Source organism: Cryobacterium sp. M15 (assembly GCF_002929675.1).
In the GTDB taxonomy this organism is placed as follows: domain Bacteria; phylum Actinomycetota; class Actinomycetes; order Actinomycetales; family Microbacteriaceae; genus Cryobacterium; species Cryobacterium lyxosi.
In genome coordinates this window covers 229,335-457,166 of sequence record NZ_PJJW01000041.1, presented here as the reverse complement: position 1 = coordinate 457,166, position 227,832 = coordinate 229,335, and the positions used below count along the sequence as shown (strand labels likewise).

Genomic DNA, 227,832 nt, shown 5'->3' with positions numbered 1-227,832 from the left:
TTGCGGTCCCCAGAGCGACTGACGCAAATTCCCCCACTGCCGATCTTCGTCTCAGGCGTCGCGGCCTATCTCGGCTACTGCATCTCCGGGGGAGTCGTCTACAGCCTCGGCGCCGGCGAACTTTTTCGCTCGGTCACCTTCATCGGCGCAGAGATGACGAGCCCGTTCGCCATCGCCATCGCCGTGAGCGGATGGCTCATCGCCTTTCTGTTCTTTCTCGTACTCCTCGCCAAGCCTGCAGGGTCCGGCGCCCCCGAGTGGCCCTGGGAGAAAAACGACAATAACTAGCCCGCGACGACGGTGCAATGTTGGCATCTCGCGCATGAAGCGTTACGGGTACCCTATTCAGTATGGATAGGTCCATCGAGTCGCGTGTCAACCACGAGGTTGAGAACTGGCTACGTTGGATCACCCAGTGGCGCCCCGCGACACACCGCGGCCGGGCGCGACTGTGCCGTCAGTGCTTCGGATCGCCGATCATCGCTTCCGCCGGACTCGCGGTCGACGTACCCCACGTCGTGCAGCACGCCCTGTCGATGCGGATGAAGATCGTGATCGACGCTTCCGTCGACGAATACACCGAACTCAACCTGCCCCGGCTCGCGCACGAGCTCAACCTGAGTGAGCGCCGCGAATCGGCCCAGGCATACCGGCCCGCCGAGGGCCTGGACCCGGAATTTCGCGGCCTGGACCTCGACCCGCAACCGGCAGCGGATGCCCCCTATCTCTTCACCTTCAGCGAGCTCGCCGACCAGCAGCTCCCTGCCGGGCAAACACCGCCCCCACCTGTCGCCGAATCCGACAGCGCCGAATCCGACAGCGCCGAATCCGACAGCGCCGAATCCGACAGCGCCGAGCACGAGCACGAGCACGAGCACGAGCACAGTGCCCCCGCGCCGTCCGACCCCCTCCCGCCGCTCAGCCCCGCAGAAAAACAAGCACTCAAAGCGGAGATGCAGCTTGCCGACGAGTTCGCGACCCGGGTAGGCCTGCGGGTCTGCGCCCAACTCACCCAGCAGAGGCCCCGTCTGCTCACCGCGATCGCGCAATTCGTCGAACCCCAGGTGCAGGCTCTGCTCGTCGACCTCGGGAGCACGCTTGATTCCCCGCTTTGGCCGCGCAATCCCTAGCCGAGCTGTGGCATCCGCTTCCTCAACGACCGGGCCCACCTTATGAACACGGGCCCAGTTTATAAACTGGGCCCGTGGACGGGGCCCGGGCCCCGTCCACATAAGCGATACGAAAATGGGCGCCAGGCGGGATCGAGACGGGGCGCAACCCATTTGACCGGCGTGGCTGCGTCGGGCTAGAATTGTAGGGTGTGCGCTTGTCGTGCGCCTGAATTATGCCCTCGCGATGTTCGCATCGAGGAAGCACCAGGTCGGGGCAAGATTCCACACATGCAGGGTTCGCTCTTCGAGCAAGCCCCCACGGCATACCCACCAAAACACGCGCGAGCAATCGTGTGGGTTCAAGCGGGTCCAGATGAACTCGACCAATTCGAAAGAAGAGGTCGAATGCTAACCATCACAAAGCTGTCACCGTGCAGCAATAACAAGGAGTAATTAGTGCCCACCATTCAGCAGTTGGTCAGGAAGGGCCGTAGCCCCAAGGTCACCAAGACCAAGGCTCCCGCCCTGAAATCCAACCCGCAGCAGCGCGGCGTTTGCACGCGCGTGTACACGACCACCCCGAAGAAGCCGAACTCGGCTCTGCGCAAGGTCGCCCGTGTCAAGCTTTCCAACGGCACCGAGGTCACCGCCTACATTCCCGGCGAGGGCCACAACCTGCAGGAGCACTCCATGGTGCTCGTGCGCGGAGGCCGTGTTAAGGACCTCCCCGGTGTGCGTTACAAAATCATTCGCGGCGCACTGGACACCCAGGCCGTCAAGAACCGTAAGCAGGCTCGCAGCCGTTACGGCGCAAAGATGGAGAAGAAGTAATGCCCCGTAAAGGACCCGCTCCCAAGCGCCCTGTCATTGCCGACCCGGTTTACGGTGCACCCATCGTCAGCCAGCTCGTCAACAAGATCCTTCTCGATGGCAAAAAGGGCCTCGCCGAGCGCATCGTCTACGATGCCCTCGCCGGTGTCTCCGCCAAGAACGAGCTGGATGCCGTTGTCACGCTGAAGAAGGCACTCGACAACGTTCGTCCGACCCTCGAGGTGCGTTCGCGCCGCGTCGGTGGTTCCACGTACCAGGTTCCGGTTGAGGTCAAGCCGCACCGCGCCAACACACTGGCCCTTCGCTGGTTGACCAGCTACGCCAAGGCGCGTCGCGAGAAGACCATGACCGAGCGCCTCACCAACGAGATCCTCGACGCGAGCAACGGCCTCGGTGCCGCTGTCAAGCGTCGTGAAGACACTCACAAAATGGCTGAAGCGAACAAGGCTTTCGCTCACTACCGCTGGTAGTTCGGCTCTCGAGCATTCCTGATCATCGGTTCAGGCGCGTTCCGGCTTGCGTCGGCACGCGCCTGACCGCTGAAAAAGCGGATGCTCACGGCCTCGTTCCGCATTCCCACCCCTACCCGCTGGAGGACCCCCGTGGCACTTGACGTGCTCACCGACCTGAGTAAGGTCCGCAACATCGGCATCATGGCTCACATTGATGCTGGCAAGACCACCACAACTGAGCGCATCCTGTTCTACACGGGTGTCAACCACAAGATCGGCGAGACCCACGACGGTGCCTCGACGATGGACTGGATGGCGCAGGAGCAGGAACGTGGCATCACGATCACCTCCGCTGCGACGACGTGTTTCTGGGACAACAACCAGATCAACATCATCGACACCCCCGGACACGTGGACTTCACCGTGGAGGTGGAGCGTTCGCTCCGCGTTCTCGACGGTGCCGTTGCCGTGTTCGACGGCAAGGAGGGCGTTGAGCCCCAGTCCGAAACCGTATGGCGTCAGGCCGACAAGTACGACGTGCCGCGCATTTGCTTCGTCAACAAGATGGACAAGCTCGGCGCCGACTTCTACTTCACGGTCGACACCATCATCAAGCGCCTCGGCGCGAAGCCGCTGGTCATCCAGCTGCCGATCGGTGCAGAGTCTGAGTTCGAGGGTGTCGTTGACCTCGTTCAGATGCGTGCGCTGACCTGGCGTGGCGACTCCAAGGGTGACGTGGAGATGGGCTCGAAGTACGCCATCGAAGAGATCCCCGCCGACCTCGTGGAGAAGGCCGCCGAGTACCGCAAGCTCCTGCTCGAGACCGTCGCCGAAACCGACGACGACCTCATGGAGCGTTACTTCGCCGGCGAAGAGCTGACGGTTGCCGAGATCAAGGGCGCCATCCGTAAGCTCACCATCAACAGTGAGATCTACCCGGTTCTCTGCGGTTCTGCGTTCAAGAACCGCGGCGTTCAGCCGATGCTCGACGCTGTCGTTGACTACCTCCCCACCCCGCTCGACGTGGCCGCCATTGAGGCGCACGACGTTCGCGACGAGGAGAAGGTCATCATGCGTCACCCGGATGCCGAGGAGCCGTTCACGGCTCTCGCGTTCAAGGTTGCGGTGCACCCGTTCTTCGGTCGCCTCACCTACGTGCGCGTGTACTCGGGCCGTCTCGACTCCGGAGCCCAGGTCATCAACTCGACCAAGGGCAAGAAGGAGCGCATCGGCAAGATCTTCCAGATGCACGCCAACAAGGAGAACCCGGTCGGTTTCGTTACCGCCGGTCACATCTACGCGGTCATCGGCCTCAAGGACACCACCACGGGCGATACCCTGTGCGACCCGAACCAGCAGGTCGTACTCGAGTCCATGACCTTCCCTGACCCGGTCATCGAGGTCGCTATCGAGCCCAAGACCAAGCAGGACCAGGAAAAGCTGGGCCTTGCTATTCAGAAGCTCGCTGAAGAAGACCCCACCTTCCGTACCGAACAGAACCAGGAAACTGGCCAGACGGTAATCAAGGGAATGGGTGAACTTCACCTGGATATCCTCGTCGACCGCATGAAGCGTGAATTCAACGTTGAAGCGAACGTCGGCAAGCCCCAGGTGGCGTACCGCGAGACGATCCGCAAGTCCGTTGAGCGTCACGACTACACGCACAAGAAGCAGACCGGTGGATCCGGCCAGTTCGCGAAGATTCAGATCGCGATCGAGCCGATGGAAATCACTGCTGAGAAGTCGTACGAGTTCCTCAACAAGGTCACTGGTGGCCGCATCCCGCGTGAGTACATCCCTTCGGTGGATGCTGGAATCCAGGATGCGCTCCGCGTAGGCATCCTGGCCGGCTACCCCATGGTGGGCGTTCGAGCCAGCCTGCTTGACGGCGCTGCGCACGACGTCGACTCCTCGGAGATGGCCTTCAAGATCGCCGGCTCGATGGGCTTCAAGGAAGCCGTTCGTAAGGCGAACCCCGTTCTGCTCGAGCCGCTGATGGCCGTCGAAGTTCGTACCCCTGAGGAATACATGGGTGACGTAATCGGAGACCTCAACTCGCGTCGTGGGCAGATCCAGACCATGGAGGATGCGCAGGGCGTGAAGGTAATTCGCGCTCACGTTCCACTGTCGGAGATGTTCGGATACATCGGTGACCTGCGGTCGAAGACCTCAGGCCGTGCGGTGTACTCGATGACGTTCGAGAGCTATGCGGAGGTCCCGAAGGCAGTTGCCGACGAGATCATCAACAAGAACAAGGGCGAATAGCCCTAAGGTGGCCTTCGGGCCTGAATCGCTTAGGCCACCTGGCCCGAGTAATATAAATAGACACATCCAGCGCATACCGGCCGCTCATAACGGCGGCCGTGAATTTGCACGCGAGTCCTGAGGAGGACCCACAGTGGCCAAGGCCAAGTTCGAGCGGACAAAGCCGCACGTAAACATCGGAACGATCGGTCACGTTGACCACGGAAAGACCACGCTGACTGCAGCGATCTCCAAGGTTCTTGCCGATAAGTTCCCGTCCAAGATCAACGTTCAGCGCGACTTCGCGTCGATTGACTCGGCTCCGGAAGAACGCCAGCGCGGCATCACGATCAACATCTCACATGTTGAGTACGAGACCGACAAGCGTCACTATGCGCACGTCGATGCTCCGGGCCACGCTGACTACATCAAGAACATGATCACCGGTGCTGCTCAGATGGACGGCGCAATCCTCGTGGTTGCCGCTACTGACGGCCCGATGGCTCAGACCCGTGAGCACGTTCTTCTCGCCAAGCAGGTCGGCGTTCCGACCCTGCTCGTCGCGCTGAACAAGGCCGACATGGTTGACGACGAAGAGATCATGGAGCTCGTCGAGCTCGAAGTTCGTGAGCTGCTTTCGAGCCAGGGCTTCGATGGCGACAACGCCCCCGTCGTTCCGGTTTCTGCACTCAAGGCGCTCGAGGGCGACGAGAAGTGGACCGCCAACATCCTGACTCTCATGCAGGCCGTTGACGACTTCATTCCCGACCCGATCCGCGACAAGGACAAGCCGTTCTTGATGCCGATCGAGGACGTCTTCACGATCACCGGTCGTGGCACCGTTGTTACGGGCCGCGCCGAGCGTGGAACCCTCAAGATCAACTCCGAGATCGAGATCGTCGGCATCCGCCCGACGCAGAAGACCACGGTTACCGGTATTGAGATGTTCCACAAGCAGCTCGACGAGGCTTGGGCCGGCGAGAACTGTGGACTTCTTCTTCGTGGCACCAAGCGCGAAGACGTTGAGCGCGGCCAGGTCGTCGTCAAGCCGGGTTCGGTTACGCCGCACACCGACTTCGAGGGCACCGCGTATATCCTCAGCAAGAACGAGGGTGGGCGTCACAACCCGTTCTACGCGAACTACCGCCCGCAGTTCTACTTCCGCACCACGGACGTCACCGGCGTCATCACGCTGCCCGAGGGCACCGAGATGGTCATGCCTGGCGACACCACCGACCTGACTGTCGCGCTGATTCAGCCGATCGCCATGGAAGAGGGCCTCGGCTTCGCTATCCGTGAAGGTGGCCGCACCGTCGGCGCCGGCACGGTGACCAAGATCATCAAGTAGTCACTCTCTACTGATCTACTGATCTACTGATCTCCTGAACAGGGGTCGGGCCTTCGGGCCCGGCCCCTTTTTTGGTACCCGGCGTCCCTACTCTCTTGCTGCAACCGCCATTGATTCCAGAGCATGTCTTCAGATGTGGTCGGCCGCGGCGAGAATGGCTTTATCCGGTTATGGTTTCCGCATGCAGATATCGAAACTGGAAATGCGCATCCTGATGGGGATTGCCGTTGTCGTGATCGCCATTCTGGCCGTGGTGATCGTGCCGCGCCTGGTCGGGTCTGCTCCCGTCACCGAATCCACGATCGCCCAGGTGACTCCGACTCCCAGTCCGTCACCTATCGACACGCCCACCCCGACGCCCACGCCTACCGCTCAGTCTGAACAGCAGATTCTCGACAGCATCGTGGCCAGTACCGTCAGTGTGTACAGCGTGTTGGTCTGCGACAGCCTCACGCAGTACGCCTCCCAGTCGATTCCCGAGATCATCAGCAAGGTGCTTGCCGAGTACCCAACGACCGGCTTATCTGAGAAATCCCGACAGATCATGGCCCAGCGCGTTTTGACCGACTCCACCGCGAAGAGCTGCCCCGACCAGAGCTCGCGCGTCGCCTCCGGCATCGCCACCGGGTAGTCGCTGGAGTTGCGGCCAAGTCGATGCCCACGGTCGGCTGCACGCGGGTATTCGTCGGCATAGCGGCCGTCACGCACGGGCCGCCGAGAAGCGTGCGACACGCCCGGGTTGCATGAAGTGGCAATTGTGTGGCAGACTCTTCTAGTTCAACACTTTCGGTGTGCGCTACGCGTCGCCGGAATCACTGCCAGGCAGTGCATAGTCGCGTCACGCTCTTTCGAAAAACACATCGTCGGATGAGCGCAGATTGCAGGCTAGGCCGCAGGGAGCAGAGCGCAGCACAAATCAACGATCTGGTCGGCGTGGGCAAAACCGTGCCGTCCCCCAGCTTCTGCTTCTGGGAGTCGAGGTTGACGATGAGCGTCGTTTATTCGTACGCGATTCGAAATTGACATATGAACAGTGGTGCTAATGGCAGCAGTGCTACTACGGCGTCCAATGCAACCTCGGCAAATCGTGCCGTTGTCTGTAAGACGCCTCGACAGAGAGAGAGAGTTCGACATGGCGGGACAGAAGATCCGCATTCGACTTAAGTCGTATGACCACGAGGTCATCGACATTTCGGCGCGCAAGATCGTCGACACAGTGACCCGTGCGGGCGCTACAGTCGTCGGCCCGGTGCCGCTTCCGACCGAGAAGAACGTGGTGTGTGTCATCCGTTCACCTCACAAGTACAAGGACAGCCGGGAGCACTTTGAAATGCGCACCCACAAGCGCCTGATCGACATCATTGACCCGACCCCGAAGGCTGTTGACTCGCTCATGCGCCTCGACCTTCCGGCCGACGTCAACATCGAGATCAAGCTCTAGGGCCCGCGATGTCTTACTCCGATACCAAGACCACCAAGGGTCTCCTCGGCAAGAAGCTCGGCATGACCCAGGTGTGGGACGAGAACAACAAGCTTGTTCCCGTTACCGTCATCGAGATCGCGCCGAACGTTGTCACGCAGATTCGCACCAAGGCAGTGGACGGCTATAACGGCGTTCAGATCGCCGCTGGCCCGATCGACCCGCGTAAGGTCAACAAACCTCTCGCCGGTCACTTCGACAAGGCTGGCGTCACGCCGCGTCGCCACATCACCGAGCTCCGCACCGCGGACGCCGCTGACTACAACCTGGGCCAGGAACTCACCGTTGACGGTGTCTTCGCTGCCGGCACCAAGGTTGACGTCATGGGCACCAGCAAGGGTAAGGGTTTCGCCGGTGTTATGAAGCGTCACAACTTCAAGGGTGTCTCCTCCTCTCACGGTTCGCACCGTAACCACCGCAAGCCCGGTTCCATCGGCGCTTCCTCGACCCCGAGCCGTGTCTTCAAGGGCATGCGCATGGCCGGTCGTATGGGTGGTGAGCGCGTAACCGTGCTGAACCTCAAGGTGCACGCTATCGACGCCGACAAGGGCCTCATGCTCGTCAAGGGTGCCGTTCCCGGTGCTCGTGGCCGCCTCGTATTCGTTCGCAACGCAGTGAAGGGAGCCTAGTCACCATGGCTACAGCACTCGACATCATTGACGCCAAGGGCAAGAAGGCAGGCTCTGCTGAGCTTCCCGACGAGCTCTTCGACGTTCCAGCCAACATTCCGCTTATCCACCAGGTCGTTGTCGCGCAGCTTGCTGCCGCACGCCAGGGGACGAGCAAGGTCAAGCGCCGTGGAGAAGTTTCCGGTGCCGGCCGCAAGCCGTTCAAGCAGAAAGGAACCGGTCGCGCTCGTCAGGGCTCGATCCGTGCTCCTCAGATGACCGGTGGTGGAATCGTCCACGGACCGACCCCGCGCAGCTACGACCAGCGCACCCCGAAAAAGATGATCGCCGCAGCCCTCAAGGGTGCACTGAGCGACCGCGCCCGCGGTGGCCGCCTGCACATCGTCGAGGCACTGTTCACGGCTGAGACCCCCAATACCAAGGTTGCCCTGGAGCTGCTCACGCAGATCGCCACGAGCAAGCACGTATTGGTTGTCCTCGAGCGTACCGACGAGACCACGTTGCGAAGCATTCGCAACATCCCGACGGTGCACATCCTTTCGTGGGATCAGCTCAACGCCTATGACGTGCTCGTCAGCGACGACATCGTCTTCACCACTGGCGCGTTCAACGCGTTCGTGGAGAGCAAGACCAAGAAGGAAGAGGTGGCCGCATAATGACTATCGCGACCAACAAGGACCCCCGCGACATCATCATCTCTCCGGTTGTCTCTGAGAAGAGCTACGGCCTGATTGACGAGGGTAAGTACACCTTCATCGTTGACCCCCGTTCGAACAAGACGGAGATCAAGCTCGCGATCGAAAAGATCTTCAAGGTGCAGGTCGCTTCGATCAACACCCTGAACCGCGTGGGCAAGACTCGCCGTACCAAGTTCGGCATGGGCAAGCGCAAGGACACCAAGCGTGCCATTGTCACGCTCAAGTCTGGCTCCATCGACATCTTCACGGCCGTCGGCTAAGCGACAGGCAGAGGGATAACTAATGGCTATTCGTAAGTACAAGCCCACGACCCCGGGTCGACGCGGTTCATCCGTTGCCGACTTCGCGGAAATCACGCGTTCCACCCCGGAGAAGTCGCTTCTGCGTCCGCTCTCCAAGACCGGTGGACGTAACAACCAGGGCCGCATCACGACCCGTCACATCGGTGGTGGCCACAAGCGCCAGTACCGCGTGATCGACTTCAAGCGCAACGACAAGGACGGCGTCAACGCCCGCGTCGCTGAAATTGAATACGACCCGAACCGCACGGCGCGCATCGCGCTCCTGCACTTCATCGACGGCACGAAGCGTTACATCATCGCGCCGAACAAGCTCAGCCAGGGCGACATCATCGAGTCGGGAGCCGGGGCTGACATCAAGCCCGGCAACAACCTGCCCTTGAAGAACATCCCCACCGGTACCATCATCCACGCGATCGAGCTGCGTCCGGGTGGTGGCGCCAAGATGGCCCGTTCCGCCGGTTCGTCGGTTCGTCTCGTCGCGAAGGAGGGCGTCTACGCCCAGCTTCGTCTGCCGTCTGGTGAAATCCGCAATGTGGATGCTCGCTGCCGCGCGACGATCGGCGAGGTCGGCAACGCCGAGCAGTCGAACATCAACTGGGGCAAGGCCGGACGTATGCGCTGGAAAGGCGTTCGCCCGACCGTTCGTGGTGTTGCCATGAACCCGGTCGATCACCCGCACGGTGGTGGTGAGGGTAAGACGTCCGGTGGACGTCACCCCGTCAGCCCCTGGGGCCAGAAGGAAGGGCGCACCCGCCACCCGAATAAGGAAAGCGACAAGCTCATTGTTCGTCGCCGTACCGTCGGCAAGAAGCGTAAGTAGGAGTAGACGATGCCAAGAAGTCTTAAGAAAGGCCCCTTCGTTGACGACCACCTGCTTCGCAAGGTGTTCACGGCGAACGAAGCCAAGAGCAAGAACGTAATCAAGACCTGGTCGCGCCGCTCGATGATCATCCCCGACATGCTCGGACACACCATCGCAGTGCACGACGGACGCAAGCACATCCCGGTGTTCGTCACCGAGAGCATGGTCGGTCACAAGCTCGGTGAGTTTGCACCTACCCGCACCTTCCGTGGACACGTGAAGGACGACAAGAAGGGCCGTCGCCGCTAACGCGGTGACGTGAAGGAGGAGAAGAAATGGTGGAGTCGATCGCACGCGTGCGTCACATCCGCGTTACCCCCCAGAAGGCTCGTCGCGTTGTCAACATGATCCGCGGCAAGCAGGCGCACGAAGCGCTGGGAATTCTGAAGTTCGCGCCCCAGGGCGCGAGCGATCCGGTGTACAAGCTGGTGGCCTCGGCCATCGCCAACGCCCGGGTCAAGGCAGATGCAGCCAACACGTATCTGGACGAGCAGGACCTGTTCATCAGCCGGGCATTCGTTGACGAGGGTACGACCCTCAAGCGTTTCCAGGCTCGTGCTCAGGGTCGCGCATTCGAAATCAAGAAGCGCACCAGCCACATCACGGTTGTGCTCACCACTCCTGAGGAGGGTACGAAGTAATGGGTCAGAAAGTAAACCCCTATGGCTTCCGTCTGGGAATCACCACCGATCACGTATCGCGTTGGTTCTCTGACTCGACCAAGCCGGGTCAGCGTTACGCTGACTTTGTCGCAGAAGACGTCAAGATCCGTCGCCTGCTGAGCACCAGCCTTGACCGTGCCGGCGTCAGCCGCATCGAGATCGAGCGCACTCGTGACCGTGTTCGCGTTGACATTCACACTGCCCGTCCGGGCATTGTGATCGGTCGCCGCGGCGCGGAGGCCGAGCGCATCCGCTCAGACCTTGAGAAGCTCACCGCCAAGCAGATCCAGCTGAACATCCTCGAGGTCAAGAACCCCGAGCAGGATGCCCAGCTCGTCGCGCAGGGTATTGCCGAGCAGCTTTCCGCACGTGTGGCCTTCCGCCGCGCGATGCGTAAGGGCCTGCAGGGTGCACAGCGCGCCGGCGCCAAGGGTGTTCGCATCCAGGTGTCTGGCCGTCTGGGTGGCGCCGAGATGAGCCGCAGCGAGTTCTACCGCGAAGGTCGTGTGCCCCTGCACACCCTGCGCGCGAACATCGACTACGGCTTCTACGAAGCCAAGACCACCTTCGGCCGTATCGGCGTGAAGGTCTGGATCTACAAGGGCGACATCACCAACAAGGAACTCGCTCGCGAGCAGGCCAACGCTAAGTCGTCCCGCCCCGAGCGTCGTGACGATCGACCGCGTCGTGCACCTCGTGCAGATGCGCCGGCAGCGGCTCCCGTCGCAGCGGTCGCGGAGGCTAAATAATGTTGATTCCACGTAGAGTCAAGCACCGTAAGCAGCACCACCCGGGTCGCACCGGCCACGCTACCGGTGGCACCACGGTGTCCTTCGGTGAGTACGGCATCCAGGCGCTCACCCCCGCTTATGTGACCAACCGTCAGATCGAGTCCGCTCGTATCGCCATGACGCGTCACATCAAGCGTGGCGGGAAGGTGTGGATCAACATCTACCCCGACCGTCCGCTGACCAAGAAGCCGGCCGAAACCCGCATGGGTTCCGGTAAGGGTTCGGTCGAGTGGTGGGTTGCCAACGTCAAGCCGGGTCGCGTTCTGTTCGAGCTCAGCGGTGTCACTGACGCCGTTGCGAAAGAGGCGCTGACCCGCGCAATTCACAAGCTGCCCCTCAAGGCACGCATCATCAAGCGCGAGGAGGGCGACGCATAATGGCGATCGGCACCAAGGAGCTCGCCCCAGTCGAGCTCGATACTTTTGACAATGAAAAGCTGTTCGAAGAGCTGAAGAAGGCCAAGGAAGAGCTGTTCAACCTGCGCTTCCAGTCGGCTACCGGTCAGCTTGAGAGCCACGGCCGCCTCCGCGCGGTCAAGCGCGACATTGCTCGCATCTACACGGTTCTCCGTGAGCGCGAGCTGGGCATTCGTGCCACGCCCATCGCAGCCCCGGCTCCGGCCAAGGCTGAGAAGGCTGAAAAGAAGACCAAGAAGGCCAAGGCAGCAGTGGAGTCCACCGATGACGCTGCAGTCGAGGCCGCCGAGACGAAGGAGGCCTAGTCATGGCGAAGACTGACGAAACGGTCGTCGCGGGCGAAGCCACCGAGCTCGTACGCGGTTACCGCAAGACGCTGCGTGGTTACGTGACCAGCGACAAGATGAACAAAACCATCATTGTCGTGGTCGAAGACCGCGTGAAGCACCCGTTGTACGGCAAGGTCATCCGCCGTACATCCAAGCTGAAGGCGCACGACGAGGCGAACTCCGCCGGCATCGGCGACCTGGTCCTGATCAGTGAGACCCGTCCGCTGAGCGCTTCCAAGCGCTGGCGCCTGGTCGAGATTCTTGAGAAGGCCAAGTAAGCCTCGCGCTTACTTGACGTAAAGGAGTTATAAAGTGCTTCAGCAAGAATCACGAGTCAAGGTTGCCGACAACACCGGTGCCAAGGAACTCTTGACCATCCGCGTTCTCGGTGGCTCCGGCCGTCGTTACGCCGGCTTGGGCGACGTCATCGTCGCCACGGTCAAGGATGCAATCCCGGGCGGCAACGTCAAGAAGGGTGACATCGTCAAAGCTGTCATCGTTCGCACCAAGAAGGAGACTCGTCGTCCAGACGGCTCCTACATCAAGTTCGATGAGAACGCTGCAGTGATCTTGAAGGCAGACGGTGACCCCCGCGGCACCCGAATCTTCGGACCGGTCGGTCGCGAGCTTCGCGACAAGAAGTTCATGAAGATCATCTCGCTGGCACCGGAGGTTATTTAATCATGGCCAGAATCAAAAAGGGTGACCTCGTTCAGGTCATCAGCGGCCGCAGCCAGGCTCGCGGCGGAGACCGTGGCAAGCAGGGCAAGATCATCTCCGTCGACGCCACGAAGAACCGAGTCCTCGTTGAGGGCATCAACTTCGTGACCAAGCACGTTCGCGTCGGCCAGACCCAGCGCGGCACCAAGACGGGCGGCATCGAGACCTTCGAAGCCCCCATCCACGTGTCCAACGTTGCCATCGTCGACCCGGAGACCAAGAAGCCGACCCGCGTCGGGTTCCGCCAGGAAGATGTAACGAAGGACGGCGTCACCAAGACGGTCCGCATCCGTTACGCCAAGAAGTCAGGGAAGGACCTCTAATGACTGACACCATTACGGGCGCCGCGCCCGTCAAGGCCCTGCCGCGTCTGAAGCAGAAGTACCGCGATGAGATCAGTGCCAAGCTCTCCGAGGAACTCGGCTTCACCAACGTGCACCGTATCCCCACCCTGACGAAGATTGTCGTCAACATGGGTGTCGGAGAAGCAGCACGCGACGGCAAGGTGATGGACGGTGCGGTTTCTGACCTCACCAAGATCACCGGCCAGAAGCCGCAGGTCACCAAGGCTCGCAAGTCCATCGCGCAGTTCAAACTGCGTGAGGGACAGCCCATCGGCGCCCACGTCACTCTTCGTGGCGACCGCATGTGGGAGTTCCTGGACCGGCTGCTCAGCCTGGCCCTTCCTCGTATCCGTGACTTCCGTGGTCTGTCCGACAAGCAGTTCGACGGTGCGGGCAACTACACCTTCGGTCTGACCGAGCAGGTCATGTTCCACGAGATCGACCAGGACCGCATCGACCGCGTTCGCGGTATGGACATCACGGTCGTCACAACCGCGAAGTCCAACGACGAGGGTCGCGCGCTGCTCAAGGCGCTCGGCTTCCCGTTCAAGTCGGACGACGCACAGAAGTAGTCCAACTACACCGGAACAAATTCAACTAGAGTTGGGAGCTTGCGCTTAGCAGGCTCCCAACCCAGGTTGGTCCCGCCCGCATCCAGTGCATAAACACAGGGTAAGCCGGGCGCACACAGATTTTCACCCCGGAAGCCGATCAACCGATCGGTTTCCCCACCACCACAGGTCGTCATTCGTGTAACGGATGGGCGAAACCAGGCGAGAAAGGCACCACAAAATGACAATGACAGATCCGGTCGCAGACATGCTGACCAGACTGCGCAACGCGAACTCGGCGTATCACGACACCGTGTCCATGCCGCATAGCAAATTGAAAGCGCACATCGCTGACATCCTCAAGGCTCAGGGTTACATCTCCGCCTGGACCGTCAAGGATGCAACAGTAGGCAAGACCCTCACGCTGGACCTCAAATTCGGTCCGAACCGCGAGCGTTCCATCGTAGGCATCAAGCGGGTTTCCAAGCCCGGCCTGCGCGTGTACGCGAAGTCAACCGAGATCCCCACGGTTCTCGGTGGCCTCGGCGTTGCCATCCTGTCCACCTCCAGCGGTCTGCTCACCGACCGCCAGGCTGAGAAGAAGGGCGTAGGCGGAGAAGTTCTCGCCTACGTGTGGTAACTGAGAATGTCACGTATTGGAAGACTCCCCATCCCGATCCCCGCTGGGGTAACGGTTGTGGCTGACGGCCAGGCCGTCTCCGTCAAGGGCCCGAAGGGCGAGCTCGCTCTCGTCGTTTCCAACCCCATCTCGGTGTCGATCGAGGACGGTCACGTTCTCGTCACGCGTCCGAACGACGAGCGCCAGTCGCGTTCGCTGCACGGTCTGACCCGCACCTTGATCAACAACCAGATCATCGGCGTAACCGTTGGTTACTCCAAGGGTCTTGAAATCGTCGGTACCGGTTACCGCGCAGCGCAGAAGGGCACCTCTGTTGAGTTCGCCCTCGGCTTCTCGCACCCGGTCGTCGTCGAGCCGCCTGTCGGAATCGTTTTGACCGTCGAGAGCGTCAACAAGCTCACGGTCAGCGGAATCGACAAGCAGGCCGTCGGCGAGGTTGCCGCCAACATCCGTAAGATTCGCAAGCCAGAGCCCTACAAGGGCAAGGGTGTGCGTTACGCCGGCGAGATTGTTCGCCGCAAGGCCGGAAAGAGCGGTAAGTAACCATGGGACTCGGAACTAGAGGCAAGAGCAAGGCCGCAGCCCGCGGACGTCGACACACCCGTCTTCGCAAGAAGATCGAGGGAACGGCGCTTCGCCCGCGCCTTGTCGTCACACGCTCGGCTCGCCACGTATTCGTGCAGGTCGTCGACGACAGCAAGGGTTTCACCCTTGCGTCGGCGTCCACGCTCGAAACGGACTTGCGCACCTTCGATGGTGACAAGACCGCCAAGGCCCGCAAGGTCGGTGAGCTTGTTGCTGAGCGTGCGAAAGCCGCCGGCATCGAAGCCGTTGTATTTGACCGTGGTGGCAGCAAGTACGCAGGACGCGTCGCAGCCATCGCTGAAGGAGCTCGAGAGGGTGGATTGAACCTGTGAGCACTGAAAAGATCGAAACCACAGCACCTGTTGCTGCCGTTGCCGAGGCGCCGGTTGAAACCGCTGCCTCCACTACCCCGCCGCAGAACGAGCCTCGCGAGGCTCGTCGTGGTGGACGTGAGCGCAACCCGAACAAGGACCGCGGAAGCCGCGATGCCGACAAGAGCCAGTTCCTGGAGCGCGTCGTCACCATCAACCGCGTATCGAAGGTCGTCAAGGGTGGTCGTCGCTTCAGCTTCACCGCGCTCGTCGTCGTCGGTGACGGTAACGGCCTGGTTGGCGTTGGATACGGTAAGGCCCGCGAGGTCCCGACCGCTATCTCCAAGGGCGTTGAAGAGGCGAAGAAGAACTTCTTCCGCGTTCCTCGCGTTGGCCTGACCATCCCGCACCCCGTGCAGGGTGAGGCCGCAGCCGGCGTCGTTCTGCTTCGTCCGGCAGCAGCAGGTACCGGCGTTATCGCCGGTGGCCCGGTGCGGGCCGTACTCGAATGCGCTGGCATCCACGACGTACTGAGCAAGTCGCTCGGTTCGTCTAACACCATCAATATCGTGCACGCCACGGTTGAGGCACTGCACCAGCTCGAAGAGCCGCGTGCGGTTGCGGCTCGCCGCGGCCTCGCCTACGAAGACGTGGCTCCGGCCCGTTTTCTTCGTGCCGACGCTGCTGCAGCTGCAGCGGCTGCAACCGCGAAGGCAGGTGCCTGATGGCCCAGCTGAAGATCACACAGATCAAGTCCAAAATTAGTGAGAAGCAGAACCAGCGCGACACTCTTCGCAGCCTGGGTCTGCGACGTATTGGCGCCGTCACAATCCGCGAGGACAACTCGCAGAACCGTGGCTACGTCAACACCGTCGCTCACCTCGTAAAGGTCGAGGAGATTGACTAATGGCTGACGAGAAGGAAGCTACCAAAGTAGCCGACAAGCCTGCCACGAAAAAGGCCGCTACATCCAAGAAGGCCGCTGTTGCAGCGCAGCCGACTGAGCCCCGCGAGCACGTGCTGAAGGTACACCACCTTCGCCCGGCGCCCGGAGCGAAGAAGGCCCGCCAGCGCGTTGGCCGTGGTGAAGGATCCAAGGGTAAGACCGCGGGTCGAGGCACCAAAGGCACGAAGGCACGCTACAGCGTGCGCGTTGGCTTCGAGGGTGGGCAGATGCCTCTGCACATGCGCACCCCGAAACTGCGTGGATTCAAGAACCCGTTCCGCGTCGAGTACCAGGTTGTCAACCTGGAAAAGCTCGAAGTGCTCTACCCGGACGGCGGCGATGTCACCATCGCCAGCCTGATCGCCAAGGGTGCAGTTCGTGACAATGAAAAAGTCAAGGTTCTGGGAACCGGTGAAATTACCGTTAAGCTGAACGTGACGGTCGACAAGGTCTCTGCTTCAGCTGAGCAGAAAATTGTTGCCGCGGGTGGATCTGTAAAGTAAGTCCGTAGACGCTTAGTCGAGCTTGTCGAATCCGTCAATCGAGTCAATCGTTTGGTGTGATTCGACAAGCTCGATCGTTTTAAGTCGAGTGCCGCTCTATATCGATCTGCATTGTCGATCTGCGTAAAAATCTGGAGGCCTTCTTGTTCAGCGCCATTGCGCGGATTTTCCGCACACCCGACCTTCGTAAGAAGATCGGCTTCACCCTGGGCATCATTGCTCTGTTCCGTTTGGGCTCGTTCGTTCCGACCCCATTCGTGGACTTCGCCAACGTGCAGTTGTGTCTCGCTGCCAACCAGGGCACGAGCGGTCTCTACGAGCTCGTCAACCTCTTCAGCGGTGGCGCACTGCTCCAGTTGAGTGTCTTCGCACTCGGAATCATGCCGTACATCACGGCCTCGATCATCGTGCAGTTGCTGCGCGTGGTCATCCCCCACTTTGACACCCTGTACAAAGAAGGTGCATCGGGCCAGAGCACCTTGACCCAGTACACCCGTTACTTGACCATCGCCCTGGGCATTCTGCAGTCGACCACCTTGATCACCGTGGCCCGCAGCGGCGCCCTGTTCGGCACATCCGCCAGCACCGAATGCACGCAACTGATCACCAACGACGCCTGGTATGCCATCATGCTCATGGTCATCACAATGACCGCCGGCACCGGCGTCATCATGTGGATGGGTGAGCTCGTCACCGAGCGCGGCGTTGGTAACGGCATGTCGCTCATGATTTTCATCTCGATCGCGGCATTGTTTCCCGGCTCGCTGAGCGCCATCGGCAACCAGCAGGGACCAAATACCCTCATCATTGTGCTGATCGTGGGCATTCTGGTGGTCGCCGGCGTCGTCTTCGTGGAGCAATCGCAACGAAGAATTCCCGTGCAGTACGCCAAACGCATGGTCGGGCGTCGCACCTACGGCGGCAACAACACCTACATTCCGATCAAGGTCAACATGGCCGGCGTGATTCCAGTGATCTTCGCCTCCTCGCTGCTGTACCTGCCGGCCCTGCTCGCGCAGTTCAACCAACCGGCAGCAGGCGCTGAAGCCCCGGCCTGGGTGGTGTGGATCTCGCAGAACCTCACCGGTGGTGACCAGCCGCTGTACATGGCAATGTATTTCTTGCTCATCATCGGCTTCACCTACTTCTATGTCGCCATCACGTTCAACCCCGAAGAAGTCGCCGACAACATGAAGAAGTACGGCGGGTTCATTCCCGGAATTCGGGCTGGCCGCCCGACCGCCGAGTACCTCGACTTCGTGCTGACGCGCATCACTCTTCCCGGCTCGATCTACCTGGGCCTGATCGCCCTGATTCCGCTGATCGCATTCTCGGTTGTCGGCGCCGACCAGAACTTCCCGTTCGGCGGCGCGAGCATTTTGATTATCGTCGGCGTAGGGCTCGAGACGGTCAAGCAGATCGACTCGCAACTACAGCAGCGACACTATGAGGGGCTTCTTAAATGACGCGTTTACTGTTGATCGGCCCACCCGGCGCGGGCAAGGGTACGCAGGCCGAGCGCCTGGCACTGGCCTGCGAAGTTCCCGCCATCTCCACCGGCGACATCTTTCGCTATAACGTGACCAACAAAACCGAGCTCGGGCTCGAGGTCAAGTCGTTCATCGATGCTGGTGCCTACGTGCCAGATACCCTCACCAACGCGATCGTTGCAGACCGACTGAAAGAAGCGGATGCTGCCGGCGGTTTTCTCCTCGACGGTTATCCGCGTACGACCGATCAGGTCGCTGAACTCGACCGTCTGCTCATTGCTGAGGGCACCCAGTTGGATGTCGTCGTGCTGATCACGGCCGACACCGACGAAGTTGTCGCGCGGCTGCTCAAGCGTGCTGTCGAGCAAGGCCGCGCGGACGACACGGCCGACGTCATCCGTCACCGTCTTGACGTCTACGCCGAACAGACCGCTCCGTTGATCGACGTGTACAGCGCCCGCGGCCTTGTGGTCACCATCGACGGCCTTGGCGCCGTGGAAGAGGTCACCGAACGCATTCTTGCTGCGCTGACCGAACGAGGCCTGTGCGCCAGCGCCGCCACGACCTGAACTAGGTTTTTTGAGCCGGTTTAGTCGTTTCGGGCCGGGCCTCACGGCCCGGCCCATCATCATGTGAACAGCCAGTTACATAAAATATCGCTCCCGTCTTCGGAGCTAGTTTGTAGGAAATCAGTGAGTCTTCGTCGTTCCATCTACAAGAATCCAGCGCAACTGCGCCTCATGCTCGCGCCCGGTCTGGCCACCGCGGCATCGCTCCGCGCTGCCCGCGCTGCCCTGGTCGTCGGCGCTACCACTCTCGACATCGACGCTGCGGCCGAGGCCGCGATCGTGGCGCTGGGCGGCAAGCCCAATTTCAAGCTCGAAGAGGGCTACCACCACACCGTGTGTGCGTCGGTGAACGATGACGTGGTGCACGGCATCCCGTCCGCACGCCGACTCGGCGCCGGCGACATCGTCTCGATCGACAGCGGCGCCATCATCGAGGGCTGGAACGGCGACGCTGCGTTCACCGTCGTGCTTCCCGATCCATCACGGCCCGAAGTCGTGGCCGAACGCCAGAAGCTGTCCGACGTGACCGAGCAGTCGCTCTGGCACGGTATTGCCCGACTGCACACCGCCCGGCACCTGAACGAGGTGGGTGATGCCATCGAAGACTATGTGGAATCGCAGGGCACCTACGGGATCCTCACCGACTACGTCGGTCACGGCATCGGCCGTTCCATGCACGAGGCCCCGCCGGTGTTCAACTACCGCGTGCGCCAGAAGGGCCCCGACGTGAAGCCGGGCCTGGTCGTCGCCATCGAGCCGATGGTCGTGCTCGGTTCGATCGATACCTACACCCGCGAAGACGACTGGACCGTCGCCACGAGCGACGGCTTGGCCGCCGCGCACTGGGAACACAGCATCGCCGTACACAAGGACGGCATCTGGGTACTGACCGCTGAAGACGGCGGAGCCGCCGGTCTCGCCCCGTTCGGCATCGTTCCCGTTCCGATCCTCTAGAGTCTATTGGTCGATGAGGTGCACGAGCTCGTCGATGAACGACGGGAAGTCCACCGAGCGCTTGATGAGACGCTGCACATCGGCGCGCTCGGTGAAGACCTCGACGAACTGGTCGAAGACGGACTGGAACGACGCCCGCCCGGCAGCGCTGAAGGCGATCAGGGCCACGACGTTGACACGGCTGTCGCCCCAGGGCATGGGGGAGTCGTTGACGGCAATGGCAATGGACGTCTGCTGCGCGGTCATGGCCATGGCATGGGGAACGGCGAGGTGGTCGGTGAATGCGGTCGACGACATGCGCTCGCGCTCGATAGCACCGTCGACGTAGCTGAGGTCGATGAGTCCGCGCGCGACCATGCGGCCGCCAAGCTCACGGATCATCGCCTCCTCGTCGGGGGCGGTGAAGTTACGCAGGTAAAGGGACTCGTCGAAAAACTGCAACAGGTCATTCTTGATGTGCGAGCGCCGACGAACCCGGCGCACACGGATGGCCGCCTCACGGATTCGATGCACGTCGCGTTCCGTGAGGAACGGCTGGATGACGATCACGCCGTCGGCCGGAACAGGCGGCTCGATTGTGGTGAGCACGAGGTCGGCGCGAAGGTCTGCCCACGGCACGTCACTGCGCGTGATCTGGTCAACGATGGTCAAGTCATCACCGAGAACCCGTTCGATGCGCTGACGTAACTGCACGTGCATCGTGTAGTAGTTGGGGCAGACGATCACGCAGGAGACGAGTTGCTCGGATTGCGAATGCTGTTCCAGGTATGACCCGACGTGCATCGCGATGTAGGCGATCTCGTCATCGTTGATGTGGATCTGCTCCTGACGCTGCAGTTCGCTCGCGATGAACACAGCGAGTTCGTAGATCATCGGATAAGCGGTCTTGATCGACCGGGTGAGCGGGTTCCGTGAGTAATCCCGCACCTGGGCGCGGTCGATGAGGTTGCGCACGTGCAGCGTGAGTCGGGTGATGAAATCCTCGTCGGCCAGGTCGACAAGGTATTCCTCGCTGGCCTGGGCCACGATGCGTCGCACAACCTCGAGGTCCCCGGCACAGGCAACGGTTGCGCTGATCGCGTCGGTGGCCTCGTCATGTCCGGGCGTCACCACCCGGGTCTGGAGAAGGAGCACGAGATAGGCGAGGTCGGTGACATCCAGCACGACGCCGAAATGAGTGTCGATGAGACTGGCCAACGCGACCGTGAGGTGTGCGCCGACGGCTGGTGCCTCGTCGGCCCGGGCGGCGGCGCGCTTGCTCACCCTGTCCACGGCGATGGCCACGTGCAGCAGAACATTGTTGGTGCCGTACTCATTCACGAAATAACCCTGGGCGTCGAGCATGGCGATCAGGTCGGTCTTGAACGCACCGAGGCTGTCGGACGCGAATTCCTTCTGGATCGCCGCGAGTTCGAGAAAACCGCGGGCGAACTCCTCACGGAACATCCGGCTGATCAGGCGGCGCCGGTCGGTTTCGGATCCGAGAAGGGTCACCCTGCTGCCGTGGCGAGCCAGGGAGAGTCCCGTGCCTGGCAGCAGTGCGCGCACTCGGGACAGATCGGCCTCGACGGTGGAGTCACTGACGAAAGTGTCGGCCGCGAGCTCATAGACATCAAGGCCTTCTGCCGAGTCGATGACGCGACGAACCAGCTGGTACAGACGGCGCTGCGGCGTGTCGTTCTCTGGGTGCCGCCCCGGCGGTACTGCACGGAACGCCGTGTAGGCCTCATGGTTGACGCGGTAGCCGGCCGGCCCCGACTCGATCACCTCGAGCGGATCCGCCGCCGTCTTCACGCTCGTGACGTAGCTGCGTACTGTGCGCGCAGTCACGCCGAGGTGTTCGCCCAGTTCACCCGCTGTGACCCAGTCCGGGGAGCGGAAGAGATAGTCGAGCATCCTCGATTGCTTATCGCTCATTGTGCCTTGTTCTGTGCCGTGTTCTGTGTCGTGCGCGGTCCCATCACGTTGATCTTATCCGCCCAACCCGAGCTTTTCCGGGGGTGCGGAAATGCGTCTGGTGGCCCCCGGACGAGGTGCCCGGCAGACTTTACTGAGCGTGTTGTGCGTCGACGACGAAAGGGTGAATCGATGAGGATTCATATTGTGTGTGGCGCCGGTGCGTCCAGCACGTTCGTGGCGCTGCGGCTGCGCACGAGCGCGGCGGCCCGGGGCATTGCGGCTCAGGTGACCGCCGGAAGCGAATCAGATCTGGCGAGCATGCTGCCGGTCATCGATGTGCTTCTCGTGGGTCCGCATCTGGAAGCGCTGTTCGCCCGGATCCAGCAGCAGGCCGCAGCGGCCGGCGTACAGGCCAGCCTGATGTCCACGACGGTCTTCACCGCCCGCGATGGCGAAGAGGCCCTCGACCTGGTCCTCGTGATGGCCGGCACCCGTTCATGACTCGGGGAAACCCACCCGTGCTGCACAACTCAGACGCAACGAAAGGCACCGCAATGCTCGAACGAACGGTTCTCATCGGATCCACCCACGGATTGCACGCCCGCCCGGCGAAACTTTTCAGCCAGGCCGCTGCGGCCGCGGGTATTCCCGTCACGCTCACCAAGACCGGCGGCAAGACCGTGAACGCCGCGAGCATCCTCGGCGTCATCTCCCTCGGCATCGGCCACGGCGACGAGGTCACCCTTGCGGCCGATGGTGACACGGCCGAGACTCTCCTCGACGAGCTGGCCCGGCTGCTGCTCATCGACCACGACGCTTAGGGGATCAGCATGGAACTGCAGGGAATCGGAATCGGCCAGGGTGTCGTTGTGGGCCGCGTCGTGCGCATGCCCGACCCGCTGCCCGACCCCGTCGCCGCGCCCAGCGCGCTGACCCCGGCGGAAGAGGGCGACCGGGTCGCCGCAGCGCTCGGCGCCGTTGCCGCCGACCTCCTCGCCCGCGCAGCGCGGGCCGGCGGAGTGGCCGGCGAGGTACTCGGCGCCCAGTCCATGATGGCCGAAGACCCGAGCCTCGTTGACGACGTCACGCTGCGGCTCGCCGCCGGGGCGACTGCCGAGCGAGCGGTCTTCGAAGCCTTCGCGGCCTTTCGCGACATGCTGACCGGGCTCGGCGGCTACCTGGCCGAGCGAGCGGGCGACCTCGACGACGTCTCCCAGCGAGTCGTCGCGCATCTCCTCGGAGTCTCAGCGCCCGGGGTACCCGACCGGGGACATCCGTTCATTCTTGTGGCTCGCGACCTGGCTCCGGCCGATACCGCCACCCTCGACCTGAGCCAGGTGCTCGGTCTCATCACCCTCGACGGGGGTCCCACCTCGCACACCGCGATTTTGGCCCGCGAGAAGTCCATCGTGGCTATCGTGCGCGCGATCGGTGCGGCGGGCCTCACCGATGGCGACGAGGTCATTCTCGACGCCGCGAACAACCTGGTGATCACCTCGCCCAGTGCCGAGCAGCTCTTTGAGGCGCACGCACGTGTGGCTGCTCGGGCTGCCCGCGCGCTCGCGCCGCTGTCACCGGGCCGCCTCGCAGACGGCACCCCCATTCCGCTGCTGTCGAACCTCGGGTCGGCCGACGGAGCGGCTTCGGCCGTCGCCCTCGGCGCGGAAGGCGTTGGCCTGTTCCGCACCGAATTCCTATTCCTCGACGCCGTCACCGCGCCGACCGTGGCCGAACAGCGCACCGAATACGAGCGGATGCTGCGCGCCTTCCCCGGCAAGAAGGTCGTCGTGCGGGCGTTGGATGCCGGGGCGGACAAGCCGCTGGCCTTCCTCAACGACGCCCGCGAAGAAAACCCGGCCCTCGGCCTGCGGGGGCTGCGCGCGCTGCGCGCATCCGAACAGATCCTGCGCGACCAACTGGAAGCGCTCGCCCAGGCGGACGCCGCCACCGACGCTGACCTGTGGGTGATGGCTCCGATGGTCGCCACCGTCGAGGAGACCCGCTACTTCGTGGCACTCGCGCGCGAGCTCGGACTCAGGACCGCCGGGGTGATGATCGAGATCCCCGCTGCCGCCCTTCTCGCCGATCGTATTCTGCAGCATGCCGACTTCGCCTCGATCGGCACGAACGACCTCACCCAGTACACGCTCGCGGCCGACCGTCTACTCGGCTCCGTGGCCGCTTTTCAAGACCCCTGGAACCCTGCTGTATTGCGCCTGGTGGCCGAGGTCGGTGCCGCCGGTGCCGCGCTCGGCAAGCCCGTCGGCGTGTGCGGTGAGGCCGCCGCGGATCCGCTGCTCGCCGTGGTGCTCGTCGGCCTGGGCGCAACGAGCCTCTCGATGTCAGCCTCGGCCCTCGCCGACGTGCGAGCGGTCCTGGCGGACTTCACCAGTGCGCAGGCCCGGCTGTTGGCCGAGCTTGCCCTCGCAGCCGAGGACGCGGCATCCGCCCGCGAAGTGGTCACGATCCAGGCTGCCAAATTTCTTGATTCATCTTCTCGTGTGAACCCTCCCCTACAGCACACCCTAGAAAGGTACTGAAATGACGACGACGTCAGCCGACACCAAGCGAACGGGCACTCGAGTGCACGTGCAGCGCTTTGGCACATTCCTCAGCGGAATGGTCATGCCCAACATTCCCGCCTTCATCGCGTGGGGACTGATCACCGCGCTGTTCATCCCCACCGGATGGACCCCGAACGAGACGTTCGCAACCCTCGTCGACCCGATGATCATCTACATGCTGCCGCTGCTGATCGCCAACACGGGTGGCCGCATGATCTATGACACCCGCGGTGGCGTGATCGCCACGATCGCCACGATGGGTGTGATTGTCGGCAGCAGCATACCGATGTTCATCGGAGCCATGATCGTCGGTCCGCTCGCCGCTTACCTCCTCAAGAAGGTCGACAGCATCTGGGAGGGCAAGATCAAGGCCGGCTTCGAGATGCTGGTGAACAACTTCACGGCGGGAATCCTCGGTGCCATCCTCGCCCTCGGCGCGTTCGTCGGCATCGCCCCGCTCGTGACCGGGCTGAGCAAACTGCTCGAAACCGGTGTCGACTTTCTGATCGCCAACGGATTGCTGCCCCTCGCGAGCATCCTGATCGAACCGGGCAAGGTACTCTTCCTCAATAACGCCATCAACCATGGCGTGCTCACCCCGCTCGGCGTGCAGCAGGTATCCGACACCGGCAAATCGATCCTGTTCCTGCTCGAGGCCAACCCCGGCCCCGGACTGGGAATCCTGCTCGCGTTCACAATCTTCGGAACCGGCATCGCCCGGGCCAGCGCGCCCGGCGCGATCATCATCCAGTTCCTCGGCGGCATCCACGAGATCTACTTCCCCTACGTGCTCATGAAGCCGATTCTCATCCTGGCCGCCATTGGCGGCGGTATGACCGGTGTGGCTATCAACGTGGCATTCGCCACCGGTCTGCGCGCTCCCGCCTCGCCCGGCAGCATCTTCGCCGTGCTTTTCCAGACGTCGCCGGACAGCTACATCGGTGTCATCCTGTCGGTCATCGGTGCGGCAGCGGTCTCCTTCCTGATCGCCGCCGTCATCCTGCGCGCCAGTCGTCGCCGTGACCTCGCTGATGGTGCCGGTCTCGACCTGACCGCCGCCGTGGCGAAGACCGAGGCCAACAAGGGCAAATCCAGTTCGGTGCTCGGTAGCCTCGTCGGCTCCACCGAAACGGATGCCGCAGACGGCGGCAACGCCCCCACTCGCGACTTCCGCAACATCGTGTTCGCGTGCGACGCCGGAATGGGCTCGAGTGCGATGGGCGCCTCCGTGCTGCGCAACAAGATCAAGAAGGCCGGCATCGTGGGAATCACGGTGACCAACCAGGCCATCGCCAACCTCGACGGCAGCGCCGACCTCGTGATCACGCACCAGGACCTGACCGACCGTGCGCGGGCCAAGTCACCGGGCTCCGTGCATGTCTCGGTCGACAACTTCATGAACAGCCCGAAGTACGACGAAGTCGTGGGCATGCTCGAGCACCAGACCAACGAAGGAGTCATCTCATGAGCCAGATCCTCGAACCCCGTAACCTGATTGCCCGCGGTACGGCCCGTACGCGCGACGAGGCGATTCGCGAGGCCGGCGGCCTTCTCGTGGCGTCCGGCGCTGTGACCGACGACTACGTGGCGTCCATGTTCGAGCGCGAAGCATCCGTTTCGACGTACATGGGCAACTTCCTCGCCATCCCGCACGGCACGAACGACGCGAAGGAGTCCATCCTGCGCTCCGCCCTGTCGCTCGTGCGCTATGCCGAACCGATCGATTGGAACGGCCAGCCGGTGCGCTTCGCCGTGGGCATCGCGGGGCTCAACAACGAGCACCTCGAGATCCTCTCCAAGATCGCCATCGTGTTCTCCGACGAAGACGAGGTGGCCAAACTCATCGACGCCGGCTCGGCCGAAGAAATTTACGCCCTTCTCGAGGAGGTCAACGCAGAATGAAGGCTATTCACTTCGGCGCGGGCAACATCGGACGCGGCTTTGTCGGACTCTTGCTGCACGAAGCCGGGTACGAGGTGGTCTTCGCCGACGTGAATTCGACCCTCATCGACGCGCTGCACGCCGCACCCAGCTATGAGGTGCACGAGAAGGGGGAGGGGGCCCGCCAGCACACGGTGACGGGGTTTCGCGCCATCAACAGCGCCACCGACAGCGACGCGCTGATCGACGAGATCGCCACGGCCGACATCGTGACGACGGCCGTCGGACCGAACATCCTCAAGTTCGTTGCCCCGCTCATCGCGGCGGGGCTGGCTCGCCGGGCAGTGTCGCTGCCGCCGCTGGCCGTGATGGCGTGCGAGAACGCCATCAACGCCACCGACCTTCTCGCCGAGCACGTGCACAGCCACGTGACCGGTGCCGACTGGCCGGCCGTCTCGGCACGCGCCGCCTTCGCGAATACGGCCGTGGACCGCATCGTGCCCAACCAGGCGGCGGATGCCGGCCTGACGGTGACGGTGGAGGCCTTCTACGAATGGGTCATCGAACGCGGCGCATTCGGCGACGCGGTTCCGGTCATTCCGGGAGCCACGTTCGTGGATAACCTTTTGCCCTATATCGAACGCAAGCTTTTCACGGTGAACACCGGGCACGCCACCATCGCCTACCTCGGCAGCCGGGCCGGCGTCAGTACGATCGCAGAGGCGCTGGACGTGCCGGCTGTCGTGCTCGCCGCCCGCGCCGTGCTCGAAGAGACGTCGGCGTTGCTCGTCGCCAAACACGGGCTCGACGAAGCCGCCCAGCGCGCCTACCGTGAGAAGATCCTCGTTCGGTTCAGCAACCCGGCCCTGCTCGACACCGTCGAACGAGTGGGCCGCCAGCCGCTGCGCAAGCTCAGCCGCAACGAACGGTTCATCGGCCCGGCCGCGGAATTGATCGAATCGGGCATCATGCCCGAGGCGCTTGTGGGCGCCATCGGTGCGGTGCTGCGCTTTGACGTTGCGGCCGACGAGCAGAGCGTCGAGCTGCAGCGGATGCTCAAGACCGAAAGCGCGGAGCAGGTGGTTCTGCAGGTCTGCGGGCTCGATGCGGCGCATCCACTCTTCGCGTCTGTCGTGCGTGAAGTACGACGCGCGCAGGGATTATAGGACTGAATTGCCAAAAGGCAATCTCATACCATAAGATTGACCCTTGGTGTCTGGTATAGCCCTTTCGGGCGTGTCCGGCATCAATCCCGCATGACCAGCAATCAATACAGAGCGACAGTGAGGGTATGGCCAAAAAAGACGGTGTCATCGAAATCGAGGGCGCAGTAGTCGAAGCTCTGCCCAACGCGATGTTTCGCGTTGAGCTGTCAAACGGCCACCGAGTTCTTGCCCACATCTCGGGCAAGATGCGTCAGCACTACATCCGCATCCTCCCGGAGGACCGCGTGATCGTTGAGTTGAGTCCTTACGATCTGACCCGTGGCCGGATCGTCTACCGCTACAAGTAACGGCTGCTGTAAGTAACGGCCCGCGGCATCCCGAGGGTACGAAGACAGCGAAAAACAAGGAATCACCATGAAGGTCAAGCCCAGCGTCAAAAAGATCTGTGACAAGTGCAAGGTCATCCGCCGTAACGGCAACGTGATGGTCATCTGCGAGAACCCGCGTCACAAGCAGCGCCAGGGTTAAATCCGTCGCGACTTGTCGCTTCGAGATCTACCTGAGTACACGCACTAAATAAGCACATCTAGATAGCAGTTCCGGGAGCCCTTCGGGGTGACACCATCGGCTGGAGGCCGGTGTACAGGGGCTGTTACAGACCTCCATCACTAACAGGAGACACAATGGCACGTCTAGCCGGCGTCGACATCCCGCGCGATAAGCGCGTGGAAGTTGCATTGACTTACATTTACGGTGTTGGCCGTACGAGGGCCCTCAAGACCCTCGCCGACACTGGAATCGACGGAAACATCCGCGTCAAGGATTTGAGCGACGACCAGCTCGTCCTTCTCCGCGACTACGTCGAGGGTACCTTCAAGGTTGAGGGTGACCTCCGCCGTGAGGTTGCCGCTGACATCCGCCGCAAGGTTGAAATTGGCAGCTACGAGGGCATTCGCCACCGCAAGGGCCTGCCCGTTCGCGGTCAGCGCACCAAGACCAACGCTCGCACCCGCAAGGGCCCGAAGCGCACCGTAGCCGGCAAGAAGAAGGCGCGCTAGGCCCTCGGTCTAGCCCGCTAACGCCTTTAGGATTCAGGAGAAATTCATGGCACAACCCAAGTCGGCCGTACGGAAGCCGCGTAAGAAAGAAAAGAAGAACATTGCTGTGGGCCAGGCCCACATCAAGAGCACTTTCAACAACACGATCGTGTCGATCACCGACACGACCGGAGCCGTCATCAGCTGGGCCTCGTCCGGCCAGGTTGGCTTCAAGGGTTCGCGCAAGTCGACCCCTTTCGCTGCCCAGCTTGCGGCCGAATCCGCCGCCCGCCAGGCGCAGGAACACGGCATGAAGAAGGTTGACGTCTTCGTCAAGGGACCCGGTTCGGGCCGCGAGACCGCGATCCGTTCGCTTCAGGCCGCTGGCCTCGAGGTCGGTTCGATCAACGACGTCACGCCCCAGGCTCACAACGGATGCCGTCCGCCGAAGCGCCGCCGCGTCTAAAGCACACGCTGTCATCTCGACGGGCTCGGTACTTGTTACCGAGCCCCGTCGAGACTCTTTTCTTTCACTTTTCACTCTCTCGTCATTGCAAGTGTCATATAGCGGACACTTAGCCGAAAGGAATCAACAGTGCTTATTGCACAGCGTCCAACGCTCACCGAAGAGAACATCTCGGAGTTCCGTTCACGGTTCATCATTGAGCCGCTCGAACCCGGCTTCGGCTATACCCTCGGCAACTCGCTTCGCCGTACCCTGCTCTCCTCGATCCCGGGCGCTGCTGTAACCAGCATCCGTATCGATGGCGTGCTGCACGAGTTCAGCACCGTTCCCGGTGTGAAGGAAGATGTCACTGAGATCATCCTGAACATCAAGGGCCTCGTCGTTTCGAGCGAGCATGACGAGCCCATCACCGCGTACCTGCGCAAGCAGGGTGCCGGCCAGGTTACCGCCGCTGACATTTCGGCTCCGGCCGGCGTCGAGGTGCACAACCCGGAACTGGTGATCGCAACCCTCAACGACAAGGCGAAGTTCGAACTCGAACTGACCATTGAGCGTGGCCGTGGTTACGTCTCCAGCACCCAGAACCGCAACGAGTTCTCCGAAGCCGGCCAGATTCCCGTCGACTCGATCTACTCGCCAGTGCTCAAGGTGACTTACCGGGTCGAGGCGACTCGTGCCGGTGAGCGCACCGACTTCGATCGCCTCGTCGTTGACGTGGAGACCAAGTCGGCTATTTCGCCGCGCGACGCCATCGCATCCTCCGGCCGCACCCTGACCGAACTGTTCGGTCTGGCCCGCGAGCTCAACACCGCTGCCGAGGGCATCGAGATCGGCCCCGCGCCGGTTGACGCTGTGCTCTCGACCGAGCTTTCGATTCCGATCGAAGACCTCGACCTGTCGGTGCGTTCGTACAACTGCCTGAAGCGCGAAGGCATCAACAACGTCAGTGAACTGGTCGCCCTGTCGGAGACCCAGCTGATGAACATCCGCAACTTCGGGCAGAAGTCGGTTGACGAAGTGAAGGACAAGCTCGTTGAGCTCGGCCTGTCCCTGAAGGATTCGGTTCCCGGATTCGACGGCGCACACTTCTACAGCGGCTACGAAGAAGAGACCATTTAAGGCTCGCGCTTCAACGCTGCCTTTCGATTTTTTGATACTGGAGATTACCAATGCCTAAGCCCACAAAGGGCCCCCGTCTCGGTGGCGGCCCGGCGCACGAGCGCCTCATGCTTGCGAACCTGGCCGCGGCCCTGTTCACCCACAAGTCGATCAAGACGACCGAGACCCGGGCCAAGCGCCTGCGTCCGCTCGCCGAGCGCATGGTGCAGTTCGCCAAGCGCGGCGACCTGCACGCGCGTCGTCGCGTCCTCGCGACGATCACCGACAAGACCGTCGTGCACGAGCTGTTCACGGTCATCGCCCCGCAGGTCAACGAGCGTCAGGGCGGCTACACCCGCATCACGAAGCTCGGTTTCCGCAAGGGTGACAACGCTTCGATGGTGCAGATGGAGCTCGTTCTCGAGCCCCTGACCCCCAAGGTCAAGCGTTCCAAGACCGCGACCGTTGCTGCGACCCCCGTCGGAAGCGACAACGTCGCTACCGACGACGTTGTAGCCGACGACGTTGTCGTCGACGAGACCGTCGTAGCTGACGACGTTGTAGCTGAAGACGTTGTTGCCGAAGACGCAGCAGCCGATGACGCCGTTGCCGATGAGGCCGACAAGAAGTAGCACCACCACCAAGGGAGGGCCAACAGCTGTTGGCCCTCCCTTTTTGTGTATCCGTCCGTCTCGGCTGCCGAAGATAGGGTTGAGAAATGGATCAACGCGAGACTCCGCTGGGTGAGCGCATCGGTATCGTTCCGGCGCCGGTGCTTCCGGTGCACCGGGACGTCCCGACCTGGCGCGCAGCGACCAGCGACGACATCGACGGTATCTGGCAGCTGCGCCGCGCCATGGGCGAAGTCGACCACCCCAACTACCTCACGGCGCGCGGCGCGATCGCCGCAGACTTCGGTTACTCTCATTTTCACCCGGAGCTCGACTCGCTGGTCGGCGTCGACCAGGCTGGCCGCATCGTCGCGGTCGGCATGGTCATGTTCCCGCCTCGTCAGGTGACTCTGGTGCGGTCGATGCCGATCGGCGGGGTGCACCCGTCACTGCGCGGCCGCGGCATCGGCCGCCAACTCCTGGCCTGGCAGCTGGGCCGGGCCAAGCAGCAGCTCGCGTCGTCGACCCAGGCGCTGCCCGGTTGGATCCTCACCTATGCCGACGAACGCTCACCGCAGAACGCGGCCTTGTTCGAGCGGGGTGGCCTGACCCTCGAGCGCTACTTTCTCACTCTCGAGCGACCACTGGATGCCCCGGTGCGCGTCGTCGACGCGGCCGACGGCATCCGCATCGCCGTCTATGCCCCCGCTGCCGCGACCGAAGTGCACGCCGCCCGCGACGACGCGTTCATGGATCACTGGGGCAGCCAGCCGATGAGTGACGAGAACTGGAACGCCTTCGTCGGCGGACAGTGGTTTCGCCCCGACCTCTCGTTTGTGGCCTACGGCACCGATTCGACCGGAACCGAACGGGTTGTCGGCTTCGTCCTGTCGACCGCGAACGAGAACGTCTGGGCCACCCAGGGTTTCACCGGCAGCTACATCGACCTGGTCGGTGTTGTGAGCGGATGGCGCGGCCGCCACATCGCGCAATCGTTGCTGGCTGCCCAACTCGCGGCCGGGCAGGCTCTCGGGCATGAGCGGGTGACGCTCGCGGTCGATTCGGCCAGCCCCACCGGCGCCCTCGGCCTCTACACCGGCATGGGTTTTGTGCCCACGCATCGCAAGCTGGCCTACACGCTCGAGTTCTAAGGCTGGCCGCGTTCGGGGTTGCGTGGATAGGGTGAGGCATGACCGTTCCCACGACTCCGCTCTCTGCGCGCGTGACTGCGCTCTCGTCGCTGCCTGTTCCCGACCATGCCGATGTCGCCCTGTGGCGGCCGGCGACGGCCGCCGATACCGACGCCATCTGGCAGCTCGAATTAGCGATCGGCCGCGTCGACCACCCCAACTACGTTCGTGAGCGCGATGACGTGAGCGAGGCATTCACCTTCTCCTTCATTGACGTCGACGCCGACACCCTCGTCGCTTTCGACGCTGACGGGCGCCTCGTCGCCCACGGTCTCGTGCTGCTCCAGCCGGGGCAGGAGACGCTGGTGAAATCCAACCTCGGTGGCGGGGTACTGCCCGAAATGCGCGGCCGCGGCATCGGTCGCCAACTGCTGAACTGGCAGGTAGCCCGCGGTAAACAGCAACTGGCGACGTCCGACAAGCTGCTGCCTGGCTGGATCTCCACGTCCTGTGACGAGCGTGCCCCACAGAACGTCAGTCTCTACGAACGATTCGATCTAGCGTGCACTCGAAACTTCCTTTCGCTCGACCGCATGCTCGTCGACCCGATTCGTGAATTCGTGCTGGCCGCGGGCATCCGTTTGGCTGGTTATACGCCGGAGCTCTCGAACGCCGTGCACGCCGCACGCGACGCGGCATTCATGGACCACTGGTCCAGCCAGCCGATCCCCGACGAAAGCTGGAACTCCTACGTGACCGGCCCCTCTTTCGTCGACGAGCTGTCGTTCGTTGCGTTCGGAACAGAACCCGACGGCAGTGAGCACGTCGTCGGTTTCATCATGTCGAGCGTCAACGAACAGGACTGGGCGGCGGCCGGCTACCGCAGCAGCTATATCGGGCTCGTCGGCGTGCTGAGCGGATGGCGCGGCCGGCACATCGCGCAGGCCCTGTTAGCGGCGCAGCTGGCCGCCAGCCGCGCCGCCGGGCACGAGCGCGCCACCCTCGATGTGGACTCGGCGAGCCCGACCGGTGCGCTCGACCTCTACACGGGCATGGGCTTTTTCGCCACCAACCGGGAGCTCGCCTACGTGCTCGAGTTCTAATTCTCAGCGGTACGGCGGCGAACTGGGCGCGTCGGGGTCGCGCATCAGCCAGCTGTTGTCTGGCAGCGGCGGCACCGCCGCGAGACGCTCCAGCGCGGCATGCACCTCGTCGGCGTAGACCTGGCCGCCGGTTGGCCCCGGATGCACGTGATCGCCGGCCAGCAGGTCGAGTCGCCCCGCGATCGCGTCGTGCCAGTTCGCGAGCTCGACCCGGCGATTGCCGGCGGCGAATTCAGCAAGCCGAGCGTTGACTGCGGCGGTCCAGTCGCGTTCGGCGTAGGCGTTCACGAGCACGAGCCGCCGGTCGGGGCCGAGAATGCGCAGAATCTCGGTGAGTTCATCGGTCGTGATCGGCCCGTTGGTGCCGAGACCGATCACCACAACCGGCTGTAACTGGCCCGCCGCCGCGAGGGCCACCAATATGTCGTCTGCGGAATACATCCCGCGGGAGACCGACGCGTCAACGGTCATCCCCGCAAAGGTGGCCTGCAACTCCGGCGCCGAGGCCAGCATGACCGAGTCGCCGATGGCGGTGATCGGGCTCTCGGCCAGGGCGGGGGCCACTGCGGCTTGGCGGGCCGCCTCGGTGGCCGCAGCCTGCGCGGCGACCCGCGCCGCAGCATCCATTGCCCGCTGACCCCGTTCAATGCGCAGTTGCGCCGAGGTCTGCGCCGGCGCTGCTATGACGGCGGCCGTGGTGCCGCCGACCAGCAGCAGCGATAAGGCGGCCGTCGCCGCAACCAAGCGGCGGCGACGGGTAGGCCCGGTCCACAGCGCACCGATTCGACGGATGCTGCCGCGCACGCCGATCCGCCGGATCGGCACTTCCAGCCAGCGGTAGGACACGCCCGCCAGCACCACGGTGATGACCGAGGCGAGCAGACCGATCGGCAGCAGGCTGCCGGCCGGGGACGACGCCGGCCAGAGCAGCTGGACCAGCACGAGCACCGGCCAGTGCCACAGGTAGATGCCGTAGGAGCGCTCACCGAGGTAGCGGAGCGGCGCTGCATCGAGCAGTCGCCCGAACCGGCCACCGCGTACTCCCGCCCAGATGGCGACGGCGGTGGCCAGGGACACGGCGACGAGGCCGCCGCGGTAGGTTACGGTGCCGTTTTCCGGCAGCCAGAGGGCGAAGGCGATGATCGCCAGAATCGCGCCGCCGCCGAGCCATGGACGTATCCGGGGCAGTTCGTTGCGCTGCCCGCTCGGGCGGCGGAGCAGCAGGGCGAGGGCGGCGCCCGCGAATAAGCCGAAACTGTGTGTGTCCGAGCCGTAGTACACCCGCGTGGGGTCGGTGCCGGGCTGGTAGAGCACACCCATCCACAGGGCCGAGGCGACGAACAGTGTGGTGACGATGGCGAGTCGCACGCGGGGACGGCGAACCAGCAAGACGGCCATCAGGAGCAGCGGCCAGACCAGGTAGAACTGCTCTTCCACGGCAAGGGACCAGAGATTGCGCAGCAGTTCGGGTTCGTTGAGGCTGAAATAGCTGGCGTCGGTTGCGATCGACACCCAGTTGTAGCCGAAAGTGCTGGCCCCGAGCAGTTGCCCGCCGAGACCCACGAGCACGTCGCCGCCAATGAGAAACGCGATGGTGCAGCAGATCAGGACGACCGGAATGAGTGGGGGTATCAGTCGACGGGCGCGCCGTTGCCAGAACCGACGCAGGGAGATATGCCCGGTGTGAGTGTGTTCGGAAACAAGCAGACCGGTGATCAGAAAACCGCTGATGACGAAGAAAACGTCGACGCCGATGAAGCCGCCCGGCAGCATCGCCGGAAAGAAATGATAGAGCGCGACGGCGATGACGGCGAGGGCGCGCAGGCCGTCGAGGCCGGCCAGTCGACCCCTGCTCGGGGCGTTTTTCGGCCCCAGGACCGGTGTGTTCGCGGGGCCGATTGCGGACAATGCTGACCGAGTCCTCCCGGTGAACGGGAACAACAGCGGGGAACGAGTCATGGGCAACACAGCGTTTCTTGGCACTCTTTATGGGGGTAGACCATAGGCCGGAGTCAACGATAACCCGAGCGCGCCACCTAGGCTTACCCTCGTGAATCTTTTCGTGCCCCGCGCCGCGAACGCAGCGCTCGGCTCCACGCGCATCCGCCTCGACCTCGCCTACGATGGCACCGATTTCACCGGTTGGGCCCGGCAGCCTGGCTTTCGCACCGTTCAGGCCGACATCGAAAATGGGCTCGCGGGCATTCTGCAAAGCTTTCCTCCGCATCCCACCCTCATTGTCGCCGGCCGCACGGATGCCGGGGTGCACGCCCGCGGGCAGGTTGCCCACTTCGACCTCACTGCTGAGCAAGCCCACTCCCTCGTGCGCATCCAGCGGGGCACCGGTAACCGCCCGCCGGTCGACCTCGGCACCGCCGTGCTGCGCCGCCTCGGCGGCATCCTCGTCACTAAGCCCGACATCGTGCTGCGCCGCGCCACGGTCGTGCCCGGCGGCTTCGACGCCCGGTTCTCGGCCATGTGGCGTCGCTACGAATATCGCATCGCGGACCCCCTGGCCCTGCACGACCCGCAGCAGCGCCTGCGCACAACGTGGCACCCGTTCAAATTGGACCTCGCCGCGATGGACGCCGCAGCGGCGACATTGGTGGGCCTGCACGACTTCGCCGCATACTGCAAGCCGCGCCCGGGAGCTACGACCATTCGAACCGTGCAGGACTTTCGCTGGTACCGCGACGACGATGGACTGATCATCGCCAGTATCAAAGCGGATGCCTTCTGCCACAGTATGGTGCGCGCCATGGTCGGTGCCTGCGTGGCAGTGGGGGAGGGGCGCCTCGACGGTAGTACCCTCGCCCACCTGCACTTCGACAAACACCGCATCAGCGAGTTCAAGGTGATGCAGGCGCACGGCCTCACGCTCATTGATGTCGGTTACCCCGATGACGCTTCCCTCGCGCAGCGTGCCATCGACACGCGCAACCGTCGGTCACTGCCGACCAGTGCCCAAGTTGCGCCCACGGTCGGGGCCGACTATCGTTGACCCTTGGTGTCTGTGCGTTGCAGCGCGGCACCCGAACGTGAGCCCTCCATCGACAGTGTTCTCCTCACGAGAACACACCCGGAGCGGGATTCACGAACACCTCCGTTCGAAAAAGAAGAAAGCAGCACAACAGTGACGCGCACTTACACCCCCAAGGCAAGCGAACTCCAGCACGACTGGGTCGTCATCGATGCCACCGATATCGTTCTCGGACGTCTGGCCAGCCACGCGGCAATCCTGCTGCGCGGCAAGCACAAGGCCACCTTCTCCCCGCACATGGACGGTGGCGACTTCGTCATCATCGTCAACGCTGAGAAGGTCGCCCTCACCGGCAAGAAGCTCGACCTGAAGATCGCGTACCGCCACTCCGGTTACCCGGGCGGCCTCACGGCGACCAACTACTCCGAGATGCTCGAGAAGCACCCGACCCGCGCGGTTGAAAAAGCGATTCGCGGCATGCTGCCGAAGAACTCGCTCGGTCGCGCCCAGCTCACCAAGCTGAAGGTATACGCCGGCCCTGAGCACCCGCACTCCGCTCAGCAGCCCACGCCGTACACCCTCAGCCAGGTCGCGCAGTAGCGCCGGCAACCAGACCTCTCGACTCTTAGATAAAAAGGATTCCCATCATCGTGGCGAAGATCGCAGACCAGATTGACCAGGCTCCGGAGAGCTACTCCACCGAGACCCCGGCCGAAACCGTAACCAAGGTGCCCCGCGCCGTCCTCAACGTTCCCGGCGCAGCCGTTGGCCGTCGCAAGCAGGCTATCGCCCGCGTGCGCATCGTCCCCGGCTCCGGAACGATCGTTGTGAACGGCCGCGAGTTCGCCGACTACTTCCCGAACAAGCTGCACCAGCAGCTCGTCAACGACCCGTTCAAGGTGCTTGACCTGCTCGGCTCGTACGATGTCATCGCCCGCATCACCGGTGGTGGCCCGTCCGGCCAGGCCGGCGCACTTCGCCTCGGCATCGCACGTTGCTTGAACCTGATCGACGAAGAAAACAACCGCGCCATCCTCAAGAAGAACGGCTTCCTCAGCCGCGACGCGCGAGTCAAGGAGCGTAAGAAGGCTGGACTCAAGAAGGCCCGTAAGGCACCTCAGTTCAGCAAGCGCTAACCCGAAAGCCGACGACGATATGACTCGTCTGTTCGGCACGGACGGCGTTCGGGGCCTGGCCAACCGTGATCTCACGGCTGGCCTGGCCCTGAGCCTTGCCCAAGCCAGCGCCGCAGTGCTGACCAAGGGTCGTCGTGCCCAAGCACGCCTCGAAGCGGGCCGCCGTCCCGTGGCAGTGGTCGCTCGTGACCCGCGAATTTCCGGTGAATTTCTCAACGCTGCTGTCGCGGCCGGTTTGGCTTCCAGCGGCGTCGACGTCCTTGACGCCGGGGTCATCCCAACACCCGCCGCAGCTTTTCTGATCAACGACATCGGTGCCGATTTCGGTGTGATGATTTCTGCCTCCCATAACGCGGCGCCCGATAACGGCATCAAGATCTTCGCCTATGGCGGAACCAAACTCCCCGACGACGTCGAGGACCGCATCGAGTCCTATATCGGTCGCGACACGCTGATGCCGATCGCCGGCGACGTGGGGCGCATCCGTCGTTTTGCTGACGCTGAAGACCGCTACGTGGTGCACCTGCTCACGACTCTGCCGCACCGCCTCGATGGCATCCACGTCGTGCTGGACTGCGCCCACGGCGCAGCCGCCGGCGTGTCGCCGCAGGTGTTCACGGATGCGGGTGCTCGCCTCACCGTGATCGGCGCCGACCCTGACGGTCTCAACATCAACGACGGCGTGGGCTCGACCCACCTCGACAACCTCGCCCGAGCCGTGCTCGAACACGGTGCCGACGTCGGTATTGCGCACGACGGCGACGCCGACCGGTGCCTCGCGGTGGACCGCGACGGCAACATTGTCGACGGCGACCAGATCATGGCGATCCTCGCGGTGTCGATGGCCGAACGCGGAGTGCTGAAAGACCGCACACTCGTGGCGACCGTCATGAGCAACCTCGGCTTGCGGAAGGCCATGGCGGCCAACGACATCACCGTGGTGCAGACCAAGGTCGGCGACCGCTACGTGCTCGAAGAACTCAACGCCCACGGGTATTCCCTCGGCGGCGAACAGTCCGGTCACGTCATCATGACCAAGTACGCCACGACGGGCGACGGTATTCTCACCGGGCTTCACCTCGTCGCCGAAATGGCGCGCACCGGTAAGACGCTGGCCGAACTGGCATCCGTTATGACGGTATACCCGCAGATTCTGGTGAACGTGCGTGGTGTCAACCACACGGGTCTCGGCGCCGATGATGTCATCGCCGAGGCCGTACTCGCGGCCGAAGCCGAACTCGGCGACACCGGTCGTGTGCTCCTGCGCCCCTCCGGCACCGAGCCGATGGTGCGGGTCATGGTGGAAGCCGCCGACCAGCCCACGGCGGACCGCCTGGCGCACTCCCTCGCCGACGTGGTGCGGGAGCGCCTGCCCCTCTAGCCCTACCGGCTAGCACTACCGGACGGGGCCTGGGCCCCGTCCCCGGGCCCAGCCTATAAACTGGGCCCGCGTTCGGGGCCCAGGCCCCGTCCGCTTCCGGTTACTTCCCACGCTTCTTCTGGTCGTTCACGAGCACCGCCACAGTACGGGCAGGCACGGTGACCGTGCCGGACACCCGGTCCCAGGTGGTGGTCTTGACCACGGCATCCGTGCCATTGGCCTGGATGCTACTGAGCCTGTAGGTCATGCCGGCCAGGTCCGCCAGGGTGATGGTCTGCGAGTCGGGGCTCGCGTTGAAGATAGTGATCAGCCCGTCCAGCCTGCGATCGACATCCGTGCCGACGGTGTCGTCGATGCGCATCACGATGACACCGGGGATGGCCGTGGGTCCGCTGGCTGGAAAACTCAGCTTCTGCGTGATGAGCGTGGCGTCACCGAGCCGGAAAAGCTCGGTCGACTGCTTGAGCCGGAGCAGGTCCTTGGCCTGGTTCGACGCCGCGGCGATGTCGGCCGGTGTCGGCACGAGCGCCGGGTTCTCCAGCAACGGACGCTGGATGTCCCACTTGTCCTCGTTGGAGCCCGCCGACGGCAGCCCCACCCCGAAGTTGTTCGTTTGGCCGGTCCAATCGATGCGGTTGAACCAGTCGCCGGCGTTGTAGCTGTCCCGGTCGAGGGACTTCGAGCGCAGCAGGTCGGTTCCGGCATGCCAGAGCGACGGAGCCTGGGACAGGGTCGCGGTGGACAGGGACAGGGTGTTCATCCGCACCCGGTCGGTCATCGAAGAATCGGAGGGCATCTTGAGGGCGAGAAGATCGAAGAGCGTCTCGTTGTCGTGCGCGTCGACGTAGTTGATCACTTCGGCTGGCTGGTCGGCATAGCCGGCCGGCGACCCGTTGTAGTCCAGTTCGTCACCGCGCTTGACGGTTCCGTCGGCGGTCACGAAGCTGAAATCCCTCAGGTTCGCGGCCAGCCCGAGTCGCACCAGGTCGCTGGCCTGCGTCAGCTTCTCCAGCGCCTGCTCTGGCGTGCCGTTGATGGCCGCGCCGTTCGGGTCGGTGCCGAGACCGGTGCCGAAACCCTGCTGCTGCACGGTGCCGCCATCGACGGGGCTGCCGCCGTGCACGGCGTCACGCAGCCTGTCGTTGAAGGTACCGATGCCGGTGCCGCCGAGCTGACCCTGCTTCGCCTGCTCGAACAGGGCGTTGTCGGCTACCTCGCCGAAGTTCCAGCCCTCGCCGTAGAGGTAGATTGCCTTGCCGTCGACGCCGTCCTTCTTCTCGGTGAGCTGGTTGAGGGCCGCCCGCACCGCGAGCAGGTTGGCCGTGGAGTGGTGCCCCATGAGGTCGAACCGAAATCCGTCGACCTTGTATTCCCGGGCCCAGAGCACGGTCGAGTCGACCATCAGCCGTTCGGCCATCTGGTGTTCGGTGGCCACGTTCTGGCAGCAGGTGGACGTTTCGACCGCGCCGAGCGGGTTCAGCCGATGATAGTAACCCGGTACGACGCGATCGAGCACCGATGTGGCGGCCTGGCCGCTGGCGTTCGTGTGGTTGAAGACTTTGTCGAGCACGACCTGCAGGCCGTCCTCGTGTAATGCCCCGACCATGCCGCGGAACTCGGCCACTCGGGCCCCGCCGCGCGGGTTCACCGCGTACGAGCCCTCTGCTGCCTGGAAATGCAGCGGGTCGTACCCCCAGTTGAACCCATCGGTGTCGGCAGTGGCTTGAATGCAGGCCTGCTGCTCGGGCGAGGCCGGACCGAACGATTCGAGGTCGCACGCAGGCGTGGCCTGCGCAGCGCGGTCTTCCTCGATGGTCGCGATGTCGAACGTCGGCAGCAGGTGCACGGTGTTCAGTCCGGCATCCGCCAGCTCGGCCAGGTGCCTGGTACCGGCACTGTCCACATCGAACGCGCCATAGGTGCCGCGCAGAGCTTCGGGCACGGTCTCGTCGGAAATTGAGAAGTCCCGAACGTGCAGCTCGTAGATCGACCGGTCGACGGGGTTGTCGATCGTGGGCGACTCGGCCTTCTCCCACTTCTTCGGCCGGTAATCCTTGTTCGCCAGGTCGACGAAGACCGAACGCGTGGAGTTGGTCGTCAGCGCCACCGAGTACGGGTCGGTGACCTGGTTCACTTCGATGGTGCCCGTACTGGGTGCGAACACCGTCACCTCGAACACGAAGGATGCATCGGCCCAGTCCTTGGCGCCGCTCGCCGACCAGGTGCCGTCCTTCTGGCGCTTGAGGGTGACCCGCTCGGGTTCGGCGGCATCGCCGGCGGTCCAGACGAGCAGGTCCACCTTCTGAGCCGTCGGCGCCCAAACTGCGACGGTCGGCCGTTTCTTCGACCAGGTGACACCGAGCGTCGTGGAGGCCGCGGCATCCGCGTAGAGGTCGTCGAGCACCCCGGGCAGTTGCACCCCGGTGAGTGCGGTGAGCACCCCGTCGGACCCGGCCTGGCTGACCTGCAGCTGGGTGGTGAGCAGCCGCTCGACGGCGGCGCGGTTCGTGTCGACTGGTCGCAGCACGGCGGAGTTTCCCAGCGCTGGGAACAACGTCTTCTGTGCGTCGGTCAGGCCGGCCGTGTCGTAGACGAGTTCCACGGTATCGCCGCCGGTCACTGCACCGTCTGCGAGCGTGAGCGTGGCGTCGGACGAGGAGTGCAGGGCATAAACCAGGTCGGCGGGGTCGGCGTTGACCGGCAGCAGGTCGCGCGGCCAAGCCAGCGTCTTGTCGTCGATCCAGTGGGCCCGCTGGGCGCCGGTACCGGCCAGTGGTTGGCTTGCGGTCTCAATGGTGAGTACGTGGCTGGCCAGATCGTAGCTGAAGGCGGTCGCTTCTCCGGTTGTCACGCTGAAGCCGATGTTGGCCCCGTTCGGCGCGCCGTCCGCGCCGTAGTTCTCGTTCCAGCTGAGATTGTGCGCCACCTTGCCTTCGTAACTGCCGGTCGGCAGGGTGCTGGTGTTCCAGGTGAGGATGCCGTCGCCGTCGACGTCCTGCAGCCACGTGGCGAGGCAGTCGGGTGTCCAATCCGCGGGGCATCCGGCTTCCTCCTGGAAGGAACCGGCGGCTACGACGATCGGGCCCTGCGCGGTGTTCTGGAAGAAGTTGTTGCGGGGGTCGAAGTAGAAGTTGACCGGTCCGCCGGGCGCGGTGAAGGAGACGTTCGAGCCGTTCGGCACGCCACCGGCCCCGTAGTTGACGTCCCAGGAGCCGTTGATCGCGATCTTGTATTCGTAGGTACCGGCCGGCAGATCGAAGGTGCCGGCGTAAATGCCGTCGGCGCGCTGGGTGAGCCTGGCTGCCTCGCAGCCGGGCTGCCAGTCGCCCGCACAGCCGATCTCCGAGTCCAGGTCACCGGCCACGGTGACGAGGTCGATGGCGGGCGCCGGGGTGCCCGTTTCGGCCAGGGTAACCGTGTTGCCCACGGATGCGAAGGTGGAGGCGGCCGCGCGCTGGCCCGCGGCATCCGTGGCCACCGCACGGTACTCGACCAGGGTGCCATCGGCCAGACCGGCCGTGTCGTGGAAGACGCGGGGCGTGGTGTCCTCGGCGGTGCCGAGGGAGGTCCAGTCGGGCGAGCCGACAACGCGCCACGCGAAACCGGTCTCGGCCCAGGTTGAGTCGTCGACCATGGCGCCGACGGGTGACACTCCGGATACGCCGGCGCCGGCCATCGGGGCAGCGACCGTGATCGCGGTGGCGGCGGTGGGCGCCGTGACCGTGCGGTCGGCGACGAGCACGACCGACCCCAGCGCGGGTACGGTCACCTCGAGTTCGCCGGTGGCGGTGGCGGTCGCAGCGGCTCCGGCTCCGTACAGCACTGAGAAGGCTGCACTGTCGGTGAGGGTGGGGACGGTGACGGTCTTGACTGCGGCGGAGTTGTTGACGGCGACGAGGTGTTCGATCTTCTCGGTGCGATCGACCCGGCTGAAGGCGTAGACGCCGGCCCCAGTGTCGGCGTAGCGCTCGATCTGGGCGCCGGTGGCCAGGGCCGCGTGCGCTGTGCGGAGCGCGGAGAGCGCACTGATGTGGGTGTACAACGGAGCATCCGTGTCGAACCTGTCGACCGAACCCGCCGTTTCTCCCGTGATCAACGGCTGGTCGGTGTAGTCGCTGACCTGGCTGGCGAACAGGGACTGGCGGGAGTCCTTGTCGCCGCCGGTGCCGGCGAAGCCCTGCTCGTCGCCGTAGTACACGACGGGCTGGCCGCGAGTGAGGTACATCAGTTCATGGGCGAGCTTGTCGCGTTGCACCGGCGAATCGGAGCTCTTCAGGAACGAGCCGATGCGACCCATGTCGTGGTTGCCGAGGAAGGTCGGCAGGGCGTAGGCGTTGGAATCGGGGGTGGTGTAGCGGTCGTCGCTGGCGTACAGCTGGCTGAGGCCCTTGGCCGAGTTGCCGGCTGCGAAGCTCGTGGCCTGTGACTGGAATCCGAAGTCGAGCACCGAGCTGAGGTCGGTGTCGCGCACGTAGGGGGAGGTCGTAGCGGCATTCGCGTCGTAGACCTCGCCGAACATGAAGAAGTCAGGCTTGCCCTGGGCGTGCGCGTAGTCCCGCACCGCAGTCGACCAGGTCTGCCAGAACTCGAGGTTGACGTGCTTGACGGTGTCGATACGAAAGCCGTCGATGCCGAAGTCGACCCAGGTCTTGTAGATGTCGATGAAGCCGTCCACGACGGCCGGGTTTTCCGTCATCAGGTCGTCGAGGCCGGAGAAGTCGCCGTCGAGGGCGCTTTCTCCCTCGAAGGTCGAGTCACCACGATTGTGATAGAGCGTGGGGTCGTTCAGCCAAGCCGGCACCTTGCGGTCGGCGTTGGCCGGGGTCACGGTCGGTGTGTACGGGAAGGACGTATCGTCCAGCTCGGGAAAATTGTCGGTGCCCGCATAGTCGGCAGGGTCGAAGGCGTCGCCCGCTGCGGTCGAGTACGGGGACGTGGCCTTGTCGATGTAGGCGTACGCCTTCTCCGCGTTGTCGATCAGGTCGGCGGTGTGGTTGGTGATGATGTCGAAATAGACTTTGATACCGCGAGCGTGCGCGTCGGCGATGAGCGCCTCGAGTTCGGCATTGGTGCCCAGGTGCGGATCGATCCGGGTGAAGTCGGTGATCCAGTAGCCGTGGTAACCGGCCGAGGCGTTGGCCCCCTCACCCTGCACCGGGTTGTTCATGAACGATGGGGTGAGCCAGAGGGCGGTGGTGCCGAGCCCTTGAATGTAGTCGAGGGAGGAGCGGAGGCCCGCGAGGTCGCCGCCGTTGTAGAAGCCCTTGTCGGTCGGGTCGAAGCCGGAGACCATCGGGTCGGAGCCGAGACCAGCGGTGTTGTTGCTCGGGTCGCCGTCCTGGAACCGGTCGGTCATCACGAAATAGAACTGCTCGTCGCTGCCGGGCTGGCGAATGGGCTCCGTCGCTAGCGACGCATCAGCTTCTGAGTACGGTCCGGCCAGGGACAGCGCTTGCAGCCCAACCCGTTTCTTGGCGACGTCGAAGCTGAACCGCAGGGTGCTCTCGCCCGCGATGGTCAGCGGGATGTTGTCGGCGCCGCCATCCAGGCCGTAGGTGACGTCCCAGCTGTCGTCGAGGGCTACCTTGTAGTCGTAGCTGCCAGCGGGGAGGGTGAAGTCCGCCGCCCAGATTCCCTCGGTGCCGGTCGGGACCAGTTCGGTGGCCGCGCAGGCTGGCACCCAGTCTTCGCTGCAACCGAGCTCGTTCTGCAGGCTGCCGACGAGGGCCACGGTCGGCGTGGCCGCTGCCGCTGCACCGGGTGCGAAGACGAGACCGGAGGCGAGAATCGCTCCTGAACCGACCATGGCCAGGAATCGGCGTGCGGTGATCTGGCTAGTCAGCATTGACTTCCCTCGTTCGGCGCCGGAAAGCGCAAAGGACAACGGATCAGACGCTACCCCTCATGGGGAACAGACTGCAAGCGTTTGCACGGATTGCTCGGTGGATCGCCCTGTCGTAAAAATCTCGGCTGATCGGCCTGCCACGGAACGGGGTCTCGACAGGCTCGATAGACGGTTACCGGTCAGACCTTGCGCAGCAGCACCTTGGAGACGGCGTGCGTGGGGTCCTTGCGCAGTACCAGGGTCGCGCGCGACCGGGTAGGGCGTATGTTCTGCAGCAGGTTGGGCTGGTTGATGCTGGTCCAGATGCTGCGTGCCTTGCCGCGCGCTTCGTCTTCGGTGAGCGCCGCGTAGCGGTGGAAGAACGAGTTGGGGTTGGCAAATGCCCCGCGCTGCAGCTTGAGAAATCGTTCCTCGTACCAGCGGGCAATGTCCTGGGTGCGAGCATCCACATAGATGGTGAAGTCGAACAGGTCGCTGACCGAGAGACCATGCCCAGGGGTGGGAGGCTGCAGCACGTTGAGGCCCTCGACGATGAGAATGTCGGGTTGTCGCACCACGATCTGTGCGTCGGGAACGATGTCGTAGCTCAGGTGCGAGTAGAACGGTGACCGCGCCTCCGGGGCGCCGCTCTTGACCGCGCTAACGAACCGTAGTAACGCACGCCGGTCGTAGGACTCCGGAAACCCTTTGCGTTCCATCAGGCCGCGGCGATTGAGTTCGGCATTGGGAAACAGAAAGCCGTCGGTAGTGACCAGTTCCACCCGGGGGGTGTCGTCCCAACGGGCGAGCATCTCGCGCAGCAGTCGGGCGGTCGTCGACTTGCCCACCGCAACCGAGCCGGCCACGCCGATCACAAACGGGGTAGGACGAGCGCGTTGCCCGAGGAATCCGCTGGTTGCGCGGTGCAGGGTGCGGGCATTCGCCGCGTAGAGGTTGAGCAGGCGACTGAGCGGAAGGTAGACATCCGTCACCTCGTTGATATCGAGCGGCTCGCCGATGCCGCGCAACTGCACGATCTCGGTCTCTTTGAGCGGCCGCAGAGTGGTCGGCGCGAGGGCAGCCCAGTCCGCTCGGTCGAGCTCTACAAAAGGGGTACCGTGACCATTCGCTACAGGGGCCAGCACCAGATCGGACATTCCCCCAAGCTTAGTCCGACTAAAATCGATCTCTATGTGCGGAATCGTAGGTTATGTCGGAAGCAATAAGACCGTTGACGTTCTCATGGGAGGACTCGGACGGCTGGAATATCGTGGGTACGATTCCGCGGGTATCGCCGTGATCGACGAATTCGGGGTGCTCAACACGGCTAAGAAGGCCGGCAAGCTGTCGGCCCTGACCAAGGAGCTCAAAGCCCACCCGATCAACGACGGCAACACCGGAATCGGTCACACCCGCTGGGCCACCCACGGCGGTCCCAACGACGAAAACGCGCACCCGCATCTCGGCGACAACAACAAGCTCGCCCTCATCCACAACGGCATCATCGAAAACTTCGCCGAGCTGCGGGGCGAACTGCTCGCCGAAGGCTTCACCTTTCTGAGTGAGACCGACACTGAGGTCGCCGCGGTGCTCCTCGGCCGTGAATACCAGCGCGTCGGCGATCTGGCCGAGGCCTTCCGCACCATCGTGGCACGCCTCGACGGAGCGTTCACGCTGCTCGCCGTGCACCAGGACCAGCCCGGCATCGTCGTCGGAGCCCGCCGCAACTCGCCGCTCGTCATCGGTCTCGGCGAGGGCGAGAACTTTCTCGGCTCCGACGTTGCGGCGTTCGTCGAATACACCCGTCGCGCCGTCGCCATCGGGCAAGATCAGATCGTCACCATCACAGCGGATGCCGTCACCGTCACCGACTTCGACGGTCACCCCGTCGAGACCGAAGAGTTCGACATTGCCTGGGATGCCTCCGCCAGTGAAAAAGGAGGCTGGACCAGCTTCATGGCGAAGGAAGTCTCCGAGCAGCCTGATGCCGTCGCCAACACCCTTCGCGGGCGCATCACCGCCGAACAGGTGGTCGTTCCCGAACTGACCGAATTCGGAGACGACGTGCTCGCTGGCGTCCGTCGTATCGTGATCATCGCCTGCGGAACTGCGGCCTACGCTGCCCAGACAGCCAAGTACGCCATTGAAAAGTGGGCGCAGGTACCGGTGGACGTCGAACTCAGCCACGAGTTCCGCTATCGCGACCCGGTACTCAGCGAAGACACCCTGGTGATCTCGATCAGTCAGTCCGGCGAGACCATGGACACGCTCATGGCCGTCAAATACGCCATGTCGCTCGGCGCCAAGGCCATCTCCATCTGCAACACGCAGGGCGCGACCATCCCACGTGAAAGTGACGCGGTGATTTACACCCACGCCGGGCCCGAGGTTGCCGTGGCGTCGACCAAGGCCTTCGTGGCCCAGATCACCGCCCTCTACCTGTTCGCCCTGCACCTCGCCCGGGTGCGCGGGAGCCTGAGTGCTGCCGAGCAGGCCGCACAGGTTGCCGAACTGCAGGCCATGCCGGAGAAGATCCAGACCGTTCTCGGCGTTGAAGACGAGGTGCGCCAGCTGGCGCGCTGGATGAGCGATACCCGCGCGGTACTGTTCCTCGGCCGCCACGTCGGCTTTCCGATCGCGCTCGAGGGGGCGCTCAAGCTCAAGGAGCTCGCCTACATCCACGCCGAAGGCTTCGCCGCCGGTGAACTCAAGCACGGCCCGATCGCCCTGATCGAGCCCGGCCAGCCGGTTTTCGTCGTCGTGCCGAGCCCGCGCGGCTCAGCCCATTTGCATCCGAAGGTCGTCTCCAACATTCAGGAGATCCGGGCCCGCGGCGCTCGCATCATCGTCATCGCCGAGGTCGGAGACGCCGCGGTACTGCCGTTTGCCGACACCGTCATTCACATTCCCCTCGCGGCGCCGCTGTTCGAGCCGCTACTGGCTGTGGTGCCGCTGCAGATGTTCGCCATGGAGCTAGCTATAGCCAAGGGTCTCGACGTCGACCAGCCGCGCAACCTCGCAAAGTCCGTCACGGTCGAGTAGTGCCAGTCGAGGTGGCACGATGATCAAGGGCATCGGGGTTGACGTGGTCGACCTGGCGCGGTTCGCACGTCAGGTCGCGCGCACGCCGCGCCTGGTGCCGCGGTTGTTCACGGAAAACGAACGCGGTCTGCCGGTGCACTCTTTAGCAGCGCGTTTCGCCGCCAAGGAAGCCCTGATCAAGGCCCTCGGTGACAGTGGGGGCGCTACCTGGCACGAGATGGAAATTGTGAATGACCCGCACGGCAATCCGGAATTCCAACTCAGCGGGGCGGCCCAGGCGGCGCTCACCGAGCGTGGCATCACGCGGGTGCACGTCACCATGACGCACGACGCGGGCGTGGCTTGCGCCTTCGTCGTCGCCGAGGGGGAGCAGTGACCGGTTTTCGCGAGGCCGTGGTCGACCTCGCCGCCATTCGCCACAACATGGCCCACCTGCGCGCTGTCGCCGGCACCGCGCACGTTATGGCGGTCGTCAAAGCCAACGCCTACGGGCATGGTGCTGTGCCGGTGGCGCGTGCTGCCCTCGCGGGCGGGGCCGACTGGCTCGGCGTCGCCGACATCGACGAGGCACTGGTCCTGCGTGACGCCGGAATCGATGCACCGATTCTCGCCTGGCTGCACGACCCCGACGCCGATTTCAGCGCCGCGGTCGACGACGACGTCACGCTCGGTCTCTCGTCAGCGCAACAGGTGCAACAGGTAGCGGATGCCGCGGCGGAACTCGGCCAGAGCGCATCCGTTCATCTGAAACTGGAAACCGGCCTCAACCGGAACGGCGTGCACGAGAACGACTGGGCCGAGGTCTTCGCGCTCGCCGCTGCGCTCGAAAGGGTCGGGCTGCTGCGCGTCGACGGTGTCATGAGCCACCTTGCCAATGCGTCGGCGTTCGATGACCAGCAGGCGCTCGAATGCTTCGAACGCGGTGTCGCTGCCGCCCGCGCGGCCGGGCTGACCCCCACGCTCGTGCACCTTGCATCGTCCGCAGCGGCACTGCGGCTGCCGGCTGCTCGCTTCACCATGGTGCGATTCGGTATCACTATCTACGGGCTGTCGCCCTTTGACGATGCAACCTCGGCCGATCTCGGCTTGATTCCGGCCATGACCCTGCGCGGACGGGTAGCCCTGGTGCGCCGGGTCAGTGCCGGCGCCGGAGTCTCGTACGACTATCTGTGGCGCGCACCGCAGGATTCCACGCTCGTGCTCGTGCCGCTCGGCTATGCCGACGGCATTCCCCGGCAGGCCTCGGGGGCGGCGCTCGTGCACATTCACAGCGCGAACTACCCGCTGGTCGGACGGGTGGCGATGGACCAGTTTGTCGTGAACCTCGGCTCCGAAAACCCGGGCGTGGCTGTCGGCGACGAGGTTGTACTGTTCGGCGACCCGGCAACGGGCGCGCCGAGTGCCACCGACTGGGCCGACGCCGCCGGCACGATCAACTATGAGATCGTCACGCGAATCGGGCCCCGGGTGACGCGGCGACACATCAATGGCTGAGCTGCACCGCACGATTGCGAATGCGGCGGCGATGCACCGGTTCGGGGTGGATCTCGCCGCTACCCTGCTGGCCGGTGACCTCATCGTACTCACCGGACCGCTTGGGGCGGGCAAGACCACGCTGACGCGCGGCCTCGGCGAGGGGCTGCAGGTGCGTGGAGCCGTGACCAGCCCTACTTTCGTGCTCGCTCGCACACACCCCAGTCTCGTGGGCGGGCCGCCGTTCGTACACGTCGACGCGTACCGCCTCGGCAGCGCCATGGAACTCGACGACCTCGATATCGACTTCGCCCGCTCGATCGTCGTGGTCGAGTGGGGCCGCGGCCTGCTCGATGGCATCACCGAATCCTGGCTGGACATCGAGATCGAGCGGCCGCAGGGCCGCGCGCTCGTGACGTCGGAAACGGATGCTGCCGCATCCGTTCTCGACCTGGATCACGACCTGGATGAGCCGCGTACCGTGACCCTGGCCGGTCACGGCCCCCGCTGGGACCGTCTGGCGTTGGTCTAGCGTGTCTGCTGGTGCCCGCTGTCGGCGACGTCGCCGTTGAACACTCAAACACAGGGAACTCTTACTCAATGACTCTTCTTGAAGGCGCGATCATTCTGGTCGCCGGGATTGCCGCTGGCATCATCAACGTGGTCGCCGGCGCGGGGACTTTGATCACTTTTCCTACGCTGCTAGCCCTGGGCGTGCCGCCGATCACCGCGAACGTGTCGAACACCGTTGGCCTGGTTCCCGGGTCGGTCGCGGGTGCCTACGGTTACCGGCGGGAACTCAAGTCACAGTGGCGACCGGTGGCCTGGATGGCCGTGTTTTCGGCTGTCGGTGGGGTGACCGGCGGTTTGCTGCTGCTGATCCTGCCGGAGGAGGCCTTCTCGGTGGTCGTTCCGTACCTCCTGCTGTTGGCCGCCATGCTTTCGGCGGTGCAGCCCAAAGTGGCACGGTACGTTCGGCGCAAAGCGCCCGAAGGCGCCACCACCGACACCCGCCCGATCACCTTCGGTTTGGTACTCGGTATTCTCGGTACGGGTGTGTACGGTGGATACTTCGGAGCGGCCCAGGGCGTGGTGCTCCTTGCCCTGTTGGGAATCCTCTGGTCCACCGATATACACCGGGCAAACGGAGCCAAGAACGTTCTGGCCGGCATGGCCAACCTCGTGTCGGCGATCATTTTCATCTCGAGCGGAACCGTGGACTGGGTGATCGCTCTGTTGATCGGCGTGGGGTCAGCCTTCGGCGGCTGGATCGGCGCCCGCATCGGTCGGCGCCTCTCGGCCCCGGTGTTGCGCACGATCCTCGTCGTCGTTGCACTAACGGCCGCCACCGTGCTTTTTCTGACCTGATCACACCAGCGCCCGGAGCGCAAAACGCTCGCCCCATCAAAGCTAGGCTGAACGAGTGCTACTCGCCATTGATACCTCTGCTGGCACGAGCGTTGCCGTCGTCGACCTCAGCCGGGGTGTGATCGCCGAACGCGGCGAGGCCGACACGATGCGCCACGCCGAAATCGTCGGCCCGTTCATTCTCGAGTGTCTGCGGGAAGCGGATATCGCGCCCGCTGCACTCTCCGGCGTGGTCGGCGGTATGGGCCCCGGACCCTTCACCGGTCTGCGCGTCGGCATCGCCTCGGCCCGTGTCTTCGCCCTCGGAGCCGGCAAACCGCTCGTGCCGGTCATCAGCCACGATGCCATCGCCTACGGCCACTACCGCCGTGGACACAGTGGACCGCTCGTCGTCGTGACCGACGCCCGCCGCCGCGAAATCTACTGGAGCGCCTATTCCCAAGCGGATGCCGTGGGTCTGCCGGTGCGCGTCGGTGTGCCCGGCCTAGCCAAACCGGCCGAACTCGACGACCCGACCTGGTTGCACGCGCTGTGGCCCCGAATCGACGCCGCCACGGTGGCGGCTGGAGACCTCGGACTGGTGGCCGAGCTGAGCTTCGCCCACCACCGCCCTTTCGCGGCCAATGCGCCGCTGTACTTGCGCTCACCCGATGTCACGTTGTCGAACGGCCCCAAGCGGGTCAGCCGATGACTTGGCAGCTGCGCCGCGCGCACGAAGCCGACCTGGTTGCCATCATGCACCTCGAGACGACCATTTTTGAAAACGATGCCTGGTCGGCGCCCATGATGCTGCGCGATCTCGGAGACCCGGCCTGCTACTACCTCGTGGCTTTCCCGCCGGATTCCCCGGGCACGATCGAAGCCTACGCCGGACTGCTCGCTCCCCAAGGTGCCACAGAAGGCGACATCCAGACCATCGCCGTCGCCGACTCGGCCCGCGGTCACGGACTCGGCCGTGCACTCATGGAGGCGCTCATCAGCGAAGCTCGCAAACGCGGCGCCCGGCTGATCTTTCTCGAGGTTCGCGCCGATAATCCGGGTGCCCAGCGCCTGTACGCGCGCCTCGGATTCCTTGACGTGGGGGTGCGCCGCGGTTATTACCAGCCAGACAACGTCGACGCCATCGTTATGCGCCTGAATATACCCGAATTGGAATCAATGCTAGTAGCCGTGGAGATCCCGTGACGATTATGAACCGCACCGATCCCCTCGTGCTCGGCATCGAAACCTCCTGCGACGAAACCGGCATCGGCATCGTGCGCGGAACCACCCTGCTGTCCAATACCATCGCGAGCTCGATGGACGAGCACGCCCGCTATGGCGGCGTCGTGCCGGAGATCGCGGCCCGCGCGCACCTCGATGAACTGGTGCCGGCCATCAACGCGGCCATCGCTGAGGCCGGCATCCGCCTGCACGATCTTGATGCCATCGCCGTCACCTGCGGGCCCGGACTCTCCGGCGCCCTGATGGTCGGTGTCGGCGCTGCGAAGGCGCTCGCCGTTGCGCTCGACAAGCCGATCTACGCGGTCAACCACCTGGTCGGCCACGTCGGGGCCGACCTGCTGCATCGTTCCATTCACACCAGCATGACCGACACCAGCGACGCAGTCCCGCTCGAGTACCCGACGATCGCGCTGCTGGTCTCCGGCGGGCATACCTCGCTGCTGCTGGTGCGCGACCTGGTCAGCGACGTCGAACTGCTCGGCGAGACCATTGACGATGCCGCTGGCGAAGCCTTCGACAAGGTGGCCCGGCTGCTCTCGCTGCCCTACCCCGGCGGACCGCAGATCGACCGAGTCGCCGCTGACGGTAACCCGAAGGCCATTCGCTTTCCGCGCGGTCTCAGCCAGCCCAAGGACATGGCCGCGCACCGCTACGATTTCTCCTTTTCGGGGCTGAAAACCTCGGTCGCCCGCTTCGTGGAACAGCGTCAGGATGCCGGCGAACCGGTGCCAGCAGCCGATGTTGCGGCGAGTTTTCGCGAGGCGGTCGTCGACATTCTGCTCACCAAGGCTCTCGCTGCCTGCGCCGACTACGGCGTGCCGCGGCTGCTGCTCGGCGGCGGTGTCATCGCTAACCAGCGGCTGCGCCAAGTAGCCACCGAAAGAACGGATGCCGCCGGCATCGCCTTGCGCATCCCGCCCCTCTCTCTATGCACCGACAACGGCGCCATGATTGCAGCCCTGGGCGCGCAGCTCATCATGGCTGGAAGCGAACCTTCAACGCTGGAATTCGGCGCCGACTCGACCCTGCCGGTCGACCAGATTCAGGTCTGATCTGCCCCGGAAGTCACCGACTCGCAGGCTCACGCGATATTCTGGTCGAGCGACCCTGAATTTTTAGCACAGAGGAGACCGCAGATGTCTGATCCCACCCAGCCCCCCGCCAATCCGACGAGCAACGACCCGACGAACAACGACCCGACGCGCTCCAGGCCGACCGATCCCAGCGCACCCCCCGCTTACGAAACTCCGGCCGCTCCGGCCTATCCGGCGGCGCCAAGCTACCCGGCAACGGAAGGTCAGGAAGCGCCGGGATATGGCCAGGCTCCGGTTTACGGTCAGCCGCCGGCCTACGGCCAGAATCCGTACGGCCAGCAGAACCCGCAGGACAAGTACAACGTTCTGTCGATCATCTCGCTCGTTACCTCGATCCTCCTCGTCTCGGTCGTCGGTATCGTCACCGGCCACATCGCCCTGAGCCAGATCAAGAAAACCGGCGAAAAGGGACGCGGGCTTGCTCTCTGGGGAACCATCCTCGGCTACGTCGGACTGCTCGGCGGCACCATTTTCACCATCATCACGATCGCTTTCGTGATTGCCGCAGCCTCCACGGGCGCGGGTTATTACAGATAGCGACGCAGCAGTGGCCCCGTGCGGGGCCGCTCGGCACGTTTCGACCGACCACGGGTTGATCCCAGCGTTCCGTTGCTCGCGGTTCGCGGCCAGAGGACACCCATGACGACACACCACCAGCACGATGACGCCTCGGCGCAGCTGGGCTACACGCGTGCTCCCGCGCCGCCTGGCAGCCAGCTCGACTGGGCGTCCACCGTGACCGCTCCCACCGAGTTCGTGCCGTACATCTACACCGAGGCGGAGGTAGAGCGCATCACCGGCCGCCGCCGGCTCTCGATCGCCGCCGTGGGTTGTGGCGTGGCCGGGCTCGGCTTGGGAGTGATCGGTGTGTTCGGCCTGCCGCCAGCGCTCATCGCGATCACCCTCGCGCTGATCGCGCGCACCACCGAGAACCGGGCGCGTACTCTCTGGCTCAGCGGTCTCGTCAGCGGTCTCGTTGGCGTTCTACTCGCGGCCGGCTGGATCGTCTTTATCAGTCGCACCGTGCTGCCCCTGCTCTAGGGCGGTCCGTACCGAGCTTGAAAATTCGCTCGACAACGCGTACCCGCCGAGAATTTTCGCAGTTGGGCAGCAAGCTCGCCAGCTAGCGCACACGCTCCACGAGCAGCGCAACGCGCTGCCCGGCTGCCCGCGTCAGAATCAAGGTCGCTGACTCGGGCCCCTTGAGCTTGAGTCGGGTGCGCAACGTCGCCGGATCCACGTCGACGCCGCGTTTTTTGATCTCGAGGGTACCGATCCGTCGCTGAAACAGCGCCAACCGCAGCTTCTTTTCGTCGAAGGGCAGAGTCTCGAGCACCCGGAACGCGCTCGCGAACGGTGTTGGAGTGAGCCTGTCGTTGGTCAGGTAGGCGATGCCCTCGCTCAACATATGCGCGTCCAGCGAGCGGGCTAGATCACCGATCAGCCGCGCCCGAATCACCGCGCCATCGGGTTCATATACGTAATTTCCCAGGCTGCCCGCTTCGACGTCTGCACTGTCTTCGGGGGCAGTCAGTTCGTGCGTGCCGTCGGGAGTCAAGAGCAGAGCCGATCGACGGATGCCGGTGCGTGCGAGCGCGCCAAACCACAGCCCCATTTCCACCAGCTGGCCATCCACCGACACCCACTGGGCCTCGGCGTCGACAGGAATCCGGTCGCGGTCGTGACCGGGGCCGAGCTTCATCCCGAGCGGCAAGCGGGTGGCCAGCAGGTACGCGAAGTCGAGTGAGGGGGAGTAGTCCTCGGAGCGAGTCAGCCGCGTCGTGTTGCTGTGTCCACTCGTGCGGCGGGCTGGGTCGAGCCAGACCGCGTCGAAGTCGCCCAGGTCGAACGTCTCCGCGTCGGCCTGCAGGGCAGAAGCGTTGGGAAACGGTGCAAGGTTGAAGCTCGCGACGGTCGCCGTGACCTCGTCGGCGTCGATGGCGACGACCGAAACGTCCAGGGCCGCGAGTGCCATAGCGTCGCCGCCGATGCCGCAGCCGAGGTCGGCGACCCGCGGTGGGCGGCCCAGGGCTGTGCTGAGCCCGGCGAACCGACCGGCGTGCAGCGCGGCGACTCGCAATCGTGTCGCTTGCTCCAGGCCAGCCTCCGTGAACAGCATCCGCTCGGCGAATTCACCGAACTTGACGGTGGCCTTCGCCCGAAGCCGGGACTGGTTGAGCACGGCCGACACGACGTCGGATGGGTGTCCGGCCTTGCGCAGATCGCTCACAAGCTTCAGCACGTCGCCATGGCTGTCATACGGCGGCAGGGAGTCCAGCAGCCGCAAACTCGCGGGGGAAAGCAGCTCAACGAGTTCGGTTCGATCCATGCTGCAACGTTAGCAAAATGACCCCCCATCTGGCACTCACGTTGCGTGAGTGCCAGAACCCCCCTAAACTTCACTTGGCACTCTCGCTGGGAGTCTGCTAACCCAAATCTTAGAAAGAGGTCAACCGTGTCGGTCTCCATCAAGCCGCTCGAGGATCGCATCGTCATCAAGCAGGTCGACGCCGAGCAGACCACCGCATCAGGTCTGGTCATTCCTGACACCGCGAAGGAAAAGCCCCAGGAGGGCGAAGTTGTTGCAGTCGGCCCCGGCCGCATTGACGACAACGGCAACCGCGTCCCCCTCGACATCGCCGTCGGCGACAAGGTGATCTACTCCAAGTACGGCGGAACCGAGGTCAAGTTCGGTGGCGATGACCTGCTGGTTCTCTCCGCTCGCGACGTGCTCGCCGTCGTCGTACGCTAAGTAGTTCTCTTCGCTCCTAGTCTCTAGACTGAAACTCCCGAATAGCATTGCTGTTCGGGAGTTTTTTGTTTGTGCACTTTTGTTCCGCAGGAGAAGACCATGACGGATGCTGCCGCATCGCACCGCACGACAGCCCATTCCACGTACCGTACCGGCCTTGTCTTCGGTGGTCTCTCCTATGCCCTCTGGGGTGCGCTGCCGCTCTATTTTCTGCTACTCGCGCCCTCCGGCGCGTTTGAAATCGTGGCCTGGCGGGTGCTGTTCTCGCTCGTCTTCTGCGCTCTGATCATCACGGTCACCCGCACCTGGACGGTGCTCGGGCGGGCCCTGCGGCAGCGGCGCCTGGTGTGGACCATGGGCCTGGCCGGGGTGTTCATTTTCATCAACTGGCAGACCTACGTGATCGCCGCGACCACCGGACACGTCGTCGAAGCGGCCTTGGGCTACTTCATCAATCCGATCGTGACCGTGTTGCTCGGCGTTTTCGTGCTGCGGGAAAATTTGCGCCGGCTGCAGTGGGTGGCCATTGTGGTCAGCGGTGTCGCCGTCGTCGTTCTCGCCGTCGGATACGGTTCCCTGCCGTGGATCTCGCTCATTCTCGCATTTTCCTTCGGGCTGTACGGTCTGATCAAAAAGCGCGTCGGTCCGAGTGTGGATGCCGTCACCGGTCTCACCCTGGAGACCGCGTGGCTGGCCCCGGTCGCCGTCGTGCAACTCGTTGTCGTCTCGGGACTCTCCGGAATCACCTTCGGCACGGTGTCGCCCTGGCACACGGCGAGCCTGCTCGCGGCCGGGATCATCACCGCGGTGCCGCTGCTGCTGTTCGCCGCGGCCGCTCGGCGGCTGCCGTTGACCGTGCTCGGGCTCATTCAATTCGTGGCGCCGGTGCTCCAGTTCCTCGTGGGCGTGGTCATTCTGAACGAGGCAATGCCCTTCGAACGCTGGGTCGGCTTCGGACTGGTCTGGGTGGCCCTGATCATTTTGATGGTTGACATGGTGGCGTCCGGTCGCAGTCCTCGGCGCAGCATCCGTGAAGTCGCCTAGCTCCAAAGAACGGGCCGGCCAGCCGATACGTTGAACCGTCAGCTCGCACGCGTCAGTTCAGTTCAATTCATTTCATTTCATTTCAGTACTTGAGGATTCACATGCCCCATCGCCCCACGATCGCCGTAGTTTTTCTGCTCGCCCTGGCCCTGACTGGCTGTACTGGCGCGCCGGCGGCCACGTCGACCGCGATTCCAATTCCGGTCGTCAGCACCAGCCCGACCGGCGACGGCACGCTGAGCATCGGCACGCTGTTTCCCATGACCGGTGATAATGCTGCGAGCGGCGCGGCCCAGGTAGCCGGCACCGAAATCGCCGTGCGCGATATCCTCGCCGACCAGACCACTCCCACCCACCCCGTGCAGCTCATTCACCGCGACTCCTATGGCGACCTCGCCGCCGCCTACGCGGACCTTGCGGCGCGCGGCGTCGACCTGGTGCTGTGGGACGCAACGACAGCGCTGCCAGCGGATGTTGACAGTTTTGCTGGCAACACGACCATCGTGGCCCTCATCGACTTTGCCAACGGGGGAACCCCCCTTGCCGCTGACGAGGAGTTCACTGCCCGGCTGAAGACCGCCGACCCAGGGCTGACGGCCACGGCTGGCGGCGCGGAAGCCTATGACGGGGTCATCACGGCAGCCCTGGCCGCGGTCATCACCGCAGACGATGGTGGCGCCTCGCTCGAAGCGGGCTGGCCCCGGGTGGTTTCGGGAACCGCCGTGTGCGCATCCTGGGGAGAGTGTGTTTTTGCCCTGACGGAGAACCAGATCATTGATTATCAAGGGATGACCGGCCGCCGTTCGTAACGATTTGGTCGCTTTACCAAGTTCTCCTATGAAGGGGTAGGTTTCCGGGCCATTGATTGCCTACTCTGACACCACGGCAGTCAATCGGCTGACCAGTCTTACCCCTTTTATCAATCAAGGAGCAACATGAGCGTTTTCGCGAAGGCCTCGGCCTCCCGCTCAGTTCATACCCTCGTTACCGGTGTCGCCCTCATCGGCGTGAGCGCCCTCTTGCTCACCGGCTGCAGCAATGGTGCTGCTACGGCGCCCGCAGAATCAGCAGCTCCCACTGCGGATTCTGCTGCAGACTTCCAGCCGGTCCAGGCTGGTGATCGTGATCTTTCCCTGAAGATCGGCACTATCCTCCCGCAGAGTGGTGGACTGGCCTTCCTCGGCCCGCCCGAAGAAGCGGGCGTTCAGCTGGCTATCAACGACATCAACGAGGCTGGCCTCGGCATCAACATCGATGCGATCTTCCGCGACTCGGGCGACACCACGACCGACACCGCCACCGTCTCCGTGACCGACCTGTTGTCGCAGGACGTCTCGGCCATCGTTGGTGCAGCCTCGTCGGGTGTGTCCAAGACCGTGATCGACCAGATCACCGGTGCCGGCGTCGTGCAGTTCTCCCCGGCCAACACCTCGGACGCGTTCACCACGTACGCCGATAACGGTCTGTACTGGCGTACGGCGCCCTCCGATGTGCTGCAGGGTGAAGTGCTGGGCAACCTGATTGCTGAAGACGGAAACGCCACCCTTGGCCTCATCGTACTGAACGATGCCTACGGAACCGGTCTGGCCAAGTACGTCAGTGACGCATTCACCGCCGGCGGCGGCGAGGTCGTCGCGACGGCCTTGTTCAACGAGGGCGACCCGAACTTCACCGCTCAGATCGCCGAGGTCACGGCTCAGGATCCCGACGCGATTGCCCTGATCACGTTCGACCAGGCCAAGGTCATCGTTCCCGACCTGGTCGCCACGGGCTTCGCGGGCGACAAGCTGTACCTCGTCGACGGAAACGTATCCGACTACAGCGCCGACTTCGCGGCCGGCCTCATCGAAGGTGCCCAGGGCACGTTGCCGGGCCTCGATACCGCATCGCTCGGTGACTTCACCAAGCGCCTGCTCGAAATCGACCCGAAGCTAACCGACTTCAGCTACGCCGCCGAGTCGTATGACGCCGTCGTTCTGATCGCCCTGGCCGCCTACGCGGGTCAGGACGTGTCGGGCAAGTCGATTGCGAGCTATCTGCGTCAGGTCTCCGGTGGAACCGGCGATGGCACCAAGGTCACCGACTTCAAGACCGCTGCTGCAGCGCTCCAGGCCGGTGAGCAGGTCGACTATGACGGCTTCTCCGGTCCGATCACGTTTGATGAGAACGGCGACCCCACCGGTGCAACCATCGGCATCTACAAGTTCGATGCAGAAAACAAGTACTCCCGCACCAACTAGCTCGACTGCCTGACCTGAAGGGCCCCGGGTTCTGCCGGGGCCCTTCTCCATGCGGCCGGGCGTCACCATGCCAGTAGGAGACATGTGCCGGAATCTCTGCCAAAAACCCCCGCCAGGCTATAAGCAACAGGCCCTAGACCGGTTCCCCCGACGTGCGGGCGGCGGTGACGCTTGCTCCGGTCGCTTCCTCTTCGCGCTGCTCGTGATGCGGCGCCGTTCCGGAGAGCCGCAGCGTCGCCAGGAAGCCGAGCACGAGAAACCCGGCCGCGGCGAAGGCCGAGTACCGGGTACCGTCGCTGAAGGCCTCCCGCGCGGCATCCGCCACAGCCGGGCTCTGCGCCTCGAGAGCCGGGATCGCGGAGCCGGCACTGTTCACGACCGCGTCGACGATCTGCGTCTGGGTCTGGGCCGAAAAGCCCGGCACGGAGGACAACTTCGCGTCGAGCGATGCGCCGACCGCGGTGAACAGCACCGTGCCGAGCACCGCGATTCCGAGCGCGGACCCGATCTGTCGGGCGGTGCTGGAGGTGCCGGAGCCCTGGCCGCTCTGCGACACAGGGACGTCCTTGAGCACCACGCCGGTCAGCTGCGCAGTGGCCAGGCCGACGCCGATCCCGTAGACGAACAGGAACGGCACGACCGTTAGCCAGGTGGCTTCCGCGGTGATGACGATGCCGAGCCCGGTGACACCGATGATCTCCGCGATGATGCCCATGCGCACGATCGCCTCCGGCGAGGTCTTGTTGCCGAACGCGCCCGACAGCCCGCTGGCCAGGAACGAGCCCACCGCGAGGGCGAGCAGCACGAAACCGGTCTGCAGGGCGTCATAGCCGAGCACGTTCTGCAACCAGAGCGGCAGCGAGAGGATGATGCCGAATTCGCCGAGCGACACGATCATGGCGGCGATGTTGCCGTTACGGAACGAGGGGATCGCGAACAGGGAGAAGGCGAGCAGGGTGCTTTGGCCGGCCCGTTGCCGGTAGCGGCCCCAGGAGACGAAGGCGATCCCGCAAACGATGGTGAGCAGGAAGACGAACGGGATAACCGACCATGAGTACGGCCAGGTCCAGTCGCCGATCGTCGGGGCGTTGTTGGTGCGCCACCAGCCGTAGGTGCGGCCCTCGATCAGCCCGAAGACAAGCGAGGCGCTGGTGATGACCGAGAGGATGGCGCCAACCACGTCGACGCGGCGAGGCTCCCCGGCATCCCGGGATTCGAGCACGAAGACCAGCACACCGATGATGATGACGATGCCGAAGGGCACGTTGATGCCGAACGCCCAGCGCCAGGAGAAGTAGGTGGTGAGCCAGCCGCCGAGCAGCGGGCCGACGGCCACCATGCCACCGATGGTCGAGCCCCAGATCGCGAACGCGATGCCGCGGTCCCGGCCACGGAAGGTGGCGTTGATGATCGACAGGGTGGTCGGCAGCACCATCGCGCCGCCGACGCCCTGGATCAGCCGGGCCAGGATCAGCAGGTCGCCCGACTGGGAGAACGCGGCGAAGACGGATGCCGTGGCGAAGACGATCACGCCGAGTATCAGGAGGCGGCGGCGCCCGAAGCGGTCAGCGAGCGTGCCGAACACGAGTAGGAGCGCGGCAAAGACGAGCGTGTAGCTCTCCTGCACCCACTGCACCTGGGTCGACGTGATGCCCAGGTCATCCACGATCGAGGGGATGGCGACGTTGATGATCGTGGAGTCGACAATGATCAGGGCGATCGCGACGCTGATGAAGACGAGGCCGGCCCAGCGGCGGCGGGCCGAGGGGGCGGTGGGGGAGGTGCTGGTCATGCGGGTACCAGTCCTCGCGTTGACGAGGGGGAGGAGCTTCGCATGCGAATGGTGACGGTGACGGTGAGAATGACAACCACCGCGACGAGGGCCGCGATCGCGGCCGGGGCGGAGAGAAGGGGGCCTGTGAGACGGGCAACGGCGATCCAGGCGAGTCCCCAGCAGAGGGACGCGGAGGGGGCGAGCCGGCCACGCCCGGAGAGGGCGATCAGCACGCCGACCACACCGGCCACCGCGATCACCCCGACTGCCCAGACGTCCGGGCTGATGCCGAAGCCGCCGAAGCCGCCGGCGACGAGCACGGCCGTCACGTTCGCCGCGGTGGCGATGCTGACCCAGCCCAGGTACAGGCCGATCGTGCCGTCGGCGACGATCGTCTCGACCAGGTTCTTCGGTCGCGAGGCGAGGGTGAGCTGGAACGCCCGGACGAGCACGGCCAGAAGCAGCACGATCACGGGAACGCTGAGTGCGAGCAGGTCGAATTGGATGCTGAGGATCCAGGCCGCGTTCAGGACCAGTGACGCGGCGACCGGGTAGCCGAGGCTGCGTTGCCGGGCATCCGTTGTCTGCGCCGGCAGGAACTGCCAGATGGCGTAGGCGATGAGACCGAGGTAGATCAGCGTCCAGATGCCAAATGCCGGGCCGGCGGGGGCGATCGGGGTCGCATCGGCGGCCAGGGCTCCGCCCGATGCGTTCTGGATCGGGGTTCCGCCGGCGGCGCCCGAACCGATGAACGATCCCGCGATGGCCAGGATCGCACTGACCAGCACCACGGTCTGGCGCAGACGATCGCTGCTCAGTTTCATCTCAGTCTCCTACTAGTCAGCTAGCTGATTAGTTGACGCTAACACTAGATTAGGGGCATGACTACACCTGATCCGGAACCCCCAGCGGAGCAGGAGCCGAGACCGGCGCCCGTGCAGGAGTCCATGGCCTGCTGGCCGACCGGACGCCTGCTTTCGACCGCCGCGCGGCTGGTTGAACACGCCTGGGTGGAGGCGCTGGACCAGCTGGGACTCACCCACGCCGGCATGATCGCACTGCACCTGCTCGGCCCGGGGCCGCTCAGCCAGACCGAACTCGCGCATGCCGCCCGCGTGCAAACGCAGACCATGTCCCGCACCCTCGAACGACTCGAGCGCGAGGGCTACGTCGTGCGCACCCGGGACGCGCACGACGCCCGGCGACACTCCGTGGTCAGAACGGATGCCGGCACCGCCGTCTGGGAGAAGTCCCGCACGCTCGAGGCCGACCTCTTTCCCGAGTTCGAGAACGTGGACGCGATGCGTGACGCGCTGCTCACGATCATCTCCGCCTCCTCAGCTCGCCGCTGGTGACCCGGGCCGTCCGACACCTGGCAACCCCTCCAAAGCGTGTCTCCTAACGGCTCCAACCAGATCGTGACGGCGCGGTGGAGGTCTCCGCCCGGACCCCGACTGTACCGGTTAGAAGACTCGCCCTAGTCCTGCCCGAGGGTTCCCAGATACAGGCCGATCACCTTGGGGTCGTTCAAAAGCTCACGTCCGGTGCCGGTGTACGCATCCCGGCCCTGATCGAGCACGTAGCCGCGGTCGCAGATCTGCAGGCAACGACGTGCGTTCTGCTCGACCATGATCGTGGTCACGCCGGCCTTGTTGATCTCCTTCACTCGCAGGAATGCTTCGTCCTGGCGTACCGGGGAGAGGCCGGCGCTCGGTTCGTCGAGCAGCAGCACGTGCGGACCCATCATGAGCGCACGGCTCATGGCGACCATCTGGCGTTCCCCACCCGAGAGCGATCCCGCGCGCTGGGACATGCGCTTACGAAGCTCGGGAAAGATCTCGGTGACGAATTCGAGCCGTTCGACGAGCCCCTTGGGCTTTTGAAATATGCCCATTTCAAGGTTTTCGCGAATGGTCAGGGTGGGAAACACGTTGTTGTTCTGTGGCACGAAACCGACGCCCTGCGCGACCAGCTTGTTGGCCTTGAGGTTCGTGATGTTGTTGCCGCGCAGCAGAATTTCGCCGTCGCGCACCTTGACCTGGCCGAAGATCGACTTGAGCAGCGTCGACTTGCCGGCGCCGTTCGGGCCGATGATTCCGATGAGCTCACCGTCGTAGGCGGTGAGTGAACAGGAGTTGAGAATGTTCACACCGGTCACGTAGCCGGCGGTGACGTTCTTGACCTCGACGACAGCGTCGCGGGTCTCGGTTGGAGCCGGCACGGCCAGCGGGTTAGCGTTCGTCATCGAGCAACTCCTTTATGGCTGACACGTGCTCGGTCTCGGCATCGGGGTCTACCCCAATGTCTTCGTCGTGGTGCTGCCCTAGGTAGGCGTCGATCACGGCCGGATTCTGCATGACCTCGTGGGGGTCTCCCTCCGCAACAACCTTGCCCTCGGCCATCACGATCACCCAGTCGGCGATGTGGCGCACCATGTGCATGTCGTGCTCGACGAACAATACGGTCATGCCCTGGGACTTGAGGTTGAGAATGTGATCGAGCAGCGACTGGGTCAGTGCGGGGTTGACCCCGGCCATCGGTTCGTCGAGCATCACCAGAGTCGGGTCGCTCATGAGCGCCCGAGCCATTTCAAGCAGCTTGCGCTGCCCGCCGGAGAGGCTCGCCGCATAGTCGTTTTTCTTGGTGTCGAGCTTGAACCTGGTGAGCAGGTCGAGCGCTTTCTCCCGGTTCTCCTCCTCCTGGTTGCGCCAGAGGAACGGCATCAGGGCCCGGAACATGTTCTCGCCGGTCTGACCCTTGGCGCCGAGGAGCATGTTGTCCATGACGGTCAGCAGCCCGAGGGCTTTGGTGAGTTGGAATGTGCGAATCTGCCCCATGCGGGCGACCTTATACGCGGGAACGCCGGCGAGGGAACGGCCGTCAAAGGTCCACTTGCCGCCGTCGGGCTTGTCGAAACCGGTCAGCAAGTTGAACAGGGTCGTCTTGCCGGCGCCGTTCGGGCCGATCAGCGCGGTGATCGCGCCGCGCGGAACCTCGACGTGGGCGACATCAACGGCGGTGAGGCCGCCGAAGGTACGCCGCACGTTATCGACGACGAGAATTGGATCGACCTTCGCGCAGCCTGGTGCGGCCTCGCCGATGTGCAGGCCGGTCGTTTTGACCGGCTTCTTGGTGGGAACGGGCGGCTCCAGCGGAGCCGCCGCCTGAGGAACAGCGTTAGCGGACAAAAGCCAACTCCTTTTTATTGCCGAAGATGCCTTGCGGTCTGAAGATGACTATCAACATGATTGCCACTCCGACGAGGATGAAGCGCAGTTGGCCGCCTTGGATAGACGTCATGAACGGCAACCAGCCCGCTTCCACAGCCCGGGCGACGAAGCCAGAGAAGAACGACAACAGCACCCAGAAGATCATCGAACCGATGATCGGACCGAGCACTGTCGCGGCACCGCCGAGCAAAAGAATGGCGTAGATGAAAAAGGTCAGCGTGGTCTGATAGTTCGACGGAACAACCGCCCGCGGCAGGGCAAAGATCATTCCGGCGATAGTGCCCAGTACGCCACCGAAAATAAGGGATTGCATTTTGTAGGCGTAGACGTTCTTACCGAGGGCGCGTACGGCGTCTTCGTCTTCCCGGATGCCCTTGATGACGCGGCCCCAGGGGCTCCGCATGATCTGCCAGACCAGCAACGCCGCAAGAATCACGATGGACCAGGCCACGATCCGCAGCCAGGTGTCATAGGCGTTATTCGTGAAAGGGCCGAAACCGTAGGTGCCGTCGGCGAGCGGGTTGAGGGCCGCGAACTCGTTCTTGTAGCCACTCAGCCCGTTGGCCGACCCCGTGACGGAGGCGTAGGTGTTCGTCGTGAACAATAGCCGCACAATCTCGGCGGCAGCAATTGTGACGATCGCGAGGTAGTCGGCGCGCAGTCGCAGCGTTGGAATCCCCAAAATCAACGCAAAGATGACGGACGCGCCGACGCCGACCAGAAAGGCGCCCCAGACGGGAAACCCGAAGGTCAGAATCGAGATCGCGTAGCCGTAGGCTCCGAGAGCCATGAACCCGGCCTGGCCGAAGTTCAGCAGGCCGGTGTAACCGAAGTGCACGGCGAGCCCGAGGGCGGCGAGTGCGTAGGCGGCAGTGGTCGGGCTGATCAGCTCGACGGCTGCGTTGCTAAAGATTGCTCCCCAGTCCATGTGAACCCCTAACCAATTCTTTCTTTACGACCCAAAATGCCTTGCGGTCGAAACAGCAATACCAGGATCAAAATAACAAGGGCGCCGACGACTTTCATGTCGGACGGAAGCCAGAGCGTCGATAGCTCAACGAAGAGCCCGACGATGAGGGAACCGACGAGGGCTCCAAAGGCCGTACCGAGACCGCCGAGGGTCACCGCGGCGAAGACGAGAAGCAGCATCTGGAATCCCATGTCCCAGCTGACGCCTGGGCGAAAGTAGGCCCACAAGACGCCGCTGAGCCCGGCCAGCGCGGCTCCGACCACCCAGACGATGCGAATGACGTTATCGACGTCAATACCGCTCGCCGAGGCCAGGCTCGGGTTATCAGAGACGGCGCGAGTGGCTTTGCCGATGCGGGTGCGCAGTAAAAAGAAAGCCACGGCGAGCAGCACCACGATGCTGATGCCCATACTGGCCAGGTCAATCGGAGACAACGAGATTGGACCGAACTTCAGGTCGGTCATTCCGGCCCCGGGGAGCTGACTCGTGCTGCCGCCGAAAAAATACTGGTACAGGTAGCGCAGGGCGAGCGACAGGCCGATGCTCACGATCATGAGGGGGATCACGGCCACGCCCTTGCGGCGCAGCGGTTTCCAGATCACAGTGTCGAGGCTGTACCCCAGCACGCCGCTGAGCGCGATGGCGATCAGAATGGCGAGCCAGATCGGTAGCCCGAGGTTGACCGAGAAGACCAGGGTCATCAGGGCGCCAAAGGTGATCATCTCGGCGTGCGCGAAGTTGCTCAGGCCGGTGGTGCCGAAGATCAGCGACACCCCGATCGCCGCGAGCGCGAGCAGCAGGCCGAAGTTCAAACCATTCACGAACCGGTTCACGAACTGATCGAAGAAACTTACCGTGTTGCGGGTGCCTTCACCGAGGAAGAAGTTGACCGATTTACGGTCGGTCAGGCCGAATTCCGTATCGATAATGTTACCTCCCTTGGCGACGACGACGCCCTTCGGCAGGGTTTCCTCGTCGAGGGTGACCTCGTAGGTGCCCTTCTCGGGAACGCCGATCGCCCACTTGCCGGCGGCATCCGTCACGGTGTCGGCGGTGTAGCCGTTGCCGTCGACGGCGATGGCCACACCGTCAAGGGCTTCACCGTTGAACTTCACGTTGCCCGAGAGAGTGAAGTCGTACTCGGTGCCTACCTCGTCGGCGTGCGCACTGGCCGCCGAGAACGTAGCCATGGACAGGGCTGCGAGGAGCGTTACGAACAGAATGACAAGCATTCTGGGTAGGTATCTCTGAGCCGTAAGAGTGGACTTCACGGGACCTCCATGTTGGTGCCGACCGGTGGCTGACCGAGCGGGCGCCGGACAAGTACAGCCAACGTCGTTGGTGTTGTAAGTGCCGATTATGTCCTAATTTTTTCGAAAGTTCGCACCAGTTCACGATTCGTGGGCGGAATGTGATGAGCGCAAACACGCTTAACATTGAAGAACCCGTTAAATCATGCGATTTGGCGGACAATTTTCTGTTTTCAGCTAGAGGTAAGGGGTTACATGGATCAGCCAGATCCGTTCGGATTCACCGGGCTCACCTACGACGACGTGCTGCTCCTGCCGGGGCACACCGACGTCATTCCCAGCGAAGCGGTCACCAAATCCCGCTTGACCCGACGAATCGACGTGTCGCTGCCGCTGCTCTCCAGCGCCATGGACACGGTCACCGAAACGCGCATGGCGATCGCCATGGCCCGCGAGGGCGGCTTGGGAATCCTGCACCGCAACCTCTCAATCGATGACCAGGCCGAACAGGTCGACCTGGTCAAGCGCAGCGAATCCGGAATGATCACCAACCCGGTCACGACGTCGCCCGACGCCACTGTGGCCGAGGTCGACGCCCTGTGCGGCCAGTTCCGCGTGAGCGGGCTGCCCGTTATTGACGGCGATGGAATTCTGGTGGGCATCATCACCAACCGGGACATGCGTTTCGTGCCATACGCCCGGAAGGCGTTCACCCGGGTGAGCGAGGTCATGACGAGGTCCCCGCTGATCACCGGCAAGGTCGGAATGGCTCCCGAAGACGCCCTGGCGATCTTCGCGAAACACAAGATCGAAAAGCTCCCCCTGATCGACGCCAACGGCAAGCTCACCGGCCTGATCACCGTGAAGGACTTCGACAAGAGCGAGGAATATCCCCTCGCCACCAAGGACGATGCAGGACGCCTCCGCGTCGGCGCGGCCATCGGCTTCTTCGGTGACGCCTGGCAGCGCGCGACCGCACTGCTCGAATCCGGGGTGGACGTGCTCGTGGTAGACACCGCCAACGGTGACAGCGCCGGCGTGCTCGACATCATTCGACGCCTGAAGGCCGACAAAGCCTTTGCCGATGTCGATGTGATCGGCGGGAACGTGGCCACCCGGTCCGGTGCCCAGGCGCTCATTGACGCGGGCGCTGACGCGATCAAGGTGGGCGTTGGCCCCGGCTCAATTTGCACCACGCGCATCGTGGCCGGGGTGGGTGTACCCCAGATCACCGCCGTCTACCAGGCCTCGCTGGCCGCGCGGGAAACCGGTATTCCGGTCATCGCCGACGGCGGGCTGCAGTACTCCGGTGACATCGCCAAGGCTCTCGTGGCCGGCGCTGACACCGTCATGCTCGGTTCTCTGCTCGCCGGCTGCACCGAAAGCCCCGGGGAACTCGTCTTCGTCAACGGCAAGCAGTTCAAGACCTACCGCGGTATGGGATCGCTCGGAGCGCTGCAGACCCGCGGCACGAAGACGTCCTATTCCAAAGACCGGTACTTTCAGAACGACGTTCCCAGTGACGAAAAACTCATTCCCGAGGGCATCGAGGGTCAGGTTCCATTCCGCGGCCCCCTCGCCGCCGTGGCCTACCAGCTGGTCGGTGGCCTGCGGCAGTCCATGTTCTATGTGGGAGCCCGCACCATCGCCGAGCTCAAGCAAAAGGGCAAGTTCGTGCGTATCACGCCCGCCGGACTCAAGGAATCGCACCCGCACGACGTGCAGATCGTGGTTGAAGCCCCGAACTACCGTCGGTAGGGCTTTTCGGTTCGTCGCCCCTGCCTCTGAATCGGGTGGGGGCGGCGGCATCCGCTCGAAAAAGGGATGTCGGTGGCTCCGTCTAAACTAGGACCATGGAAATCGAGATCGGCCGTTCCAAGCGCGCACGCCGCGTATACGCCTTTGACGACATCGCGGTGGTGCCCAGTCGGCGCACCCGCGACCCGGAGGACGTGTCGGTTAGCTGGACCATCGATGCGTACCAGTTCGCCATTCCGGTACTCGCCGCGCCAATGGACTCCGTCGTTTCGCCCACCACGGCCATCATGATGGGTCAGCTCGGCGGCGTCGGTGTTCTCGACCTCGAGGGCCTCTGGACCCGGCACGAGAACCCCGAGCCGCTGCTCGCTGAAATTCGCAACCTGCCCGCCGATAAGGCCACAGCACGCATGCAGGAGATGTACTCCGCCCCGATTCAGCCAGCCCTGGTCACCGCCCGGCTCGCGGAGATTCGTGCGGGAGGGGTCACGGTGGCCGGGGCGCTCTCGCCCCAGCGCACCCAGGAACTCTATGAAACCGTCGTTGCCGCGGGCGTCGACCTGTTCGTCATTCGCGGAACCACAGTGTCGGCCGAGCACGTGTCGCAGAACCAGGAACCGCTCAACCTCAAGAAGTTCATCTACGAACTCGATGTACCCGTTATCGTCGGTGGCGCGGCCACCTACACGGCGGCGCTGCACCTCATGCGCACGGGCGCCGCGGGCGTTCTGGTCGGTTTCGGCGGGGGAGCGGCGTCGACCACCCGCGCGACCCTCGGCATCCACGCTCCGATGGCGACTGCCGTAGCGGATGTCGCCGGCGCGCGCCGCGACTATATGGACGAATCCGGTGGGCGCTATGTCCACGTCATCGCTGACGGTGGCCTCGGTGCCTCGGGGGACATCGTCAAGGCCATCGCCTGCGGCGCCGACGCCGTCATGCTCGGAACCGCGCTGGCCCGGGCGACGGATGCCCCCGGTGGGGGATTCCATTGGGGCGCCGAGGCGCACCACGCGCAGCTGCCGCGCGGCAAGCGGGTCGAGGTGGGCACAGTGGCCCCGCTCGAAGAGATTCTGTATGGCCCGGCACCGGTCGCCGATGGCACGGCCAACCTCATTGGCGCGTTGCGTCGGTCAATGGCAACCACCGGATACTCCGATCTCAAGGAATTTCAGCGAGTGGAAGTGGTTGTCGCGCCGTACCGAGTGAACTAGCGTCGAAAACAGACGTACTTTTCAGCATTACCCGCAACACTGATGTCGCAGTTGTTTGTCGCACCTCCCCTGACCTCTCGTCTTAAACACTGAGTCTGAACAGGAGTAGTAATGGCCTCCCACAATTCGGTCACGCGGTCCACAAAAATGGGTCCTGAGGAGCGGGTCGCCGCTCTCGCCAAGCTCAGAGAAAAGGAACTCGACATTCTCGTCGTCGGCGGCGGCATCGTCGGCGCCGGCGCCGCACTCGATGCCGTCACCCGCGGTCTGAGCGTGGGCATCCTCGAGGCGCGGGACTGGGCGTCGGGCACCTCGAGCCGGTCGTCCAAGCTCGTGCATGGTGGCATCCGCTACTTGGAGCAGCTCGACTTTCGCCTCGTGCGCGAAGCGCTCACCGAGCGTGGTCTGCTGTTGCAGCGCATCGCGCCGCACTTGGTGAAGCCGGTCCGGTTTCTCTATCCGCTTAAGAAGCGCTTTACCGAGCGGTTCTATATCGGCGCCGGAATGCTGCTCTATGACATCTTCTCCTACACCGGCGGTCGCCCGCCCGGCGTGCCGCACCACCGCCACCTGTCGAAGAGCCAGGTGCAGAAGCTCATGCCGAGCCTGGCCAACGACGCCCTGATCGGCGGTATCACCTACTACGACGCCCAGGTCGACGACGCCCGCTACGTCTCGTCACTCGTGCGCACCGCCTCGTTCTATGGTGCCCACGCGGCCAGCCGGGTGCGCGTCGAAGGCTTCATCAAGGTGGGGGAGCGCGTCGTCGGCGTGCGCGCCCACGACCTGCAGACCGACGAACACTTCGAGGTGCGGGCCAAGCAGGTCGTGAACGCGACCGGGGTCTGGACCGACGACACCCAGCGCATGGTTGGCGAGCGGGGAACCTTCAAGGTGCGGGCGTCGAAAGGTGTGCACCTCGTGGTGCCGCGCGACCGGTTCCAGAGCGCCATGGGCCTGTTGCTGCGCACCGAGAAGAGCGTCTTGTTCGTCATCCCCTGGGGCCGGCACTGGCTCATCGGCACGACCGATACCGACTGGTACCTCGACAAGGCGCATCCCGCCGCGACGGCGGCCGACATCGACTACATCCTCGAACACATCAATGAAGTTTTGACGGTACCTCTGACCAGGGAAGACGTCGAGGGTGTCTACGCTGGCCTGCGTCCATTGCTGGCCGGTGAGAGTGACCAGACTTCCAAGTTGTCCCGCGAACACCTCGTCGGACACTCCGTTCCCGGCCTGGTCGTGATCGCCGGCGGCAAGTGGACCACCTACCGCGTCATGGCCAAGGACGCAGTGGATGCCGCAGTGTCGGCCCTCGATGGCCGCATTCCCGCTTCGGCCACCCAGGACATCCCCTTGCTCGGTGCTGAGGGCTATCAGGCGGCGTGGAATAAGCGCGGCAAGATAGCCAAGGCGTTCGGTGTGCACACCGTGCGGGTGGAACACCTGCTCAACCGCTACGGAACCCTCACCGACGAGCTGCTTGACCTCATTCGCGCCAACCCGGCGCTCGCCGAACCGTTGCCTGGCGCCGACGACTACATCGGTGCTGAGGTCGTCTACGCGGCCTCGCACGAAGGCGCGCTGCACCTCGAAGACGTGCTCGCGCGCCGCACCCGCATCTCGATCGAGGCGTGGGACCGCGGGGTTTCGGCCGCGCCGGTCGCCGCAGCGCTGATGGCGGGCGTGCTCGGCTGGGACCAGGAGCGCATCGACCGCGAGGTCGGCTTCTATCTCACCCGGGTTGCCGCCGAGCGTGCGTCGCAGGAGGAGCCGAACGACGAATCCGCTGACCGGGTGCGTCTCGAGGCCCCCGACATCGTGGTCACCAACTAGCCCGCCCGCGCCCGCGGTGGTCGTGCAACCTGTCGGTGGTCGCGCCAGCTGTCGGTGGTCGCGCCTCCTTTAGTGGGAGCGCCTACCGGCACCGGGCGCGGTGACGGCGCAAGAACGCGGGTGTGCTATCGAGTCCGGGGGACGCCGCTTCGCGGGAGGAACATTCCGAAAGCCTCGAGGTCGCGCGCGACCGACCAGTCCCACCGCGAAACGGATGGTCCGCACGCGCGAAGTCGATCTTCACGGCGCTTCTCGTTCATCACGACCTCGGCGGTGGTGCGTCCGCTCATGTAGGCCTCCTTGACGTACTTGCCGAGCCCGTCGAACTCGCCGATCTTGTTGATGCCTCGCCAGAAGAAGTCGACATAAGCGATGAACCCTGCGGCATCGCGCGAAGCGCACCTGCAACTCGGCGCGCGTCACCAGTATCGTCACGGGGCCGCCTCCGGGCGCCATCCTGCGTGGTACGTGAATGGCCTTGTCCATCATCGCGACAGCCTGCGGAAACGGCAGCACGCGCGCCATCGTGACGGCGGTCTGCGCCGCGGACGTGACCAACAGTCCGCCGCGCGCGATAGCGCCGCGCGGCAGGGCGTCCGGGGTGGTGGCGCTGTGCCGCACGATTCCGGGCTGGGAACGACCGCCCAACGCCTGCGGGACGGTGATGTGGACATCCGTCGGCCAGCTTGCGGGTCGTGGGAATCCCCAGATCGCCGCCGCAGAGTGGTGGGAGAACACCGGTGGATCGGCGCTGACCGCTCACCGGGCCGAGTGCCGCAGGTCGCGCCAACTCTGGCGGGAGCGCCCACCGGCACTGGGCGCGGTGACGCACCAGGTGGCGCGCGGACGGCAAAAGCGGCTCCGGTAGAATAAAGGAACTGCCCCTAGACCTCAGGAGTCATGACAATGGTTGATGTTCGGCGGGTCAAACTTCCCGGCGTGGGTGTTCTGCACACCTTCATCACGGATGACGGTGGCAAGGTCGGCGTCATCGCCCACCGCTCCGGCCACAGCGACCTCATCACCTTCGCCGACGAGGAGGGCGGGCCCGACGCGAGCAAGGTCTCGCTCCGGCTCAACGAAGACGAGGCGCACACCCTCGCCGAGTTGCTCGGCGGTACCCAGATCACCGAGTCGCTCAGTGCCCTCGACCAGATTCCCGGCCTCAGTATCGACTGGTTCACCGTCGACTACGAAGACCATATCGCCGGCCAGCCCCTCGGTAATCCGGCCGACCGCGGCATCGCCGGACTCACCGTCGTCGCCGTCGTGCGCGGCGAATCGGCCAACCCGGCCCCCGCTGCCGACTTCAAGGTCTTCCCCGGTGACACCCTGGTCGTCGCGGGTTCGCCCGAAAAAGTCGTCAAGGCCTTCGCATTCTTCCGCACCGGTGAAGTGAAGGCGAAGACCGTCGACGCTCCACCCGGGGGGTAAGCGATGCACGTGGGCGAAGATCTCCTCGTTCTTGGCACCCTGCTCGTCGTCGCTTATGTTCTTGGCCGCCTGGGCAAAGTGATCGGGCTCCCCACCATCCCGATCTATATGATCGTGGGCCTTCTCGCGAGCCCGAACACCGACTTCTTTCCCCTCGACTTTGAGTCCGGCGACATCGAACTTATCGCGGTGTTCGGCCTGATCCTGTTGTTGTTCAGCCTTGGCCTCGAGTTCGACCAGGAGGAATTCTTCGGCAACGCCAAAACCCTGATCATCTCCGGCGGATCCTGGATTCTCATCAACATGGGCGCCGGCTTCATTTTCGGCCTGCTCGTGGGTTGGGGGCCACGCGAAGCCCTCGTCATCGCCGGCATGACCGGTACCTCCTCGAGCGCGATCATCACCAAACTGCTCATCGAGCTTCGCCGCCTCGCGAACAAAGAGACACCGATGATCCTCGGCGTGACCGTGGTCGGCGACATCTTCATCGCCATCTACCTGTCGATTGTCTCCGTCGTGCTCAGTGGCAAGACCGAGATCTGGCCGATCGTGCTCCAGCTTTCTATCGCATTCCTCTTTCTCGTGGCCATGTTCTCGCTCGCCAGGTGGGGCGGCCGAGTGGTGTCCCGCCTTATGCGCACCAAAGACGATGAACTGTTCACGATTTTGTTCTTCGGCCTCGTGGTGTTGTTCGGTGGCATCGGTGAGATTATCGGCGTGACCGACGCGATTGGCGCATTCCTGATCGGTGTCGTGCTCGGAGCGAGCAGCTACCGCGCCCGAATCGAGCGCGTCGCGGTACCGTTGCGCGACATTTTCGCGGCGTTCTTCTTTCTCAACTTCGGCCTCGCCCTCGACGTGGCCCAGTTCGGATCGGTGATCGGCGTGGTGCTCGTGGCCATCGTGATGACCTTCGTCTTGAGCCTGCTGTCGGGAGCGCTGCTGGCCTGGCTGCACAAAATGGGTCCACGCGAGGCCCTCAACACCGCCGCGATCTTCGTCAACCGCGGCGAGTTCACATTGATTCTGGCAACGCTCTCCGTCGCGGCCGGGCTCGACCCGCGGTTGCAACCGTTCGCGGGCCTCTACGTTTTGGTCATGGCGATTCTTGGTCCGCTGTTCGCGGCGAATTCCGAGAAAATCGGGTCGGCCCTGCGTCGCCGCGTGCCAGCATCCGCTACCACGCGTGCGCCGCGCAACCCGATGCTCGACGAGGAGATCGCGCTGGTCGAGGCAGCGACAGCCGCTCAGGCGACGGATGCCGACGAGGCCACCCGGCGCGCGGCCAAGCGGATGGTCGACTCGGCCAATTCCCAAGCGTCGGCCGATACGCTGAACGCAGCGAAACGCTTGCATTCAGCCGATTCCGGTTCGGATTCTATGGCCGATTTCGCTCTCGGTCAGCATTCCCCAGAACCCGATGACACGACCGAGACACCAACACGCAAACCCGGGCGAGAAACGCACACAGGTGACTATTCGTGATCAGAATGATGCTGCGCCCCCGCTGGGTGGCCGCGCTACTGCTTGCCCTCGGTATAGCCGCAGCCTTTGCCCTGCTCGGGCACTGGCAGCTGGAGCGCGCCATCGAGTCCGGCGTCGTAGTGGAGCGAGCGACCGAGCAGGTGAAGCCGCTCGCCGAAGTGGCGCAGCCTGACGGCGGGGTGACACAGATCGCGACCGGCCAGATGGTAGCCACCACGGGTGCCTGGGTGGCCGGTGATGAGGCGCTGATCACCACCCGCTTCAACGGCGGTGTCGAAGGGTTCTGGGTCGTCAGCCATTTTCGAACGGATACCGCCGCCAGCATCGCTGTCGCGCGCGGCTGGGCGCCAGACAGAGCCACGGCCGAGGCCGTCATCGCTGAACTTCAGACCGAACCGAAAAACACCCTGGTTACCCTGACCGGGCGTTTTCTCACGGGGGAGGCCCCTGAGCTGCCCGACCCCGAGGGCGATTCGATGGAGCTGACGAAGGTCGCGCCATCCGCTTTGATCAATCTGTGGGCCGATTTCACGGACGAGTCGGTCTATTCGGCTTACATCGTCAGCGCTGACGCCACGGCCGGCCTCGACCTGATTGACTCCCCGGTACCCCAAGTCGACCAGTCGCTGAACTGGCTGAACATCTTCTACGCCATCGAGTGGGTCGTCTTCGCTGGGTTCGCCGTGTTCTTCTGGTACCGACTGGTGCGCGATGCCCTGGAACGCGAGCAGGAAGAAGCCGCGCTCGAAGACGTGGCTGCAGGGGCTCCCAGCACGGGCGCATAGAATTGCCCTATGCCACTTGATCCCAAGCCCGCCGACGTCTCTCGAATCCCCGGTGCGCTGCGGCTCTACCAGGTGTCGTCCATCATCACCGGTGTTTTTCTGCTGCTGCTCTGCGCCGAGGTCTATGCCAAGTTCGTGCTCGGCTACGAACTCGAGATGAACGGCTCCGAGGGTTTTCTTGCCTTCGTGCCGCGCGACACGGTCGTCGCGATCAACCTCAGCACGATCATTCTGATCGTGCACGGCTGGTTCTACGTGCTGTACCTGTTCGCCGATTTCCGCTTATGGAGCCTGATGCGCTGGCCGTTGCCACGCTTCGTGCTGATCGCGCTCGGCGGCATCATCCCCACGCTCTCGTTCTTTCTGGAAGGCCCCATGACCCGCCGCGTCAAACGTTCCCTCGCGCAGCTCGAAGCGAAAAAGGCTGCCGAGGTGCGTTCATGAGTGACACCTTCGACACCGCGTCGGCGGAGCCGACCCTCCCCGATTCAGGACTCGATCGTCCCGTTCTCGTGGTCGACTTCGGCGCGCAGTATGCGCAGCTGATCGCACGGCGCGTGCGTGAGGCATCCGTCTATTCGGAGATCGTGCCGCACAGCATCACCGCCGCCGAGGTGCTCGCCAAAAACCCGCGCGGAATCGTACTGAGCGGTGGGCCATCGAGTGTCTACGCCGAGGGGGCGCCCACTTTCGATGCCGCGATCTTTGAGCTCGGCGTGCCCGTGCTCGGTATTTGCTACGGCTTCCAGGTGATGGCGACCGCACTCGGCGGTACCGTCGCCCAGACCGGAGCCCGCGAATACGGCTCGACCCCGGTCGTCGTGAGCAACGCCGACAACGTTCTGTTGGCCGACCAGCCCGACAGCCAGACGGTCTGGATGAGCCACGGCGACTCGGTTGCCACCGCGCCCGACGGCTTCACCGTGCTTGCCTCGTCGACGTCGACTCCGGTCGCCGCGTTTGCCAACGATGAGAAGCGGCTCTACGGCGTGCAGTGGCACCCCGAGGTCAAACACTCCGAAAACGGCCAGCATGTGCTGGAAAACTTTCTGCACCGCGCCGCCGGCATCAACCCCGACTGGAACAGCGGCAACGTCATCGCGGAGCAGGTTGCGAAGATTCGGGCCCAGGTCGGCACCGGAAAGGTCATCTGCGGCCTCTCCGGCGGAGTCGATTCCGCCGTGGCCGCAGCCCTCGTGCACAAGGCCATCGGTGACCAGCTGGTGTGCGTCTTCGTCGACCACGGTCTGCTGCGCGAAGACGAGCGCCGCCAGGTTGAGGAGGACTACGTCAAGGCCACCGGCATCCGCCTGGTCACCGTGGATGTACGCGAGCAGTTCCTCGATGCGCTGAAAGGCGTGAGCGACCCGGAGACCAAGCGCAAAATCATCGGTCGCGAGTTCATCCGCACCTTCGAGCAGGCCCAGGCTGAACTGATCGAAGAGGCCAAGGAAATCGACGGCGACCCGATCCGCTTCCTGGTGCAGGGCACCCTCTACCCCGACGTCGTCGAGTCGGGCGGCGGCAGCGGCACCGCCAACATCAAGAGCCACCACAACGTGGGCGGCCTGCCCGACGACCTCAAGTTCGAACTGGTCGAACCGCTGCGTACCCTGTTCAAAGACGAGGTGCGCGCGATCGGTGCCGAGCTCGGCTTGCCAGCCGAAATTGTGCAGCGCCAGCCTTTCCCAGGCCCCGGCCTGGGCATTCGCATCGTCGGGTCGATCACCCAGGAACGCCTCGATCTGCTGCGCAAAGCGGATGCGATCGTGCGCTTCGAGTTGACCGCCGCCGGCCTCGACCGTGAGATCTGGCAGTGCCCGGTCGTTCTGCTCGCCGATGTGCGGTCAGTGGGCGTGCAGGGCGACGGACGTACCTACGGGCATCCCATCGTGCTGCGCCCGGTGTCGTCGGAAGACGCCATGACCGCCGACTGGACCCGCCTGCCCTACGACCTGCTGGCGAAGATTTCGAACCGCATCACCAACGAGGTCGACGGGGTGAACCGCGTGGTGCTCGACGTCACGTCGAAGCCACCGGGAACCATTGAGTGGGAGTGATCCCCACGTAAGGGGCTAGTCGTGCTCGCACTCGTTGGGAATGACGATGGCCGCCAGAACCGCGCAGCACACGAAGACTCCACCGCCGACGGCGATCGAAAGCGGCAGATTCACCACGGCCAGCAGGCCGCCGAGCGCGGAACCGAGCGCCAGCCCGAGAAGGCTGAGCACGCGGGACGCAGCGTTGACTCGGCCGCGCAGATCGTCGGGGACGAGTCGTTGTCGGAGAGAGGTCGCGCAGATTCCCCACGCCACAGCGTGGAGGATATAGACCGCCAGAAGCGCAGCGGCGATGGCACCACTCGTGCTGATGGAGAGCGCGAGCAGCGACACGGCACCCGTGACAAGGCTTGCGACGATCGTGCCGCGATAGCCGATGCGGCCTGTCGCGCGTGGTGTGGCGAAGGATGCGACGAGCCCACCGAGTGCGGAAACGGCGAGGATCACTCCATAGCCCAAGCCATCGAGGTGAAGCCGCTCCGCAGCGAACAGAACGAGGATCGAGAAGGAAAGCATATAGCCGACGCTCGCGAGGGCACCGATCAGGGCGAGCCCGCCAACCGTGCGGTTGCCGGCCAGCCACCGGGCACCCTGCATGGCCTCGCGAACGGCGGGCTGGCGTCGTATCAGCGCGCTTCCATTGCGCACCCCGAGCCCGCGCACCCCGAGCCCGCGCACCCCGAGACTGCGCACCCCGAGACTGCGCACCGGCAGCGCCAGTGCAAGAAGCCCGGCCGCAGCCCACAGCCCGCCCATGAGGTACAGCGGAGTCGCGACCGCGACGGCGAACAATAGTCCGCCGAGCGGGGGCCCCGCGAACTCATCGGCAACCAGCTGTGCTGCCGAGATGCGGATCATCGGTGAGCGATGCGGCCAGGAGCGGCATCGAGATGAACGCAACCCCGTCAGCGAGATTAGAGGAGGCACTGGATGTCCACAGCGCTCGAAAGGGGAGACCGAGCGACATGACCCCGAGTTTAGATCAGGCGCACACGATGACGGCGTCGCTGCTTGTCGACGGCGTTCTCCTCGCCGGTAGATCAGTCCTTGGGGGCCTTGAGGTATCGACGGATAGCGATGATGACCACCCAGGCGAGGCCGAGGAGCACGATCGCGCTACCGATATAGCCGAACGCGGCGTTCATGCCGTTTGCTTCGAGCGGGAGCAGTGCATGCAGGTCAGTAAAACTCATTGCTTCAGCCAACCACATTTTGGTGTGCCGCGGGAACGAAAAAAACGCCCTCGCTCCGGGGAACGAGGGCGTTTTATCGACGGGTACTGCTATTCGCGACTGAGGGCGAAGATGCGCAGCATTTCGACGTAGAGCCAGACGACGGTCATGATGATGCCGAAGGCGCCGGTCCAGCCGTACTTGCGCGGCAGGCGGTTGTTGACGCCCTTCTGGATGAAGTCGAAGTCGAGCACGAGCGAGTACGCGGCCAGGAGAACTGCGAGGAGGCCGATGAGGATGCCGAGCTTGATGTCGAAGCCGAGAATGCTGATGCTCTGGCTGCGCATACCGAAGGCCTGGTCGGTACCGCCGAAGATCATCATTCCCACGTTGATCAGCGAGAACGCGGCGTAGCCGACCATGGCGACCAGAAAGATCTTGGTGGCTTTCTTCGAGGCGCGGATCTTGCCGCTCTTGAACAGCGCCAGGGTGACGGCGACCACGACGAGGGTGGCGAGAACCGCTTGCACCACGACGCCCGGGTAGATGTCGTCGAAGACACGCGAGATTCCACCGACGAACAGGCCCTGAGCCCCGGCGAAGGCCAGGATCAGCGGAGCCGACGGCTCCTTCTTGAAGGTGTTGACCAGGCCGAGTACGAAGCCGGCGATGGCTCCCAGAATGAAGAGGAAGGGAAGCACCGGCGTGGCGACCCAGGAGATCATTGCCGCCACAAGCAGCAGCGCAAAACCGAGACCGGTCTTGGTGATGGTGTCTTCATAGGTCATGCGCTCGGTGTCCTGGGCGCCAGCGGAGGGCCGGTTGTACATCGACTGCAGATCGTTGTCCGAGAGGGCCTGCGACGACGCCACTGCGCCGCGAGGGCCGAACGCCTCGTTGCGGGAGAAAGCGGGGTTGGAGGATGCCATGTGTTGCTGTACTCACAATCAGCTGGGGGAGTAACGGGTGCGCGCGGGCGGACCAACACGCAGCGCCTGGTGCGGCACTTCCTTAAAGGTACCGGAGAGCGCTGTCGAATGTGCTGGGGATCAGCCGATTTGCAGTATTCCGGGCGGCACGCGAATGCGTTTCGCTAGCAGCGGATTTGCCCCGCAGCATCCGTTCTGGCGGCGCGGTTAGCCTGAAACCATGCAAGCGATCGTCATTGGCCACCGCGGGGCGAGTGGCCACCGGCCAGAGCACACGCGTGCCGCCTTCAATCTTGCCTTCGGGCTCGGGGCCGACGCCGTCGAACCCGACCTGGTGGCAACTCGCGACGGTGTTCTCGTGATCCGCCACGAAAACGAGATCTCCGGTACCACGGATGTCGCCACGCGCGCCGAATTCGGCGCTCGCCGCACCGAAAAGCACGTCGACGGCAAGCTGGTCACCGGCTGGTTCACCGAGGACTTCACCTGGGCAGAATTGAGCACCCTGCGCGCCAGGGAACGGTTGCCGAACCTGCGGCAGAGCAACACGACCTTCGACGGCCAGCAGCCGATTCTGCGACTGCGCGACCTGTTCGACCTCGTCGACGCCGCGGCCGAGCAGACCGATCGGGTGCTCGGCATCGTCGCCGAGATCAAGCACGGCAACTATTTTGCGGGGCTCGACCTGCCCCTGGCCGAACTGTTCGCCGCCGAAGTATCGGCAGCCGGCTGGAATACCGACCGACTCACCGTGGAAAGCTTTGAACCGAGCGTGCTCGCCCGGGTGCGGGCCGAGGGTGTGCGCGGCAAGCGGATCTTTCTACTCGAAGACCAGGGGTATCCGGCTGACCAGGTCGCCGAGCACGGAGCCGGGGCGCTGCGTTACATCGACCACCTCACGCCAGACGGGCTTGCGAACCTCGCCGCCGGTGAAAACATCGACGGCATCAGCGTTCCCAAGTCGCTCATTCTGGAAACGGATGATGTGGGTGACGTCGTCGGGGCATCCGCTTTGGTCGATGACGCCCACAAAGCAGGGCTGGAGATTTACTGCTGGACTTTGCGGCCAGAGAATAAGTTTCTGGCGAAAACGTTCCGGCGCGGTATTCGTCGAGCGGACTTCGGCCATTGGCAGGCGGAGTTTCGCCTCATTCTCGAGACGGGTATCGACGGTGTGTTCGTTGACCACCCCGATCTGGCCGTGCACGTGCGCGACGGGTTGCGCTGACCCGCCCGCCTGTCAGGGGCCTCGCCTACACTGGAAACCGCCATGATCACACCTCTTAACGCAGAATCCGCGCCCGAAACCTCAAATCGTTCGGCCACGCCGATTATTCTCGATTCGAACGGGTACGCCGGCACGGGGCAAAGCGAACAGAGCCCACTGCTCGACGGGCTCAACCCGCAGCAGAAAGAGGCGGTCGAATACCGCGGCCAGGCGTTGCTCATCATCGCCGGCGCCGGTTCGGGCAAGACCAGCGTACTGACCCGTCGGGTCGCGAGCCTGCTGGAAACCCGCGATGCCTGGCCAAGCCAGATTCTCGCCATCACCTTCACCAATAAGGCCGCCGCCGAAATGCGCGAACGCGTGCACGCCATCCTCGGCCAGGGCTCCGATGGAATGTGGATCAGCACCTTCCACTCGTCGTGCGTGCGCATACTGCGCCGCGAAGCCGAGAAGATCGGCCTTGCCCGCACGTTCAGCATTTACGACTCGGCCGACACCAAGGTCACCCTCAAGCGCATCATCAAGGGGCTCGACGCCGATACCTACGGGTTCACTCCCGGCTCGGCGGGCGCCAAGATCTCCAAGCTCAAGAATGAGCTCGCCGACGCGGATTCCTACGCCCGCAATGCGAACATGAGCGACCCGCAGGAGGTCATGTTCGTCGAGATTTTTCGTCAGTATTCCGCTCGGCTGCGCGCCGCGAGTGCCCTCGACTTCGACGACCTCATCGGCGAGACCGTCTACCTGTTTCGCGCGTTCCCCAAGGTGGCCGCCCTGTATCGGCGTAGGTTTCGGCACCTGCTGGTCGACGAATACCAGGACACCAACCACGCCCAGTACGCCCTCGTGCACGAGCTCACCCGGCCGGTCACCGTCGAGCTCGCCCAGGAGATGGAAGACGACGGCGTACACGTGCGTAACCTGCGTGACGCCACCGGCGCCATCCCCGGGGCGTCGCTGACCGTGGTCGGTGACTCCGACCAGTCGATCTATGCCTTCCGCGGGGCAGACACCCGAAACATCAGCGGTTTTGAACGGGACTACCCGGGAGCAAAGGTGATTCTGCTGGAGCAGAACTACCGATCGACCCAGAACATTCTCTCGGCAGCGAATGCGGTGATCGGCCACAACTTCGACCGCACCGACAAGAAGCTCTGGAGTGCCGGCGGCGACGGCGAGAAGATCGTCGGTTTTACCGCGTATTCCGGGCACGACGAAGCCCAGTTCGTCTCCGATGAGATCCAGGTGCTGCACGCCGCCGGCATGGCCTACCGCGACATGGCGGTGTTCTATCGCACCAACGCGCAGACCCGAGCGCTGGAAGAGATTTTGGTGCGCTCGGCCACGCCGTACCGGGTGGTCGGTGGCACCAAGTTCTACGAGCGAGCCGAAATCAAGGATGCCCTGGCCTACCTCATCGCCGTCGCCAACCCGGTCGACGAACTCGCCCTCCGCCGCATTCTGAACACCCCCAAGCGCGGCATCGGCCCGGCCACCGAAACCGGGCTGTCGAGCTTCGCCGACGACAACGAACTCACCTTCCGGCAGGCCATGCGCAACTCGGCCGCACTCGGCCTCGGCCCCAAGGTGACCGGGGCCATCCTGAAACTGGCCGAACTGCTCGACGCCGCAGCGCTCATGCTCGTGCCGACCTCGGTCACCGATGACGGTGTGCCGGTCGGTGGCTCCAACGTGTCCGAAGTGCTGGAGTTTCTGCTGAGCGGCAGCGGGCTGCTTGCCGTACTGCGCAACAGCCGCGACCCGCAAGACGAGGTTCGGGCCGAGAACATCGAAGAGCTCGTCGCCCAGACCAAGGACTTCAACAAGGAAAACCCCGACGGTGGCCTGGTTGACTTTCTCACGCAGGTCTCCCTCGTGGCTGCGGCCGACGACCTCGACGACGCCTCCGGCACGGTCTCGTTGATGACCCTACACACCGCGAAGGGCCTCGAATACGAGGCCGTGTTCCTGACCGGCGTTGAAGAAGGGCTGCTGCCGCACCAGATGTCGGCGAACGAACCCGGCGGCCCCGCAGAGGAACGCCGCCTGTTCTACGTCGGCATCACCCGTGCCCGCAAACGGCTCTATCTCTCGCTCGCTATGACGAGGGCCCAGTTCGGCGACATCAACGTGGCCATGCCGAGCCGATACCTGCAGGAGATTCCGGCCGATCTCATCGACTGGAAGCAGTCGCCGGGCATGGCTAACTCCCGCGGGGGCACTCAGCCGCGGGCGCTCAACGCGCGACGCGACGGCGGCTTCGGCGGCTTCGGCAACTCGCTGGGCGGATCGGGCAGTTCAGATGGATTCGGCGGGCGCAGCAGTGGCAGCAACAGCGCGAAGCAGACCGGCCTGCCGCCGGGCAAGCCCAAGACCGAGTGGGCCAACAAGATCACCGGAACGGTGCGCGACAACGGCACCCTCGAGCTGGAAGCGGGCGACCGCATCCGTCACCACGACTTCGGCGAAGGCCGGGTCAACCAGGTCACCGGTGAGGGCACCAAGCGCATCGCGCACGTGCAGTTCGACACAGCGGGTGCCAAAAAGCTGTTGATCAAGATCGCCCCGATCGAAAAGATCTAGCGTTCTGCTTCCGCTGTGCTCGACGCATTGGTAACACACAGACTGTTCACAGGCTCTCGATAGCTGTTCGAGGGGCGCCCGCCCGATGCTCGTCTCATGAGCCTCGATACGCGCAAAACTCGAATCGGCACCGCGCCTGCGAACACCCCACGGGTGACCTCGCCGCACCCCGCATACAAAAAACGGATGCGCCTCGCTGACAGCCTGCAGATTCTCTGTGTTGCCTCGGTCGCCATCGTGGTCGCCATCTTTCTCGCGGATGGGGGAGCAGCCAAGTTCGGCACCCCCGCCGACGCGTTCACGTCCCTGGGAATCGTCGCGGGCCTGGTCGGAACCGACTTGCTGCTCATAATGCTCGTGCTGGCCGCTCGGCTGCCCCCGATCGACCGCGCCTTCGGGCACGACCAGGCTATGGCCGTGCATCAGTCGCTCGGCAAGCCGGCCCTCTACCTCATCCTCGGTCACGCTGCGCTGCTCATCACCGGCTATGCGCTCGCCGAAAACGTCAACGTTGTTGCCGAGACCTGGAACATGTTCACGACCCTGCCCGACATGCCGCTCGCCTTTCTCGGCCTGGCGCTCATGATCGGTGTCGTCATCACCTCGCTCGTGGTGGTGCGCCGCAAGTTTCGCTATGAGGCCTGGCACGCCGTGCATCTGCTCGCCTACTTCTCGGTGCTCGTGGCCATCCCGCACCAGTTGAGCGTCGGTGGTCTGCTCCGGGACGGTGCCATTGCCCGGTATTACTGGCTCGCCCTGTACGCGGCGGTAGCCGGCTCCATCATCGTGTTCCGATTTTTGCTGCCGGTCATCCGGTCATCGCGCCACCGCCTCGTCGTGGACCGCGTGGACGCGGTCGCTCCAGGCGTCGCCTCAATCACCCTGACCGGCCAAAAGCTGGACAGGCTCCGGGCGACCTCCGGACAGTTCTTCGTCTGGCGGTTCTGGGCCGATGGACTCTGGTGGCAGGCGCATCCGTTTTCGCTGTCGTCAGCGCCGAGTGAGCGCGGACTGCGCATCACGGTTCGCGGCCTGGGCGATGCTTCGAAGCAGCTTCCCCACTTGAAACGCGGCACCCGGGTCAGCTTCGAAGGTCCATATGGGCTGTTCACCGAGAACGCTCGAACCTCGCTCCGCGTTGTGCTGATCGCCGCAGGCATCGGCGTCGCCCCCATTCGGTCGCTCTTAGAAACGGTGTCGTTCGCGCCCGGCAACGCCACAGTACTGCTCCGCTCGCACAACCTTGGCGATACCTACCTGGTCGACGAACTCACCGACCTGTGCCGGCTGCGCGGCGCCGAGCTGCGCATCATCGCCGGCAAACGCCCCCAGGGAGTCAGTACCTGGCTTCCCGCAGATGCCGTCAGGGCCCGAATCTCCCTGAGCACGATCGTGCCCGAGCTCGAAAGCTCAGACATCTATATCTGCGGTCCCCGACCCTGGACCGACGCCGTCGTGCGCGACGCCCGCTCTGCCGGGGTGCCCAAAAAGCAGATCCACTACGAAAGGTTTGACTGGTGAGAGCACGCGCGGTAGCCCTGGCCACCCTGGCCTCCGTTTCGATCGTCGGTATCGGGTGGCAGTTGGGATCCTCGGCGATTGAGGCCTCGCAGAGCCTGACCGCGTCCAGCGGCGGCACCGCCTGGGCCGCTGCCGCATCAGCGGCCCAGGCGGCAGCGCAGTCAGGCACCTTCACCGGCGCGGTGGTGCCGACCCAATACGGCAACATGCAGGTGTCGGTGACCCTCGCCAACGGCGCGATCACCGAGGTCACCCCGCTGCAGCTGACCAACCGTGGGGGCCGGTCGGCCGGTATCAGTAATCAGGCCGCGCCGATTCTGCGCTCCGAGGTGCTCACCGCGCAGTCCGCGAACGTGCACAACGTCAGCGGTGCCACGTACACGAGCGAGGGCTACCTCCGGTCGCTGCAATCAGCGCTTGATACGGCCGGATTCTAGGGTGGCGATTCTGGGCGGGGACTACGAGCGGATGCCGGCGCGCACCTGTGCAACGATGGGGACGGTCGTGAGCCTGCGCCTGGGTGGTTCCGCCGGAGATGTTGATTCCGCTGCCGTCGAAGTGGTCAAGTCGGTATTTCGTCGCTGGGACGAGCAGTTCAGCCTGTACCGGGAGGACTCGGAACTGAGTCGCATCGCGCGCGGGGACATCCGTTTGACCGAGGCGAGTCAGAGTCTGCGCACCTGCTACGCCCTCGCGTTGGACTGGCGTGAACGCACCCAGGGCGTGTTTACGCCACATCGTGCCGATGGCGTCATCGACCTCTCGGGCGTGGTCAAGGCGCTCGCCATCGCCGAAGCCGGAACAGCCCTGACGGCGCGCAGCCCGGCCAATTGGTCGATCAACGCTGGCGGTGATGTCCTGGTCGGTGGGAATGCCGGGCACCCCGAATGGGTCGTGGCAATCGTCGATCCCGGCAATCGGAGTGAGGTGATTGCGAACGTACCGCTGGGGTATCCGCTTCGTGCCGTGGCCACCTCGGGCAGCGCGGAACGCGGCGAACACATTTGGACGCCCCGGAACGGCGAACCGTCGCCGTTCCGGCAGGTGAGTGTGTTCGCGGCCGATATCGTCACTGCTGACGTACTCGCGACGGCGATCGTGGCCGGCGGAGAGTCGACGCTGAGCGAGATGACCGAGCGCTTCGCCATCGACGTACTCGCGGTGCTGCGTGACGGCCAGTTGCTCGCAACTCCGGGACTGAGGCGGACCGCATAGGCGATTTTTTGTGACGGACAACGTGGCAGACAGTTGGTCCGTGGCGTTTGGTCGTCTGGTGGCGCGACGATTCTGCTGCTTCGAATCGACCGCGCTCGCGTGGGGGAGCGGCTGATCCTGAAATCAGGCCGCGGTTGGCGTCCACTGGCGGCCTCGGCGGAGCAGGAGCGCGGCGATGGCCCGCCAGCCGAGCAGGAACAGGCCGAGCACGATGGTCGTGACGATCGCGAAACTAAGTTGAACGCCCTGACCGCTGGCGAGGCGTAGCAGCAGGCCACCCGCTACGGTGGCAATCCAAATGCCGACGCCGGTCCAAACGATACGGCGCGGGTGTCGCCAGGCACGCAGCAGGAGCCAGCCGATAATCAGGCCGCCGAGGAACGGCCAAGAGGTCACGCCGAGTCCCGCCAGACTTTCGCCGTGGCTCAATCGGCCGATCGCAGCGAAAGCCAGCACGAGGGCCGCGTCAAAAACGCCCGCCGTACTGATCGATGATCGCGATATGGAGCCAGCTCCGATGCGCAGTGTTGCCATATTTTCAGCCTATCCACCCGGTCGGCACGGAACCCGGAGTTGGCTGTGAGCCCAGCTCGATCAGACGCTGCCGCCGATGAGGGCGCCGATCACATAGGTCACGGCGAGGGCGAGGATTCCGCCGATGACGATGCGGGCGATGGCCCGCGACTTGGGGCTGTTGCCGAGGTGGGCGCTGAGCCAGCCGGTGATGACGAGGGCGATCAGGACCGCGACGAACGTGGCGCCGATACGGTATTCGGCCGGCGGCAGCAGTACGGCGAGTAGGGGGAGCGCGGCGCCGACGGTGAAGGCGATAGCGGATGCGTAGGCCGCATGCCAGGGGTTCGACACGTCTTGTTCGGTGATGTGCAACTCAACCTCGAGGTGGGCTGCGAGGGCGTCATGCTTGGTGAGCTCGACTGCCACCTGCCGGGCGGTGACGGATGAGAGTCCCTTGGCTTCGTAGAAGCCAGCCAATTCGGCGAGCTCCTCCTCGGGCTCGTTCTCGAGTTCCCAGGTTTCCTTGGCGATGAGGGCGCGTTCGGAGTCGCGTTGGCTGCTCACCGAAACGTACTCGCCGAGGGCCATCGAAATGGCGCCGGCGAGCAGGCTCGCAACCCCGGCGATGAGGATGACGTGGGAGTCGGTGGTGGCAGCGGCAACACCGACGACAAGGGCGGCGACGGAGACGATGCCATCGTTCGCGCCGAGAACACCGGCGCGCAGCCAGTTCAGCCGGGAAGCGAGGCCGGCGGCGTGCGGTTCCACCGCTTGAGCAAGATCAGTCATAGTACTAGATAACCACCCAGCGGGAGCGTCGTCCAGCAAGGTGTGGCTAGCCTTCGCGGTGGCGTTTCGTGGCAGCACGGCGGTGTTTCGGCAGCTCTGCGAGTGCGCCCTGACGCTCGAATCACGCGCTAGAGTTTTCACGGGCCGGTATGTCTTGATGTCGAGCTAATTTACGGCGAGGACTGCTGTTACCACTAACCTCATATATCTTCACCGGCGGTGTGATCGCCAAGACGCGGATTGGAAGAGCAGCGTGGATCTTTACGAGTACCAAGCGAGAGACCTTTTTGAGGAATATGGTGTGCCGGTTCTGCCGGGCATCATCGCGGACACCCCCGCCGAAGTACGCGCAGCGGCCGAGAAGCTCGGTGGCGTTGTCGTGGTCAAGGCGCAGGTCAAGGTCGGCGGCCGCGGCAAGGCCGGCGGCGTCAAGGTAGCCAAGACTCCGGATGACGCCGAGGCCGCTGGCCAGGGCATCCTGGGCCTCGACATCAAGGGCCACACCGTTCACCGCGTCATGGTGGCCGGTGGAGCCCGCATCAAGGCGGAGTTCTACTTCTCCGTCCTACTGGACCGCTCCAACCGGTCCTACCTGTCGCTCGCCAGCTACGAGGGTGGCGTGGAGATCGAAGTTCTCGCCGTCGAGAAGCCCGAAGCGCTCGCCTACACGGCCATCGATCCCTCGGTCGGCATCGACCTCGCCGTGGCGAAGCAGATCGCTATCGACGCCAAGTTCCCGGCCGAGCTCGTCGACAAGGTCGCCCCGGTCTTCGTCAAGCTCTACAACGTATTCAAGGGTGAAGACGCGACCCTGGTCGAGGTCAACCCGCTGGTGCTCACCGAAGAGGGCGACATCATCGCGCTCGACGGTAAGGTCACTCTCGATGAGAACGCCGATTTCCGTCACCCGAAGCACGCTCTTCTCGAGGACGCCGCTGCGGCCGACCCGCTCGAAGCCAAAGCCAAGGCTGCCGGCCTCAACTACGTCAAGCTCGACGGTGAAGTCGGCATCATCGGCAACGGGGCGGGGCTCGTCATGAGCACCCTCGACGTCGTCGCCTACGCCGGCGAGAATTTCGGCAGCGTCAAGCCGGCCAACTTTCTCGACATCGGGGGCGGAGCCTCCGCTGAGGTGATGGCCGCCGGCCTCGACGTCATTTTGGGCGACCCGCAGGTCAAGAGCGTTTTCGTCAACGTCTTCGGTGGCATCACCGCGTGTGACGCCGTCGCCAAGGGCATCGTGGGTGCGCTCGCCGAGCTCGGTTCGAGCGCCAACAAGCCGCTCGTTGTTCGCCTCGACGGCAACAACGTCGAGGAGGGTCGTCGCATCCTCGCCGAGGCGAACCACCCGCTCGTAACACTGGCCGCCACCATGGACGAGGGCGCCGCCAAGGCCGCCGAACTCGCCCACGCAGCGAAGTAAGGGACAACCACGCATGTCAATCTTCCTCAACAAGGACTCCAAGGTCATCGTTCAGGGCATCACCGGAGGTGAGGGCACCAAGCACACCGCCCTCATGCTCAAGGCCGGTACCCAGGTCGTCGGTGGCGTCAACGCCCGCAAGGCCGGTACCACCGTCGTGCACGGCACCGTCGAGCTGCCCGTTTTCGGCACGGTCGCCGAGGCCGTCGAGAAGACCGGCGCCGACGTGTCGATCATCTTCGTGCCGCCGGTGTTCACCAAGGACGCCGTCATCGAAGCGATCGATGCCGAGATTCCGTTGCTCGTCATCATCACCGAGGGTGTTCCCGTGCAGGACTCGGCCGAGTTCTGGGCCTACGCCATCAAAAAAGGCAACAAGACCCGCATCATCGGCCCGAACTGCCCCGGCATCATCACGCCCGGTGAGGCACTCGTCGGCATCACGCCGGCGAACATCACGGTCAAGGGCCCGGTCGGGCTCGTCTCCAAGTCGGGTACCCTCACCTACCAGATGATGTACGAACTGCGCGACCTCGGCTTCTCCACCGCGATCGGTATCGGTGGCGACCCCATCATCGGCACCACGCACATCGATGCCCTCGAGGCCTTCGAGAACGACCCGGAGACCAAGGCGATCGTCATGATCGGCGAAATCGGCGGCGACGCTGAAGAGAAGGCCGCCGAGTACATCAAGGCGCACGTCACGAAGCCGGTCATCGGCTACGTGGCCGGTTTCACCGCCCCCGAGGGTAAGACCATGGGCCACGCCGGCGCCATCGTCTCCGACGGAGCCGGAACCGCTCAGGGCAAGAAGGAAGCCCTCGAAGCCGCCGGAGTCAAGGTAGGCAAGACGCCGAGCGAGGCTGCGAACCTGCTGCGTGAGGCACTCGCCGCACTGTAATTCACTGTCGGAAGGGGCTCGCCGAAATTTCGGCGGGCCCTTTCTGCATGGGTGGGCGCGTGCTGGTGAGCATTATCGGCCCGGCGATATAGGCTCGCAACGGATGAACCGCATAACGACCGCCCTGCTCGCCGCTCTCGAGGCTCTACTTATCGTTGCCATTGGCATCGGTATCGCGATGGTGCCGCTCACCGTGCTCTGGGCCGCCCACTTCGGCCTCTCTGTGGAATGGTTCGTCTTCTGGCGCGCTGCCGCTGATATCTGGTTGCTCGGCAACGGCGTCGACCTCACGGTGCAGCTTGGCCCTGACGTCGCCGCTGCGCTCGCCCTGACCGGCGCAGACACCCCTTTTCTCATCTCGGTGGTGCCGCTCGGCTTCGCAATGCTCTCGGTGCTGATGGGCGTGCACACTGGCCGTCGCGCCGCCGAGACCCCGCACCTCGTCACCGGCGTCGGCGTCGCCGTGGGCACGTACGCAGTTCTCGCTGCGCTGGTGACCGTGTCCGCGGTGTCGGAAACGGTTGCGCCCAACCAATTGCAGGGGCTCGTGCTGCCGACGCTCATCTATGCTGCCGGGGTTCTGGTGGGGGCGGAACTGGGGCGGCGCAAGACCGCGGGGGCGGTGGTCGGCCTGGATCGGGTGAACCGCGGTATCCGCTCGGCCTACCAGCGGATACCGCACACCGGTCGCACCGTCATCGAGGGTGCACTGCGCGGTGGAACAGCCGCCGCCGCGGGCGTGCTGATCGTGTCGGCCGTGGCTGTTGCCGTGCTCATCGCGGTCAATTACGCGACCATTATCGGGCTCTATGAGGCGGTGCAGGCCGGTATCTTCGGCGGCGCTACCATCACCCTGGCGCAGCTCGCACTCATTCCCAACCTCGTTATCTGGGCTGCCGCGTGGTTCGTCGGGCCAGGCATCGCGCTCGGCGCTGGCACCACCGTCTCGCCGATCGGCACCGTCGTGGGAACCCTTCCCGGCCTGCCTCTGTTCGGCGCCCTCCCGCAGGGCACCCCGACCTACGGCTTTCTCGGGTTGCTTGCGCCCGTTCTGATCGGTTTCGTTTTCGCTGTCGTGACCCGGCAGTTTTTGGACCGCGCTGGGGTTCCCGAGAGAACCACGCGAGCGCACGTTTTCACCGGCCTCGGCATGGGCGTCGTCGCCGGCACACTCCTCGGCCTGCTCGCCTGGTGGTCGGCCGGCGCGATGGGCCCGGGTCGACTGGTTCAGGTCGGGCCGAATCCGCTACTGGTCGGCGCGCTCGCCGCCGCCGAAATCGGCGTCGCTGCGGCACTCGGCATGCTCGCCGGCCGGGTACGGCTCCCCTCTCGGCGCTCCGCCAAACGGTAGGCTCAAGATCGTGCTGTCTATTGTCGTGCTGATCTCCGGTGGAGGATCCAACCTGCGAGCCCTGCTGGAAGCGTCAGAAGACGCCGAGTTTCCGGCACGAATCGTGGCGATCGGAGCTGATCGTGACGCCGACGGGCTCGAGCTCGGCGTCGAATTCGGTGTCCCCGCCTTCTCCGTCCCGTTCTCCTCTTTCGCTGACCGGGCGGCCTGGGGCGACGAACTGCTCGCGCAGATTCAGCAGTGGCAGCCCGACCTGGTTGTGCTCAGCGGCCTGATGCGGCTGCTGCCGCCGCGCGTGGTCGCCGCCCTGTCGCCAAACCTGATCAACACCCATCCCGCTTACTTGCCCGAGTTTCCGGGGGCGCACGCCGTGCGCGATGCCCTGGCCGCTGGCGCGGTTCGAACCGGAGCGAGCATCATCGTGGTCGACAACGGTGTCGACGCTGGCCCCATCCTGGTTCAGGAGCGCGTCGACGTTCTGACCGGCGACACCGAAGCTTCCCTGCAGAATCGCATCAAGATCGTCGAGCGGCGCCTACTCATCCAGGCTGTGCTCGACATCGCCAACGGACACATGAACCTCAAGGAGAACAGCAACGCATGATCGCTCACACCAGCGCGCCCAGCTCGTACCGTAACCGGGACCAGATCGTGATCGAGCGTGCGCTCATTTCCGTTAGCGACAAGACCGGACTGCTCGAGCTCGCCGCTGCACTGACAACCGGAGGCGTCGAAATTGTTTCCACCGGCTCCACCGCGGCCACCATTCGCGCCGCCGGCTACGACGTCACCGACGTCTTTTCGGTTACGGGCTTTCCGGAATCGCTCGACGGCCGGGTCAAGACCCTGCACCCCGGGGTGCACGCCGGCATCCTCGCCGACCTGCGCCTCGAAGCGCACGAAGCGCAGCTGACCGAGCTCGGCATCAAGGCCTTCCAGCTTGTCGTTGTCAACCTGTACCCCTTCGTCGAAACCGCCCTGAGCGACGCCGAACCGGCCGACGTGATCGAGCAGATCGACATCGGCGGACCGGCGCTCGTGCGGGCATCCGCTAAGAACCACGCCAACGTGGCCATCGTCGTCGACCCGGTCAACTACGGTGAGATCATCGAAGCCATGGCCGCGGGTGGCTCAACGCTCAAGCTGCGTCAGAAGCTCGCCTCGCTCGCCTTCGAGCACACCGCCGACTACGACCTGAGCGTCTCGGCCTGGTTCACCGAGAACGTCTACGACCAGTGGCAGGACGACACGGAGGCGCTCGATGAAGACGCCACCTTTGACGACGACGATGACGACGACGACGATGATGACGACGAGTCGCCGTTCCCCGAGGGGCTCGGCATCGAGGTCACTCGCGACGCGATCTTGCGCTACGGCGAGAACTCGCACCAGGCAGCCGCGCTCTACGTCGGGGACGGTGGCCGCGGCATCGCGCAAGCCCGGCAGCTGCACGGCAAAGAAATGTCGTACAACAACTACGTCGATGCGGATGCCGCGGTGCGCGCCGCCTTCGACTTCAGCGAGCCGGCCGTTGCGATTGTCAAGCACGCCAACCCCTGCGGCATCGCCATCGCCAAGCCCAATGCACCGGATCCCATCGCATCCGCCCACCTGCGCGCGCATGCCTGCGACCCAATCTCCGCGTTTGGCGGCGTGATCGCTGCGAACCGCGTGGTCACTCTGGGTATGGCCGAAACCATCAGCGAGATCTTCACCGAAGTGCTCGTCGCCCCCGGCTTTGAACCGTCAGCAGTGGAACTGCTCACCAAGAAGAAGAACATCCGCCTGCTGGAGCTGCCCGCCGACTATGAGCGTTCTTCGCTCGAACTGCACCAGATCTCCGGCGGCCTGCTCGTGCAGGAGACCGACAGCTTCGAAGACTTCAGCTCAAGCGGTTGGACTCTCGTAGCGGGTCCCGAAGTGGATGCCGCCACCCGCGCCGATCTGGAATTCGCCTGGAAGTCCTGCCGCTCGGTGAAGTCGAACGCTATTCTGCTCGCGCACGCCGGGGCATCCGTCGGGGTAGGTATGGGCCAGGTCAACCGGGTCGACTCCTGTCACCTCGCCGTGAGCCGCGCCGGCGAACGGGCCGCGGGTTCGGTCGCCGCGTCGGATGCGTTCTTCCCCTTCGCCGACGGCCTCGAAGTGCTGCTCGACGCTGGCATCGCCGCCGTCGTGCAGCCCGGCGGATCGGTGCGCGACCCCGAGGTCATCGCCGCAGCCACCGCGGCGGGTGTCTCGATGTACTTCACGGGAGAGCGCCACTTCTTCCACTAGGTTTCCACCCACGAAAAGCACCTTCGACGTTGAATCGGGGGTGCTTTTTGGGTAGTCCGCACGCCCACCGGTTATCCTGAACGCGGCGGTGCCACACACCGGCGCCGCCACACTCGGCCCACAAGGCCCGAAACAATGGAGTTTCCATGACCCTCACGCACCCGGCCGCAGCCCTCGATTCCCTCGCGCAGATTCCACTTTCCCATGAAAAAGTATTGATCGAAACGGGAAAACGATCTGGGCTGATGATCACGGTGGCCATCCACTCGACCCGTCTCGGCCAGGCCCTCGGCGGCGCGCGCCTCTGGCAGTACGCAAGCTGGACCGACGCGGTCGCCGACGCCCTGCGCCTCTCCGCAGCCATGACCCTGAAAAACGCGGCCGCCGGTCTCAACCGCGGCGGTGGTAAGAGCGTCATCTATCTGCCGCTCGGCACGGTGCTGACCGACGCCGGGAAGCGGCTGGCCATGCTCGACCTCGGCGATGCCATCGAGAGCATGAAAGGCGCGTACATGACGGCCGAAGACGTCGGAACGAGCGCCGAGCTCATGGCCATCGTGGCCGAACGCACGAGCCACGTCTGCGGGCTGCCTGCCGCGAGCGGCGGCGTCGGCGAGCCAGCGGATGCCACAGCGGCCGGCGTGTACGCGAGCATCGAATCCACCCTGGAGGCACTGTTCGGCAGTCGCGAGGTGCGCGGCCGCCACCTGGTGATCTCGGGCCTCGGCCAGGTTGGTGGCCGCGTTGCAACGGCCGCCGCTGGCGCTGGCGCCACCCTCACCGTCACCGACATCAACCCCGACAAGCGCGCGCTCGCCGATGAACTCGGCGCCCGTTGGGTGCCGGTCGCTGATGCGCACCGGGTGCATGCCGATCTGTTCGTGCCGTGCGGCCTCGGTGGTGTGCTGACATCCGCCGTGATCGCGGAGTTGAACGTGCTCGGCATCTGCGGCGCAGCCAACAACCAGCTTGAGAATCCGGCCGGCGCCGCCCAGTTAAATGCGCGGGGCATTCTCTGGGCGCCCGATTTCGTCGTCAACGCCGGCGGCGTCGTCTACCTTGACCTGGCGAGCGAACCGAACGCCGATCGCGCCAAGATCACCGAGCGCGTTGCGGGCATCGGGTCCGTGCTCACGCAGATCTTCACGGATGCCAGCGCGAGCGAGATCACGACCCTCGCGGCCGCCGAACTGCTCGCCGTGACCCGCCTGAACGCCGCCAGCTAGGCTGCTCACGGCAGGAACAAGGTTTATTCGCGCAGGTCGACCGGGATGGTGGGCACAACGCGGGCGGCCACACGACGCTCCTTCAGCGTGGTGCGACCGGCCTTGGCCAGCTCGGTGAGGATCGGAATTCCGGAAAGCAGAATGATGCCGATGATGAAGTACTCGGAGTACGCCTCGACAAACGCGATCTGACCGAGGAAGAAACCGATCAGGGTGAGGCCGACGCCCCAGGCGAAGGCGCCAATCGCGTTGTAGGTCACAAAGCTGCGGTAGCGCATCTTGCCGACGCCCGCGGCAACCGGCACGAAGGCACGGAAGACCGGCAGAAAACGGGCCAGAATGATGGACTTACCGCCGTGCTTTGCGAAAAAGGCGTTGGTGCGCTCGACATTCTTCGGGTTGAAGAACCGGTTCTTCTCACGCGAGAACACTGCGGGGCCGGCCTTGCGGCCAATGACGTAGGCGAGCTGGTCACCGGCGAATGCGGCCACGAACACGACCAGGCAGGTCACCCAGATAGGCAGCGGCACGACGCCGGTCGCGGTAAGCAGGCCGACGGTGAACAGCAGCGAATCGCCCGGGAGGAACGACAACACGATGAAACCGGTCTCGACGAACACGATAACGGCGACGCCCAGCAGCACGAATGATCCAAACGAGTGGATCAGCCACTCAGAGTCGAGAAAATCGATTCCGAACAGGGTGGGCAGCATGAAGAATCCTTCCAACAAGCGAGCGCGGGGCATGGCCATGCCAACGAGAGGCGCAGACTCCAGACTACGGGACGTGATGCTGGGATATGCGGGGGTGTCCGGGCTCGACGCAGGCATGCCCGCCCGGCGAGCGGATGCTCCCGGTTCAGAAAATACTTGTGTTCTGCCCCCGTTTCCCAATATTCTAAAAGGCTGCCTGTTCCGGGGGCATGTGACAGACATACTTGAGGCGCCCAGGAGGCAGACATGACAAAGACAGCACCGATCACGCTCGCAACGGCTGCGAACCACGGCGCTTCCTTTGGCGCTTCTTTCCCTGCCCGCCTCACCACCCGCGCCGCCGCCGTGGTGACCTGCGCCGGCTAGTTTCGCAGTTGCTCATCAGGGCAGGCACTCAGCATGTGTGCCCGTGAGCCAACTCAGCCGCGCTTTACCGCCGCGCCTTACCGCCGCGCAGGGCACCTCACCACTGCGGTACGTTCTCGTTGGCACTGCCAGCCCATTTTCGGCACGCTATCGGCGACCAGAATCATCCCCTGCCCGGCGCAACCCGAGGCGCGGCCGCACCACAATCAGGACTGGACCATGACCACCACTGCATCGAAGGCACCGCCGCCCACCAATGACGCCCCAGTACGCAGCAACACCTTTCGCAGCCTGCAACGGCTCTACCCCTATGCCAAACCGGCCCTGCCGCGCATCTACTGCGGCATGGTCGCGGCGCTTCTTGCCGGTCTCGTGGCCCTGGCCATACCGCAGGTGCTGGCCTGGCTCGTCGACGGCCCGCTCAGCGCGGTCGGGAACGGCGACAGCGCCGTACAAATCTGGCCAGCCGTGTGGATGGTTCTCGGACTCGGTGTGCTCGAGGCGATCATGATCGCCCTGCGCCGCTGGTTCGTACTCACCCCGGGCACTCACATCGAGGCGCGCATGCGCAACCACCTCTATGCCCGGCTGCAGGACCTGCCGGTGAGCTTTCACGACCGCTGGCCGAGCGGGCAGCTGCTCTCGCGCGCGGTGAGCGACCTCAACCTCATTCGCCGCTGGGTGTCGTTCGGGCTCGTGCTGCTCGTGGTCAACTTCCTCACCATCGTCGTCGGCGTCGTCATTCTGCTCTGGATGCATTGGCTGCTCGGCGTGATTTTCGTGGTCTGCTCGATTCCGATCTGGATCTACGGCTACGTCTTCGAGGAGAAGTACTCCGTGATCGCCCGGCGCAGCCAGGACCAGGCCGGTGACCTCGCAACCGCCGTCGAAGAGTCCGTGCACGGAATTCGCGTGCTCAAAGCGTTCGGCCGCGGGTCGTTCGCGCTGAAGAACTTCGCCTCGCAGGCGGAAAGCCTGCGCGGCACCGAGATTGAGAAGGCCCGCGCCATTGCGGGCATCTGGCTCTGGTTGCTGCTCGTGCCCGACGTTGCATTCGCGTTCTGCCTCGTGGTCGGCGTCTGGCTCACCAGCCAGGACGACCTGAGCAGCGGCGAGCTGCTGGCCTTCTTCGCCACCGCCACCGTGCTGCGGTTTCCCGTGGAATCGATCGGGTTCCTGCTCTCGATGACCTTCGACGCGCGCACTGCGACCGACCGCTTCTTCGACATTCTCGACACCCCGAACGAGATCACCGACCCGAAGGAACCGGCCACCGTGGCGGCACCGCTCGGCCGGCTCGCGTTCGATAACGTGCATTTTCGCTACCCGGACTCGCCCGAGCGCTTTCCTGACCTGCTCAACGGCATCGACCTCGTTCTCGAGCCGGGGGAGACCATGGCGCTCGTTGGCCTCACTGGAAGCGGTAAGTCCACCCTCACGGCCCTCACCACCCGGCTGTATGACGTGACTGCGGGCGCCGTGACGCTCGACGGTGTCGACGTGCGGGCGCTGCGCCGCGAGGAACTGCGCAGCCACCTTGCGATGGCATTCGAGGATGCCACCCTGTTCTCGGCATCCGTTCGTGACAACGTTCTACTCGGTCGCGCCGACCTGGCCGACAGCAGCCCCGAAGCGGATGCCGCACTCGCGCAGGCCCTACAGATCGCGCAGGCCGATTTCGTGCACGACTTGCCCCTCGGCGTCGACACCCTCGTCGGCGAAGAGGGAATGAGCCTGTCCGGCGGGCAGCGGCAGCGTCTGGCGCTTGCCCGCGCGGTCGCGGCGCGGCCATCCGTTCTCATTCTCGACGATCCGCTGTCGGCGCTCGATGTGAACACCGAATCGCTCGTGGAGAACGCGCTGCGCGAGGTGCTCGTCGACACCACAGCGCTCATCGTGGCGCACCGACCATCAACGGTCATGCTCGCCGACCGCGTGGCACTGCTCGAAGACGGCCGCATCACCGCCGTCGGAACGCACTCCGAGCTACTGCGCACCAGCGCGCACTACACCTTCGTCATCTCCAGCCTCGAAGACGAAGAACGCAGAGAATCGAACCGAGCGGAGGAAAAGCTGTGACCGTCAGTGGTGTCAAGGGCGAGGAACGCCACGACTTCACCAAGGCCGAGAGCAAGCAGATTCGCGCGCGTTCGCTGCGGCTGCTCGGCTCGCTCCTCTTGCCGGTGCGGGCCAAGGTCGTGCTCGCCATGCTCGTGGTCGTCGTCTCAACGGCAGCCCAGGTCGCCGGCCCCGCGCTCATCGCCTTCGGCATCGACCGCGGGCTACCTGCCTTGCTCAAGCACAACTGGGTGCCGCTTGCCGCGACCGGCGCGATCTACCTTGTCGCCGGGGTGCTCGGCGCGCTGCTCATCGCCTGGTACACCGTGTTGAGCGCCCGGGTGAGCCAGGGCGTCCTGATCGACCTGCGCAAGCGGGTATTTTTGCACACGCAGAAGCTCAGCCTCGAATTTCACGAGTCGTATACCTCCGGCCGCATCATCTCGCGCCAGACCAGTGACCTCGATGCCATACGCGAACTGCTTGATTCCGGCATCAACCAGCTGGTGCAGGGCATCCTCTATATGTCGTTCACCGCGATCGCCCTGGTGCTGCTCGACGGCACCAGTGGACTCGTGCTCCTCGGTGCACTGCTGCCGCTCGTCATTCTCACCCGCTGGTTCCAGGTGCGCTCGCAGAGCCTGTTCCGGCAGTCGCGGGTCGCATCGGCGAGCCTGATCGTGCGTTTCGTCGAGACGATGACCGGTATTCGTGCCGTGAAGGCTTTTCGCACCGAGAAGCACAACGAGACCGTGTTCGGCAAGCTCGTCGAAAGCTACCGCATGGTCAACGCGCGCGTCATCCAGCTGTTCGGGGTCTTCGACCCGGGGCTCGTTCTCATCGGCAACGTCACGGTCGCTGCCGTGCTGCTCGTTGGTGGTTTTCGGGTGGCTGACGGCCAGCTGGCCATCGGAGCACTGCTCGCGACGTTGCTCTACACTCGCCGGTTCTTCGACCCGATGGAGGAGATGGCGATGTTCTACAACTCCTACCAGTCGGCCGCTGCGGCGCTCGAAAAGATCTCGGGCGTGCTCGAGGAGCGCCCCGGCGTGCCCGATCCAGTCGCCCCGGTGGACCTCTGGGAGGCTCATGGTCGGGTGCGGTTCGACAACGTGCAGTTCGCGTATCAGGCGGATCGGGAGATCCTGCCGCACTTCGACCTCGACATTCCGGCCGGGCAGACCATCGCTCTGGTCGGGTCGACCGGAGCTGGCAAATCGACGCTCGCCAAGCTGATGAGCCGGTTCTACGACCCGACGGATGGCCGGGTTCGGCTCGATGACGTAGACCTGCGTGACCTGCACCCGAAAGATCTGCGGCGCGCGATCGTCATGGTCACCCAGGAGGCCTACCTGTTCAGCGGTTCGGTCGCCGAGAACATCGCAATCGGCAAACCGGATGCCTCGGCGCAGCAAATTTGCGCTGCCGCGGCTGCTGTCGGTGCTCACGAATTCATCGAGAATCTACCGAATGGCTATGACACCGATGTGAACAAGCGTGGCGGGCGCGTGTCAGCCGGGCAACGCCAGTTGATCTCGTTTGCGCGCGCTTTTCTCGCCAACCCGGCGGTGCTCATCCTCGATGAGGCTACATCGTCGCTCGACATCCCGAGCGAACGGCTCGTGCAGGAGGCGTTGCAAACCCTGCTCGCTGATCGCACGGCCGTGATCATCGCCCACCGCCTGTCGACGGTCGCGATCGCCGATCGGGTGCTCGTGATGGAACACGGTCGCATCGTGGAGGACGGAACCCCGAATGACCTCATTTCGGGAACCGGCCGTTTCGCGACCATGCACGCCGCCTGGCGCGAGTCCCTCGTATAGCCACTCCCGGGAGACGGCGAGCGTCTTCGTCGCTCCCGGAAACGGACCATTCTCGGACCACGACGGTCGTGCACGTCGAACGTCAGGTTCGGTAGTCCTCGTGCCGATGACCCGGTTGCGGGTTGTCCCCGGCGACCTGTTCGAGACCGCCGTTTCGTGACCCGCAGGTGTGCTCAGCGCTAGCGGCAGGTGAACCGAGCGGGTGGACGTCTAGTCTTCGTAGTCGCCATCCCGCTTCGTCCACGACGGAACCAATTCGTCGCTTTCGGGACGAGGTGAAAATGAGCATGGAAGACTGTCTGCCACCCAGCCGATCGGTTGGACTGAAACAACGTCAGCCCGTCGGGTTGTAGGCGGTCTTCCAGTCGCCGAGCCACCCGTTGCAAGCCCACTCCGAGACACGCAGCCATGTCGGGGTGCAGATCCTACAGATATTTCACATGCTGCTTCGGCACCACAAGGGTAGTCACAACACGGTGACAGATATTGCATGCAACATGAACGGATCCGGACCTCTAATTCGGAGGCGTCGCTCGCCGCCTCGAACGGTCGGAGCGGACGCCGCTGCGGCACGGGCGCCGGAATGACCAACAGCTTGAGCGCCACGCACGCAAGGGGAACCCTCCGCGGGACAGTGCTCCTCAACTTGCCGAAGAGCTTGACGAGCGGCGGTCTACCGCGATTCCGGCCGGGCGGCCAGAGACGAACTTACGCAGTAACGTGTTGACGCTCTCAATCTCAACAGCAGTCATCGATTGCTCGATGAAGCTATGAAGTACGGCTTCGACGCTCCGAATACTGACTTCCTTCTCGCGACCGGTATCCGTCAGGTAGAGGATCACTCGGCGCCGGTCGTCGAGCGCCGGTATCCGCTCGAGCAGGCTCGCGGTCACCAGACCATCCACCAGACGGCTGGGGCTGCCGGTTTCACAAACAAGCAACACTCCGAGGTCGACCAAGGAAAGAGGACCGTGATCGGCCACCACCCGAATCACCTCAGCTTGGGATGGTGATACACCGAGGGGGCGAAGCAGATCGAGAAGGATTCGGTTGCCTTCGCGTTGGGCTGCGAGAACGAGATATCGCAGCTCTTCGGATGCATTCATGATGCGCCGAATTCGGCCGAATCACGAACCCCTTGGACGCTGTCGACGAAGGTGCGGATGGCGTTCGAATACAGGGTGGGATGAGTGAAGCGGAACATGTGACCCGTTTTGGGCAACACGATCTCCGACGAGTCGCGAATGCCGTCAAGCAGTTGGCGCGCAGCTTCCGCGCCGACCAGTCGGTCATCTGCTGGCGTCAGCACGAGCGTTGGTACATCAACTCGTGCCAGGTCGTTGATCATATTGAAGCGGGTGATGGACGTCACTCGCGCCGTGTAGCTCGATCGCGGAGTGTTCTGCACAAAGAGGTCTCGGTAGTCGTTTTGAGTGTGCGGTACTTCTGCCTCGGCGTCGAAGTGTGAAGCGAGCTGGAAGGCGTGAAACCGGAGCGTGCCGTGCCGGTAGACGGCGCCATTGGCGAACCTCGACAGTTTCGCGGCGATGCCCTTCCATCTCGGGAGCGGGTTTGCGGCGAAGCCTCCGGAAAGCACGAGTCCCACAAGGCCTGCCGGCTGCCGGGCGGCGAGGGCAAGGCTAATGACGGCGCCGAACGAATCTCCCACCAGAACGTACGACGTGAGACCGTGAACCTGTTCAGCCAGGGCAGTGGCGTAATTTTCAACGTCAGCGACGTCCTCTGGCAGTCGCATTGTGCGCGCTGGAAGTCCAACGAGACCGGGGAGCGCGGCTAAGTCCCACGGCGCACCCGAAAAGCACGGCACGCACACGATTGTCGGGAGAACTGTCCCACCGAGATTAGATAATGCATCATTGAATGACATGTCATTAATGTAGCGCACAGCGACAGCCGGATAGCCAATGGCTTCTCCAGTCGAGTCGGTCAGCTCAATCGGGCACGGGACTGAGGGGATCAGCGGGACTGAGGGGATCAGCGGGACTGAGGGGACCAACGGGACCGAGGGGCTCGGGGGAGCCGGGGGCGAGTGGATCCGGGGCAGGTTCCTTGAGTTCCACGAAAATGGTATGCGTGGCCGTTTCTCCGATGTTCGCACCGGCATGCTCCTGGGCGGGGAGCCACCGAGCCACGCCCTCCGGGAGCTCAAGGTCGACGGATCGACCGCCGGTAGTCAGCCGCCGGGTGAAGGCCGTGAGGGTGAACATGACGCTGTCCGGGTGCCGATGCGGCGTTGTTTCGTCGCCGGGCCGGTCGAGGTACTCGAGCACCCGCACCCGCTCGTTTTCAAAGATCACCCGATAGAACTGCGGGTTGGTAACGACTGGATCGCTCTGCATGTCAGCACGGTAGCACCGCGCCGAAGGCCTGCGCAGCAAACCACAGTCGGGTCTTTGGTCACTGGTCAGGCGTGCGGAGGTGGGGCATGCTGGAATCGAACGTTCATTCCCGGGGCATAAACGTTTTCAGAAAGGCTGCCAGACGATGAGTAACCTGAATTCACCTACCCGACCCGCGCTGCCCCCTTCCGATTCAGCGCCCACAACTCCCGGTCGCGTACGGTTAGGGACAGGCCCGGGTGCGGTCATCATGCTCGTGCTGGGCACGGTGCTGGGCATGGTCGGTGCTGGCATGCTGTCCGGGGGAACGTCGCTCGCCGTCGCCACGGCGGCCCAGGGAAATGATGGATACTTCACGTCGAAGGCCGAGACCTTCACGACCGATTCGTCCGCGATCACATCGCCGAATTTTGACATTGGCAGAGACTTCAATGTGCCGACCGGAGTCGGATTCAACCTGGCCACGCTGCGCTTGCAAGCCAGCAATGTCGCGACCGACCGGGACGTGTTCATCGGCATTGCGCCACGCGCCGACGTCGATGCGTACCTCGCCGACGTGAACCATAGCGAGCTGCGTGACGTGCAGACGTCACCGTTTCGGGTCGATTACCTCGACGTTCCCGGCACCCAAACGCCCCCCGCTCCCGCCGACCAGACTTTCTGGACCGAATCTGCAGCGGGCTCGGGAGCTCAGGAGATCATCTGGAAACCCGCTGCGGGCGACTGGTCGGTCGTGGTGATGAATGCCGACGCCAGGCCCGGAATCGCGGTGAACCTCGCAGCCGGCGTCCACACCGATCTGCTGGGGCCGGTCAGCATGGGGCTCGTCCTGGGCGGTGGCATCCTTTTTCTGCTCGGTGCCCTTCTCGTCGTATTCGGTGCCATCGGCCTCGGGAGAAGGCTCACGCCGACGCCGGGCGCGCCCGGTGCTTTCGGTGATGCTGGCGCGCCAGTGCAGCCGCCCGCCTTCGGCCGAGTGGATGCGACAGGCCCGGTCGCCCCGCAGCGGGTCGCCCGGGCGGCGACCGCGCTACAGGCATCCGTTCTGGGCGCTTCTGACTCGGTCAAACCCGTGTATCCGTCAGCACTGACCGGGGACCTCGACCCTGTGCTGTCCCGTGGCTTGTGGCTGATCAAATGGTTGTTGGCCGTTCCGCACTTCGTACTGCTCGCCGGCCTGTGGTTCGCGTTCCTGGTCACGACGGTGGTGGCGGCGTTTGCGATTCTGTTCACCGGTCGCTACCCGCGTTCGATCTTTCATTTCAACGTGGGCGTGCTGCGGTGGAGCTGGCGCGTGTTGTTCTACGCCTATTCAGCCCTCGGTACCGACCGATACCCGCCATTCACCCTCGCGCACACCGACTACCCCGCCGACTTCGACGTCGAATACCCCGAGCGACTGTCGCGCGGCCTCGTGCTCGTGAAGAGTTGGCTGCTCGCCATTCCGCACCTGGTGTTGCTCACGGTACTCGTCGGTGGCGGGGCGGCCGGGGCCTACCCCTGGCGAGGCGACGGCGGCGCGGGTGCTGGCGGAACCGACGGGGTGTCGCTCCTCGGCATTCTCGTCGTGGTCGCCGGGGTTATCCTGCTGTTCACCGGCCGGTATCAGCGGCCGCTGTTCAACGTCATCATGGGGGTCAACCGCTGGGTGTTTCGCGTCGTGACGTACACGGCGCTGCTGCGCGACGAATACCCGCCGTTCCGACTGGATCAGGGCCCGACCGAGCCTGCCACCGAAACCGACGCTCAAACGCCCGCTGGGTCGACGCTGTAGACAGTGCCGGGCCGTTTGACTTGCCGCGGTCGGGCCAGCCGTTCGCTACTTGTCCGACCCAGCCGTGAGGCCGCCCACGATGTACTTCTGCAGGTAGAGGAACAACGCCATCACCGGCAGGGCGGCCAGCACTGCCCCGGCCGAAAAAGCACTCCAGTCGGCGTAGTTCGGATTGGACACCAGCCGGTACAGCCCAACGGCGAGGGTCTGCTTGTCCGGGTCGATCAGCAGCACGCTGGCGACCACGAAATCGTTCGTCGTGGCGATGAACGACAGTAGCCCCACCACCGCCAGAATCGGGGCGACGAGTCGCAGAATGATCGTGAAAAAGATACGAGCGTGACTGGCCCCGTCGATCTTGGCGGCCTCATCGATCGATGCGGGAATGGTGTTGAAGAACCCGTACATGAGGTAGGTGTTCACGCTGAGAGCTCCGCCCAGGTACACCATGATCAGCCCGATCTGCGTGTTCAGGCCGATTGCCGGGAAGAGATCACTGATCGTGCTCATCACCAGAAAGATCGCAACGACGGCGAGCAGCTGCGGAAACATCTGCACGAGCACGAGGGTGAGCAGCCCCACGCGGCGACCGGTGAAGCGCATGCGCGAAAAAGAATATGCCGCGAGGGCGCCGAGGAACACGGTGAGGATCGCCGTCGTCGCAGCGATGACGATGGTGTTGCCGAACCACAATGCAAAGGGGGCTTCGGGCGTGCTGAGAATGCGAGCGTAGGCATCGAAGCCGATGCGCGAGAACAACTGGTTCGATCCGGTGAGGGTGCCTTGCGGATTGAGCGACGCCGACAGCACGTACAGCAGCGGAAAGCCGGAGAACACGACCATGACGATGCCCACCAGGTGACGCCAGCCGGTGCGAGCAAACCAGCGTCGAAGTGTGAACGGACGTTTGAGCGGGATTACCCGCGTGGCCCCGTCGACAGACATCATCGGTTCAACTCCTCGAGTGCCTTGGTCTTGCGGAACGCGACCACGGAGATGACCGCAACCAGAATGAAGATGATGATCGAAAATGCGCTGGCGAGTCCGTAATCGCGCGCTTGACCGGTGAACGCGACCTTGTACACCATCGAGATCAGGATGTCGGTGGCCCCGACGTTCACATCGGCCGCGGCATCGCGCGGCCCGCCGCCGGTGAGCATGTAAATGAGATTGAAATTGTTGAAGTTGAAGGCGAACGATGCGATGAGCAGGGGGGCAACGGAGACGAGGAGCAGTGGCAGCTTGATCAGCCGGAACACCGCCCAGGGCTTGGCACCGTCGACCGTGGCCGCTTCTTCCAGCTCTGCCGGAATGGATTGCAGCGCTCCGGTGCAGACCAGGAACATGTACGGGAAGCCAAGCCACAGATTCACCACAAGAACGCTGATCTTGGCCAACCACGCATTGGTCAGCCATGGAATCTCAGCGCCGCCGAGTAGAACCTGGTTTACAAAGCCGAAGCTTTCGCTGAGCATTCCAGCCCAGACCAGCGCGGACAGGAACGCGGGAAAAGCGTACGGCAAGATCATGGCGACACGATAAAACTTACGGCCCTTCATGCGCATGTCGTTGAATACGATCGCGAGGAAAAGCCCGAGGAAGAACGTGGTCGCGACCGACAGCGTGGCGAAGGTGATGGTCCACAGGGTCACGCTGATCAGCGGGGTACGGATGCCTTCCTCGGTGAACGCGCGGGCGAAGTTGTCGAATCCCACGTTGATGCGCCAGCCCGGCAGCATCTCCTCGCCAGTTGCAGAAACAAACGCGCCGTCACCGGTGTCGGTGAAGATGGTGCCGGTTTTGGCATCCGTCATCGTGTCGGCCTGCTCGTCGTAGACGAGGGAGGAGAGATACAGGTACGCGCTACTCCCGTCGTTGGTGCGCAGGGCGCCGTCGTTCGGATCATCGGAGAACGGCACCGCCAGGGCCGTGATTTCGGTGGTGCGCGACAGGATGTCCTGAAAGCTGAGGGTCGTGTAGCCGGTGAGGCCGACGCCCTCGCCGCCGTCGATGGTGGCGTTGTTGACTTGGGACAGTGGGCTGTCGGCCGAACCGAGGCTGACCTCACCGTTGGGGTCGGTGACCAGAAAGCTCAGGGTGCCGAATTGGTCGAGTACCGTCACCGCGTAGGTGGGGGAGTCGGGCACACGCTCCTGGGCGCTGCTCATCAGCGCCGAGATGGCCTGCGCCTTGTCGCTGTTGTGCCCGGTGCTGTAGTTGGTGAAGCCGATGTAGGCCGTGTAACCGACCACGAAGATTTGGAACACGACGAGAAAGATGACGCCGGGGGTGAGGTACTTGGCCGGTAGCTTGCCGGGCGTGAAATAGATCCAGTTGACGACCAGAGTGACCGCGGCGACGAGCCCGAAGATGATCCACTGCTGCTGAAGGAACAGGATGAACAATCCGTAGAGGGCGATCGCGTCTACGATGCCGAGGAGCGTGATTTTGATCAGGATGGTTTTGAGGCCGCCGGACGCCGCCTCGGCGATCATCGCGGCGCGGTGGTGACGCTTCGACGGTTTCGTTGTGCTGGCATCGGTGTCATCGGTGCGCATAGTTCTGCTTTCAAACGGTGAACGGGTATCTGGCTTGTGGCCGCCGGACGGGCGGCCACAGGCCATTGGGGTAGCGCGGGAACGTACGCTTTCTAGCCGATGGCGCCCTGCACGTCGGCGGCCAGTTTCTGCCATGTGACGGTCGGATCTTCACCGTTGATGATGGCGGCCTGGGCGATTCCCCAGAACTGCCAGACCTGGCCCATGGCAGGGATGGCGGGCATCGGCACGGCTTGAGCGCCTACGGCAGCGAAGCCGGCAACCACGGGATCGGTCGAGGCAGCTTCAACGGATGCCTTCAGCGCGGGAAGCACCTGTCCTGACTCGAACAATGCCGTCTGTACTTCTTCGGTAGCCATGTAGTTGACCAGAAAGTCGTTGGCGGCGACCTTGTTGGCGCTCTGCTCGCTGATGAAGAACCCCTTGACGCCGGCGAAGGGAGCCGCAGTACCCGTTGACGGAGCGGCGATCGGGTCGACGGCGAGATTGATGCCGGCCTCGAGCGCAGCGCCGACGTTCCACGGTCCAGTCAGCCAGAAGGCCGCGTCGCCGGAAGTGAACGCGGTCTTGGCGATGTCACCGGTGATCTCGGTGTTGAACACCCCGGTACCGTTTTTGCCTTGGCTGGCGAGCCAGCTCGCGAACGCCTCGCCGCCCGCATTGCCGATCTCGAGCTTTGTGGCGTCGTAACCACCGGAAGCGTTGGTGCCGAAGACCGGAGCGCCGAAGGAGGTTTCGAATGGGTACAGGTGATACGGGTTACCGTCAACACCCTGCTCGACGAGGAACGGGTAGGTGACCCCGGCGGCAGTGCCCTTGGCGATCATGTCCTCGTAGGAGCTGGCCGCCTCGGGGACGAGGTCCGCGTTGCGCAACAGGGCGAGGTTCTCGACGGCATAGGGCAGCTCGTACACCTGGCCGTCGTAGGTGGACGCTGTGATGGCGACGGGGAGAAAATCGTCGGCCTTGTCGCCGAGTTCGATCGGGCTCACGACCCCATTGGTGACCAGTTCGCCAAGCCAGTCGTGGGCGCCCATGGTGATGTCGGGACCCTTGCCAGTGGGTACCTGCTGAATGAAATCGTCCTTGAGAGTGGCGTTGTCTTTCGAAACGAGATCGACCTCGACACCGGTTTTTTCGGTGTATGCGGCCGCGGCGGGTTTCAGGGCCTCGACTCGTTCGGCGTCAACCCACACGGTCAAGGTGTTGGTAGACGAGTTGTCACTGTTGGTGTTATCGGACGACGCGGGGGAGCATCCGGCCAGGGCCAGAGATGCGACGACCGCGAGAGCGCCGACTCGGAGCAGGTTCTTGGTATTCACCGTCATTGGTGTGGAGCCTTTCGCAAAATAGTGCCTGCAGCGGTGCAGACCGGCTATGACCGGCTCGTTTTGCAAGCGATTGCACAACGAGCCTGCACTGAGGTTAGTCCAAAATCGGGTTAATTAGGTCACAAAATGACAACAAACTAACCGTCACTCGCATCGGGGGCGAATCATATTGCAATCGCTTGCAGTGTCTATAAAATGTGTAACATATTAACTGCGCCACCAACGAGGGCGGCACGTTTGAGGACTTCATGATCAATATTGCAGACGTCGCGCGTCACGCCGGAGTATCCACGGCCACCGTGTCACGGGCGCTCAGCGGCGGTCATCACGTGTCGCCAGCCACCCGCCTGCGCGTCGAGGCATCCGCTACGCACCTGGGGTATGTCGTGTCGTCGAACGCGTCCAGCCTGGCGTCCGGGCGCATGAAGAATATCGGCGTGGTCGTGCCGTTTTTAAATCACTGGTTTTTCGCGAGTGTCGTCGAAGGCGCCCAACAAGCGCTGCAACGCCACGGGTACGACCTCACCCTCTACAACCTCACCGGCGGACTCGAAGCTCGCCGCAGCGTCTTCGAACACTTTCTGCTGCGTCAGCGAGTGGATGCTGTCATCGCGGTTTCACTCGAGCTCACCGAAAACGAGGTGGCCCGGTTGCACGCTTTGAACAAGCCCCTCGTGGGCGTCGGCGGTCCGCTGGCCGGCGTGCGCACGCTCACCGTCGACGATCTCGCCGTCGCCCGTCTCGCGACGGAGCACCTCATTGCACTCGGCCATACCCGCATCGCGCACATCGGTGGTGACAAGGCATTCGATCTGGATTTCAACCTGCCGACCAACCGGCGCTTCGGCTACGAGGCCGCCCTCGTGGCCGCCGGAATTGAGGCGCGCCGCGATGATTTTCGTCCGGCCGATTTCACCACTGCCGGGGGCTATCAGGCGGCCAAGCAGTTACTTGGGCGGCCGCACGAACGCCCGACTGCCATCTTTGCCGCCTCCGACGAAATGGCCATCGGCAGTATTCTGGCCGCGCGCGACCTTGGCCTCGTCGTGCCAGGGGACGTATCGGTGATCGGTGTCGACGACCATGAACTGGCAGCTTTTTTCGGGCTCAGCACCGTGGCACAGTTTCCGCAACAGCAGGGCGAGAAGGCCGTGGAGGTGCTCATGGAAGAACTCCGCCCGCACCCGGAGTCGCGCACTGGGCTCAATATCAACATGCCGTTCGAACTCATCGTGCGGGGCAGTACGGCTCGTCCAGCAATGTAACCTGCACCACGGTTTTACCCCCGCTGCAGCTGTTTGGCGGGCTTGGGCCTAGTCCACTGCGCTCTGGTATTTCGTGCGCGGCGCCCAGCGGGCAGCGGCGTAGTCGACGCGGTAGACGGCATCCGTTGTCGCCTTATCCTTGACCACGCAGAGCAGCGGCGTGTGCTCGGCCTCGTAGTGCGGCAGCGCCTGGGCCTCGTGCCCGATCGGCGGATGCCCGCCGGCGCGAATCACCCGCCACCACGCCACGTCAGAGCCATAGCGAGCCATGACTTGGCCGACAGCGCGGGCGGCACGGGAGCCGAGCTCCGCCGCCACTGCACCATACGTCATCACACGACCCGCCGGGATGGACTCAACCACGCCGAGCACCCGCGAGACGAAGTCATCGGGCTCCGGCGTGGCCATGCGCAGACTGAACGCGGCTCAGAGCTTCAGTGAACCGATGACCTCGCCGTACTGGGTCTCGCCGACGTCGACGAAGCCCAGGCGGTGGAAGAAGGCCTCCGGGCCGTCGGCGCCGGGCTCCCAGATGACGTTGACGTGATCGAAACCACGATCGCGGGCTTCAGCGGCCAGCGCCTCGGCGGCGAATTTGCCAACGCCCTGACCCTGGGTCTCAGCGTTGACGTTGATGCGCCAGATGCAGGCGCGAAACTCTTCGTGCTCGGAGTTAGGGTCGAAGTTGCCGTGGATGAACCCGGCGACGACGCCGCCGAGAAGTACCACGCGCTGCCACGATGTGGCTGGGTTGATCACCGAAGCGGCAACGGAATACGAGACCGGTGCAATGAATTGCTCCTGGCCCGGCTTCAGGCTCAGGTTGTTGGCCGCAACGATGTTGCGTGCGGATAGTTCTTCCAGCGTCAGCTCACCCATGTGATCAGGCTAACGTGCGCCCGGGGTCGCCGGTAGTCGATCAAAGCTTCGGTACCCGCAATTCACTCGCAAATTTATCTCGATGTCAAGATAGTTGTGAGTTTCTAGTAAGCTCGTCGATGGTCGTGACGGCCACACTGAACAAAGAGGAGAAATTTTTGTCGAAGATCAAGGTTGAGGGAACAGTTGTCGAACTCGATGGCGACGAGATGACCCGCATCATCTGGCACGCCATCAAAGAAACGCTCATTCACCCGTACCTCGATATTGACCTCGAGTACTACGACCTCTCGATTCAGAAGCGCGATGAAACCAACGACCAGGTCACGATCGACGCCGCCCACGCCATTCAGAAGCACGGCGTCGGGGTGAAGTGCGCGACCATCACCCCCGACGAAGCCCGAGTGGAAGAGTTCGGCCTCAAGAAGATGTGGCTCTCGCCGAACGGCACCATCCGCAACATCCTCGGCGGCACCATCTTTCGTGAACCGATCGTCATTTCCAACATCCCGCGCCTGGTGCCGGGCTGGAACAAGCCGATTATCATCAGCCGCCACGCCTACGGCGACCAGTACAAAGCCACCAACTTTCGTTTCAAGGGCAAGGGCACGCTCAGCATGACCTTCACGCCGCAGGACGGCAGCGAGCCGTCGACGTTCGAGGTATTCGAGTCCCCTGGCGACGGCGTCGCCATGGGCATGTACAACCTTGACTCGTCGATCACCGACTTCGCTCGCGCCACCCTGGCCTACGGCCTCGAGCGCAACGTGCCGGTCTTTCTCTCGACCAAGAACACCATCCTCAAGGCCTACGACGGTCGGTTCAAAGACATCTTCCAGGACATCTTCGACGCCGAGTTCAAAACCGCCTATGAAGCGGCCGGCCTCAGCTACGAGCACCGCTTGATCGACGACATGGTCGCCTCGGCCATGAAGTGGGAGGGCGGTTATCTCTGGGCCTGCAAGAACTACGACGGCGACGTTCAGTCCGACACCGTCGCCCAGGGCTTCGGCTCGCTCGGCCTCATGACCAGCGTGCTCTCCACCCCCGACGGCAAGATCGTCGAAGCGGAAGCCGCCCATGGCACTGTGACACGTCACTATCGCCAGCACCAGCTCGGCAAGCCCACGTCGACCAACCCGATCGCGTCGATCTACGCCTGGACCCGCGGACTGTCGCACCGCGCGAAGCTCGACAACAACGCGGCCCTGGCCGAGTTCGCGTTGACCCTCGAAGACGTCGTGATCAAGACCGTCGAAAGCGGCAAGATGACCAAGGACCTCGCGCTTCTGGTCGGCCCCGACCAGGGCTACCAAACCACCGAAGAGTTCCTCGCCTCGCTCGCCGAGAACCTGCAGACCCGCCTGGCGTAAGCGCGGTTAGCAGTAGCACTCAAGGCCCTGACCAGTCCTGGTCGGGGCCTTTGTGCATTTGCGAGTGGATGCCGGTCGCGGATGTATCCGGGTGGCGGACGGAGCGACGGCGTCGGCCGCTGCCGAAACGCGCGAAAAAACGGACAGACCGGGACACCCAGTAGTAGACAGACCGGTCTGATTCGGCGGCTTAGAACGACCCGGACTGTGCACTCGCCTAGGTAACGATCGTGTTACCGAGCAATCTGCGCACTGTACGGGGGCTGAGCTCGTGCGATACGTTCACGATCACGCTCTGCCCCAACTGCGGCAAAGCGGCCAGCGCACTCCGATCGGATTGGACACGCACGTGAAATCACACTTCAGGCGAATCGCACTCCCGCCCGAAAGCCCGCATTTCGCTCCTCGCTTCGCCACCTACCAACCACTCGCGCAGCCCCGGGGACGCGGAGTGATGGCGCTCGGTGTCACCATGACCCTGGTCGCCGCCAGCGCCCTCGTTGGCGTCAGCGGCGCCGCAGCCGCCCCGATGGCCCCGGGCCTTGGCGGTAGCATCGGCGCCGGCATCGCCGCATCGGCCACCGACTTCACCGATGGTCGCTACATTGTGACCCTGGCCGACGATGCTGTCGCCACCTACACCGGAGGGGTTTACGGGTTCGCCCCGACCACCCCGGATGCCGGCGCCCGCCTCGACCCGCGCAGTCGCGCCTCGGCGAGCTATTCCGGCTACCTAAGTGGCAAGCAGAAGAAGGTGGCGGCATCCGTTGATGCCACGATCGACTACTCCTACACGCTCGCCCTCAACGGGTTCGCCGCCGAACTGACCGCCGAGCAGGCCGCGGCGCTCTCGGCCGAGAAAGACGTCGTGGCCATCACCCCCGACGAGCTCAAGCACGTGACAGCGACCCCGTCGACCGACTTTCTCGGACTCTCCGGCGATGACGGCGTCTGGGCCAACACCGGCGGCACCGATACCGCGGGCGCGGGCGTCGTCATCGGTGTGCTCGATACCGGCCTCGCACCGGAGAACCCCTCCTTTGCCGGTGACGCGCTCGGCAGCACGGCCGGCAGCGCTCCCTACCTCGACGGTGACACGATCACCATGACCAAGAGCGACGGCGCCACCTTCACCGGCGAGTGCGTCACCGGGGTGCAGTTTGCCCCGAGCGACTGCAGCACCAAGATTGTTGGTGCGCGCTACTTCGTGACCGGCTTCGGAGCCGATCGTATCGGCTTTGCCGACACCGGCGAATACCTTTCACCGCGGGATGGCAACGGCCATGGCTCGCACACCGCAAGCACCGCCGGCGGCAACCACGACGTGGCCGCGATCATCAGCGGACTCGACTACGGACTCATCTCCGGTGTCGCCCCGGCGGCGAAGATCGCTGCCTACAAGGTGTGCTGGTCCGGCCCCGACCCGACGCGGTCCACCGACGACGGCTGCGCCACCTCCGACCTGCTGGCCGGCATCAACCAGGCGGTCGCCGACAACGTCGACGTGCTGAATTACTCGATCGGCGGTGGAGCGGCCGACACTACGGTCTCCCCGACCGACCAGGCTTTCCTCGGCGCCGCTGCCGCCGGCATCTTCGTGGCGGCCTCGGCCGGCAACTCCGGTCCCGGTGCGTCCACGCTCGACAATGCCGCCCCGTGGATCACCACGGTCGCCGCGAGCACCATCCCCGGCTACGAGGCCACCGCGACCTTCGGCGACGGCACAGCATACGCGGGCGGATCGATCTCGGTTGACCGTACCCCGGGCGCTACCCCGCTGGCCGCTCCGCTCGTGCGTGGTGACCTCGTCGCCGTCGCCGGCCACGACCCGGCTGATGCCCGGCTCTGCGGCCCCGATTCGCTCGATGCCGCGCAAGTTGCCGGCGTCATCGTGTTCTGTGAACGCGGTGTCTATGGCCGGGTAGCAAAATCGGCCGAGGTACTGAGAGCCGGTGGCATCGGCATGCTCCTGGTGAACCGCGTGCCCGGCTCGGTCGACACCGACGAGCACGCCGTACCCACCGTTCACCTCGACGCCCCGTACTGGGACGCGGCGTTTGGCTACGCGGGCAGCGCCGGCGCATCCGTCGTGTTCACCGATGGCAACACCACCAGCTACACGCCGCCGACTCCGCAGGTGGCCGGGTTCTCCTCCCGCGGACCGGTACTCGCCGACGGCAGTGACATTCTCAAGCCCGACGTGACCGCGCCCGGTGTGGCCATCCTCGCCGACGGTCCCAACGCCCAAGATGGCCCGCCGACCTGGCAGTTCCTCTCGGGTACATCGATGTCGAGTCCGCAGATTGCCGGACTCGCCGCGCTGTACCTCGGTGAACGACCACTCGCCACTCCGGGCGAGATCAAGTCGGCCCTGATGACGAGCGCCTACGACACGGTCGACTCCAACGGCATCGCCGTCACGGACCCGTTCACCCAGGGGGCCGGCCACGTCGACCCGACAGAGATGTTCGAACCGGGCCTGCTCTACCTGAACGACACAGCGGACTGGTACTCCTACATTCAAGGCATCGGCTATGACGTCGGCGCCGACCCGGTGGACCCGAGCAACCTCAACCTGGCCTCCATCGCGATCGGGTCACTGACCGCGCCGGAAACCATCACCCGCACCGTCACGAGCACCGAGGCCGCCACCTTTACCGCCCAGCCGGTAACGGTGCCGGGCATCGACGCCGTGGTCTCGCCCAGCACCCTGAGCTTTGGTGCCGCGGGTGAATCGGCCAGTTACACCGTCACCTTCACCCGAACGGATGCACCGCTCGACGAGTTCTCGACCGGCTCGCTCAACTGGGTGAGCGGCGCGGGCACTGTTGTGCACAGCCCCGTCGCCATCCAGCCGGTGACGCTCGTCGCCCCCGCCACCGCGGACGGCACCGGGGTGGATGGTTCGGTCGACGTGTCGATCACCCCCGGGGCCACCGGGGACGTGGCACTCAACCTGATCGGCCTCGCGGCCGGGCTGCACCAGAGCGACGCCGCTGACCCGTCAAGCCCGACCACTGGAACCGGCACCGCCGGCGAGGAGTTCCGCTACCAGGTCGAGGTGCCCGAGGGTACCGAGCTCGCCCGGTTCGACCTCGATGCGCTCGATGAGACCGCCGATCTCGACCTGATTGTTTACCGCCTGGACGGCGACGGCGGCGCTCCGGTCGCCGGCTGGCAGTCCGCGACCGGATCGGCCGATGAACGGATCGACCTGGTCTCTCCGGAGGCCGGGTTCTACCAGGTGATCGCGTCGGTCTACAGCGGAACGACGGCGTTCGACGTCAACACCTACTCGGTGCTCGCCGGTGCCAATGCTGGGTCGTTCGCGGCCGACCCGCCGGTCATTTTGGGCCAGCAGGGCGTTACGGCAACGTACTCGCTGTCCTGGTCTGGCTTGACGCCCGAGACCGGGTATCTCGGGCTCGTCGGCTATGGCACCAGCGCGGTGTCAACGGTCGTGTCGGTCGAAAGCGGAGCAGCGCCCGACCCGGAGGCACCCGTGAACACGGCCCTGCCGTCGATCGAGGGCACCGCGGTGGTAGGCCAGAAATTGACCGCCGACCCCGGTCTGTGGGACGTCGCCGGGGTGGAGTACACCTTTCAATGGCAGGCCGATGGTCGCGATGTAAAGAAGGCCACCAAAGCCGACTACACGCCGACCAACTCACTCGGCGGCACGATGCTCACCGTGATCGTGACGGCACGGGCCGACGGGTTGCCGGCAGGCACGGCCACCTCGGCCGGGGTCGTTGTGAGGTACGGTGCCACGGTTGACCTCAAGATCGATTCGAGGGCCAATCCGCATTCGACGGGCGTGACATTCGAGGTGTCGGTGCAGACCGACGCCCCGCGCTCAGTACAGCCTAAGACGGTGCAGGTTCTGGTCGATGACCAGAGCTACGAGATCGCCCTCGATCAGACGGGCCGGGGGTCGCTCACCCTGACCGACCTCAACCGCGGCACCTACACGGTGACCGCGGAGTATGCGGGCAGCGACCTCGTGGCCGCGGCGACGAGCAAGCCGCGCACGCTGACTGTGCGGTAGCCGGGGCGAGGGCCAGGCGCGCGCCGCAGCATCCGTTTCGAAGCGGATGCTGCGGTGCGTTTGCGGTGCGCGCCGGCGCGCACCGCTGCCTGACGTACCTGCGGAATGCCCCTATCCGCAGGGCGGTCAGCGCGCTACGGTCACCAGCGAACTGTCCCGCGCATCGGAACAGCGAACCGTTCCTGCTGTGGAACGAGACCACCTCGCACCCTTATCGGATTGGACACCAACGTGAGTTCTTTCTTTAGGCGCACGATGTCTGCGCCGGATTCAGCGCTGAACCCGGCGCCGACATCCCGCACACGTCGCCGCGCCACAATTGCGGCCACCGTCACCGTCGCCCTGGTGGGCGCTTCAGTACTCGTCGGCGGTACCCTGCCCGCCGGCGCTGCCCCCGCTGCGACCGGCCTGTTCGGCAGCATCGCCGCTCCCGGCGGACAACGGATGGACTTCACCGCGGGACGCTACATCGTGACCCTCAGCAACCAGGCTGTCGCGCTGTACCAGGGTGGGATCAACGGTTTCTCGGCGACCATGCCGGATGCCGGAGCCAAGCTCGACGCGCAAAGCCGCTCGGCCGAGACCTACAAGGACTATCTCACCCGACTGCAGAGTGAGGTAGCAGCATCCGTCGACGCCACGGTGGCGTATTCCTACACGCTCGCGGTGAACGGATTCGCCGCTCAGCTGACCGGCAAACAGGCGGCAGCCCTCGCTATCAAGAAGAACGTGGTGTCGGTTGTGTCCGACGCCCTCCGTCACGTGACCGCCGAGTCATCGACCGACTTTTTGCGGCTGAGCGGGCCGACCGGACTGTGGTCCAAGCTGGGTGGATCGAGTGAGGCCGGCAAGGGCGTGGTGATCGGCGTGCTCGACACCGGCATCGCCCCGGAAAACCCCTCCTTTGCCGGCTCATCGCTCGGTACGACACCCGGCGATGAGCCGTGGCTCGATGGCGACACGATCACCATGAACAAAGCCGACGGGACCACCTTTACCGGCACCTGTCAGACGGGTGAACAGTTCACAGCGGATGCCTGCAGCACCAAGGTGATCGGCGCGCGTTACTTTCTCGACGGCTTCGGCGCCGGCCAGATCGGCGACGCGTCAACGGGTGAATATGTCTCCCCGCGCGATGGTGACGGTCACGGTTCGCACACCGCGAGCACCGCCGGCGGAAACGTCGACGTTGCCGCGAATCTGAACGGCGTCGACTTCGGTAACATTTCCGGTGTGGCTCCGGCCGCCAAGATCGCCGCCTACAAGGTGTGCTGGTCCGGCCCCGACAACTCGGTCACGACCGATGACGGATGCACGGACACCGATATTCTGCGTGCCATCGACCAGGCCATCTCCGACGGCGTCGACGTGATCAACTACTCGATCGGCGGCGGCCCGGCCCAGACTACGTTCTCACCCACCGGCCAGGCCTTCCTCGGGGCGGCGGCAGCTGGCATCTTCGTGGCCGCTTCTGCCGGCAATGCCGGACCCACGCCGTCGACCCTCGACAACGCATCACCGTGGATCACCACGGTCGCTGCGAGCACGATCCCGTCCTACGAGGCGACGGCCACTCTGGGTGACGGCTCGCAATACGTCGGTGCCTCGATCACCGTTGACCGCACGCCGGGAGCCACCGCGCTCTCCGGTGATCTCGTGCGCGCCGACCTCGTATCGGTGAACGGCTTCGACCCGGCCGACGCGCTGCTCTGCGCGCCGGATTCACTCGACCCGGTCAAGGTGGCCGGCGCAATTGTGTTCTGCCAGCGCGGCGTCTACGACCGAGTGGCCAAGTCGGCCGAGGTGCTTCGGGCCGGCGGCAGCGGAATGCTGCTGGTCAACCGCACACCGGCTGACGTGGACACCGATGAGCACTCGGTGCCGAGCGTCCACCTGGACGCGAACGCCTTCGATCCGGTCTTCGCGTACTCGGCAACAGATGGCGCAACGGTCACGTTCACTCCCGACAACAGCACCGCCATGCAGACTCCGGTGCCCCAGGTGGCCGGGTTCTCCTCTCGTGGACCGGTTACCGCCGACGGTGGCGACCTGCTCAAGCCCGATATCGCCGCGCCCGGTGTCAGCATCCTGGCCGACGGCGCCAACGCGGCCGGGGCCGACCCGACGTTCGAGTTTCTGTCGGGTACCTCCATGGCCAGCCCGCATATCGCCGGTCTCGCCGCGCTCATTCTGGGCTTTCGGCCGCTCGCGACTCCGTCCGAGATCAAATCAGTCATGATGACGACCGCGAAGGACACGGTCGACGCCAACGGTGACCGGGTGACCGATCCGTTCGCGCAGGGTGCTGGGCAGGTCAATCCCTCGTCCTTCGACTTTCCGGGCCTGGTCTACCAGAGCGGCCCGGCCGACTGGCTGGCCTACCTGCAGGGAATCGGATTCGATGCCGGCGTAGAGCCGATCGATGCGAGCAACCTGAACCTGCCGTCGATTCAGATCGGAGCGTTGACCGCGCCCGAGACGATCACCCGCACGGTCACCGCAGTGCGGGTCGGCACCTATACGGCCCTGCCGATCGTGATTCCCGGCATCAATGCTGTCGTTTCGCCGGCCGAGATGACGTTCGGCGCGGTCGGTGAGAAGCAGAGTTACACGGTGACGTTCACTCGAACGGATGCTCCGCTCGACGTGTACACGACCGGCGCGCTGGACTGGGGCTTCGGAGACGGTGGCTCGGGTGACCCGGGCGACTTCTTCGACGTCGTGCACAGCCCAATCGCCATTCGTCCGGTCACTGTCGTCGCCCCGACCGAGGTGGCTGGCGCCGGAGTGGACGGTACGGTCGACGTGACCGTGGCCCCAGGTGGTTCAGAGCCAGTGGCGCTGAACCTCGCCGGCCTCGCCAACGGGGTACATCAGAACAACGCCGACGACCCGTCCAGCCCGCACACCAATGTGGGCACGACCGGTGATCAGTTCACCTACGAGGTGGAGATTCAGGAAGGCCGGCTGGCCCGGTTCGATCTGAACGCCGTCGATGATTCAACCGACCTCGACCTGTTCGTGCTGTTGCTCGACGGCCCCGGTGGCGACCCGGTGGCCGGCTGGCAGTCGGCCACCGGGTCGGCCGACGAGCACGTCGACCTGAACGACCCCGAGGCCGGTTTCTACCAGGTGGTCGTTGACGTGTTCTCCGGTTCGACCGCGTTCGATGTGAACACCTTCTCGGTCTCGTCGGGGGAGCCCAGCAATGGATTCACAGCGACCCCGCCCGCGATCCAGGGACCGCAGGGCGTTCCGATCACGTATACGCTGAGCTGGGCCGGCCTCGTGCCGAACACGCCGTACCTCGGTGTGGTCGACTATGGCGACAGTGCTGCGTCGACGATCCTCACCGTGGCTGCCAGCCAGGGCGGCCAAACGGATGCCCCGGTGAACACGGTGGCGCCCATCGTGTCGGGTACGGCAGAGATCGGGTCGGTACTGACCGCTGACCCCGGCCAGTGGAACACCGAGGGCCTCGCCTTCGGCTACCAGTGGCAGAGCAACGGCGTCGACATCGCCCGTGCTGCCTCGGCGACCTTCACACCGACCAAGGCGCTCGCCGGAACCACATTGACCGTGGTGGTGACCGCCACGGTACCCGGCGGGCCGAGTGCCACGGCGACGTCGGCCGGGGTCGTCGTGAAGTATGCCGCGAAGGTAGCCCTGAGTATCAACCACCGGGCCGTCTTCTTCTCCAGCCGGGTCACGGTGTCCGTTACGGTCAGCAGCAAGGGTGCGGTCGGCGACATGGCGACCGTGACAGTCGATAAGCGCCGGTTCACGGTGGCGCTCGACGCAAATGGGCGCGGCAGCATCACGCTGCCGAAGCTCGGTCGTGGCCTGTACAAGGTCGTCGGGCACTACGCCGGCAACGACGTGGTCGCCGCCGCGACGAGCCCGGCGCGTTCCCTGCTGATCGTGCGGTAGTCCCGCCGCTTACCCGCACCCCGGGCCCCGTCCGTGGGCCCAGGTTAGAAACTGGGCCCGTGGTCAAAAGGTGGGCCCGGGCTCGGCACGGGGCGAGGTGCGGGGGCGAGGTGCGGGGGCGAGGTGCGGGGCAGCTTAGGCTGAAGGGATGCGAGTGGCGGAATGGATGCGGGGGCGACGCCGGGCATCCGCTGTACCCGAAGTAGGCCCAGGCAGCATGAGCTCGAAGCCTCGCTTGAATCGCGACGTGATCGTGCTCGGCGTCATCGCCTTCTTCGTGATGGTGGGGTTCGGCGTTGTCGTTCCGGTACTTCCGGTCTATGTGCAGAGTTTTGGGGTGGGCAATCTCGAGGTCGGGGCGGTCGTCTCGGCGTTCGCGCTTATGCGTTTCGTGTTCAGTCCGGTCTGTGGGCGCCTGATCGACTGGGCGGGGGAGCGCGCCGTGCTGGCAATCGGCATCGGAATCGTCGCCCTGTCCAGCGGGCTGGTCGGCGCTGCAGACAGCTACCTGCAACTGCTGCTGCTGCGCGGCGCGGGCGGTATCGGCTCCGCCATGTTCTCGGTGTCGGCGATGACGCTGTTGCTGCGCACGGCGGAACCGGGCCGACGGGCCCGCGCGATCGGCTTCTATCAGGGCGGATTTCTCATCGGCGGCATGGCCGGCCCGGCGATCGGCAGCCTGCTCGCCACGATCTCCCTGACGGCGCCCTTCTTCTTCTACGCTGGTACCCTCACCGTGGCTGGCCTGGTCGGGCTGTTTCTCTTGCGCTCGGGCGGGCGAAGCGGCGCGCTGGCCGGAGGCGACGCATCCGTCGTGCGCACGCCGTTTCGCACCGTGCTGCGCGATGAGCGGTTTCGCGCGGCCTGCATCGCCAACTTTGCCCAGGGCTGGACCTCGCTCGGGGTGCGCACGACACTCATTCCCCTGTTCGTCGTCGTGGTTCTCGGCGGAACGAGTTCGTGGACCGGAATCGCCCTCGCCGCCGCCGCCGTGGCCCAGGCCCTCGCCCTCGCTCCGGCCGCCCGCTTTGTCGACACCGTTGGGCGTAGACCGGCCATCATGGGGGCGTTCACTGTCGCCGGACTCGCGATTGTAGCGATCTCGTTCTCACCGAATATCTGGGTTCTCGGCGCCCTGCTCTGCGTCTACGGAGTTGCCGCCGCGTTCATGGGCACGGCGCCGGCCGCAGCCGTAGGCGATGCCGCCGGTGCGCACGGGGGCCGCCCGGTGTCGGTGTTCTCCATGTGCGCGGACGCCGGTGCGATCGTCGGTCCGCTCGTCGCGGGCCTGCTCGTTGACACCTTCTCGTTCTCGGCCGGGTTCGCGGTCGGCGGGATTTTCCTTGTCATCGCGGCCATCTATGCAGTGCGGATGCCGGTGGAACGGCGCGTCTGAGAATTTGGGAATGAAACCCGATATGCATGCGTTTGCATCAATATCGAACGTTTGATTTGCCAAGGAGAGGACCTCATGACCGTCCAGACCACCGGACTGCACCATGTCACCGCGATCGCGGGCGCCCCACAGAGCAACATCGACTTCTACGTAACCGGGCTCGGCCTGCGCCTCGTCAAGAAAACCGTGAACTTCGATGACCCGGGAACTTATCACCTCTACTACGGCGACGATTCCGGCCGACCCGGCTCACTGCTCACTTTCTTTCCCTGGACCGGTATTCAAAGCGGTCGCATCGGTGCCGGCCAATCGACCACGACCGCGTTCTCGGTTCCGGCCGGCAGCATCGGCTGGTGGAAGGACCACTTCGCCAAGCTTGGCGTGGAGTCCGACGTGACCGGGCGCTCCTCCCACGAGGAGCGGCTCTCACTGCGTGACCCGGACGGACTGCAGCTGGATCTGGTGGCGTCGTCGACGGTGGATCCGCGTAATCCCTGGGATTCCGCATCCGTTCCCGCCGAGTTCGCGGTGCGCGGGCAGCACTCCTCCGTGATCACCGTGGCCGACCCGGCGAAGACCGTGCAGGTGCTCACGGCCGACCTGGGCATGCATATCATCAGTGAAACGGCGGGCCGCATTCGCGTGGGCGCCGGCGATGGCGCGCCCGGCAACCTCGTCGACGTGCTGGCCGACCCCAGGAATGAGCCCGGTTTGACCGCCGGCGGCAGCGTGCACCACGTGGCCTTCCGGGTGCCTGACCGGGCCACCCAGGTCGAATGGCGTGAGCAGCTCGCGGACCGCGGCTACAGCGTGACCGCCATTCTCGACCGCCAGTACTTCACCTCGATCTACTTTCGCGAACCCGGTGGCGTACTGTTCGAAATCGCCACCGACACCCCCGGATTCGACATTGACGAGCCGCTCCTCGAGCTCGGCCGGTCGCTCAAGCTTCCGCCGTGGCTCGAGCCGAGCCGCGAGGCCATTGAGAATGCGGTCGTGCCGATCACTCTGCCGCCCGGGAACAACCCCGGGGCAGCGGATGCTGCGGCGCCGGTTTCGGCTGCCGCCTCGGTCACCGAATGAGCGTCGCGGCGCACACGTCGAGCGGACCGGCCGAATGAGCGCCGTGAACGAGACTGCGCCGTGAACGAGACTGCGCCGTGAACGAGACTGCGCAGTGGCCGCACCTGTTCCGGCCCGGTTCTGTCTCAGCGCCCGTGCTGCTGATGCTGCACGGTACCGGCGGCGATGAACAACAGGTCAGTGGTTTGGCCGCGGCGCTCGACCGAAACGCCGCCGTGCTCGCCCCGCGCGGTCGCGTGCAGGAGAACGGTATGAACCGCTGGTTCCGGCGCCTGTCAGAGGGTGTCTTCGACACCGACGACGTGGTTCGACGAGCCGATGAGCTGGCCGGATTTTTGGTCTGGGCGCGTGACCACTACGAATTGGGTGACCGCTCGCTGGTCGCCGTCGGATTCTCGAACGGCGCCAACATCGCACTTGCGACGGCGCTGTTACACCCCGAGGTGGTGCCGCGCGTGATCGCGTTCTCTGGCATGCATCCGCTCGACCGGGTTGCATCGAATGCAAAACCTGACGCGCGGGTCGCCGGGAACGAGCTGGCGGCATCCGCTCTGCTGCTACTGAACGGTCGTAGCGACCCGATGGCACCGCTGCCGAGCGTTCAGAAACTCGTGACGTTGCTCGAAGCGCGCGGCGCGCAGGTGCAGCAGGAGCTGCGCCCTGGCGGGCACGGCATTGCCGAAACGGATGTTGCCGCCGCGGTGGCGTGGCTGGGCGCCGTCTTGTAGCCTGCCGCAAGTGTGCGAAGTGCCCGTTCCCACGGGTACTTTTCGCGCCCGAACGGGCTAGCGGAGTTCTTTTCGACCCGAGATGACGCCGCTCACCGTGGCGACGACGGCGAAGACCACGGTGATGATGGGGAAGCCGAGGTCCCACCAGGCGATCGCGGCTGCGCCGAAGATGGCGATCTCGATGAAGGCCTTACCGAACGGGTCGAGTCGGAACACGGCCTTCGGGGACCGGAACAGGGCCCAGACCAGAATCGCGAAAGCTGGGGTCGCGAGGCCGAACAAGATGCCGGGCCAGGGGAGTGGCCAGGCGATGAAGCCCCAGAATCCGAGGCTGATGAAGGCGAAGAGTTCGAGCACGAACCGAAGCATGTCGTTGGGGCCGATTTTCGGGAGGCCGCGCGTATCTGTCACCCGTCAAGCTTAGCGATGCCCTCCGCCCCCGCGGCCCGGGCCCGGATCCTGGGCCCAGGATAGAAACTGGGCCCCGGGTCAGAAGGTGGGCCCGCGAATCCGCGCGGTTACTTGAAGATGATCGTGCGCGCCCCGTCGAGCAGTACCCGGTTCTCGGCAAACCACTTCACCGCCTGGGTCAGTGTGCGGCTCTCCTCGTCTTGTCCGATCGACACCAGCTCCGTCGGGGTGCGCGAATGATCGACCCGCACCACGTTCTGCTCGATGATCGGTCCCTCATCGAGGTCGCCGGTCACGAAGTGCGCCGTCGCCCCAATCAGCTTCACGCCGCGGGCGTGCGCCTGGCGGTACGGGTTGGCCCCCTTGAACCCCGGCAGGAACGAGTGGTGAATGTTGATCGCCCGACCGTTGAGCCGAGCGCATAGTTCGGGCGAGAGAATCTGCATGTAGCGGGCGAGCACGACGAGTTCGATATCGAGCTCGTCGACAGCGTCGATGACGCGGGCCTCGAAAGCGGCCTTGCTGGCGGTATCCGTTATCGGCAACGACTCGAACGGAACGCCGTAAAACCCGACCAGGTCGCGCAGCGTGCCGTGATTGCTCAGCACGAGCGGAATCTCGACCGGCAACTGCCCGCCACGCTGGCGAAACAGCAGGTCGTTCACGCAGTGGCCGGCCGACGAGGCGAGCACGAGTGTGCGCAGCGGACGCCCGACGACATCGATGATCGACGCCATCGCGTAGCGTTCGATCACGGGCGCGAGCGCCGCCTCGAGCTCGGGCCGGGTCGCCGGCGACTGCACCTGCAGCCGCATGAAAAAACGCCCGGTGTCATCACTGGAGAACTGCTGGCTCTCGGAGATATTGCCCTGCGCTTGCACGATCGCGCCGCTGACCGCGTGAACGATTCCGGGCTGGTCGGCACAGACCAGCGTGATAACCCAGTGATGTGGGGTGGAAGAAGTCATTACCTCAGAATACCGGGCGGTCGAGCGGATGCCGTGGTCCGACAAGTCTGCCGATCACCTCGTGTGGGTAGACTACCCGGTGGTCGTCCTGAACAAGGCGGCCCCGGGCGCGCACGTCGGCGCGCAGTCGAGTGGTTTTGACGTCGGTGTGCATGGTCCCACCGGTCGGCTTCGACTCTCAGCATGAATGCAGACATGACCAATACAGCCAATATTTTTCTGCCCACCGGGTCGATCCCCGTCGTGCCTCCCGCCCGCACCCACGCGAGTGAACCTCCGTTTCCCTGGGTCGGATTGATCACCCTGTCGGCTGCCGTATTTCTTTCAGTCACGAGCGAAATGTTACCGACGGGCCTGCTCCCCGAAATGAGCGGCAGTCTGGGCGTCGCCCAGTCGCAAATCGGGCTTCTGGTCTCGTGGTTCGCCTTCACGGTCGTGCTCACGAGCGCCCCGGTCGCAATTTGGACCCGCCGCTTTCCGCGCCACGGCCTGATCATCGTTGTGCTCATCATCTTCGCGGTGAGCAATATCCTCACCGCCATCGCTCCGACCTACGAGTTCGTCGTTGCCGCCCGAGTGCTCGGCGGCGTCGCGCACGGCTTGTTCTGGTCGGTTGTCGGCGCCTACGCTGCCCACCTCGTGCCGAAGGCGCAGATCGGTCGCGCGGTTTCCATCACGGTCGCGGGCGGCACTCTCGCCTTCGTCTTCGGGGTTCCGCTCGGCACTGCGGGCGGGCATCTGCTCGGCTGGCGGCTCTCTTTCGTCGTGCTCGCCGCCCTGATGCTCGTCGGTGCGGTACTGGTCTGGAAGTTTCTGCCGCCGGTGGCGCGGCACTCTACGGGCGCATCGGCATCCGCTGACCCGACCAAATCGGCAACGAAAAACCGTCGGGACGCGACTGTACCGGCGGTGGTGTTGATCTGCAGCATCACCGGCATCACGATGATCGGCCACTACAGTTTCTACACGTACATCACGCCGTTCCTGCTCGATGGGCTCGGCGTCGACCCCGTTCTTCTGGCCCCGCTGCTCTTCGCCTATGGCGTGGCTGGTGCTGTCGGATTGCTGCTCGTCGGCACGGTTTTCGGTTCCCGACCGAGCCTCGGCCTGGTTCTGGGCCTCGCCGCGAGCGCCGTCAGCGTGAGCCTGCTCGCCCTGTTCACGGCGACCCTGCCCGTCGCGATCGCCGCGTTCGTGCTCTGGGGCATGGTGTTCGGCATGCTGCCCCCGCTCATGCAAACGCGGATGCTGCACGCCGCGTCGCCGCATATCCGCGATACCGCAAGTGCCTTCTACACCACCGCGTTCAACGCTGGTATCGGCGGCGGCGCACTGCTCGGCGCCGTGCTGATTGACAGCGTCGGGCTCGAAACGGTGCCGATCGTCTATGTCGGGGTGCTGGTCGTGGCGCTGGTGCTCGTGATCATTACCGACCGCATGGCGACCCGCCGCAGCAGCTGAACGCCGCAGCGACCAAACGCCGAGCAGCGCGATGCTCAGGGAAGGCGGATGGCTAGTGGCGGGGTCGGTCGGACAACGGACGGTTGGCGACGACCGGCACGTGGCCGGTGAAGCCCTCGCGGGCCGCTGCGATCTCGAGAATGCGGCCGCGGCAGGCATACCAGCCGATCATCAGTCCCGGAATGATGAGCACGAGTGAACTGATCGTGAGCGTGCCGACCGGCCAGTCGAATGCCATCAATACGAGCACCCCGACCAGGAACACGAGCGTCACGTAGCCGGAGTATGGCGCCCACGGCATGCGGAACACCGGGCGCACCAGAATGCCCCGTTTTGCCCAGGCTTGCAGTCGAAGCTGGCACAGCACGATCATGCCCCAAGCGCTCACGATGCCGATCGCAGCCATGTTGAGCACGATCTCGAATGCATTGTCGGGCACGATGGCGTTGAGTCCGACGCCGAGCAGCGTTACGGCACCGGTCAGCAGGATGCCGCCGAACGGCACCCCGTTGCGGCTGATCTTGCCCGCGAAGCGCGGCGCTGAACCGGCGAGCGACATCGACCGGAGTATGCGTCCAGTGGAATATAAGCCAGCATTGAGCGAGGACAACGCCGCTGTGAGCACGACAAGGTTCATGATCACGTCGACGCCATCGACCCCGATCGTGGCAAAAAAAGTGACGAACGGGCTCTCGCCGGCCTTGTAGGCCGTGTACGGCAAGAGCAGTGAGAGCAGCAGGATCGAGCCCACGTAGAACACCGCGATGCGAATGATGACCGTATTGATCGCCTTCGGCATCACCTTCTCGGGGTTCTTCGTCTCGCCCGCTGTCGTGCCGACCAGCTCGATCGAAGCGTAGGCAAAGACGACGCCCTGTACGACCAAAACGGATGCGATCAGCCCGTTGGGCAGCCAGCCCCCGTTTTCCCCGATCAGCGCAAACCCAGCCGTGGCGCCGTCCAGCGGCGTGCCGAAAATCACCATCCAGGTTCCCACGATCAGGAACGCCACGATCGCGAGCACCTTGATGAGCGCGAACCAGAATTCCATCTCCCCGAACACCTTGACCGAGAGGAGGTTGAGGAACATGACCAGGCTGAGAGCCGCGAGGGCATACAGCCACTGCGGCACCGAACCGAACGGTGCCCAGTAGGTGGCGAAGAAGTTCATATACAGCGCAACCGCTGTCACATCGACGATGGCTGTCATGGCCCAGTTCAGCCAGTACAGCCAGCCGGTCACGAAAGCCGTCTTCTCGCCGAAGAACTCGCGTGCGTATGACACGAAGGAGCCGGAACTCGGACGGTGCAGCACCAGTTCACCGAGCGCCCGCAGAATGAGAAAGGCGAAGAAGCCGCAGATTGCATAAATGACGACCAGGGCGGGACCGGCGCTGGCCAGGCGTCCGCCAGCACCGAGGAACAACCCGGTACCGATCGCTCCACCGATCGCAATCATCTGTACGTGGCGAGACTTCAGTCCCTTATGCAGCGCGTCATCTTCGTGCACGCTCAGGGCGTCTTCGATGTGCTCGAAGGGGGTCTCTCCGGGCGGATTTGCGTGGTCGTGGTGTCCGTGCGGCTCAGAAGGAGAGGCACCCGGTGCGGGGGTGGAGGAAGGCTTCTGGCCGTGGGTGGGGCTCACAACGGTGCTCGATTTCGTTGGCCGGACGCTCACGAGCACCTTCTTCAGAACGAAAACAGTGCGTTCGAAGAAACGGTCGAGAGTGTCGCGGAAAGTGGCCGGAAACGGTCAGTTCGCGCGCATCTAGCGGCGAGCGACGTCGGCCGGGTGGATAACGTAACCCTACCCCGCGGTCCGATGTGCCCGGCCGCGAGATGCGCCGGAAGTGCATTTCCCGGTCCGGGGCGCCGGTCGGCGGGTAGAATTGGGGATCACGCCCTGACCTGACAAGCCTGACCAGACAAACCCGCCCTGACCAGCCCGACCTGACCAGCCCGACCTGACCAGCCTGGAGGACGCATGGTTCCATTCCTCCTCGCGTTTATCGTCTTGTCGGTACTGACGCCCGGGCTCACCCGGTATCTGGGTACCCGCGTCTTCTACCTGATCGCCCTGCTGCCGGCCGGCGCCTTTGCCTACACGCTCACCCAGACGGCCACGGTCACCGCGGGTGGGGCCGTCACCCAGTCGATCCCGTGGATTCCGCAGCTCGGCATCAGCCTCTCCTTTCGGGTCGACACCCTGGCCTGGTTGCTCGCCCTCGTCGTCACCGGGATCGGCGCCCTCGTACTGGTCTACTGCGCCCGCTACTTCACCGATCAAGAACCCAGCCTCGGTCGTTTCGCCGCGCTGCTGCTCGCCTTCGCGGGCACCATGTACGGGCTGGTCACCGCAGACGACCTGCTGATCATGTTCATGTTCTGGGAGATCACGAGCGTGCTCTCCTACCTGCTGATCGGGCATTACACGCACAAACGCGAGAGTCGCGGCGCCGCCCTGCAGGCCCTGATCGTGACAACCTTCGGCGGCCTGGTGATGCTGGTCGGCGTCGTGATGATCTCGGTCGCTTCCGGTACGACGAGCCTCGCCTACATCGTGGCGAACCCGGTGACCACCCAGATGGGCACCTGGGCGATTCTGCTCATTTTGGTCGGGGCGCTTTCCAAGAGTGCCCTCGTGCCGTTCCACTTCTGGCTGCCCGCCGCGATGGCCGCGCCGACCCCGGTCAGCGCCTACCTGCACGCCGCCGCCATGGTCAAGGCCGGCATCTACATCGTCGCCCGTCTCGCCCCCGGGTATGCCGACAGCGACGGCTGGCTGCCGGTGCTCGTCACCTTCGGCGTCTGGACCATGATCGTCGGGGCCTGGCGGGCGCTGCGCCAGTATGACCTCAAGCTGCTGCTGGCCTACGGCACGGTCAGCCAGCTCGGCTTTCTCATGATCGCGATCGGGTTCAACACCCGCGACACCGCGCTCGCCGGCGCCGCTCTGCTGCTGGCGCACGCCTTGTACAAAGCCACACTCTTTCTCGTGGTCGGGGTCATCGACCACCGGGCAGGCACCCGCGACTGGCGCAAACTCAGCGGCGTCGGTCGCAGCGCCCCGGCGCTGGCCGTCATCGCGTTCGTGGCGGTCGCGTCGATGGCAGGCCTGCCGCCGCTCTTGGGTTTCGTCGCCAAGGAAGCCGTGTTCACCTCACTACTCGACGCCGGTGTCGGCGGTTCCGGCTGGGGTTATGCGGCGCTGATCGGCACGGCCGTTGGATCCGTTCTCACCGTGGCCTATAGCATCCGCTTCTTCTGGGGCGCTTTCAAAACGCGCAAGAAGCAGCCGGCCACAGTGCTGCGCGCGAGTCCGTGGGACACGCTACTCGCCCCCGGTGTGCTCACGGTGGCGACCATCGGCCTTGGTCTGTTCGCCTCGGTGCTCGACCCGTTGCTCACGCCCTACGCTGACACGGTGCCGGGCGTCGGCAGCCTGACCGAACCGCCGTATCACCTCGCGCTCTGGCATGGGCTGGAACCGGCACTGTACCTGAGCGCGGTTGTCCTGCTGCTCGGAGCTCTCATGTTCCGCGCTCGCCGCAAAGTATTGCGACTGCAGGCCAAGGTGCCCGACGTTATCGATGCCGGCCGCGGCTACGGCAAAGCCATTCGCGGTGTCGACCATCTTGCAGCCCGGGTCACTCATTTTGCCCAGCGTGGCGGGCTCCCGCAATACCTGGGCACCATCCTCACCGTTTTCGTGCTCGCCCTCGGCTTTGCAGCCTTCGTCAACCGCACCTGGCCGGACACAATCGTGTGGTGGGACTACCCCGGCCAGGTGCTTATTGCACTGATCATGGCCATCTGCGCGGTCATGGCAGCGCGGGTCGGGCAGCGGATGACCGCGGTCATCCTTGCCGGTGTCACCGGTTACGGCCTCGTCGCCCTGTTCGCTTTTCACGGCGCGCCCGACCTCGCCCTCACCCAGGCCTTGGTGGAATCGATCACCCTCGTGATTTTCGTGCTGGTACTGCGCCGCCTGCCCGCAAACATCGCCCAGCACAACAAACCGGTGCGCCCCAAACGCCGCCTGCTGATCGGCAGCCTTGTGGGCCTGGTCATGGGAACGATCGGCTTCATCGCGCTCGGCGCCCGCCAGTTCGACAGCATCGCCGGCGCCCTGCCCCGATTGTCGGTCGAAGAGGGTCACGGCGACAACATCGTCAACGTGATGCTCGTCGACATACGCGCCTGGGACACCATGGGCGAGGTATCGGTGCTCATCGTCGTGGCGACCGGCGTCGCGAGCCTGCTGTTCGTCTCGGGTCGCAATGCGGTCGTGCCGCGACTGAAGGAATCCCGCCGCCTGCGCTCGGCGGCCAACCGCCGTCGAGTCGTCGCCGACCCCGAACTCTCGAGCGAGGGCCACGCCGTCACCCGGCAGGCTTTCCTACTCGCCGGGCGTAAAAATGATCCGCGCAGCCGGTCGATTCTCATCGAAGTGCTCGTGCGGCTGCTCTTCCACCCCGCAATGATCGTGTCGATCTACCTGCTCTTCGCCGGCCACGACCTGCCCGGCGGCGGATTCGCCGGGGGACTGCTGGCGGGCCTGGCGCTCGTGGCCCGGTATCTCGCCGGCGGACGCTACGAGCTCAGCGAAGCGGCCCCGATCGACCCGGGCAAGCTTCTCGGCTTCGGCGTCATCCTCGCCGTGGGGATGGCCGTCGTCTCGCTGTTCTTCGACGGCCTGCCGCTTGAATCGGCTTACTTCACGGCGACCGTGCCCGTGCTCGGCGACCTGTCGTTTGGCACCTCGACCATCTTCGACATCGGTGTCTACCTCGTCGTCATCGGCCTGACCTACGACATTCTGCGCAGCCTCGGCAGCGAGATTGATCGGCAGAGTGACAATGACGAGATCGGGCCGCCGCCGGACACCGCTCCCGAGGGCGCATCCACGACAACTCCCGAGCAGGTCACCCGATGAGCGCCTCCCTGACCCTCGTCATCGTGATGGCCGTCATGTACGCGGCCGGCGTCTACGTGATGCTTGAACGCAGCCTCACCCGGGTTCTGATCGGCTTTCTGCTGGTCGGCAACGCCACCAATCTACTCATCTTCATCATGAGCGGCCGGCCGGGCAGCGCGCCGATTGTCACCGGTGCGAGCGTCGAAGATATGGTCGACCCGATTCCGCAGGTGCTCATGCTCACCGCGATCGTGATCAACTTCGGCATCACTGCACTGCTGCTCGCCCTCATCTACCGGTCGTGGTGGCTGGCCCAGCTCGGCGACGAGGGCGACACCCTCACCGACGAACACGCCACCGAGAGTGGCGACGATGCCGACGCCACGTTCCGTTCTTCCTCTGATGACGACGACGCGGTCGCCGAGTCGATCGACGAGTTTGAGCGCGGTGACGGCGCGACGAGCGACGAAGACATCGTCTCCACCAAAACGGATGCTGCCGGCGGGGCCGCCGCATCCGCTTCCAACCGGGGGGACACGCGGTGACCGCGCTCGTTCCCCTCATCGTCTGCCTGCCGCTGCTCGGAGCGGCCGTAGCGCTGATGCTCGGCCGGCGCCGCCGCCTCCAGGTGCTGGTCAGCGTGCTGAGCCTCACCGCCGCCACGGTGATGAGCGCCGTGCTGCTCGTGTTGGTCGACCGGTTCGGCCCGGCCGTGGTGCAGGTCGGCGGTTGGGAGGCACCGTGGGGCATCGTGCTCGTCGTCGATCGGCTCTCGGCGCTCATGCTGCTCATCTCGGCGCTCATGCTGCTCGGCGTGCTGGTGTTTGCGGTGGGCCAGGGCATCATCGACGGTGACACCGAGACTCCGGTCTCGATCTTTCACCCCACCTATCTCGTGCTCGCCGCCGGATTGTTCAACGCCTTCGTCGCCGGCGACCTGTTCTCGATGTACGTCGGTTTTGAGATGCTGCTCTCGGCCAGTTATGTGCTGCTGACCCTCGGCGGCACCGGCGCGCGCATTCGGGTGGGCATCACCTATATCGTCGTGAGCCTGGTGTCGTCCATGCTCTTTCTCAGCGCGATCGCCCTGATCTACGGCGCCACCGGCACTGTCACCCTCGCCTTGATCGCCGAGCGGATGCCCGACCTCCCCGCCGACATCCGGCTGATTCTGGGGCTGTTGTTGCTGGTCGCCTTCGGGGTGAAGGCGGCCGTATTCCCGATGTCATTCTGGCTGCCGGACTCCTACCCGACGGCGCCGGCTCCGGTCACCGCGGTGTTCGCCGGGCTGCTTACCAAGGTCGGTGTCTACGCGATCCTGCGCACCCAGACCTTGTTCTTTCCCGACAACCAGTTCTCGATGCCGCTCATGATCGTCGCCGCGCTGACCCTGCTCGTGGGCATTCTTGGTGCGCTCGCCCAGGCCGACATCAAACGACTGCTCTCGTTCACCCTGGTCAGCCACATCGGCTTCATGCTGTTCGGTATCGCGATTGGCACTCCGCTGGCTATTGCCGCGACCATCTTCTACGTTGTGCACCACATCGTTGTGCAGACGACGTTGTTTCTCACCACGGGGCTGATCGACCGTGTCGGTGGCACCACGTCGCTCTCGCGCCTCGGCGGGCTGCTGCGGTCGTCGCCGCTCGTGGCCATCCTGTTCTTCCTGGGTGCCCTCAACCTCGGAGGGATCCCGCCGTTCTCGGGCTTTCTCGGCAAGATCGCTTTGTTTCAGGCCGGCACGATCGTGGGCGACCCGATCATCTTCGTGCTGATCGGAGTCGGGGCGCTCACCTCGCTGCTCACCCTGTATGCCCTGGCCCGGGCCTGGAACATGGCGTTCTGGCGGCCGAAACAGCAGGTCACGGATTCCCCCTCGTCAATGTCGGTGTCGCTCGCGGAAGACCCGCACGACGAGGGAATCGTGGTGAAGAAGACGATCTCCCCGCTCATGATCGGGGCGACCACCTCCATGCTCGTGTTGACCCTGGCTCTCACGGTGTTCGCCGGGCCCATCTTCGACTTCACCACTCGGGCAGCCGCCAATATCAGCTCGCCGTCGACGTATATCGACGCCGTGTTTCCCAGCGGCACCGGTTCTATTGCCGAGAGTAACGTGGGCACCAACTTCGAAGGTGGCGCGAAGTGACCACACCGCGTGAACGCCTCGAGGCCGTGGGCAACCAGATTCCGCCGCTGATCGCCCTGATCGTGCTGTGGATGCTGCTGTGGGGCGAGTTCTCCTGGCTCAACCTGCTGGTCGCTTTCGTCGTGGGCATCGTGGTGACCGTGGCGTTCTACCTGGTGCCGGTGCAACTGAGCGGTCGGGTACATCCGCTGCACGCCGTCGTGTTCTTCGTGCGCCTCATTCTGGATATCGTTCGGGCGTCGATCGACGTGGCCTGGCTGGCGATCAAGCCGAAGCTGGTCTCGAGCAACGCAATCCTGGCGATTCGCCTGCACACCCGCAGTGACCTCATTCTCACCTGGACCGCCGTCGCCACGTCGATCGTGCCCGGCTCGATCGTGGTGGACATCGACCGGGAATCTTCTATTTTGTATCTGCACGTGCTCGACATGCACAGCGCCGCTGACATCGAGAGTTTTCGTCGGCAGGTACTCGACACCGAGCAGCGTATTGTGCGCGGGTTCGGCTCACGCGAAGACGTCGAGCGGATGCGCGGGGTGCCGCCCGCCAACCGTCGCACCGCTCGCAGCGTCGACCAGAATGAACAGGGACCATTATGATTCTGCAGATTGTGGCCGTGGTCGCTTCGATCATGTTCGGGATCGCGGCGCTTTTCTCGGTGTATCGCATCGTCGTCGGCCCGAGCGTGCTTGACCGGGTCATCGCCTCCGATGTGCTGGTCGCGACGGTCATCTGCGCCCTCGGCGCGGAGATGGCATTGAACCGGCACACCGACAACCTGCCGGTGTTGCTCGTACTGGCCCTGTTCGCGGTCCTCGGGTCGCTGAGCGTCGCCCGCTTTCTGCCCGGCCGGGACAGCGCATGAGCGCCCCACTGTTTTGCCGGCTGGCGGTCAGTGTATGAGCGCGATGCTGCACGACGTGCTCACGGCGATTCTCGTGCTCGCCAGCGCAACCATGTGCCTCGCCGCCGGAATCGGGCTCATCCGCTTTCCCGACGTACTATCGCGCCTGCACGCGGCGACCAAGCCGCAGATCTTCGGTCTCATGGCCGTGACAACGGATGTTGCGATCAACAATTTCTCGGTCGGCACCGTGACCCTCGTTGTCGCGATCGTCGTGTTCCAGGCGCTGACAGCGCCGATGGCCGCGCACCTGGTGGGCCGGGCCGCCTACGAGACCGAGCACCTGCGGCCCGACCTGCTCATCGTCGACGAACTGAAAGGCCGCTGACCGGGGGGCATCGCTCGCGGCACTGAACCGGGATGACGGCACCCCGACCTCGGGGTGCCGTCATCTGCAACGAGTGCCGCGAGTGCTACGAGCGCGCCGGAGTCACCGGAGCCAGGGTGGCCAGACGCAGGGACTCGTGAGTGGGGGCATCCGGTACGTCGGCCGGGCGGTTCTTCGCGAATTCCCTGCGCAGAACGGGAACGACCTCTTCGCCGAGCAGGTCGAGCTGCTCGAGTACGGTCTTCAGCGGCAAGCCGGCGTGGTCCATCAGCCAGAGCTGGCGCTGGTAGTCACCGACGTAGTCGCGAAATCCGAGGGTGCGGTCGATGACTTCCTGGGGGCTGCCCACGGTGAGCGGGGTCTGCGCGGTGAAGTCCTCCATGCTCGGGCCATTGCCGTAAACCGGGGCTTTGTCGAAGTAGGGGCGGAACCTCCGTTTGGCGTCCTGGGAGTTCTTACTCATGAACACTTGGCCGCCGAGTCCGACGATGGCCTGTGCGGCTGTGCCGTGGCCGTAGTGCTCGAAGCGTTGGCGGTAGTACTGCACCATTTTCGCGGTGTGCGAGGCGGGCCAGAAGATGTGGTTCGAGAAGAAGCCGTCGCCGTAGTACGCGGCCTGCTCGGCGATTTCGGGGCTGCGGATGCTGCCGTGCCAGATAAAGGGCGGCACACCGTCGAGCGGCCGCGGGGTGGACTGGAACCCGTGCAGTGGGGTGCGGAACTGGCCCTCCCAGTCGACGAAATCCTCGCGCCACAGCCGGCGGAGCAGGGCGTAGTTCTCAAGGGCCAGCGGGATGCCCTCGCGGATGTCTTTCCCGAACCACGGGTAGACCGGGCCGGTGTTTCCACGGCCGAGCGTCAGGTCCACCCGGCCGTCGGCCACGTGCTGGAGCATGGCGAAGTCCTCGGCGATCTTGACCGGGTCGCTCGTGGTGATCAGTGTCGTTGCGGTCGACAGGATGATGCGCTGGGTCTGCGCTGCAATGTGGCCGAGCAGGGTCGTCGGCGACGACGGCACGAACGGCGGATTGTGGTGCTCGCCGGTCGCGAAGACGTCGAGGCCCACCTCCTCGACCTTCTGCGCAATAGTGAGCATGGCCTTGATCCGGGCGTTCTCGGTGGGGGTGTCGCCCGTGGTGGGATCGGTGGTCCTGTCCCCGACCGTGAAGATTCCGAACTGCATGCCATCCTCCAAATTTCAATGCGTCTGCATGTATGTCTAGGATAACGGTGGATCGCCACGGGCTATTCCCTCGGTGGGCCGCTCGGTGCCGACGCGCAAACGGATACCGAGATCGCGGCCGGCAGCATCCGCTGATACGATGGTGGTGTCGCAACTGGCGTAGCACAAAGATGGGTCACCATCGGGGAGCGACTGACACGGTTAGTGGCCGCACGCCTGGGCCGCAACATCCACATAGAAGGAGAACTCCGTGCCTGATTCCGCCATCGCTTTGAAGTCAACTTTCAACGAACCACTCTCGGTCGTCGACCCCGAGATCGCGGCCGTGCTCGAGCTGGAACTCGGTCGCCAGCGCGACTACCTCGAGATGATCGCGAGCGAGAACTTCGTTCCGCGCGCCGTGCTGCAGTCGCAGGGCTCGGTGCTCACCAACAAGTACGCCGAGGGCTACCCCGGTCGCCGCTACTACGGCGGCTGCGAGTACGTCGATGTCGCTGAGCAGCTAGCGATCGACCGGGCCAAGAGCCTCTTCGGTGCCGCCTACGCGAACGTGCAGCCGCACTCCGGCGCCACCGCCAACGCCGCGGTGCTGTCCGCCATTGCCACGCCCGGCGACACCATTCTCGGCCTCGAGCTGGCCCACGGCGGCCACCTCACCCACGGCATGAAGCTCAACTTCTCGGGCAAGCTGTACAACCCGGTCGCCTACGGTGTCGACCCGGAAACCTTCCGCGTCGATATGAACGTCGTGCGCGACAAAGCACTCGAGAGCAAGCCGAAGGTCATCATCGCCGGCTGGTCCGCCTACCCGCGTCACCTCGACTTCGAAGCCTTCCGCGCCATCGCCGACGAGGTCGGCGCTCTGCTCTGGGTCGACATGGCTCACTTCGCCGGACTCGTCGCCGCCGGGCTGCACCCCTCGCCCGTGCCTTACGCCGACGTCGTGTCGAGCACCGTGCACAAGACCCTCGCCGGCCCGCGCTCGGGCTTGATCATCTCGCGCGACATGGCACTGGCCAAGAAGCTCAACTCCAACGTGTTCCCCGGCCAACAGGGCGGCCCGCTCATGCACGTGATCGCCGCCAAGGCCACCGCGTTCAAGCTCGCCGCCGAGCCCGAGTTCAAGGAACGCCAGGAGCGCACCCTGCGCGGTGCCAGCATCCTCGCTGACCGCCTCACTGCCGACGACTCGCGCGAGCACGGCATCGACGTGCTCACCGGCGGCACCGACGTGCACCTCGTGCTCGCCGACCTGCGCCACTCCGAGATCAATGGCCAACAGGCCGAAGATGCCCTGCACGAGGTCGGCATCACGGTGAACCGCAACTCCGTTCCCTTCGACCCGCGCCCGCCGATGGTTACCTCGGGCCTGCGCATCGGCACGCCAGCCCTGGCCACCCGCGGCTTCGGCGACGTGGAATTCACCGAGGTCGCCGACGTCATCGCCGAGGCCCTCAAGCCCGGCGCCGACATCGCCGCGCTCCGCGCCCGTGTCGGCGCGCTGACGCAGGCGTTCCCGCTGTACTCCGGCCTGCAGCAGTAACTTTCCCGAGAGCGGATGCCGCTGGCCGGGCCAGCGGCATCCGCGCGCGCACGGACCCAGTCATCACCACGGGACGGGGCCCGGGCCCCGACCCTGGGCCCAGGTTATAACCTGGGCCCGTGCACGGGGCCCGGGCCCCGTCCGAGCGAAGTGCATCGATCGACAACAGTAGGGAACCATGATGACGGCAATCACACTCGACGGGGTCAAGACCGCCTCCGACATCAAGGCCGAGCTGCGGGGCCGCATCGCTGCCCTGCGCTCGCACGGCGTGGTACCCGGCCTGGCCACCCTGCTCGTTGGCAACGACCCGGGCTCCGAGACCTACGTCGCGGGCAAGCACCGCGACTGCGCCGAGGTCGGCATCGGATCGCTGCGCATCGACCTCCCCGGTTCGGCGACCTCGGCGGATGTCCGCGCGGCCATCAAGGATCTCAACGACAGCCGCGAGGTGACCGGGTACATCATCCAGCTGCCGCTGCCGGTCGGCCACAACGAGAACGCGATGCTCGAACTGATTGATCCGTCCAAAGACGCCGACGGCCTGCACCCGACCAACCTCGGTCGCCTCGTACTCGGGATCGAGGGTGAACTGCGTTCACCGCTGCCGTGCACCCCGGCCGGAATCGTCGAGCTGCTGCGCCGCTACGATGTGCCGATCGTCGGCAAAAAGGTCGTCGTGGTGGGCCGCGGCCTCACCGTCGGTCGCCCGCTCGGCTTGCTGTTCACCCGTAAAGGCCTCGACGCGACCGTTACCCTGACCCATTCGCGCACGGTCGACCTTGCCGGTGAGGTGCGCCGCGCCGACATCGTCGTGGCCGCCGTTGGCGTGCCGCACCTGATTCAGGCCGACTGGATCAAGCCGGGCGCCGCCGTGCTCGACGTGGGTATCACTCGCGTACACAACGAAGAGACCGGCAAGGGCCGGCTGACCGGCGACGTGCACCCCGACGTGGCCTCGGTCGCCGGGCACCTCTCGCCGAACCCGCGCGGCGTCGGTCCGATGACCCGCGCCATGCTGCTCTCCAACGTGGTCAAGGCCGCCGAGCAGTCCCTGCTGGCGTAGCGGCCCGGCCGGGGGTTCAGTCGGCCGTAGCTGACGCCGGTGAATTTCGCGACATGCCGTCACCTCAGCACATCTGGCGCGGCGGGCGCAGGTTGACCGGCGTGAGCGGCGGGGCATCCGCTAGTGCCGAAAAACTACTGCTGGGCGAGGGCTGCGCGGTGCAGTTCGGTGTGCTCGAGATAGTTCTTTGCGTTATGACGGATGCTGGCGATCTCGTCGTCGGTCAGGGGGCGTCGAACCTTGGCGGGGACACCGGCTACGAGCGATCCGGGTGGCACGACGGTGCCACCGAGCACGACGGCTCCGGCAGCCACGAGGGATCCGGTGCCGATGACGGCGCCGTTCAGAATGGTCGCGGCCATTCCGACAAGCACGTCGTCTTCAATCGTGCACCCGTGCAGCACGGCGCCGTGCCCGACCGAGACTCCGGTGCCGAGAGTGAGTGGAAAGTCGGTATCGACGTGGCAGGAGACGTTGTCCTGCAGGTTCGAGCGGGCTCCGATCGTGATCGGCTCGAGCTCGGCGCGCAGTACAGAGTTGTACCAGACGCTGGCCCGGTCGGCGAGGATGACATTGCCGACAATGACGGCCCCGGGGGCGACGAACGCCGTTTCGGCGATGCTCGGAGCCGGCGTGTGCGGCAAAACGATGATTCGGGCAGCGTTATCGGCAGTCATACGCGTCAGCCTAGCTGAGCCGCTTCCCGGGGCCATGCGTTGCGGGACCCTGGGCTGCCGCTAGAGCGTGCTGTACGGCGAGAACATAATCGGGTCGGGGGCGTGACGGCTCAGGGGCGCGCGCCACTGTCGCGAGCTGCCCCATCGGCAGCGTGCACCACGAACACGTCGGGGGTGGCAAAGCCTCGTTCGGTGAAGGCCACCATCACGGCGGCTGTCACCGCCGGCACGAGCTCGGTCGGGGTCAGGGCGATAGCCGCGCCACCGAAGCCGCCACCGGTCATGCGCGCGCCGATGGCACCCGCGCGGCGGGCGGTGTCCACGGCCACGTCTAGTTCGGGTGCTGAAATCTCGAAGTCGTCACGCATCGACCGGTGTGACGCATCCAATAGCGGACCGATCGCGGTGCATCCGCTCGATCGCAAGGCCTCTACGGTGTCGAGCACGCGCTGGTTCTCGGTCACGATGTGACGCACTCGGCGAAAAGTCTCGTCGTCAAGCATCGCCTGCGCTCGGGGAAGATCGTGCAGGCTGAGATCGCGTAGGGCCGGAACGCCCAGAGCGCGGGCGCCGGCCTCACACGACTTTCGGCGGGCGGCATACCCGCCCGTCGCGTGTGAGTGGCTTACGCGGGTATCGATGATGAGTAGCTCGAGGCCTGCCGGGTTGAGTCCGAGCGGAATGACCTCGGCCGCGAGGCTTCGGCAGTCCAGGAATACCGCAGCGTCGGCCTGGCCGAGCAGCGATGCGGATTGGTCCATGATGCCGGTCGGGGCGCCGACGACCCGGTTCTCGGCGAGTTGGCCAACACGGGCCAGCGTTGCACGGTCGAGGCTCAGATCCCACACATCGTTGAGGGCTACCGCAACGGCGCTTTCGAGCGCTGCTGACGACGACAGCCCGGCGCCGACCGGCACGTCGGAGTCGATATAGACCTCGAATCCCGGCACGGCAGTGAGGTCAGCCCCGAACTGCCTGAGTGCCCAGGCCACGCCCAGCGGGTACGCCGACCAGCCGTCGAGCTTCTCGGGAACCAGCTCGTCGAGGGAAACCTCGACGGTCTCGGCCGCGAAGGAACTCGCCACGCGAACGACTCGGTCGGTCCTGGTCGACAGCGCAACGACCGTGCGCCGGTCGATGGCGAGCGGCAGTACGAACCCGTCGTTGTAGTCGGTGTGCTCACCGATCAGGTTGACCCGGCCGGGCGCCGACCACAGGCCTGTCGCCGATCGATGAAAGCGACTCTGAAAGCCCGCCTGGGCCGCGCGATCCAACGCATCGACGATGCCGGCGCGGTCAGCATTTTGGCCCGTCACGGGTGTGTCCTCGAAGCCACTGTGGCAAAGTCCGCCTCGGCGGCGCGCGCGACGGCCGCGCGAATCAGGGCGGCAGCATCCTCTGGAGTGACATCGCCGATCCAGGCGCCCATGGCGGCCTCCGACCCGGCGAGAAACTTGAGCTTGTCCTCGGCGCGTCGCGGGCTGGTCAGTTGCAGCATCAAACGGATGTCCGCCCGATGCACCCGCACCGGCGCCTGGTGCCACGCGGCGATATAGGGAGTCGGCGACGAGTAGATCGCGTCGATGCCGCGCAGCAGTCGACGATACAACACGGCCAGCTCATCGCGTTCGGCGAGGGTGGTTTCGGCAAAGTCGGGTGTCTGGCGGTGCGGCAGCATGTGCACTTCGATCGGCCAGCGCGCTGCGAAGGGAACGAAGGCGGTCCAGTGTTCGCCGCGAAGAATCACCCGGTCGCTGGCTTGTTCGCTCGCCAGAATGTCGGCAAAGAGGGTTGGTCCATAGCGTTCGAGCGAGTCGACCAAGCGCTGGGTTCTTGGTGTGACGTAGGGGTACGAATAGATTTGACCGTGCGGATGCCGCAGGGTCACCCCGATCTGCTCACCTCTATTCTCAAACGGGAATACTTGCTCAACGCCTGGCAACTGCGACAGCACGTGGGTGCGTTCCGCCCAGGCCTCAATGACGGTTCGGGCTCGAATCACCGACAGGCTGGCAAAGGATCCCTCGTTCTCGGGACTGAAGCACACCACCTCGCAGCGGCCAACGGACCGGCGGGAACGGCCGATGCCGATGCGGTCAAGATCGGCCAGATCGACCGGGGTGGCGGCATCCGCCACAAGAGGACCAAATGCGGGGGACTTATTCTCGAAGACGGCCACGTCGTAGTTGCTCGGAATCTCCGAGGCATTGCCGGGGGATTGTGGTGCGAGCGGGTCGAGGTTGGCCGGCGGCAAGAACACCCGGTCTTGGCGATTGGCGGCAATGGAGACCCATTCCCCGGTCAGTGGGTCTTGGCGCATGGTCGCGGTAATCGAACGTTCGGCGGGTTCACGCAGGTCGGGCGCCCGATCCGGCGACAGCGCGGTGTCAGGGTCGTCAAAATACACCAGGTCGCGACCGTCGGCGAGGGTGCTGGACTGCCGCCCGATCGTCTCATCGGCGACAAAGTGCGGGCGGTGGATGTGTGGATTCATCATGGCCCTGCCACAGTAGCAAATTTTGCACAAGCGAAACCGTATGACTGCGTATTGATAAGCAAAAGAAACTAAGTGATACTAATTTGATGACCGCGACCGAACCAACGCGCAGCCCGATACCCAATCCGCTTCCCGCTCACGTTCGCCGCGAGCAAGCACAGCGTCTGGTGGACGAACGCGGGTTTGTGCGCGTGAGCGAATTGCGGAGCGCCTTCAACATTTCCGGAGTTACTGCGAGGGCGGATCTTGACGCCCTGGAGCTTCAGGGTTCTGTTCGGCGCGTGCATGGGGGAGCGGTACCGGCGCATTCCCTCGGCGAGGGTGAAAGTTTTCGCGCCGAACGCGAGCACTCGTTCGAGGAAGCTCTGGAAGCCTCGATCGTTCCCAAACAACAAATTGCCCAGATCGCAGCCGGGCTCGTGCGCAGTGGGCAGAGCGTGATTCTTGATGTGGGAACCACGACCCACGCTGTGGCCCGCGCGCTGGTTGCGCGGGACGACCTGCACGACGTTGTCATCATCACCAACGGGCTCAGTATCGCCCTCGAACTGGAACAGGCCATTCCACGGTTCACGGTGATCGTCACCGGAGGGTCACTGCGCCCGCTGCAGCACTCGTTGGTCGAGCCGCTCGCCGGGCTGATGCTCGGCCAGGTTCATGCCGACCTGGTCTTCATCGGTTGTAATGGCGTCGACATCGCCGGCGGTGTCACCAACATCAACCTGCCAGAGGCCGGAATCAAAGCGCTCATGCTCACCGCAGCGGAGCGGGTGGTCGTCGTGGCCGACCGCTCCAAGCTGGGTCAGGTGCATCTCGGCCGGGTGGGCCCGCTGAGCGACTTCCACACGCTCATCACCGATGCCGCCGCAGATCCGGCGATATTGGATTCGCTGCGCGAGGTCGGGCTGAGAGTCTTACTCCCCGTCGAGCTAGCCGTCGAGCTAACCGTCGAGCTAACCGAAACTACGCCGCAGACGCCAGACCGGCCCTAGGCTAAACGGATGCGCGCACCGACTGGAATTCAATACGATCTGACTGTGCAGACAGCGAGGGGAACAGCCCACGCCGTCGTGACCGAGGTGGCAGCTGGCCTCCGGGTATATTCCGTGAACGGAATAGACCTGGTTGAGACCTTTCCCGAAGCAGCGCAACCTCCCATGGCTGCCGGCATCGTCCTCGTGCCGTGGCCCAATCGCATTCGCGATGGTAAATGGACCCAGAACGACGTCACCCGCCAACTCGCGCTCACCGAACCGGCCCGCCACAACGCCATTCACGGGCTGCTCCGCTTCACCTCCTATCGCGAGGTGTCGAGGCAGGGCGATTCGGTCGCGCTCGCCGCGACGGTCTTTCCGCAGTCCGGCTACCCGTTTCACCTTGACACCGAGGTGAGCTATGCGCTCACTCCCAACGGTCTGAACGTGACACACCGACTGACCAACGTCGGTACCGACGCGGCGCCGGTGGCGGTGGGGGCGCATCCGTATCTGAAAATCGGTGACGTACCGACCGGCGATCTCATGGTGCGAGTAAATGCCGCAACCCATATCGACGTAGACGACCGCCTCAACCCGACCGGCGAAACCCCCGTCGACGGCACCCGGTTCGACCTGCGCGGGGGCGTTGTGGTCGGCGAGCTCGACCTCGATGATGGCTTCGGCGGGGTCGGCCTGGCTGGTTCAAGCTCGGGCACGCCCGGCGAACACTCCCTCACGGCGACGGATGGCCGCAGCGTCACCCTCTGGGGCGATGAGAATATGCGCTACGTGCAGGTCTTCACGCCGCGCGTTTTTCCGGTTCGCACCGGAGCCACCGAGCCATTACGCGGCCAGGCGATCGCCATCGAACCGATGACGGCACCCGCCGATGCCTTCAACACCGGCGCTGGTCTGCACTGGCTGCAACCGGGGGAGGAGTGGATCGTGCGCTGGGGCATCCGTCATGCCGGGTTCGACTCGCCGAGCCAACCGTAGGATGACCACAACCCTGACGCACCGCATGCTGCCACGCCTCGGACGCTACCGGGTCGATCTTGTGCTGCTACTCGTGGCCTTGGTCTGGGGCGGAAGCTACCTGAGCGCGAAGGTGCTCACCGAGCAGGCGAGCGTATCGGCCGTGCTCGCGCTGCGCTTTCTGGTCGCGGCGCTCGCCCTGCTGATCGTCTGGGTGATGCGGCGCGAACGGTTGCCGTCGCGGCGTGCGTTCGGGGTCGGCGTGTTGCTCGGGGTGACTCAGGCGAGCATCCTCTGGCTTGAGACCCAGGGCGTGGCATTCACGTCAGCCACGAACGCGGGCCTCATCATCAGTCTCACCATCATTGTCACTCCGGTGCTGGAGTCGGTCGCGGCCCGTCGATGGCTGCCGCGCCCATTCTTCGTGGCTGCCGTGCTCGCCGTTGTCGGGGTCGCCCTGCTCGTCTCGGGCAACGGGTTTGCGCAGCCGAATGTGGGCGACCTGCTTATTCTTGCAGCGGCGCTCGTGCGCTCCCTGCACGTGACGATGATGGGCCACCTGATTCGTGGCCGCAGTGACAGCACCATAACGCTCACGCTGTTGCAGGCGGTCGTCGGGGCGGTCGTCTTCACCGCATTCGATGTTCCCGGCCTCGTCGCGGCTGCCCTGACCTTCAACCTGGCCGCGTGGATCGGCGTGCTCTACCTGGGCTTGGCCTGCAGCGTGTTCGCGTTTCTAGCGCAGATGTGGGCGATCCGCCGTACCTCGGCGGCACGGGCCAGCCTCCTCATGGGCACCGAACCGATCTGGGCGGTGCTCGTGGGGGTGTCGCTTGGCAGCGAAGCCCTCGGGCTCATCGGGGCACTCGGTGCCGTGCTCATCATCGTGGGAACGTTCTGGGGCCAGCGCATCGAAGCGAGCCACCGTCTGAACGTGGGGTGAGTATCCGTTGGGGTGATCCGGTCAGCGCGCTCCTTCGCCGAGCCGTGAGCTTCACGGCGCTGAATCGTTTGTAGGCGCGCAAGGCCTACGGGGCGGTTTATGAAACCCACACCTCGGTGCACGAACGCGTGGTTCGAGGCCCGCGTGCCCTACGGCTCGCGCACACTCGCCTCCGGGCGCAGGTCGAGGCGGCGCAGCAGCTGCGCGTTCAAGGCGACAACCACGGTCGATGCCGACATGAGCAGGGCGCCGATCTCCATCGGCAGTACAAAGCCGATCGGCGCGAGCACACCCGCGGCGAGGGGAACCGACAGCAGGTTGTACCCGGCCGCCCACCAGAGGTTCTGCTTCATCTTGCCGTAGCTCGCCCGCGACAGCTCGATTACCGAGAGCACTGACCGCGGATCGTCACTGGCGAGAATGACTCCCGCCGACGCGATCGCCACGTCGGTCCCGGCGCCGATCGCGATGCCGACGTCGGCTTGCGCGAGCGCCGGGGCATCGTTCACTCCGTCGCCGACCATCGCCACGCGGCGGCCCTCGCGCTGCAGCTCGGCCACTTTGCGCGCCTTATCCTCCGGATGCACGCCCGCGAACACCCGGTCGATGCCGAGCTCGGTTGCGACCGACTGGGCCACAGCCTGGGCGTCGCCGGTGATCATGACGACCTCGATACCCCGTCGGTGCAGGGCGTCCACGGCTTGTCGCGACTCCTCGCGGATCTCATCGGCGAGGCCGATTGCGCCGACGACCATGCCGTCGCGCAGCACGTGCAGAATGATCGCGCCCTGGCTCTGCCACGCCACGGTCTCGGCCAGTGGCGCAGCCCCGTGCTCGTCGAGCATGCTCGGCCCGCCGACGCTCACGCTGTGCCCGTCGACCAGGCCGGTCACGCCGATCGCCGCTGCAGTCTGAAACGCGCTCGCCCGCGGCACGGTCAGTCCATGCCCGCGTGCAGCCGTCACGATGGCGCGAGCCAGCGGATGTTCACTGTCACCTTCCACAGATGCCGCCCACGCGAGCACATCGTCGCTCGAAAACAGGTCAGCGCCCGGCGAAGCGCCCACCGAAGCCGCGCCGCCCTCAGGGACGCGCGCCGCGGCATCCGCCTGGCTGCTTGCGACGGCTACATGACTGACCGTGGGCTCGCCCTTGGTGAGCGTGCCGGTCTTGTCGAACAATACCGAGGTGACCTGGCGCATGCTCTCCAGGGCGAGGCGATCCTTGATGAGCACGCCGCCCTTCGCTGCACGCTCGGTCGCGATCGACACCACGAGCGGAATCGCCAGCCCGAGCGCGTGCGGGCAGGCGATCACGAGCACGGTGATCGTGCGCACGACGGCATCCTGTGGCTGGCCGAGCAGCGTCCAGACGATCGCGGTCACGATACCGGAGCCGAGAGCGAACCAGAACAGCCAGCCGGCGGCCCGGTCGGCGATACGCTGCGCCCGTGACGATGAGTTCTGTGCCTCGGTGACGAGCCGCTGGATTCCAGCCAGCGCGGTGTCATCACCGACGGCGCTCACGCGCACCCGCAGGGCGGAATCGGTCGCGACCGTCCCGGCCACGACCTGATCGCCGGGCGACCGCTGCACCGGCCGCGATTCGCCGGTGATCATGGATTCGTCGACATCGGCCGTGCCCTCGGTGACTTGCCCGTCGGCCGGCACGCGCCCGCCCGGCCGCACCACGACGAGGTCGCCCAGCACCAGGTCGCTCGGTGAGACCATGACACTGTGCTCGCTAACGAGGCCATCACCCTCGACTCGCTCGGCCTCATCGGGCAGCAGCGCAGCGAGCGATTCCAGTGCGGTGGATGTCTGCGCCAGCGAGCGCATTTCGATCCAGTGGCCGAGCAGCATGATCACGATCAGCAGCGCGAGTTCCCACCAGAAATCGAGCTCAGCATCGATGAGGCCGAGGCTCGCGCACCAGGAGGCGAGAAACGCGACCGTGATCGCCAAGGCGATCAGCAGCATCATTCCGGGCTTGCGGGCCTTCAACTCAGACACCGCTCCGCTCAGGAACGGTCGTCCACCCCAGACATACATGACGGTTCCGAGAACGGGGGAGATCCAGGTCACGCCGGCTATGTCCGGAAGGGCGTACCCGACGAGCGTCCCGAACATGTGGCTGAACGTCACCACGGGCACCGCGATGACGAGCATGGTCCAGAACAGGCGCCGGAACTGCCCGACGTGATCGCTGTGCCCGCTATGGTTCATGGCGCTGTGGTTCATGGCGCTGTGGTCCATGGTGTCGTGGTTCATTGCGCTGTGGTTCATTGCGCTGTGGTTCATTGCGCTGTGGTCCATTGCGCTGTGGTCCATGGCCGCGTGATCCGGCTCCAGGTGCGCCGTGCTGACGTGCGTGTCGTGGTTCGAGTTGGGCTGTGTCATAACGTTCCTCGATTTTCGAATCTGCAGATACTCTCGAAGTATACCCCCTTAGGGTATACCGTCCTCAGTTTCGCTACCGATGAGCACCATGCCCACTGCAGTGCTCGTCGCCGTGGGCATGGTGCCAATGCACAGCGTGGCCCCACGTATCGCATTCGCACGCGTCCGGGCGGAACACGCAGGAATGAGCACCACTCTGCCGCGCAATCGGGCAGGCTTACGTCATGGCGCAGAGCATATATACGGCACCCCCCGCCGAATCCCCGAACGACACCGCCCGTCGCACCGCGCTCACCCGTATGAAGCGACTCGCGGCCGGCCTGCTCGCCCTCATGGCCATCATCTTCACCGTCTCGTTCGCCCTGCAAGAGCGCTACCCTTGGCTCGAATACGTGCGCGCCGCCGCCGAGGGCGGCATGGTCGGCGCCATCGCCGACTGGTTCGCCGTGACCGCCCTGTTTCGCTACCCGATGGGCCTGCGTATTCCGCATACCAACATCATCGCCAACCGCAAGGACGAGATCGGCGCGAGCCTCGGCGAGTTCGTCGAGACTAATTTTCTCTCCGAGGCCGTCATCCGCGGCAAACTCGAATCGGTAGGACCAGCCCGCCGCATCGGCGCCTGGCTCAGCGACGACAAGAACGCTGCAAGGCTCACCGACGAGCTCGCTATCGCCGGCCAGGGCGTACTCAACCTGCTCGGCGACAACGCCATCAAGAACCTCATCGAATCCGTCGCGCGCGAACACCTGATCCAACCAGAGTGGGGCCCGAGCCTCGGCCGGGTGGGGGAACGGCTGGTCACGAGCGGGCAGCAGCACGCGGCCGTCGACCTGCTGCTCGACCGCGCCGACGGCTGGCTGCGCGACCACCCCGAAGCGTTCGGTCGCGTCGTGTCGCAGCGATTGCCCACCTGGCTGCCCGGATTCGTCGACAAGCTCGTCGACGACAAGGCCTACCGTGAAGTATTAGCTTTTGTGGCGTCCGCCCGCCAAGACCGGCAGCATCCGGTGCGGAAGGCATTGGATGGCTACCTGGACGAGGTCATGCATGACCTGCAATATGAGTCGGCCATGATCAACCGCGTCGAAAACCTCAAGGCCGAGGTTCTCGACAATGCCAAGCTGCGCGAATTTGCCGGCGACACCTGGCAAGCCATCAAGGCCTCCCTCACGCAGGCGCTCGACGACCCGACGAGCGCGCTGCTGGTGGGCATCCGCTCGACTCTGCAGGATATCGGTAACCGCCTCACAGCGGATGCCGCGCTCGGCTCCCGCATCGACCGCTGGCTCGCCGATACCGCCAGTCATGTCATCTCCGCTTATCGCCACGAGATCGCCGGGGTGATCACCGAAACCGTGGAGCGCTGGCCGGCCCGAGAAACGGCCGAGAAGATCGAACTGCAGGTGGGCCGCGATCTGCAGTTCATTCGCATCAATGGGACCGTGGTCGGCGCTCTCGCCGGCCTGGCCATTTTCACGTTCGCGCACGCGGTGGCCGCGCTGTTTTGAGCTGGTAGCCCGAGAAGTAGCTGAAAATTACCCTCGGGGTATTTGGGCTTCCCCCCATTCGGGGCAGAATAATCCTTTCTGCTATTCCCGAAAGGCGCCAAATGCACGACCTGACCAGGTGGGCCGTCCGGCCGCTGATGCGCGTGTGGGCGGCAGTCGCCGAGCGTCAAGATCGCCACCTGCCCCGGCCCAGCGATGTCCCGCAGGCGCATGCTCCCGGAATCGACAGCGATCGGGTGCTCATTCTGGGCTGCGGACCGGCCGTCGGTTGGGGTGTGCTCAGCCACCAACTCGCGCTGCCCGGATCGCTTGCCCGGGAGCTGTCGGCGCTCACCGGCCGCGGAGTAGACATCGACCTCGTAGCCAGTCGCACCATGACAGCGGCGAACGCGCTCCCCGCGCTGAACGTGCAAAGGCTCAGCCGCTTCGACGCCGTCGTGCTGACAATTGGCGTCAATGAGGCTTTGACACTGACGAGTCGTCGCGAATGGCGCACCCGACTCGGAAAACTACTCACGGTGCTCCAACGAGAGGCCTCGCAGAGTACCCACTTCTACATTCTTGGGATCGCACCGATTCGGAGCATCGAGATCTTCAACCTCCCGCTCGGATTCATCGCCGATCATTCCGCAGCAGACCTCAACCGGGTCAGCGCGCAGCTGGCTGCTGAGGCACCGCGCACCACCTTTCTGCCCTTTTCACCCGGCGCCACGCTCACGCCCGACCGCCATCGAAGCCCAGTCGACTACCGGGACTGGGCCCTGCTGCTGGCCGGTGCCATGGCCGACACCCTCGACGCGGCACGCCTCGGCATCAATGAGGAACACGTCGGTCAACGACTAGCGGATGCTGCCAGTGCGGAACGCACCCGGCAGGCGGCCGTCGATAGCCTCGGTATTGTCGACACCCCGCCGGAGGCCCGGTTCGATGAACTTGTCGCTCTGGCACAGCGACTGTTCGAAACCGAGTCGGCGGTCATCAGCGTCATCGACCACGATCGGCAGTGGCACAAGGCGAGGGTCGGAGTGGCCGCACCAGAGATTCCGCGCGCTGACTCGCTCTGTGCCTACACGATTGCCGGAGACGGACCCTTCGTGGTGGAAGACGCCCAAAAGGACCAGCGGTTCAGCCAGAACCCGCTCGTGCTCGGTGATTCGCTCATTCGCTTCTATGCCGGATTTCCGATCGAATCGTCGTCGGGGGAGCGCATCGGATCGCTGTGCGTCTTCGATCCGGCCCCGCGTTCGCTCGCCGAGGTTGACCTGGTGCTGTTGCGCGAACTTGCGCTGCTGGTGCAGCGCGAGTTGCGGATACCGCCGAGCGGGGGTCCCGCATACCCTCCGGCGTAATCGGTGGTGGTGCTCGAGGCGGTGCCAGCCCGGTAGATCACTCGCAGCGCTCTACCAGTCATTTTTGTCAGCTGCGAGTAAGCTCGCGGCGTGAGCGAATCCTTCAGTCAACGCCTCCGGGCCCTCCCGGATTTTCCGAACGATCTCCCGAAATTTGATCCAGCCACTGCACCGGCCGATTCCGTTGACCTGTTCCTCGAGTGGCTCGAAGCGGCGCTCGCGGATGGGGTATCGCAGCCGCACGCTTTCAGTCTCGCGACGACCACCACAACCGGTCAGGTATCCTCGCGCATGATGATTCTGAAGAACATCGAGGAGGGAGCCTGGCACTTTGCCAGCACGGTAGGTTCCCGCAAAGGCCGGGAACTTACCGCAAACCCGCAAGCCGCCATGAATTTCTACTGGGCGAAATTTGGTCGCCAGGTGCGTGTCAGTGGCGCGGTCACCCTGCTTTCGGCCGAGGCATCCGCTCGCGACTGGGATGAGCGTCCCGGCGCCGACGGCCGTGACAACCCCGATTGGCAGCTTTTTGCCCTGCGTCCCGCGGAAGCGGAGTTTTGGCAGGCGAGCAGTGATCGCCACCACATTCGCCACCGGTACGTGCTGTAGATCCGGGCTCACGACATCCGTTCGCCCGACCAGGCGTGATCGTGGTGGTTAACGAAGATGCGCACAGAATCTGAGGGATTCGGTGCGCATCTTCTGCGCAACCTGCGCGATTATTGTGGGCCCCGTCGGGCTCGAACCGACGACCCAAGGATTAAAAGTCCTTTGCTCTACCAACTGAGCTAGAGGCCCGTAGGCTCTAATCTACCGTGGATTCACACTCAGCTTTTCTCGGTAGCGTCAAGGGCGACAAAAACACCACCCGATTACGCACTGAAACGAGGAGAACCGCCATGGCCGACAACTTCCACAAGCCCACTCTGTTCTCCGCAAACAAATTCGAAGCCTTCCAGGGTGGTGACGATCCCGCCGCTATCAGCCGGGTCGCCCACGAGACCGCGCAGGCCCTGCTCAATCGCGTGCGCAGCGACCCCGACCCCGAGACGGTCGAGCGCCTCGTCGCCTACACCGACGAAAATGGCATCGACGCGGTCGCCGAGCTATGGTCGCGGGCCGCTCCGCGCAGCCTGCCGGGCGCGCTCTGGCGTATCTACCTCATCCGCATGCTGATTCGGCAGGACCCCGAAGGCTGTGCCTACCTCTACCAACGAGGAACGGATGCTGTCGCCACGATCGATCCGCTGGTCGCGGGCGCTGCCCTGCCCACCGGTCCTGCCGAGATCATGACCCTCGCGGACGAGATTCTGCGCGGACTATTCACCGGGGACTTCGCGGTGGCGCTGGATCGCGGGGCCGCGTATTGCCGAGTCACGGCGGTCGGGGCCACGAGCATCGCCGACGATCTCGAGCTGACCGAACCGCACCGTTCCTCGGAGCTGACCACCCGCGCGCTGCGCTTCTCCACGACCGCCGCCGAATTCGCGGCCTGTGCGCGCCTCTGGCGCCGCGACGTGCTCGAGTAGTCCCGCACGGCCTGGGCCCGGGCTTCATCAGGTGGGCCGGGCGGGCGTTGCCACGGCGATGGCATTTTCCGTGTGCGCCCGCGGCGAACATTCGACGCCGACCGCTTCGTTCGAATACACTGGAATCTGGTCGGGCCGCAGTAATCCCGGGTTCCATTATTCGCCGCTTCGAGCGGCCTCGCGCCGAGAGGTGCTCTGCGGCCCGACCTTCTTAATCTCCTCTACCCGGTGGGCGACGCGCGGGCCCGGCTGCGAGCATTCTGTTTCGCTGAGTACTTGTCAGATAGACCAATCCGTTAGCAACTTCGTACCGAACCCTAGTCATGGAACGGGACGAGACCTGACATGCTAGGTCTTATGACTGTTGATTCCGCCGGAGACCTCGCGCCGCCAGCCCCTGCCAGCAAGGAGGAGCTGCTTGTTCAAGTAGCCCGGGGCGATCAATCGGCCTTCGGAGAACTATATGACCAGATTGCTCCGCGGGTGCTGGGCCTGGTCAAACGTCTGCTGGTCGACCACGCGCAGTCGGAAGAAGTGACTCAGGAGATTTTTCTGGAGATCTGGCAGTCGGCCGCACGGTATGAATCAACGCGTGGAGGTGCGAGCACCTGGATTCTCACCATGGCACACCGCCGAGCGGTTGATCGAATCCGCTCGTCCCAGGCCGGACGTGACCGCGATACCAAAATTGGAATCCGTGACCTGGCCGTTGCCTACGATCACGTAGCCGAAACCGTTGAAGTACGAATCGAACATGAGAGGGTGGAAAGGGCGATGACCCGATTGACACAGCTGCAGCGTCAGGCTGTCAGCCTCGCGTACTACGGCGGGCTCAGTCACAGCGAGGTCGCCGATATGCTCCAGATACCTTTGGGCACCGTGAAAACACGGCTTCGCGACGGGCTGATCCGCCTGCGCGACGAATTGGGCGTGGCATCATGAGCCGCCATAATGAGCAGCACCCCGCCGATCTTGCCGGCGCTTACGCCCTGCACGCCCTCGACGCCGACGACATGGCTATCTTCGAAGCGCATCTCGCCGAATCCGAGGAGGCGCGCATCGAGGCTGCTGAGCTAAAGGACATCGCTGTGGCCCTCGGCCTCGCCGTGGCACCCGTGCAGCCCTCCGCCGCCGTCAAGGCCAACCTCATGGCAATGCTCTCGTCAACGCCGCAGCTTCCACCGCTGCCCGCATCGCGAGCCACGAGTCAGGCCGCAATGGACGCTGCCGCCGCCGATCCGGGAGCAACTCCCGCCGGTCCGCCGGCCGGGACGGCGACCCCGGGGACCGAAGGTGCTGCCTCAGCTGGTGCTGCGACCACCGGCGCACCGCGACCGAGCCCTGACATCCATTTTGGCGACACTGCCAGCACGCCGCGCCCATCGACGGCGATCGAGCGGGCCCAAACGCGCTGGTTCAAGCGTCCGGCGCAGTTCATTCTGGCCATCGCGGCTGCGGTCGCCCTGTTCGTCGGTGGAATATCCCTCGGCCAGTCGCTCAACAGCAACCAGTTCGAGTCGCAGCAGGCGGCCAGTCTCGCGCAGATCAACGCGGCCAATGACTCTCAGCGCGCTGCGACCACCACCGTTGACGGTCAGGAAGTCACTCTGGTCTGGTCTACCACGCTCGGAATCTCCGCGCTGTTGGTCGATAACCTGCCCGCGCTGCCCGGTGACCAGGACTACCAGCTGTGGTACATGAACAATGGCGCTGCGACCCCGGCGGGAACCTTCGATTCCAGCGGCGACGGCACTGTCTGGCGCGTACTCGATGGCACGATGCACACTGGTGATCAGGTGGGCGTCACCGTCGAACCCACCGGTGGCTCGGACCAGCCCACCGGCGACCCGATCGTCGCCCTCCAGAGCTAGCTGGCTCGGCATCCGCTCACCAGAGTGCGGAATGCCGAGCGTGCTGGGGCTGCTTGGCGAAGTAGGCTCGGGACATGAGACTGCCCTTCACTCTTTTGATCGACCCCGTGCCCGCTGACTCCCTGCAGCAGGACTTCGACCTCACGTTCCACGAAATGGACTCGTCCGCCCCGGCGCTGCGCGTGGGGGAGCTCAGCACCCAGCGCGGCGACGGAATCTTCGAAACCCTCGCCGTCGTCAACGGCTACCCGCAAGAGGTTGAGCCGCACATCACCCGGTTGCGTAACTCCGCCCGCATCTGCGAGCTGCCGATGCCGAACGTGCAGCAGTGGCGCGCTGCGATCGCATACGCGGTCTCGCGCGTTCCGCAGCGGGGTGAAATCGCGCTCAGGTTCGTGCTCAGCCGCGGCGTCGAGCACGGTCCGGCACCGACAGCCTGGCTGCACGCGGTCGCCGCGGCGGACTTCAGTATCGTGCGGGCGAACGGCGTGCGCGTAATCACCCTCGACCGCGGCTATCCGCGTGGCGTCGCCGAGCGTGCCCCTTGGCTACTGATGGGCGCGAAAACGCTCAGCTATGCGGTGAATATGGCGGCTATTCGCGAGGCGCGCCGTCGCGGCGCCGACGACACCATCTTTCTCACCACCGACGGCTTCGTCATGGAGGGCCCCACCTCGAGCGTCGTGCTGCGCTTAGGCGGCGAGTACGTCACGCCCGCGCCGAGCGGCGCCATTCTGCACGGCACCACGCAGCAGAGCATGTTCGACTACCTGCGCGCGCAGGGTGTGGCGGTACAGTATCGCGATGTCACCGTCGAGGAACTTCGCCAAGCGGATGCCGCCTGGCTCGTCTCCAGCGTGCGCCTGGCCGTATCCGTTGTCGCCCTCGACGGCGACCCGTTTCCGGCCGATCAGGCGTTCACGGATGCCCTGAACGCCTACCTGCTGGCACGCACGTCTTAGCGGGGATCGCCGCGTCCGCTGGTGGGGGAATGGCAGGAAGAGATGCGGCATCCGTTTGTTGTCACCCTCGAATTGGGCCGACGAGCCGCGCCCAGTATGCTCTGGGATGACCGAGAGGAATACATGAGAATTTCTGTCATTGGATGTGGCTACCTGGGCGCCGTGCACGCGTCGGCCATGGCCGAGCTGGGGCACGATGTCGTCGGAATCGACGTCGACGCCGCAAAGATCGCCCAACTTACCATCGGCAAGCCCCCCTTCTTCGAACCCGGACTTCCCGAGGTTCTCACGTCGGCTATGAACAGTGGCCGGCTGCGTTTCAGTACCGACATAGCGGATGCCGCTGGCTCGCAGGTGCACTTCATTGCCGTGGGTACTCCGCAGAAACCCGGTGGTTACAGTGCCGACCTGCGCTACGTGGATGCCTCGATCGAATCGCTCCTTCCGCACCTGTCCGACGGCGATCTCGTCGTGGGCAAGAGCACGGTGCCGGTGGGAACGGCCGCGCGACTCGCCGAGCTCATCGAAGCCGGTAGCGGCGCGTCGCTGGCGTGGAACCCCGAGTTTCTGCGCGAGGGATTCGCCGTGCAGGACACCATCAGCCCTGACCGGCTGGTCTACGGGGTCGCCCCCGGTTCACGGGGCGAGCACGCCACGGAGCTACTCAACGAGATCTACGCCACGGCGCTTGCCGCCGGCACCCCCCTCGTCATAACCGACTACGCCACCGCCGAGCTCGTCAAGGTCGCCGCAAACGCGTTTCTCGCGACCAAGATCAGCTTTATCAATGCCATGGCCGAGATCGCCGAGGTCACCGGCGCCGATGTGACGCAGCTGGCGGATGCCATCGGCTACGACGGACGCATCGGTCGTCGCTTTTTGGGCGCCGGCGTTGGTTTCGGGGGCGGCTGCCTGCCGAAAGATATTCGCGCCTTCACCGCGCGCGCCGAAGAGTTGGGGCGCGGCGAGTCCGTGGCTTTCCTCAAGGAGATCGACAAAATCAACCTGCGTCGTCGTCAACGTGTGGTCGATCTCACCGTTGGGGCGCTTGGCGACTCCGTCTACAACGCCAAGGTTGCGGTGCTCGGCCTGAGTTTCAAGCCACACTCCGACGACGTGCGAGACTCACCGGCGCTCGACGTGGCCGTGCAGTTGCGCGGCCTCGGGGCCGACGTCGTGGCGACCGACCCGCAGGCCATCGATAACTCGAGGGCGCGGCATCCGCAGTTGCAGTATTCCCAGTCTCTCGAAGACACGCTGCAGGGAGCCGACGCCGTCGTGCTCGTCACCGAGTGGCCCGAGTTTCGGCATCTTGACCCGGTGTGGGCCGGTTCGCTCGTGAAAACGAAGACGGTGATCGACGGCCGCAACGCCCTCGACCCTGCGGCCTGGCGTGCTGCCGGCTGGACCTACCACGGCCTCGGTCGCCCGTAGCCTGAAGTGTCGTCTTCGATGTGATGCGTTCTGGGCTCACGTTATGCACGTGGGCCCAGGCGCTCCACGATGCCGATCGCGGTTCTGCGCCCGGACCGCGGGGCGCCCCGCCCAGGCTCATTCCAATGGGGTTTCGGGGAGTGCTCCTCGCGGCCCTCAAGCGGATGCCGCTCATATGGCCGCTGCCGGGAGCCCTGCTATTCGCGCCCGCTACGGTTTTGCGGCCCGTCGCCACGGCGGTATGGCGAAGAGCGCAATCTGGCTCACGAGAGCGACGACAGCGGCGAAGATGGCGCCAAGATGCACGTTGAGCGGGCTCCCCGCGTACATGGTGACTCCGACGAAGAGCAAGGCCAGGGCCAGGACCGCCAGAGACACCCAATTCTGCCTACGCATGCCGAGTAGAACCAGCGCCGCCGGAACGACGTACAGCATGATGCTCGCAACATTCATGGCGTTGACCATCTCCACCAGGGGCCCAAGGGGTACCCCGTCGAAAATGGTCCGGTAAAACATGGCCGCACAATGGAAAGCCAGACCGACAACGCCGCACACGAGCAGAACGGTGTCGACTACCGACAGTCTGACCGCGAGCCTGGCCAGCGGGAGTTGGGGCACCACTAGCCGCGCCAGAAGAATGAGAGCGGATACCCCGGCAAGCGTGAACGCAAATGCTGGGGTCATGCCGCGCCAACCACGGTCACCGGGCCGTGTGCACGTGGTTGAGCACTGGCTCGAACATCACTGCATGTCATGACTAACTCCGAGTCTTTATGGTTTAGCCGAAAAGGTCTCCGAGCCAGCTTTCCTTCTTCTTCGAGCGATAGCCATCCCGATGGTCGCGATCACGATCCCGGTCATACCCGCGGTCGCGGTCGTTGTCGCGCTCGCCATACTGTGGAGCCCGCGTGCGAGCATCCGGATACTGCTGCTGCGGGGGAACAGCGACAATCACCGGTGCCGCGTTGGCAGCCGGCGCTGGCGCCATCGCTGCGAATTCTTTTTCAGCACGATCAATGATCTTGTCCAGCTCACCGCGGTCGAGCCAGACTCCGCGGCATTCCGGGCAGTAGTCAATTTCTACACCGCTACGTTCGCTCATCACGAGGGTGGCGGAATCGGTTGGGCACTTCATAGGAGTCCTCCAGGACGTCATCGGTCTTCAACCCTAAGCAGTGAACACCGGCTGTTGCTGAGAGCCTAGGGGAGCAGGGGAGCACGAGAGCACGAGAGCACGAGAGCACGAGAGCGCTTAGCGGTTGAGTAAAACTACGGCGGCGGGTTTGCCTCGGTAGCTGAGATTACGTCATAATCTCAGAGCGTGCCCGAAGGCCGGGCCGAACACGTACCAGTTCCGAAACCCGAGTCGGAGGCTATACATGTCCGTTCAGTCCACCATGGGGCGACGCGAGCGCGCACCCGACCGCCCCTCTGGCGGCAAATCCGCCACCCGCACCTTCCGCAGCGACATCGAAGGCCTGCGCGCGGTCGCCGTGGTCGTGGTCATTTTCGACCATCTGCTCGGCTGGCCATCCGGCGGATTCGTCGGTGTCGACATCTTTTTCGTGATCTCCGGCTTTCTGATCACCAGCCTTCTGCTCAAGGAACATGCACGCACCGGCCGCATCTCCCTGGTCGATTTCTACCGCCGGCGCATTCGGCGCATCCTGCCCGTCTCAGTGCTCGTACTGGTCGTCACCGTGGCGGTCGGATTCCTGCTGCTTCCGAGCGCCCGGGCTCTCAGCACCCTGTGGGATGGAATCTATTCGGCACTGTTTGTGGCCAATTGGCACTTCGCCGCAGTCGGCACCGACTACTTGCAGGCCACCAACGCCGTCTCCCCCCTGCAGCACTACTGGTCGCTCGCGGTAGAAGAACAGTTCTACTTCGTCTGGCCGTTCCTGCTCATCGTCATCTTCGCCCTCGCTGGCCGTCGAACGCTGAGCGCCCGGGCCCTCATCACGCTCGTCGCTGCAACCATCGGCGTCATCACCCTCGCCTTTCTGGCCTGGAGTTTTTTCGAAACCTCGACTAGCCCGGCCATCGCCTACTTCTCGACCGGAGCCCGCGCCTGGGAGCTCGGAATCGGCGCATTCCTGGCTGCCGCCGCGCCCGGCGTAGCGAAGCTACCTCTTCGGGTGCGCCCTGCGATCGCCTGGCTCGGCCTTGCCCTCATCGTCGCCAGCCTCGTGCTGATCAGCCGCGATTCACCGTTTCCGGCGCCCTGGGGCCTGCTGCCCGTTGCGGGAGCTGCTCTTGTGATCGCCGCGGGCATCGGGCAGTCCGAGCAGCAGCTGTTGTTCCCCCTGACCAACCCCGTGAGTCGCTACGTCGGCAAGATCTCCTACTCCCTCTATCTGTGGCACTTTCCGGTCGTGATTTTGCTGGCCACCGTGCTGGCCACCGATTCCCCGCTCTACCTGCCGCTCGCCGCCCTGCTCATGGTCGCCCTCTCGGTGTTCTCCTTTCACTACGTTGAAAACCCCATACGTCACTCACTCTGGCTCGAAAACTCCGTCACCCGAAAGCGAGAACAGATGCGCCGTCCGATCCCCCAGAACCGCACCGGGATCACCCCGGTCCAGGCCTGGATCGGTGCCCTCGTGGTTGTTGCTCTCGTTCTCGTCTCGGTTTCGTTCATTGCACTGCGGGGAGGCACGCCGTCCAGCCCGTCCGTGAACCCAGCCTCGGTCGGCGCGGGAGCTGACCTGGGAGTGGAGACGACCACCGAATCAGCCACCCTACTGGCCACCCGGCAGGCCACCATCGCCGCGGCCCTTGCCGCAACGGCCTGGCCCGAGACCACCCCGGCGTTCGACGCGCTCGGCGACAACTCCGGCGCCCCGGAATGGGTCGACGACAACTGTCTCTCGGTCAGCGAGAAGAACGCCGCCGACTGCATTTACGGCGACCCGGCGGCGGCCAAAACTGCGGTGCTGCTCGGCGATTCCATGGCGATCAGCTACATGCCCGCCATTCGCTCCGCCCTCGAACCGCTCGGCTACAACGTGCGGTCTCTGACCATGTTCTCCTGCCCGGGCGTGAACATTTCGGTGGCGCCCAAGAACGCCTCCGATGCCTCGGCCGCCACCTGCGACAACCATCACGCCTGGGTCTACGCCGAGGTCGCCCGACTCTCACCCGACCTCGTCATCATGTCGAGCCTGGCCGGATCCATCGTGCGCCTCGCCAGCGGCAACGAAGGCGCTGAAGCTCTTGCCGAGTGGCAGACCGCGACCGCCGACACGCTCACGGCGTTGCAGGGGTCGACCGACCGTGTCGCTGTGCTCTCACCGCCGCCGGCCAGCACCCCGTTCGCCGAGTGCAAGACCCTCACGAGCGCCCCCGCCGACTGCGCCTACAGCCCGTCGAGCCTCTACCAGAAGGTCGTGGCCAGCGAGCAGGGTGCGATCGAGCAATTCGGTGACTTCGCCCAGTACGTGAACGTTGTACCGTGGCTCTGCGTCGACGACAATTGCCCGGCCTTTATCGCTGACACGCCGGTGTTCTTCGACGGCCAGCACTTCGTGCGTGAGGCGAGCGCCCAGCTCGGTCCGCTGCTCGCCGAGGCACTCTTTCCGCCGGCCGCCTAGAAGGCGCGAACGGCGCATCCGCTTGCCGCGGCGCTGGCCGTGGCCGCGCCCGGTGGGGTGCCAGCTCCGATAACCGGCGCAGGGGCCAGTTGCCGGGCGCGATCATCCGCTCGGGCGGAGTGATCAGCGCTCTCTCGGCCGAAATTCGCGCGGCCAATCACTCGCGCGAATCCGCCGGATCGCCTTGACCTCGCCGATGGTTCCCCACTCGTCGAGGCCGAGGCGTGACAACGGGCGCAGCTTCTCGATAAGCGGATGCTCTCCGTCCAGCACCGTCGACGACACCGCGATGTGCGTGACCTCGCCAAACACGAGCGTGCAATCGCCCAGCTCCAGCGTGGAATGCAGGCGGCACTCGATCGCCGCCGGGGACTCGGCCACCCGCATGGAGGCCACGGTCACACTCGGCTCCCGGGTGAGCCCGGCGCGGTCGAATTCGCTCTCCGCCGGCCCAAAATCAGTGCCGGTCGCGTTGACCTCTTCGAACAGCGACTCCGGCGTGAAATTCACCACGAAATCTCCGGTCGCCAAAATATTGCGCACGGTGTCCTTGACGCCCACCGAGGTGAACTGAACGATGGCCGGCGTAACGGATGCCACGGTGAAGAATGAATGTGGCGCGAGGTTGTCGACACCCGCCGCCGACCGGCTCGACACCCATGCGATTGGACGCGGCACGACGAGCGAGTTCAACAGGCGGTAGAAATCGAGACGCGGCAGATTCCCAGGGTCAAAGTCAGTACGCACCGGTTCAGACTAACAATTCGCGTCGCTCTTCGGGCCAGCAGCGCAGCCGCTATCGCTCCGAGCGCGCATCCGCCGACGCGACCAAACCGAATTCGCCCTCCATACGCCAAGCACAAAGTTGCGGCTGCCCGCGCCGATAGAGTGGCCTGATGCCTATTCTTCCCCGCCTGGTGGCCTTCGACCTCGACGATACGCTCGCGCCGTCCAAGTCCGCGCTCGACCCGATCATGATCGACCTTCTCGTTAAGCTGCTCGGCGTCACCGAGGTCTGCGTCATCTCCGGCGGCCAGTTCGGGCAATTTCAGGCGCAGATCATCGACAATCTGCCCGAGATCAGTCCGGAGAAACTCGCCCGGCTGCACCTCATGCCGACCTGCGGCACCCAGTACTACCGCAGTGATTCGCAGGGCTGGAGCCAGGTGTACGCAGAGAACCTCAGTGAGGACCAGAAAACTCGCGCACTCGAAGCCGTTGAGCAGACCGCTCGCGACCTCGGCTTCTGGGAAAGCGACATCTGGGGCCCCATTCTCGAAGATCGCGGCTCGCAGATCACTTTCTCCGCGCTCGGCCAGGCGGCACCGATCGCCTCCAAAATCGCCTGGGACCCGGCCGGTGAGAAGAAGAATGTCCTTCGGAGCGCCGTGCAGGCCCTGTTGCCCGACCTCGAGGTGCGCTCGGGCGGGTCGACCTCCGTCGACATCACCCGGCAGGGCATCGACAAGGCCTACGGAATGAAACGCTTGGCCACCCTGACCGGTGTCGACCTCGAGGACATGCTGTTCGTCGGCGACCGCCTCGACGAGAACGGCAATGACTACCCGGTCAAGGTTCTCGGCGTCGAATGCATCGCCGTCGAGGGCTGGCCCGATACCGCGGCCCTGCTCACGGACCTGATTCCCCGCTACGTCGCCGTCTGACCGCTGGGCTCCTGCCCTTGCCCCTGCGCATAACTCCTGCAATTTTAAGACGAGAGCAGTAGCAGCCGCATACTTCCGGGGTGTTTGTCGTGGCCACCGTGAAATTGCAGGAGTTATGCGCGGCCAAGCCGATCCTTCACTCTCTCACCAGCAGCACTGGAACATCCGCCGATAAGAAGTCCACCGCCAACGTCGCTAGAGGCGCGCTGGCGCCCCTGCAGCAGGCTTTGCAGACCGATATGCTCGCAGACTACCGCCTCTAAAAAACTAGCGGCGATATCATCCTGAGTTTTTCTCGTGTACATTTCGCTTGTGAAAGAGATGCAGACCGAGAACCGCGAGTGGATCAACTTTGCCAAGGGCGCGGCGATTATTCTCGTCGTGCTCTACCACGCGTCGTTGTTCCTCAATGACCTCGGCCTGGCCGGCAGCACGCCACGGTTGCGGCTCGTGCTGGGCTTCTTTCCCATGCCGGTGTTCTTCTTCATCGCCGGACTCACCGCGCGGCGTATGCTCACTTGGAACCTGAAAGACCTCTGGCGTCGGCGCTTGCTCGTGCTCGTGTATTTGTACCTGCTCTGGTCTGTCATCCGGGTAGCGTTCTACCTCGTCGTGCCGCACCTGCGCGGCACCGAGCGATCCCCGACCGACCTGCTCAACATCGTCCTGCTGCCGGTTTGGCCCACCAGCAGCTACTGGTTCATCTGGGCGCTGGCCATTTTCACCCTGCTCGCCTGGCTTCTGCGGAAGCTGCCGATCAGGGTGCAGCTCCTTCTCGTGGGCGTCGTCGCAGTGCTGGCGACAACGCCGGGAGTGCTCGACCTCGACAACGTCGGCTGGGACCGTGTCGCCGCTAATTTTATTTTCTTCATCACCGCCGTCTACTTTCCCCACGTCATTTATCGCCTGGCCGCCCGCGTGCGCGTCTGGCACGCGGCTGTGCTTATCGCTGCATATCTCGGCCTCGCCGTGCTGATCGTGCCGTTGCATCTCTCCCGTGTTCCGGGGCTGATTTTGCTCGAAAGCGTGGTCGCCGTCGCGATGGGCGTCACCCTGGCCACCCTGCTGGTTCGAGTGCGATGGTTGAAATTTATGAGCACGCTCGGCCAATACAGCTTTCAAATTTATCTAGTCCACCTGTTTCTCGTGGCCAGCGCTCTCGCGCTTCTGGCACCGTTTGCAGAAGCCCCCTGGCTCGAACGCGCCGGGAATGCCCTGCCGTTCCTGCTCGCCGCCATCGTGCTCGTCGCCTCGCTCTACCTCGCCAAGCTCCTGCGCCGGTTCTCGTTCCTCTGGGTGAGTCCGTTCCGCAAACGCCAGGCCACGTCAGTCTCTCGTCGGGCTCCTCTGAACCGTGACCTGCTGTGAAAAAATCCCGTCCGTTCGCGGCATCCGTTGGGCTGCTCGCTGTCGGTCTTGTGCTGAGCGGATGCGCCGCCGCCCCCACCAGGCCGGATGCGCGCGTGCATAGCGACTCGGTCGTGCTGCAGAACGACCTGCAGTACGGCACGGCTCTGGGTCAGAAGCTGCTGCTGAACGCCTGCCTGCCCAAGAGTAAGACAGCACCCAGGGCGGCTATGGTCCTCATTCACGGCGGGGGTTTCGACAGCGGTAGCAAAGACTTCGGCGGCATGAAAGCGCTCTGCTCGGAGCTGGCCGACGGCGGCATCGCCGCCTTTTCGGTGGACTACCGCCTGGCGCCCAAATTTGCCTACCCGGCACAGGTGAACGATGTCACCGAAGCGCTCACCTGGCTGCGGGAACCAGCCCAGATCGCGCACTTCGGCATCGACCCCGAACGCATCGGACTGTTCGGAAGCTCTGCCGGTGCGATCATCGCTTCCTCGATCGGAACCAATGGCTCCGGCAGCTTGGCCGGCGATGATCGGGTTGCGGCGGTCGTGGCGATGTCGCCGGCGGTTGATCTCACCGAGCAGGGGCTTCTGCTCGGCGACCCTTCGACACCGGCGATCGCTTCCATTTTGCAATACCTTGGCTGCTCTGATTTCGCTGACTGTGCCAATGCCCGCGCGGCGTCACCGTTGTACGCCGTCGACAAGACCGACCCGCCGTTTTATATCGCTATTTCACAAAAGGAACTGGTTCCCCTTGAACAGGGGAAGGCCATGGCGTCAGCGCTCAAAGCGGTGGGCGTATCCGTCACCCTCGACGTGAAACCCGGTAAAAAACACGGATTGGAGCTCCTCGACGAGGCCACACGAGCGAGCATTCGTCAGTTCCTGGTCGATAATTTAGTTAACTCCACAAGACGAACTGGTTAAATCCTCAATACCGGCGGTCCAAAAGTGAGGATTTTTATGCCAACATAGGGACTTGTCGTCGTGCACCCGAAGCACGACGCATCAATCATGCGGGAAGAAGCGCCCATGGAACTGAAGCGGCTGGTTCGAATACTCCGAAAGCGATGGATTCTCATCGTTGCTTTCATCCTGCTCGGCGTGGTTGGCGGAGCAGCCGCAGCCCTGCTCACTCCCGTGCAGTACCAGGCTTCCACCCGTGTTTTCGTCGCCGCGCAGATTCAAAACGGGTCAACTCCCGGCGATCTTGTACAGGGCAATAACTTCGTCGTGCAGAAGCTGCCGTACTACCTCGACGTCGCCACGAGCCCCCGCGTGCTCGACCCGGTGATCGCGAGCCTCGGTCTCGACGAGAGCGCGGTGAACCTGTCCGAGCGGGTCACGGCCACATCCCAGCCCGGCTCGGCCGTCATCGAACTGAGAGCTCTCGCCCCCACGGCAAATGCCGCGCAGCAGCTCGCGCAGGCCGTCTCGAAGAGTTTCACCGACGTTGTCATCAATCAGCTGGAAAAGCCCGCCGATGGCGGTGCGAGCCCGGTCACAGTTGGCGTGCTCAACCCGGCGGTTGCCCCCGACAACCCCGCGGTGCCTCAGCTCTACCTCAACCTCGCCGTCGGACTGCTCATCGGGCTGCTGGTCGGACTGATCACCGCCTTCATCCTCGGCCTGTTTGACCGCCGCATCTACAACCGCGACGACATCGAGCGGCTGACCGTTGTTCCCGTGCTCGGAGGCATCCCGCTCGAAGCTCGTGCCAACCCGATCATCTCGCCAGACGGTGCGTCCACCGCCCGCGCCGAGGCATTTCGGGTGCTGCGCACCAACCTCGAGTTCGCCGATGCCGACGCCGGCCGCCGCAGCCTCGTCGTGACCTCCTCCGTTTCGGGCGAAGGCAAGACCACCACGCTCGTGAATCTCGCCATCGTGCTGGCCGAGAGCGGCGCAACGGTCGCCGTCATCGACGCCGACCTGCGCACGCCCCGGCTGGCCGACTACCTCGGCCTCGATGCCGAGCACGGACTGACCGACGTGCTCCTCGGCGACGTGCAACTCAAGGAATCTCTACAATCGTGGGGCGCGCAGCATCCGCTTACAGTGCTGTCGTCGGGCAAGATTCCCACTAATCCGAGCGAATTGCTCGGATCGACAGCCATGGGTACGGTACTCGATGTGCTGAGCAGCAGCTACGACTATGTGCTCCTCGACGCCCCGCCGGTGCTTGCGGTCACGGACGCAGCCGTGCTCAGTCGCTGGACCGGCGGCACCATTCTGGTCGTCGGCGCCAACCGGGTACGCGAGCCCGAACTGCTGGCTGCCTTCGACGCCCTCGAAGCTGTCGGCACAACGCCCCTCGGCGTCGTGCTGGCCATGGTTCCCACCCGTGGTCCCGATGCGCTCGTGCGTGACGGAAGCTTCGTGGCCTCTTCCCGCCCGGCACCCCGAGTCACCCCGGCAACCGGCTCGGACACGAACGACTCGGGTCGCTCGACCCCGTCCGAGAGCGAGGCTGCGACAGCAGCCAGCCCCACCCGCGTCACCTGGTAGGTCCAACGTTCCATTGCGTTTGGCGTGCGTTCGAAGCAGTTCTGCGAGAGCTAAACCCGAAAGGAGACTCAGTGTCCGTGCACTCGTCTTACCCGATCGATTCGTCGCCCTCCCCGCAACGAAAGCTCCTGCTCGTCGCTTCCACGGGCGGGCACCTGGCCCAGCTGGTGCGGCTGGCCCCGGGGCTCGGTGCCTCGCCCAGTTCGCTCTGGGTCACCTTTGATTCCGTGCAGAGCCGGTCGCTGCTGGCCGGTCAGCGGCGTATCCACGTGCCGTACGTGCGTCCCCGCGATTACCTCGGCATGATGCGCGCGGCCAGCATCGTGCGCCGGGTGCTCAGGCACGAAACTTTCGAGGGTGCCGTGAGTACCGGCGCCGGTCTCGCCGTTGCGGCGCTGCCGCAGGCCGCAATCAGTGGCGTGCCGAGCCTGTACATCGAGAGCGTCTCCCGTGTCGAGGGGCCATCGCTCAGCGGGCGCATGCTCGCCGCCAGCCACCTGGTCAGCGTGCGCACCCAGCATCCGGCCTGGGCTACCAGTCGCTGGCGGACGCACCCGAGCGTGCTGTCCACCTACCATTCGTTGATCCGGCCCGCGCCGGAACGGCCCAGTCTGTTCGTCACACTCGGCACCATCGAGGGGTACCGTTTCGATTCCCTCGTCGACGCAGTTCTCGCGAGTGGCCTGGCCGATGAGCGCACCATCTGGCAGCTCGGTTTCACGACCGACCGCACCGACCTCCCCGGCCGGGTACACCAGATGATGCCGACCGCGCAGTTCGTCGATGCTGCCGTGAACTCCGACGTCGTCATCACCCACGCCGGTGTCGGTACCTTCATGGGGCTGCTCGAACTGGGTATTTTCCCTGTGATCGTGACCCGTCGCAAGCACCGCGGCGAACACGTTGATGACCACCAGATGCAGATCGCGGAGCTGGCCGAGTACCTGGGCGTCGCTCGAGCCGTTGACTCGCCCGACCTGACGGCCGACGTCATCCGCTTCGCTGCCGGTCGTGCCATCGACGCCGGTGTGCGCATCCCGCTGCCCAGCGACCGATGAGTCAGGGGGCTCCGGCCGAGCGGATGCTGCGCCAAATTTTTGTCCCCGCCCGCGGGCAATATGACAACATCGGCGACATTTTGCTGCGTCGCCAACTGCTCGACTGGTTACGGGGGAGTGGTCCGCTGCACGTCTATGTCGGCAAGGCACCCGACGGGTATGCCAGGGGGCTCGGCCTCACCCCGGGCGACGTGCAATATCGCTCGTTTCGACGCTGGTACGCGGCGGCGCTTCGCAGCGCGGCCCGCGGCCAAGCGTCGTACGTATTCAAACCCGGCGAGATTCAACTGACCCTGGTGGGCATGAAAGAGCACCTCGCCATGCTGCCGGTGCTTGCACTTGTTCGTGCCCGACACGGCCGCGTCGCCCGGGTCGGTGTGGGCAGCCGAAACTTCGCGCCGCTGCCGCGTGCGCTGATGGGACCCTCGATTGCGCTGTCGAACCTGTCGTTGTGGCGGGATGCAGCAACGGCCGGGTATCTCGGGCGGGGCAATGTCATGCCCGACCTTGCCTTTGCTAGTCGCGGCAGTGGTGTCGATTCGGTCGATATAGCGTGCCGCGACCTTCTCGTCGTCTCGATGCGCTCCGACCTCGACTACCCGAGCGCCGCCTGGCTTTCCGCTGTGCGCGCAGTCGCTGCCGAACACGGCCTGCAGATCTGGTGTGTCACCCAGGTCTTGCGCGATGATACGAGGTGCAGTCAACTCGCGGCCGATCTCGGAGGCGAGGCGCTGCGCTGGAATGGCACCGGCCATGACGAGCAGGAACAGCGTCTGCGTGCGCTCTATCGGCGGGCCGCGCTTGCCGTGAGCGATCGTTTGCACGTGCTCGTTGGCGCACTCACGGAGGGGGCGGTTCCGGCCGCGCTCCTCGTTGACGCGAAGTCAGACAAGATTGCGCGGCATTTTGCCGCCGCCGGACTACACGACGTGAGCATTGTCAGTGCGGGTTTGACCGCCGCCGAGATCACTGAACGGCTGCAGAACCTGCTCGGCCGCCGTACGGCTATCCTGGCCGGCCTGGCCGAGGCGCAGGACGAATTACACAACGTGCGCCGTCTGCTGGATCGGGTGCTGACCAGCGAGACCGCGCGGTGAGCCTCGCCGACGCGGGTGACACCGAGCCGATCGAGACACAACCGATCACCATCGTGCCGCCATCGACCACACCAAGCCCGCCCCTCGTTCCGACTGTCCAAGTTGTCCCCCTTGTCCCGACTGTCCAAGTTGTCCCCCTTGTCCCGATTGTCCCGATTGTCCAAGTCGCCCCGATTGTCCCGGCGTCGCCGGTTGAACGACTGACAGCGGTGCACATTGGGCGCAGTGGTGAGGTCGCCGGCGGTATGAGTCAGGTCGTCAACGGCTATCTGGCACATTCTTTTGCCGATTTCGACCTGCGTTTGGTGTGCTCGCGCGACGGCAGTGGCGGGGCGCGGGCGGCCTTGCTTGCGGTGTCCGCTTTCTGGAAAGTGTTGCGTCTGTCCCGGCCCGAGCGCACCGTCGTGATCGCGCACCTGTCGCAGGGGGGGTCCTTCGCGCGTGAAGGAGCGCTGCTCGCCCTCGCGCACGCGCGCGGGTTTGGCACGGTCGCTCAGCTGCACGGCAGTTCTTTTACCGACTTCGCCGAAAAACGGCCCGGTCTGGTGGGGAGCGTCCTGCGCGCGGCCGACGTGGTGCTGACCCTGTCGGCCGAATCGCGCGACACGGCCGCTGAATTCGTACCGGGGGAGCGGGTTGTGCTTGTGCCGAACGCCGTCGCTGACGGCGTGCGCCGCGACATCGAACCGCTCGTGGTGTTCGGCGGTGCGGTCAGTGTCCGCAAGGGTGTCGACGTGCTCGTGGCGGCGTGGCAGCGGCTCGCGCCCGAGTATCCGCTGTGGAAACTGGTGATTGCCGGTCCCATCGTTGACCAGCCTGCCGTACCGCTGGTGCGCGGCGAATTCGTCGGGGCGCTCAGCCACGAGGCACTGATGAAGTTGCTCGAGCGTTCGGCGATCGCCGTGTTGCCCTCTCGCGATGAGGCGATGCCGATGTTCATTCTCGAAGCCATGGCTCGCAGCAACTGTGTGGTGGCGACGCGGGTTGGCGGCGTGCCGGCCGTGCTCGCCAACGGTGCTGGGGTGATCGTGGAACCCGGCGACGCCAACTCGCTCGAGGCAGCGCTACGACACGCGATAACGGATGCCGCCTGGCGCGTAGAAAAGGCGGATCTGGCCAGATCCGCCTTCGAGACTACCTATTCGGCGGCCGCTGTCTTTCCGCTGGTCGAGCGCAGCTGGAAGGCTGCGCTCGACCGACGATCAGACCGTGTTGCTAGGAGATACAGGCCTGGTTAGAGAATCCGGATCCCGCCGCCGTAACGGTGTTCGAGCAGTAGACCCTGGTGCCGCTGGTACCCTTAGTTCCCTGCTCGTGGATGAAGAAGCCGTAGCCGGCTGCGCCGACCGGGGCGGTGTTGCCGTAGAAGATATTGCGGAGGCCCCAGCCGGTGACGCTTCCGTTGACCGCGAAGCCGTGCATGGTGCTGTTCTTGCCCTGGTTGTTGTAAACGCTCCAGTCGTTGCCCTTGACTTTGACCCATTCCTCGGCGCGCTGCATAGCGTTAGCGCCATCGATGATGTTGTCGCGGATGATCCCGTTGGAGGTGCCTTCCTTGACCTCGATCGGCTGGGCGCCGGTCAGGCTGATGTTGTTGGCCATGAGCAGCGTGCGGTCGGTCTTGTCGGGCTGGCAGCTGGTCTGGGCGCACCAGTTGGCGTCTGAGGTTCCGATGTAGATACCCTCACCGTAGAACGGGTCGCGCTTGCCGGTGTTTTTGATGGTGTTGCCGACGACTTTGCTGTCGGTGGTGAAGGCACGCAGGTGGATGCCCTCGTAGCCGATGTTGTCGACGAGCGTGTCCGCAATGGTGACGTTGCTGCTGCGGATGACGCTGATTCCCTTGAGGCTGTTGGTGACGGTCATTCCGGCGATCACGAGGTTGGAGGAGTTGGAGATCTGGATGCCGTGGTTGTTCTGGATGCTGCCGACGTTGATCACGGCGCTGCGCGGTCCGCAGATCCAGACCGGGTTGGATGCGGTTCCGTTCGCGGTCATGTTGATCTGCTCGTTGTAGGTGCCGGGGGCCATCTTGATTACGGTCCCGGGCTGGGCCTGGGAGACGGCGGTCATGAGTTCCCTGGCCGTCGCCACATTGACGGTGGCGGCGGGGCAATCCGCGTAGCGCGGGGTGCTGATCGGAGCCGGAGTCGGCGCAGTGCTCGGCACGGCCGACACGATGAACGCGTCGACGATGCTGCTGGTACCGGTCGAACGGGCATCCTTCTGCCCGGTTCGGGTCACGGTGATGGTGTGCGTACCGGCCGACAGGCTCGTGGTGCTGAACGCGTTCTGCTTGTAGGCGGTGGTCGCAGAATACCCGTTGACCGTGGCGACGTTCGTACCGTCGATCGCGACGGTGCTCGTGCCCGAGCTGCTGGTCAGGCGTGTGATGAAGGCGATGCTCGAGCCCTGGAAGGTGAACGAGGCGCTGCCCGCCGTGGTGGTGAACTGAACTCCGCCGCCTGAGTCGCTGGTCGAGCCGGAGGTGCGCCAGGTGCCGTTGTACGTGACCGACGCGGAGTCGCCCTCGAAGGTGGTCGAACCGGCCGGAGCCTGCACGGGAGCGGTGGCAGCGGGCGCGGATGCCGGTGCTGGTGCCGGTGCCGGTGCCGGTGCGGGAGTCATCGTCCCGGTAGGCGCCAGGGTGACGAAGGCGTCGACGATGCTGTTAGTACCGGTGGAGCGGGCATCCTTCTGGCCGGTGCGACTGACCTTGATGGTGTGCGTTCCGCTAGAAAGGTTTGAGGTGCTGAACAGGCTCTGCTGGTACCGGGTTGAGGCGGAGTAGCCGTTGACCGTGGCGACAACCTTGCCGTCGATGGCGATTTCACTCGTGCCGGAGCTGCTGGTCATACGCGTGACGTAGGCCACCGTTGAACCGGTGAAGGTGAGTGAAGCGCTCGACGTGGTCGAGGCATACTTGATAGATCCGCCGTTGTCTGACGGCGAGCCCGTCGTCAGCCAGGTACCGGAATACTTCACCTGCGCGGAGCTGCTATCGACGACCGTGGTGCCGGCGGGAGCAGTGGCGGCGGAGGCTGAAGCGACGTCGAGGGGGATCATTGCGGTGAGGGGCACGATCGCGGCGATGACGACGGCCGCAATGGTGGCACGGCGTGAGGCACGAGGGAACAACATTATGAAACCTTCCGAATGTTCAAGGAGGGATGGTTACGTCCGTGAACCCGACGGGTTCCGACGCATATGATCTTCGTGATTTGTGGCGGTAACGCTTCTGTGGTCACGTCGTCAATTAGCGTCTGAACTGCTGCGCGTTAGCCGTGTGTAAATGGGTTTGTGGGCGCAAAATACGCCGATGCGGCGGTTCTTCAGCGCGCGGACGCGCGCGAGAAAGTGAGGGTCGAGTCGAGCGACCGCTAGCGAGAAACTGAGACGACCTCGGGGATTTCGCCCTGATCAGTGCTATTGCCCATTGTGGGTAACGTCTCGTAGAAAGATGCTGGATTTTCGGGCGGCCCCAAGCGGTCACCGTGAGCGGGCATCGGTCATTCCTGAGAAAGTGCCTAGAGTGAAATTCAAACTGTTGAATTTTGTCGCGATGCATATTGTCGCACCTGCGGCCGCGCGAAAAACGACCCCCAGCGCCCCGGCGGGCATGCTGGGGGTCGTGTGTAGTCGGCTACGGAGTGCAGACGATGTTGGTCAATCCTTGCCCGGCGCGGGTGACCGAGTTCGAGCACGACACCATGGTGTCGCTGGAGCCCTTGCTGCCCTTCTCGTGGACGAAGAAGGAGTAACCCCCGGCGTTCACCGCACCCGAGTTGTCGGTGAAGGTGTTGTGAAGACCCCAGCCGGCGACGCTTCCGTTGACCGCGAAGCCGTTCAGGGGGCTGTTGGCGCCGCTGTTGTCATAGATCAGCCAGTTGTTGCCCTTGACCTTGATCCACTCGTCGGCAGCGCTCATGCCGTTGGCTCCGTCGATCACGTTGTCCCGAACAACGCCGTCGGAAGTGCCCTCCTTGACTTCGATCGGCTGAGCACTGGTGAGGCTGATCTGATTGCCAAGCACGAGAATGCGGTCGGTGCGGTCGGGCCGGCAATTGGTCTGGTTGCACCAATTGTTTTCGGACGTACCGATGTAGATGCCTTCGCCGAAGGGCGCGTCCCGCATTCCGGTGTTTGAGATGGTGTTGCCGACCACGGTGCTGTCGGTTGTGAAGGCGCGCAGGTGAATGCCCTCGTAGCCGATGTGGTCGATGCGGGTGTCGGCGATCGTCACGTTCGTGCCGCCGATGACACTGATGCCTTTGAGGCTGTTGGTCACGGTCATACCGGCGATCACGAGGTTGGACGAGTTCTTGATCTGGATGCCGTGGTTGTCCTGGATGCTGCCCACGTTGATGACGGCTTCGCGCGAGCCGCAGATCCAGACCGGGTTGGCAGCGGTGCCATTAGCGTGGATGTCGATCTGGTCGCGATAGGTTCCGGCGGCCATCCTGATGACGGTGCCGGGGTGGGCGCGGTCGACGGCCGCAGTGAGTTCGTCAACGGTGTGCACCGTCGTCGTGGCGGCGGGGCAGTCGGCGTAGCGGTGCACGGCCGGCGACGGCGCGAGTGCAGGGACCGGTGCTGGTGCTGGTGCTGGGCTGGTCGCGGCATTCACCACAAAGGCGTCCACGATGCTATTGGTACCGCTCGCGCGTGCGTCACGCTTGCCGGTGCCACTGATCTTGATGGTGTGGGTACCGCTCGAGAGGGTCGTCGTGCGGAACACGGTCTTCTGGTGCACGGTTCGCGCGGAGTATGCGTTCACCGTCGCAACGACCGTGCCGTCGATCGACACGGTGCTCTTTCCTGAACTTTTCGTGGTGCGCGTGATGAAAGCGACGCTTGTTCCCGTGAACGTCGTTGATGCGCTGCCGGCGCTGGACTGGAACCGCACGGATCCACCGCGATCGGCGGTGTTGCGCGTGCTGCGCCAGGAGCCGGTATAGCTGATCTTTGCCGAGGAGCTGTCGATGACTGTGCGTTGGGGGGCGGCAGCGGCATCGCCGCCCGGGCTGGGGATGGCCAGGGAGGCGAGAACGGCAACGATGACGACAGTGCAAGCGGCAACGGCGATTGCGGTGTGGCGGGCGGATGCGCGTGGGTGGAAAATGCGGGAAACGGGTTTGCGGGGGTGACCGATACCAAGAAAGAACACGGTCGGATCCTCTCGAGTCGAGGTCGCGGACGGACAGGTGTCGCGGGTGGGAATTCTCCTGAGTGCCGGTTGCTGGCTTGGTCGTTACGAGATGCGACGCGTATTCAGTGTTCGAAGACCGAGATCGTAGGGAACTGTTCGGGTTGAACTTCGAGGTCAGCCTATCGAGAGTCAAAGTCGAATCCGTTTCACCTTCCTGTGAAAATGCTTAAAATCACATGAAAGATTCTGGGATTATCCCGGTCGCTGTTGTGGGTCTGGGCGCGCCTCGTCACCGCCGATGAGTTTCAACCCGACCCAGGTCAGGCGACACCCCGCTCGGCTGTGAGGCGCAGCACCCGACGATGCAGCGGAACACTCAGCTTTGCCGTGCCGGCCAGCACCAGCCGCCTCCAATCGCGACGGCGCGCGGCTAGCAATATGAGCCGCCAGGTCAGGCGGGAACGCAGCTCGGAGACAATCTCGTCCCGTTCGTCGGCATCGTACGGGCCGGTCAGCGCGTCCTTCAGCCCGGAGAGCAGCACGTAGCGCAGACGAAAGTAGCCGTACGAGTTAGAACCGATGATGCGGGTATCCAGGGTGATAGCCGCGTTCGTGACGGCCTGCTCGACCAGCAGGAGAGACTCGGCCCGGCGCGACCCTGAGCGGATGATCGACCCACCGCGCACGACATAGGAATAGAGCGAGTCGCTGATGAACGCCACATGATCGGCCGCAGCGAGTAATTGGGCCACCATGGCCAGGTCGGAGTGCACCCGGGTCGGGGTGAACTCGATCTCGCGGGTAAGAGAACGGCGGAACAATTTGTTCCAGAGGTGCCCGGTCAGCTCGCCATCGAGCAGGAGGACAAAAGCCTGTGCGCCCGTGATCGGCTTGTTCAGAAGAGGCGCAACCAACGGGCGGCGCCGGCCGGGGTAGACATACGCCGCACCGCAGACGATCACGTCGGCGCCCGTAGACCTGGCCGCCGCCACGAGTTTCTCCAGCGCAGAGTCAGCCCACTCGTCGTCACAATCAACGAACCACAGAAACTCGCCCCGACTCTCGGCCACCGCCCGCGCCCGCGCCCGCGCGACACCGCCATTTTGTTCCTCGCGAAAGTAATGCACATCGGCGTTTGCCGCAGCCGCCCGCGCGCCGATGGTAGCCGTCGTATCCGTTGAGCCGTCGTCGACCACGATGATCTCGAAATCGTCCATGGTCTGGCCGAGGAGTCGTTCAATGGCGCTCTCCAGAAACTTGGCGGCGTTGTAGGCCGGCACGATGATGCTGACAACCGGTGAGCCCGCGGCGTGTGCCCCGGTCATGCGGTGAGCTTTCCAATGGAGCGGGTCAGCTCCCGTAGGGAAGCGCGCGCCTCGACGACGTGGCGCAGAATCGGCTCCCGGCGGCTGAGGACGTCGCGAGCCCGGCGCTCGAATGCCGCGGGGTCGGGTAGCGTCCAGCCGATCGTGGCGCCTTTGATACCGACCGCGTCGAGGGTGCGAGCCGCCTTCGACGGGCCAGCATCGGCGATCACGAGCGGCAGCGCACCCTCGGTCAGGCCGATCACGGCAGCGTGTAGTCGGTCGGTCACTACGAGCAGTGACCGCTGGTAGACCGCCCGTAGTTTCTGCTCCTGAGCGAGATGGTCTGGACCGTCCCAGACCATGGCCGTGCCGCCGAGCTTGTCGGCCAGTTCCTCGGCAAGTGGCCCGTCTCGTTCGATCTGCGACACCGCCACGATCTCGAGTTCGAGGGTATCGGCCAGGCCGCGCAATGCCGCCAGCCACGCATCGTCGGGGTGCCGCCCGTTGTAGCGCACCGATACCGCCAGTAGCGGGCGAGAAGCGGTGGACGCGAGCAGTTCGGCATCTGCTGCCCCCGTAGCAAAGGCCCAGTCGGGAGAGATGCGCCCCAGGCCCATCGCGCAGCGGCTGTAGGCGTCTCGCCAGGCCACGAGGTCGCACAGGCGCAGTGTCGCCGCCACCGGAATGCGCCAGCCCGTCTTCTGCCGCACGCCGAACCCGGCGTGCACGGCGTGCCCGCCGCGCAGACGGTTGAGCGCGAGGTGGGGCGCAAGACGCACGTAGCGCAGGGCATACGACCGCTGCAATTCGATTTCGCCAGCGTTGAACGCGTAAACGGATGCCTCCCGGAGAGTCGACCGCGAAATCTCGCGTCGCCATTCTGCGCTGGTGCGGTACACCCGGTCTTCGTCGTGCAAGCCGAGCCCGCTCAGGTAGAAGTCCGATCGGGCCCCGACGAAAACCTGCAGTTCGCCGGCGCCCCGAAGTGCATCGAGAAAGGCCCGTCGCAGCACGGTATCGCCGACATTGTCAATCTGGCCCATAGCCGAGGCGAAGATTCTCATGCGCGTTCCACGACCCGAAGCAAGACCCGTTCCAGGTCGCTGCCGCTCGCTTCCTCCGAAAAACGAGCCAGCCAGGGTTCGATGTGCTCGAGCGGGAGGTCCACCGCCCGCAGAATGGCGTCGGCAAGGTCCGCCGGATGCGCGGACAGCGCGAGTTCGCCCGTGATGCCGGGCACAATCGCATCCGCTACCCCGAGCGCCCCCGAAACGGCGACCGAGGGATAGCCGGCCGCAGCCGCTTCAACGAGCACGTTGCCAAAACCCTCCCGGCTCGAGGTAAGCAGCGCCACCGAGTTGTCGGCGAAGTGGTCGAACCAGTTTTCGACCCAGCCGCGATGGTGAAAGGCCACGTTCTCCTGCCGAGCCGCGGCCTGTACGTCGTTGAGCAGGGGACCGCCGCCGAACGAGACGACCTCGACGACCACGCCGCGACGGGCGAGCTCGGCGGCGGCCGCGATCGCGAGCAGCGGCCGCTTCTGCGCCACGAGCCGGCAGGCCAGCACAATCTGAATGCCGTTGGCTGATCCTGGGCGGCGTTCGGATCGCGCCACGATCGTGGTTCCCCCCGGCTCGACCAGTTTCGTGCCGTCGTCACCCCCGACCTGGACGTGGGCCGCCGTCGTGCCCAGCCCGCGCCGGGTGCCGCGTAGTTTTGCCGTTGCCGGGTTGGCGACGACGGTGATGCGGTCACCGCGCACTCCGAAAGCGGCGATCATCTCAGCGGCGACCGGATGCGAAATGGCGATCACGTGGTCGGCCCACGGATACAGGCGCTTGGCAAACCAGATTTTCACCCGGTGGGCAAGATTCGATCCGGGCAGCCCGAGCGATACCAGGTTACGTTCACTCACGAGCACACGGGGGCGCAGACGGGCTGGCATCAGCCGGGCAGCGGTCAGCAGCACCAGGTTGGGGTGGGCCTGCAGCGATATCGCCACGTCGGGGTGCCAGTCGAGCAGGCGGCGCCGAAGCGCAGTGGCCTTCTGCAGGTGGCCGCGCTGCCCGGAAAGGGAGGATGACGCCACGCCATCGGGTAGGTATTCCGGCTTCACCGCGGCGGAGGTCAGCACGACAGCCACCTCGTAGCCCTGATCGGCGAGCCAGCCCATCCAGGTGCGGGCCACAAATTCTGCCCCACCACCGTGCAGTGACGGAATCACGAAGAGAATGCGGCGCAGGGCAGGATCGGCGCGCGCATAGTCGGGTGGGGTTTGCGAGGAGAGCGTCATGCGGGACCTTGTCTGTGGGAAGTCGGGCTCGGGGCCGTGAGGGCAGGGGGATAAGAATGCGTGGCATTCGGCAACCCCGAGAAGTTCAGAGCGGCCAGGCGCCGCACTTCGGGCAGCCGCGCAGCCAAACGGTCGCGATACCTCTTCCGATCGGCCAGCACCGATAACGCCACCGGAATCATGCGTCGAGCCAGGCCGGCGCCCGGCTCGATGCACAGTTCCTGTGTGTCAAAGAGTCGCATCATGCCCGCGACCTTGCCCTGGGTGGATAGCGCAACGGCAGGAACCTCGTGGAACATGGCCTGCACGGCGAGGTGCATGCGCCCGGTCAGTACGATTTCGGCGCCGGCACACAGCCCGCGCACTTCGGCCGGGGTGAGCAACCGGTTCACCAGTATCACCTCGTCCGTAATGGGCAGACGATCGAACACGGCCCGGCAGGCGGCCATGTCGTCGCCGCTGGTGCGCATGACGTGTGGCAGCAGCACGACCTGAAGCCCCGCCTCCAGGAGTGCCGTTACGATCCGGGCGTACTCTGTGGTCTGGTCGAAACTGCGGCCGACCAGTGCGCTAGCGTTCACGACGGCATAGCGGGCCGGCGTGGCTCCGAGATATTCCGTTTTGGCGAGGGCGCAGCTGGTCCGGGCAGCGAACACGGCGTCGGCGACGTCGACCACGGTGTGGAATCGATCGGTACGGGCGCGCTCGCTGGAGGTGGGGTCGCGCAGTTGTAACCGCGTTCCCATTCGCCCGGCCCGGGCGAGCGACCGGCGCACCCCCACGTTGGCGTGGCCGTTCCAGCTGAAGCCGAGGATGCGCGCTTGCACGCCGACGCTGCGCGCGAGGCTCGCGACATCCGCTCGCCGGGCGGAGGCACGCACGCTATACGCGCCGTCCATGATGTCCGCGCCAATCACGGTCAGGGACAGGGCGCGGCCGAGTATGGGGGCCAGCATCGCCATGGCCTGCCGGTGTACCCGCCCTTTTCCGTAGATCAGGTGCGGAATCGGGACGAGTTGCGCCCGCCAGGCGTGCTGCGACGGAATCTGTACGTCGGTCGGCCGCCGCACGAGCACCTGAACTCGTCCCGTCACATTTTCGAGAAAGGCTTCGATCATGGCCTGGTCGCCGATATTGCCCTCCCCGGGTGGGGCGACGAGCACGTGAGCCTGCTCACTGCGCGGATCGAACGGGCGCATCCGGTTGGTCGCGCGTCTCAGGGCGGCACGATCGCGCAGGAAGGGCAGGGTGGATGCCGCGGCCAGGCCGTGCACCACCCGGTCCAGCCGGCGGATGATGCGCAAGCGTGTGCGCCCTGCTTTTTGGGCAAGGGAGGAGGCAGGCGCCGGGCGCTCGGTGTCAACGGTCGCGCCGACGGGGCCCTCTTTCGACGACTTCGCGGAGCGCAGAAAGCTGCGGGCCTGGGTGATCCCGCGCACATCCCGGCGAAAGGTCGGCCAGATCAGCATGACGAAGCCGATCGCCGCGAGCAAGGCGATCCCGCCGAGGGCGACGCGCGCGAATGGCAGGTCGATCGGGATCCACTGCACGGACGTCCAGCTGATTCCGGTCGCGAAACCGTAGCCGAGGACAGCGCGCGCGCCGGCTTGGAACATCGATCGTGCGGGAGCATTCGTAACCCGGCTGATCCACCACAGGCCGATCGGCCAGATCAGCGCGACGCCGATCGAGTACCCGGCAGCGACGCCGTAAACGCCCCAGAGTGAGCCGACCAGCACGAACACCACCAGCAGGGGCCGGGTGGTGAGGGCGAAATACAGGTTCTGCTTGGTGGCACCCTTCGACAGGAACACCCAGTAGGTCGCATAGGCAGCAGCCTCGAAGAACCCGGCAATAGCGAGAATTTGAAAGATCGGAGCCGAACCGAGCCAGCGGCTGCCGAGGGCGATGCTGATGATCGGCAGGGCCTGGGCGCAGGAGAAAGCGAGCACAATGGTGACCGTGTGCAGCATGATGGTCTGCCCGAGCAGAATGAACCGGTCGTACTTGGGTTGGTCGTCCTGCAAGCGGGCCAGCACCGGCAGGGCCACCCGGGTGGACGGACCGTTGATCTGGTTGAGCGGCAGCAGTAGTAGCTGGAAGGCCCGGTTATACAGGCCGAGCGGTCCGGCACCGAGCGTGGCGCCGATCACAATCGTGTCGGTGTTGCGGCTGGCATAGCCGAGCAGCTGCGTGCCGGCCAGGTTCGACCCGAAAACGATCAGGTGACGCATGGGCGCGGTGCGGTGATACCAGCCGGGAAACCAGTTGGTGACCGGAACGAGAATGATGATGGTCAGAATACCCTGGCTGATCTGCTGTCCAGCAAGAGCCCAGTAGCCGAAACCGTTCAGCGCCATCACGATGCCAACCGCGAGAGCGCCGGCCTGTGCACCGATTTCCGACCCGGCCAGGGCGACAAAGTGAAAATTGCGGTTGAGATCAGCACGAAACTGGGTGGCGAGGCCGTTGAGCAGAAACGTCCCGGCGAGCACCTGGGTGAGCAGCACGAGTCGATCGTCGCCGTACAGGGTGGCGATGAGGGGACTGCACAGCACCGCGAGCAGCATGAGAGCAAGCCCGATCACGCTGTTGATCCAGAACAGGTTGTCTTTTTGGTGCCGGGTCAGGTCGCGCACCTGAATGGCCGCCGACGACAGCCCGAAGTTGCGCAGCACCTCGCCGACCCCGATGATCGCAGCGACCGAGGCGACCAGCCCGTAGTCGCTCGGGTCGAGCAGTCGGCCGAGCACGACGATGCCGCCGAGCTGCACGCCGATGCGAATGAGCTGGCCGACCAGGGTGGTCGAGGCGCCCCGCCCCGCGGTGCGGCCGAGACCCGCCGTCGAGCGAGGCTTCTCGGGAATGTCGGCAACATCGGGGACGTCGGGAATGTCCGGGGGATGAGGCGGCATCGGCGCGGTCAACGGGTATTCCGCCCAGCGCGGACCGTGCGCCCGGTCAGCTGTAAGGCACGCAGATAGGTTTGATAACTTTGCAGGCCGAGCGTTTTCCAATCCCGTCCGGAGAGTTGTGGGCGCCGGTGGGCACCGGCGGCGCGCATCCGCTTGAGGGTGTCGCAGAGAATCTCGGGTGTGAGCTCGCCGTCATAGAGGTAAATCCAGTCGGGCCCGACTTCGTCGGCCAGGGCGAGGTTCGACGGCGTCGACGGCACGAGCACCGGTCGATCGAGCGAGAGTGCTACGAGCAACACGCCTGAATTGTGCATTTCGCGATAGGGCAGGACAACCAGCTCGGCCAATCCGACCTCAGCCACCAATTCTTCGTCGGAGACGAAGCGCAACACCGAGCTGATGCGCGGATCCTGCGCGGCCTCGGTGCTGATGACTGTTTCGAGCCCGCTTGATGGTCTTCCGACTATGCGCAGGGTCAGATCAGGGACCGGCAGTGCCCGGAATACCTGCAGCAGCGTTTCAACCCCCTTGTACGGCCGAATCAGGCCGAAATAGAGGATGCGCCCTGACACCGATTCGGGCAGCGTCATGCCGCTGAAACGGTCGCGATAGTGCCCGTGCAAAATGGTGACCGCCCGAGACTCGGGTTCAACCGGTGTGGTCGGGTTGAGACGAATTACGAGTGCGGTACGGGCGTCGAGTGCGTTCAGCGCGCGCGTTTCAGCGCCAGCGCCTGCTTCGTGCGGGGTCAGGTTGTGTGCGGTGCGCACAATAGGGATGCGCTGCATTCGCACGCGCAGCAGTAGCGCGTACAGCGCGCCGCGACGCAGCCGAGCCTTGAGCGGTCGCGGGGCGCGAATGAGCAGTTCCGGCCAGTGCACGTGCAGTATGTCATAGCGGCCGAGCAGCGCAGTGCGCCAGGAAAAGAATCGCATGGTCACGGCAGCCGGTGCGCCGTCGACCACTTGATTGACGTACCGCGTGGTGCCGTCCGGCGGACTCAGCGATTGCAACACGGTGATATTCTTCGCGCCTGTGGTAATCACGCCCATACCCCTCACGGACCGGTGAGAACCGGCATTAACTGAGAATCTGTCGGTTTAGCGTAGCGTGCGAGCCGTCCCTGCGTTAGAGCCTCGCGTACCCCCGTTTGGGGAGCCGGATACCCTCCGCGCGCTCGGCGCACGGCCGGGTTCGTGCGGGCCAGCGGCATCCGCTCGCGTCGGATTCAGGGCCAGGATGAGCAGGCAGCCAAGCAGTAGGTGCATCGGGCGCAGGGCGTCAATAGCGTTGAAGCCGGCGATACATACGGTGTACGCCAGGAGCGCAGCTGCCGCGCCGACGGCTCGGCGCGACAGCGCGTGAGCGACGGCCGAGCCGATCATGAGCAGGAACAGTACGACACCGGGCAGACCGATGCTGATCAACAGTTGCAATAGTGAATTCTCGATGGTGACGTCGTTGAACAGTCGCCCGGTGATGCCAGAGGTGCCGGGGCCCGACCCGATCCAGCCGGTGAGGTTGGCCGCCTGCACGGACACCCAGACACCGAGGTCGCGGGCCTGCGACGACAGTTCGGCTTCGATCGAGTTGTTGCGGGCAGTGAACGCATCGAACTGGAACAATCCCACGACCGCGACGACCATGAGCATGGCGAGCAAAGCGAATTTTCCCCAGTGCTTCTCTCCCCGCAGAAGGAGCGAGACCGTGTACGCGAAGCCGACAGCGATTGCCGCGGCGAGAATGGCGCCGCGCGAGACGGTCGCGACGAGGCCCAGACCGCTGAAAACGGCCGCGGCCAGGGCGGGCTTGGAACTCTCCTGCAGCCAGATGCCAATGGCGAGTGCGCAAGCTACGGCAAGGAATAGGGCGGCGAAGAGCGGATGCCCAAACGATGCGTCGGCCCGATACACCGACCAGTGTTGATGGTCGCTGAGGCCGAGCGCCGTGAACAGGGTGCCCCAGATCGGATTGAAGCGCAGCACGCTTTCGACGACGGCGTAGGCACCGAGCCAGGCGCCGAGCAGTAGCCAGGTGCGGCGAATCCAGTACGCCTCCCGAGTGCTGGTGCCAATACACAGGGGCAGTAGAACGGCGGCGCTGAAGCTGATCATCCAGCCGAGGCTCGCCTGCAGATCGGTCGTACGCGCGAGGGTGAACAGTGTCCAGACCAGAAAGATCAGGGCGAAGTAGCGGGTGGCTGACCGAAAGGGGCTGGGTGGCGTCGCGGGCTGGGCATCTGTTTTCGTTGGGAGCAGGCGACGCACTGCCCAGATCACGATAATCATGGTGGTCAGCGGCAGGGCGCCGATCGGGCCGTCCTGCGGTAGGACGCGGGCCGGAACCAGTGCGAACGTGACCAGTGCAACCGCGGGAAGGATATGCACCGGCAAGAGGAGCAGGGTGGCAGCGGCGGCGAAGGCGAGCAGCGTCAGCGGAATCAGAATGATGCCGACGGTGGTGATGAATCGCGGCAGAACCACGCTCGCCACAATGACGAGAAGGGCGGAGAACGCAATCAAAACGACCGGCGTGCTTCGCAATCGGCGCAGAGTGGAATCGAACATCGGCCGCCTTGGGTTGTCGTGGCGCAGGGATGGATCGGGTGTCGCGCTGCGCTAGTGGAATAGCCGCAACGATAACACGTGAATTTTCCTCAGCGCCAGCGCGGCCGCTCGAAAACCGATACTTTGAGCGGGTCGCTGAAAGCCTGAACCACCAAAGAAGTGGAGTTTTACGGTGAAATTGTCCCGTCTTACCTATAGATTTCAGCGAAGCACCCGGGGCCGGGTTTACGCCATGCGTGCCCTGGGCGTGCAGATCGGCGCCGGATGCCGCATCCTCTCCGACATAATCACGTCGGAGCCGTGGCTCATCTCCGTTGGTGACCGCGTGACGATCAGTTCTGGCGTGACATTCATCACCCATGACGGATCCGGCTGGCTCTACCGGGATGAGCGCGGGCGCCGCTACCGCTTTGCGCCGATTCGGGTAGGCTCCGATGTCTTCATCGGCGCCGGTGTCACCGTGCTGCCGGGCGTGCAAATCGGCGACCGGTGTGTGGTCGGAGCAGGGTCGGTGGTCACAGCATCCGTGCCGGACGGCACCATCGTGGCCGGCGTTCCGGCCCGGCCGATCAAGGACTGGCCCGAGTTCCACGCGGGGCTTGCCGCGTGGCCGGCCGCGGCTGACATGGTCGGCGAAACGTACCGCCAGCGGGTCGACTCAATCGCCGAGGGGTTTCAGGTCAACAAGCCGGCGTAATCCACGCCTTGACGAAACCGGCGCTCTGGTAGACGAACTGGTAGGCCCATTTCAGCGGATCCATCAGCTGCCGGGCGCCGACCACAGCGAGGGAACCGGCGTAGCACCGGCCGATCTGCATCCGGGCTCGGCTCACGTGGTAGCTCGAGGTGACCACGATCACCCGATTCCATCCTTGGACGGTCGCGAACGCGGCAATCGCTTCGGCTTCACCGCGGGTCGTGGTCGGGTGCGCGTCGAAGCACTGCACTGTGATCATCGTGCCAGGCACCGGAACGGCTCGCGCGCAGAGATGTGCCGGGCGAGTATCACCGCCGAATGCGTCTGAGATGAAAATCTGGCCGCTGTATCCGGATTCGGCGAGATCCACGGCCTTCGCAACGACGGCTGCGCTGCCGAGTCCTCCAAGAACGACGATCGCGTCGGCCGGGGCTGCCGGGTCCTCGCGGGGAAACATGACGATTCGACTCGTGACGGCCAGGAGCCCCACGATCAGCAGCGCCAAGCCGGTGAGTACGACCAGCACGCGCTGTCGCCGGCGAGCTCGTCTCAATCGCTTCGTGGCAGCATCCGCTCTGGGGATTCTGCCGCCTCGGCCGAAGTGGACGCCGCCGCTTTCGCCGTTACGTTCTCCGCGGGAGCGCGACCGGAGAACCAGGCCGGCACAGCGAATCCGTAGCGCAGCACCGGCCGGTCACGCACAAGGTGCCAGAAAGCCAGGGCGGCGGCGACCGCGCCACCGGCGACGAGCAGGGGCAGCACCGGGCCGAGGCGGTCGAGCCAGGTCTGGCCGCAGGCGAGCAGCAGCAGGCTGGTCAAGGCCGAGACGAACAAAACGTGCACGACGTAGATCGGCAGGGTGTTGCGGCCGACGTAGGTCAACCAGTCGAACGCCCGGAACCCCACCAGAAACCGGGCCACGAGGAGACCGGCACCGAGGGCCAGCAGGCTCACCAGCGCGAGGGCGCCCGTAATGAACGGTACCCGGGCGTCGACGATGAGAATCACGCCGGCCAGAACCAGGAAGGTTGCGCCGAAACCGAGGCCGAGCCAGAGGGCGCCTAACTGGCTGGGCCGATTGACGAAGGTCAGGATCCGCTCGCGCAGGTAGCAGCCGAGAAGGAAGAACACGAAGTATCGGCCGATGCCGTTCCAGGCGATGTTACCGGTGTCAGCGCGAGCGAAGAACAATACCGACAGCACGGCAGCAACGCCGATTTGCACCCGCCAGTCGATGTGATTTCGCATAAGTTTTGAGGCAATGAAGAACAGGGAGAGGGCGTAAAGAAACCATAGGCCGTTGCTGGGTCGCAGCGGGGCGAGCAGCAGATCGACCGGGTTGGTCTCGTCAAAGCCCGCGGGGTTTGGCAGCAGGGAGAAATAGCCGAAGCGGATGACTGTCCACAGCAGCAGTGCCCAGACCAGCAGGCTCAGTCGGGTGCGCCAGAGAGTGGGCCAGGTACGTGTGATGATCGACGCGGCGAACAGGCCGGAGGCGAGAAAGAACAGGGGCATGCGAAATACGATAAAGACGAGGTTGATCTTGTTCCATATGTCGGGGGCCAGGCCGGAAAGAACCGTCCACTGCACCGCGTGGGCCAGGGCGACGAGCGAAATCGCAATGCCCTTCGCGCCGTCGACCCAGTCGACCCTGGTGCGATCGATCTCGCTGCCCACTGGTACCTCCCTATCAGACCGACCACTGCGCGAAGGTTTTGATCATGTCGGTGTGGGCAAAGCCCGGCGTCTCGTGGCCGAGCGTGTGGTACATCACTTGGGTATCGGCGGCGACCGGCTTGATCTTATTGATCAGGGCGAGGCCGTTTCTGCTCGGCACAACGACGTTATCGGGGTGGGCATCATCGGAGACGAGCACCTTGACGCGGCTGTTGGTCCACGGGGTTGCGCTGATGCGAGCGGGGTTGGTTGCTTTGATCAGGGTGGGGTCGTTGCCGTAGGCGTCTCCGACGCGCGCCTGGTTCTTGGTGTCGTAGGCGTAGAGCCACTCGTTGTCATAGAGCCCGTTCACCATGTACAGGCCGCGGATGTATGGGATGAGCTTCTTGCCGTAGGTGTAGCAGCCGAGCGATCCGCCAAAGGAGGTGGCGCGCAGAAAATTGCGCCGCACGGTGTAGAGCGCGCTCAGGTAGGTCCACGCATTCTTCTGCGCCGTCGTGGCGATGGAGTTGGTGTACTGGGTGCCACCGGCGTTGATACAAATGGCGATGGTGTTCTGATCGACAACCAGCTCACCGGGATACTTGTACCCGCCGTTGAGCGCGTTGTGCGAGCTGGATGCTGCATGGTAGAACCAGACGGCACCGACGGCGCTCGCCGAGTTCATCGAGATCGTCTGCGGAATAAACAGGCGGGCCCGATCACCGCCGATGTCCACTTCAATATTGTCGTAGAGCTTTCTACCCTTCTGGGTGAGCACGTTGGAGAGGCGCGACACCTCTCCCGGCAGTTTCGGGGCGGTGGCAGCAAACGCATCGGGTGCACCGAGCGCACTGAAACCGAGTGTGGCTGCACCAGCCGTTGACAAAGTGAGAAATCCTCTGCGATCCATGCTGAAAAAGTTAGCAGAGTGAATCGCTGAGGTCCAATGCGAAAGTTATCGAAGTTGGATTGTGCGGCGTAAGGGGCGCGGCCCCAGAGTGAGACGAAGCACGATCAGTGCCAGAACCGTGCCGAATACCGCTCCAAGAGTGTTGGCCACGATGTCGTTGACGGTCGCGAAACGTTCGGGCAGAAAAACGAGCTGGCCGAGCTCGATCATGGCGCTGATCAGGGCGCCGATCACCGGGCCAAGCCACCAGCGCCGCGCCCCGGCAAGCATCACGGCAAGCAGGCCGATAGGAATGAACAGCGCGATGTTGGCGGTGAACTCAATGACGTCGTAGCCAAACCGATTCGGCATCCCGTGCCCGTGTAACCAGGTCACGAAAGCCCCGATCGACCCGTGCACGTTCCGGTCGACGGGCGTAGGCCAGAATGCGATCAGAGTGAGAATGACGAGGTAGGCCAGCATGACCCACAGGGCGCAGCCACGCAGCCACCTGTGTCGACGTCGTTGAATCGCGGTCACGACAACTCCTGGTTACTAATCGGTCCTGCACTTCTCGGCGGCTGCGGTCACGCTTCGCGACGAAGACTTCCCAAGCGCCAAAAGCTACCACGAGCAGTACGCCGGCAGCGAGGGTGAGGAAAGTCCAGAGTGGCCAGCCCTGATCCTGGCCCTCAATCAGAGGAACCAGGAAGGCGACCAGGCCGGCTGCCGACAGCGTCATACGACACAACCCCCCACTCGATTGGAGTGGGGGGTTGTGTTGTACTTTCGGCCATTAGTATCTACTGCGGTCGGGGTAACAGGATTTGAACCTGCGACCTCGTCGTCCCGAACGACGCGCGCTACCAAGCTGCGCCATACCCCGATGGCCCGTGGGCCTCACTCAGTATAGGCGCTCACACCCTCCCGCGACGAATTGAGTCGGCAGTTAGGCGGAGGTGAGGGTGAGCAGCGTCGCCTCGGGCGGGCAGGCGAAGCGTACGGGCGCATAAATGGAGGTTCCGAGGCCGGCCGAGACGTTCAGGAATGCCGTACGCAAGCCGTGGTTCCACAGGCTCAGGCCCTTGACCTGGCGCCGCGGAATATCGCAGTTGGTCACGAGCGCGCCGACACCCGGCACGCAGACCTGGCCGCCGTGGGTGTGGCCGGCCAGAATCAATTGGGCGCCATGGTTCACAAAAGAGTTCAGTACCCGCTGGTAGGGCGCGTGAGCGACACCGACGGTGAGTGTGGACCGCGGGGCCGCGGCTTCTTCAGGGTCGGGCCAGACATCGTCGCCGAGCGGATCGTTGGCCCGCAGGTCGTCGATCGCACGCGTGATCAGGTCGAGCCGGTCCCGCCCAATGTGCGGGTCGTCGACGCCGAAGAACTCCACGTGGGTGTCTTTCAAATCAAGAGAGTCTGCGGCGTTGTTGATGTCCGTCCAACCGAGATCGGCGAACACCCGGCGCAGCGCATCGGTGTCGAGCTCTTCCCGGCGAACGGTGCGTCGGCTCGACGGCCCACCGAAGTACGTGAACGGGTTCTTCAACTGCGGTCCGACGTAATCGTTGGAGCCGTTGACGAAGACGCCGGGAATACCCCGGAATGGTGCGAGGGCATACTCGATGCCGCGAACACCGTCTTCGTGACCGAGGTTGTCACCGGTATCGACGACGAGGTCGGGCTTCAGGGAAGCGAGGCTGCGGACCCACTCCTGCTTGTTCTTCTGCCATGGAGCCATGTGCAGGTCGGAGAGGTGCAGCACTCGAATAGATGTCGACCCCGGCGCGAGCACCGGAACGTTCACCTCACGCAGCGTGAATCGGTTCCGCTCCACGAGCGCGCCCCAGGCGAAGGCGGTCAGGCCGACCGCGCCCGCCGACGCCAGCAACGCGCCGACGAGTCGTCCGCCCTCGCCGAGGGGGCGAAGCGCGGTCATTCGTTCTGGCCGTTATTGCTGCCATTGTCCTGACCGGGGGCGGGGGCGGGGGCAGGCGCGGTGTACTTGCCGATGACGATGGTCACGGCGTCGCCGGAGCGGCTGGCCGTTCCCTCGCCCGGCTGGATAGCCATGACCTTACCGTCCTGTGCCTTGTTCGTCGTTGGCTGTTCAGTCTTGGCCACGGTGAAATTGAAGGGGGCGCCGGTCAGCGTACTGCGCGCATCCGCTTCGTTCTTGCCGATCACTGAGGGGATCGTCACGCCCGTGCCATCGCTCGAGCGCACTGTGACGGTGGCACCGCGAGTGGATGCCGACCCTCCGGCCGGATCGGTACTGGCCACGGTTCCGGCCGGCAGTTCTGAGCTGGTCGCACCACCGTCGACGAAGAAGAACCCGGCCGCCTCGAGAGTGGACTTCGCTTCCGCCATCGACTTGCCGCGCACGTCCGGTACCGGGACGGCCACCGCGTTGATCACGTTGGACGAGGCTTCTGGAAAGGCGTCTCCGCCGTACTTGGCATTGGCGACACTCATGACATCGGGCCAAACATAGTGGCGGACGTCGGCTGCACGGACGCTGTTGAACTTAGTGAAGCGCTGATTCTTGAACGGGCCATCCACGTTGACCACGCCGACAACGGTGGCAACCTTGCTGCTGGCACCGCTCATCCAGGTGTCTTTGGCCTCATCAGTGGTTCCGGTCTTGCCGATGATCGGTTCCCGGGGCGAGGTGCGCACGCCTGAGAGGGCGGCTGTTCCCCCGCCGGTCGTCGTGGTCGCCATGGCGTACTGCATTCCGGCGGCCACCTCCGGGGAGACTGACTGCGTGCAGGTGGACTTGGGGATCGGCAGCTCGGCTCCGTCAGAACCGATCATGCTGCGAATGACAATGGGGGTGCAGGTCATGCCGTTGTTGGCGATGCCGGCGAACGCCACGGCCATACTGAGCGGGGCGACGTAGTTTGTGCCGATGACCGATGACGCATTCTGGCCGAGCGCGCCGCCATCTGCTGCGTGCACGCCGAAGGCCTCAGCGGTTTTCTTGATGCCGCACAGGTCGAGCTTCTTGGCCATGCCGATGAAGCCGGTGTTGATCGATCGGGTGGTCGAGCGCAGCGCCGATTCATTGGGGCCGCCCTCGCCGCCATCGTTGCCCGGGCTGAACTTCGTGCCGTAATTCTGAGGCCCGAGGCAGCTGTCCTGGAATGTTCCCCAGTTCGCCTTGACTCGTGAGTCAACCCGTTCAGTCAGGGCGTGCCCCTCTTTGAGCCACTCGGCCAAGGTGAAGACCTTGTACGTTGAACCGGGCTGAAAACCACTGGAACCGCCCGTAGCGCGGTCGGTGTTGTAGTTGATGCTCGTGAAGTTGCTGCCGGCGGGCTGCTCCACCTGGCTGTAGTCCTTGTTCTGCGCCATGGCGAGCACTTCACCAGTGCCCACCTTGACACTTGAGACGACCCCGCCAACATCCCAGCCGGGATAGGTCTTGGGGACGTACTTGTTCAGGGAAGTCTCCGCGGCACTCTGCAGTTCGAGGTCGAGTGTCGTGTACACGTTGAACCCGCCGCGCTTGAAGTTAGCGAGGCGCGTGTCAGCATCCGCTCCGAAGGTGGGATCGGACTTCAGAATCTTGGTGACGTAGTCACAGAAGTAGGCGCTGCCTCCGGCGGTCTGGCAGCCGGTGCTCGGCACGGTGATCACGGGCTCGATCGGCGCTGCGATGGCGGCGTCGTAGTCGACCTGGGTGATCTTGTCGTATGTGAGCATTTCGTTGAGGATGTAGTCGCGGCGATCCTTGTTGGCGGCATAGCCATTGGCCGCGCCGTTGGTCTCGCTGTCGGGACGATCGAGCTGAAACTTGACCGGGTTGTTCACGATCGCCACGAGGCTCGCAGCCTGCGGCAGCGTCAGGTTGAGCGCTGTCGTGTTGAAGTAATAGCTTGCAGCGGCTTCGATGCCGTACACCGATCCGCCGTAGCCGGCGATGTTCAGGTAGCCGCGAAGGATGTCTACTTTTTCGTACTTTTTCTCAAGGCCGATGGCCAGGCGCATCTCGCGCAGCTTGCGGTCAGCGGTGGGCTTGGTGGCATCGGCGTAACATGACTTCGCCTCGTCGGCGTCGGGCATTACCGCGCACTTTTGAATCAGCACGTTCTTGACGTACTGCTGGGTGATCGAGGAGCCACCACGGGTGTCGCCGCCGGCCATGGTCTGCACTGCACCGTTGAAGCTGGACTGGATGTCTACGCCGCCGTGCTCCATGAATCGCGGGTCTTCACCGGCGATCGCAGCATCCTTGGCGAACTGGCTGATCGCGTCGGACGCGACATCGACTCGGTTCTGCTCGTAAAACGAGGCCAGGAGCACGCGCGTACCGACCGGATCCTCCGCGTTGGTTGACGCGTAGATGTTGCTCTTCTGGGAGAGCCGATCGATGGAGAGGTACTCCGGCAGGCTGTCGAACACGTTGATGGTGTTCGTAGCGGCCATGCCGGACAGGGCAACGGCTGGGGCGACGGCGGCGGTCACGAGAATACCGGCAACGGCACTCATCCCGACGAGTCCCAGGAACCCCCCCAGAGCCCCGCTCACGGTTCGATTTTTGGCAGACATAGAATTGAGCGTAAGCGACAAATCTGAATGCCCGCCTCAATAGGAGTCACATGCCCGTCTGGGAATACCTCACAACGCCGTTGATGATCCACAACACGGCCGCCATTTTGAACAACTGGGGCTCTGACGGGTGGGAGCTCGTGCAGGTCGTAACCGGCCCTGAAGGTGGCCTGGTTGCGTATCTGAAACGCCCGCTCGCCCCCAAGGAAGACGCATAATTATGTCGCATATCGAAGCACGCCTGGCCGAACTGGGTCTGGTCCTTCCAAGCGTCGTGCCACCGGTCGCCGCGTATCTGCCCGCCGTGATCAGTAACGGTTTCGTCTACACCGCCGGCCAGTTGCCCATGGTCTCTGGCGCGCTGCCGGCCATCGGTAAGGTCGGTGACGGCGACGGCCTCGTTCCGGCCGCTGACGCCCAGGAGTACGCCCGCACCTGCGCGCTCAACGGCCTCGCCGCCATCAAGAGCGTGATCGGCTCGCTCGACCGCATCACCCAGGTGATCAAGGTCACGGGCTTCGTCGCCTCCGACCCTGCGTTCACCGGTCAGCCGAGCGTCGTCAACGGAGCCTCTGACGTGCTCGTTGAGATTTTCGGAGACATCGGCCGCCACGCCCGTTCCGCCGTCGGCGTTGCGGTGCTGCCGCTTGACGCCCCGGTCGAGGTCGAGCTCATTGTTGCGTTCGCGTAGCTGACCCGCGCCTACTGGCGGTTCGCGAGCCGGGACATCCGCTCTGAAACGGATGCCCCGGCTCGCGTGCCATGGACCTGCGCCGGTTGCTCGACAAATCGGGTCATCAGCTGGGCGACGACCAGGCTGAGCGGCACCGACACGAGAGCGCCAAGCCACCAGCGGCCGGGTCCGGCGAGCACTGCCAAGGCCACCACAATGGGAAAGTGCGCGAGGTACAGGCTGAAGCTGATGGATCCCAGCCAGTCGAGTGCTCGGCGCGTCCGCGGCGCACGAACCCGGCCGCGCTCCGACACCGAGGCGGGCCAGAAAGCCACCGTTGCCACGATCATAAACGCCCCGGTTACCCGCAGCGAGAGAGTGACGTCGTTCCACACTCCGCTGGCCAGCGGGCGCAGCATCCAGTAGGCCACGAGCAGAGACGGGCCGAGCGCGGTCAGCGTGCACCCGAGTACTCGTCCGTTGGCGCTCTCGACCAGGCGGTCGCTGCAGCCTTTCAGTTCGTCATAGTTGGCCGCCAGAAGGGCGCCGAGAGCGAACGGCGGCAGGTACATGAGTGGCTGGGTCGTCGTGACATAGCCGATGCTGGCCAGTGCACACAGCACAGCGACCCAGAGCACAATGCGGCGAATCGGGCTGCTGGCCGGTTTGCGGGTGAACGCTGCGAGGGCTACGAACACCGGAAGCAGCAGGGAGAACCACATTTCCCAGACCAGGGACCACAGCGGCGGATTGATGTCGGGCCGCCGGGTTTCGCCTATCATGCTGATTTCCCGCAGCAGGTTGCCGAGGCCCAGGTCGGGCGTGTCCTGCCGGGCCAGCCAGGGCCCGCCAGCCGCGCCGACTGTGCGCGGCACCAAAACAATCCAGATGACCGCTAGGCCCACCGACACCACGACGGGGACGGTCAAACGGATGATGCGGCGCACGTAATAGGCGCCCCAGTCGTAGCGTGGGCCGGACTCGCGGGCGGCCAGCGGGGAACGCACGAGCACGAAGCCGCTCAGCACAAAGAACACCAGTACGAACTCGGGCCCGGCGAGCAGAACCTTCAGTGGGGACAGCGTGGCCCACCACCCCGCGGAAAAGAGCGTGACGCCGACGCTCGACTCGTAGGCAGCGGCGATCTCCGGCACCGTCATGGACACATGGTGCGCCAGAACGACGAGGGCGGCCACCCCCCGCAGCGCATCGAGGCGACCCAGGCGACCGCGCACGGGTGCCGCTGCTTCGGTCATGCCCACACAGTAGGACCCGTTGCTGGTTTCCGGGCGGAAACGCGCATAACTCCTGCAAAGTGAGAGTTCTGCTCAGAACATCCCCTGCGAAATCGGGGAACTGGCGAACTGCTGCTGGGAATTGCAGGAGTTAGGGTCTCGGGGGCAAGCGTGACGGCCGCCTTGTGCGAATGGAAGACGGCCGTCGTTGGTTGTGCCGGTAGTGGTCGACTATTTTTTCATTTGCGCGGTGATGGTGTTCATCACCATGGTGTCGGCGAGAGTCGTCACGTCGCCGACGTCGCGCCCCTCAGCCGCGTCGCGCAACAGGCGGCGCATGATCTTGCCGGAACGGGTCTTCGGCAGCTCGTCGACGATGTAGATGTCACGCGGGCGGGCAATCGCCCCGATCTGCTGGGCGACGTGGGCTCGCAGAATGCTGACGATGTCCTCGTGCGATGCGATCTCGGCCTGGCTGAACTTGATCACCACGAACGCGACGACCGCCTGGCCAGTGGTCTCGTCGGCGGCACCGACGACGGCGGCTTCAGCCGTGAGTGAATGGGCCACGAGGGATGACTCGATCTCGGCGGTGGAGAGGCGGTGTCCCGAAATGTTCATCACGTCGTCGACGCGGCCCAGCAACCAGATATCACCGTCGTGGTCGAGTCGAGCGCCGTCGCCGGCGAAGTACAGTGGGCCGTCCTTCGCGCCGATGGTGCCCTCAAACTTGTCCCAGTAGGTCTCCTTGAAGCGCTCCGGGTCGCCCCAGATGCCGCGGAGCATCGCCGGCCATGGCTGCGTGACCACGAGGAGCCCGCCGTTTCCATGGCCGACGTGCACGCCGTCGTCATCGAGTACGTCGATCGTGATTCCGGGCACCGGCACCTGTGCCGCGCCCGGCTTTGTCTCGGTGAGCCCCGCGAGGGCCGAAACCATGATCGATCCGGTCTCGGTCTGCCACCAGGTGTCGACAATCGGAGTCAGGCTGCTGCCGATGACCTCGCGGTACCACATCCACGCTTCGGGGTTGATGGGCTCGCCCACCGAGCCGAGCACACGCAGGCTCGACAGGTCGAACTTCTGCGGAATCTGGCGTCCCAGCTTCATGAACGTACGAATGGCGGTCGGTGCTGTATACAGAATCGAGACCTTGTACTTCTCGATGATTTCCCACCAGCGACCGGTGTGCGGAGAATCGGGGGTGCCTTCGTAGAGCACCTGGGTCGCACCATTGGCGAGGGGGCCATACACCACGTAGCTGTGTCCGGTGATCCAGCCGACGTCGGCGGTGCACCAGTAGACATCCGTTTCGGGCTTGAGGTCGAACACGTTCTGGTGGGTGAACGCATTCTGGGTCAGGTAGCCGCCGCTGGTGTGCAGGATGCCCTTGGGTGCGCCGGTCGTGCCCGATGTGTACAGAATGAACAGCGGATTCTCGGCGGGGAAGGCGTCCGCCTCATGCTCGGGAGATGCTGTCTCCATGGCATCGGACCACCAGATGTCGCGGTCGTTCCACTGCACGTCCTGGCCGGTGCGCTTGACCACGAGCACGTTCTTCACCGAGGAGTCGTTGGTCTGCAGGGCGGCGTCGACGGCCGGCTTGAGCGCGCTGATTTTGCCCTTGCGGTAGCCGCCATCGGCCGTGATGACGAGCACGGCGTTGGCGTCATCGATGCGGGAACGCAGGCTCTCAGCGCTGAACCCACCGAAAATGACCGAGTGCACGGCGCCGATGCGGGCGACGGCGAGCATGGAGATGACGGCCTCGGGGATCATCGGCAGGTAAATGGCCACACGGTCACCGGCGGTGACGCCGAGCCCGATCAGCACATTGGCGGCTTTTTTGACCTCGGTAGTCAATTCGGAGTAGGTGTAGCTGCGGGAGTCACCGGGCTCGCCCTCGAAATACAGCGCAACACGGTCGCCGTTGCCGGCGAGAACGTGACGATCGAGGCAGTTGTACGCGACGTTGAGTGCGCCGTCTTCAAACCATTTCGCAAATGGCGGATTGGTCCAGTCGAGAATCTTGGTGAATGGCTTGTGCCAGTGCAGCAGATTACGGGCCTGATCAGCCCAAAACGTGGCCGGGTCCTTCTGCGAGACTGCGTACAGGTCTTGTGTCGCTGTCGTCTGTGCGGCGAACTCGGCAGTGGGCGCGAATCGACGCGATTCGTGCAGGAGGGTGTCAATTTTAACCGTCATATGTGTAATTCGCTCCTTTGCGGTACGTGCATGCAGGACATTGCCAGCTCAACTGAACCCTACCGGTTTCCGGTCAATCTCTGTATACACAAACGAAATACTGAGAAATGAACCCTCGTTTTAGGGTGATTTTGTACCCCCCAGCCGAGTGTCCTCACAAATGAGGACATTGGACTTGCAATCTGGGCACGTCTGCGTAAACTAAACACGTCTGAACGAAAGTTTTGACCGGCACCACGTACGGTTCCCCCCAATCTGCGTGGTGCTAGGCGGCACCTGTTCCCCCCAATAGGTGCCGCCCCTTTTATTTAAGCGATTGAGCAACTCAGCTTGTGGTTGAGGATTCATACTGGTGTAGCTCCTCCCCAGATGCGTCGGCCAACCGGCTGTCCACGGATTGTGCCGAGGAGACTGTCACCGGGCCGGCTCGCCCTACCGTCGAGGCATGGGCCAGCCTTTCGTTGCCGTACCGTCCTACGCCGTGCCGATTTCTCCCGCGCCGGTTTCTGCCGTGCAGTCCTACGCCGTACCGGCATCTGCTGTGCCGTCCTCGACCGCCGTGGACGATCCCTGGGCTGTGCGGTCGAACACTTCACATTCGATCGTTGCACGGCCACCAGCGAATTCCGCTCGGCATCGCACGACGACAACGGATGCCGTTGGCACCGTGCCGCGGGTCGGCGCAGCGGCAGCAGTCTCGGCGGCAGTCTCGGCAGTGGTCAGCAGCGAGCGCCTGGACGTGCGCGCGCTGGGTCCGCTGGCTGACTATGCCTCAGCCCCGAACACCACGGACCTGTTTGTCAACGGGGATTCCGGGCTCTGGATCGACGCCGGACACGGTCTCGCCTTCGTACCGGCCTGGCACCTCGACGAGGCCGAGGTGCGTGAGCTGGCTGTGCGCCTGATCGCACTTGGCGGGCGACACATCGATGAGGCGAGTCCATGCGTCGACGTACGGTTGGCCGATGGGATTCGGGTACACGCCGTGCTTCCGCCGGTATCGAGCACGGGAACACTGCTGTCAATTCGGCTGCCGCACGCTGCCGACCGCAGCCTCAGTGCACTCGCTGACGCCGGCTTGTTTGGCGTGGGCGAGGAATCTGCTGCCCGGTTGAATCGGCTGCGTGCTGCGGTGCACGGCCGTCAAAACCTGCTCATCACCGGTGCCGCAGGGAGTGGAAAGACTACGCTGCTGGCGGCCTTGTTGGGCGAAGCGCCAGCCGACGAGCGCATCGTGGCGATCGAAGACGTGGCGGAGCTGCGCATTCGGCATCCGCACGTTGTGGCCCTTGAGGCCAGGCAGGCCAATTTGGAGGGGGCGGGGCGTATCGGCCTGGAGGCGCTGCTGCGGGAAGCACTGCGTATGCGCCCGGATCGGCTCGTGCTCGGCGAGTGCCGCGGGTCGGAGATTCGCGAGCTGCTCGCCGCACTCAACACCGGGCACGACGGGGGAGCGGGCACGCTGCACGCGAATTCGCTTGAAGACGTTCCGGCCCGACTCGAGGCGCTCGGTTCACTCGCCGGAATGAGCGCTTCGGCAGTTGCTCGGCAGACGGTGAGCGCTATCGGGTTGGTGCTGCACCTGGAACGCACCGACGGGGTGCGCAGGCTTGACGCGGTCGGCCGATTCGCCCTCGATGGCCGTGACCGTCTCTCGATCGAAGCGATCTGATGCTCCGCGATCGATCAGCTACGATTCGGAAAACGGGCGACGATGCGCCGGGCTGATGCGGTACCGCCGATCGAGGAGGTCGCCGCGGTCACGCAACGGCTGGCCGTACTGCTGTCGGCCGGTGTTTCCCCGGTGTCAGCCTGGGGTTATCTGTTACCGGCGCACGACGCGGCTGCGGCTGGAGCGCCTTGTGCCGACCAGCAGAGTGTCGGCTTGCCGCCGGAGCTGGGTAGACGGGTGAGTTCAACTCGTCGGGAGGTCAGAAGAAAGCAGGGGTCCTTGCCCGCGGAGGACGCCGCGGCGGTTCCAGGCGCCGTACCGATCACGCCTCGGGCGGTCGATTCGAAGCACGCGGGCACGGGCACCGCGCCTATCCTTCGTGCTGCAGCGCGCGCCGCGGCTCGGGGCGACAGCGTGGCCGATGCGATCGCCGGCCAGGCGCGCCGGCAACGCTGGGAGATTTCGCCGAGGATCGTCGACGCGCGGGCATCCGCTGGGCGGCCCGCGCGGGGACATGGCGACGCGGCGGGCCAGGCCGAGAGCGCCTGGCTCGGACTCGCCGCGGCCTGGCAGGTGGCCACACAGGCTGGTGCGCCTTTGGCCGGGTGCCTGCGTGAGCTCGCTGGATCGCTGCGCGAACTCGCCCAGGTGCAGCGCGATCTGGACGTGGCGCTGGCCGCGCCGCGGGCCACGGCACGACTGGTGATGGTGCTGCCGGTGATCGGCGTCGTCTTCGGCAGTTTGATGGGTTTCGATTCCCTGCACACCCTGTTTATGACCGTACCGGGGCTGGTCTGTCTCGGTGGCGGCGCTCTCCTGATGCTCGCCGCAGCAGGCTGGAATCGTGCGCTGGTGCGCCGGGCCGGCCCTCCCGACCTGACGCCGGGGCTGCGACTGGAACTTATGGCAATTGCCATGTCCGGCGGCGGGTCGCTCGACCGTTCGCGGGCGTTAGTGCAGGCGACCGCCGAGCGATACAGCATTGCCTCCGGCACTGATGGTGGTTCCGTTGACCGGATACTTGGCCTGTCGACGCGTGCGGGAGTTCCCGCAGCAGAGCTGCTGCGCAGCGAGGCCGAACAACTGCGTCGCGATGCCCGCAGCGCGGGACAACGACGGGCCGCAACTCTTTCGGTGACGCTCATGCTGCCGCTCGGCCTCTGTGTGCTGCCCGCGTTCATGCTGGTGGGCGTGGTGCCGTTGCTGCTCAGCGTGCTCTCCTCCACCCTGACGACATTCTGAAACTCTCCACGGATAAGCGGATACCGAGGCATGCGCCGACGGATGGGAGCAGAGTGATTGTGCTCGTGCCGCCCAACCCGCGTCGATGGACGCCGAAGGAGACGAGTCTGTGTATACAAAGACCACCCTGAAAACCCTGGCCGACGAAGCCGGAGCCGCGACGGCGGAATACGTTATCGCCACGATGGCCGCGGTCGGGTTCGCCGGGCTGCTCATCGTTATTCTACGCAGCGACGAGGTGCGGGGAATGCTCACCGATCTGGTGCGACGTGCCCTCAGCATCGGGTAGCGCACGTAGCAGGGGCAGCACGACCGCCGAATTCGCCACGGCGCTGCCGGCGGTCGTGCTCATTCTGGCCTGCTGCCTCGGTGCCGTGCAAGTGGTCGGCGTGCACGTGCGGCTGACGGATGCCGCTGCCAGCGCCGCGCGTGCGCTGGCCCGTGGCGACACGGCAGCGCGCGCCACTGGCCTCGTCCTCCAAAGCGTGCCGGGGGCCAGCCTGGCTTCGCAGCGTCGCGGCGATTTCATCTGTGCTCGAGTTACCGCGCACAGCCTGCCGGGGATTTTTGCCGGGTTGACCCTCGAGGCACACTCGTGTGCCCTGGCCGGCGGCCAATGAGCGCGCGATGACACGGCGAACGCGCCAGGCGCCGCCGGGAAGGAGGCCGAGCGGGGAGCGGGGTCGATCCTCGCCCTCGCGGTGCTCGCTGCCACCGTGTTGCTGACGACGTTCGTCGTCTTGGTCCTCGGACTACTGACGGTCGGCCGGTCCGTCGCGAGCGCGGCCGATGCCGCCGCGCTCGCCGCCGCCGACACCGCTTCCGGCGCGATCGCGGGCTACCCGTGCGAGGCCGCGCAGGCAGTAGCGTCGCTGAATGGGACTGCCGTCACGCGCTGCACGGTGACGGGGCTGATCGCATCCGTTTCGGTAGGGCGGCAAGTGCAGGGCATAGATATCGTCGCGAGTGCCCGGGCCGGGCCGCCGCCCTGATGGGACACCCGGTGCGCCGCGCCGGGACGAATTAGGAGAGGAGCACTTCGAGATAGTGGTACTCGACCGCGCTCGGGCGACCGGGGGAATCGGAATCCTCAAACTCCAGGCCGGCACCGCGCGCGTAGAGATAGCGTTTGCCGGAGTCGGCAGGAATCTCGATGCGGGGCCGAGGATCGCCCGAGTCGAGGAAGGTTGTTGTGATTGTTTTGCCCTGAAGGGGGCCATCCGTCAACTTCGCGGTGTATGTGGCCGTCATTGTACCCATAGGACTATTCTGCACTGGGGGAGGCAAACGGCAAGGGTCTGGGGTCGCTCCGCACCTCGCTCAGAGCGAACTGGGCGGTGACTGGGAGCGCCGTGTGCGCGAGCATGACGCGCCGAGACGCGCCCGTCAATTAGGCAGGCACTCCATTCCGGTGTGTATGGTGTGCCTTGGCCCATCATGTGGTCACTACGTATAAAGAGGAGTCTGGTGCCAGGCACTAAGAAGCTGGTCATTGTTGAATCACCGACCAAGATGAAGTCGATCGCCGCGTATCTCGGCGACGGCTACGAGGTGTTGTCTTCGGTCGGTCACATTCGCGATCTGATCGAGCCGAAAAACCTGCCACCTGAGCTCAAGAAAGGTGCCCTCGGCCGATTCTCGGTCGACGTGGAGAACGGCTTTGAACCGTACTACGTGGTCTCCGACGCCAAGAAAAAGACCGTCAGTGAGCTCAAACGGGCCCTCAAGAATGCGAACGAACTCTTGCTCGCAACTGATGAGGACCGCGAGGGCGAGGCCATTGCCTGGCACCTGCTGCAGGTGCTGCAGCCCAAGGTTCCCGTCAAGCGCATGGTTTTCCATGAGATCACCAAAGACGCTATCCTCGCCGCTAAAGACAACACCCGCGACCTTGACACCGCCCTCGTGGATGCGCAGGAGACCCGCCGTATCCTCGACCGCATCTACGGTTACGAGATTTCCCCGGTGCTGTGGCGCAAGGTCGGCCCTGGCCTGTCCGCCGGCCGTGTGCAGAGCGCCGCGACCCGCCTCGTCGTCGACCGGGAGAAGGAGCGCCTCGCGTTCGTCTCCGCTGGCTACTGGGACCTGCTCGCGCGACTGGCGGCATCCGCTTCGCAGGCTGACCAAGCGTTCGATGCGAAGCTTGTGCGACTGAACGGTGAGCGAATTGCTACCGGTGGCGACTTCGACGACTCCGGCGCGCTGAAGCCCAGCGTGAAGGCCGTCACCCTCGACGCCTCCGCCGCAAACGCCCTGACGATCGCTCTGAAAAGCCCCGGTGTGAAGCTGGAGGTGACCAAGGTCACCTCCAAGCCATATCGTCGCAGCCCGGCCGCACCGTTCACGACGTCGACCCTGCAACAGGAAGCGGCGCGCAAGCTGCGCTTCACCGCCCGCCAGACCATGAGCGTTGCCCAGTCACTGTACGAAAACGGGTATATCACCTACATGCGTACCGACTCGCCATCACTCGGGCAACAGGCTCTCACCGCCGCCCGCACGCAGGCCGCGACGCTCTACGGCGCCGAGACGGTTCCGGAGGCCCCGCGCGCCTACAAAGGCAAGAGCAAGAACGCTCAAGAGGCGCACGAGGCCATTCGCCCGTCCGGCGATACTTTTCGCACCCCGGCGTCGCTCGCGTCGAGCCTGCGTGGCAATGACTTCAAGCTGTACGACCTGATCTGGAAGCGCACCGTCGCTTCGCAGATGAAGGACGCCACCGGCTCGACCGCTTCCGTCACTATCGCGGCCGGCCCGACCGGCGCATCGGAGCACGCCTCGGCGTCGGGTGCGCTCGCCGAATTCTCGGCCAGTGGAACCGTCATCACGTTTCGCGGCTTCATGCTCGCCTATGAGGAGTCGAAGGACGAGGAGCGTAACGCTTCGACGGACGCGACCGAGTCCAAGCTGCCGCCGCTCGAAGAGGGCCAGAACCTAATCCTGCAGGGCCTCGAGGCCAAGAGTCACGAAACGACCCCCGCCGCTCGCTACACCGAGGCCAGCCTGGTGAAGAAGCTCGAAGAGCTCGGTATCGGCCGCCCGTCGACGTTCGCCTCGATCATCTCGACCATCACCGAGCGCGGCTACGTCACGCCGCGCGGCCAGTCGCTCGTTCCCAACTGGATCGCGTTCTCGGTCGTGCGCCTGCTGGAAGAGTTTTTCGGCGATCTGGTCGAATACGACTTCACCGCCGAAATGGAGGACGACCTCGACCGTATCGCCGGCGGCGAAGCCAACCGCCTGGATTGGCTCACCAGCTTCTACTTCGGCAGCGACAAGCACCGGGGCCTCCGCCAGGTCATCGACAACCTCGGCGAAATCGACCCGCGCGTGATCAACTCGGTCGCTATCAGCAACGACATCACCCTGCGTATTGGCAAGTACGGTCCCTATCTTGAGGTCATCGACCCTGACGCGGCAGCGGATGCCCCGCCCCGCCGAGTCAATATCCCGCCGGAACTCGCCCCCGACGAACTGACCGCGACCAAAGCGCGGGAGCTCATCGACGCCCCCGTTGTCACGGACCGGGTGATCGGACTCAACCCCGAGAACGGAAAGGAAATCGTCGCGAAAGACGGCCGATTCGGGCCGTACGTCACAGAGCTCGCGCCGGCAGCAGCAGAACCCGATGTTCCGGTCGTTGTGGCTGCCCCCGTCGAAACGATCGACCCCGCCACCGGCGAGGTCAGCGTCGCGAAGCCTAAGCGCAAGCCGGCCGCGAAAAAGGTGGCCTTAGCTGACAAGCCGCGTACAGCATCCATTTTCAAATCCATGGACCTGGCCACCGTCGACCTCGAAACGGCGCTGCGTCTGCTCGCCCTGCCGCGCATGGTCGGGCTCGACCCGGAGACCGGCGCCGAGATTATGGCCCAGAACGGCAAGTTCGGGCCGTACCTGAAGAAGGGCATCGATACCCGGTCGCTCACGAGCGAAGACCAGATCTTCGACATCGACCTGCCGGGCGCGATCGAGCTTTACGCGCAGCCGAAGTACGGTGCCCGCCGGGCGTCGAGTGCGCTGAAGGAATTCGAAGCCCCCGACCCCGAAAGCGGCAAGGCGATCAAGATCAAGGACGGCCGGTTCGGCGCGTACGTGACCGATGGAGTCACCAACGCGACCATTCCCAAGTCGGAGGACATCGAGGAGATCGACTTCGACCGGGCCGTTGAGCTGCTCGCCGACAAGCGGGCCAAAGGCCCGGCCGCGCCGCGCACGAAGGCACCGGCCAAGAAAGCCGCTGTCAAGAAGCCAGCAGTGAAAAAGGTGCCGACCGCAGCGGCGAAGGCGGCCACAGCGAAGAAGGCGGCCGCGACCCGGGCCGCGAACGCGGCAGCCAAAGCAGCGTTGGCCGGCACGCCCCTGGTCAAAAAACCGGCCGTGAAGAAGCCAGCTGCCAAGAAAGCTGTCGTGAAGTCACCAGCCGTGAGGAAAGCGACCAGTTCGGCCGCGCAATCCGCTGCCACAACGACGATCACGCCGAAGGCGTCGTGACCGGTCTGTTCATCACCCTTGAGGGCGGCGACGGCTCCGGTAAGACTACGCAGGCGCGGCTGCTCTCCGACTGGCTCGAAGAGCGGGGGCGCACCGTCGTGCGCACCCGCGAGCCTGGGGGAACGGATATCGGCACCCGGATTCGCGAGATCGTGCTGCACCACCGCGGCGAGGTGGACCCGCGCGCCGAGGCGCTGCTCTACGCGGCAGATCGGGCCCAGCATGTGGGCACCAAGCTGCGTCCGGCGCTCGCCCGCGGTGACGTGATCGTGCAGGACCGTTACCTGGACTCCTCGGTTGCCTACCAGGGGGCCGGGCGGGTTCTCGGCGCCACTGAGGTGCGAGACCTGTCGCTCTGGGCGGCCGAAGGCCTGCTTCCCGACCTGACCGTGCTGCTCGACCTCGACTCGCGCGCAGCACGGGCCCGGCTCGAGGCCGACGACAAAGTCTTTGACCGGCTCGAGGCCGAGAAGAACGACTTTCATGCCCGCGTGCGCGCTGCGTTCCTCGAATTGGCGGCCGCCGAACCCGACCGGTTCCTGGTGCTGGATGCCGCAGCCCCCGCCGCTGACATCGCCGCAAGCATCCGCGCACGGGTGGCGCCCCTCCTGTAACCGTCCGAGCCGGGTCCTGCTTTGCCCTGCGCAATCGGGCTCATGATCCATCGTCGTCGGCCCGTGTTCCGGCCCGGGCCCGGAAGGCGGGGGAGGCGCGTCGACGGCGGTGTCGGCGGGGCGGGTTACCCTTGACTCATGGCAGTGTGGGACAACCTAACGGGACAGGCCGACGCGATCGCCATCTTTCGGGCAGCGGCGCAGCGGGCACCGTCCGGTACCGGTTCTGCCTCGGCCGAATCGACTTCCATGACGCACGCCTGGCTCATCACCGGCCCGCCGGGCTCCGGTCGGTCCAACCTTGCCTTTGCTTTCGCGGCAGCACTGCTGAGCCCTGGTACCCCCGACGGGGACCTGGCGGCGGCCCGCCAGGTAGACGCGCGCACCCACCCCGATCTCAGCGTGCTCAGTACTGAGGGAGTCATCATCCCGATGAAGACCGTCAAGGAGGCCGTCGCCCGCTCACAGTACTCGCCGTCGGTCGGTCGCTACCGGGTCGTCGTCGTCGAAGATGCCGACCGCATGGTCGAGCGCACGTCGAACGTGCTCCTTAAAGCCCTCGAAGAACCACCCGAGCGCACGGTGTGGATTTTGTGCGCGCCGAGCGAGGCAGACTTGCTTCCCACTATCCGGTCCCGCGTGCGCACCGTGCGCCTGCGCGTTCCGAGTGTTGCCGATGTCGCCGACCTGCTCGTGCGCCGCAATGGAGTCGACCCGGCCATTGCAGAGCTCAGTGCCCGGCTCGCCCAAAGCCACATCGGCATGGCCCGGCGGCTTGCCACCAATGCGGATGCGCGGGCACGACGTGAGGAGACCCTGCGCGCGGCCCTCGGTATCCGCTCGGTGTCGTCGGCCGTCAATACGGCCGCCCGGTTGCTCGCGATCGCGGGTGACGATGCGAAGGCGATCACCCTCGAGCTGGATGCCGCAGAGCGCGACGGAATGCTGCGCTCGCTCGGAATCGAAACTGGGCAGTCCGTACCGCCGGGGCTGCGCGGCCAGATCAAAGATCTCGAAGACGACCAAAAGCGGCGGGCGAAACGCAGCCTGCATGACGGCATCGACCGCATTCTGGTTGACCTTGCTTCGTTGTACCGGGACATCTGTATGGTGCAGCTGGGCCGGGAACAAGCTGTGATCAACCGTGAGTTGCTCGCCGAGCTGCGTACGGCGAGTGTGGCCAGCGCCCCAGCAGCCACGGTCGCCACGATGGACGCGATTGCTGTGGCACGCCAACGTATTCAATCTAACGTCGCCCCGGCCCTCGCCCTCGAGGCGATGCTCGTCTCGGCGATCCGTCGCTCGCAGTGACGTCGCCCGCAGTTACCTCACCCACAGTCACTCCCAGCCGCTTTCGGTAGCCTGAACCGCAGCATCCGCTTCACGCTATGAAAGAGGAACACGTTGAACCGACGCAATCGCGCTACCAGCATCGCGGCCGCCGCACTGACCCTGATGCTTGCTCTCAGCGGATGCACCACCCTCTTCGCGACGAATTCCGCACCCACTGAATCCACCCCCACCGGCGAGCAGGTAACGGACGACCTCGATCCGTTCTACAGCCAAGTGCTGCAGTGGAAGGAATGTGGCGAGAACCTGCAGTGCACCGAGGCCACTGCGCCGCTCGACTACACCGACCCGGCCGCCGGGGATATATCGCTCGCCCTGGTACGTCACGTCGCCACCGGCAGAGAGCGGATCGGCTCGCTGTTGGTGAATCCGGGCGGGCCCGGTGGTTCCGGCTATGACTTCGTCAAGGATTCCCTTGACTATGCGACCGACGACACCCTGCAGGCGAGCTTTGACATCGTGGGATTCGACCCCCGCGGCGTCGGGCGCTCCTCGGCGGTCTCCTGTTACGACTCCGCGGCGATGGACGAGTACGTCTACGGGCTGACGACCGCAGAGCGCGGCACGGATGCCTGGATTGCCGAGCTCACGGCCTCCTCCGACGCCTTCGCGGCGGCATGTGCCCAGCAGACCGGGCCGCTGCTCGGAACGGTCGACACGAAGAGCGCCGCCCGCGACCTGGACCTGCTGCGCGCGGTGCTTGGCGATACTCACCTGAACTACCTCGGTTATTCCTATGGCACCTTTCTCGGCGCCACTTATGCCGAACTCTTTCCCGAGAAGGTCGGCCGTCTTGTGCTTGACGGGGCCGTTGACCCGTCGACCAGCAATTTCGAGGTGACCAAGACCCAGGCGGTGGGTTTCGAAAACGCCCTGCGTGCCTACCTCACTGACTGTCTGGCGGGCAAGGACTGCCCTTTCCGGGGAAGCGTAGACAGCGCGATGACGACGATCGGCGCATTGCTGAATTCGGTGGACGCCAGCCCCATCACCGCCAAGGACGGCCGTCAACTGGGCGGAAACGCGCTACTCACGGCGATCATCTACCCGCTCTACCAGGCCACGGCGTGGCCACAACTGAGCACCATGTTGGATACCGTGCTGCACGGCAGTGCCGAGGGCGCGTTTCAATTCGCGGATGCCTACAACGGCCGCGACGCCGACGGCAACTACACCGACAACTCGACCGAATCGTTCATGGCCATCAACTGCATCGACTATTCGTACAACGCCGACCCGACCGTGATGCGCGCCCAGGCCGCCGAACTCGAAGCAGCGGCCCCGGTGATCGGCCCGTTCATGAGCTTCGGCGACATCGGCTGCGCCGATTGGCCCTATAAGTTCACCGGCGAACGCACCGAGATTCACGCGTCCGGGGCGGCACCCATTCTGGTTGTCGGCACCACCAACGATCCGGCAACCCCGTACGTCTGGGCGCAGCAGCTGGCCGAACAGCTCGACAGCGGCAGCCTGGTGACCTATACGGGGGAGGGGCACACCGCCTACAACAAGTCGAATTCTTGCGTGAACGATGCCGTTGACTCCTATCTTGTCGACGGTATCGTGCCGGCGTCCGACCCGCAGTGCTGACCCGAGCAGATTTGCGTGCTGTGAAATGACTGAAGCATGTCGATCGAAACTGAAGTGCCCCGACAGCGACGTGCTGGCCGACCTGTCAGTGCTGCTCTCCCAGCGCTCGCAGTGCACGGCCGTAGACCGGGAGATTCACCAGCAGCGCCGCTCGGTCATGAAGGAAAACGTCTACCTTTCGGGCATGTGCACGGCTACCCTGCGTGACGTCGAAGACCAGGTACAGCAGGCCAGCGAGCGACGCTGTACGGCGGATGCGCCGGATCTCGCCCAAGATCAGGCCGAGCTGTATCAGCGCGCCCAGGTGTTCGCCCCCGTGGCCAGCATCCGTGGCCAGCATCCGTCATGCCAGACGGTGCTGGTCTGCGGGCGCTGGAGCGAGCCCGTTGTCGGACCGCGGGGGGATGCGTCATTCGCCGAGGTGTACAGAATCACCCGCAGAAACGACTAGGCTTGGCTGCTGTGTCACCGAGTGCCTTATGGGGCGTTCTGGTAACGCCGCCTTAGCTCAGTTGGTAGAGCATCTCACTCGTAATGAGAAGGTCGTCAGTTCGATTCTGACAGGCGGCTCCACTAATAATCCTGGTCAGAGTCAGTTTACAAACTCGTCTCAGCGATATGTTTCTCGGATATTGTCATATCTGCCCACAATCCGCCACATTTGTTTCAAGTGCGCGGTTATTGAGGGTGTCTGCAACGGCGTCTAACGTCTGAGCCGCGGACCTGAATGTTGACTAGCGGGCGGTCGCTACGGATATCGATCCGGGCTGATCCGGGCTGATCCGGGCTGATCCGTGGTGTTCGCCACCACCTGGCCGCCTCCGCTGGTCCACTTGACCTGGATCGAGTCCGCCTCCGGGCCAGCGCGAGAGCCGCGAGTTCCGCTCGGAGGGCTAGCCTGTGATGATGGCGTCCGAGCGAAGTGTGCGAGTGCGCGCCGCCGTACGCACGATGCCACCTGGATATTTCGCCATGGTCATGGCCACCGGTATCCTCTCGATCGGCATGAACCTGATCGGGGTCGCAGGCCTCAGCTACGCGCTCCTGGTGGTCTGCGCCGGAGCTTATCTGGCGCTCTTGGTTTTGACTGCATGGCGGTTTGTGGCCTTCCGATCAGACTTTCTCGATGACCTGCACGACCCGAACCGGGGATTCCAGTTCTTCACCTTTGTCGCCGGCACCAATGTGCTGGCTGCGCGTTTGGCCGTGGAAGGATGGTTTCCTGCGGCAACGGTGCTCCTGGGCGTGTCTGGTATGGCCTGGGTGGTGCTCGGTTACGCGGTGCCCTGGCTCGCCGTACTGGGCCGCACGGCACGCCCCGTACTGGGGTCGGCAAACGGAACCTGGTTTATCTGGGTCGTTGCGAGCCAGTCGGTCGCCGTCGTGGCAGCGGCGCTCGAACCGGTCGCGGGCGATGCCCGGCCGCTGCTCGCGGTGCTGGCCATATTGTCGTGGTCGGTCGGCATTTTCCTCTATGGAGCCGCTGGGGTGTTCGTCTCACTGCGCCTGATGCTCTACACACTGCGGCCGGAAGATCTCGATCCGCCGTACTGGGTATCGATGGGCGCCTGCGCGATCACAGTTCTGGCCGGCGCCCGGATCGTCGAAATGGCGGATGCTCCGATGGTAAGCGCGACTCGCGGACTGGTCGGCGGCATATCCGTGATGTTCTGGGCCTTCGCGACCTGGCTCATCCCCGTGCTCATCGCCGTGGGCATTTGGCGTCACTTCAAACGCCACGTACCACTGCGCTACCAAGCGACACTGTGGAGCATCGCGTTCCCCGTCGGAATGTATGCCGTCGCCGGAATCTATCTGGGTCAGGCCGACACGCTGCCGCTCGTCGGCCAGATCGGTACCGTCACGCTGTGGGCTGCGCTGGTCGTATGGCTCCTCGTTTTCACAGCGATGGCGCGCCAACCGATCCGGGCAGGTCGCGTCCGACATGATGCCCGATGGCACGAGAACGCCGTTCGGTAGCAGTCGGCGAGGGGGCTGGAGCACGCCGGGTCTAGTCCGGCGAGAGGGTGCCGTTTCGACCTGAGATGGAACGCGAACCGTGCGCGAGCATCCGGTTGCATGCGAGAAGCCATCTTTGGCCCCTTGGCCGACTTTCATGGGGCCAGAAATGGCATCTCGCGGGCGGTGCGATGTTCTCATGGGCCAGAAGGGGCATCTCGGCGTGTGTCCTTCGTCATCTAAGTTGGCGCAAATTGCTGCGTTGAGGACCGGTGCGTCAACTGGAGTAAACCTTCTTGGCTGGTAACGGTTCATTACGGATGACGCAAGTGGACGTTCCGGCTGCCTCTTCGCGCCTTCGAGGGATCGATGGTGTCTGGCCTATGAAACCCCGGATCCCAGTTTTCGTCCGTTCAACGACGCAGCGGATCAGCGTGCCTGCCGGCCACCATCAACTCGGAAGAATCCCGGTCCAGCGTGCCTTCACCACCGCCACCAGCGCCGAACTTGACGCGGTGCTCGTACTCGCCGCGTCGAGTGATCCTTGGGTGGTCAAGCTGCTGGAGGAAGCATGCCGCCACGGCAAGGCCATCGCCATCGCCGATACGGCTCGCGACCAATTCAATAGCGTGAGCTTCTCCGCGGACACGGCCGGCGTGGTCTTCGGCGATGCCGCCGCGTCCACGGAAGGCATCCTCGGTCTACTCCCGGCGCACCGCGTCTGGGAGCGCTTGGGTTCTGTTCAAGCAGGATAGCCAGCGCAGGTCACGGCACCGTTAGTTCTCATGTCGATGGTCTCGAATGTGGCACCGTCATGTTCGACTGGAACGGCAACCGCTCAAGTCAGATTGTCGCAGTAACTTGACGAGCGCACGGCTGAGGGAACCGCTATTGTGAAACGGTCCCTAGTCTGGTGTCCGAGGAGTCGACAGAGGGAGCCAGCCCGCCGCGCTTTTACGGAAGACCGCAGGATCCAGGTGCGACGATCCTGCGGGGATTGCCCCGAGCAGCGGTACGCCCAGCGACTCGAAATACCGGCGATTGTCGAGCTCAATTTCAGACGGGTCGTTGGGCCAGGATCCGATGACGATACCCGCGACGGGGATGCCACGATTCCGAAGCGCCTCCAATGTCAGTTCGGTGTGGTTGAGTGTGCCGAGCCCGCTTCGGCAGACCACGATGGCCGCGGCATCGTGTCCGAATGACGCGGCCAGGTCGGCGAGCGTGTGACCGAACCGGTCGAGGCGTACGAGCAGGCCGCCCGCACCCTCGACGACAACCCGGTCGTGGTTTCGGGTCAGTCGGTGGATGCGTTCTAGGTGCTCGCCGAGAGTGGGCAGCGTCGCGAATTCACGGGCCGCTGCGGCGACTGGGGCCATCGGTGCCCCCAGTCGGATGCCCTCAGTGACGGAGCGGACGCCGGAGAGTCGGGCGACCTCGCCCATGTCACCCGGTTCGCCCGGCAGGACGCCGGTCTGTGTGGGCTTGTCGACGGCTACGCTCGAGGTGCTCTTCGGAGGGCTCGGAAGCACAGCCAGTGCGCACGCAAGGGCGGCGGCGGTGATCGTTTTGCCCACATCCGTGTCGGTCCCGGTGACGAAGAGGATGGGGGTTTCGGTGGCGACCGTCATGTGGCCTCCAGCGCAGCCATGACCGTCGTCGGCGTCTGGAACGAAAGGAGTCGAATCCATTCGGGATCCCGCCCCGTGAGCACGAGCGTGGGGAACGCGCGCGCGGTCTCCTCGAGCACGGTGATGGTTTCGAGTTCCGCGAGTTTGGCGCCAAGGCACCGATGGAGCCCGTGGCCGAACGCGAGGGAGTACGCGGTGGGCGTGGCATCTTCCGGATGATGCCCGCTGAGCTCAAGCAGGATCTCCGCACCGGCGGGCAGATTTACTCCCCCCAGCATGCTCTCCGTGGCCACCACTCGACGCCAGGTGTGGACGGACGACTCGGAAGCGAGCAGCCCCCGGACGAACGCAGCGGCCGATGCTCCCTGCGACAGCTCGTGCCACAACGTCCTATTCTGGAGCGCGCGGTAGAACGCAATGTTGATCAACTGCGCCGTCGTCTCCTGCCCAGCGATCACAAGGAAGTAGCCGAGGGAGCAGATCTCGGGGGTGCTCAGCCCGGCGGCGTCGAGCACGCCGAACAGCGAATCGTCTCCCTTGCTCGCAACGACGGTCTCGCGCAGCCACGCATAGAATTCGGCCGCGCTGGTGGCGAGCACGACTTGGCGTTCCTCGTCGGGCCATCCCCAGAATAATTCGAGCGAGTCCCGGCTCCACCGTTTGAGCAGCATCAGGTCGGGACAGTCGAACCCCGTCAGCTCCTGCATAATCACGGGTGGGATGCGGCGGCCGATGATATCCGCGAGGTCGATCGGTCCGCTTGCCAGTGCCTCTGCGGCGGCCTGGCAGCGCTGTCGGGTCAGCTTCGTCACGCGCGGGCCGACCGCGGCGACCTTAGCTGGAGTGAAAAAAGCGCCGACCATTTTTCGGACGGCGCGATGCCGGTCGCCGGTCGCGGAGGCGAGCACCGGTGGCAGGGCGAAGCGCGCGCGACTGAGCACGCGCAAGGCCGCCGTGCAGAGCGGAACCACAGTCGTCAGAGCGTTCGTCGGCACGAACTCGTCGACGCGGCGGAACACTTCCCGCACCTCGCCGGGATCGCGCACGACGTGATATTTCGTGGGGGGCGTTCTCGCCTCCGTTGGGAGGTGCACTGCGTTCGCGGGCATCAGTTTCCGTCCAGGAGCATCGAGGTCATGAGGGCGGTTGCCCAGACCAGCCGGGCGGGGTCGGTGTCTGCGTGCGCCGTCAGTCTCAACCGTGAGATTCCATCCGGAACACTTGGTGGGCGGAAACAGCCGACAAGAATGCCCTCGTCGCGCAGCCGCTCTGTCACCTTCACGGCGATGTCGGGCGATCCGACGCGGATTGATTGTACGGGTCCGGCTGCACGATCCACTCCGCAGGACGAGGCGATCAGGCTCGCGACGCGATGAAGCGCATCCACTCGGGCTGGCTCGGCGAGGATGATGCGACATGCAGCAGCCGCAGCGGCCGCTGGCGCCGGGGCGAGTCCGGTGTCGAAAATAAAACTGCGGGCGGTGTTGACGAGGTGGTCCCGCAGCATTTCCGATCCGAGCACGGCGCCGCCCTGCGCTCCCAATGCTTTGGAGAGCGTGGCGGTCACGACGACGTGGTCTGCTCCCGCGAGGCCGGCGGCATATACGCCTCCCCTCCCCGCTCCGAGCACTCCGACTCCGTGGGCCTCGTCCACGACGAGCAGTGCGTCGTGCGTGGCGCAGAGCATAGCGGCGTCGAGAAGGTTCGGGGCGTCTCCAAGCACGGAATAGATGGATTCGATGACGACGATCGCTCGGGTCTGGGTACGGTTGGCCAGCAGGTCGTTGAGCGCGGCAAAGTTCGAGTGGGGGATCGTTGTGACCGGAGAGCGCGATAGCCGGGCTGCATCGACAAGGGACGCGTGGATGTGGGCGTCGATGAGGATGAGGGTGTCCGGTCCGCCGAGAGCGGTCAGGATGCCGAGGTTAGCTGCATAGCCGCTGGAGAAGGCGAGTGCGGCGGGCTGACCTGTCAGTTCGGCCAACGACTGTTCGAGGTGATTGTGAATGGGAAGTGTGCCCGTCACCACGCGGGATGCGCGCGCCCCCGTGCCGTACCGTTCGGTTGCTGTGATCGCGGCGGCCTTCAACCGCGAATCGGTCGACAGGCCGAGGTAATCGTTGGATGCGAGGTCGAGGGGACGATCAAGCGCTCCCGTTCCAGCATCTTCGTCCGTGCCCGGTGAGATCCGGGTGGCACGCACGGTCCCGCGGCGGTCGCGCACCCGTGCTGCATCGATAAGCCGGTCTTGCATTGTTCCCATCAGCCGTGCACCTGCGCAATGGCTCCACCGATGGCTTCAGCAATGTTCGTGATGTCCTGCGAGCTGCTCACGTAGGGCGGCATTGTGTAGACGAGATTGCGGAACGGCCTCAGCCACACTCCCCGCTCGAGCGCCGCGCGGGTGACTGCGACCACATCGACGGGGCCGTCGAGTTCAATAACACCGACCGCCCCGAGGACGCGCACCTCTCGCACGAAACTGTACGAGGCGGCGGGTGCAAGCGCTGTGGCTAGAGCGGCACCGATCCGTGAGACCCGTGATTCCCAACCGTTCAGCAATCCGAGCGACGCGCTCGCCACGGCGCAGGCGAGCGGATTCGCCATGAACGTCGGACCGTGCAGGAGCACGCCCGGCGCGGATTGCCCAACTATCGTCGCCACCTCGGCCGTGCACAGCATCGCCGCGAGCGTGAGATAGCCGCCGGTGAGCGCCTTCCCCACACACATCACATCGGGAGCGATGCCGGCCCATTCGGTGGCGAATAACTTGCCGGTTCGGCCGAATCCGGTCGCGATCTCATCGAAGATCAGCAGGATGCCGTGTTGGGTTGCTACCCGCCGCAGAGCTTTCAGACACCGTGGCGCGTATACATACATACCTCCCGCGCCTTGCAGGATCGGTTCTACGATGATGCCGGCGATCTCGGCACTGTGCCTGAGGATCGTCTCCTCCATCGCCTCCACCCAAGAGTCGACGGCTACATCGTCGGTGACGAGCCGGCCATCGATAAGGGTGGCTTTGGGTGGCCGCTGAAGGAACAGCTGGGCTGGTATCAGGTTGGGGAATGCGGAGTGCATTCCATCGATCGGGTCGCAGACGCTCATCGCCCCGACGGTGTCCCCGTGGTAGCCGCCCCGAAGCGCTAAGAATTGTTGGCGGCGAGGACGGCCAGCAGACGCTTGATACTGGACGGCCAGTTTGAGGGCGACCTCCACCGAGACGGATCCGGAATCGGCGAAGAACACGTGCGCGAGTGGCTCGGGTGCGAGGTTCACCAGTTGTTCGGCCAGTCGCACCGCGGGCTCGTGGGTGAGTCCGCCGAACATCACGTGGCTGAATTGATCGATCTGTTTCCGGAGTGCCTCGTCGAGGACGGGATTCCGGTAACCATGGATGGCACTCCACCAGGAGCTCATGCCGTCGATTGCCTCGAAACGGGTGCCGTCCTCCGACCTGAGGTGCAATCGCACCCCGGATGCGCCGGTGACCTCGTACGGCGCCGGACCGTTGAGCGCTGCGTATGGGTGCCAGACCAAACCGCGATCACGCTCCACGAGGGACCGCGCAGCGGCACGGGACTTAGGCATTGGGCGCGACGTGCGTGCCGGCTCCCCGCTGGCGGAGAGTGACCCCGGAATGGTGGTCAGCGCTGGGTGTGGCACCCAGAACCTGAAAGCCGGCGTCGGCGATCATTGCAAGATCTGCCTGGGCCTCCTGGCCTTCGCTGGTCAGGTAGTCGCCGAGAAACAGGGAATTGGCGACCTGTAGTGCGAGCGGTTGAAGCGAGCGCAGGTGCATCTCGCGACCGCCGGCCATTCGTAATTCGGTGCGGGGGCAGGCAAAGCGGACCAACGCGAGGATGCGCAGGCAGGCACCGGGAGTGAGCAGCCACGTGCCCTCAAGCGGCGTGCCATCGAATGGCATCAGGAAGTTCACCGGGATCGATTCGCTGCCAAGGTCGCGCAGCGCGAACACCGCATCGATCAGCTCGTCGTCGGACTCGCCCATGCCGACGATCAACCCGGAGCACGGCGAAAGTCCCGCATCTTTGGCATGCCCCACCGTCCGTACCCGATCTTCGTATTCGTGGGTGGTGCAGATATCGGCATAGCGAGATTCGCTGGTGTTGAGGTTGTGATTGTACGCGTCGACCCCGGCGGCCTGCAGCTTTTCGGCCTGCCCTTCCTTAAGGATGCCGAGACAGGCGCAGACTTCCACCTGCGGATGCTCCTCTTTCAGACGGTCGACCATGTCGGCAACCCGAGCGACGTCATGGTTGCTCGGTCCTTTGCCACTGGCGACGAGACAGACTCTGGATGCGCCCGCCCGAATCCCAACGGTCGCCTGCTCGACAGCTTCCTCGGGCTTCAGCCAGCTGTACTTCAGGATCTGCGCGGCTGAACCTAGTCGCTGGGAGCAATAGTGGCAATCCTCCGGGCACAGCCCGGATTTCAGGTTCACGAGATAGTTCACCTTGACCATGTTGCCGAAGTGGGCACGGCGGAGCCGGGAACCGGCGGCTATCAACTCCATCAACTCGTCGTCGTTGCTGCGAAGGATGGTGAGAGCGTCAGTGCGGGTGAGCGTACCGTCATTCAGCTGCTGGGCGGCAATTATTTCAAATTTATTGAACACTGTTCAAGTATAGACTTAGACGTCCGGCATTGATTGCCCGGATCGTGCCCGTGAAGGTGCATTAGGACCTACTCAGCCCGACGGAGGATTCACATGGCACTGTCGCGGGAACATATCGTCGACGCCGCGATGACGATCCTGCGCAGCTACGGTCTCGCCTCGCTGTCCATGCGCAACCTTGCCAAGAACCTCGGGGTGCAACCCGGCGCTCTGTACTGGCACGTCAAGAGTAAGCAAGACCTGCTCGTACTGCTCGCCGACCGCATCCTCGCGACGACGCCGGCATGGACAGATCAAGTAGGGGCGCGTTCCGACCGGGCCGACGCGCGCCAGGCTGCGCTGGATATTCGCACAGCATTGACGTCCGTCAAAGACGGAGCCGAGGTGGTCTCGGTGGCCCAAGCCCTCAATCCGAGGCAATTGGCGCCATTGCAGCGACTGCGTGACACGCTTCCCTCCAATCTAACTCTGAGGCAGGCCGAGTGGGGCGCCCGAGCGCTCACCCACTACATCCTCGGCGCCGTGGCTGAAGAGCAGACCCACGCCGAGCTGATCCTGGCCGGCGTCGCCGCCAGCGAAGAGTCGACCGCCTACACGACCGAAGCATTCATCTTCGGAGTTGACGCATTCCTGCGCGGCCTCGGCGCCGCCACCTCCGCACCCTGCACCGTGATCGACCTCGCAACCGAGGATCAACGCGCTGTTCCAAGAAAACAGCTACACGCCGACAGTTGAAATCGAGGAAGACGAGTCTCACGATCGACAGGGCGGCAGCCGGAATGGCGATAGCACGAGGATGAAAGCGCATTCGAACGCGATCGTGCCCCAGGTCGCGAGTTTCGAGAACGCCCGATGTTGCACAAGCCGCAGTCCGCGCGAAAGGTGCCGTGGTCGACCGTTGAAAGCATGTCGGCGGGCCTGCGTGTCCGCGCCTGATCCGGATCTGCTGTCTGGCCGCGTGTATCCCCGACGGAATTCTCCTTGATCGTGAGCACCGTCACACTGCCGCTTTCTCTTGCGAGTCTGGGATGTGCCCGTATATAGAGATATTGCACGTAATTTTGGCCTGACTGATTAGTATGCTCACTCCTCCCCAGCGACGGCCTTGGGCAGAATCACCGGCAGTCCGGCCCGCTCAGCAGACGAACCCACCGGCACCACTTCTGGCGCGTGGGAATTCATGTCTTGGGAGCGAAATCCCCCACTCCCATCCGCTGCCCAACGATTCATGCACGGTTGGCTCGATCCGTTGATGTGGACCGGTTCAAGTTCGGATTGCAAGGGGGTTCGGCTCCTCGAGCCTGTGCTGGCAGCGTGATTGAGTGCTCGGCCGATCAGGCGATACAGGTACCACGCCGCGACACCGATGGTGAGTGACGAGACCGTTCCGAACCAGGGGGCGCTGGCCTCCCAAGTCGGGTAGACGACCCAGTGGGTGAGGTAGATGAACAGGGATGCGCTGGCCAGCAGTCGAACGGCCGGAACGAGGGCGCGTGGCATCCGCAACCGTTTCACCCAGATCAGCAACAGTATTCCGGCCACCACGACTGCTTCGCGCGCTGGATCCCCGAAAAATCCGATCGTGCCGACGATCGCCGCCGCCGATGCCGCCACACACTTCCAGCTATTGTCGGCGCGGGCGATGACCCAGCCGAGCACGAAAGACCAGAGCACGGTGACCGGGGTGTAGCGTTCAATTCCTTCTGCTTCGATGCCGACGAGTGCGAATCGGGTCGTGACGGCTGCCGCGAACAAGACGACCGGGAACGCCCACGGGTGCCGTCGTTCGAGGCGGTCGATCGGGCGAATGAGGAACATTGCAGCAAAGCCGAGCATGGTCCAGACGGCGGCCTCGAGAAACCAGAATTGCCATTGCTCGTTCCACTTGCCGTCGCCGGGGACGAGGTTATTGACCAGCAGCGCTGTGGTCCAGGTGTACTTGCCGGTGAACACGGCGACGGCCCCTATCCAGAGCGTGGCCGGAATCGCGATCTGGGCTGCGCTTCTGAGCAGGCGGCGAACGCGCGTGGCCCCTGCAACGTCGGCGAGCTGAAACCTGGCCAGGTTGTATCCGGCGACGGCGAGCAGCAGGTGTGCTCCGCCCTGAACCGTGATCAGGTCGGCATGGGTGCCGACGATCAGCACGATTGCAAGTGCGCGGAGAACGGCGGGAGTCTCGACCCGGGGAAAGCGGGCCCTCCACACTCCAACTGTCACCGCTCCACGCTTCGCCGTTTCGCCCACGGCCGTGCTGTCGGTCTGTGGGGGAGGGGCGAAGGCCGAGGACGCGAGGTGCCGGGCCGATTGTGCTGGCCAATCCCGCGGCAACGCCCCGAGGAGATCCTCCAGCCGCAGGGCCACCTCGACGTAGCTCAACGAATCCCCGCCGAGCCCGGCGAAAGTGTCGTCGATGGTCGCGTCTGGGCGCCCGAGGAGCACGATGAACAGGTTACGGATCAGGTCGGAGAGTGCGACCTGCCCGGGGTTCGCTGCTGTCGGCGCCTCCTGGGCGTCGATCATCTGGGCGTACCGGACGAGCGAGGCAAGGTCGGGCTTGCCGCTGGCTGTGCGAGGAAACTCGCTAACGGGGTAGACGCGTATCGCGTGCGTGGGGATGCCGAGTCGCGCGGCGGCGCGGGTTCGTGCCCTGTCAACGTGCCGGGCTGCACGGATGAATACGAGCAAGCGTTCTCCGGAGCTTGCCGTACGGGCTTCGATTCCTTCCTCGGCGAGGAGACGTTGGACGGAATCGAGGTCGACCCGGAGTCCGTACACCTTCACGAATCGGTTGAGCCGTCCGACGACCTCGAACATGCCGTCCTCGCTTTGCCGGGCGAGATCGCCGGTGCGAAGTTCGTGGACCGTGCGCCCCAACGCGAAGTCGGCGGGTGTTTCGGCGTAGCCGAGCATGACGTTGGGGCCTTCGTAGACGAGTTCGCCGACGTCGGCTCCCGCCTCGGCATCGATGCGCAGGTGGCCTCCAGGGATGGGGCGGCCGATGCTGCCGGCGGCGTGGTCGGCGAGCTCCGCGGGCACGTACGCCATTCGCGCAGTAGCCTCTGTCTGTCCGTACATCACGAAGAATTCGAACCCGCGACGCTCACCGAGGCGTGCGAAGCGGCGCACCGCTTCTGGGGCGAGGCGGCCGCCGGCCTGGGTGAGGTAGCGGATGCTCACTGGCAACCGATCGGTGAAATCGCCCGCCTCGAGAAGCTCGAAGGTGTAAGGCACGCCGGCAAAAGAAGTGATCCGATGTGTCTCGGCTTCGTCCCAGAACGTCGCGTCGGCCACCGATCGCTCGGTGAGGACGACGCTCGCTCCCGACACGAGGTGGCTGTTCAGAACCGAGAGGCCGTAGCAGTAGTGCATCGGCAGCGTGGTTGCTGCCCGGTCAGCAGGAGTGATGCGCAGGTACGCCGCAATTGCTTGTGCGTTGCTCAGCAGGTTTTGCCGGGACAACCGAACGAGCTTCGGCGACCCGGTGGACCCAGAGGTGCTGACGAGCATAGCGAGGTCGTCGGAGAAGCTGTGCGTGGAGCCGGGCCGTATCTTCCGCAGGCCCGGGCCGTCCTCGCCATGGACGGCAATGACATCAGGGTCGAACCGTTCAGCCAGCGACGCGCGATGAGTCCGTGATGCTTCATCGTCACCCGGTGCAACCAGAAGCACCGGGTGGCCGCCTTCCAAGGCTGCAAGGTAGGTGACGATCGGCTCGATGGCATTTGCTGCTTCCAGCATCACGAGTCGGCGGACACTACCAAGCTCGAGACGGCGTATGGCGACCATCCTGGCCAGCTGGGCGTAGCTGAAATCTCCACTGGCGGCGACGAATGCGACGTCGTCGTCTGAACCATTGAGGAGGGTCAGTCGTGGTGCGGGCATGGTGTGGAGCACGAGAAAACTTTCGAACGGTGCGCACGGGCTAGTTAGGTAAGGATACCCTACATTTCAAGAAATCTCACGGACCGCGAAAGTTCATTTCGCCACTGAACCCGTGTCCACAAACGGGGCAAGGCCAGTCGGGCGGTTGCGACCGTGGTTCGCGAGCCCGGCATCCCGCCAGCGAGATAGCACGCAAGATAGATCCCCCACCACAGGGGCGCCGGTGCGCCAGCGAGTTGCAGGGACCAGGCGATGAGGAATAGCAGCAGCGCTAGGCCGGCCCAGCGAACCTCGGGCAGGCGGCTGTCCGTGCGGACGATCGATGGGGGTGTTGCGAGGACGCGGCCTCCGGTGCGGATTGGCGCATCTGACAGTTAGTCCGTCATGCGCTGCCAGCCTCCGCGCTTGTCGATGCAAGGTCAGCGTGGTGGTGGCGAGGCGTGCCGCCAAGGCTGTGCTCGGCTTGGAAGATCGCGTCGCGCACGAGCTGCGAGGCATGCTCGTTTTCGAGGCGGTAGAAAATGCGTGTGCCCTCTTGTCGTGTTGCCACGATGCGTGCCAGGCGCATCTTCGCCAGATGCTGCGACACCGACGCAGGGCTCTTGTCGACGATTTCGGCCAGATGGCCCACCGACAGCTCTCCCGCGTCTCGCAGCGCGACAATCAGACGCACCCGGGTAGCGTCCGCCAGCATCGAGAAGATTTCTACGGCGAGTTCGACGAAGTCGCCCTCGGGAAGATGACCACATAGCCGCTTATCTGCATCCATGCGCAAATAATAGCAGATACTCGTTGGGGCATCCCGGGGTTCCCTCGTTCAGCGGGCGTCGATGATGCCCATCATGCCGGCGTCTTCATGGTCGAGGATATGGCAGTGGTAGACGCTTCGCCCGCTGAAATCATCGAACTTGACCCGAACTCGTACAGTGCTGCGTGCCGGTATGTTCACGACGTCCTGCCAGATCACCGACTCGACTGGTCGGTCATCCTGTTCAATAATCTGCATCGGCCAGACGTGCAGGTGTATGGGGTGATCGAGAGTGCTGGTGTTGGTGAGGGTCCATTCTTCGATGCTTCCAAATTGTACGGTCGTGTTGACATGGGTGGCATCAAAGGTGCGGTCGTTGATCGTGGCTGACATCATTCCGCCGTTCATGCCGCCCCCCATTCCCATGGCGAACACCAATTCGCGTCGGGCGGTGACGGTAGAAGAACGCAAGTCCGTTGGTGAGAGTTGGTCGGGCACAGCGGCGAATGCGGCGGTGTCGGCGCCGGCGACTGCGAACGTGGCCAGTGCGACATCAGCGGAACTGAACGTGCCGCCGCCCATCATTCCGCCCGACGTGCCACGCTCATAACGGAGCGCGCGCAGGGTGGATGTGCCAGCGCGTGCCGTCACGAGCAGGTCTGCGCGATTGCCCGGAGCCAGGACGACTTCGTCAACGTTGCGGGCGGATTCGAACCGGCCGGAGTCGATGCCCAGGAGGGTGAGTTGCTGTCCGTCGAGTCGAAGATGCAGATAGCGGGAGGTGCAGGCGTTGATGACTCGCCAGCGTTCCCGCTCGCCGGGGCTGGCGCTCAGCAGGGGATCACGCTGCCCGTTCACCAGAACGAGCTCGCCCTCCCGGCCCGTCATTTTATCCATCTCGGTGGCAGCTGAAATGGTGCCGGATGAATCGAAGGTGATGTCGGAGATGACAAGGACGCGCTCCCGGGTGGCGGGAATCTCCTCAGGGTCTTCCACGATGATGGCGCCATAGAGACCTCCGAACACTTGGTCGGCGACAAAGCCGTGGTGGTGCGGGTGATACCAGTACACGCCCGGTGCGTGATTGTCGGGCAGTTCGTACTGGTAGTCGAAGGATTCGCCGGCTTTGATCGTGACGAACACGTTGTCGCTGTTGTTCTTCGGAGAGACGTGGAGGCCGTGCACGTGCAGGTTGCTCGGATCGGTCAGGCCATTACGTAGGCTGACATTGAGAATATCGCCGGCTCGAACACGCAGTGTGGGGCCTGGAACACCCCCGTTGTAACTGAGCGCGCGCACGTCCTTACCGGCAATGCTCACGTGCTGAGACGACGACTCCAATGCCACCGACAGCACGCCTTTGGAGCTGCGCAATTCGGTGGGCTGAACGAAAATGGCCCCGGACGCAGACTCTGAGGCCAGCGGCCTGACTGATTGTTGATTCACGAGCAAGCCAGTCCCTCCGATGGCTACCCCGCCAATTCCTACCCCGCCCAGAATGAGAGCGTTTCGGCGGCTGATGTCAGCCATCATCGGCCTTCGGCGAGCACCCGTATCTGCTCGCGGTACTGCTCTGGTGTTAGCTCCCCGCGAGCGAAACGCTCGTCGAGGATTTTCCGCGCGCTGGTGAGATCGGGCGACGCGGGAACAGCCGGCGGTGCCTGGACAGCCGGCGACGAGGGGCCACTCTGCCCGTTTTTTGTAGATAAACGAATGACGATGTACACGAGAATGGCGACGCCGACCAAAGCCATCAATCCGAACCCCCAGAACCACCCCATACTTCCATTGCTCCACATCATGATGTGATTCCTTTCGTGATCAGTCAATACGTAATGATACCTCTGGGGGTATCTTTTCCTGCTGGAAGTCAGCCGAACATATTCAGATCGGATAAAAGGCCGGTGCCTGGGCCGGTGCAGGAGTGCACGTGGGACAACAAGCCAATCACGTCGTCTGGGGTGTGCCACGCGCTGGGGCAGTGAGGTATCCCGGTGTCGTTCGGCGGTGTGCCGGCTAGCTGGACACCGATACCAGTGTGGTCCAGGTGTTGCCGTAGTCACTGCTGGCGGCGATGCCGGTGGCGTCCGCGACGAGGATCCAGGGTGAGGATCCGCCGACGACGGTGAACGCTTCGGGGGTGCGACCGGTCGTTCCGGTTTGCGTCCACGTCTCGGCGTCCTGGCGCCAGACTCCGCCGTCGGGATCCAGGCCGACCAATCCGCCGCCGGCAAAATCCAGAAGCAGTAGCCCCGGTGCTCCGTCCAACGCGGTGAATGAGCGCCCCGCATCGGTGCTCACCAGAACGCCCGCGGCGGTCGTGGCGTAGAGCAGATCGACCTGGGCTGGATCTGCGCTCAGGTCGCGGAGTGCGAGCTGAGCTCCCGCTGACCACGTGAGGCCGGAGTCGTCACTGACGGAAATGGTCCCAGCTCCCGCGTCGTAACCGTAGACACGAAGGGTACCGTCGTCGAGGGGGACGGCATCCAAATCGTGAAAATCGGTCTTGCCGGCCAGCGACAGCGGTGTCCAGGAAGACGCACCGTCTGTGCTGGAGATAAGTCCCAAATTGGGAAGCGCCAGATCGCTGGGTTCGGCCGGATCAGGGTGGCCCGATGCCATCAACTGGCCGGGCGCGGCCACGGTGAAGCCCATCGTGTCCTGCGCCAGGCCGGCGAGCTGCATCGGTTGGGTCAGGTCTGCTCGTGGCGCTCCGGTCAGATAGGTGTCTGGCAGCATTCCGGTCGGGATGAGCCACACCCCCTGGTGCGTGGCCGCGTAGGTGTCTCCCGTGAGAGGATCGGCGCCGAGTCCATGCACGTGTTCGAAAGCGTTCGCCATGGCGGCAGTGCTGGGCGATACCGCTGTCGGATCTCCATCGTTGGCCGAACACCCCGTCAGAACCATGAGGCTGACGAGCGGTACGGATAACGCACTGATCCGGCGTGTTGATCGGTTGATTTTAACCAAGAGTGACTCCTCGGGCGCTCATGAATGTTTCTGCATCGATGCCATCACCGTCGACGCGCGTTTCAAAGTGCAGGTGGCAGCCGCTGGACGCACCCGTTGATCCCACTATGGCAATGATTTCACCGGCTACAACCATCTGACCGGAATCAACGAGGAGCTGACTGTTATGGGCATAACCCGTCTCGATGCCTTTGCCGTGGTCGATGAGAACCCAGTTGCCATAGGAGCCCTGATAGCCCGAGGTGACAACTTTTCCTCCGGTCGCCGCGAAGACGGGCTGGCCGCAGGGGGCGGCAATGTCGGTGCCGTTGTGAAAGTCGCCGACACCATCAACTGGTTTGTTCGGCCGAGAACCGAACGGGCTCGATATTCGGCCCAGGACAGGTAGAGCCCAGCCTTGATCGCTGAGCTGGCCCGGACTCAGGCTGGCGTATTTTCCATCGCTGGCAACCGTGGTGTACGAGGCCGGTTCAGGTGCTTCCGTGATGGTGTACCCGTCACGTTGAAAGGGAACGGATGTTGTACCCGCGGCGGTGACACTTTGTAGATCGGCCGTCTTCGTGGCGCTCGCAGCTGCCGCCTGCGGTGGTTCTATGTTCACCGCGAGTGCGGGAAGGGACGCGCCGACCGCAAAGAGCGCGATCATCGCCATGGCGCTGGCGGCCGCAGCACGCTGGCGCAGCGGGATGGGCCGAGAGGTGGCTTTAACCGGTGGCGCAGTTTTCGATGAGCCGGATCGGCCCGCACGCACCATGTTCTCCATAGCGCGGATATCGCGGCGTGACATCGGTGGAATGACACCGGGGATGGGCGGCGCCGTGGCGACGTGACCGGTGTTATCCACGGAACACCGTCCCGGAAATACCTATCAGATGAAAAAATTGACGGCGATACATGAATATGTCCTTGCAGGTGATTCAGAAAACGAATGGTGGTGTCCCGGGGCCGGCCTTCCAGAGAAGAACCCGCCCCGAAGGTGCCGCTCTAGAGCGAGGTGAGAAGCTCGGCCATGACGGCGATTTCAGCCGACTGCGTCTTGACGATATTGGCGGCCATCGCCTGGGCATCCGCATTCTCACCATTATCGATTTCGAGCTGAGCCATCGCGACGGCCCCCTCGTGGTGCGCAGTCATCTGTTTCAGGAACAAGGAACTGGCGTCTGCTCCCGAGGCGTGCTGCAACGCCATCATGTCGTCGTCGGACATCATCCCAGCAGAGCTGCCGCCCATGCCGGACATGTCCGACATACTGTTCTCCTCTTCGCCCCACGCCGTCAACCAGTCTTTCAACTGGGCGATCTCCGGTTTCTGCGCAGCCTTGATCTCGGTCGCGAGGTCGACCACGCTTTGATCGAGGTTGTCCTTGGCGAGTAGCTCGTCGCTCATTTGAACGGCCTGTTCATGATGGAGGATCATCATCTGGGCAAAGGTCACGTCGGCGGAGTCAAACGCCGCTGTGCTTTGGCTGGCAGCAGGGCCCGCTGATTCGGCGGCGGGGCTGCCTCCAGAGCATGAGCTGAGAGTGAGAGCTGCTGCCAAGGTCACGGCAGCATACAAGAAAGTTCGGGGGTAGAGCATCGTTCATCCATTCGTCTGTTAGCGGTAGAAACCGGTGCCAGCGGGCACGGCAAAGTTCCGACCACGTGCTGGCTCGGAACTGCATCTCGGTCTAAACGCGACAGATGGAGAGAAGGGTGAGACTGGGCCGCTGACGCGGTTGGGCGCTGATGCGCCAGGAGCTCGACATCACGCAGGTATCGAGCAGGCGTCGATACCTGGCCGGTAGCCGAGTCAGAAATACCAGAACGACGAGAGTCAGTAGCAGAACGCACATCATCGCCAGCAGAGCGCATTCAAGCATCCCGTGGAGGCTTCCGGACGCGATCGCCGCGAAGACGGGAGCTGGCATGACTGCAGCCATACCCGTCACCGACGTCTGGTGCTCCGCAATAGCCGATGATGCAGCAGCCGATGATGCAGCAGCAGCCGATGATGCAGCAGCAGCAGATGATGCGGGGACCAGCGCGGGCATGGCGTGCCCGGCGGTTTCGGAATGAACGGCGAAAACTGCGAACAATAGCGCGGCAAGAGCGAGCAAGGAGACGAACGGAGACGCAGAGGCGGGCGCGCGTAGTCGTCGCACCGCACGATCCAGCGTCATTTCACCTACTTCTCTGCCAGCAGCCCCTGCTGAACTGCCCAATGTCTTCTCTTGCAGAATACCGCACGGCCAGCGGCGAATCCTGAGTGCCGGTTTTACCCGAGCCAAAACCGTGATTTCGACAGCACATTCCGCCGCCATCGCGATCGATCAAGACCACCATCTCTCAGATGGTGATCGTTGATTCCGCCCGTGCCAGAGGTGTCGACTGAGTCGTCCAGGCCCGAAACGCAATGATCCCAGAGAGTATCCCGATACCGGCCAGTACGGTCGCCGTTGGCGCCAACCCGAGCTGGGCGCCGAGTATCCCGGCCAGTGGGTAGGTGACGATGAAACAGGCATGGGACAGAGAAAACTGGGCGGCGAAAACGGCCGGTCGGCTGGTCTCGTCGGAAGAGCGGCGCAACAGTCGCGCCGATGGCGTCAGGATGAGTGCGGTCGCGGCGCCGAGTATGAACCAGATCACGAGGAGACCAGGCCAGGTCAGGGGTATTAGCGGCGCGAGAACAAGACCGGCGAGGGCCAAAAGCCCGGCGGGCAACACCGCACAGCCGAGCAGCATGACGTTTCGGTCGTCAAAGCGCTCGAGTATCCGGGGCAGCGCAAGAGCGACGAGCATGGACCCGAATCCGTAGCAGGCGAGGGCGAGAGCAAAGTCGGACTGAGCGCGGCCTAAATGGCTTTGCACAAGCACGACGGTGTTGACGATGACCATACTGGTCGACGTTGCGACGACCATGTTCATGGCCAGCAGGGCGCGCAATTGCGGTGTGCGCGAGAAGACGCGAACGCCGCGGGTGAGGCGCTCCGAGAATGGTGTTGTCACGGCCACCTGATGAGCCGGCAGAGTGGCGGTGAACACGAGCAGGGCGGAGCCAGCGAACCCGACGATCGTTCCCACAAAAAGGGAGTGGTAGCTGATAACGGTTAAGAGGGCGGCGGCGAGAATCGGGCTGAGGAGCGATTCGAGGTCGTAGGCCAGTCGCGACAGCGACAGCGCCCGGGTGTACTCGCTCTCCCTCGGCAGGACCTCCGGGATGAGGGCTTGGAACGCGGGGGTGAAGGTGGCTGAAGCGGCTTGCAGCACGAAGATGAGCACGTAGATCTGCCAGGCATCGGTGACGAACGGCAGGGAGAGCGCGACGATCGCGCGGAGTGCATCCGCTGATACCAACAGGGTCTTGCGTGGCACGTGCGTGGTCAGCGCGGAAATGACCGGGGCGACGCCGACGTAGGCGAGCATCTTGATGGTCAGTGCGATGCCGAGCACTATCCCGGCGTCACCGCCGGCGAGGTCGAACGCGAGGAGGCCGAGGGCTACAGTGAGCATTCCGGTGCCGATCAGAGCGACAATTTGCGCGCTGAACAATCGGCGATACGTTCGGTTGCGTAGGACCTCAAGCATGAGCGACCGCACAGTGTGTGTCAATGGCTCGCTCGAGCGGATGCCGGTGGTGCGCCGGTGTGCCCACGACGGCATGCCCAGCTTGGACGATCACATCCGCATCAAGCGTGCACATGTCCTTATCTGCATTCATACGCAGATTATTGCACAATGCCCCGCAGTTCGGTCGTAAGCCATTGCCCGGCATGGACTCTTAGGTGCCGGCCTCATGCTCAAGGGTGCGTTCACCGGTCAGCGCGGATACCGGTGTGGTGCACGTGTCGCCTTTCCATGCTGCACTGCCCTCTCGGACCGCGAAACCCGCGATAACCAGCGCGGCGACCGCATCAGCCCAGGCCCAGCCGAGTATGGCGTTCAGCGCGAGCCCGATGAGTACCGCGGCCGAGAGATACGCGCACAGCAGGGTCTGCTTCGAATCGGCGACCGCCGAGGCGGAACCGAGCTCGCGGCCGATGCGGCGTTCGAAATAGCTCAGAACCGGCATGACCACCAGGCTGATGGCCGTGAGCACAATACCGACCGGACTGTATTCGGGTGTGCGTAACCCCATGATCGACAGCGCGGCGTCGATGCTGACGTACGCGGCGAGAGCGAAGAAGGAGAACGCGATCACGCGCAACGCGAGCTTCTCCCGTTGCTCTGGTTCTGGCGCAGCGAACTGCCAGGCAATCGCGGCAGCGGAAAGTACCTCCACGATTGAGTCAAGGCCGAACCCGATCAGCGCAGCCGACGACGCGATGGATCCGGCCGCGAGGGCGATGACGGCCTCGATGAGGTTGTAGCAAATCGTGATCGCGACGATCCAGCGGATCCGGCGCTGGAGGAGGCGTTTGCGAATCGGGCCCAGCGCCGGAAGGTGAAGGGGTGAGGGCGCGCTCATGTTTCGGCTCTGCAACACAGGGGTACGTCACAGGTGTCATCTGCGCACGCGTCACCGTCATCGACGGCGAGGACCACGTCGACCAGCGCGACCAGCGCACGCGTCAGATGCGGGTCGGCAATCTCGTATCGCGTCGACCGACCTTCCGGCGTGGCCACCACGATGCCGCAACCGCGCAGGCAACTCAGGTGGTTCGACACATTCGAGCGCGTCAGCCGCAGCCCGTCTGCGAGCTGGCCGGGATACCCAGGGGTGTCCAGCAGGCTCAGTAGAATCCGCGATCGGGTCGGATCCGCCAAGGCCCGCCCGAGCCGATTCAGTACATCCAGACGTGAGGCACTAGTCAGCATGCACTGACGTTACAGTGGTCACTGACGTATCCGCAAGCACATGCACTGTCATCTCGGGCTGTAGCGATCCCGCTTTCTGGTTCAGGACTGCTGCTCGTGGGGACCGGCCGCTCCCTGGAAAAAAGCGCCCGGGACTAGGCGCTGGGTTTGACCGCCTTCACGATGCTCCCGTGCATTTCGGGGGCGACTTCGTGGGTGTATTCCACAGTCGCGTCGAGAAATCCTGCTGCGGCGAGCGCGTCCAGGTATTCCTGGTTCGAGAGGGCCCCGGCGATGCAACCGGTGTAACTGCCGCGCTCGATGCGGTCCTCTGCGCTCAGGTGGTTTTCGGCCACCACGTCGGAGATTCCGAGGCGCCCGCCGGGCTTCAAAACCCGGAACATCTCGGAGATCACCGCATTCTTGTCGGTGGACAGGTTGATTACGCAGTTGGAGATGATCACGTCGACGGTTGCATCGGGCAGGGGGATGGCTTCCATTTGACCCTTGATGAACTCCACGTTGGTGGCTTGGGCCTTCGCCGCATTAGCTCGGGCAAGCCTGAGCATCTCATCGGTCATATCGAGCCCGTAGGCGAAGCCCGTTGGGCCCACACGACGTGCGGAGAGCAGCACGTCGATACCGCCGCCGGAGCCGAGGTCGAGCACCGTTTCTCCCGGGTGCAGGTCGGCGACAGCTGTCGGATTGCCGCAGCCCAGACTGGCCAGAAACGCCTCTTCGGGTATCTCTAAATTTTCGTTTCCGGTGTAGAGCGCGGAGCCGAACACGTCGCCGTTGCCCAAATCGGTCGGCACGCAGCACGACGTGCTCGAGACGTCACTCAATTGCACTGCGGCCGTCGCGTAGCGTGCGCGAACACGTTCCGTGATCTCAGATTTCTCGGTCATGAATTGATCCCTTCCGGTAGATGCGGCACCAGCCTACTGCTACATTGATTCTTATCGATATAACGAGTGAAGGCTCAACTTTTGAGGGAGATCCACATGGCTGCCATCCGAATCTACGAACCGGCACTGTGCTGCGACACCGGAGTCTGTGGCGTCGATGTCGACCAGTCCCTGGTCGAGGTGACCGCGACCGTGCGCAGTCTGCAGGACCTTGGCGCTGACATCCAGCGCCATAACCTGGCCACCGACCCGCTCGCTTTCACCACGGATGAGACCGTGCGCGCCTTCATGCACGTCGTCGGTTCGACCGGTCTGCCGCTCACCGTCGTCGATGGTGTCACCGTCGCGACCGGTGCCTATCCCTCGAAAACCCAACTGCTCGCCTTCGCCGGCCTCGCTCCCGTCACGAGCGAGCCAGCCGAGCGAGTCCAGCTCGGCCTGACCGAAAAATCTGAAAGCGGATGCTGCGGCGGCGCCACCGGCTGCTGCTAGCACCATGAAGTTTTTGAAAGACCCGCCCCGCTTTCTGTTTTTCACCGGTAAGGGTGGCGTCGGCAAGACATCCGTTGCCTGCGCTTCGGCCATCGAGCTGGCCACCCGGGGCCGCCGAGTGTTGCTGGTGAGTACCGACCCGGCATCCAACATCGGGCAGGTATTCGGCGTCACGATCGGCAACACGGTCACTCTGATTGAGGCCATTGCCGGTCTCAGCGCCCTCGAAATCGACCCGGAGCAGGCCGCGGATGCCTATCGCGAACGCATCATCGCCCCGGTTCGGGGACTTTTGCCGGAGCGCGAGCTGGCCAGCATTGCTGAGGGCCTGTCCGGTTCGTGTACAACCGAGGTTGCCTCGTTCGACGAGTTCACGAACCTGCTGACCGATGACAGCCTGCTCCAGACCTACGACCACATCGTGTTCGACACCGCGCCGACCGGACACACCATCCGCCTGCTGCAGTTGCCCGGCTCCTGGACGGAGTTTCTCAACGCGGGTAAGGGTGATCCGTCGTGCCTCGGCCCGCTATCCGGGCTGGAGAAGCATAAGACGGTGTATGCGGCTGCGGTCGCTGCTCTGGCCGACCCGCGGCGTACGCGGCTGGTGCTCGTGGCGCGCGCGCAGGCATCCGCTTTGAGCGAGATCGATCGCACGCACGCTGAGCTGGCGCAGATCGGAATTCTTGGTGGCTATGTCGTTATCAATGGACTGCTGCCAGTTGGCGCGGGAACAGAGCCGATAGCCGCAGCGGTGCGCACACGCGAGTCGGCCGCGCTGGACGGTATTCCGCCGACCATCGCTATCCTGCCGCGTGATCTGCTCGCGCTCAAAACCGGCAACATGACGGGTATCAGAGCGCTGCGCGACCTGTTTCAAGCCGACAACGATAACGGAGTATCGCCGCAGACCCCGGTCGAAGTGCCGAATGCCCCGCTCGGCCAGTTCGTCGACGAGCTGGAACAGGCCGGTCACGGCCTGATTTTATGCATGGGAAAAGGCGGCGTCGGCAAAACCACGATCGCTGCGGCAATCGCGGTTTCCCTCGCTCGGCGCGGCCATGCGGTGCACCTGACCACGACGGACCCGGCGGCCCACCTGGTGGACACACTGCACGGAACCCTGCCGGGGCTGCGCGTCTCGCGCATCGACCCGGACGAGGCGATTCGGGAGTATCGAAATCACGTCATGGCTACCAAGGGCAAGAATCTCGACGACGACGGCCGGGCTGCCCTGGCCGAAGACCTGCTCTCGCCGTGCACCGATGAGGTCGCGGTGTTTCGGCAGTTCTCGAAGGCCGTACATGAATCGCGGCACGAATTCGTTGTCGTTGATACCGCTCCGACCGGCCACACCTTACTGTTGCTCGATGCCACGGGGTCGTACCATCGTGAAATCGCGCGTCAGATGGGGGAGGGCATGGCGTTCGTGACCCCGTTGATGCGGCTGCAGGATTCCGCGCTGACCAAGGTGTTGCTTGTCACCCTGGCCGAGACGACGCCGGTGCTCGAGGCCGAGGAGCTTCAGCAGGATCTTCAGCGAGCCGGAATCCAGCCGTGGGGCTGGGTAGTCAACAATTCCATTGCCGCAGCGCGCCCCGAGTCACCGTTTTTGCTGGCGCGCGCCGCCAACGAAGTCACCCAGATCGACAGGGTGTTCGACCACGCCGATCGGGTTGCGATCGTGCCGTTACTGGCCGATGAACCGATCGGCGTGGACAGGCTGACTGCGCTGACTGCGCCCGGTCGCGGCTAGCGGGCCATTTCGGGGTGCACCTTGATGACGGTGATGTTTTTCGTGGGATGCACGGTTTTCGCTGGCGCCCGCGAAAAACCTTTTGCTCCCTCGAGGCGGTTCTGACCGCGAAACTCGGCCAGGGCGTCGTCAAAGATGGCGTTCAACTGGGCCCCGGTGAATTCTCCCACCGACCCCTCTGTGAAGCTGATGCTGATGAGCGTGGTGTCGGGAAAGTGCCGGTTCATGCGGATGAAGCCATCGGCATCCTGCTGCAGGGTGATCATTGGTCTAGTCTGACCTATATGGCACGCCGCGGCAGCACGTGGGGTTCATTTACGTCATGACCCATTCACCGACCGATTCCCCACGGCTTGTTCTGGTGGTCGCGGTGCTGGCCTCGTTCATCGCCTTTCTCGACGGCACCGTCATCAATGTGGCCCTCCCCGCGATCACCCGTGAATTGGGCGGAGGCATCTCGACCCAGCAGTGGGTCGTCGATGCCTACCTCATCACCCTCGGCGGCATTATTCTGCTGGCCGGTTCGCTCTCCGACGCGTTCGGGCGCAAGCGGGTGCTGTTGTGGGGTCTCGTGGGGTTCGCCTCGGCATCCGTTCTCTGTGCGGTGGCTCCAAGCGCTCCCTTTCTGATCGGCGCACGTGCCATCCAGGGCGTCGCTGGTGCGCTGCTGGTGCCGAGCTCGCTCGCCCTCATCTTCAGCACGTTTTCGGGTGCCGGCCAGGCCCGCGCGATCGGAACCTGGACCGCCTGGACCAGCACAGCCTTCATCGCCGGCCCGCTCATCGGCGGCCTGCTGGTCGACCTGGCGTCGTGGCGGCTGGTGTTCGCCATCAACATCGTGCCGATCGCGCTCACCCTGGTTCTGTTGGCGCGGTTGCCGGGCGACCGGGCAGCGGATGCCGCGCCCCGTGTCGACGTCAGCGGAGCGGTTCTCGGAGTGCTCGGCGTGGCACTGCCCGTCTTCGCGCTGATCGAGCACGCCGCCTTCGGCTGGGGAAGCCCGGTCATTCTGGTGCCGCTTATCGTCGGACTGCTAAGTTTTGCGGCGTTTATCTGGCACGAAAACCGTGCGAAAGCGCCGATGATGCCGCTCAGCCTGTTTCGGGTGCGCAACTTTTGGGTGGGAAACGTGGCGACGACTCTGATCTACGCCGCCCTCTCGCTCGGCACGTTCCTGCTCGCTGTCTTCTTGCAGCAGGTTGGCGGATACAGCGCGACGCGCGCCGGGTTGGCCCTGCTGCCAGTGAGCATTTTGAGCATCGCCCTGTCCACCGTCGTCGGCCGTCTGGCTGGCCGATTTGGCCCGCGTCTGTTCATGTGCGTCGGGCCGATCATCGCCGGTATCGGGTTTTTCGTCATGCTCCGCATCGATTCGAGCGTCGCCTATTCCAGCCAGGTCCTGCCCGGCGTCATCATCTTCGGCCTGGGCCTGACAATCACGGTCGCGCCGCTGACCTCCGCCATCCTGGGCGCGATAGAACCCGGCCGGGCGGGCATTGCCTCCGCGGTCAATAACGCGCTCTCCCGGGTCGCCGGACTGGTGGCCATCGCCGCGGCGAGCATTATCGTGGGCCCGGTGCTCGACGTCGATGGGTTCCATCGCGCCGCAATCGTCACCGGAATTCTGCTGGTCGGAGGCGGAATCATCTCAGGCATCGGCATCCAGGACCCCGTGTCGGTGCCGGCCGATAAGCTCCAGGCATGACAGATTCGATTCGCTGGGGAATCCTGGCCACAGGCGGTATCGCCCACCTGTTCGCGAGCGACCTCGTACAAAACGGCCACACGGTGCAGGCCGTCGGGTCGCGCAGCCAGGCGTCAGGGGATGCCTTCGCCGCCGAATTCGGCATTCCCACGGCACATGCCAGCTACGAAGCGCTGGTCAACGATCCCGAGGTCGACGTCATCTACGTGTCGACACCGCATCCGTTTCATGCCGAACACGCTGCCCTCGCGTTGAATGCTGGCAAACACGTGCTGATCGAGAAGCCGATCGCCCTCAACGCCCGGGAAGCCCGACAGATCGTCGACCTGGCCGCGAGCAAGAATCTGCTCGTGCTCGAAGCCATGTGGACCCGGTTTCTGCCGCACATGGTTCGCATCCGTGAGATTCTGGCGGCCGGCACGCTCGGCGATGTGCGCAGCGTGCTCGCCGACCATACCCAGGACCTTCCCGACGACCCGAAACACAGAGTCAATTCCCTGGCCCTCGGCGGCGGTGCCTTGCTTGATTTGGGGGTCTATCCGGTGAATTTCGCGCACGCTGTGTTCGGGGCGCCCGAAACGATACTGGCCAGCGCGTCGTTCAAGGACACCGGAGCGGATGCCCAGGTCGCGACGATTTTTCGCTATGTGGGTGGTCAGATCGCCACGACCTTCTCGGCAAGTGACACCCGCGGCCCCACCTCGGCGTCGATCATCGGCACTGAGGGGCGCATCGACATCGACGCCGTCTGGTACGCACCGACCGGTTTTCGGGTTTTGGACACGGTCGACACCGTACTCGAAACGTTTGTACCGGCCGAGTTCACCGGCCGCGGGATGCACTTCGAGGCGGTCGAAGCCGAGACCCTGATTCGAGCCGGCAAGCTCTCGAGCGACATCATGCCGGCCGAAGAATCGGTCGCCATCATGCACACCCTCGACGCGGTTCGGGCCAGGATCGGCCTGCGCTACCCGGGTGAATAGCTGGCCCGAAGGCGCGTCGGTTACCATACGGAGGTGGATGAACCCG

The 227,832-nt window shown here is 64.4% G+C and carries 216 protein-coding genes, 3 tRNA genes, 1 pseudogene and 1 riboswitch (2 of these 221 running past the window's edge); of the genes and pseudogenes, 144 read left to right on the top strand and 76 right to left on the bottom strand.

The genetic code is table 11. The features are described 5' to 3' along the window. The 30 genes from CXY83_RS17115 to map form a co-directional block, all read left to right on the top strand. Nucleotides 1-288, top strand: partial view of a hypothetical protein gene (locus CXY83_RS17115; RefSeq protein WP_104198466.1) — the 3' portion only. It extends 204 nt beyond the left edge of the window; 288 of the gene's 492 nt are visible here — the last part of the coding sequence; its start codon lies off the left edge, out of view; the stop codon is at nt 286-288. 62 nt (nt 289-350) lie between these two features. Continuing rightward, nucleotides 351-1,130, top strand: coding sequence for a spermidine/putrescine ABC transporter substrate-binding protein (locus CXY83_RS17110; protein WP_104198465.1), 780 nt, complete (start codon nt 351-353; stop codon nt 1,128-1,130). Nucleotides 1,131-1,568: 438 nt separating this feature from the next. Then, nucleotides 1,569-1,943 (top strand): 30S ribosomal protein S12, encoded by a 375-nt coding sequence (gene rpsL, locus CXY83_RS17105; RefSeq protein WP_035834602.1) that lies wholly within the window; start codon nt 1,569-1,571, stop codon nt 1,941-1,943. Further along, on the top strand, nt 1,943-2,413 hold the full coding sequence (gene rpsG, locus CXY83_RS17100) for a 30S ribosomal protein S7 (RefSeq protein ID WP_092107221.1): 471 nt from the start codon (nt 1,943-1,945) through the stop codon (nt 2,411-2,413). Before rpsL ends, rpsG begins: the two co-directional genes overlap by 1 nt. Before the next feature lie 132 nt (nt 2,414-2,545). After that, entirely contained in the window at nt 2,546-4,660 is a 2,115-nt protein-coding gene (gene fusA, locus CXY83_RS17095; RefSeq protein WP_104198526.1) for an elongation factor G, read from the top strand. Nucleotides 4,661-4,793: 133 nt separating this feature from the next. Further along, the gene (tuf, locus tag CXY83_RS17090) at nt 4,794-5,987 is read left to right on the top strand and encodes an elongation factor Tu (RefSeq protein ID WP_104127849.1); all 1,194 of its coding nucleotides are present in this window, start codon (nt 4,794-4,796) and stop codon (nt 5,985-5,987) included. Between the two features lie 181 nt (nt 5,988-6,168). Next, nucleotides 6,169-6,618 carry a hypothetical protein gene (locus CXY83_RS17085; protein ID WP_104198464.1) on the top strand — a complete coding sequence of 150 codons (450 nt, stop codon included), beginning with the start codon at nt 6,169-6,171 and terminating at the stop codon, nt 6,616-6,618. Nucleotides 6,619-7,119: 501 nt separating this feature from the next. After that, entirely contained in the window at nt 7,120-7,428 is a 309-nt protein-coding gene (rpsJ, locus tag CXY83_RS17080) for a 30S ribosomal protein S10 (RefSeq protein ID WP_035834607.1), read from the top strand. 8 nt (nt 7,429-7,436) lie between these two features. After that, nucleotides 7,437-8,096: a 50S ribosomal protein L3 gene (gene rplC, locus CXY83_RS17075; protein WP_092107229.1), complete on the top strand. Its 660-nt coding sequence runs from the start codon at nt 7,437-7,439 to the stop codon at nt 8,094-8,096. A gap of 5 nt (nt 8,097-8,101) precedes the next feature. After that, nucleotides 8,102-8,752, top strand: a complete 651-nt coding sequence (rplD, locus tag CXY83_RS17070) for a 50S ribosomal protein L4 (RefSeq protein WP_092107231.1) — start codon at nt 8,102-8,104, stop codon at nt 8,750-8,752. Continuing rightward, a complete protein-coding gene (rplW, locus tag CXY83_RS17065) occupies nt 8,752-9,054 on the top strand; it encodes a 50S ribosomal protein L23 (protein ID WP_092107233.1) in 303 nt (100 codons plus the stop codon). Before rplD ends, rplW begins: the two co-directional genes overlap by 1 nt. Before the next feature lie 22 nt (nt 9,055-9,076). Next, a complete protein-coding gene (gene rplB / locus CXY83_RS17060) occupies nt 9,077-9,916 on the top strand; it encodes a 50S ribosomal protein L2 (protein ID WP_092339441.1) in 840 nt (279 codons plus the stop codon). Between the two features lie 9 nt (nt 9,917-9,925). Continuing rightward, the gene (gene rpsS / locus CXY83_RS17055; protein WP_104127852.1) at nt 9,926-10,207 is read left to right on the top strand and encodes a 30S ribosomal protein S19; all 282 of its coding nucleotides are present in this window, start codon (nt 9,926-9,928) and stop codon (nt 10,205-10,207) included. 26 nt (nt 10,208-10,233) lie between these two features. Next, nucleotides 10,234-10,599 carry a 50S ribosomal protein L22 gene (gene rplV, locus CXY83_RS17050; protein WP_035880249.1) on the top strand — a complete coding sequence of 122 codons (366 nt, stop codon included), beginning with the start codon at nt 10,234-10,236 and terminating at the stop codon, nt 10,597-10,599. Next, a complete protein-coding gene (gene rpsC, locus CXY83_RS17045; protein ID WP_104127853.1) occupies nt 10,599-11,369 on the top strand; it encodes a 30S ribosomal protein S3 in 771 nt (256 codons plus the stop codon). The genes rplV and rpsC overlap by 1 nt, the downstream gene beginning before the upstream one ends. Beyond that, nucleotides 11,369-11,788 (top strand): 50S ribosomal protein L16, encoded by a 420-nt coding sequence (gene rplP / locus CXY83_RS17040; protein ID WP_035880247.1) that lies wholly within the window; start codon nt 11,369-11,371, stop codon nt 11,786-11,788. Before rpsC ends, rplP begins: the two co-directional genes overlap by 1 nt. Continuing rightward, nucleotides 11,788-12,132, top strand: a complete 345-nt coding sequence (gene rpmC / locus CXY83_RS18435) for a 50S ribosomal protein L29 (RefSeq protein WP_104198463.1) — start codon at nt 11,788-11,790, stop codon at nt 12,130-12,132. Before rplP ends, rpmC begins: the two co-directional genes overlap by 1 nt. Before the next feature lie 2 nt (nt 12,133-12,134). After that, entirely contained in the window at nt 12,135-12,434 is a 300-nt protein-coding gene (gene rpsQ / locus CXY83_RS17030; RefSeq protein ID WP_035834619.1) for a 30S ribosomal protein S17, read from the top strand. 34 nt (nt 12,435-12,468) lie between these two features. After that, nucleotides 12,469-12,837, top strand: coding sequence for a 50S ribosomal protein L14 (gene rplN / locus CXY83_RS17025; RefSeq protein ID WP_035834620.1), 369 nt, complete (start codon nt 12,469-12,471; stop codon nt 12,835-12,837). Between the two features lie 2 nt (nt 12,838-12,839). Further along, nucleotides 12,840-13,199 carry a 50S ribosomal protein L24 gene (gene rplX, locus CXY83_RS17020; RefSeq protein WP_104198462.1) on the top strand — a complete coding sequence of 120 codons (360 nt, stop codon included), beginning with the start codon at nt 12,840-12,842 and terminating at the stop codon, nt 13,197-13,199. Then, nucleotides 13,199-13,792 carry a 50S ribosomal protein L5 gene (gene rplE / locus CXY83_RS17015; RefSeq protein ID WP_104198461.1) on the top strand — a complete coding sequence of 198 codons (594 nt, stop codon included), beginning with the start codon at nt 13,199-13,201 and terminating at the stop codon, nt 13,790-13,792. The genes rplX and rplE overlap by 1 nt, the downstream gene beginning before the upstream one ends. A 220-nt stretch (nt 13,793-14,012) precedes the next feature. After that, nucleotides 14,013-14,411 carry a 30S ribosomal protein S8 gene (gene rpsH, locus CXY83_RS17010; RefSeq protein WP_092107248.1) on the top strand — a complete coding sequence of 133 codons (399 nt, stop codon included), beginning with the start codon at nt 14,013-14,015 and terminating at the stop codon, nt 14,409-14,411. Nucleotides 14,412-14,417: 6 nt separating this feature from the next. Continuing rightward, complete coding sequence (rplF, locus tag CXY83_RS17005) at nt 14,418-14,954, top strand: 50S ribosomal protein L6 (protein WP_104127858.1); 537 nt, start codon at nt 14,418-14,420, stop codon at nt 14,952-14,954. A gap of 2 nt (nt 14,955-14,956) precedes the next feature. After that, entirely contained in the window at nt 14,957-15,328 is a 372-nt protein-coding gene (gene rplR / locus CXY83_RS17000) for a 50S ribosomal protein L18 (RefSeq protein WP_092107252.1), read from the top strand. Then, complete coding sequence (rpsE, locus tag CXY83_RS16995; protein ID WP_369827303.1) at nt 15,325-16,032, top strand: 30S ribosomal protein S5; 708 nt, start codon at nt 15,325-15,327, stop codon at nt 16,030-16,032. The genes rplR and rpsE overlap by 4 nt, the downstream gene beginning before the upstream one ends. Continuing rightward, the gene (rpmD, locus tag CXY83_RS16990) at nt 16,032-16,214 is read left to right on the top strand and encodes a 50S ribosomal protein L30 (RefSeq protein WP_066597599.1); all 183 of its coding nucleotides are present in this window, start codon (nt 16,032-16,034) and stop codon (nt 16,212-16,214) included. Before rpsE ends, rpmD begins: the two co-directional genes overlap by 1 nt. Next, nucleotides 16,214-16,756: a 50S ribosomal protein L15 gene (gene rplO / locus CXY83_RS16985; RefSeq protein WP_104198460.1), complete on the top strand. Its 543-nt coding sequence runs from the start codon at nt 16,214-16,216 to the stop codon at nt 16,754-16,756. The genes rpmD and rplO overlap by 1 nt, the downstream gene beginning before the upstream one ends. A 143-nt stretch (nt 16,757-16,899) precedes the next feature. Further along, nucleotides 16,900-18,222: a preprotein translocase subunit SecY gene (gene secY, locus CXY83_RS16980; protein ID WP_104198459.1), complete on the top strand. Its 1,323-nt coding sequence runs from the start codon at nt 16,900-16,902 to the stop codon at nt 18,220-18,222. Further along, nucleotides 18,219-18,815 carry an adenylate kinase gene (locus tag CXY83_RS16975; RefSeq protein WP_104198458.1) on the top strand — a complete coding sequence of 199 codons (597 nt, stop codon included), beginning with the start codon at nt 18,219-18,221 and terminating at the stop codon, nt 18,813-18,815. The genes secY and CXY83_RS16975 overlap by 4 nt, the downstream gene beginning before the upstream one ends. Before the next feature lie 123 nt (nt 18,816-18,938). Continuing rightward, nucleotides 18,939-19,769 carry a type I methionyl aminopeptidase gene (gene map / locus CXY83_RS16970; protein WP_233201032.1) on the top strand — a complete coding sequence of 277 codons (831 nt, stop codon included), beginning with the start codon at nt 18,939-18,941 and terminating at the stop codon, nt 19,767-19,769. 3 nt (nt 19,770-19,772) lie between these two features. On the opposite strand, the gene CXY83_RS16965 is transcribed toward map, so the two are convergent. Then, nucleotides 19,773-21,686: a transcription antiterminator gene (locus CXY83_RS16965; RefSeq protein WP_104198457.1), complete on the bottom strand. Its 1,914-nt coding sequence runs from the start codon at nt 21,684-21,686 to the stop codon at nt 19,773-19,775. A 171-nt stretch (nt 21,687-21,857) separates the two neighbouring features. Here CXY83_RS16965 and CXY83_RS16960 point away from each other — a divergent pair, with 171 nt between their 5' ends. From CXY83_RS16960 to CXY83_RS16895, 14 genes are all read left to right on the top strand, one after another. Beyond that, nucleotides 21,858-22,169 carry a PTS sugar transporter subunit IIB gene (locus CXY83_RS16960; RefSeq protein WP_104198456.1) on the top strand — a complete coding sequence of 104 codons (312 nt, stop codon included), beginning with the start codon at nt 21,858-21,860 and terminating at the stop codon, nt 22,167-22,169. A gap of 53 nt (nt 22,170-22,222) precedes the next feature. Beyond that, nucleotides 22,223-22,489, top strand: a complete 267-nt coding sequence (locus tag CXY83_RS16955) for an HPr family phosphocarrier protein (RefSeq protein WP_104198455.1) — start codon at nt 22,223-22,225, stop codon at nt 22,487-22,489. Between the two features lie 9 nt (nt 22,490-22,498). Beyond that, nucleotides 22,499-24,208, top strand: a complete 1,710-nt coding sequence (gene ptsP / locus CXY83_RS16950; RefSeq protein WP_104198454.1) for a phosphoenolpyruvate--protein phosphotransferase — start codon at nt 22,499-22,501, stop codon at nt 24,206-24,208. A gap of 1 nt (nt 24,209) precedes the next feature. Continuing rightward, nucleotides 24,210-25,700 (top strand): PTS mannitol transporter subunit IICB, encoded by a 1,491-nt coding sequence (locus tag CXY83_RS16945; protein WP_104198453.1) that lies wholly within the window; start codon nt 24,210-24,212, stop codon nt 25,698-25,700. Further along, nucleotides 25,697-26,134 carry a PTS sugar transporter subunit IIA gene (locus CXY83_RS16940; protein WP_104198452.1) on the top strand — a complete coding sequence of 146 codons (438 nt, stop codon included), beginning with the start codon at nt 25,697-25,699 and terminating at the stop codon, nt 26,132-26,134. Before CXY83_RS16945 ends, CXY83_RS16940 begins: the two co-directional genes overlap by 4 nt. After that, nucleotides 26,131-27,279: a mannitol-1-phosphate 5-dehydrogenase gene (locus tag CXY83_RS16935; protein ID WP_104198451.1), complete on the top strand. Its 1,149-nt coding sequence runs from the start codon at nt 26,131-26,133 to the stop codon at nt 27,277-27,279. Before CXY83_RS16940 ends, CXY83_RS16935 begins: the two co-directional genes overlap by 4 nt. Before the next feature lie 125 nt (nt 27,280-27,404). Beyond that, entirely contained in the window at nt 27,405-27,626 is a 222-nt protein-coding gene (gene infA, locus CXY83_RS16930; protein ID WP_035834638.1) for a translation initiation factor IF-1, read from the top strand. Between the two features lie 67 nt (nt 27,627-27,693). Further along, complete coding sequence (gene rpmJ / locus CXY83_RS16925) at nt 27,694-27,807, top strand: 50S ribosomal protein L36 (protein ID WP_035834639.1); 114 nt, start codon at nt 27,694-27,696, stop codon at nt 27,805-27,807. A gap of 155 nt (nt 27,808-27,962) precedes the next feature. After that, nucleotides 27,963-28,337, top strand: a complete 375-nt coding sequence (gene rpsM, locus CXY83_RS16920; protein ID WP_092449488.1) for a 30S ribosomal protein S13 — start codon at nt 27,963-27,965, stop codon at nt 28,335-28,337. Nucleotides 28,338-28,383: 46 nt separating this feature from the next. Then, complete coding sequence (gene rpsK, locus CXY83_RS16915) at nt 28,384-28,782, top strand: 30S ribosomal protein S11 (protein WP_035834641.1); 399 nt, start codon at nt 28,384-28,386, stop codon at nt 28,780-28,782. A 129-nt stretch (nt 28,783-28,911) separates the two neighbouring features. Continuing rightward, on the top strand, nt 28,912-29,901 hold the full coding sequence (locus CXY83_RS16910) for a DNA-directed RNA polymerase subunit alpha (protein ID WP_092107272.1): 990 nt from the start codon (nt 28,912-28,914) through the stop codon (nt 29,899-29,901). Between the two features lie 50 nt (nt 29,902-29,951). Continuing rightward, a complete protein-coding gene (rplQ, locus tag CXY83_RS16905) occupies nt 29,952-30,512 on the top strand; it encodes a 50S ribosomal protein L17 (protein WP_104198450.1) in 561 nt (186 codons plus the stop codon). A gap of 86 nt (nt 30,513-30,598) precedes the next feature. After that, nucleotides 30,599-31,642, top strand: a complete 1,044-nt coding sequence (locus CXY83_RS16900) for a GNAT family N-acetyltransferase (protein ID WP_104198449.1) — start codon at nt 30,599-30,601, stop codon at nt 31,640-31,642. Nucleotides 31,643-31,680: 38 nt separating this feature from the next. Next, on the top strand, nt 31,681-32,724 hold the full coding sequence (locus CXY83_RS16895) for a GNAT family N-acetyltransferase (RefSeq protein WP_104198448.1): 1,044 nt from the start codon (nt 31,681-31,683) through the stop codon (nt 32,722-32,724). A gap of 3 nt (nt 32,725-32,727) precedes the next feature. Here CXY83_RS16895 and CXY83_RS16890 read toward each other — a convergent pair whose 3' ends face one another. Further along, a complete protein-coding gene (locus tag CXY83_RS16890) occupies nt 32,728-34,683 on the bottom strand; it encodes an acyltransferase family protein (protein WP_104198447.1) in 1,956 nt (651 codons plus the stop codon). A gap of 91 nt (nt 34,684-34,774) precedes the next feature. Between CXY83_RS16890 and truA the strand changes: the two genes are divergently transcribed. The 4 genes from truA (at nt 34,775) to glmM (ending at nt 38,221) form a co-directional block, all read left to right on the top strand. Further along, nucleotides 34,775-35,725 (top strand): tRNA pseudouridine(38-40) synthase TruA, encoded by a 951-nt coding sequence (gene truA / locus CXY83_RS16885; protein WP_233201031.1) that lies wholly within the window; start codon nt 34,775-34,777, stop codon nt 35,723-35,725. Nucleotides 35,726-35,857: 132 nt separating this feature from the next. Then, nucleotides 35,858-36,304: a 50S ribosomal protein L13 gene (gene rplM / locus CXY83_RS16880; protein WP_104083755.1), complete on the top strand. Its 447-nt coding sequence runs from the start codon at nt 35,858-35,860 to the stop codon at nt 36,302-36,304. A gap of 50 nt (nt 36,305-36,354) precedes the next feature. After that, entirely contained in the window at nt 36,355-36,840 is a 486-nt protein-coding gene (gene rpsI, locus CXY83_RS16875) for a 30S ribosomal protein S9 (RefSeq protein ID WP_104198445.1), read from the top strand. Between the two features lie 19 nt (nt 36,841-36,859). Continuing rightward, on the top strand, nt 36,860-38,221 hold the full coding sequence (gene glmM / locus CXY83_RS16870) for a phosphoglucosamine mutase (protein ID WP_104198444.1): 1,362 nt from the start codon (nt 36,860-36,862) through the stop codon (nt 38,219-38,221). Between the two features lie 100 nt (nt 38,222-38,321). Here the strand turns inward: glmM and pulA are convergent, their stop codons facing one another. Further along, nucleotides 38,322-44,066 (bottom strand): pullulanase-type alpha-1,6-glucosidase, encoded by a 5,745-nt coding sequence (gene pulA, locus CXY83_RS16865; RefSeq protein WP_104198443.1) that lies wholly within the window; start codon nt 44,064-44,066, stop codon nt 38,322-38,324. A 179-nt stretch (nt 44,067-44,245) separates the two neighbouring features. Continuing rightward, complete coding sequence (coaA, locus tag CXY83_RS16860; RefSeq protein ID WP_104198442.1) at nt 44,246-45,202, bottom strand: type I pantothenate kinase; 957 nt, start codon at nt 45,200-45,202, stop codon at nt 44,246-44,248. A 34-nt stretch (nt 45,203-45,236) separates the two neighbouring features. Here coaA and glmS point away from each other — a divergent pair, with 34 nt between their 5' ends. The 10 genes from glmS to CXY83_RS16810 all read left to right on the top strand — a co-directional run bounded on the left by glmS (nt 45,237) and on the right by CXY83_RS16810 (nt 53,287). Continuing rightward, nucleotides 45,237-47,087, top strand: coding sequence for a glutamine--fructose-6-phosphate transaminase (isomerizing) (glmS, locus tag CXY83_RS16855; RefSeq protein ID WP_104198441.1), 1,851 nt, complete (start codon nt 45,237-45,239; stop codon nt 47,085-47,087). Between the two features lie 19 nt (nt 47,088-47,106). Next, a complete protein-coding gene (locus CXY83_RS16850) occupies nt 47,107-47,463 on the top strand; it encodes a holo-ACP synthase (protein WP_104198440.1) in 357 nt (118 codons plus the stop codon). A 47-nt stretch (nt 47,464-47,510) separates the two neighbouring features. After that, nucleotides 47,511-48,581 (top strand): alanine racemase, encoded by a 1,071-nt coding sequence (gene alr / locus CXY83_RS16845; RefSeq protein WP_104198524.1) that lies wholly within the window; start codon nt 47,511-47,513, stop codon nt 48,579-48,581. Further along, nucleotides 48,574-49,092 (top strand): tRNA (adenosine(37)-N6)-threonylcarbamoyltransferase complex ATPase subunit type 1 TsaE, encoded by a 519-nt coding sequence (tsaE, locus tag CXY83_RS16840; protein ID WP_104198439.1) that lies wholly within the window; start codon nt 48,574-48,576, stop codon nt 49,090-49,092. Before alr ends, tsaE begins: the two co-directional genes overlap by 8 nt. 68 nt (nt 49,093-49,160) lie before the next feature. Then, nucleotides 49,161-49,928 (top strand): sulfite exporter TauE/SafE family protein, encoded by a 768-nt coding sequence (locus CXY83_RS16835; protein ID WP_104198438.1) that lies wholly within the window; start codon nt 49,161-49,163, stop codon nt 49,926-49,928. 55 nt (nt 49,929-49,983) lie between these two features. After that, a complete protein-coding gene (tsaB, locus tag CXY83_RS16830; RefSeq protein WP_104198437.1) occupies nt 49,984-50,619 on the top strand; it encodes a tRNA (adenosine(37)-N6)-threonylcarbamoyltransferase complex dimerization subunit type 1 TsaB in 636 nt (211 codons plus the stop codon). Then, nucleotides 50,616-51,113, top strand: coding sequence for a ribosomal protein S18-alanine N-acetyltransferase (gene rimI, locus CXY83_RS16825; protein WP_104198436.1), 498 nt, complete (start codon nt 50,616-50,618; stop codon nt 51,111-51,113). Before tsaB ends, rimI begins: the two co-directional genes overlap by 4 nt. A 5-nt stretch (nt 51,114-51,118) precedes the next feature. Next, entirely contained in the window at nt 51,119-52,204 is a 1,086-nt protein-coding gene (gene tsaD, locus CXY83_RS16820; protein WP_174722214.1) for a tRNA (adenosine(37)-N6)-threonylcarbamoyltransferase complex transferase subunit TsaD, read from the top strand. A gap of 84 nt (nt 52,205-52,288) precedes the next feature. Further along, on the top strand, nt 52,289-52,783 hold the full coding sequence (locus CXY83_RS16815) for a DUF4190 domain-containing protein (protein ID WP_104198434.1): 495 nt from the start codon (nt 52,289-52,291) through the stop codon (nt 52,781-52,783). 102 nt (nt 52,784-52,885) lie between these two features. Further along, entirely contained in the window at nt 52,886-53,287 is a 402-nt protein-coding gene (locus CXY83_RS16810) for a hypothetical protein (protein ID WP_104198433.1), read from the top strand. A gap of 82 nt (nt 53,288-53,369) precedes the next feature. On the opposite strand, the gene CXY83_RS16805 is transcribed toward CXY83_RS16810, so the two are convergent. Further along, nucleotides 53,370-54,575, bottom strand: a complete 1,206-nt coding sequence (locus CXY83_RS16805; protein ID WP_104198432.1) for a class I SAM-dependent methyltransferase — start codon at nt 54,573-54,575, stop codon at nt 53,370-53,372. Between the two features lie 126 nt (nt 54,576-54,701). On the opposite strand from CXY83_RS16805, the gene groES reads away from it, so the two are divergent. The 4 genes from groES (at nt 54,702) to CXY83_RS16785 (ending at nt 58,282) form a co-directional block, all read left to right on the top strand. After that, nucleotides 54,702-54,998: a co-chaperone GroES gene (gene groES, locus CXY83_RS16800; protein ID WP_092107311.1), complete on the top strand. Its 297-nt coding sequence runs from the start codon at nt 54,702-54,704 to the stop codon at nt 54,996-54,998. A gap of 99 nt (nt 54,999-55,097) precedes the next feature. Continuing rightward, a complete protein-coding gene (gene rarD, locus CXY83_RS16795) occupies nt 55,098-56,042 on the top strand; it encodes an EamA family transporter RarD (RefSeq protein WP_104198431.1) in 945 nt (314 codons plus the stop codon). A 101-nt stretch (nt 56,043-56,143) separates the two neighbouring features. Next, on the top strand, nt 56,144-56,851 hold the full coding sequence (locus tag CXY83_RS16790; protein WP_104198430.1) for a hypothetical protein: 708 nt from the start codon (nt 56,144-56,146) through the stop codon (nt 56,849-56,851). 126 nt (nt 56,852-56,977) lie between these two features. Further along, on the top strand, nt 56,978-58,282 hold the full coding sequence (locus CXY83_RS16785; RefSeq protein WP_104198429.1) for an ABC transporter substrate-binding protein: 1,305 nt from the start codon (nt 56,978-56,980) through the stop codon (nt 58,280-58,282). 133 nt (nt 58,283-58,415) lie between these two features. Here the strand turns inward: CXY83_RS16785 and CXY83_RS16780 are convergent, their stop codons facing one another. After that, the gene (locus CXY83_RS16780) at nt 58,416-60,074 is read right to left on the bottom strand and encodes an MFS transporter (RefSeq protein ID WP_104198428.1); all 1,659 of its coding nucleotides are present in this window, start codon (nt 60,072-60,074) and stop codon (nt 58,416-58,418) included. Further along, nucleotides 60,071-60,880: a tryptophan-rich sensory protein gene (locus CXY83_RS16775; RefSeq protein WP_104198427.1), complete on the bottom strand. Its 810-nt coding sequence runs from the start codon at nt 60,878-60,880 to the stop codon at nt 60,071-60,073. Before CXY83_RS16775 ends, CXY83_RS16780 begins: the two co-directional genes overlap by 4 nt. A gap of 57 nt (nt 60,881-60,937) precedes the next feature. On the opposite strand from CXY83_RS16775, the gene CXY83_RS16770 reads away from it, so the two are divergent. Further along, entirely contained in the window at nt 60,938-61,411 is a 474-nt protein-coding gene (locus tag CXY83_RS16770) for a MarR family winged helix-turn-helix transcriptional regulator (RefSeq protein WP_233201030.1), read from the top strand. A 122-nt stretch (nt 61,412-61,533) separates the two neighbouring features. Here the strand turns inward: CXY83_RS16770 and CXY83_RS16765 are convergent, their stop codons facing one another. From CXY83_RS16765 to CXY83_RS16750, 4 genes are read right to left on the bottom strand one after another with little or no spacing between them, the layout of a single operon-like run. Further along, a complete protein-coding gene (locus CXY83_RS16765) occupies nt 61,534-62,301 on the bottom strand; it encodes an ABC transporter ATP-binding protein (protein WP_104127893.1) in 768 nt (255 codons plus the stop codon). Continuing rightward, nucleotides 62,288-63,208, bottom strand: a complete 921-nt coding sequence (locus tag CXY83_RS16760) for an ABC transporter ATP-binding protein (RefSeq protein WP_199184988.1) — start codon at nt 63,206-63,208, stop codon at nt 62,288-62,290. The genes CXY83_RS16765 and CXY83_RS16760 overlap by 14 nt, the downstream gene beginning before the upstream one ends. A 25-nt stretch (nt 63,209-63,233) precedes the next feature. Further along, a complete protein-coding gene (locus CXY83_RS16755; RefSeq protein WP_104198424.1) occupies nt 63,234-64,214 on the bottom strand; it encodes a branched-chain amino acid ABC transporter permease in 981 nt (326 codons plus the stop codon). A gap of 8 nt (nt 64,215-64,222) precedes the next feature. Beyond that, nucleotides 64,223-65,488: a branched-chain amino acid ABC transporter permease gene (locus CXY83_RS16750; protein WP_104198423.1), complete on the bottom strand. Its 1,266-nt coding sequence runs from the start codon at nt 65,486-65,488 to the stop codon at nt 64,223-64,225. A 273-nt stretch (nt 65,489-65,761) separates the two neighbouring features. Here CXY83_RS16750 and guaB point away from each other — a divergent pair, with 273 nt between their 5' ends. From guaB to CXY83_RS16735, 3 genes are all read left to right on the top strand, one after another. Continuing rightward, nucleotides 65,762-67,264, top strand: coding sequence for an IMP dehydrogenase (guaB, locus tag CXY83_RS16745; RefSeq protein ID WP_104198422.1), 1,503 nt, complete (start codon nt 65,762-65,764; stop codon nt 67,262-67,264). A 95-nt stretch (nt 67,265-67,359) separates the two neighbouring features. Further along, the gene (locus CXY83_RS16740; protein WP_104198421.1) at nt 67,360-68,478 is read left to right on the top strand and encodes a GuaB3 family IMP dehydrogenase-related protein; all 1,119 of its coding nucleotides are present in this window, start codon (nt 67,360-67,362) and stop codon (nt 68,476-68,478) included. A 111-nt stretch (nt 68,479-68,589) separates the two neighbouring features. Further along, nucleotides 68,590-70,320, top strand: coding sequence for a glycerol-3-phosphate dehydrogenase/oxidase (locus CXY83_RS16735; protein ID WP_104198420.1), 1,731 nt, complete (start codon nt 68,590-68,592; stop codon nt 70,318-70,320). A gap of 125 nt (nt 70,321-70,445) precedes the next feature. Here CXY83_RS16735 and CXY83_RS17730 read toward each other — a convergent pair whose 3' ends face one another. Continuing rightward, nucleotides 70,446-70,610, bottom strand: a complete 165-nt coding sequence (locus tag CXY83_RS17730; RefSeq protein ID WP_158251917.1) for a hypothetical protein — start codon at nt 70,608-70,610, stop codon at nt 70,446-70,448. Between the two features lie 182 nt (nt 70,611-70,792). On the opposite strand from CXY83_RS17730, the gene CXY83_RS16730 reads away from it, so the two are divergent. From CXY83_RS16730 to guaA, 6 genes are read left to right on the top strand one after another with little or no spacing between them, the layout of a single operon-like run. Next, nucleotides 70,793-71,188 carry a hypothetical protein gene (locus CXY83_RS16730; protein WP_104198419.1) on the top strand — a complete coding sequence of 132 codons (396 nt, stop codon included), beginning with the start codon at nt 70,793-70,795 and terminating at the stop codon, nt 71,186-71,188. A 38-nt stretch (nt 71,189-71,226) separates the two neighbouring features. Further along, on the top strand, nt 71,227-71,754 hold the full coding sequence (locus tag CXY83_RS16725; RefSeq protein ID WP_104198418.1) for a cation:proton antiporter regulatory subunit: 528 nt from the start codon (nt 71,227-71,229) through the stop codon (nt 71,752-71,754). A 3-nt stretch (nt 71,755-71,757) separates the two neighbouring features. Next, complete coding sequence (locus tag CXY83_RS16720) at nt 71,758-73,239, top strand: cation:proton antiporter (protein ID WP_104198417.1); 1,482 nt, start codon at nt 71,758-71,760, stop codon at nt 73,237-73,239. 5 nt (nt 73,240-73,244) lie between these two features. Then, the gene (locus tag CXY83_RS16715) at nt 73,245-74,024 is read left to right on the top strand and encodes an SURF1 family protein (protein WP_104198416.1); all 780 of its coding nucleotides are present in this window, start codon (nt 73,245-73,247) and stop codon (nt 74,022-74,024) included. Between the two features lie 9 nt (nt 74,025-74,033). Next, nucleotides 74,034-74,468, top strand: a complete 435-nt coding sequence (locus CXY83_RS16710; RefSeq protein ID WP_104198415.1) for a DUF3817 domain-containing protein — start codon at nt 74,034-74,036, stop codon at nt 74,466-74,468. Further along, nucleotides 74,465-76,084 carry a glutamine-hydrolyzing GMP synthase gene (gene guaA / locus CXY83_RS16705; RefSeq protein ID WP_104198414.1) on the top strand — a complete coding sequence of 540 codons (1,620 nt, stop codon included), beginning with the start codon at nt 74,465-74,467 and terminating at the stop codon, nt 76,082-76,084. The genes CXY83_RS16710 and guaA overlap by 4 nt, the downstream gene beginning before the upstream one ends. Nucleotides 76,085-76,099: 15 nt before the next feature. Here the strand turns inward: guaA and CXY83_RS16700 are convergent, their stop codons facing one another. The 3 genes from CXY83_RS16700 to CXY83_RS16695 all read right to left on the bottom strand — a co-directional run bounded on the left by CXY83_RS16700 (nt 76,100) and on the right by CXY83_RS16695 (nt 78,185). After that, nucleotides 76,100-76,942, bottom strand: coding sequence for an MFS transporter (locus tag CXY83_RS16700; protein ID WP_233201029.1), 843 nt, complete (start codon nt 76,940-76,942; stop codon nt 76,100-76,102). Between the two features lie 182 nt (nt 76,943-77,124). Next, a complete protein-coding gene (locus CXY83_RS17725; RefSeq protein ID WP_158251916.1) occupies nt 77,125-77,277 on the bottom strand; it encodes a hypothetical protein in 153 nt (50 codons plus the stop codon). Between the two features lie 89 nt (nt 77,278-77,366). After that, on the bottom strand, nt 77,367-78,185 hold the full coding sequence (locus tag CXY83_RS16695) for a Bax inhibitor-1/YccA family protein (RefSeq protein ID WP_104198413.1): 819 nt from the start codon (nt 78,183-78,185) through the stop codon (nt 77,367-77,369). A gap of 220 nt (nt 78,186-78,405) precedes the next feature. On the opposite strand from CXY83_RS16695, the gene CXY83_RS16690 reads away from it, so the two are divergent. The 5 genes from CXY83_RS16690 (at nt 78,406) to CXY83_RS16670 (ending at nt 84,732) form a co-directional block, all read left to right on the top strand. After that, a complete protein-coding gene (locus CXY83_RS16690; RefSeq protein WP_104198412.1) occupies nt 78,406-79,413 on the top strand; it encodes a glycerophosphodiester phosphodiesterase family protein in 1,008 nt (335 codons plus the stop codon). 42 nt (nt 79,414-79,455) lie between these two features. After that, nucleotides 79,456-81,996, top strand: coding sequence for an ATP-dependent helicase (locus CXY83_RS16685; RefSeq protein WP_104198411.1), 2,541 nt, complete (start codon nt 79,456-79,458; stop codon nt 81,994-81,996). A 96-nt stretch (nt 81,997-82,092) separates the two neighbouring features. After that, a complete protein-coding gene (locus CXY83_RS16680) occupies nt 82,093-83,517 on the top strand; it encodes a ferric reductase-like transmembrane domain-containing protein (protein WP_233201028.1) in 1,425 nt (474 codons plus the stop codon). Beyond that, nucleotides 83,514-83,954: an FMN-binding protein gene (locus CXY83_RS16675; RefSeq protein WP_104198410.1), complete on the top strand. Its 441-nt coding sequence runs from the start codon at nt 83,514-83,516 to the stop codon at nt 83,952-83,954. The genes CXY83_RS16680 and CXY83_RS16675 overlap by 4 nt, the downstream gene beginning before the upstream one ends. A gap of 1 nt (nt 83,955) precedes the next feature. Next, nucleotides 83,956-84,732 carry an FAD:protein FMN transferase gene (locus CXY83_RS16670; RefSeq protein WP_369831178.1) on the top strand — a complete coding sequence of 259 codons (777 nt, stop codon included), beginning with the start codon at nt 83,956-83,958 and terminating at the stop codon, nt 84,730-84,732. A 123-nt stretch (nt 84,733-84,855) separates the two neighbouring features. Here CXY83_RS16670 and CXY83_RS16665 read toward each other — a convergent pair whose 3' ends face one another. Together CXY83_RS16665 and CXY83_RS16660 are read right to left on the bottom strand one after the other, a co-directional pair. Next, the gene (locus CXY83_RS16665; RefSeq protein WP_104198409.1) at nt 84,856-85,266 is read right to left on the bottom strand and encodes a DUF3054 domain-containing protein; all 411 of its coding nucleotides are present in this window, start codon (nt 85,264-85,266) and stop codon (nt 84,856-84,858) included. A 60-nt stretch (nt 85,267-85,326) separates the two neighbouring features. Further along, nucleotides 85,327-86,037: a VIT family protein gene (locus tag CXY83_RS16660; RefSeq protein ID WP_104198408.1), complete on the bottom strand. Its 711-nt coding sequence runs from the start codon at nt 86,035-86,037 to the stop codon at nt 85,327-85,329. 253 nt (nt 86,038-86,290) lie between these two features. Here CXY83_RS16660 and sucC point away from each other — a divergent pair, with 253 nt between their 5' ends. The 6 genes from sucC (at nt 86,291) to CXY83_RS16630 (ending at nt 93,215) form a co-directional block, all read left to right on the top strand. Next, nucleotides 86,291-87,460 (top strand): ADP-forming succinate--CoA ligase subunit beta, encoded by a 1,170-nt coding sequence (gene sucC, locus CXY83_RS16655; protein WP_104198407.1) that lies wholly within the window; start codon nt 86,291-86,293, stop codon nt 87,458-87,460. A gap of 13 nt (nt 87,461-87,473) precedes the next feature. After that, nucleotides 87,474-88,361, top strand: coding sequence for a succinate--CoA ligase subunit alpha (gene sucD / locus CXY83_RS16650; RefSeq protein ID WP_104198406.1), 888 nt, complete (start codon nt 87,474-87,476; stop codon nt 88,359-88,361). A gap of 103 nt (nt 88,362-88,464) precedes the next feature. Then, the gene (locus CXY83_RS16645) at nt 88,465-89,712 is read left to right on the top strand and encodes a DUF6350 family protein (RefSeq protein ID WP_104198405.1); all 1,248 of its coding nucleotides are present in this window, start codon (nt 88,465-88,467) and stop codon (nt 89,710-89,712) included. 10 nt (nt 89,713-89,722) lie between these two features. Next, complete coding sequence (gene purN / locus CXY83_RS16640; protein ID WP_104198404.1) at nt 89,723-90,316, top strand: phosphoribosylglycinamide formyltransferase; 594 nt, start codon at nt 89,723-89,725, stop codon at nt 90,314-90,316. Then, the gene (gene purH / locus CXY83_RS16635) at nt 90,313-91,989 is read left to right on the top strand and encodes a bifunctional phosphoribosylaminoimidazolecarboxamide formyltransferase/IMP cyclohydrolase (RefSeq protein ID WP_104198403.1); all 1,677 of its coding nucleotides are present in this window, start codon (nt 90,313-90,315) and stop codon (nt 91,987-91,989) included. Before purN ends, purH begins: the two co-directional genes overlap by 4 nt. A gap of 146 nt (nt 91,990-92,135) precedes the next feature. Beyond that, nucleotides 92,136-93,215: a Glu/Leu/Phe/Val dehydrogenase family protein gene (locus CXY83_RS16630; RefSeq protein WP_104198402.1), complete on the top strand. Its 1,080-nt coding sequence runs from the start codon at nt 92,136-92,138 to the stop codon at nt 93,213-93,215. Between the two features lie 23 nt (nt 93,216-93,238). Here CXY83_RS16630 and CXY83_RS16625 read toward each other — a convergent pair whose 3' ends face one another. After that, nucleotides 93,239-93,928, bottom strand: a complete 690-nt coding sequence (locus CXY83_RS16625) for a DedA family protein (RefSeq protein WP_233201027.1) — start codon at nt 93,926-93,928, stop codon at nt 93,239-93,241. Between the two features lie 585 nt (nt 93,929-94,513). Between CXY83_RS16625 and CXY83_RS16620 the strand changes: the two genes are divergently transcribed. Next, nucleotides 94,514-96,373 carry an ABC transporter ATP-binding protein gene (locus tag CXY83_RS16620; protein ID WP_104198401.1) on the top strand — a complete coding sequence of 620 codons (1,860 nt, stop codon included), beginning with the start codon at nt 94,514-94,516 and terminating at the stop codon, nt 96,371-96,373. Then, on the top strand, nt 96,370-98,175 hold the full coding sequence (locus CXY83_RS16615; RefSeq protein ID WP_104198400.1) for an ABC transporter ATP-binding protein: 1,806 nt from the start codon (nt 96,370-96,372) through the stop codon (nt 98,173-98,175). The genes CXY83_RS16620 and CXY83_RS16615 overlap by 4 nt, the downstream gene beginning before the upstream one ends. A 179-nt stretch (nt 98,176-98,354) precedes the next feature. Here the strand turns inward: CXY83_RS16615 and CXY83_RS18675 are convergent, their stop codons facing one another. The 4 genes from CXY83_RS18675 to CXY83_RS16595 all read right to left on the bottom strand — a co-directional run bounded on the left by CXY83_RS18675 (nt 98,355) and on the right by CXY83_RS16595 (nt 100,535). After that, nucleotides 98,355-98,585, bottom strand: coding sequence for an HIT domain-containing protein (locus CXY83_RS18675; RefSeq protein ID WP_104198399.1), 231 nt, complete (start codon nt 98,583-98,585; stop codon nt 98,355-98,357). Between the two features lie 231 nt (nt 98,586-98,816). Further along, nucleotides 98,817-99,281: a MarR family winged helix-turn-helix transcriptional regulator gene (locus CXY83_RS16605; RefSeq protein ID WP_104198398.1), complete on the bottom strand. Its 465-nt coding sequence runs from the start codon at nt 99,279-99,281 to the stop codon at nt 98,817-98,819. Then, nucleotides 99,278-100,063 (bottom strand): alpha/beta fold hydrolase, encoded by a 786-nt coding sequence (locus CXY83_RS16600; RefSeq protein ID WP_104198520.1) that lies wholly within the window; start codon nt 100,061-100,063, stop codon nt 99,278-99,280. Before CXY83_RS16600 ends, CXY83_RS16605 begins: the two co-directional genes overlap by 4 nt. Before the next feature lie 64 nt (nt 100,064-100,127). Next, nucleotides 100,128-100,535: a cupin domain-containing protein gene (locus CXY83_RS16595; protein WP_104198397.1), complete on the bottom strand. Its 408-nt coding sequence runs from the start codon at nt 100,533-100,535 to the stop codon at nt 100,128-100,130. A 145-nt stretch (nt 100,536-100,680) separates the two neighbouring features. Between CXY83_RS16595 and CXY83_RS16590 the strand changes: the two genes are divergently transcribed. After that, the gene (locus CXY83_RS16590; protein ID WP_199184986.1) at nt 100,681-102,309 is read left to right on the top strand and encodes a DUF4389 domain-containing protein; all 1,629 of its coding nucleotides are present in this window, start codon (nt 100,681-100,683) and stop codon (nt 102,307-102,309) included. Between the two features lie 45 nt (nt 102,310-102,354). Here CXY83_RS16590 and CXY83_RS16585 read toward each other — a convergent pair whose 3' ends face one another. The 3 genes from CXY83_RS16585 to CXY83_RS16575 all read right to left on the bottom strand — a co-directional run bounded on the left by CXY83_RS16585 (nt 102,355) and on the right by CXY83_RS16575 (nt 106,195). Continuing rightward, nucleotides 102,355-103,257 (bottom strand): sugar ABC transporter permease, encoded by a 903-nt coding sequence (locus CXY83_RS16585; RefSeq protein ID WP_369831177.1) that lies wholly within the window; start codon nt 103,255-103,257, stop codon nt 102,355-102,357. Next, entirely contained in the window at nt 103,254-104,867 is a 1,614-nt protein-coding gene (locus tag CXY83_RS16580) for an ABC transporter permease subunit (protein WP_104198396.1), read from the bottom strand. The genes CXY83_RS16585 and CXY83_RS16580 overlap by 4 nt, the downstream gene beginning before the upstream one ends. A 92-nt stretch (nt 104,868-104,959) precedes the next feature. After that, nucleotides 104,960-106,195 carry a maltose ABC transporter substrate-binding protein gene (locus tag CXY83_RS16575; RefSeq protein ID WP_104198395.1) on the bottom strand — a complete coding sequence of 412 codons (1,236 nt, stop codon included), beginning with the start codon at nt 106,193-106,195 and terminating at the stop codon, nt 104,960-104,962. A 251-nt stretch (nt 106,196-106,446) separates the two neighbouring features. Between CXY83_RS16575 and CXY83_RS16570 the strand changes: the two genes are divergently transcribed. Beyond that, nucleotides 106,447-107,463 (top strand): LacI family DNA-binding transcriptional regulator, encoded by a 1,017-nt coding sequence (locus CXY83_RS16570; protein WP_104198394.1) that lies wholly within the window; start codon nt 106,447-106,449, stop codon nt 107,461-107,463. Between the two features lie 48 nt (nt 107,464-107,511). Here CXY83_RS16570 and CXY83_RS16565 read toward each other — a convergent pair whose 3' ends face one another. Together CXY83_RS16565 and CXY83_RS16560 are read right to left on the bottom strand one after the other, a co-directional pair. Further along, nucleotides 107,512-107,871 (bottom strand): MGMT family protein, encoded by a 360-nt coding sequence (locus tag CXY83_RS16565; RefSeq protein WP_104198393.1) that lies wholly within the window; start codon nt 107,869-107,871, stop codon nt 107,512-107,514. A gap of 18 nt (nt 107,872-107,889) precedes the next feature. After that, nucleotides 107,890-108,342 (bottom strand): GNAT family N-acetyltransferase, encoded by a 453-nt coding sequence (locus CXY83_RS16560; RefSeq protein ID WP_104198392.1) that lies wholly within the window; start codon nt 108,340-108,342, stop codon nt 107,890-107,892. Between the two features lie 158 nt (nt 108,343-108,500). Here CXY83_RS16560 and CXY83_RS16555 point away from each other — a divergent pair, with 158 nt between their 5' ends. The 6 genes from CXY83_RS16555 to CXY83_RS16530 all read left to right on the top strand — a co-directional run bounded on the left by CXY83_RS16555 (nt 108,501) and on the right by CXY83_RS16530 (nt 120,900). After that, complete coding sequence (locus tag CXY83_RS16555; RefSeq protein WP_104198517.1) at nt 108,501-109,715, top strand: NADP-dependent isocitrate dehydrogenase; 1,215 nt, start codon at nt 108,501-108,503, stop codon at nt 109,713-109,715. Nucleotides 109,716-110,187: 472 nt separating this feature from the next. Then, nucleotides 110,188-113,763, top strand: coding sequence for a S8 family serine peptidase (locus CXY83_RS16550; RefSeq protein ID WP_104198516.1), 3,576 nt, complete (start codon nt 110,188-110,190; stop codon nt 113,761-113,763). Nucleotides 113,764-114,018: 255 nt separating this feature from the next. Beyond that, nucleotides 114,019-117,693, top strand: a complete 3,675-nt coding sequence (locus CXY83_RS16545; protein ID WP_104198391.1) for a S8 family serine peptidase — start codon at nt 114,019-114,021, stop codon at nt 117,691-117,693. 217 nt (nt 117,694-117,910) lie between these two features. Then, entirely contained in the window at nt 117,911-119,089 is a 1,179-nt protein-coding gene (locus CXY83_RS16540; RefSeq protein WP_104198390.1) for an MFS transporter, read from the top strand. A gap of 75 nt (nt 119,090-119,164) precedes the next feature. Continuing rightward, nucleotides 119,165-120,172: a ring-cleaving dioxygenase gene (locus CXY83_RS16535; RefSeq protein ID WP_104198389.1), complete on the top strand. Its 1,008-nt coding sequence runs from the start codon at nt 119,165-119,167 to the stop codon at nt 120,170-120,172. A gap of 77 nt (nt 120,173-120,249) precedes the next feature. Then, nucleotides 120,250-120,900 carry an alpha/beta hydrolase gene (locus CXY83_RS16530; RefSeq protein WP_233201025.1) on the top strand — a complete coding sequence of 217 codons (651 nt, stop codon included), beginning with the start codon at nt 120,250-120,252 and terminating at the stop codon, nt 120,898-120,900. Between the two features lie 57 nt (nt 120,901-120,957). Here CXY83_RS16530 and CXY83_RS16525 read toward each other — a convergent pair whose 3' ends face one another. From CXY83_RS16525 to CXY83_RS17720, 3 genes are all read right to left on the bottom strand, one after another. Then, the gene (locus tag CXY83_RS16525; RefSeq protein WP_233193333.1) at nt 120,958-121,314 is read right to left on the bottom strand and encodes a YrdB family protein; all 357 of its coding nucleotides are present in this window, start codon (nt 121,312-121,314) and stop codon (nt 120,958-120,960) included. Nucleotides 121,315-121,421: 107 nt separating this feature from the next. Next, on the bottom strand, nt 121,422-122,282 hold the full coding sequence (purU, locus tag CXY83_RS16520) for a formyltetrahydrofolate deformylase (RefSeq protein ID WP_104198388.1): 861 nt from the start codon (nt 122,280-122,282) through the stop codon (nt 121,422-121,424). 4 nt (nt 122,283-122,286) lie between these two features. Next, nucleotides 122,287-122,436 (bottom strand): hypothetical protein, encoded by a 150-nt coding sequence (locus tag CXY83_RS17720; RefSeq protein ID WP_158251915.1) that lies wholly within the window; start codon nt 122,434-122,436, stop codon nt 122,287-122,289. A 41-nt stretch (nt 122,437-122,477) separates the two neighbouring features. Here CXY83_RS17720 and CXY83_RS16515 point away from each other — a divergent pair, with 41 nt between their 5' ends. Beyond that, nucleotides 122,478-123,743, top strand: a complete 1,266-nt coding sequence (locus tag CXY83_RS16515; protein ID WP_104198387.1) for an MFS transporter — start codon at nt 122,478-122,480, stop codon at nt 123,741-123,743. Nucleotides 123,744-123,795: 52 nt separating this feature from the next. On the opposite strand, the gene CXY83_RS16510 is transcribed toward CXY83_RS16515, so the two are convergent. Then, complete coding sequence (locus CXY83_RS16510; protein WP_233201038.1) at nt 123,796-125,271, bottom strand: amino acid permease; 1,476 nt, start codon at nt 125,269-125,271, stop codon at nt 123,796-123,798. A gap of 456 nt (nt 125,272-125,727) precedes the next feature. Between CXY83_RS16510 and CXY83_RS16505 the strand changes: the two genes are divergently transcribed. From CXY83_RS16505 to mnhG, 6 genes are read left to right on the top strand one after another with little or no spacing between them, the layout of a single operon-like run. Further along, entirely contained in the window at nt 125,728-128,679 is a 2,952-nt protein-coding gene (locus CXY83_RS16505; protein WP_104198386.1) for a Na+/H+ antiporter subunit A, read from the top strand. Next, nucleotides 128,676-129,206, top strand: a complete 531-nt coding sequence (locus tag CXY83_RS16500) for a sodium:proton antiporter (RefSeq protein WP_104198385.1) — start codon at nt 128,676-128,678, stop codon at nt 129,204-129,206. The genes CXY83_RS16505 and CXY83_RS16500 overlap by 4 nt, the downstream gene beginning before the upstream one ends. Beyond that, on the top strand, nt 129,203-130,810 hold the full coding sequence (locus tag CXY83_RS16495) for a Na+/H+ antiporter subunit D (protein ID WP_104198384.1): 1,608 nt from the start codon (nt 129,203-129,205) through the stop codon (nt 130,808-130,810). The genes CXY83_RS16500 and CXY83_RS16495 overlap by 4 nt, the downstream gene beginning before the upstream one ends. Beyond that, nucleotides 130,807-131,409: a Na+/H+ antiporter subunit E gene (locus CXY83_RS16490; RefSeq protein ID WP_104198383.1), complete on the top strand. Its 603-nt coding sequence runs from the start codon at nt 130,807-130,809 to the stop codon at nt 131,407-131,409. The genes CXY83_RS16495 and CXY83_RS16490 overlap by 4 nt, the downstream gene beginning before the upstream one ends. Next, nucleotides 131,406-131,675 carry a monovalent cation/H+ antiporter complex subunit F gene (locus tag CXY83_RS16485; RefSeq protein ID WP_199184030.1) on the top strand — a complete coding sequence of 90 codons (270 nt, stop codon included), beginning with the start codon at nt 131,406-131,408 and terminating at the stop codon, nt 131,673-131,675. The genes CXY83_RS16490 and CXY83_RS16485 overlap by 4 nt, the downstream gene beginning before the upstream one ends. Before the next feature lie 34 nt (nt 131,676-131,709). Continuing rightward, entirely contained in the window at nt 131,710-132,042 is a 333-nt protein-coding gene (gene mnhG / locus CXY83_RS16480) for a monovalent cation/H(+) antiporter subunit G (protein ID WP_104198382.1), read from the top strand. Between the two features lie 85 nt (nt 132,043-132,127). On the opposite strand, the gene CXY83_RS16475 is transcribed toward mnhG, so the two are convergent. Then, complete coding sequence (locus CXY83_RS16475; protein WP_104198381.1) at nt 132,128-133,225, bottom strand: LLM class flavin-dependent oxidoreductase; 1,098 nt, start codon at nt 133,223-133,225, stop codon at nt 132,128-132,130. A 140-nt stretch (nt 133,226-133,365) separates the two neighbouring features. Beyond that, a riboswitch (ZMP/ZTP riboswitch) is annotated at nt 133,366-133,454 on the top strand. A gap of 21 nt (nt 133,455-133,475) precedes the next feature. On the opposite strand from CXY83_RS16475, the gene glyA reads away from it, so the two are divergent. Then, entirely contained in the window at nt 133,476-134,768 is a 1,293-nt protein-coding gene (glyA, locus tag CXY83_RS16470) for a serine hydroxymethyltransferase (RefSeq protein ID WP_369831176.1), read from the top strand. Between the two features lie 181 nt (nt 134,769-134,949). Further along, nucleotides 134,950-135,834 (top strand): bifunctional methylenetetrahydrofolate dehydrogenase/methenyltetrahydrofolate cyclohydrolase, encoded by an 885-nt coding sequence (locus CXY83_RS16465; protein WP_104198511.1) that lies wholly within the window; start codon nt 134,950-134,952, stop codon nt 135,832-135,834. A gap of 134 nt (nt 135,835-135,968) precedes the next feature. Here the strand turns inward: CXY83_RS16465 and CXY83_RS16460 are convergent, their stop codons facing one another. From CXY83_RS16460 to galT, 3 genes are all read right to left on the bottom strand, one after another. Beyond that, a complete protein-coding gene (locus tag CXY83_RS16460; protein WP_104198380.1) occupies nt 135,969-136,511 on the bottom strand; it encodes a gamma carbonic anhydrase family protein in 543 nt (180 codons plus the stop codon). 110 nt (nt 136,512-136,621) lie between these two features. Beyond that, nucleotides 136,622-137,797 carry a galactokinase gene (galK, locus tag CXY83_RS16455; protein ID WP_369831181.1) on the bottom strand — a complete coding sequence of 392 codons (1,176 nt, stop codon included), beginning with the start codon at nt 137,795-137,797 and terminating at the stop codon, nt 136,622-136,624. A 26-nt stretch (nt 137,798-137,823) separates the two neighbouring features. After that, the gene (gene galT, locus CXY83_RS16450; protein WP_233201024.1) at nt 137,824-139,008 is read right to left on the bottom strand and encodes a galactose-1-phosphate uridylyltransferase; all 1,185 of its coding nucleotides are present in this window, start codon (nt 139,006-139,008) and stop codon (nt 137,824-137,826) included. A gap of 86 nt (nt 139,009-139,094) precedes the next feature. Between galT and CXY83_RS16445 the strand changes: the two genes are divergently transcribed. Genes CXY83_RS16445 through CXY83_RS16435 form a run of 3 tightly spaced genes read left to right on the top strand, consistent with a single transcriptional unit; the run spans nt 139,095 to nt 141,903 of the window. Beyond that, a complete protein-coding gene (locus CXY83_RS16445; protein ID WP_233201023.1) occupies nt 139,095-140,000 on the top strand; it encodes a DeoR/GlpR family DNA-binding transcription regulator in 906 nt (301 codons plus the stop codon). Between the two features lie 9 nt (nt 140,001-140,009). After that, a complete protein-coding gene (locus CXY83_RS16440; RefSeq protein ID WP_104198379.1) occupies nt 140,010-140,981 on the top strand; it encodes an aldose 1-epimerase family protein in 972 nt (323 codons plus the stop codon). 1 nt (nt 140,982) lies between these two features. Continuing rightward, nucleotides 140,983-141,903, top strand: a complete 921-nt coding sequence (locus CXY83_RS16435) for a DMT family transporter (RefSeq protein ID WP_104198378.1) — start codon at nt 140,983-140,985, stop codon at nt 141,901-141,903. Nucleotides 141,904-142,052: 149 nt separating this feature from the next. On the opposite strand, the gene CXY83_RS16430 is transcribed toward CXY83_RS16435, so the two are convergent. Next, the gene (locus tag CXY83_RS16430; protein ID WP_104198377.1) at nt 142,053-144,302 is read right to left on the bottom strand and encodes a heavy metal translocating P-type ATPase; all 2,250 of its coding nucleotides are present in this window, start codon (nt 144,300-144,302) and stop codon (nt 142,053-142,055) included. A gap of 224 nt (nt 144,303-144,526) precedes the next feature. Here CXY83_RS16430 and CXY83_RS16425 point away from each other — a divergent pair, with 224 nt between their 5' ends. The 3 genes from CXY83_RS16425 to CXY83_RS16415 all read left to right on the top strand — a co-directional run bounded on the left by CXY83_RS16425 (nt 144,527) and on the right by CXY83_RS16415 (nt 147,771). Next, nucleotides 144,527-145,813 carry a DUF445 domain-containing protein gene (locus CXY83_RS16425; RefSeq protein WP_104198376.1) on the top strand — a complete coding sequence of 429 codons (1,287 nt, stop codon included), beginning with the start codon at nt 144,527-144,529 and terminating at the stop codon, nt 145,811-145,813. 101 nt (nt 145,814-145,914) lie between these two features. Further along, complete coding sequence (locus CXY83_RS16420) at nt 145,915-147,162, top strand: GAF domain-containing protein (RefSeq protein WP_104198375.1); 1,248 nt, start codon at nt 145,915-145,917, stop codon at nt 147,160-147,162. A gap of 90 nt (nt 147,163-147,252) precedes the next feature. Next, nucleotides 147,253-147,771, top strand: a complete 519-nt coding sequence (locus tag CXY83_RS16415) for a pyridoxal 5'-phosphate synthase (RefSeq protein WP_104198374.1) — start codon at nt 147,253-147,255, stop codon at nt 147,769-147,771. Nucleotides 147,772-147,887: 116 nt separating this feature from the next. On the opposite strand, the gene CXY83_RS16410 is transcribed toward CXY83_RS16415, so the two are convergent. Then, nucleotides 147,888-147,960 (bottom strand) — tRNA-Lys (locus CXY83_RS16410). Nucleotides 147,961-148,061: 101 nt separating this feature from the next. Between CXY83_RS16410 and CXY83_RS16405 the strand changes: the two genes are divergently transcribed. The 5 genes from CXY83_RS16405 to CXY83_RS16385 all read left to right on the top strand — a co-directional run bounded on the left by CXY83_RS16405 (nt 148,062) and on the right by CXY83_RS16385 (nt 152,958). Then, entirely contained in the window at nt 148,062-148,691 is a 630-nt protein-coding gene (locus CXY83_RS16405) for a DNA-directed RNA polymerase subunit beta (protein ID WP_104198373.1), read from the top strand. Between the two features lie 345 nt (nt 148,692-149,036). Beyond that, nucleotides 149,037-149,633: a sigma-70 family RNA polymerase sigma factor gene (locus CXY83_RS16400; protein ID WP_104198372.1), complete on the top strand. Its 597-nt coding sequence runs from the start codon at nt 149,037-149,039 to the stop codon at nt 149,631-149,633. Continuing rightward, nucleotides 149,630-150,562: an anti-sigma factor gene (locus tag CXY83_RS16395; protein WP_104198371.1), complete on the top strand. Its 933-nt coding sequence runs from the start codon at nt 149,630-149,632 to the stop codon at nt 150,560-150,562. Before CXY83_RS16400 ends, CXY83_RS16395 begins: the two co-directional genes overlap by 4 nt. A gap of 74 nt (nt 150,563-150,636) precedes the next feature. Further along, complete coding sequence (locus tag CXY83_RS16390) at nt 150,637-151,524, top strand: aminodeoxychorismate lyase (RefSeq protein WP_104198370.1); 888 nt, start codon at nt 150,637-150,639, stop codon at nt 151,522-151,524. 123 nt (nt 151,525-151,647) lie between these two features. Continuing rightward, a complete protein-coding gene (locus tag CXY83_RS16385; RefSeq protein ID WP_104198507.1) occupies nt 151,648-152,958 on the top strand; it encodes a UDP-glucose/GDP-mannose dehydrogenase family protein in 1,311 nt (436 codons plus the stop codon). Between the two features lie 210 nt (nt 152,959-153,168). On the opposite strand, the gene CXY83_RS16380 is transcribed toward CXY83_RS16385, so the two are convergent. Continuing rightward, a complete protein-coding gene (locus CXY83_RS16380) occupies nt 153,169-153,642 on the bottom strand; it encodes a hypothetical protein (protein ID WP_104198369.1) in 474 nt (157 codons plus the stop codon). 94 nt (nt 153,643-153,736) lie between these two features. Beyond that, entirely contained in the window at nt 153,737-154,093 is a 357-nt protein-coding gene (locus tag CXY83_RS16375) for a zf-TFIIB domain-containing protein (protein ID WP_104198368.1), read from the bottom strand. A gap of 244 nt (nt 154,094-154,337) precedes the next feature. Here CXY83_RS16375 and CXY83_RS16370 point away from each other — a divergent pair, with 244 nt between their 5' ends. Beyond that, the gene (locus CXY83_RS16370) at nt 154,338-156,551 is read left to right on the top strand and encodes an acyltransferase family protein (RefSeq protein WP_104198367.1); all 2,214 of its coding nucleotides are present in this window, start codon (nt 154,338-154,340) and stop codon (nt 156,549-156,551) included. Between the two features lie 123 nt (nt 156,552-156,674). Here CXY83_RS16370 and CXY83_RS16365 read toward each other — a convergent pair whose 3' ends face one another. Then, the gene (locus tag CXY83_RS16365; RefSeq protein ID WP_104198366.1) at nt 156,675-157,298 is read right to left on the bottom strand and encodes a flavin reductase family protein; all 624 of its coding nucleotides are present in this window, start codon (nt 157,296-157,298) and stop codon (nt 156,675-156,677) included. Between the two features lie 149 nt (nt 157,299-157,447). Between CXY83_RS16365 and CXY83_RS16360 the strand changes: the two genes are divergently transcribed. From CXY83_RS16360 to CXY83_RS16325, 8 genes are all read left to right on the top strand, one after another. Continuing rightward, the gene (locus CXY83_RS16360; RefSeq protein WP_104198365.1) at nt 157,448-158,215 is read left to right on the top strand and encodes an HAD-IIB family hydrolase; all 768 of its coding nucleotides are present in this window, start codon (nt 157,448-157,450) and stop codon (nt 158,213-158,215) included. Between the two features lie 89 nt (nt 158,216-158,304). Next, the gene (locus CXY83_RS17715; protein ID WP_158251914.1) at nt 158,305-158,478 is read left to right on the top strand and encodes a hypothetical protein; all 174 of its coding nucleotides are present in this window, start codon (nt 158,305-158,307) and stop codon (nt 158,476-158,478) included. A 58-nt stretch (nt 158,479-158,536) separates the two neighbouring features. Next, entirely contained in the window at nt 158,537-159,583 is a 1,047-nt protein-coding gene (locus tag CXY83_RS16350) for an acyltransferase family protein (RefSeq protein WP_104198363.1), read from the top strand. Continuing rightward, nucleotides 159,580-160,497 carry an alpha/beta hydrolase gene (locus CXY83_RS16345; protein ID WP_104198362.1) on the top strand — a complete coding sequence of 306 codons (918 nt, stop codon included), beginning with the start codon at nt 159,580-159,582 and terminating at the stop codon, nt 160,495-160,497. Before CXY83_RS16350 ends, CXY83_RS16345 begins: the two co-directional genes overlap by 4 nt. 105 nt (nt 160,498-160,602) lie before the next feature. Next, on the top strand, nt 160,603-162,078 hold the full coding sequence (locus CXY83_RS16340) for a polysaccharide biosynthesis tyrosine autokinase (protein ID WP_158251913.1): 1,476 nt from the start codon (nt 160,603-160,605) through the stop codon (nt 162,076-162,078). A 71-nt stretch (nt 162,079-162,149) separates the two neighbouring features. Next, complete coding sequence (locus CXY83_RS16335; RefSeq protein ID WP_198416528.1) at nt 162,150-163,136, top strand: glycosyltransferase; 987 nt, start codon at nt 162,150-162,152, stop codon at nt 163,134-163,136. Continuing rightward, complete coding sequence (locus tag CXY83_RS16330) at nt 163,133-164,233, top strand: polysaccharide pyruvyl transferase family protein (RefSeq protein WP_146069964.1); 1,101 nt, start codon at nt 163,133-163,135, stop codon at nt 164,231-164,233. Before CXY83_RS16335 ends, CXY83_RS16330 begins: the two co-directional genes overlap by 4 nt. Beyond that, nucleotides 164,230-165,471 (top strand): glycosyltransferase family 4 protein, encoded by a 1,242-nt coding sequence (locus CXY83_RS16325; protein ID WP_104198359.1) that lies wholly within the window; start codon nt 164,230-164,232, stop codon nt 165,469-165,471. Before CXY83_RS16330 ends, CXY83_RS16325 begins: the two co-directional genes overlap by 4 nt. Here the strand turns inward: CXY83_RS16325 and CXY83_RS16320 are convergent. The 8 genes from CXY83_RS16320 to CXY83_RS16280 form a co-directional block, all read right to left on the bottom strand. Then, on the bottom strand, nt 165,449-167,374 hold the full coding sequence (locus CXY83_RS16320; RefSeq protein WP_158251912.1) for a right-handed parallel beta-helix repeat-containing protein: 1,926 nt from the start codon (nt 167,372-167,374) through the stop codon (nt 165,449-165,451). The two genes, CXY83_RS16325 and CXY83_RS16320, sit on opposite strands and share 23 nt — an antisense overlap. 502 nt (nt 167,375-167,876) lie before the next feature. Further along, nucleotides 167,877-169,400, bottom strand: a complete 1,524-nt coding sequence (locus CXY83_RS16305) for a right-handed parallel beta-helix repeat-containing protein (protein WP_104198355.1) — start codon at nt 169,398-169,400, stop codon at nt 167,877-167,879. 302 nt (nt 169,401-169,702) lie between these two features. After that, the gene (locus tag CXY83_RS17710; protein ID WP_158251911.1) at nt 169,703-170,707 is read right to left on the bottom strand and encodes a glycosyltransferase family 2 protein; all 1,005 of its coding nucleotides are present in this window, start codon (nt 170,705-170,707) and stop codon (nt 169,703-169,705) included. Then, complete coding sequence (locus CXY83_RS17705) at nt 170,704-171,753, bottom strand: polysaccharide pyruvyl transferase family protein (RefSeq protein WP_158251910.1); 1,050 nt, start codon at nt 171,751-171,753, stop codon at nt 170,704-170,706. Before CXY83_RS17705 ends, CXY83_RS17710 begins: the two co-directional genes overlap by 4 nt. Beyond that, complete coding sequence (locus CXY83_RS16295) at nt 171,750-172,982, bottom strand: glycosyltransferase (protein WP_104198353.1); 1,233 nt, start codon at nt 172,980-172,982, stop codon at nt 171,750-171,752. Before CXY83_RS16295 ends, CXY83_RS17705 begins: the two co-directional genes overlap by 4 nt. Further along, nucleotides 172,979-175,897, bottom strand: coding sequence for an oligosaccharide flippase family protein (locus CXY83_RS17700; RefSeq protein WP_158251909.1), 2,919 nt, complete (start codon nt 175,895-175,897; stop codon nt 172,979-172,981). Before CXY83_RS17700 ends, CXY83_RS16295 begins: the two co-directional genes overlap by 4 nt. Before the next feature lie 8 nt (nt 175,898-175,905). Next, a complete protein-coding gene (locus CXY83_RS16285) occupies nt 175,906-176,913 on the bottom strand; it encodes a glycosyl transferase (protein ID WP_199184985.1) in 1,008 nt (335 codons plus the stop codon). 84 nt (nt 176,914-176,997) lie between these two features. Then, nucleotides 176,998-178,464 carry an O-antigen ligase gene (locus CXY83_RS16280; protein ID WP_104198351.1) on the bottom strand — a complete coding sequence of 489 codons (1,467 nt, stop codon included), beginning with the start codon at nt 178,462-178,464 and terminating at the stop codon, nt 176,998-177,000. Between the two features lie 232 nt (nt 178,465-178,696). On the opposite strand from CXY83_RS16280, the gene CXY83_RS18430 reads away from it, so the two are divergent. Further along, nucleotides 178,697-179,161 (top strand): DapH/DapD/GlmU-related protein, encoded by a 465-nt coding sequence (locus CXY83_RS18430; RefSeq protein ID WP_104198350.1) that lies wholly within the window; start codon nt 178,697-178,699, stop codon nt 179,159-179,161. Here the strand turns inward: CXY83_RS18430 and CXY83_RS16270 are convergent. The 7 genes from CXY83_RS16270 to CXY83_RS16240 all read right to left on the bottom strand — a co-directional run bounded on the left by CXY83_RS16270 (nt 179,145) and on the right by CXY83_RS16240 (nt 186,245). Next, nucleotides 179,145-179,687 carry a YdcF family protein gene (locus tag CXY83_RS16270; RefSeq protein WP_104198349.1) on the bottom strand — a complete coding sequence of 181 codons (543 nt, stop codon included), beginning with the start codon at nt 179,685-179,687 and terminating at the stop codon, nt 179,145-179,147. The two genes, CXY83_RS18430 and CXY83_RS16270, sit on opposite strands and share 17 nt — an antisense overlap. 23 nt (nt 179,688-179,710) lie before the next feature. Further along, on the bottom strand, nt 179,711-180,838 hold the full coding sequence (locus CXY83_RS16265) for an acyltransferase family protein (protein WP_104198348.1): 1,128 nt from the start codon (nt 180,836-180,838) through the stop codon (nt 179,711-179,713). A gap of 13 nt (nt 180,839-180,851) precedes the next feature. Further along, nucleotides 180,852-181,730 carry a twin-arginine translocation signal domain-containing protein gene (locus tag CXY83_RS16260; protein ID WP_134572803.1) on the bottom strand — a complete coding sequence of 293 codons (879 nt, stop codon included), beginning with the start codon at nt 181,728-181,730 and terminating at the stop codon, nt 180,852-180,854. A gap of 45 nt (nt 181,731-181,775) precedes the next feature. Then, nucleotides 181,776-182,249 (bottom strand): VanZ family protein, encoded by a 474-nt coding sequence (locus CXY83_RS16255; RefSeq protein ID WP_158251908.1) that lies wholly within the window; start codon nt 182,247-182,249, stop codon nt 181,776-181,778. Nucleotides 182,250-182,521: 272 nt separating this feature from the next. Continuing rightward, nucleotides 182,522-182,595 (bottom strand) — tRNA-Pro (locus tag CXY83_RS16250). 63 nt (nt 182,596-182,658) lie between these two features. Then, the gene (locus CXY83_RS16245) at nt 182,659-183,651 is read right to left on the bottom strand and encodes a metallophosphoesterase (RefSeq protein ID WP_104198345.1); all 993 of its coding nucleotides are present in this window, start codon (nt 183,649-183,651) and stop codon (nt 182,659-182,661) included. After that, nucleotides 183,648-186,245 (bottom strand): transglycosylase domain-containing protein, encoded by a 2,598-nt coding sequence (locus CXY83_RS16240; protein WP_233201021.1) that lies wholly within the window; start codon nt 186,243-186,245, stop codon nt 183,648-183,650. The genes CXY83_RS16245 and CXY83_RS16240 overlap by 4 nt, the downstream gene beginning before the upstream one ends. 71 nt (nt 186,246-186,316) lie before the next feature. On the opposite strand from CXY83_RS16240, the gene CXY83_RS17900 reads away from it, so the two are divergent. Together CXY83_RS17900 and CXY83_RS16235 are read left to right on the top strand one after the other, a co-directional pair. Next, nucleotides 186,317-186,484, top strand: a complete 168-nt coding sequence (locus tag CXY83_RS17900) for a hypothetical protein (protein WP_166786190.1) — start codon at nt 186,317-186,319, stop codon at nt 186,482-186,484. Nucleotides 186,485-186,486: 2 nt separating this feature from the next. Then, nucleotides 186,487-186,957 carry a RidA family protein gene (locus CXY83_RS16235; protein WP_104198343.1) on the top strand — a complete coding sequence of 157 codons (471 nt, stop codon included), beginning with the start codon at nt 186,487-186,489 and terminating at the stop codon, nt 186,955-186,957. Between the two features lie 11 nt (nt 186,958-186,968). On the opposite strand, the gene CXY83_RS16230 is transcribed toward CXY83_RS16235, so the two are convergent. Both CXY83_RS16230 and acs read right to left on the bottom strand, forming a co-directional pair. Further along, nucleotides 186,969-188,195: an acyltransferase gene (locus tag CXY83_RS16230; RefSeq protein WP_104198342.1), complete on the bottom strand. Its 1,227-nt coding sequence runs from the start codon at nt 188,193-188,195 to the stop codon at nt 186,969-186,971. Between the two features lie 210 nt (nt 188,196-188,405). Continuing rightward, nucleotides 188,406-190,379, bottom strand: a complete 1,974-nt coding sequence (gene acs / locus CXY83_RS16225; RefSeq protein ID WP_104198341.1) for an acetate--CoA ligase — start codon at nt 190,377-190,379, stop codon at nt 188,406-188,408. A 445-nt stretch (nt 190,380-190,824) separates the two neighbouring features. Here acs and CXY83_RS16220 point away from each other — a divergent pair, with 445 nt between their 5' ends. The 5 genes and pseudogenes from CXY83_RS16220 to CXY83_RS16200 all read left to right on the top strand — a co-directional run. Beyond that, on the top strand, nt 190,825-192,051 hold the full coding sequence (locus CXY83_RS16220; protein WP_104198340.1) for a TadA family conjugal transfer-associated ATPase: 1,227 nt from the start codon (nt 190,825-190,827) through the stop codon (nt 192,049-192,051). A 42-nt stretch (nt 192,052-192,093) separates the two neighbouring features. Beyond that, nucleotides 192,094-193,293 carry a type II secretion system F family protein gene (locus CXY83_RS16215; protein ID WP_146069963.1) on the top strand — a complete coding sequence of 400 codons (1,200 nt, stop codon included), beginning with the start codon at nt 192,094-192,096 and terminating at the stop codon, nt 193,291-193,293. An 85-nt stretch (nt 193,294-193,378) separates the two neighbouring features. Further along, nucleotides 193,379-193,582 carry a DUF4244 domain-containing protein gene (locus CXY83_RS16210; RefSeq protein WP_104198338.1) on the top strand — a complete coding sequence of 68 codons (204 nt, stop codon included), beginning with the start codon at nt 193,379-193,381 and terminating at the stop codon, nt 193,580-193,582. Beyond that, on the top strand, nt 193,563-193,913 hold the full coding sequence (locus CXY83_RS16205) for a TadE family type IV pilus minor pilin (RefSeq protein WP_199184984.1): 351 nt from the start codon (nt 193,563-193,565) through the stop codon (nt 193,911-193,913). Before CXY83_RS16210 ends, CXY83_RS16205 begins: the two co-directional genes overlap by 20 nt. A 60-nt stretch (nt 193,914-193,973) precedes the next feature. Continuing rightward, a pseudogene (locus CXY83_RS16200) lies at nt 193,974-194,285 on the top strand (Rv3654c family TadE-like protein); the annotation flags it as partial. Between the two features lie 31 nt (nt 194,286-194,316). Here the strand turns inward: CXY83_RS16200 and CXY83_RS16195 are convergent. After that, the gene (locus CXY83_RS16195; RefSeq protein ID WP_104198336.1) at nt 194,317-194,553 is read right to left on the bottom strand and encodes a hypothetical protein; all 237 of its coding nucleotides are present in this window, start codon (nt 194,551-194,553) and stop codon (nt 194,317-194,319) included. Between the two features lie 207 nt (nt 194,554-194,760). Here CXY83_RS16195 and topA point away from each other — a divergent pair, with 207 nt between their 5' ends. From topA to CXY83_RS16155, 8 genes are all read left to right on the top strand, one after another. After that, nucleotides 194,761-197,784, top strand: a complete 3,024-nt coding sequence (topA, locus tag CXY83_RS16190; protein ID WP_104198335.1) for a type I DNA topoisomerase — start codon at nt 194,761-194,763, stop codon at nt 197,782-197,784. Beyond that, on the top strand, nt 197,781-198,398 hold the full coding sequence (tmk, locus tag CXY83_RS16185) for a dTMP kinase (protein ID WP_233201019.1): 618 nt from the start codon (nt 197,781-197,783) through the stop codon (nt 198,396-198,398). Before topA ends, tmk begins: the two co-directional genes overlap by 4 nt. Before the next feature lie 138 nt (nt 198,399-198,536). Further along, nucleotides 198,537-199,709 (top strand): DNA polymerase III subunit delta', encoded by a 1,173-nt coding sequence (locus CXY83_RS16180; RefSeq protein WP_104198333.1) that lies wholly within the window; start codon nt 198,537-198,539, stop codon nt 199,707-199,709. Nucleotides 199,710-199,853: 144 nt separating this feature from the next. After that, complete coding sequence (locus CXY83_RS16175; RefSeq protein WP_104198504.1) at nt 199,854-201,338, top strand: alpha/beta hydrolase; 1,485 nt, start codon at nt 199,854-199,856, stop codon at nt 201,336-201,338. Between the two features lie 25 nt (nt 201,339-201,363). Continuing rightward, nucleotides 201,364-201,789: a hypothetical protein gene (locus tag CXY83_RS16170; protein ID WP_146069962.1), complete on the top strand. Its 426-nt coding sequence runs from the start codon at nt 201,364-201,366 to the stop codon at nt 201,787-201,789. A gap of 46 nt (nt 201,790-201,835) precedes the next feature. Continuing rightward, nucleotides 201,836-201,911 (top strand) — tRNA-Thr (locus tag CXY83_RS16165). A 333-nt stretch (nt 201,912-202,244) separates the two neighbouring features. Then, nucleotides 202,245-203,318, top strand: a complete 1,074-nt coding sequence (locus CXY83_RS16160) for a tellurite resistance/C4-dicarboxylate transporter family protein (RefSeq protein WP_233201016.1) — start codon at nt 202,245-202,247, stop codon at nt 203,316-203,318. Between the two features lie 413 nt (nt 203,319-203,731). Beyond that, complete coding sequence (locus CXY83_RS16155; RefSeq protein WP_104198330.1) at nt 203,732-204,052, top strand: hypothetical protein; 321 nt, start codon at nt 203,732-203,734, stop codon at nt 204,050-204,052. Between the two features lie 150 nt (nt 204,053-204,202). Here CXY83_RS16155 and bioD read toward each other — a convergent pair whose 3' ends face one another. From bioD to bioB, 5 genes are read right to left on the bottom strand one after another with little or no spacing between them, the layout of a single operon-like run. Continuing rightward, on the bottom strand, nt 204,203-204,928 hold the full coding sequence (gene bioD, locus CXY83_RS16150; protein WP_104198329.1) for a dethiobiotin synthase: 726 nt from the start codon (nt 204,926-204,928) through the stop codon (nt 204,203-204,205). After that, complete coding sequence (locus CXY83_RS16145) at nt 204,925-206,037, bottom strand: cytochrome P450 (RefSeq protein ID WP_104198328.1); 1,113 nt, start codon at nt 206,035-206,037, stop codon at nt 204,925-204,927. The genes bioD and CXY83_RS16145 overlap by 4 nt, the downstream gene beginning before the upstream one ends. Further along, entirely contained in the window at nt 206,037-207,191 is a 1,155-nt protein-coding gene (locus tag CXY83_RS16140) for an 8-amino-7-oxononanoate synthase (protein ID WP_338144898.1), read from the bottom strand. Before CXY83_RS16140 ends, CXY83_RS16145 begins: the two co-directional genes overlap by 1 nt. After that, nucleotides 207,191-208,519, bottom strand: a complete 1,329-nt coding sequence (gene bioA, locus CXY83_RS16135; RefSeq protein ID WP_104198327.1) for an adenosylmethionine--8-amino-7-oxononanoate transaminase — start codon at nt 208,517-208,519, stop codon at nt 207,191-207,193. Before bioA ends, CXY83_RS16140 begins: the two co-directional genes overlap by 1 nt. Then, nucleotides 208,512-209,567 carry a biotin synthase BioB gene (gene bioB, locus CXY83_RS16130; RefSeq protein ID WP_104198326.1) on the bottom strand — a complete coding sequence of 352 codons (1,056 nt, stop codon included), beginning with the start codon at nt 209,565-209,567 and terminating at the stop codon, nt 208,512-208,514. Before bioB ends, bioA begins: the two co-directional genes overlap by 8 nt. A gap of 93 nt (nt 209,568-209,660) precedes the next feature. Here bioB and CXY83_RS16125 point away from each other — a divergent pair, with 93 nt between their 5' ends. Next, nucleotides 209,661-210,302, top strand: a complete 642-nt coding sequence (locus CXY83_RS16125; protein WP_104198325.1) for a TetR family transcriptional regulator — start codon at nt 209,661-209,663, stop codon at nt 210,300-210,302. A gap of 348 nt (nt 210,303-210,650) precedes the next feature. On the opposite strand, the gene CXY83_RS16120 is transcribed toward CXY83_RS16125, so the two are convergent. The 12 genes from CXY83_RS16120 to arsM all read right to left on the bottom strand — a co-directional run bounded on the left by CXY83_RS16120 (nt 210,651) and on the right by arsM (nt 222,850). Then, nucleotides 210,651-213,461, bottom strand: coding sequence for an AMP-binding protein (locus tag CXY83_RS16120; RefSeq protein WP_104198324.1), 2,811 nt, complete (start codon nt 213,459-213,461; stop codon nt 210,651-210,653). A 370-nt stretch (nt 213,462-213,831) separates the two neighbouring features. Next, nucleotides 213,832-214,218, bottom strand: a complete 387-nt coding sequence (locus CXY83_RS16115; RefSeq protein ID WP_104198323.1) for a metalloregulator ArsR/SmtB family transcription factor — start codon at nt 214,216-214,218, stop codon at nt 213,832-213,834. 48 nt (nt 214,219-214,266) lie between these two features. Then, nucleotides 214,267-215,727: a multicopper oxidase family protein gene (locus CXY83_RS16110; RefSeq protein ID WP_104198322.1), complete on the bottom strand. Its 1,461-nt coding sequence runs from the start codon at nt 215,725-215,727 to the stop codon at nt 214,267-214,269. Beyond that, nucleotides 215,727-216,026 carry an SHOCT domain-containing protein gene (locus tag CXY83_RS16105; RefSeq protein ID WP_233201014.1) on the bottom strand — a complete coding sequence of 100 codons (300 nt, stop codon included), beginning with the start codon at nt 216,024-216,026 and terminating at the stop codon, nt 215,727-215,729. Before CXY83_RS16105 ends, CXY83_RS16110 begins: the two co-directional genes overlap by 1 nt. A gap of 187 nt (nt 216,027-216,213) precedes the next feature. After that, on the bottom strand, nt 216,214-217,038 hold the full coding sequence (locus CXY83_RS16100; RefSeq protein ID WP_104198320.1) for a hypothetical protein: 825 nt from the start codon (nt 217,036-217,038) through the stop codon (nt 216,214-216,216). 121 nt (nt 217,039-217,159) lie between these two features. Next, complete coding sequence (locus CXY83_RS16095) at nt 217,160-218,011, bottom strand: M23 family metallopeptidase (RefSeq protein ID WP_104198319.1); 852 nt, start codon at nt 218,009-218,011, stop codon at nt 217,160-217,162. Nucleotides 218,012-218,151: 140 nt separating this feature from the next. After that, on the bottom strand, nt 218,152-218,601 hold the full coding sequence (locus CXY83_RS16090; RefSeq protein WP_369831175.1) for a DUF305 domain-containing protein: 450 nt from the start codon (nt 218,599-218,601) through the stop codon (nt 218,152-218,154). Between the two features lie 235 nt (nt 218,602-218,836). Beyond that, complete coding sequence (locus tag CXY83_RS16085; RefSeq protein ID WP_104198317.1) at nt 218,837-219,328, bottom strand: hypothetical protein; 492 nt, start codon at nt 219,326-219,328, stop codon at nt 218,837-218,839. 166 nt (nt 219,329-219,494) lie between these two features. Next, complete coding sequence (locus CXY83_RS16080; RefSeq protein ID WP_369831174.1) at nt 219,495-220,808, bottom strand: MFS transporter; 1,314 nt, start codon at nt 220,806-220,808, stop codon at nt 219,495-219,497. 118 nt (nt 220,809-220,926) lie between these two features. Then, on the bottom strand, nt 220,927-221,613 hold the full coding sequence (locus CXY83_RS16075; RefSeq protein WP_104198316.1) for a cation transporter: 687 nt from the start codon (nt 221,611-221,613) through the stop codon (nt 220,927-220,929). Then, nucleotides 221,610-221,963, bottom strand: coding sequence for a helix-turn-helix transcriptional regulator (locus CXY83_RS16070; protein ID WP_104198315.1), 354 nt, complete (start codon nt 221,961-221,963; stop codon nt 221,610-221,612). The genes CXY83_RS16075 and CXY83_RS16070 overlap by 4 nt, the downstream gene beginning before the upstream one ends. Nucleotides 221,964-222,097: 134 nt before the next feature. Further along, nucleotides 222,098-222,850 carry an arsenite methyltransferase gene (gene arsM, locus CXY83_RS16065; RefSeq protein WP_104198314.1) on the bottom strand — a complete coding sequence of 251 codons (753 nt, stop codon included), beginning with the start codon at nt 222,848-222,850 and terminating at the stop codon, nt 222,098-222,100. Nucleotides 222,851-222,946: 96 nt separating this feature from the next. On the opposite strand from arsM, the gene arsD reads away from it, so the two are divergent. Together arsD and arsA are read left to right on the top strand one after the other, a co-directional pair. Continuing rightward, nucleotides 222,947-223,342: an arsenite efflux transporter metallochaperone ArsD gene (gene arsD, locus CXY83_RS16060; RefSeq protein WP_104198313.1), complete on the top strand. Its 396-nt coding sequence runs from the start codon at nt 222,947-222,949 to the stop codon at nt 223,340-223,342. 4 nt (nt 223,343-223,346) lie between these two features. After that, nucleotides 223,347-225,098: an arsenical pump-driving ATPase gene (arsA, locus tag CXY83_RS16055; protein WP_104198312.1), complete on the top strand. Its 1,752-nt coding sequence runs from the start codon at nt 223,347-223,349 to the stop codon at nt 225,096-225,098. Here arsA and CXY83_RS16050 read toward each other — a convergent pair. Next, nucleotides 225,095-225,364 (bottom strand): hypothetical protein, encoded by a 270-nt coding sequence (locus CXY83_RS16050; protein ID WP_104198311.1) that lies wholly within the window; start codon nt 225,362-225,364, stop codon nt 225,095-225,097. The genes arsA and CXY83_RS16050 overlap by 4 nt on opposite strands. 56 nt (nt 225,365-225,420) lie before the next feature. Here CXY83_RS16050 and CXY83_RS16045 point away from each other — a divergent pair, with 56 nt between their 5' ends. The 3 genes in view from CXY83_RS16045 to dacB are tightly spaced (at most 45 nt apart) and all read left to right on the top strand, a layout consistent with a single transcriptional unit that may run on beyond the window. Further along, nucleotides 225,421-226,803, top strand: coding sequence for a DHA2 family efflux MFS transporter permease subunit (locus tag CXY83_RS16045; protein ID WP_104198501.1), 1,383 nt, complete (start codon nt 225,421-225,423; stop codon nt 226,801-226,803). Next, nucleotides 226,800-227,786 (top strand): Gfo/Idh/MocA family protein, encoded by a 987-nt coding sequence (locus CXY83_RS16040; protein WP_104198310.1) that lies wholly within the window; start codon nt 226,800-226,802, stop codon nt 227,784-227,786. Before CXY83_RS16045 ends, CXY83_RS16040 begins: the two co-directional genes overlap by 4 nt. A 45-nt stretch (nt 227,787-227,831) precedes the next feature. Continuing rightward, nucleotide 227,832: a 1-nt sliver of a D-alanyl-D-alanine carboxypeptidase/D-alanyl-D-alanine-endopeptidase gene (gene dacB, locus CXY83_RS16035; RefSeq protein ID WP_233201012.1), read on the top strand. Its footprint extends 1,466 nt past the window's final position; a 1-nt sliver of its 1,467-nt coding sequence is all that appears in the window; only part of the start codon is in view: it crosses the right edge, with 1 base visible at nt 227,832; the stop codon falls past the right edge of the window.

Excerpts from the sequence above, each read along its gene's own strand:
- CXY83_RS16180 (WP_104198333.1), top strand. The coding sequence starts at position 198,537 with ATGGCAGTGTGGGACAACCTAACGGGACAGGCCGACGCGATCGCCATC.
- CXY83_RS16620 (WP_104198401.1), top strand. The coding sequence starts at position 94,514 with ATGACCACCACTGCATCGAAGGCACCGCCGCCCACCAATGACGCCCCA.
- CXY83_RS16720 (WP_104198417.1), top strand. The coding sequence starts at position 71,758 with ATGCACGTGGGCGAAGATCTCCTCGTTCTTGGCACCCTGCTCGTCGTC.
- arsA (WP_104198312.1), top strand. The coding sequence starts at position 223,347 with ATGAAGTTTTTGAAAGACCCGCCCCGCTTTCTGTTTTTCACCGGTAAG.
- CXY83_RS16045 (WP_104198501.1), top strand. The coding sequence starts at position 225,421 with ATGACCCATTCACCGACCGATTCCCCACGGCTTGTTCTGGTGGTCGCG.
- CXY83_RS16215 (WP_146069963.1), top strand. The coding sequence starts at position 192,094 with ATGCGCCGGGCTGATGCGGTACCGCCGATCGAGGAGGTCGCCGCGGTC.
- CXY83_RS16755 (WP_104198424.1), bottom strand. The coding sequence starts at position 64,214 with ATGGACTGGGGAGCAATCTTTAGCAACGCAGCCGTCGAGCTGATCAGC.
- CXY83_RS16220 (WP_104198340.1), top strand. The coding sequence starts at position 190,825 with ATGGGCCAGCCTTTCGTTGCCGTACCGTCCTACGCCGTGCCGATTTCT.
- CXY83_RS17710 (WP_158251911.1), bottom strand. The coding sequence starts at position 170,707 with ATGACCGGGGCACACGCCGCGGGCTCACCGGTTGTCAGCATCATCGTG.
- rpmD (WP_066597599.1), top strand. The coding sequence starts at position 16,032 with ATGGCCCAGCTGAAGATCACACAGATCAAGTCCAAAATTAGTGAGAAG.
- rplX (WP_104198462.1), top strand. The coding sequence starts at position 12,840 with ATGGCCAGAATCAAAAAGGGTGACCTCGTTCAGGTCATCAGCGGCCGC.
- CXY83_RS16900 (WP_104198449.1), top strand. The coding sequence starts at position 30,599 with ATGGATCAACGCGAGACTCCGCTGGGTGAGCGCATCGGTATCGTTCCG.
- CXY83_RS16160 (WP_233201016.1), top strand. The coding sequence starts at position 202,245 with ATGGCGTCCGAGCGAAGTGTGCGAGTGCGCGCCGCCGTACGCACGATG.
- CXY83_RS16435 (WP_104198378.1), top strand. The coding sequence starts at position 140,983 with ATGACCACAACCCTGACGCACCGCATGCTGCCACGCCTCGGACGCTAC.
- CXY83_RS16715 (WP_104198416.1), top strand. The coding sequence starts at position 73,245 with ATGATGCTGCGCCCCCGCTGGGTGGCCGCGCTACTGCTTGCCCTCGGT.
- CXY83_RS16735 (WP_104198420.1), top strand. The coding sequence starts at position 68,590 with ATGGCCTCCCACAATTCGGTCACGCGGTCCACAAAAATGGGTCCTGAG.
- rpsC (WP_104127853.1), top strand. The coding sequence starts at position 10,599 with ATGGGTCAGAAAGTAAACCCCTATGGCTTCCGTCTGGGAATCACCACC.
- rpsQ (WP_035834619.1), top strand. The coding sequence starts at position 12,135 with ATGGCGAAGACTGACGAAACGGTCGTCGCGGGCGAAGCCACCGAGCTC.
- CXY83_RS16140 (WP_338144898.1), bottom strand. The coding sequence starts at position 207,191 with ATGGGAACAATGCAAGACCGGCTTATCGATGCAGCACGGGTGCGCGAC.
- glmM (WP_104198444.1), top strand. The coding sequence starts at position 36,860 with ATGACTCGTCTGTTCGGCACGGACGGCGTTCGGGGCCTGGCCAACCGT.
- CXY83_RS16425 (WP_104198376.1), top strand. The coding sequence starts at position 144,527 with ATGGCGCAGAGCATATATACGGCACCCCCCGCCGAATCCCCGAACGAC.
- CXY83_RS16280 (WP_104198351.1), bottom strand. The coding sequence starts at position 178,464 with ATGTTCGATTCCACTCTGCGCCGATTGCGAAGCACGCCGGTCGTTTTG.
- CXY83_RS16895 (WP_104198448.1), top strand. The coding sequence starts at position 31,681 with ATGACCGTTCCCACGACTCCGCTCTCTGCGCGCGTGACTGCGCTCTCG.
- CXY83_RS16475 (WP_104198381.1), bottom strand. The coding sequence starts at position 133,225 with ATGCAGTTCGGAATCTTCACGGTCGGGGACAGGACCACCGATCCCACC.
- CXY83_RS16245 (WP_104198345.1), bottom strand. The coding sequence starts at position 183,651 with ATGACCGCGCTTCGCCCCCTCGGCGAGGGCGGACGACTCGTCGGCGCG.
- CXY83_RS16465 (WP_104198511.1), top strand. The coding sequence starts at position 134,950 with ATGACGGCAATCACACTCGACGGGGTCAAGACCGCCTCCGACATCAAG.
- CXY83_RS16375 (WP_104198368.1), bottom strand. The coding sequence starts at position 154,093 with ATGAAGTGCCCAACCGATTCCGCCACCCTCGTGATGAGCGAACGTAGC.
- CXY83_RS16485 (WP_199184030.1), top strand. The coding sequence starts at position 131,406 with ATGATTCTGCAGATTGTGGCCGTGGTCGCTTCGATCATGTTCGGGATC.
- tsaD (WP_174722214.1), top strand. The coding sequence starts at position 51,119 with ATGAACCGCACCGATCCCCTCGTGCTCGGCATCGAAACCTCCTGCGAC.
- CXY83_RS16740 (WP_104198421.1), top strand. The coding sequence starts at position 67,360 with ATGGAAATCGAGATCGGCCGTTCCAAGCGCGCACGCCGCGTATACGCC.
- infA (WP_035834638.1), top strand. The coding sequence starts at position 27,405 with ATGGCCAAAAAAGACGGTGTCATCGAAATCGAGGGCGCAGTAGTCGAA.
- CXY83_RS16750 (WP_104198423.1), bottom strand. The coding sequence starts at position 65,488 with ATGCTTGTCATTCTGTTCGTAACGCTCCTCGCAGCCCTGTCCATGGCT.
- CXY83_RS16625 (WP_233201027.1), bottom strand. The coding sequence starts at position 93,928 with ATGCTGCCCACCCTGTTCGGAATCGATTTTCTCGACTCTGAGTGGCTG.
- arsM (WP_104198314.1), bottom strand. The coding sequence starts at position 222,850 with ATGACCGAGAAATCTGAGATCACGGAACGTGTTCGCGCACGCTACGCG.
- CXY83_RS16330 (WP_146069964.1), top strand. The coding sequence starts at position 163,133 with ATGAGTCAGGGGGCTCCGGCCGAGCGGATGCTGCGCCAAATTTTTGTC.
- CXY83_RS16725 (WP_104198418.1), top strand. The coding sequence starts at position 71,227 with ATGGTTGATGTTCGGCGGGTCAAACTTCCCGGCGTGGGTGTTCTGCAC.
- CXY83_RS16690 (WP_104198412.1), top strand. The coding sequence starts at position 78,406 with ATGCAAGCGATCGTCATTGGCCACCGCGGGGCGAGTGGCCACCGGCCA.
- CXY83_RS16960 (WP_104198456.1), top strand. The coding sequence starts at position 21,858 with ATGAGGATTCATATTGTGTGTGGCGCCGGTGCGTCCAGCACGTTCGTG.
- CXY83_RS17725 (WP_158251916.1), bottom strand. The coding sequence starts at position 77,277 with ATGAGTTTTACTGACCTGCATGCACTGCTCCCGCTCGAAGCAAACGGC.
- purH (WP_104198403.1), top strand. The coding sequence starts at position 90,313 with ATGATCGCTCACACCAGCGCGCCCAGCTCGTACCGTAACCGGGACCAG.
- tsaE (WP_104198439.1), top strand. The coding sequence starts at position 48,574 with ATGGCTGAGCTGCACCGCACGATTGCGAATGCGGCGGCGATGCACCGG.
- rplB (WP_092339441.1), top strand. The coding sequence starts at position 9,077 with ATGGCTATTCGTAAGTACAAGCCCACGACCCCGGGTCGACGCGGTTCA.
- CXY83_RS16775 (WP_104198427.1), bottom strand. The coding sequence starts at position 60,880 with ATGAAACTGAGCAGCGATCGTCTGCGCCAGACCGTGGTGCTGGTCAGT.
- CXY83_RS16075 (WP_104198316.1), bottom strand. The coding sequence starts at position 221,613 with ATGAGCGCGCCCTCACCCCTTCACCTTCCGGCGCTGGGCCCGATTCGC.
- CXY83_RS16175 (WP_104198504.1), top strand. The coding sequence starts at position 199,854 with ATGCTTGCTCTCAGCGGATGCACCACCCTCTTCGCGACGAATTCCGCA.
- rplF (WP_104127858.1), top strand. The coding sequence starts at position 14,418 with ATGTCACGTATTGGAAGACTCCCCATCCCGATCCCCGCTGGGGTAACG.
- CXY83_RS16430 (WP_104198377.1), bottom strand. The coding sequence starts at position 144,302 with ATGACACAGCCCAACTCGAACCACGACACGCACGTCAGCACGGCGCAC.
- CXY83_RS16700 (WP_233201029.1), bottom strand. The coding sequence starts at position 76,942 with ATGATCCGCATCTCGGCAGCACAGCTGGTTGCCGATGAGTTCGCGGGG.
- CXY83_RS16115 (WP_104198323.1), bottom strand. The coding sequence starts at position 214,218 with ATGGATGCAGATAAGCGGCTATGTGGTCATCTTCCCGAGGGCGACTTC.
- CXY83_RS16080 (WP_369831174.1), bottom strand. The coding sequence starts at position 220,808 with ATGCCGTCGTGGGCACACCGGCGCACCACCGGCATCCGCTCGAGCGAG.
- rplQ (WP_104198450.1), top strand. The coding sequence starts at position 29,952 with ATGCCTAAGCCCACAAAGGGCCCCCGTCTCGGTGGCGGCCCGGCGCAC.
- CXY83_RS16440 (WP_104198379.1), top strand. The coding sequence starts at position 140,010 with ATGCGCGCACCGACTGGAATTCAATACGATCTGACTGTGCAGACAGCG.
- CXY83_RS16320 (WP_158251912.1), bottom strand. The coding sequence starts at position 167,374 with ATGTTGTTCCCTCGTGCCTCACGCCGTGCCACCATTGCGGCCGTCGTC.
- CXY83_RS16575 (WP_104198395.1), bottom strand. The coding sequence starts at position 106,195 with ATGACGGTGAATACCAAGAACCTGCTCCGAGTCGGCGCTCTCGCGGTC.
- CXY83_RS16730 (WP_104198419.1), top strand. The coding sequence starts at position 70,793 with ATGGCCTTGTCCATCATCGCGACAGCCTGCGGAAACGGCAGCACGCGC.
- CXY83_RS16890 (WP_104198447.1), bottom strand. The coding sequence starts at position 34,683 with ATGACTCGTTCCCCGCTGTTGTTCCCGTTCACCGGGAGGACTCGGTCA.
- CXY83_RS17085 (WP_104198464.1), top strand. The coding sequence starts at position 6,169 with ATGCAGATATCGAAACTGGAAATGCGCATCCTGATGGGGATTGCCGTT.
- acs (WP_104198341.1), bottom strand. The coding sequence starts at position 190,379 with ATGACGGTTAAAATTGACACCCTCCTGCACGAATCGCGTCGATTCGCG.
- CXY83_RS16400 (WP_104198372.1), top strand. The coding sequence starts at position 149,037 with ATGCTAGGTCTTATGACTGTTGATTCCGCCGGAGACCTCGCGCCGCCA.
- rplO (WP_104198460.1), top strand. The coding sequence starts at position 16,214 with ATGGCTGACGAGAAGGAAGCTACCAAAGTAGCCGACAAGCCTGCCACG.
- CXY83_RS17110 (WP_104198465.1), top strand. The coding sequence starts at position 351 with ATGGATAGGTCCATCGAGTCGCGTGTCAACCACGAGGTTGAGAACTGG.
- CXY83_RS16445 (WP_233201023.1), top strand. The coding sequence starts at position 139,095 with ATGACCGCGACCGAACCAACGCGCAGCCCGATACCCAATCCGCTTCCC.
- pulA (WP_104198443.1), bottom strand. The coding sequence starts at position 44,066 with ATGCTGACTAGCCAGATCACCGCACGCCGATTCCTGGCCATGGTCGGT.
- CXY83_RS16680 (WP_233201028.1), top strand. The coding sequence starts at position 82,093 with ATGAGCCTCGATACGCGCAAAACTCGAATCGGCACCGCGCCTGCGAAC.
- CXY83_RS16580 (WP_104198396.1), bottom strand. The coding sequence starts at position 104,867 with ATGCGCACCGATGACACCGATGCCAGCACAACGAAACCGTCGAAGCGT.
- CXY83_RS16195 (WP_104198336.1), bottom strand. The coding sequence starts at position 194,553 with ATGGGTACAATGACGGCCACATACACCGCGAAGTTGACGGATGGCCCC.
- rpmC (WP_104198463.1), top strand. The coding sequence starts at position 11,788 with ATGGCGATCGGCACCAAGGAGCTCGCCCCAGTCGAGCTCGATACTTTT.
- CXY83_RS16535 (WP_104198389.1), top strand. The coding sequence starts at position 119,165 with ATGACCGTCCAGACCACCGGACTGCACCATGTCACCGCGATCGCGGGC.
- CXY83_RS16505 (WP_104198386.1), top strand. The coding sequence starts at position 125,728 with ATGGTTCCATTCCTCCTCGCGTTTATCGTCTTGTCGGTACTGACGCCC.
- CXY83_RS16500 (WP_104198385.1), top strand. The coding sequence starts at position 128,676 with ATGAGCGCCTCCCTGACCCTCGTCATCGTGATGGCCGTCATGTACGCG.
- CXY83_RS16420 (WP_104198375.1), top strand. The coding sequence starts at position 145,915 with ATGCACGACCTGACCAGGTGGGCCGTCCGGCCGCTGATGCGCGTGTGG.
- CXY83_RS16595 (WP_104198397.1), bottom strand. The coding sequence starts at position 100,535 with ATGCAGAGCGATCCAGTCGTTACCAACCCGCAGTTCTATCGGGTGATC.
- CXY83_RS17705 (WP_158251910.1), bottom strand. The coding sequence starts at position 171,753 with ATGAGAATCTTCGCCTCGGCTATGGGCCAGATTGACAATGTCGGCGAT.
- arsD (WP_104198313.1), top strand. The coding sequence starts at position 222,947 with ATGGCTGCCATCCGAATCTACGAACCGGCACTGTGCTGCGACACCGGA.
- CXY83_RS16170 (WP_146069962.1), top strand. The coding sequence starts at position 201,364 with ATGACTGAAGCATGTCGATCGAAACTGAAGTGCCCCGACAGCGACGTG.
- CXY83_RS16770 (WP_233201030.1), top strand. The coding sequence starts at position 60,938 with ATGACTACACCTGATCCGGAACCCCCAGCGGAGCAGGAGCCGAGACCG.
- CXY83_RS16100 (WP_104198320.1), bottom strand. The coding sequence starts at position 217,038 with ATGGCGAACGCTTTCGAACACGTGCATGGACTCGGCGCCGATCCTCTC.
- guaA (WP_104198414.1), top strand. The coding sequence starts at position 74,465 with ATGAGTGACACCTTCGACACCGCGTCGGCGGAGCCGACCCTCCCCGAT.
- CXY83_RS16210 (WP_104198338.1), top strand. The coding sequence starts at position 193,379 with ATGGACGCCGAAGGAGACGAGTCTGTGTATACAAAGACCACCCTGAAA.
- CXY83_RS16340 (WP_158251913.1), top strand. The coding sequence starts at position 160,603 with ATGGAACTGAAGCGGCTGGTTCGAATACTCCGAAAGCGATGGATTCTC.
- rpsG (WP_092107221.1), top strand. The coding sequence starts at position 1,943 with ATGCCCCGTAAAGGACCCGCTCCCAAGCGCCCTGTCATTGCCGACCCG.
- CXY83_RS16945 (WP_104198453.1), top strand. The coding sequence starts at position 24,210 with ATGACGACGACGTCAGCCGACACCAAGCGAACGGGCACTCGAGTGCAC.
- rpsS (WP_104127852.1), top strand. The coding sequence starts at position 9,926 with ATGCCAAGAAGTCTTAAGAAAGGCCCCTTCGTTGACGACCACCTGCTT.
- CXY83_RS16660 (WP_104198408.1), bottom strand. The coding sequence starts at position 86,037 with ATGACTGATCTTGCTCAAGCGGTGGAACCGCACGCCGCCGGCCTCGCT.
- CXY83_RS16695 (WP_104198413.1), bottom strand. The coding sequence starts at position 78,185 with ATGGCATCCTCCAACCCCGCTTTCTCCCGCAACGAGGCGTTCGGCCCT.
- CXY83_RS16295 (WP_104198353.1), bottom strand. The coding sequence starts at position 172,982 with ATGACGCTCTCCTCGCAAACCCCACCCGACTATGCGCGCGCCGATCCT.
- rplR (WP_092107252.1), top strand. The coding sequence starts at position 14,957 with ATGGGACTCGGAACTAGAGGCAAGAGCAAGGCCGCAGCCCGCGGACGT.
- rplE (WP_104198461.1), top strand. The coding sequence starts at position 13,199 with ATGACTGACACCATTACGGGCGCCGCGCCCGTCAAGGCCCTGCCGCGT.
- bioA (WP_104198327.1), bottom strand. The coding sequence starts at position 208,519 with ATGCCTAAGTCCCGTGCCGCTGCGCGGTCCCTCGTGGAGCGTGATCGC.
- CXY83_RS16235 (WP_104198343.1), top strand. The coding sequence starts at position 186,487 with ATGTCGCATATCGAAGCACGCCTGGCCGAACTGGGTCTGGTCCTTCCA.
- rplC (WP_092107229.1), top strand. The coding sequence starts at position 7,437 with ATGTCTTACTCCGATACCAAGACCACCAAGGGTCTCCTCGGCAAGAAG.
- CXY83_RS16805 (WP_104198432.1), bottom strand. The coding sequence starts at position 54,575 with ATGGATCGAACCGAACTCGTTGAGCTGCTTTCCCCCGCGAGTTTGCGG.
- CXY83_RS16545 (WP_104198391.1), top strand. The coding sequence starts at position 114,019 with ATGTCTGCGCCGGATTCAGCGCTGAACCCGGCGCCGACATCCCGCACA.
- CXY83_RS16645 (WP_104198405.1), top strand. The coding sequence starts at position 88,465 with ATGAACCGCATAACGACCGCCCTGCTCGCCGCTCTCGAGGCTCTACTT.
- glmS (WP_104198441.1), top strand. The coding sequence starts at position 45,237 with ATGTGCGGAATCGTAGGTTATGTCGGAAGCAATAAGACCGTTGACGTT.
- CXY83_RS18675 (WP_104198399.1), bottom strand. The coding sequence starts at position 98,585 with ATGGCTGCGTGTCTCGGAGTGGGCTTGCAACGGGTGGCTCGGCGACTG.
- CXY83_RS16040 (WP_104198310.1), top strand. The coding sequence starts at position 226,800 with ATGACAGATTCGATTCGCTGGGGAATCCTGGCCACAGGCGGTATCGCC.
- CXY83_RS16070 (WP_104198315.1), bottom strand. The coding sequence starts at position 221,963 with ATGCTGACTAGTGCCTCACGTCTGGATGTACTGAATCGGCTCGGGCGG.
- CXY83_RS16815 (WP_104198434.1), top strand. The coding sequence starts at position 52,289 with ATGTCTGATCCCACCCAGCCCCCCGCCAATCCGACGAGCAACGACCCG.
- CXY83_RS16385 (WP_104198507.1), top strand. The coding sequence starts at position 151,648 with ATGAGAATTTCTGTCATTGGATGTGGCTACCTGGGCGCCGTGCACGCG.
- CXY83_RS16955 (WP_104198455.1), top strand. The coding sequence starts at position 22,223 with ATGCTCGAACGAACGGTTCTCATCGGATCCACCCACGGATTGCACGCC.
- CXY83_RS16665 (WP_104198409.1), bottom strand. The coding sequence starts at position 85,266 with ATGGCAACACTGCGCATCGGAGCTGGCTCCATATCGCGATCATCGATC.
- CXY83_RS16570 (WP_104198394.1), top strand. The coding sequence starts at position 106,447 with ATGATCAATATTGCAGACGTCGCGCGTCACGCCGGAGTATCCACGGCC.
- CXY83_RS16685 (WP_104198411.1), top strand. The coding sequence starts at position 79,456 with ATGATCACACCTCTTAACGCAGAATCCGCGCCCGAAACCTCAAATCGT.
- CXY83_RS16125 (WP_104198325.1), top strand. The coding sequence starts at position 209,661 with ATGGCACTGTCGCGGGAACATATCGTCGACGCCGCGATGACGATCCTG.
- CXY83_RS16965 (WP_104198457.1), bottom strand. The coding sequence starts at position 21,686 with ATGAGCGATAAGCAATCGAGGATGCTCGACTATCTCTTCCGCTCCCCG.
- CXY83_RS17730 (WP_158251917.1), bottom strand. The coding sequence starts at position 70,610 with ATGAGCGGACGCACCACCGCCGAGGTCGTGATGAACGAGAAGCGCCGT.
- rpsK (WP_035834641.1), top strand. The coding sequence starts at position 28,384 with ATGGCACAACCCAAGTCGGCCGTACGGAAGCCGCGTAAGAAAGAAAAG.
- alr (WP_104198524.1), top strand. The coding sequence starts at position 47,511 with ATGGCCCACCTGCGCGCTGTCGCCGGCACCGCGCACGTTATGGCGGTC.
- CXY83_RS16110 (WP_104198322.1), bottom strand. The coding sequence starts at position 215,727 with ATGGCTGACATCAGCCGCCGAAACGCTCTCATTCTGGGCGGGGTAGGA.
- CXY83_RS16370 (WP_104198367.1), top strand. The coding sequence starts at position 154,338 with ATGTCCGTTCAGTCCACCATGGGGCGACGCGAGCGCGCACCCGACCGC.
- rarD (WP_104198431.1), top strand. The coding sequence starts at position 55,098 with ATGACGGATGCTGCCGCATCGCACCGCACGACAGCCCATTCCACGTAC.
- guaB (WP_104198422.1), top strand. The coding sequence starts at position 65,762 with ATGGATCAGCCAGATCCGTTCGGATTCACCGGGCTCACCTACGACGAC.
- ptsP (WP_104198454.1), top strand. The coding sequence starts at position 22,499 with ATGGAACTGCAGGGAATCGGAATCGGCCAGGGTGTCGTTGTGGGCCGC.
- CXY83_RS16565 (WP_104198393.1), bottom strand. The coding sequence starts at position 107,871 with ATGGCCACGCCGGAGCCCGATGACTTCGTCTCGCGGGTGCTCGGCGTG.
- CXY83_RS16405 (WP_104198373.1), top strand. The coding sequence starts at position 148,062 with ATGGCCGACAACTTCCACAAGCCCACTCTGTTCTCCGCAAACAAATTC.
- CXY83_RS16935 (WP_104198451.1), top strand. The coding sequence starts at position 26,131 with ATGAAGGCTATTCACTTCGGCGCGGGCAACATCGGACGCGGCTTTGTC.
- galT (WP_233201024.1), bottom strand. The coding sequence starts at position 139,008 with ATGATGAATCCACACATCCACCGCCCGCACTTTGTCGCCGATGAGACG.
- rpsH (WP_092107248.1), top strand. The coding sequence starts at position 14,013 with ATGACAATGACAGATCCGGTCGCAGACATGCTGACCAGACTGCGCAAC.
- CXY83_RS17720 (WP_158251915.1), bottom strand. The coding sequence starts at position 122,436 with ATGCACACCGACGTCAAAACCACTCGACTGCGCGCCGACGTGCGCGCC.
- rplD (WP_092107231.1), top strand. The coding sequence starts at position 8,102 with ATGGCTACAGCACTCGACATCATTGACGCCAAGGGCAAGAAGGCAGGC.
- CXY83_RS18430 (WP_104198350.1), top strand. The coding sequence starts at position 178,697 with ATGCGTGCCCTGGGCGTGCAGATCGGCGCCGGATGCCGCATCCTCTCC.
- rplW (WP_092107233.1), top strand. The coding sequence starts at position 8,752 with ATGACTATCGCGACCAACAAGGACCCCCGCGACATCATCATCTCTCCG.
- CXY83_RS16360 (WP_104198365.1), top strand. The coding sequence starts at position 157,448 with ATGCCTATTCTTCCCCGCCTGGTGGCCTTCGACCTCGACGATACGCTC.
- CXY83_RS16515 (WP_104198387.1), top strand. The coding sequence starts at position 122,478 with ATGACCAATACAGCCAATATTTTTCTGCCCACCGGGTCGATCCCCGTC.
- CXY83_RS16540 (WP_104198390.1), top strand. The coding sequence starts at position 117,911 with ATGAGCTCGAAGCCTCGCTTGAATCGCGACGTGATCGTGCTCGGCGTC.
- rpmJ (WP_035834639.1), top strand. The coding sequence starts at position 27,694 with ATGAAGGTCAAGCCCAGCGTCAAAAAGATCTGTGACAAGTGCAAGGTC.
- CXY83_RS16585 (WP_369831177.1), bottom strand. The coding sequence starts at position 103,257 with ATGATGTCTGTCGACGGGGCCACGCGGGTAATCCCGCTCAAACGTCCG.
- CXY83_RS16605 (WP_104198398.1), bottom strand. The coding sequence starts at position 99,281 with ATGAATGCATCCGAAGAGCTGCGATATCTCGTTCTCGCAGCCCAACGC.
- CXY83_RS16145 (WP_104198328.1), bottom strand. The coding sequence starts at position 206,037 with ATGCCCGCGAACGCAGTGCACCTCCCAACGGAGGCGAGAACGCCCCCC.
- CXY83_RS16975 (WP_104198458.1), top strand. The coding sequence starts at position 18,219 with ATGACGCGTTTACTGTTGATCGGCCCACCCGGCGCGGGCAAGGGTACG.
- CXY83_RS16590 (WP_199184986.1), top strand. The coding sequence starts at position 100,681 with ATGAGTAACCTGAATTCACCTACCCGACCCGCGCTGCCCCCTTCCGAT.
- CXY83_RS16835 (WP_104198438.1), top strand. The coding sequence starts at position 49,161 with ATGACTCTTCTTGAAGGCGCGATCATTCTGGTCGCCGGGATTGCCGCT.
- CXY83_RS16550 (WP_104198516.1), top strand. The coding sequence starts at position 110,188 with ATGACCCTGGTCGCCGCCAGCGCCCTCGTTGGCGTCAGCGGCGCCGCA.
- rplP (WP_035880247.1), top strand. The coding sequence starts at position 11,369 with ATGTTGATTCCACGTAGAGTCAAGCACCGTAAGCAGCACCACCCGGGT.
- CXY83_RS16810 (WP_104198433.1), top strand. The coding sequence starts at position 52,886 with ATGACGACACACCACCAGCACGATGACGCCTCGGCGCAGCTGGGCTAC.
- mnhG (WP_104198382.1), top strand. The coding sequence starts at position 131,710 with ATGAGCGCGATGCTGCACGACGTGCTCACGGCGATTCTCGTGCTCGCC.
- CXY83_RS16460 (WP_104198380.1), bottom strand. The coding sequence starts at position 136,511 with ATGACTGCCGATAACGCTGCCCGAATCATCGTTTTGCCGCACACGCCG.
- CXY83_RS16230 (WP_104198342.1), bottom strand. The coding sequence starts at position 188,195 with ATGACCGAAGCAGCGGCACCCGTGCGCGGTCGCCTGGGTCGCCTCGAT.
- CXY83_RS16940 (WP_104198452.1), top strand. The coding sequence starts at position 25,697 with ATGAGCCAGATCCTCGAACCCCGTAACCTGATTGCCCGCGGTACGGCC.
- CXY83_RS16395 (WP_104198371.1), top strand. The coding sequence starts at position 149,630 with ATGAGCCGCCATAATGAGCAGCACCCCGCCGATCTTGCCGGCGCTTAC.
- CXY83_RS16790 (WP_104198430.1), top strand. The coding sequence starts at position 56,144 with ATGCCCCATCGCCCCACGATCGCCGTAGTTTTTCTGCTCGCCCTGGCC.
- CXY83_RS16560 (WP_104198392.1), bottom strand. The coding sequence starts at position 108,342 with ATGGGTGAGCTGACGCTGGAAGAACTATCCGCACGCAACATCGTTGCG.
- CXY83_RS16780 (WP_104198428.1), bottom strand. The coding sequence starts at position 60,074 with ATGACCAGCACCTCCCCCACCGCCCCCTCGGCCCGCCGCCGCTGGGCC.
- sucD (WP_104198406.1), top strand. The coding sequence starts at position 87,474 with ATGTCAATCTTCCTCAACAAGGACTCCAAGGTCATCGTTCAGGGCATC.
- CXY83_RS16850 (WP_104198440.1), top strand. The coding sequence starts at position 47,107 with ATGATCAAGGGCATCGGGGTTGACGTGGTCGACCTGGCGCGGTTCGCA.
- coaA (WP_104198442.1), bottom strand. The coding sequence starts at position 45,202 with ATGTCCGATCTGGTGCTGGCCCCTGTAGCGAATGGTCACGGTACCCCT.
- CXY83_RS16380 (WP_104198369.1), bottom strand. The coding sequence starts at position 153,642 with ATGACCCCAGCATTTGCGTTCACGCTTGCCGGGGTATCCGCTCTCATT.
- CXY83_RS16765 (WP_104127893.1), bottom strand. The coding sequence starts at position 62,301 with ATGACGAACGCTAACCCGCTGGCCGTGCCGGCTCCAACCGAGACCCGC.
- rpsJ (WP_035834607.1), top strand. The coding sequence starts at position 7,120 with ATGGCGGGACAGAAGATCCGCATTCGACTTAAGTCGTATGACCACGAG.
- CXY83_RS16630 (WP_104198402.1), top strand. The coding sequence starts at position 92,136 with ATGACCCTCACGCACCCGGCCGCAGCCCTCGATTCCCTCGCGCAGATT.
- purU (WP_104198388.1), bottom strand. The coding sequence starts at position 122,282 with ATGACTTCTTCCACCCCACATCACTGGGTTATCACGCTGGTCTGTGCC.
- rplV (WP_035880249.1), top strand. The coding sequence starts at position 10,234 with ATGGTGGAGTCGATCGCACGCGTGCGTCACATCCGCGTTACCCCCCAG.
- CXY83_RS16390 (WP_104198370.1), top strand. The coding sequence starts at position 150,637 with ATGAGACTGCCCTTCACTCTTTTGATCGACCCCGTGCCCGCTGACTCC.
- rpsM (WP_092449488.1), top strand. The coding sequence starts at position 27,963 with ATGGCACGTCTAGCCGGCGTCGACATCCCGCGCGATAAGCGCGTGGAA.
- CXY83_RS16710 (WP_104198415.1), top strand. The coding sequence starts at position 74,034 with ATGCCACTTGATCCCAAGCCCGCCGACGTCTCTCGAATCCCCGGTGCG.
- CXY83_RS16050 (WP_104198311.1), bottom strand. The coding sequence starts at position 225,364 with ATGATCACCCTGCAGCAGGATGCCGATGGCTTCATCCGCATGAACCGG.
- CXY83_RS16785 (WP_104198429.1), top strand. The coding sequence starts at position 56,978 with ATGAGCGTTTTCGCGAAGGCCTCGGCCTCCCGCTCAGTTCATACCCTC.
- CXY83_RS17700 (WP_158251909.1), bottom strand. The coding sequence starts at position 175,897 with ATGCCGCCTCATCCCCCGGACATTCCCGACGTCCCCGATGTTGCCGAC.
- CXY83_RS16260 (WP_134572803.1), bottom strand. The coding sequence starts at position 181,730 with ATGGATCGCAGAGGATTTCTCACTTTGTCAACGGCTGGTGCAGCCACA.
- CXY83_RS16350 (WP_104198363.1), top strand. The coding sequence starts at position 158,537 with ATGCAGACCGAGAACCGCGAGTGGATCAACTTTGCCAAGGGCGCGGCG.
- CXY83_RS16600 (WP_104198520.1), bottom strand. The coding sequence starts at position 100,063 with ATGTCATTCAATGATGCATTATCTAATCTCGGTGGGACAGTTCTCCCG.
- CXY83_RS16085 (WP_104198317.1), bottom strand. The coding sequence starts at position 219,328 with ATGACGCTGGATCGTGCGGTGCGACGACTACGCGCGCCCGCCTCTGCG.
- bioD (WP_104198329.1), bottom strand. The coding sequence starts at position 204,928 with ATGACGGTCGCCACCGAAACCCCCATCCTCTTCGTCACCGGGACCGAC.
- rimI (WP_104198436.1), top strand. The coding sequence starts at position 50,616 with ATGACTTGGCAGCTGCGCCGCGCGCACGAAGCCGACCTGGTTGCCATC.
- CXY83_RS17900 (WP_166786190.1), top strand. The coding sequence starts at position 186,317 with ATGCCCGTCTGGGAATACCTCACAACGCCGTTGATGATCCACAACACG.